Genomic DNA, 225,364 nt, shown 5'->3' with positions numbered 1-225,364 from the left:
TCGCGACAACTGCGCGGCGTGTCAGACGGAGGCGTTGATCACCTGCTGCAGCTCGCCGGACTCGTACATCTCCATCATGATGTCCGAGCCGCCGACGAACTCGCCCTTCACGTAGAGCTGCGGGATGGTTGGCCAGTTGCTGTATTCCTTGATGCCCTGGCGGATCTCCTGGTCGTCCAGCACGTTGACGGTCTTGAGCGCCTTGGTGTCGACGCCGACCGCCTTGAGGATCTGGATCGCGCGGCCGGAGAAGCCGCACATCGGAAAGCTGGCGTTGCCCTTCATGAAGAGCACGATGTCGTTGGTCTTGACGAGGTCGTCGATGCGTTGCTGAGCGTCGGGCATGGTGGGGACTCCTGGAATGGGCTGAGGGGATTATTTCACTGCGGCGGTTTGTCCGCCGCCGGTGGGGTCAAGCCCCGGCGCGCCGGGCGCCGGAGCAGCGTTCGATGCCGGCCAGGTCGGCGCGCGACTGCACGGCCTCGAAGCTGGCGGCGGCCAGCAGCGCGCGCACCGCGGCCGCCTGGTCGTGGCCGTGCTCCAGCAGCAGCCAACCGCCGGGCGCGAGGTGGGCCGGTGCGTCGGCGACGATGCGGCGGATGTCGTCGAGGCCGTCGGCGCCCGAGACCAGCGCCGATACGGGCTCGTGCGCCAGCGCCGGCAGGTGCGGGTCGCCCGCAGCGATGTAGGGCGGGTTGGAGACGATCAGGTCGTAGCCCGACGCGGCGCCTGCCAGCCAGTCGGCCTGGGCGAAGCGCACCGCCAGGCCCAGCCGCCGCGCGTTCTCGCGCGCCACGGCCAGCGCATCGGCACTGGCATCGACCGCGTCGACCACGGCATCGGGCCGCGCATGTTGTAGCGCCAGGGCGATCGCGCCGCTGCCGGTGCCCAGGTCGAGCGCCGTCGGGCGGTCACGCCCCTGCAGCACGTCCAGCGCCCAGTCGACCAGGGTCTCGGTGTCGGGCCGGGGCACCAGCACCCGGGCGTCGACCTGCAGCGGCAGCCCGTGGAATTCCTTTTCGCCGATCAGGTAGGCTACCGGCTCGCCGGCCAGGCGGCGCGTGCACAGGGCGGCCAGCGCCGGCCAGGCGTCGGACGGCAGCCCGTCGCCGTCATGGGCCAGCAGCCAGGCGCGCTCGTGCACCGGCCGGCCGAGCGTGTGCAGCAGCAGCAACTGGGCGTCGAGGCGTTCGAGGCCGAGCGCGGCGACTGCGCGCAAGGCTTGGGCGACCGTGTCCGGTGCCGTGGTCATGCCGGCAGGCTCGATTCCAGCTCGGCCAGCTGCTCGGCCTCGCGCGCGGCCTGCAGGGCGGCCAGCACGTCGCCCAGGTCGCCTTCCATGATCGACTGCAGCTTGTAGAGCGTGAGGTTGATGCGGTGGTCGGTGAGCCGGCCCTGCGGGAAGTTGTAGGTGCGGATGCGGTCGCTGCGGTCACCGCTGCCGACCAGGCCCTTGCGCAGTGCGGCGTCCTTGGCGGCGCGCTCGCTGCGGTCCTTTTCCTGGATGCGCGCCGACAGCACCTGCAGCGCCTTGGCCTTGTTGCGGTGCTGGCTGCGGTCGTCCTGGCACTCGGCCACGATGCCGGTCGGGATGTGCGTGATGCGCACCGCCGAGTCGGTCTTGTTGATGTGCTGGCCGCCAGCGCCGCTGGCGCGGTAGGTGTCGATGCGCAGGTCGGCCGGGTTGATCTGCACCGCCACCGTCTCGTCGGGCTCGGCCAGCACCGCCACCGTGCAGGCGCTGGTGTGGATGCGGCCCTGCGTCTCGGTGGCCGGCACGCGTTGCACGCGGTGGCCGCCGGATTCGAAGCGCAGCTGGCCGAACACGTCGTCGCCGACCACGCGGACCACGACTTCCTTGTAGCCGCCGAGCTCGCTCTCGCTTTCGCTCACCACTTCGCAGCGCCAGCCGGCACGCTCGAAATAGCGCGTGTACATGCGCAGCAGGTCGCCCGCGAACAGGGCGGATTCGTCGCCGCCCGTGCCGGCGCGGATTTCCAGGAAGGCGTTGCGCGCGTCGTCCGGGTCCTTGGGCAGCAGCAGGCGCTGCAGCTCGTCCTCCAGCTTCCGCAACTCCTCCTCGGCGCCGGTGATCTCTTCGCGCGCCATCTCGGCCATGTCCGGGTCGTCGAGCATCTCGCGCGCACCGGCCAGGTCGGCCTCGCGCTGCTGGTAGCGCGTGTAGCGCCCTGCTATTTGCGTGACCTCGGCATGCTCGCGCGAGATGACGCGGTACTGCGCCATGTCGGACATGATGTCCTCGCGCGAGAGCAGGAAGTCCAGCTCGCCGAGGCGTTGCGCATAGCGCTCGAGTTGGTGGCGCAGGAAGGGTTTCACGGAGAGAACGACCAGAAGAAAGAGTGGGGCGTCGCCATGGGCGACTGGGAGCGGCGGCCGCTGCGGGCCACCCAGCGAACCCGCGTCGCTAACGCTCTTTGCGCGGTTCGCTGCGCAGGAACAGGCGCGAGATGGTCTGCGCCGTCTGCTCGCGCGCGGCGGCATCGCCGGCGTGCAGTTCGGCCAGCGCGCCGTGCAGCATCTTCTGCGTGAGGCCGCGCGACAGGGCTTCGAGCACCGCGTCGACCGATTCGCCCTTGGCCAGCAGCTTGCGTGCCCGGGCCAGTTCGGCCGCGCGCCATTCGTCGGTCTGCGCGTTGAGCTGCTGGATCAGCGGCACGGTGCCGCGCTGGCCCAGCCAGTGCATGAAGTTCTGCACGCCGGCGTCGATGATGACCTCGGCCTGCGCCACGGCGGCCTGGCGGTTGGCTTGGCCCTGTTGCACGACCTGGGCGAGGTCGTCGACGGTGTAGAGGTACACGTCTTCCAGCGCCTTCACCTCGGGCTCGATGTCGCGCGGCACGGCCAGGTCGACCATGAACATCGGGCGGTGCTTGCGCTGCTTGAGCGCCCGCTCGACCGCTCCCAGGCCGATCAGCGGCAGTGTGCTGGCGGTGCAGCTCACCACGATGTCGAAGTCGGCCAGCCGCGCGGGCAGGTCGGCCAGCCGCATGGCGGTGCCGCCGAAGCGGGTGGCCAGCTTTTCGCCGCGCTCGAGCGTGCGGTTGGCGATGGTGATGGACTTCGGCTCCTTGGCGGCGAAGTGCGTCGCGGCCAGGTCGATCATCTCGCCCGCGCCCACGAAGAGCACGCGCGTTTCCTTGATGTCCTCGAACAGCTGGCCCGCCAGGCGCACCGCGGCGGCGGCCATGCTGATCGAATGCGCGCCGATCTCAGTGGCGGTGCGCACTTCCTTGGCGACCGCGAAGGAGCGCTGGAACAGCTGGTTGAGCGTGCTGCCCAGCGCGCCGGCGCTCTCGGCGGCGCGCACGGCGTCCTTCATCTGGCCGAGGATCTGGGCCTCGCCCAGCACCATGGAATCGAGCCCGCTGGCCACCCGGAAGGCATGGCGCGCCACGGCGTCGTCGTGCAGGGTGTAGGCGTGCGAGCGCAGCAGGGCCGGGGCGACGCCGCCGCTTTCGGCCAGCCAGCCGACCGTGTGGTCCAGCGCGGCGGCATGGTCGGCGGCGCAGTAGATCTCGGTGCGGTTGCAGGTGGAGATGATCGCCGCCTCGACGGCCGGGTGCCGGCCAGAGGCGAAAGAGGTGCGCAGGCTCTGCAGCGTGGGGGCGATCTGGTCGAGCGCGAACGCGAAACGACCGCGCAGGTCGAGCGGCGCGGTCGTGTGGTTCAACCCGAGGGCCCAGACTGACATAGACCGCGATTATAAAATTTGTGGAGCGCCACGCCGTTTGACGCCGCGCAAGTCCCGCCCCGCCGCTGCGGCATGGCCCGTTTCACTGTCCCACATGCCGCCCCTTGCCCTGATCGACCACCTGCTGAACTTCGTCGCGCCCGCCTTTTTCATGGCGCTGATCCTGGTGCTGGCGGCGCGATGGCTGCTGCGCCGGCAGGCCGGATCGCCCGGCTTCTGGGCGCAACTCGCCGTCAATTTCATCGCCGGCGTCGCCGTGCTGGCCATCGGCCTCGGGTACTTCGGCCGCGACGGGAAGATGGCCACCTACGCCGCACTGGTGGTGGTGTGCGGCACCGTCCAGTGGTTTCTGGCGGGCGGCTATCGACGCTAGGCGGCGGGCGGTAGGGCGGCCGTGACCGGCGGCGGCTCGCCCGGAACGGTCGGTTGCGGCGCTGGCGGCGCCGCGTAGGCGACCAGCGGCAGGTCGGCCTGCTTCAGCCCGTCGAGCATGCTGAAGAGCAGGTCGCTGCGCACGCCGCCGGCCAGCCGCGGGCTTTGCACGTACGCGATCACCTGGAAGATCAGGAAGCCGTTCTCGATGCCGTCGAGCATCACCGACGGCGCTGGCGTCGGCAGGATGCCGTCGTGCGCACTGCAGGCGGCCAGCAGCACCTCGCGCGCCCGGTTGGCGTCGGTGGTCAGCGGCATCGGCAGGCGGATCAGCACGCGGCCCTCGGCGTTGGCCAGTGTCATGTTGCGTACGGTCTTCGTGATGAATTCCGAGTTGGGCACGATCAGGGTCGAGCGGTCGCCCAGCTGGATCTCGGTGGCGCGCACGTTGATGCGCCGCACGTCGCCCTCGGCGGTGCCGAGCACCACCCAGTCGCCCACCTTCACCGGCCGTTCCGCCAGCAGGATCAGGCCGGAGATGAAGTTCTGCACGATCGCCTGCAGGCCGAAGCCGATGCCCACCGACAAGGCACTGGCCACCCACGCGATGCGTTCGACGCCGATGCCCAGCGCCGACAGCGCCGAGGCGATCACCAGGATGCCGCCGACGTAGCCCAGCAGCGTGGTGAGCGAACTGCGCATGCCCGGCTCGAGCGTCGTGCTCGGCAGGTAGCTGTTGTCGAGCCAGCGCTTGAAGAGCCGCAGCGCGATGAAGCCGATCACCAGCACGCCGAGCGCACCCAGCAGCGCCCCCGGTACCAGCTCGAACTGCCCGACCTTGAGGCTGGCGCCGACCTGGCCGCTGCGCTGGAACAGCTCGTCGGGCGTGGTGCCCAGCGGCGCCAGCAGCGCGATGACCAGGTAGAAGAAGAGCGTGACGCGGAGCACGCCCGACAGCACCACCGCCGCCTGGTCGAGGGTCGTCGGTGCCACGTTCAGGCTTTTCTGCAGCCGCTGCCCCACGTTGCTGCGCGAGGACAGCAGCGCCATCGCCAGGTCATCGAAGAACTTGAACAACAGGTACGCCGCGGCCGCCACCACGCCGGTCCAGACCAGCTGGCTGGCGATGAAGCTGGCCAGCGACACGTAGCCGATGGCCACCAGCACGCAGATCGCGATCAGCACGGCCGCGACGCCGCCGGTCAGCAGGCCGACCCAGAGCGGGCGCTCCGGCAGGGGCTCGGCCGCATCGGCCGGTGATTCCGTACGCTTGGCGTCGGCCGGCTTGCCGGTGTCGGCGGTGCCGAGATCGGCCTCGGGCAGTCGCAGTCGCATCACCATGATCGCCGTGAGCGCGGTCAGCGTCAGCGCGCTCGCCGCATGCGTGAGCACGGTGGCGGCGAGGCTCGCATCCATGATCGTGTTGACCTGCGTGGTGAGCCAGCTCAGCGTCCCGACGCCGGCGATCAGCCACGGGAAGAAGGCCATGCGCGCGGCCATGCCGTCGGCCATGGGCGGCAGCCGCCAGGACGGCCGGCGCTGTGCCAGCAGGGCCCGTCCGAGCCCGATCACGAAACCCACGAAGAGGGCGAAGCGGGCCACGGCATCGCCCAGGCGCAGCGCCATCGGTCCCCAGTCGCCGGCGTCCTGCAGCGACTGCCAGGCCCACTGCGCCGCCAGCCCGACGACGAACACCGTCATCACCACCGTGCTGAGTGCCAGCAGCGAACGCCGCAGGCGGCCCTTCGGAAAGACCCGTGACGCCAGCTGCGTCAGGGCATGCTCGGCGGCCCAGGTGCCGACGAAGGCCAGCAGCAGCGCGCCGACGAGGACCGCGACGACCATGCCGCCATGCTCGCCGCGCAGCGCGGTCGAGGCGCCGGTGCGCACTTCGGTGGCGAACGACTTCAGCCGGTCGCTGTCGGCCGGCCAGGCGGCGGCGATGCTGCGCCAGAAGGCGCCGCTCAACGGCGAGTGCGAGCGCTCGAGCAGGCGTGCCTCGAACAGGGCGCGCCGCTGCGACCGCAGGTCGCTGGCGCGCTGCTGGGCGTCGACCGACACCAGCCGCGCGAGGCGGATGTCCGCATCGAGCGCGTTGCGCTCCTTCTCCAGCGCGGTGCGCTGGCGGGTGATGTCCGGGTCTTCGGCGGTGCCCTTGGGCGGTGCCGTGCCCAGCTCGCCGAGGCGGGCGTTGAGGTCGGCCAGCGGGCCCGAACGCGAGGCCACGAAGCGCTGGGCGAGGGTGACGATGTCCTGCGTCTCGGTGACGAAGGCGGTGATGTCCTCGTTGCGCTCGACCGTCTCGGGAATCTTGTCCAGCCGCGCCCGCAGCGCGGGCACGGTCACTTCGGGGTCGAGGGGGGCGCTGCTGTCCGCAGCCGGTGTCGCGGCGGCCGTCGTCGATTGCGCCCAGGCGGGGCCGGACGCGGCGAGCAGCGCTGCCAGAAGCCCGGCCGCGAGCCAGCGTGGAAAGAATGTCATCGGGCCGATTATGGAAGCCCGGCCGGTGACAGAACGCTACCGGCGGTAGCGCGGCCGAGGCTCAGCGCGCGGGGCTGAACAGGTCGACCCGGTCGGTGATGATGCCGTCGGTGCCGAGGGCGATGAGCCGCTCGGCCGCCCAGTCGTCGTTCACCGTGTAGCTCAGCGTGCGCAGGCCAGCGTCGCGGGCCTGCGCGACGGTGTGCGCGTCCCACAGCGCATGGTTGCAGACGATGGCCACGCAGCCCAGGTCGCGTGCCGTGGCCAGCCAACCGTCCCACAGGGTGTCGAGCAGCAGGCCGCGCGGCAGCCCGGGTGCCGTGTCGCGGGCGCCGGCCAGCGCGTCGGTCTTGAAGGAGGTGAGCAGCGGCGGGATCGCCTGGCCGGCCCACAGCCGCTGCGCGTCGCGTGCTACGACTTCGCCGGTGCGGCGCTCGGCGCCGGGCGTCGGCTTGATCTCGATGTTCAGCAGGAAGCCGTTGTGCAGGCAAAAGCGCGCGGCGTTTTCCAGCGTGGCCAGCGGTTCGCCGGCATAGGCGCGTGAATGCCAGCTGCCGGCATCGAGTTGCGACAGGGCGTGCCAGGGCTGGTCACCCCCGACGCCGTGGCCGCTGGTCGTGCGCTCCAGCGTGCTGTCGTGCATCAGGAAGGGCACGCCGTCGGCGCTCAGCTTGGCGTCGCACTCGAACATGCGGTAGCCGTGCTGCGCGCCCAGGCGAAAGGCCGCCAGCGTGTTCTCGGGTGCAAGCTTGCCGGCGCCGCGGTGGGCGACCCAGCGGGGGTAGGGCCAGTCCGCGCGCATCGTCAGGCGGCGCGCTTTCCGGAGCCGGCGTCGAACCAGTGCAGGCGGTCTTGCGGTGCCGAGATGTGCACCGTGTCGCCGGCCGTCGGCGGGTGGTCGACCGCGTCGGTGCGCATGATGATCTGCTCGTCGCCGATGCGGCCGTACACCAGGCGCTCGGCGCCCAGCAGTTCGACGTGCTCGACCTGCACCGTCCAGCCGGTCTGGTCGAGCTTGAGATGCTCCGGCCGCACGCCCAGGATGTGGCCGGGGCGCACGCCCGGCGCGTGCTTGAGCAGGTTCATCGGCGGCGAGCCGATGAAGCTGGCCACGAAGGTCGTGGCCGGGCGGTTGTAGACCTCCTCGGGCGTGCCGAACTGGTCCATCACGCCGCCGTTCATCACGATGATGCGCTGCGCCAGCGTCATGGCCTCGACCTGGTCGTGCGTGACGAACAGCGAGGTGATGCCGAGTTCGCGGTGCAGCTTCTGGATCTCGATGCGGGTCTGGGCGCGCAGCTTGGCGTCGAGGTTCGACAGCGGCTCGTCGAAGAGGAAGACCTGCGGCTGGCGCACGATCGCGCGGCCCATGGCCACGCGCTGGCGCTGGCCGCCGGACAGCTCGCGCGGCTTGCGCTCGAGCAGATGGCCCAGTTCGAGGATCTTCGCGGCCTTGTCGACCCGCGTCTTGATCTCGGGCACCGGCACCTTGGCGATCTTCAGGCCGTAGGCCATGTTGTCGAAGACCGTCATGTGCGGGTAGAGCGCGTAGTTCTGGAACACCATGGCGATGTCGCGTTCCGACGGCTCGAGGTCGTTGACCACGCGGTCGCCGATGCGGATCTCGCCGGCGGAGACTTCCTCCAGGCCGGCGACCATGCGCAGCAGCGTCGACTTGCCGCAGCCCGAAGGCCCGACGATGACGATGAACTCGTGGTCGGCGATCTCGGCGCTCACGCCGTGGATGACCTGGTTGGCCTTGGGGCCGACGCCGTAGCGTTTGATGACGTTGCGAAGGGAAAGAGCAGCCATGCGAATCTCGTTTTATTTCTCTGTATCAACCAGGCCCTTGACGAACCACTTTTGCATCAGCACCACGACCAGCGCGGGCGGCAGCATCGCCAGGATGGCGGTGGCCATCACGACGTTCCATTCGTTCTGGCCGTCGCCGCCGGCGATCATCCGCTTGATGCCCACGACCACCGGGTACATGTCTTCGCCAGTGGTGGCCAGCAGCGGCCAGAGGTACTGGTTCCAGCCGTAGATGAACTGGATCACGAACAGCGCCGCGATCGAGGTCTTTGACAGCGGCAGCAGCACGTCGAAGAAGAAGCGCATCGGGCTCGCACCGTCCATGCGCGAGGCCTCGGTGAGTTCCTCGGGCACCGTCAGGAAGAACTGCCGGAACAGGAAGGTCGCCGTGGCCGACGCGATCAGCGGCACCGTGAGGCCCGCGTAGGTGTTGAGCATGTTCAAGTCCGACAGCACCTTGTAGGTCGGCAGGATCCGCACCTCCACCGGCAGCATCAGCGTCACGAAGATCGCCCAGAAGCAGATCTTCTTGAAGGGGAAGCGGAAGTAGACGATGGCGAAGGCCGACAGCAGCGAGATCGTGATCTTGCCGATCGAGATGACCATGGCGGTCACGAAGCTGACCCACATCATGTGGGCCACCGGGGCGTTGGAGCCGGCGGCCGATGCCCGGCCGAACAGTGCGCCCTTGTAGCTGTCGAGCATGTTGCTGCCGGGCAGCAGGGGCATCGGCGCCTGCACGATCTCCTGCGCCGTGTGGGTGGACGCGACGAAGGCCAGATAGAGGGGGAAGGCGACGATGAAGACGCCCAGCACCATCACCACATGTGCCAGGATCCCGTGGGTTCCGCGTTTCTCGACCATGTCAGTAATTCACTTTCTTCTCGACGTAGCGGAACTGGATCACCGTCAGCGCGACGACGATCAACATGAGCACCACCGATTGCGCGGCCGATCCGCCCAGGTCCATCGCCTTGAAACCGTCGTAGTAGACCTTGTAGACCAGGATCGCCGTGTCCTTGCCCGGGCCGCCCTGCGTCGCCGCGTCGACGATCGCGAAGGTGTCGAAGAAGGCGTAGACGACGTTGATCACCAGCAGGAAGAAGGTGGTGGGCGAGAGCAGGGGGAATTGCACCGTCCAGAAACGGCGCCACGGGCGGGCGCCGTCGATGGCGGCAGCCTCGATCAGCGACTTGGGAATGGACTGCAGCCCGGCCAGGAAGAACAGGAAGTTGTACGAGATCTGCTTCCACACCGAGGCCATCACGATCAACGTCATGGCATGGCCGGAATTGAGCAGGTGGTTCCAGTCGATGCCGAGCTTGCCCAGGGCGTAAGCCACCACGCCCAGGGACGGCGAGAACATGAAGACCCACAGCACGGCCGCGACGGCCGGTGCCACCGCGTACGGCAGGATCAGCATGGTCTTGTAGAAGGTCGCGCCACGGGTCACGCGGTCGGCGAAGACGGCGAGCATCAGCGACAGGCTGATGCCGATGCCGGCCACCAGCACCGAGAACAGCGCGGTCGTCTTGAACGACTCGACATAGCTCGGGTCGTCGAACAGCTGCCGGAAGTTGTCCAGGCCGACGAATTCGACCGAGGTGCCGAAGGGATCCTGCTGCTGCAGCGACTGGAACAGCGCCTGCGCTGCGGGCCAGAAGAAGAACACCAGGATGACCAGCATCTGCGGTGTCAGCAGAAGCCACGGCAGCCAGCCGGAGCGAAAGAAGACGCGTTTTTCCATAGGAACCCTGGATAAAGAAAACCCGCCGGGCTCGAAAGCGCGGCGGGGCGAGTCTACTTTGGCGCGCGGCCTGCTTCTTCGGCGGGAACCCTCCCCGCTTGGCGGGGAGGGCAGGGAGGGGTGCTCGCCGTACTGCGCAAGCAAAAAGAGCGTCAGCTCTTATTTGCCTTCTGGAAGCGTTCGAGCTGTTCGTTGCCGCGCTTGACGATCTCGTCGAGCGCTTCCTTGGCGGTCTTCTTGCCGCCCCAGACCTGTTCGAGTTCTTCGTCCTCGATGGCGCGGATCTGCACGTAGTTGCCCAGGCGGATGCCGCGGCTCTTGTCGGTCACCTTGCGGATCATCTGCGTCACGGCCACGTCGGTGCCGGGGTTCTGCTTGTAGAAGCCCGAGTCCTCGGTGAGCTTGTACGAGGCCGTCGTCACCGGCAGGTAGCCGGTGCGCTTGTGGCTGGCGGACTGCACGTCAGGTTGCGAGATGAAGCTGAAGAACTTGGCCACGCCCTTGTACTCGGCCGGCTTCTTGCCCGACATGACCCACAGGCTGGCGCCGCCGATCACGGTGTTCTGCGGTGCGCCGGCGACATCGGGGTAGTAGGGCAGCGGTGCGACGGCATAGGCGAACTTGGCGTTCTTGGCGACGTTGCCGTAGAAGCCCGACGACGTGTTGATCATGGCGCACTCGCCCGACACGAACGAGGCCTCGGGCACGTTGCCGCGGCCCTTGTAGATGAACAGACCCTGCTTGGCCATGTTCGCCAGGTTCTCGATGTGGCGCACGTGCAGCGGCGAATTGATCTTCATGCGCGCGTCGAGGCCGGCCAGGCCGTTGCTCTTGGTCGCGAATTCGACGTTGTGCCAGGCCGAGAAGCTCTCGAGCTGGGTCCAGCCCTGCCAGGCCGTGGTGAACGGGCACTTGTGGCCGCTGGCCTTGAGCTTGGCGGCGGCGGCCGTCACTTCGGGCCAGGTCGACGGCAGCTTCGTCGTGTCGAGGCCGGCCGCCTTGAAGGCGTCCTTGTTGATGTAGAAAACCGTCGTCGAGCTGTTGAACGGGAAGCTCAGCATCTGGCCGTTCGGCGCGGTGTAGTAGCCGGCCACGGCGGGGATGTAGGCGGCCGGGTCGAACTTCTCGCCCGCGTCCTTCATGACCTGGCCCACGGGCACGATGGCGCCCTTGCTGGCCTGCATGGTCGCGGTGCCCACTTCGAACACCTGCAGGATGTGCGGTGCATTGCCGGCGCGGAAGGCGGCGATCGATGCGGTCATCGATTCGTCGTACGTGCCCTTGTAGGTCGGCACGATCTTGTAGTCCTTCTGGCTTTCATTGAATTGCTTGGCCAGGTCGTTGACCCACTCGCCGTTGACGGCGGTCATCGAGTGCCACCACTGGATCTCGGTCTGGGCCTGGGCCGTGTGGGCCAGGGTTGCCGCAAGCGCCATGGTCAAGGCGAGCGTTTTCAATTGCATGAGGACTCCTGAAGGGGAATGGGGAAGCGTGGAAAGCGCGAATGCTAGGGGCCGCGTGTGACACAGCCGCGTCACATTTGTCGCATGGGCGGGGGGTGGCGACCAAGCGGGGAAACCCTTTTGGTGCCCTGTGCCCGACGGCGCCCCTTCAGCGTGCTGCGCTGCACCATGCTAGCATTTCCGCTTCGTTTTTCGGCTCTGCCTCCGAGCCCTGTCGGGGGCCTTCATGACCGCCATGAGCAAGACCTCCCTCGACAAAAGCAAGATCAAGTTCCTCCTGCTCGAGGGCATCCACGCCTCGGCGGTGGAGGTCCTCCGCGGTGCGGGCTACACCCAGATCGAGACGCTGCCGAAGGCGCTGCAGGGCGAGGAGCTGAAGGCCAAGCTGGCCGACGTGCATTTCCTGGGCATCCGCTCGCAGAGCAAGCTCACGGCCGACGTGCTGTCGGCCGCGCCCAAGCTGGTGGCCGTCGGCTGCTTCTGCATCGGCACCAACCAGGTCGACCTGAACGCGGCGCGCGAGCGTGGCGTGGCGGTGTTCAACGCGCCGTACTCCAACACCCGCTCGGTGGCCGAGCTGGTGCTGGCCGAGGCCATCCTGCTGCTGCGCGGCATCCCGGCCAAGAACGCGCTGGTGCATCGGGGCGGCTGGATGAAGTCGGCCGCCCAGTCGCACGAGATCCGCGGCAAGACGCTGGGCATCGTGGGCTACGGCTCGATCGGCACGCAGCTGTCGGTGCTGGCCGAAGGGCTGGGCATGCACGTGGCTTTCTACGACGTGGTGAGCAAGCTGCCCCTGGGCAATGCGCGCCAGGTGCCGCAACTGCACGACCTGCTCGCCCAGAGCGACATCGTGAGCCTGCACGTGCCCGAGCTGCCGTCGACGAAATGGATGATCGGCCCGGCCGAGATCGCCGCCATGAAGCAAGGCGGCATCCTGATCAATGCCGCGCGCGGCACGGTGGTCGACATCGACGCGCTGGCCGAAGGCATCACGAGCGGCAAGCTCTGGGGCGCCGCCATCGACGTGTTCCCGGTGGAGCCGGGCAGCAACAACGAGGAATTCCAGTCGCCGCTGCGCGGGCTCGACAACGTCATCCTCACGCCGCACATCGGCGGCTCGACGATGGAGGCGCAGGCCAACATCGGCGGCGAGGTGGCCGAGAAGCTGGTGAAGTACAGCGACAACGGCACCTCGATCACCTCGGTGAACTTCCCCGAGGTGGCGCTGCCGGCCCACCCGGGCAAGCACCGCCTGCTGCACATCCACCACAACGTGCCGGGGGTGCTGTCGGCCATCAACCAGGTGTTCGCGGACAACCACATCAACATCGCGTCGCAGTACCTGCAGACGAACGAGAAGGTGGGCTACGTGGTGACCGACATCGACGCCGCGTCGTCCGAACTGGCGCAGGAAAAGCTGGCCCAGGTGCCCGGCACCATCCGCAGCCGGGTGCTTTTTTAAGTTGTCAGCGCCGCAGCCGGCGCTGACTTAAAATCGCCGGCCCGGTTCAAGGGCGCGCAGCGTCCTGCCGAGGCTGCTCCCCGATGAACGCTCCGATCGCGCTGACTGCGTTGTTGACGCAGGCCGCAGAGCCCGCCCGACTCCGCGAGATTCCGTACAACTACACCAGCTTCTCCGACCGCGAGATCGTCATTCGCCTGCTCGGCGAACGCGGCTGGTCGCTGCTGCAATCCCTGCGCGACGAGCGCCGCACCGGGCGATCGGCCCGCATGCTATACGAGGTGCTGGGCGACATCTGGGTGGTGCAGCGCAACCCCTACCTGGTCGACGACCTGCTGGACAACCCGCGCCGACGCGGGCAACTGGTCGATGCGCTCAATCACCGGCTGACCGAAGTCGGCAAGCGCCGTACCCCCGAGGCGGACGCACAGCGCGACCTGCTGGTCGGCGAGCTGTGCGCGCTGGTGGCCCAGGCCGTCGCCACCTTCGACACGATGTTCAACGACGTGGCCGCGCTGCGCCGCAAGGCCACCCGCGCCTTCCGCCGGCTGACCGCCAAGGACAACATCAAATTCGACGGCCTCTCGCGCGTGTCGCACGTGACCGACGCGACCGACTGGCGCGTCGAGTACCCCTTCGTGGTGCTGTGCCCGGACACCGAAGCCGAGATGGCGCTGCTGGTCAAGGGCTGCATCGAGCTGGGCCTGACCATCATCCCGCGGGGCGGCGGCACCGGCTACACCGGTGGCGCGATCCCGCTGACCTGGAACAGCGCGGTCATCAACACCGAAAAGCTCGAGGCGATGACCGAGGTCGAGCTGATGGCGCTGCCGGGCCTGGACGACCCGGTGCCGACCATCTGGACCGAGGCCGGCGTGGTCACGCAGCGCGTGGCCGATGCGGCCGAGCGCGCGGGCTATGTCTTCGCGGTCGATCCGACCTCGGCCGAAGCCTCGTGCGTCGGCGGCAACGTGGCGATGAACGCGGGCGGCAAGAAGGCCGTGCTGTGGGGCACGGCGCTCGACAACCTGGCCTCGTGGCGCATGGTCACGCCGCAGGCCGAATGGCTCGAGGTCACGCGCGTGGGCCACAACCTCGGCAAGATCCACGACGTCGACAGCGCCGTGTTCGACCTGCAGTACTTCGCCGCCGACGGCCGCACCAAGCTGCGCAGCGAGCGCCTGGAGATCGCCGGCAAGACCTTCCGCAAGGAGGGCCTCGGCAAGGACGTGACCGACAAGTTCCTCTCGGGCCTGCCGGGCATCCAGAAGGAAGGCTGCGACGGCCTGATCACCAGCTGCCGTTGGGTGGTCCACAAGATGCCGGCGCACACGCGCACCGTGTGCCTCGAGTTCTTCGGCAACGCCAAGGACGCGGTGCCCAGCATCGTCGAGATCAAGGACTTCATGTTCGCCGAGCAGAAGCGCTCGGGCGTACTGCTCGCCGGCCTGGAGCACCTGGACGACCGCTACCTGAAGGCGGTGGGTTACGCGACCAAATCGAAGAAGCACGGCGGGCTGCCCAAGATGGTGCTGTTCGGCGACATCGCCGGCCACGACGCCGACGACGTGGCGCGCGTCACGTCGGAGGTGGTGCGCATCGCCAATTCGCGCAGCGGCGAAGGCTTCATCGCCATCAGCCCCGAGGCGCGCAAGAAGTTCTGGCTCGACCGCAAGCGCACGGCCGCCATCAGCCGCCACACCAACGCCTTCAAGATCAACGAAGACGTGGTGATCCCGCTGCCGCGGATGGCCGAGTACACCGACGGCATCGAGCGCATCAACATCGAGCTGTCGCTGCAGAACAAGCTGGCCTTCGCCGATGCGCTGGAAGCCTTCTTCGCCCGCGGCAACCTGCCGCTGGGCAAGACCGACGACGCCAACGACATCCCGTCGGCCGAGCTGCTGGAAGACCGCGTGGCGCAGGCCATCGCGCTGGTGCAGGACGTGCGCGCCCTGTGGGCCGGCTGGCTGAAGGACGTCGATGCGCTGTTCCCGCAACTGCAGGACCATTCGCTGCGCGCCAGCTGGAAGACGCAGATCCGCACGCCGCTCCAGCAGATCTTCACCGGCGCCGAGTTCGCGCCGATCCTGGCCGAGTGCAACGCCATCCACCAGCGCGTGCTCAAGGGTCGCGTCTGGGTCGCGCTGCACATGCACGCCGGCGACGGCAACGTGCACACCAACATCCCGGTCAACAGCGACAACTACGAGATGCTGCAGAGCGCGCATGCCGCCGTGGTGCGCATCATGGCGCTGGCGCGCTCGCTCGACGGCGTGATCTCGGGCGAGCACGGCATCGGCATCACCAAGCTCGAATTCCTGACGGACGCCGAGCTCCAGCCTTTCACCGACTACAAGCAGCGCGTCGACCCCGAAGGGCGCTTCAACAAGGGCAAGCTGCTGCGTGCCGACACGCCGGCCTCGCACGGGCTGCATGCCGACCTGACCAACGCCTACACGCCGAGCTTCGGCCTGATGGGCCACGAGTCGCTGATCATGCAGCAGAGCGACATCGGCGCCATTGCCGATTCGGTCAAGGACTGCCTGCGCTGCGGCAAGTGCAAGCCGGTGTGCGCCACGCACGTGCCGCGTGCCAACCTGCTCTACAGCCCGCGTAACAAGATCCTCGCGACCTCGCTGCTGGTGGAAGCTTTCCTGTACGAGGAGCAAACGCGCCGCGGCGTGAGCATCAAGCACTGGGAAGAGTTCGAGGACGTGGCCGACCACTGCACCGTCTGCCACAAATGCCTCTCCCCCTGCCCGGTGAAGATCGACTTCGGCGACGTGTCGATGAACATGCGCAACCTGCTGCGCAAGATGGGGCAGAAGAGCTTCCGCCCCGGCAACGCGGCGGCGATGTTCTTCCTCAACGCCACCAACCCGTCGACCATCAAGGCGATGCGCGTGGGCATGGTCGACATCGGCTTCAAGGCGCAGCGCCTGGCCAACGATTTCTTCCGGCTGCCGGCGAAGAAGCAGACCGCGGCACCGCCGGCCACGCTCGGCCCGGCGCCGATCAAGGAACAGGTCATCCACTTCATCAACAAGAAGATGCCCGGCGGCCTGCCGAAGAAGACGGCGCGCGCCCTGCTCGACATCGAGGATGCCGACTACGTGCCGATCATCCGCAACCCGAAGGCGACGACGGCCGAGACCGAGGCGGTCTTCTACTTCCCCGGCTGCGGCTCGGAGCGCCTGTTCTCGCAGGTCGGCCTGGCCACGCAGGCGATGCTGTGGCACGCGGGCGTGCAGACGGTGCTGCCGCCGGGGTACCTCTGCTGCGGCTACCCGCAGCGCGGCAGCGGCCAGTTCGACAAGGCCGAGAAGATGATCACGGACAACCGGGTGCTCTTCCACCGCGTGGCCAACACGCTGAACTACCTCGACATCAAGACCGTGGTGGTGAGCTGCGGCACCTGCTACGACCAGCTGCAGGGCTACCAGTTCGACAAGATCTTCCCGGGCTGCCGGATCATCGACATCCACGAGTACCTGCTCGAGAAGGGCATCACCCTCGGTGCGGCCAGCGGTGGTGGCTACCTGTACCACGACCCCTGCCACAGCCCGATGAAGCTGCAGGACCCGATGAAGACGGTGAAGGCGCTGGTCGGCGACAACGTGCTGAAGAACGACCGCTGCTGCGGCGAATCCGGCACGCTGGGTGTGACGCGCCCGGACATCTCCACGCAGATCCGCTTCCGCAAGGAAGAAGAGTTGAAGAAGGGCGAAGCCCAGCTGCGTGACAGCGGCAAGGTCGAGGCGAAGGGCAACGTGAAGATCCTCACCAGCTGCCCGAGCTGCCTGCAGGGCCTCTCCCGCTACGGCAACGACCTGAACAACGGCCTGCTCGAAGCCGACTACATCGTGGTCGAGATGGCCAACCAGATCCTCGGCGACCAGTGGCTGCCCGAGTACGTGGCGGCGGCCAACAGCGGCGGCATCGAACGGGTGTTGGTGTGACCAGGCTTGCGGGCTGCGTCCTCTGCGAAAGCATCGGCGGGCGCCTGGTGTTCGAGGCACCCGAGTTCCGTGTCATCCATGCGGAGGAGGCGGGCTTCCCCGGCTTCTACCGCGTGGTCTGGCACGCGCACGTGGCGGAGTTCTCCGACCTGTCCGCCGCCGACCGCATGCTGTGCATGGAGGCGGTGGCCACGGTGGAGCAATGCCTGCGCGACCATCTGGCACCCACCAAGATCAACCTCGCCGCGCTCGGCAACATGGTCCCGCACCTGCACTGGCACGTGATCGCGCGGTACAGGTGGGACACGCATTTCCCCGCGCCGGTCTGGGCGGCCGCGCGGCGAGACCGCGACGCCGACAGGGAGGCCGCGCTGCGGGTGCAACTGCCGGCGGCCGAGGCTGCGATGATCGCGGCACTCAGCAAAAGGACATCCTGATGGCAGGTCTGCAAGCCGGCGCCCCCACGCCGCAATCGATCACGGTACACAACAAGTCGAAGGTGCTGGAAGTCGGCTTCTCCGACGGCGCCAGCTTCCGCATCCCCTTCGAGCTGATGCGCATCTATTCGCCATCGGCCGAAGTGCAGGGCCACGGCCCGGGCCAGGAGATCCTGCAGACCGGCAAGCGCAACGTCGGCCTGCTGGAACTCGAGCCCGTGGGCAACTATGCGGTGAAGCCGGTCTTCACCGACGGCCACGAGAGCGGCATCTTCTCGTGGAACCTGCTCTACGAACTCGGCCAGAAGCAGGACGAGCTCTGGGCCGAGTACGAGCGCCGCCTGAGCGCCGCCGGCGTCGACCGCGACGCCCCCATGGTGCCTGCGGCTGCTGCAGGCGGTCATGCCTGCGGCAGCCACTGAGCCGCCATCTCCCGCCAAAGCCCGGCGTCCGAGCGGGGTCGTCCGCTCGATCCCGGCGCCAACGACCTAACATCTGAAAAACCATGAGCACCACCCACTTCGGATTCGAGAACGTCGACGAGAGCGAGAAGGCGCGCCGCGTGCGCGGTGTCTTCGACTCGGTCGCGACGCGCTACGACCTCATGAACGACCTCATGTCCATGGGGTTGCACCGCGCCTGGAAGGCCTACACCGTGATGGTCGCGAACGTGGGCGAGGGCTCGCGCGTGCTCGACATCGCCGGCGGCACCGGTGACCTCGCGCTGGCCTTCGCGAAGAAGGTGGGCGCCAGCGGGCAGGTCGTGCACACCGACATCAACGAAGCCATGCTGCGCACCGGCCGCGACCGGCTGCTCGATGCCGGCGTGTCGCTGCCGACGATGGTGTGTGACGCCGAGAAGCTGCCGTTCCCGGACAACCACTTCGACGTGGTGACCGTGGCCTTCGGCCTGCGCAACATGACGCACAAGGATGTGGCGCTCAAGGAAATGAACCGCGTGCTCAAGCCCCACGGCAAGCTGCTGGTGCTGGAGTTCTCGCAGGTGGCGAAGCCGCTGAAGAAGGCCTACGACTGGTATTCGTTCAAGGTGCTGCCGCGGCTGGGCAAGGCCGTGGCCGGCGATGACGCGAGCTATCGCTACCTGGCCGAGTCCATTCGGATGCACCCTGGCCAGGAAGCGCTCAAGACCCTCATGAAAGAGGGTGGTTTCGGTCATGTGGACTATCACAACATGACGGGCGGCGTGGTCGCCCTGCATGTTGGAATCAAGTGTTGAATTCGCGGAGTTCCTTCGCGCATGAGGAGATGAAATGAAGAAGTTGGGATCCCTTTTCCTGGTCTGCGTGCTGGCCCTGGCGAGCGTGCACGCCGACGCGGCCCGCATCGGTGGCGGCAAGTCCTTCGGTCGCCAGTCGGGCAACGTGACCCAGCGGCAGGCGACGCCGCCGGCCAACCAGGCCACGCCGGCCACACCGGCGCAGAACGCCAACCCGGCGGCGCGACCCGGCACGCCGGCCGCTGCTGCCGCACCGAAGCGCCCCTGGGGCGCGATGCTCGGCGGCCTCGCCGCGGGCCTGGGCCTGGCCTGGCTCGCGCACTCGCTCGGCCTCGGTGCCGGCTTCGGCAACATCCTGCTGATCGGCTTGCTCGTGCTGGCAGCCGTGGTCGCCTGGCGCGTCTTTGCGGCACGCCGCAACAACGCGCCGCGCAGCAACCAGGGCGGCTTTGCCTTCCAGGGTGCGGGCGCATCGCCCTCGGACGCCGCCACGCCGGCGCAGTACAGCCCGGCCAAGGTCGGCAACGACGCCTCGGCGCGCCCCTGGGAAAGCAACACGGCGGCCTTCGATGCGACGCCTGAGCGCAACAGTGGTTCCTCCATGGCCGGCGCCGCGGGGGCCGCGGGCGGCAGCATGATCGGCTCCGCGCTGAGCGGCGCGCAGTCCTGGGGCATCCCCGCGGGCTTCGATGTCGACGGCTTCCTGGGTGCGGCGAAGCGCAACTTCGTCACCCTGCAGGACGCCTGGGACCGTTCCGACATCACCATGCTGCGCTCGATGATGACCGACGCGATGGTCGGCGAGATCCGCGCCCAGCTCGCCGAGCGCGAGACGCACACCGGCGGCCAGCCGAACAAGACCGAGGTCGTGATGCTCGACGCACAACTGCTCGGCATCGAGGAGCTGCCCGACGCCTACATGGCCAGCGTCGAGTTCTCCGGGATGATTCGCGAGGACGCCTCGGCCGGTCCGAGCCCGTTCCGCGAGGTCTGGAACATGACCAAGCCGACGGATGGCCGCGGCGGCTGGGTGGTCGCGGGCGTGCAGGCGCTGCAGTAAAGCGGCGCTGTCCGGCGGCAAGGGGCCGTCGGCGCCATCGATAATGGGGACATGGCCACACCATCGTCCCCTTTTTCTTTTCTCGACGGCTTGTTCGAGCGCATCGGCAGCCGCCTGCAGCCGCCCGCCTGGGCGGTCCACGAGATCCAGCATCGCGCGGTCCTGTTCCTGAACCATGTGCTGCAGCAGGAGCCCGAAGCCCAGCAGCGGCTGATGCGCCAGAAGGGCCGGGTGGTGCAGTTCGAATGGCGCTTCGTCACGATGCGCCTGATCGCGACGCCCGCCGGGCTGCTCGACCTGGCGCCCGAAGGCGCCATTCCCGAACTCACGCTGATGGTGGCCGACGCGTCGCCGCTGGACATCGCACGCAGCACACTGCGCGGCGACAAGCCGACGGTGCGCATCGTCGGCGACGTGCAGCTGGCGGCCGAGGTCAACTGGCTGGTCGACCACGTGCGCTGGGATGTCGAGGACGACCTGGCCCGCCTGATCGGCGACGTGCCAGCCCACACGGTGGCGGGCGTCGCGCGCAAGGTGGCGGGCGCGGTGCGTCAGTTCGCCGCCGGCAAGACGGGACAACCGGGCTCCGGCGGCGCGAGCGCTGAATGAGCCGCCTGTACCGCGGCGCCTTCATCGTCTGGGTCGCACTGCGCTACGGCCTGGACGAGCTCGTCCTCACGAGCTTCCAGAAGCCCTGGCTTCGCATCGTGGCCCGCATCGTTTCGGTCGGGCGCAACCTCGATGCGCCGCGCGGCCAGCGGCTGCGCGAGGCGTTGGAGCGGCTCGGCCCCATCTTCGTGAAGTTCGGCCAGGTGCTGTCGACCCGGCGCGACCTGCTACCGCCCGACATCGCCGACGAACTGGCCTGGTTGCAGGACCGCGTGCCGCCCTTCCCGTCGTCCATCGCGATCGCGACCATCGAGCGCGCCTTCCGCCGGCCGGTCGCCGAGATCTTCGTGCAGTTCGACGAGACGCCGGTGGCCAGCGCATCGATCGCACAGGTGCACTTCGCCACCATCCGCGACCGCCAGGGCATCGTGCGCGATGTGGCCGTGAAGGTGCTGCGCCCCGGCATGCGCGTCGTCATGGAAAAAGACCTGGCCCTCATGAAGATGATGGCCGGCTGGGTCGAGAACCTGTCGGCCGACGGCAAGCGCCTGAAGCCCCGCGAGGTGGTGGCCGAGTTCGACAAGTACCTGCACGACGAACTCGACCTGGTGCGCGAGGCCGCCAATGCCGCGCAGCTGCGCCGCAACATGGAGAAGCTCGAGCTGGTGATGATCCCCGAGATGTTCTGGGACTTCTGCCACCCCGAGGTGATGGTGATGGAACGCATGCACGGCGTGCCGATCGCCCAGCTCGACCGGCTGCGTGCCGCCGGCGTCGACATCCCGAAGCTGGCGCGCGACGGCGTCACCATCTTCTTCACCCAGGTGTTCCGCGACGGCTTCTTCCACGCCGACATGCACCCGGGCAACATCCAGGTCAGCCTAGCGCCGGCCACCTTCGGGCGCTACATCTCGCTCGACTTCGGCATCGTGGGCACGCTCACCGAGAGCGACAAGGAATACCTGGCGCAGAACTTCGTCGCCTTCTTCCGGCGCGACTACAAGCGCGTGGCCGAACTGCACCTGGAGAGCGGCTGGGTGCCCGAGGGCACGCGCATCGACGAGCTCGAAGCGGCGATCCGCACCGTGTGCGAGCCGTACTTCGACCGTCCGCTCAAGGAGATTTCGCTGGGCATGGTGCTGATGCGCCTGTTCCAGACCTCGCGCCGCTTCCACGTCGAGATCCAGCCGCAACTGGTGCTGCTGCAGAAGACGCTGCTCAACATCGAAGGGCTCGGGCGCCAGCTCGATCCCGAACTCGACCTGTGGGCCACGGCGAAACCGTTTCTCGAGAAGTGGATGATCGACCAGATCGGCCCGAAGCGGCTGTTCGCGCAGCTGCGCGCCGAGGCGCCGCGCTACGCCAAGCTGCTGCCCCAGTTCCCGCGCTTGCTGCATGAATTCCTGGAGAACCGGCCGGCCGACCACCGCCGCGAGCTGCTGGAACTGCTGGCCGCGCAGAAGCGCACCAACCGCCTGCTGCAGATCGTGATCGCGGTTGGCATAGGTTTTGTATTGGGTCTGATCGTGATGCAGGCCGTGGTCCGCATCCGCCTGTTCTGAGCCCCCACCGGCCGCCGCCGGATTGATCAACGAGGAGAGTCCGTCGTGCTGTTGACCCTGGTCATCGTCTATCTGCTGTTCACGATCGCCATCGGCCTGTACGCGGCCAAGCGGGTCAAGAACACCACCGACTTCGCGATCGCCGGGCGGCACCTGCCGCTCTTCATGATCGTCACGACCACCTTCGCCACCTGGTTCGGCTCCGAAACGGTGCTGGGCATCCCGGCCAAGTTCATCGAGGGCGGGCTGCACGGCGTGATCGAGGACCCCTTCGGCGCGGGCACCTGCCTGATCCTGGTGGGCCTGTTCTTCGCGGGCAAGCTCTACCGCATGACCCTGCTGACCATCAGCGACTACTACCGCGAGCGCTACGGCCGCGTGGTCGAGGTGGCCTGCTCGCTCATCATCATGCTGAGCTACTTAGGATGGGTGTCGGCGCAGGTCACCGCGCTGGGGCTGGTGTTCAACGTGCTGTCCGCCGGCGCCGTCAGCGTGCCGGTCGGCATGGTGATCGGCGTGGTGTCGATCCTGGCGTACACGCTGTTCGGCGGCATGTGGTCGGTGGCCGTGACCGACTTCATCCAGATGATCATCCTGGTCGTCGGGCTGACGGTGATCGCCGTCTTCGCCGGGCAGATGGCCGGCGGCGCCGACAAGGTGGTGGCCTTCGCGGTCAGCAAGGACCTCTTCAAGTTCTGGCCCGAGCCGAACTACAAGGACATGGTGTTCTTCTTCGCCGCGGCCATCACCATGATGCTGGGCTCGATTCCCCAGCAGGACGTGTTCCAGCGCGTGATGTCCGCCAACAGCGTGAAGGCGGCCACGCGCGGACCGGTGATCGGGGGCATCGCGTACATCCTGTTCGCCTTCGTTCCCATGTTCCTGGTCGCCAGCGCGCTGCTGATCATGCCGGAGCAGACCGCGACGCTGCTCAAGGACGACCCGCAGAAGGTGCTTCCCACGCTGGTGCTCGAGAAGATGCCCTTCGTGATGCAGGTGCTGTTCTTCGGCGCGCTGCTCTCGGCCATCAAGTCGACCGCCTCGGCCACGCTGCTGGCCCCCAGCGTCACCTTCACCGAGAACATCTGGCGCCAGTTCAGGCCCGCCGGCACCGACCGGGAGAACCTGCTGACCATGCGCGTGACCGTGCTGGTCTTCAGCGCCGCGGTGCTGGCCTACGCGATCCGCATGCAGGGCACGCCGATCTACGAGCTGGTGTCGGGCGCCTACCAGGTGCCGCTGGTGGGTGCCTTCGTGCCGCTGGTGTGCGGGTTGTACTGGAAGCGCGCCACCACCCAGGGGGCGATGGCGGCCGTGGTGCTGGGCATCGGCACCTGGCTGCTGTTCCTGGCCCTGCCCTGGAGCGCCGAGTTCCCGGCCCAGTTGGCCGGCGTGCTGGCTGCCTTCGTGGGCATGGTGGCCGGTTCGCTGGCGCCGCAGTGGGTGGCCAATACGCACACGCCGCACCGGCCGCTGGCCGTCGACCCCGCCTGAAGGGCGGGGCGCTCCTGGGGAGCGACCCTATAATCATGGGCTTTGCGAGCGGCCGCTGCGCCGCCTATTTTTCGCTCCCAATCCCATGCCCATCTACGCCTACAAGTGCAGCGCCTGCGGCTTTGCCAAAGACGCGTTGCAGAAAATGTCCGACGCCCCCCTCACGGTGTGCCCGGCATGCGGTGCGAGCGCATTCGAAAAACAGGTCACGGCGGCCGGCTTCCAGCTCAAGGGCTCGGGCTGGTACGTGACCGACTTCCGCGACGGCGGCGGCAAGACCACCGCCGCCCCGGCGGCGGATGCGGCCACCCCCGCCAAACCGGCAGACGGTGCGGCGGCGCCGGCACCGGCCCCCGCACCGGCTGCGGCCGCCCCGAGTCCCGCGCCGGCCCCCGCGCCCGCGCCGGCGGCCAAGAACGACTGAGGCGGCGCCATGCACGCGCTGCGCAAATGGCTGCTCTCGGGCTTGCTGGTCATCGTGCCGCTGGTCATCACGCTGGGCGTGCTCAACTGGATCATCGGCACGCTCGACCAGACCCTCTGGCTGCTGCCCGAGGAATGGCAGAGCTGGCTGACCGAGCACCGGGTGCGCGGCCTGGGCGTGCTGTTCACCCTGGCGATCCTGCTGGTGGTCGGCGCGATCGCCAGCAACTTCGTCGGCAAGCGCCTGCTGGGCTGGGGCGACGCGGTGGTGCGGCGCATTCCGGTGGTGCGCTCGATCTATTCGAGCGTGAAGCAGGTCTCCGACACGCTGTTCTCCGAGAACGGCAACGCCTTTCGCACCGCGGTGCTGGTCCAGTGGCCGCGTGAAGGGGTCTGGACCATCGCCTTCGTCACCGGCACGCCCGGCGCCGACGTGGTCGAGCACCTGGGTGGCGGCGACTTCCTCGGCGTCTACGTGCCGACCACGCCGAACCCCACCGGCGGCTACTTCGTGATGCTCAAGCGCAGCGACTGCATCGAACTCAAGATGAGCGTGGACGACGCGCTCAAGTACATCGTCTCGATGGGCGTGGTCGTTCCTGGCGGCCCGGCCACCCTCGCAACCCCCAAATAACGCGCCCCCTCTTGGCGCCGGAATCGACTTATGGCCATGCGTTCTCACTATTGCGGTCTCGTGACCGAAGCCCTCATGGGCGAAACCGTCACCCTGTGCGGCTGGGTCAACCGCCGGCGCGACCACGGCGGCGTGATCTTCGTCGACGTGCGCGACCGTGAAGGCTACGTGCAGGTGGTGTGCGATCCCGACCGCGCCAGTACCTTCGCCGTCGCCGAGGACCTGCGCAACGAGTTCTGCGTGCAGATCAAGGGCCTCGTTCGCGCGCGCCCCGAAGGCACGACCAACGACAGCCTCAAGAGCGGCAAGATCGAAGTGCTGTGCCACGAGCTCAAGGTGCTCAACCCGTCGGTCACGCCGCCGTTCCTGCTGGACGACGACAACCTGTCGGAGACCACCCGCCTCACGCACCGCGTGCTCGACCTGCGCCGCCCCGCGATGCAGCGCAACATGATGCTGCGCTACAAGGTCACGATGGAAACGCGCAAGTTCCTCGATGCCAACGGCTTCATCGACATCGAGACGCCCATGCTCGGCAAGTCGACGCCCGAAGGCGCGCGTGACTACCTGGTGCCCAGCCGCGTGCACGACGGCAGCTTCTTCGCGCTGCCGCAGTCGCCGCAGCTCTTCAAGCAGCTCCTGATGGTGGCCGGCTACGACCGCTACTACCAGATCGTGAAGTGCTTCCGCGACGAAGACCTGCGCGCCGATCGCCAGCCCGAGTTCACCCAGATCGACATCGAGACCTCCTTCCTCGCCGAAGAAGAGATCCGCGAAATGTTCGAGGGCATGATCCGCAACGTGTTCCGCAATGCCGCGGGCATCGACCTGCCGGTGTTCCCGACCATGACGTACGGCGACGCGATGTTCAAGTACGGCTCGGACAAGCCCGACCTGCGCGTGAAGCTCGAATTCACCGAACTCACCGAGCTGATGAAGCGCGTCGAGTTCAAGGTGTTCTCCAACGCTGCGACGATGAAGGACGGCCGTGTCGTGGCGCTGCGCGTGCCGGGCGGCGGTGCCGAAGGCGGCCTGTCGCGCGGCGAGATCGACGCCTACCAGGAGTTCGTCAAGATCTACGGCGCCAAGGGCCTGGCCTACATCAAGGTCAACGACGCGGCCGCCGGCCGCGAAGGCCTGCAGAGCCCGATCGTCAAGAACCTCGACGACGCCACGCTCGCCGAGATCATCGCGCGCACCGGCGCCCGCAACGGCGACATCCTGTTCTTCGGTGCCGACAAGGAAAAGGTCGTGAACGACGCCATGGGCGCGCTGCGCGTGAAGATCGGTCACAGCGCCTTCGGCAAGAAGGCCGGCCTGTTCGACGACCGCTGGGCACCGCTCTGGGTGGTCGACTTCCCGATGTTCGAGTTCGACGAGGAAGGCCAGCGCTGGTCGGCCGTGCACCATCCGTTCACCGCGCCGAAGGACGGCCATGAAGACCTCATGGACACGGCCCCCGAGAAGTGCATTGCCAAGGCTTATGACATGGTGCTGAACGGCATCGAGATGGGTGGCGGCTCGGTGCGTATCCACCGCGAAGAGGTGCAGAGCAAGGTGTTCCGCGCGCTCAAGATCAGCGCCGAGGACGCACAGCTCAAGTTCGGCTTCCTGCTCGACGCGCTGCAGTACGGCGCGCCGCCGCACGGCGGCATCGCCATCGGCCTGGACCGCCTGGTGATGCTGATGACCGGCGCCGAGTCGATCCGCGACGTGATCGCCTTCCCCAAGACCCAGCGCGCGCAGGACCTGCTGACGCAGGCGCCGAGCCCGGTCGACGAGAAGCAATTGCGCGAACTGCACATCAAGCTGCGCAACGTGCAGCCGGCGGCCTGATCCTGGCTGTTTGATTCAGCGGCGAGCGCCGCAATGAAAAAGGGGCACCGCGGTGCCCCTTTTTTCGTTCCGCCGGGTGCGCTCTTACAGCGCGATGTCGGCCGGCTGACGCTGCGATTTCGTCGCGGCCGGTTCAACACGCGGTGCGGTGGCGGGAGTCGGCTGCGATGACGTTGCCGGCATGGCGATCGCCGGCGGCGGCGTCAGCTGCAGCACATCGGCGGTCGCCTTCCACTCTGCGGCCACGCGCGCCGGGTCGCCGTTGAGCTGCGTGCCGTAGCTCGGCACGATCTCGCGCAGGCGCGCCTGCCAGGCGGGCGTCGCGACCTTGTCCTTGAACACCTTCTGCAGCAGGTCCAGCATGATGGGCGCCGCGGTGGAGGCACCGGGCGAGGCACCCAGCAGACCGGCGATGCTGTTGTCCTGCGAACTGACGATCTCGGTGCCCAGCTTCAGCACGCCGCCCTTGTCCTTGTCACGCTTGATGATCTGCACGCGCTGGCCGGCCTGCCAGAGCCGCCAGTCTTCCTTCTTCGCGTTGGGGAAGTACTCGCGCAGCGCCTTCAGGCGGTCGTCGTCCGACAGCATCACCTGGCCCGCCAGGTACTCGACCAGCGAGTACTCGGCCACGCCGACCTTCACCATCGGCCACACGTTGTGCGGCGTCGTGGTCGTCAGCAGGTCGAGGTACGACCCTTCCTTGAGGAACTTGGTGGAGAAGGTCGCGAACGGCCCGAAGAGGATCACGCGCTTGCCGTCCAGCACGCGGGTGTCGAGGTGGGGCACCGACATCGGCGGCGAGCCCACCGACGCCTTGCCGTAGGCCTTGGCCAGGTGCTGGTTGGCGATGGCCGGGTTGTCGGTGACGAGGAAGGAGCCGCCGACCGGGAAGCCTGCGTACTCCTTAGCCTCGGGGATGCCCGACTTCTGCAGCAGGTGCAGCGCGCCGCCGCCGGCACCGATGAAGACGAACTTGGTGTCCGTTTGCGTGACAGTGCCGTCCTTCAGGTTCTTGTAGCCGATGCGCCAGGTGCCGTCGGCGTTGCGGGTGATGTCCTGCACCTCGCTGGAGACCTTCAGCGAGAAGTTCGGCCGGGACTGCAGATGGCCGACGAACTGGCGCGTGATCTCGCCGAAGTTCACGTCGGTGCCGATGGGCGTCCAGGTCGCGGCGATCTTCTGCTGCGGGTCGCGTCCCTGCATCATCAGCGGCACCCATTGGCTGATCTGCGCCGGATCTTCCGAATACTGCATGCCGCCGAAGAGCGGGCTGGCCTGCAGCGCCTGGTAGCGCTTGCGCAGGAAGTCGATGTTCTCGTCGCCCCAGACGAAGCTCATGTGCGGCGTCGAGTTGATGAACGAGCGCGGGTTCTTCAGCACGCCGCTCTTGACCTGCGAAGCCCAGAACTGGCGCGAGACCTGGAAGGCCTCGTTGATCTCGATGGCCTTGGCGATCTCGATCTGGCCGTTCTTGCCCTCAGGCGTGTAGTTCAGCTCGGCCAGCGCCGAATGGCCGGTGCCGGCGTTGTTCCAGCCGTTGGAGCTCTCCTTGGCGACCTCGTCCAGCCGCTCGACCATTTCCATCGACCAACCGGGCTCGAGCTCGTTGAGCACGACGCCGAGGGTGGCGCTCATGATGCCGCCGCCGATGAGCAGGACATCCACCTTCTTCGTGTCGGTCGCGTGGCCGGTCAGTGCCGCGAGCGACAGGGCGAGGCCCAGCAGGGCAGGGTATGTTCTCTTCAACATGGTGTTCGCAGTGGGACGGGCGCTGGGGCCCAGAAAGCGCCGGCACGCGGGGTGCCTTGGCCGATGAGTTGCAAAAAAATGCAACGCGGATCGTGGTGTCAATCGGGTATTTTACCGAGGTGTCCCCTGGCGCATCCTGGCGTGCTCCCACATCCTTCACCGGTGGCCCCTTTGACGACTCCTCTCTACAAGATCCCGGAATCCGTGCTGGTGGTGATCCACACGCCGGCGCTCGACGTGCTGCTGATCCGTCGCGCCGATGCCGACGAGTTCTGGCAGTCGGTGACCGGCAGCAAGGACACGGCCGACGAGCCGGTGGCGCTCACGGCCGCGCGCGAGGTGGCGGAGGAAACCGGCATCGACTGCGGGCCCGGCACCGCGCTGGCATCGCAGCTGCGCGACTGGCGGCTGCAGAACGTCTACGACATCTACCCGCGCTGGCGCGGCCGCTATGCGCCCGGCGTCACGCGCAACACCGAGCATCTCTTCGGGCTGTGCGTGCCCGAACGCATCGTGCCGGTGCTGTCGCCGCGCGAGCACACGGCGTGGCAGTGGCTGCCCTACCGCGACGCGGCCGACGCCTGCTTTTCCCCTTCCAATGCGGAAGCCATCCTGCTGCTGCCACAATTTGCCCGATGAACGCGACCGCGAACACCTTTCGGGTGGCGACCTACAACATCCATAAAGGCGTGCAGGGCATCGGGCCGGCCCGCCGGCTCGAGATCCACAACCTCGGCCACGCCATCGAGGGTCTCGATGCCGACATCGTCTGCCTGCAGGAAGTGCGCAAGATGAACCGGCAGGGCGCCCTGCGCTTCGCGCGGTGGCCCGACATGCCGCAGGCCGACTTCCTCGCGCCCGAGGGCTACACCGCCGTCTACGAGACCAACGCCATCACGCGCCATGGTGAACATGGCAACGCGCTGCTCACGCGCTGGCCGGTGGTGCGCACCAGCCACCGCGACATCTCCGACCATCGCTTCGAGCAGCGCGGCCTGCTGCATGTGCAGATCGACGTCGACGGCCGGAGGGTGCATGCCATCGTGCTGCACCTGGGCCTGATCAAGGGCAGCCGCGTGCGGCAGATCGCGCAACTGCGCGACTTCATCGACCGCGAGATCCCGCCGGAAGACGCGCTGATCGTCGCCGGCGACTTCAACGACTGGGGCGCGCGCATGCGCTATGCGATGAACGCGATGGGCCTGCGCGACTCGAGCGACCTGCGCGGGCCGCCCACGCTGACCTATCCGTCGCGCCTGCCGGTCACGCAGCTCGACTTCATCTACGCACGTCGATTCGCACCGGCTGCCTGCAGCGTGCCGCGCGGCCCGATCTGGGCACGGATGTCGGATCACCTGCCGTTGTTGACGGATTTCGTGCTCCCCCATTCATAGCGCTGCAGCGCCCCTGCGCGGCGTGTGTCCGGGACTTCGCTGGTACGATTCCGCATGCTCAGGAAGATCGACGCCCCCCAGACCTCCGACACCCCGGCCGACGATGAGGGCACGCCCGTCTCCGTCAAGATCCGCGAGCGCGTGCAGGCCGCGCGCAAGCGCTTCAATGCCAACGACAACATCGCGGAGTTCATCCAGCCGGGCGAGCTCGAGGCGCTGCTCGACGAGGTCGAGGGCAAGATGAAGGGGGTGCTCGACAGCCTCGTGATCGACGTCGAGCATGACCACAACACCGACAACACCGCGCGCCGGGTCGCGAAGATGTACCTCAACGAGGTGTTCCGCGGCCGTTACGTGCCGGCGCCCTCGCTGACCGAATTCCCGAACGCGGAGCATCTGAACGAACTGATGATCGTCGGGCCGATCACCGTGCGCAGCGCCTGCTCGCACCACTTCTGCCCGATCATCGGGCAGCTCTGGATCGGCGTGATGCCCAACGAGCACACCAACGTGATCGGCCTGTCGAAGTACGCCCGGCTCGCCGAATGGATCATGGGCCGCCCGCAGATCCAGGAAGAGGCGGTGGTGCAGTTGGCCGACCTGATCCAGGAGAAGACCCAGCCCGACGGCCTGGCCCTGGTGATGGAGGCCGAGCACTTCTGCATGAGTTGGCGCGGCGTGAAGGAAACGGGGAGCAAGATGATCAATTCCGTCATGCGCGGGGTCTTCCTGAAGGACCCGAACCTCCGCCGCGAATTCCTTTCACTCCTGCCGCGCAATCGCTGAACGCCATGCTCGTACGACTTCTCTACGCCAGCCGCGCCGTCGACACCAGCAGCCCTGCGATCGACGCGATCCTTGCGCAATCGCGGGCGCACAACACGGCCTGCGGCATCACCGGCATCCTCTGCTATGGCGCGGGTATCTTCCTGCAGGCCATCGAGGGCGGACGCAACGCGGTCAGCGAACTCTACGGCCACATCCAGAAGGACGCGCGTCACAAGGACGTGGTGCTGCTGCACTACGAAGAGATCGCCGAGCGTCGCTTCGGCGGCTGGACCATGGGCCAGGTGCAGCTCACCAAGATCCACGCCGCGATCCTGCTGCGCTATTCGGAACGCCCGGAACTCGACCCCTATGCCGTGTCCGGCACGGTGTCGCTGGCCCTGCTCGAGGAGCTGATGGCCACCGCGGCCATCGTCGGGCGCAACTGAGCCACCGCGCACAGGGGGCTGGCGCCGCGGCCAGCGAGGGGATCGCATGACCACGCTGCTGCTGGGCTGCGATTTTTCCAGCGCGCCCACCGTACGCAAGCCGATCGTCGTCGCGCTCGGCCACGAGCGAGGTGGCCGCGTGACGCTGTCGCAACTGCTGCCCTTCACGACCCTCGATGGCTGGGGCCAGTGGCTGAGCGACACCCCGGCCTGGGTCGGCGGCTTCGACCTGCCCTTCGGCCTGTCGCGGGAGTTGGTGCTGGAACTGGGCTGGCCGGCGACCTGGCCCGAACTCATGGCGCACTACGCGGCGATGAGCCGCGCCGAGATCCGCACCGCTTTTGCGGCCTTCTGCGCCGCGCGCCCGGTCGGCGGGAAGTTCGCCCATCGTCGCACCGACGGCCCGGCCGGTGCGAGCCCGTCGATGAAGTGGGTGAATCCGCCGGTGGCTTTCATGCTGCACGCGGGCGTGCCGCGCCTGCTGGCGGCCGGCGCCGCGGTGCCTGGCCTTCACGTTGGCGCCGGTGACGGGGCGAAGGTGGCGCTGGAGGCCTACCCCGGCCTGCTTGCACGCGAACTCATCGGCCGACGCAGCTACAAGAGCGATGCGAGTGCGCAGCAGGACACGCCCCGCTGGGTCGCACGGGCCGATTTGCTGTCGGCGCTCGAGCGCGGCCAGACCCGGCTCGGGCTGCGCCTGTCGCTCACGCACGCGCAGCGTGACCAATTGCTGGCGGACGCCCGGGGCGATGCGCTCGACGCGGTCGTGTGCCTGGTGCAGGCGGCGTGGAGCTTGGCGCGTCGCGACAGCGCAGGGCCCGGGTACGGCCTTCCGGTCGATATCGACCCGCTCGAAGGCTGGATCGCCACGGCCTAGTTCGACATCCGGCTCTGCCGCTGTCCTACAGCGCCACGCGGCGCCTGCGGCCGTGCCGTTTGCGGGGGCGGTCCTAGATTGGTTTTTCAGGCGGTTCGGTCGAACCGTTGCAACCCAAGCAAAGGAGTTCGCGATGAACAAGGATCAAGTCGAAGGCCGTGTGGATCAAGCCAAGGGCAAGGTCAAGGAAGTGGCCGGCCGTGTGACGGGCAACGAGTCGCTCGAAGCGAAGGGCGCCGTGGAAAAGGCCGGCGGCAAGGTGCAGAGCACCTATGGCGATGCCAAGGAAAAAACCAAGGACGCCCTGAAGTCGGGCGTCGACAAGCTGTGATCGCGGTGGCCGGTGCCGGCGCGCGAAAGCCCGCTTTGCACTGGACGTACATCTCGCTGGTGGTGCTGGCCCTCGGCGTGGCGGGCTGCAGCGACCGGGGCAACGGTCAGACGGCCGGTCAGAAGGTTGATGCCGCCATCGCCAAGACACAGGATGCGGCGGTGCGCGCCAAGGACAAGGCCGAGGTGCTGGCAGGCGAGGCACGCGACAAGGTCGTGGCGTCGGAGCCGGCGATGCGTGAAGGCGCGGCCAACGTGAAGGAAGCAGCGCGCGAGACGGGCGCGGCCGTGGCCGGTACCGTCGAGGACGTCGCCATCACGGCCAGCGTGTCGAGCAGTCTGGCGAAGGATCCGGAACTGAGTGCGGCGCGCATCGACGTCGACACCAAGGGGGGCGTGGTCAAGCTGCAGGGCCCGGCGCCGAGCGCTGCCGCCAAGGCACGTGCCGGCGACATCGCCAAAGCGGTGAAAGGGGTCTCCAGCGTCGATAACCAGCTGGACGTCCGAGCCATGTGATCGGCAGCATCCGTCACCATCAAAAAACCCGGCGTTGCCGGGTTTTTTGTGGGCCGGAGACGGCTCAGTGGCCGAGCCAATCCTTGAGTTCGTCCGCGTGCTCTTCCTCGTCGGACAGGATGTCTTCGAGCATGCGCCGGGTCGTCGGGTCCTTGTCGCCGATCAGGACGATCATCTGACGGTAGGTCTCAACAGCGATGCGTTCGGCCACCAGGTTCGCCCGCACCATCGCCTGGAGGTTTTCCGACTCGTCGTAGCTGGCGTGGCTGCGTGCCAGCAGCGTGGCCGGCGAGAAGTCCGGCTCGCCGCCCAACTGGACGATGCGTTCGGCGATGCGGTCGGCATGCGCGGACTCTTCGTTCGCATGCACCAGGAACTCGTCGGCGATGGCCGGCGAGGACACGCCGTTGGCGGTGAAGTAGTGGCGCTTGTAGCGCAGCACGCAGACCAGTTCCGTGGCCAGCGCGTCGTTGAGCAGCTTCACGATGTCGTCGCGCCAGGGGCCGTAGCTGGGCGTCAACGCCCCGTCGTCCAGGCTCTTGCGCGCAGCGTCGATCGCGCCTTCGTCCAGGGTGAGCCGGTCGCCCGATACGGGCTGGGCGGAAGCGGTGGTATTCATCGTCGATCCTTTCGTGCGGCGGACGTTTCGTCCTTGTTTTTGTCGGAAGAGGCGAGCAGCGTGACCCAGTCGGCCACGTCCGAAGACTTGAACAGCGCAGCCGCGACGGCCGTGACCGACAGCAACCGCCAGGGCTTCACGAGCATGGCGATCGCGCCGACGGTCGCCGCGCCGGCGATCAATGTCGCGGGATGGGTCGCCGCCAACCGGGCCAGCGCGGGGTGCGCCAACCGGGCGGCGGCGTTGGCGGGGTGGCGCTGCCACCAGCGCCGCCCGAGCTGAAGGGCGATCTCTTCCCAGGGGAAGGGGGCAGGACGAACCGGCGGTGCGGAGCCTGGCTCCGGGGAAGAGAGGCGCTCCATGGCGGCGCCGTCGGATGGATGCGGCTCAAGCAACGCCTGACGCGCGGCGTGCAGGCGTTCTCGGTGCGAGGCGCTGTCCGTCGGCATGCTGCAATTTCAAACAGGGTGCCGGCCGCCAGCGACTCGGGCTCAGTAGTCGTCGCGCGGGCTGCGGCGGCTGGCCAGGACGATCAGCGCCGTGATGGCCGCACCGGCCGCTGCGGCGATGAGCACCGAGCGCATGGGCTGATCGGCAATGTACTTGCCGGTCACGTCCGCGGCCTGCTCGAGGCGGCGCTGTGCACGGGCACTGGTGGTCGACGCTGCGTCGAGGCCGCGCTGCACGGCCTGCTGCACGCGTGCGGCGATCTGCTCGACGGTCGGCTCGGCCTCACGGCGCAGGTCGCGCACCTTCTCACCCGCGGCGTTCACGGCGTTCTGCGCATAGGCACGGGTCGACTCGATGGCGTCGTTGGCCGTCTTGCTGGCTTCGTCGGCGAGCTGCGATGCTGTCTTGATGTTCATGGAAGTTCCTTTCTGAGGGTGATGAATGTGCAAGGCCTGTCCATCCTAACGACGTTGGGCTCCGGCGCAGCGCGGGGAAATCGCGGCTTGATTCAACGATAGCGCGGTGGCCTGGCGGCCCTGTCAGCAGCCGCGGGCTGGCGTCGTAGGAGAGAAGCGTCAGCCGGCCACGCGGCGACCCGCCGATCGCGCGCCGACCGGCAGCATGATGCTCACCCGCGTGCCCTTGCCGGGGGACGAGCTCACCGTCAGCTTGCCCTGGGCGGCCTCGACGCGGTGGCGCATGCCCGCCAGGCCGTGGGTTGCGGGCCGCAGGCGCTGCAGGTCGAAGCCCTTGCCGTCGTCCACCACTTCGACCGTGACATGCGTGCCGTAGTCCTTCATCACGATCGTCGCCTCGGTCGCGTCCGCGTACTTGCCGATGTTCGTGAGGCTCTCCTGCACCATGCGGTAGACCGTGAGCTGGCGGGCCTCGTCGAGCACCACCGGTTCGAGCGCCAGCTCGACCTGCATGCCGGAGCGGTCGGCGAACTCCCGGCCCAGGATTTCCAGCGAGGCCACCAGCCCGAGGTTGGCGAGCGAGGAGGGCCGCAGGTCTTCGATGATGCGGCGCTTCAGGGCGATGCCGCTGTTGAGCAGTTCGGTCAGGTGCTGCAGCCGCTGCGTGGCGTCTGGCGCGTCGACCAGCCGCGACTTGAGGCGCGCCACGTCCAGCTTGGCGGCCGTCAGCAGCGAGCCGAGTTCGTCGTGCAACTCCCGTGCGAGGTGGCCACGTTCGTTCTCCCGTACCTCCTGGAGGTGGGTCGCGAGCTCGGCCAGGCTGGCGGTGCGCTCCTGTACCTCGGTCTCGAGCGCGTTGCGCTCGCGTTGCAGCGCTTCCTGTTGGCGCTCACCGATCGAGCGCAGGGCGTGCGTCTGCCGCAGGTACAGGTAGAAGGCGACGAGCGCGATGACCGCGATCAGCGCGATGCCCACGCGGGCCAGGCGCAGCGACTTGGCGATCTGCGCCTGGCCGCTGCGCAGCGCGGCGTCGCTGCTGTCGATCAGGGCGCTGGCCTGCGTGCGGATCGCGACCATCTCCTCGCGCCCCACATCGGTGGTGATGACGAATTTCCAGGCTTCTTCCTTGCCGTCCTTGCGCAGCCGGACGCTCATGTCCATCTCGGCCATCTTGCGGCCGACGTGCGTGGCCAGTTGCGTCAGATGGGCGCTCTCGGCGGGCCGGCCGGCGTAGAAGGTGCGCAGGGCGCTCAATTGGCCGTCGACCTTCCGCACCGCCTGGTCGTACGGTTCGCGATATTGCGCCTCGCCGGTCAACAGATAGCCGCGCTGACCCGTTTCAGCATCGACGAGGTTCAGAAGAAGCTCGTTGAGCGTCTGTCGGACGCTCTGGGCATCCCGGACCTCGATCAGCGCCTGATGCGACTGCCGGAAGCCGACCTCGTTGATGCCCACGAGCATCAGCGCGGCCAGAGTGGCCAGCGCGAGGCTCAAGGCCATCTTCGGAAAAGCTAACCAGCGCATGAGGTCTCCGCAAGACGCCTGACAGTCAAATTCGTGAATAATCGATGCCGTTCAGGGGTCAGCATATTGCGACGATCGAACGCGCAGGAAAACAAAGAAGGTAACAGATGATCAAGATCGGAATTGTGGATGACCACGCCATCGTGCGCTCCGGCTTGCGCCAGTTTTTCTCCGAGCACGTGGACCTGCGGGTGGTCGGTGAAGCCGGCACGGGGCGTGAAGCCATCGAACTGGTTCGCACGACCGAACTCGATGTGTTGGTGATGGACCTGTCGATGCCCGGCCAGAGCGGCATCGACGCGCTCGCGATGATTCGCGCGAAGGCACCGGATGTCGGGATCCTCATCCTGAGCGGCTACCCGGAAGAGCACTACGCCATGAACCTGATCCGCCAGGGGGCGAGCGGCTACCTGAACAAGGAATGCGATCCGATCGAGATCGTGAACGCGATCCGTACCGTCTCGCTGGGTCGCCGCTACATCACGCCGGCGGTCGCCGAACTGCTGGCGCGCCAGCTCGACCGCAAGGATGATGCGGCGCCGCACGAGCAGTTGTCGGAGCGCGAGTTCCAGGTGTTCCTGAAGCTGGCCAAGGGCGAGACGGCCGGCGACATCGCCAAGACGCTGTCGCTGTCGGTCAAGACGGTGAGTACGTACCGCACGCGCCTGATGGAGAAGATGAACCTCTCCTCCAACAGCGACCTCACGTACTACGCGCTGAAGAACAAGCTCATCGATTGAGGGCTGCGCGGGCCTGTTGAGCCCCCCGGCTCAGCGGGCGCTGCTCTTCGGTTGGCGCACCGAGGTCTGCGCAACGCAGAAGTCGATCAGTGCGTCGATCTCGTTGGATTTGTCGAACACCGCATCCACGCCCAATTCGGCGCAGCGCTTGCGGATCTCCGTGGTCGCGTAGTTGCTCAGCACCACCACCTTCTGATGGGATTGGCGCGTGGCGCACGCCTGCAGCACGCCGAGGCCGCTGCCCTGTTTCAGAAACAGGTCGACGATCGCCAGTTCCCAGTCATCGGGATGGTCGCTCAACCATTGGCGTGCCTCTCCCTCTGCCTCCGCATGCCCGATGGTCTCGATGCAGGTGAGTTCCTCGAGCGTGCCGACCAGGTTTTCGCGGATCGTGGCGTTGTCTTCGACGATGTAGGTTCTCAAGCGGGTGTCCCTGCCGAAAAGCTGGCTCCCCTGCGTGTCGCCGGATGGTCTGCTGTGCGAGTGATAGGCATCGTGAGAGGTTCTGGCGGCTGCGTGGATGATCATGCCGGGCGATAGGGGTTCGCCCTGTAGGTGGATTCTGACCTTATTTCAAGTCGCTCCACCGTAGGCAATCGCCCACACCTCCAGACGGGCGACACCGACCGCCGCGGATGCCGACGCGGCATACGCTTGCGATTCTCGGTGACGCGCGTGACGTGGCGCCACGTGGCCATCGGCCTCGTCGCGAAGAACACCATCCAACAAGGGACAGCCATGCAGAACGAATCCTCCCGTGTACCGCGCTGGGTCTTCATCGTGGGCATGAGCCTGTCGGCATTCGTTCTTCTGCTGGTGCTCGTGGTTCTCTTCTTCCCCTGGGACACGCTGCGTGAGCCGGTGAACCGCTACGTGAGTGAGAAGACCGGGCGCAAGTTCGAGATCACCCGGCGCCTCGATGTCGACCTCGGCTGGCGCAGCGCCACCATCAAGCTCGATGGCATCGAGTTCGCCAATCCGTCCTGGGCACGCGACCCCTACCTGGTGAAGGCCGAGCGTGCCGAGGTCGACCTGCGCTTGTGGCCGCTGTTGCGCCAGAAGGTGGTGATCCCGCGCCTCATGCTGGCGTCGCCCACGGTCGGTCTGCAGATGGAGAAGGACGGCCGGCGCACCTGGGCGCTCGGCAAGGACACGTCCGACGAAGGCACCGTCCCCACCATCGGGTTGGTGCAGGTGGATCGGGGGGGAATCGATTTCCTGGCCGCACACCTCGGCGTCGACCTGCATGCGGACGTCGACTTCGACAGTGCGCGCGGCGAGATGCCGCTCCACTACCGCATCAAGGGCACCTACCAGCGCCAACCGCTGACGGCGCAGGGGCGCACGGGCAACGTACTGCAGCTCACCGAAGCGGGACAGCCGCCGTTTCCGCTGGAGATCGATGCGGCTGCGGGCCAGACCAAGCTCAAGGCCAAGGGCACCGTCGCCACGCTGAGTGGTCTGGACGGCATCGATGCCACCTTCGACGTGCGCGGCCAGAGCCTGGGCGATCTGTACCGTCTGCTCGGCATCGCCTTGCCCGAAACATCGCCCTACGCGCTGAGCGGTCGCCTGCAGAAGACGGCTGCGCTGTGGGAAGTCAAGGGCATGAAGGGCAAGCTGGGCCTGTCGGATATCGGTGGGGACATGCAGTTCGACCAGGGCCAGAAGACGCCGCGGCTGGGCGGCAGCCTGCGTTCGGCCGTGATGGACATGGATGATCTCGGGCCCCTGATCGGCCTGCCGCCGACGGAGCGTTCGGCCAAGGCCGTCGAAGGGGTGACGCCGCCGCCGTCGGTCGATCAGGTGAAAAAGTCCTCGCGTTCGGGCGACAAGGTGCTGCCGACCGCCACGCTGGACTTCGAACGGCTGCGCGCGATGAATGCCGACGTTCGCTACACGGCCGATCGCATCCGCAACGTGCGCGACATTCCGCTCGACAAGGGCAGCGTGCACGTCAAGTTGCAGGACGGCGTGCTGACGCTGGATCCGCTCGACCTCGGGGTGGCGTCGGGCCGGCTGGCCGGTGCGATCCGCATCGACGCGACGCAGTCGCCCGCGGACATCCGTGCCTCGCTCGAGATCCGGGCGATGCAACTCAACCGGCTGATCCCCAAGGTCGAGACCTTGCGCACCAGCTTCGGCCGGCTCGACGGGCGCATCAACCTGTCGGGTCGCGGCAATTCCGTGGCGAGCTGGCTGGGTGGTGCCTCGGGTGACGTGAGTGCCATCACCGGGCGCGGCGAGTTCAGCAACCTGCTGCTGGAGTTCATGGGCCTGGATGGTGCCGAGATCGTGAAGTTCCTGCTCGGCGGCGACAACAACGTGACCCTGCGCTGCGCCGCCGTGGCCTTCGACGTGAACAAGGGGGTGATGGCCGGGCGCAGCCTGGTCTTCGACACCGCCGACACGGTCTTCCATGCCGAAGGGCAGGCCAATCTGTCGAATGAGACGCTGGACTTCATCGTGCGCCAGGAGCCCAAGGACATGAGCATCCTCTCGCTGCGCACGCCGCTGGTCATCGGCGGCACCTTCGGTTCGCCCTCGGGCGGTGTCAAGGCGGCCCCGCTGGCCGCGCGCGGCCTGGTAGCCCTCGCGCTGGGCGCGATCAACCCACTGCTGGCACTGGCGGCGACGATCGAGACCGGCCCGGGTGTGGATGCCGATTGCCAGGAGGTGCTGAAGCGGGCGCGCCAGCCGATCTCGAAGGCCGCCACCGACGGCGCGGCCAAGGGCAAGGCCGCCAAGCAGTGAGCGGTCGTCCCGCCTAGCGGGCGGTCTTCGACCAGCGGCCTGCGCGGTGCGCTGCGCACACCGGGCATTCGGGATCGCGTGCCAGCCGCAGGCTGTCGAACTGCGTGGCGCGCCCGTCGAACATCAGGAGCCGGCCCGCCATCGACGGCGAGATGCCCGCGAGCAGCTTCAGGGCTTCGCTCGCCTGCAGGGTGCCGATGGTCCCGACGACGGGGCCGAAGGCGCCCAGCACGGCGCAGCGCGTTTCCTCGAAGTCGGCGTCGGCGGGAAACACACAGGCATAGCAGGGGGAGGCTTCATCGCGCGTGTCGTACACGCTGAGCTGCCCGTCGAAGCGGATGGCGGCCCCGGCCACCAGCGGCTTGGCATGCGCCACGCAGGCCCGGTTGACGGCATGACGCGTCGCGAAGTTGTCGCTGCAGTCGACCACCACGTCGGCGGCCGCCACGAGCGTGGCGAGCATGGCGGCGTCGGCGCGCAGCGCGTGCGTGGCGATGGCGATGTCCGGGTTGATGGCCCGCATCGCCTCGGCGGCGGAGGTCACCTTGGCCTGGCCCACGCGGGCCGTGGTGTGCGCGATCTGGCGCTGGAGATTGGTCAGGTCGACAAGGTCGTCGTCGACCAGCGTGATGCGCCCGACGCCCGCCGCCGCGAGGTAGAGGCAGACCGGCGAGCCCAGCCCGCCGGCGCCGATGACGAGCACATGGCCGGCACCGACGCGCATCTGGCCGTCGATGCCGTATTCCTCCAGCAGGACATGGCGCGAATGGCGCAACAGTGCGTCGTCGTCCACGCGCGCCGGCTCCTCAGTTCTCTTTCTTCTCGTCCTTGTTCTCGACGATGACCTGCGTCTTGCTGACCAGCACCGGCGCGCCCTTCAGGCGGTTCATCGCCTGCACCAGCGGGAAGTCCTTGTCGGTGCCGAATTCGGGCACCTTGCGGTCCTGCGGCGGCTTCTTGGCTTCTTCCTCAAGGCGCTTGCGGGCGTCGTCACGGGCCTTTTCGCGCTCCGGATCCTTCTGCTCGGGGCCCTGGCCGCTGGCCAGGTGCTTCTCGAGGTCGGCCTCGCGCATGCGCAGGGCGGCGAAGGGGCTGCCCTCGGCGCTTTCGTCGACCAGCACGTTGGGCACGATGCCCTTGGCCTGGATCGACGCGCCGCTCGGCGTGTAGTAGCGGGCGGTCGTGATCTTCAGGCCGGTGTCCGGGCCGAGCGGGCGCACGGTCTGCACCGAGCCCTTGCCGAAGGTCTGGCTGCCCATCACGGTGGCGCGCTTGTGGTCCTGCAGGGCGCCGGCCACGATCTCGCTGGCCGAGGCCGAGCCTTCGTTGACCAGCACGACCAGCGGCACCGTCTTGAGCGCCGCCGGCAGGCCGCGCAGCGGGTCGCTGCCGGCACGGCGCTGGTAGAACTCCGGCGCCGCCTTGTAGACCGACTTGCTCTCGGCCAGCTGGCCGTCGGTGGACACCACGGTCACGTTCTCCGGCAGGAAGGCCGACGAGATGGCGACGGCCGCGTCGAGCAGGCCGCCCGGGTCGTTGCGCAGGTCGAGCACCAGGCCCTTGAGGTTGGGTTCCTGCTTGTAGATCTCTTCGACCTTCTTGACGAAGTCGTCGACCGTGCGCTCCTGGAACTGCGACAGGCGGATCCAGCCGTAACCGGGTTCCATGACCTTGCCGCGCACCGATTGCGTGCGGATTTCCTCGCGCGTGATGGTCACCGGGAAGGTGCGGTTCTCGTCCTTGCGGAAGATGGTCAGCAGCACCTTCGTGTTGGCCTCGCCGCGCATGCGCTTGACCGCGTCGTTCAGCGACAGGCCGCGCACGGCGGTGTCGTCGATCTTGGTGATCAGGTCGTTCGGCTTGAGGCCGGCGCGGAAGGCGGGCGAGCCCTCGATCGGCGAGACGACCTTCACCAGGCCGTCTTCCTGCGAAATCTCGATGCCGACCCCGACGAAGCGCCCGGTCGTGCCCTCACGAAATTCCTTGAAGGACTTCTTGTCGAAGTACTGCGAGTGAGGGTCGAGCCCGGCCACCATGCCGGAAATGGCGTCGGAGATGAGCTTCTTCTCGTCGACGGGTTCGACGTAGTCGCTCTTGACCATGCCGAAGACGGCGGCCAGCTGCTGCAATTCCTCCAGCGGCAGAGGGGCCAAGGAGCCGCGTGCCACGGTCTGAAGCGAGACGGTGGTCAGCACGCCGGCCACGGCGCCGGCTGCAACCCAGCCGGTGATTTTGAGTTTCTGGCCCATGGAGTGTCCTAGTCGGGTATCAAGGCAATATAGCTAGCTTTGAAGCAATTCGCTTGCCGGGGTTCCTCGAACCGATCAAGCTTTTCCCTGCGAGGCCACGGCGGCAGCGGCTTTCTCGGCGGCGGCAGCATCGCCGAGGTAGTAATGGCGCAGCGGCTTGAGCTCGTCGTCCAGCTCGTAGACCAGCGGGATGCCGTTCGGGATGTTCAGGCCCACGATGTCGCTGTCGGACACGCCGTCGAGGTACTTCACGAGCGCGCGGATCGAATTGCCGTGCGCCGCCACCACCAGGCGGCGGCCGCTGCGGATGGCCGGAGCCATCGATTCGTTCCAGAACGGCAGCACGCGGGCCACCGTGTCCTTCAGGCACTCGGTCAGCGGGATCTGCTCGGGCGACAGCTTGGCGTAGCGGATGTCGCTGCGTTCGCTGCGCGGGTCGTTGGCCTCCAGCGGCGGCGGTGGCGTGTCGTAGCTGCGGCGCCAGACCAGCACCTGCTCGTCGCCGTACTTCTTGGCGGTCTCGGCCTTGTTCAGGCCCTGCAGGCCGCCGTAGTGGCGCTCGTTGAGGCGCCACGAATGCACCACCGGCAGCCAGGTGCGGTCGAGTTCGTCGAGCGTGTGCCAGAGCGTGCGGGTGGCGCGCTTGAGCACGCTGGTGTAGGCCACGTCGAAGTCGTAGCCTTCGGCCTTGAGCAGCCGGCCGGCCTGCTTGGCCTGTTCCACGCCGGTCTCGGTCAGGTCGACGTCGGTCCAGCCGGTGAAGCGGTTCTCGAGATTCCAGGTCGATTCGCCGTGGCGGATCAGTACCAGTTTGTGCATGGGGAAAGGCCTTTGGGCGGGGGATGGATTCGAAGGGCAGGGGGCTGCCGGGTACGCCATTCTAAAATCCGCGGTTTGCCATTCAAGGAATACTGTGAAATTCATTGTCGACAACTGGATGCTGATCCTGATTGCGGTCAGCTCGGGCGCCATGCTGGCCTGGCCGCTGATCCGCGGCACCGGCGGCGGGTCGCTCACGGCGCAAGGCGCCGTGCAGTTGATCAACCGTGAACGCGCCGTGATGATCGATGTGCGCGACGCCGCGGAATACGCCGCAGGCCACGCCACCGGCGCCCGCAACGTGCCGCTCGACCAGCTCGAGCAGAAGCTGCCCGGCACGGTCAAGAACAAGTCGGTGCCGGTGCTGCTGATGTGTGCCACGGGGGCCCGCGCCCAGCGTGCGCTGGCGACGGCCAAAAAGCTCGGCTACGAGCAGGCCCAAGTCGTGGGCGGCGGGCTGAAATCGTGGAAAGACGCTAATCTGCCCATTGAAAAGGCCTGAGCATTCCGCCGGGCCACCGGATTGGAAGTGACCATGCAAGCCGTCAAGATGTACACGACCGCCGTCTGCCCCTACTGCATTCGCGCGAAACAGATTCTCAAGAACAAGGGTGTCGAGCAGATCGAGGAGATCCGCATCGACACCGACCCCCAGGCCCGCGCCGTGATGATGGAAACCACCCAGCGCCGCACGGTGCCGCAGATCTTCATCGGCGACACGCACGTCGGCGGCTGCGACGACCTGATCGCGCTGGACGGCCGCGGCGGCCTGGTCCCGCTGCTCCAGGCGGCCTGAAGGGCTGTCATTTCCAGGGGCGATAATCGCCCGTTCATCCTCTCAGCCCGCTTCGGAACGCCTTCCGGGCGGGCGTTGTTTTGATACCCGAAAGTTCAGCCATGGCCGACACCCAAGACCCCGTGTTCCAGATTCAGCGCGTCTACCTGAAGGACCTGTCGCTCGAGCAGCCCAATTCGCCGGCCATCCTGCTCGAACAGGAGCAGCCCACCGTCGACATCCAGCTCGGCGTGGACGCCCAGCCCGTGACCGACGGCATCTACGAAGTCACCGTGTCGGCCACCGTGCAGACCAAGGTGCAGGACCGCACCGTGTTCCTGGTCGAGGCCAAGCAGGCCGGCATCTTCGAGATCCGCAACCTGCCGGAAGACCAGATGGGCCCGATCCTCGGCATTGCCTGCCCGCAGATCGTCTACCCCTACCTGCGCGGCAACGTGGCCGACGTGATCCAGCGCGGCGGCTTCCCGCCGGTGCACCTGGCCGAGATCAACTTCCAGGCCATGTTCGAGCAGCAGCAAGCCGCGGCCGCCGGCCAGCCCACGCCCATCACCACGCAGTAAGCGTTCCGGGGCAGGCTCGATGAGGATCTGCGTGCTCGGTGCCGGTGCCTGGGGTACCGCGCTCGCCGTGAACGCAGCCGACCGACATGCGGTCACGCTGTGGGCGCGCGATGATGCCCAACGGGCCGCGATGGCCAGTGCCCGGCAGAACGAGCGTTACCTGCCGACGGTGCCGCTGCCGGCCTCGCTTGGCCTGATCGGCGGCCCGGCGCAGGCCGCCGCGCGCGATGCCGACTTGGTGATCGTCGCCACGCCGATGGCGGCGCTGCGCGAGCGGCTCGGTGCTTTGGCAGGGCTCCAGGTGCCGGTCGCCTGGCTCTGCAAGGGCGTCGAGACGGCGACCGCCGCCGGTGCCTTCGGACTGCTGCCGCACGAAATCCAGGCGCAGGTCGCGCCCGCCTTGCGTGCCGGCGTGCTCAGCGGCCCCAGCTTCGCGCAGGAAGTCGCGCACCGGCAGCCCACCGCGCTGGTGGCGGCGAGCGCGCACACGGACGTGCGGGCCGCGCTGGTCGAGGCCTTCCATGGCCCCAGCCTGCGCGTCTACGCCAACGACGACATCGTGGGCGTCGAGGTCGGCGGTGCGGTCAAGAACGTGCTCGCCATCGCCACCGGCCTGTGCGATGGCCTGTCACTGGGCCTGAACGCTCGCGCCGCGCTCATCACGCGCGGCCTCACGGAAATGACCCGCTTCGGCCTCGCGCTGGGTGCGCGCGCCGAGACCTTCATGGGGCTGTCCGGCCTGGGCGACCTGGTGCTGACCGCCACCGGCGACCTGTCGCGCAACCGCAAGGTCGGGCTGCTGCTGGCGCAGGGGCGCACCCTGGCGCAGGCGGTCGAATCCCTCGGCCACGTGGCCGAAGGCGTCTACTGCGCGCGCAGCGTGGTGCAGCGGGCCCGGCACCTGGGCATCGAAATGCCGATCGCCGAAGGCGTGGTCGCTTTGCTGGACGGCCGCATGCAGCCGTCCGAGGCCGTCGCCGCGCTGATGGGCCGCGACCCGGCGCCTGAAGTCGTCTGACGCGAAAGCGCAGGCTCAGACCGGCGCGTAGGCCAGCCGCACGTAGATCGGCGCGAAGGCCTCGGCCTGCGTGATCTCGACCAGCGTTTCCTTGCCCAGCTCCAGCAGGGCGATGAAGGTGACGATCAGCACCGGCACGCCGCGGCTCACGTCGAACAGCTTCTCGAACTCGACGAACTGCCGCCCCTGCAGGTGGCGCAGCACGATGCTCATGTGCTCCCGCACGCTCAACTCTTCACGCGAGATCTTGTGGTGCTGCACGAGCTTGGCGCGCTTGAGAATATCCGCCCAGGCGTCGCGCAGGTCGACCACGTTCATCTCGGGGAAGCGTGGCTTGAGCGACTGCTCGATGTAGACCTGCGCCTTCCAGAAGTCGCGGCCGTAGGTCGGCATGGCGTTGATCGACGCGGCCTGCAGCTTGGTCTGCTCGTACTCGAGCAGGCGGCGGACCAGTTCTGCGCGCGGGTCTTCGGCTTCCTCGCCGTCGGCCACCTTCTTGGGCGGCAGCAGCATGCGCGACTTGATCTCGATCAGCATCGCAGCCATGAGCAGGTACTCGGCCGCGAGCTCGAGGTTGGTCCGGCGCACCTGGTCGACGTAGGCCAGGTACTGGCGCGTCAGCCCGGCCATCGGAATGTCGAGGATGTTGAAGTTCTGCTTGCGGATCAGGTAGAGCAGCAGGTCCAGCGGGCCTTCGAAGGCCTCGAGGAAGACCTGCAGCGCCTCGGGCGGGATGTACAGGTCGTTGGGCAGCGCGAACAGCGGCTCCCCGTAGAGCCGGGCCAGCGCCACCTGGTCGACGACCTCGGGCATGGCGGCGATCGGCGGGGGGCCGTCGTCCTGCGTGGCGGCAGGACGCACTTACTTGGCTTGGGTCTGGTAGACGTACGGCTGCTGGGCCACGCGGGCCTGGCCGTATTCGTCGAGCTGGCTGCGGTCGAGCGCCTTGTCCCAGAGCAGGGCGCGGCCGGCGCGCTGTTCCGCCTCGAGCGAGGGCTTCTTCCGCTTCAGTTCGTCGATGAACTGGGTGGCTTCGGAGGTGTAGTGGGGGCGGTTGAAGATGGACATAGACTGGACCTTTGCGGCGGATTTTACCGGGGACGGACATGGCACAGGGAAACTGGCGAAAGGGAATCACCATGGGCATGCTGGCGGCACTGCTGGCCTTGGCGGGCTGCGACAACCAGGCCATCAAGGAACTGGAGGAGGGCGTCTCCACCGAAGCCGACGTGGTCGCGCGCTTCGGCCAGCCCGAGAACGTCTGGGACGCGCCGGACGGCCGCGTGTTCGAATACAACCGCCAGCCCCAGGGCCAGAAGAACTACATGATCACCATCGGCCCGGACGGCAAGATGCGCGCGCTGCGCCAGGTGCTCACGCCCGAGAACTTCGCGAAGGTGCAGCCCGGCATGTCGATGGAAGACCTCCGCAAGATGCTCGGCAAGCCCGCCAAGGTCACGCCGTACCCGCTCAAGCGCGAGACCGAGTGGGACTGGCGCTGGGTGCAGCCGCCGAATTCGCCGATGGTGTTCACCGCCGTGCTGAACGACGACCTGCGCGTGCTGCGCAGCGGCTCGTCGCACGATCGCAGCACCGAGGCGCCGTAGCGATCGCTCAGCTGCCGGCGGAGGTGTAGCGCCGCACGCCATGGCCCCAGGCGAGGAAGGACAGCGCCAGGAACACGAACCCCGCCAGCGGCGACAGCCATCCGATCCATGCGGGAGCGCCCAGCGGATCGGCACGGCCCAGGATGGCGACCGCCGGGTAGTACGCCACGCAGGCCAATGGCACCCCGAAGGTCAGCAGGCGGCGAAACCACCGTGCGTACAGCGTGATGGGGTACTGGCCGGCCTCCACGCCGCCGTAGGTGAACATGTTCGCGACCTCCAGGCTTTCGACCGTCCAGAAGGCGAGCGTGCCCTGCAGCACCAGGATGCCGAGGAACAGCGCGACGCCGCCCGCGATCGCGAACAGCGCCAGCCCGACGTGGGCGGGCGTCCATGCGATGCCGGCCTGTGCCGTGGCGTAGGCCAGCACCATGAGCCCCTGCGCCAGGCGGCCGAGCCGGCTCATGCGCAGATCGTGCCCCATCAGCTGCAGCGGCAGCGTGCGGGGCCGCAACAGGAGCCGATCGAAGGCGCCGGTGCGCAGGAACTCCGTGCCCAGGACATCGAAGCCGCGTCCGAGCGCATCGGCGATGGCGAACATGACATTGACCAGCCCGTAGAAGAGCGCCACTTCGCCCAGGGCCCATCCCTGCACCGTCCCGAAGCGATCGAACAGCGCCCAGATGGCGACGACCTCGATGCCGGTGACGAGGAACTGCGCCAGCGTCGCCAGCACGGCAGACGTCGGGTAGAGCGCCTGGCCCTTCAGCGACGCGAGCACCAGCCGGAAAAACAAGGCCACGCCCCCCACGTCAGCCGCCTTGCACTTCGAGGCGGCGCATGGTGCGCGACATCGCGAGCCGGCCAAGTGCGACGAGCGCGATCGTCCAGCCGGCCTGCAGTGCGAGCCCGCCCGCGGCCGGCCAGCCCGCCAGCCGCCCGGCGTACAGCCGCATCGGGATGTCCATCAGGCCGGCCAGCGGCTGCAGCAGCAACGCGGTCTGCCATGACTCGGGCAGCAGGGGCAGCGGCAGCAGGTTGCCGGACAGCACCACGACCAGGGGCGTCGCGAAGGCATTGATGCCGCGTTCGTTGAGTGCCGCGGTGGCGGCTACGTTGAGCAGCATCACCAGCGCGGTCGACAGCAGCAGCGCCAGCACGGCCGAGAGCACGAAGACGAGCGCCGCCGCGAGGTCCGCGGGTGGTTGCCAGCCCCATTGGCCCCATCCGGCCAGCGGCAAAGCGACCCCTGCGAAGGCGACCATGAGCGCGAGCCGCGGCAGCACGCGCGCGGCGATCCATCCGGCGCTGCGCGCGTACCAGAGCGCGTAGGCGTCGACGGGCCGCAGGCGGTCGTACGCCACGGAGCCGGTACGCACCGCCTGCGCGACCTCGGGGTCGCTACCCCAGGGCAGCAGTGCGAGCAGCCCCTGCGCGAGCCACGTGTAGGTGACGGCATGTGCGAGCGTCATCGGCAGGCTGCCCGCCGGGGCGGATGCCGCTGCGCCGCCATAGAAGGCGGCCAGCACCATCACCTTGATGCCGCCCCACCAGCACTGCGTGGCGAAGCCCGCGAGCGCCGCCGTCCGGTACTGCAGCATCTGCAGGAACCGCGAGGCAAAGGCGACCCTGTAGGGCCGCACGGCGTCCTGCAGGTTCACGCCTCTGCCGCCCCGTGCATCGCGTAGAAGCGGGAGATCACTTCCTCGATCGCGAGGCCTTCCAGCCGGATGTCCTCGACCGCATGTTCGGCGGCGATGTGCGCGATGAGCGCGGCCGCGGCCGTGCGCGCGGGGTCGAAGCCCAGCACCAGCGACCGATCCTCGCGCGACAGCACGGCCACGCCGGGCAGCGCGATCCGCGTCGGCGCCTCGTGCGCGAAGTCCACGACCAACCGTCGCTCGGCGAGCACCTGGGATCGCAACGCCTCCACCGGGCTGTCCGCCAGCACGCGGCCATGCCCGATCACGATCACCCGCTCGGCCAGTGCTTCGATGTCGTGCATGTCGTGCGTGGTCAGCAGCACGGTGGTCCCGCGTTCGCGGTTGGCGCGGCGCACGAAGTCGCGCACCGCGAGCTTCGACGGCGCGTCGAGCCCGATGGTCGGTTCGTCGAGGAACAGCAGTTCAGGCTCGTGCAGCAGCGCCGCGGCAATCTCGGCGCGCATGCGTTGCCCAAGGGACAGTTGCCGTACCGGCTGGTCGAGCACGCGATCGAGCTTCAGCAGCGACACCAACTCGTCGCGCGTGCGGCGGTACCGTGCGGGTTCGACGCGGTAGATGTCGCGCAGCAGGTCGAACCCTTCACCCACGGGCAGGTCCCACCAGAGCTGCGTGCGCTGGCCGAAGACCACGCCGATGCGGCCGACGTGCTGCTCCCGGTCTTGGAATGGGTCGCGCCCGCTCACCTCGACGCGCCCGCCGTCCGGCCGCAGGATGCCCGCCAGGATCTTGATAGTGGTCGACTTGCCCGCCCCGTTGGGGCCGATGAAGCCGAGCAACTCGCCGCGCTCCAGGGAGAAGGAAACGCCGGAGAGCGCCTCCACCGTGCGATGACGCCGTTGCAGGACGCCGCGGACCGCCCCGGCGAAGCCGGGCGCCCGCTCGGAAATCCGGTAGGTCTTGATCAGCTGTTCGACGACGATGTGGGGCATGGCACGTGCCCCGCCTCGCAATCAGGAGGCGTCTGCGGGCGGAAGGGCGCGCATTCTACGGGCCCCTGGATGCAGTTCCCTCAGCGCACCCGCATGCCAGGCACCGCACCCGGCCACGGCTCCAGCACGTGGATGCCCGGTGCGGCCTTTTCGTCGGCATGGCTGGCGGCCAGCACCATGCCTTCGCTGACGCCGAACTTCATCTTGCGTGGCGCCAAGTTGGCGACCATCACGGTCAGCTTGCCGACCAACTGCTCGGGCTTGTAGGCCGAGGCGATGCCGCTGAACACGTTGCGCGTCTGGGCCTCGCCCACGTCAAGCGTCAGGCGCAGCAGCTTGGTCGAGCCTTCGACCGGCTCGCAGGCCACGATCTTCGCGATGCGCAGGTCGATCTTGGTGAAGTCGTCGATGCCGATGGTCGGGGCGATGGCTTCGCCGCCCGGCAGCGCGTCGGTATTGGCCGCAGCCGGTGCGGCCACTTCGGCGGGTGCCTCGAACAGCGTGTCGAGCAGCTTCGGGTCGACCCGCTGCATCAGGTGCTTGTACTCGCCGATCGCATGGCCCGGTGGCAGGGCCACGGTGGCGTGCGCCCATTCCAGCGGCTCGATGGCCAGGAAGCGCTCGACGTTCTCGGCCAGCGCCGGCAGCACCGGCTTGAGGTAGAGCGTGAGCAGGCGGAAGGCCTCGATGCACACGGTGCACACGTCGTGCAGGCGCGCTTCCATGCCTTCCTTCTTCGCCAGTTCCCAGGGCTTGTTGGCATCGACGTACTCGTTCACGCGGTCGGCCAGCGCCATGGTGTCGCGCAGCGCGCGCGCGGTGTCGCGGCCGTCGTAGAGCACGCGCAGCGCCTCGGCCTCGTTGCGCAGCGTCGCGAGCAATGCGGCACCGTCGTCCGACACCACACCGAGCTTGCCGCCGAAGCGCTTGCCGATGAAGCCTGCCGCGCGGCTGGCGATGTTGATGTACTTGCCGACCAGGTCGCTGTTCACCCGGGCGACGAAGTCTTCCGGGTTGAAGTCGATGTCCTCATTGCGGCCGCTCAGCTTGGCGGCGAGGTAGTAGCGCAGATGCTCGGGGTTCAGCCCGATCGACAGGTACTTCAGCGGGTCGATGCCGGTGCCGCGGCTCTTGCTCATCTTTTCGCCGCTGACCGTCAGGTGACCGTGCACGTAGATGGCATTCGGCGCCTTGCGGCCGCTGAAGTGCAGCATCGCCGGCCAGAACAGGGTGTGGAAGGTGATGATGTCCTTGCCGATGAAGTGCACCTGCTCCAGCTCAGGGTCGGCCATGTAGTCGGTGTACGAGATGCCGTCGCCCGCGGCCTCGACGCAGGTCTTGTCGAGCAGGTTCTTCAACGATGCGAGGTAGCCCACGGGCGCGTCGAGCCACACGTAGAAGTACTTGCCTGGCGCGTCCGGGATCTCGATGCCGAAGTAGGGTGCGTCGCGGCTGATGTCCCAGTCGCCCAGGCCACCCTTGCCTTCTTCGTCCTTGTAGAGCCATTCGCGGATCTTGTTCTGCACCTCGGGCTGCACGTGGCCGGGGGCCGTGGTCCATTCCTTCAGGAACGCCTCGCAGCGCGGGTCCGACAGCTTGAAGAAGAAGTGGTCGGAGCTGCGCAGTTCGGGCTTGACGCCGGTCAGCGCCGAGTACGGGTTGATCAGTTCGGTCGGCGCGTAGACGGCGCCGCACACCTCGCAGTTGTCGCCGTACTGGTCCTTCGAATGGCAGACCGGGCATTCGCCCTTGATGAAGCGGTCGGCCAGGAACATCCCCTTCTCGGGGTCGTAGAACTGCTCGACGCTGCGCGTCTCGATCAATCCCGCAGCACGCAGGTCGCGGTAGATCGCGCGCGCCAGGTCGTGGTTCTCGGGCGAGTCGGTCGAGCTCCAGTTGTCGAAGGCGATGTGGAAGCCGTCGAGGTAGGGTTTGCGGCCGGCCGCGATCTCGGCGACGAAGGCCTGCGGCGTCACGCCGGCCTTGTCGGCCGCGATGGTGATGGCAGCGCCGTGCGCGTCGTCGGCGCAGACGAAGGCGACGTCCGCGCCGTACATGCGCTGTGCCCGCACCCAGATGTCGGCCTGGATGTATTCCATGATGTGGCCGATGTGGAACTTGCCGTTGGCGTAGGGCAGGGCGGTGGTGACGAAGAGCTTGCGCGGGGCGGACATGGGGGCGCTTTCTGGCGAAGGAATCGGAGACCGGGGACGAGCAGCGCACGCGGACGTGGGCGGGGGAGGGATTTTAGGCGGCGGCCCGAGACCGCATGGCCGAGGGGCGATCGGCTAACATGTCGATGCAATTCAGCGCTCGCATGAATCGCCGTAAGCGTTCACGTCAAGCAACGCGCCAACCGCAGCCGGCCCGTCCGGGTTGCAGTCTTTCGACGCGTCTGCGCTGGAAAGATGGCGCCTTGCTTGTCCGGCTCCTGGAGCTTCCAATGAACCCGTCTTCCCGTCCCTCCAAAACCTTCTTCGGCGTTCGCAAGCTGCCCGCCCGCGCCGCCAGCTGGGTCATGCCGCTGATTCTGTCCATCCTCATGACCTTCGTGGTGTCGATGATCAGCACCTTGCGCAGTGTGGGCCCGGTGCCCGAGATGCCCGGCATCTGGATGAGCGCCTGGGCGCTGTCCTGGGTCTTTGCCTTCCCGACGCTCCTGCTCGTCCTGCCGCTGGTCCGCAAGGCCACTTCGGCGCTGGTGGACATGGGCTGAGTTCCGCTTCACCCCTTTCACTGAAAGAGAACCCCGTGACGACTTCCTCCATTCCCGCCACCCTGATCGCCGGCGACGGCATCGGCCCCGAAATCGTCGAGGCCACGCTGGCCGCCTTCGACGCCTTGAAGGTCCCGTTCGAATGGGACCGCCAGATCGCCGGTCTCGGCGGCGTGCAACAAGCCGGCGACCCGCTGCCGGCCGCCACGCTCGACAGCATCCGCCGCACGCGGCTCGCGCTCAAGGGGCCGCTCGAGACGCCGTCGGGCGGCGGCTACCGGTCGTCCAACGTGCGGCTGCGCGAGGAGTTCCAGCTCTACGCTAACCTGCGCCCGGCGCTTACCGTCATCCCCGGTGGCCGCTACGACAAGATCGACCTGGTGGTGGTGCGCGAGAACCTCGAAGGCCTCTACATCGGCCACGAGCACTACGTGCGCATCGACGACGACCCGCACGCCGTGGGCATGGCCACGGGCATCAACACCCGCCAGGGCTGCCACCGCCTGCTCGAGTACGCCTTCGACACCGCGATAGCTACCGGCCGCAAGAAGGTCACGCTGGTGCACAAGGCCAACATCATGAAGGTGCTGACCGGGCTGTTTCTGGAGACCGGCCTGCGCCTCTATGAAGAGCCGCGCTACAAGGGCAAGTTCGAGCTCGAGACCATGATCGTCGACGCCTGCGCGATGAAGCTGGTGCTCAACCCGTGGCAGTTCGACATGCTGGTCACGACCAATCTCTTCGGCGACATCCTGTCGGACCTGGTGGCCGGCCTGGTCGGCGGCCTGGGCATGGCGCCGGGGGCGAACATCGGCGCCGACGCCGCCATCTTCGAAGCGGTGCACGGCTCGGCGCCCGACATCGCCGGCAAGGGCATCGCCAACCCGACGGCCCTGCTGCTGGCCGGCGCGCTGATGCTCGACCATTGCAAGCTGGTCGACCAGGCGACGCGCCTGCGCCGCGCGATCGACGAGACGCTCAACATCGACAAGGTGCGCACCGGCGACCTGGGGGGCACGGCCAACACGGCCGCCTTCACCAAGGCGCTGGTGGCCCGCATCGCCGGGGCGAACTGAGTGTCGGACGCGTCCGCGGCGCGGCCGCTGCCGATCCTCTCGCTCCTGGAAACCCGCGTGCTCGGCGTGCTGGTCGAAAAGCAGCGCACCGTGCCTGACAGCTACCCGCTGACGCTCAACGCGGTTCTCTCCGGCTGCAACCAGAAGACCAGCCGCAACCCGGTGCTGGAGGTGAGCGACGCGCAGGCGCAAGCCGCCATCGACAGCCTCAAGGGCTACCACCTGGTCGACGAGAGCAGCGGTGGCCGGGCCTTGCGCTACGCCCACAACATGGACCGCGTGCTGCGCATCCCGTCGCAGTCGAGCATCCTGCTCACGGTGCTGATGCTGCGCGGCCCGCAGACCGCCGGTGAACTGCGCATCGCCACCGAGCGCATGCACAACTTCGCCGACATCTCGTCGGTCGAGGGCTTCCTCGACGAACTGGCCGAGCGCCCGGCCGGTGCGCTGGTGGTCAAGCTGCCGCGCCTGCCGGGCGCCCGCGAGAGCCGCTGGGCGCATCTGCTGAGCGGCGAGCCGGTGATCGAAGACATGCCGGCCAGCGCGGGTGCGCCCGGCGCCGACGTGTCGCTGGGCGAGATGGCGGCGCTCAAGGCGAACGTCGCACGCCTCGAAGCGGAACTGGGCGACCTCAAGGCGCTGGTCCACCGCATCGCTGCCGACCTGGGCATGGCGACCGGCCGTTAGGCCGCTAAGTGGCGGGCCAGCCGAAGAAGCGGCACACCGTATCGCGCTGCGCCAGCGTGTCGGCGCGGCCCAAGGCCATCAGCTCGCGCGTGAAGCCGGGTTCGAAGAGCAGGTAGCTCGCGAGCGCCGCGCTGCGTGCGGGCGACTTGCCTTCGCCCGGGCCGGTGCCGCTGGCCAGCAGGCGCCGCACCACGCCGGGCAGCGCCTCGGCATGGCGCGCGGCGATGGCGTCGATGCGTTCCGACGGCGCGATCAGCAGCAGCTCGATCGGCCGCAGGCGGGTGCCGGCGCGCGCCTCGGGCGGGATGAGCGCCAGCGTGTCGTTGATGCGGCGCACGCGCTCCACATCCACCCCCAGCGCATCGAGAAAGATGCTCGACATCGCATGGCCGGCGATCTGCGCCAGCGTCGGCTCGCCGCCCAGCGCCTGGGGGCCGTCGGCGTCCACGGGCTCGTTCATGCGGCCGGCGCCCACGGCCAGGATGCGCTCCGCGCCGAGGTGGATGGCGGCGGCGGTCGGCGCGGTCTGGCGCATCGAGCCGTCGCCGAAGTACTCGACGTGCCCCTGCAGGGGCAGTGCCGTGGCCGGGAACACGAAGGGGATCGCCGACGACGCCAGCAGGTGCGCATGCGTGATGCGGTCGGCCACGGCCTTGCGCTGCGAGCGCGTCCACGGCGCCATGGGGTGGCGCGCTTCGAAGAAGGTCAGGTGCTCGCCCGAGCTGTAGCTCGATGCGGTCACGGCCAGCGCGTCGAGGTGGCCGTCGGCCAGCAGCCCGGGCAGGCGCTCGAAGGGCACCATGCGCACCAGCAGCTCGGCCAGCGGGGTGTTGTCGAGCAACGAGCGCGGCTTGAGTTTCATCCAGCGCGCCAGCAGCTGGCCGACGCCGAGGATCAGGCGCCAGCGCGCCGCCGCGTCGAGCATCGCGAAGGTGTCGGTGCGGTAGACCTGCTCGATCCGCAGGTGGCGCCAGACCTCGGCCATGCGCTGCACGGCGGCATCGAAGTCGTCGGCACCGCAGGCCAGCGCGGCGGCGTTGATGGCGCCGGCCGACGTGCCGGTGATGATCGGGAACGGGTTGGGTCCTGCCGCCAGGCCGGCACCGCGGCGCAGCTCGGCGATCGCCTCGAGCACCCCGACCTGGTAGGCGGCGCGGGCACCGCCGCCGGTGAGCAGCAGCGCCGTGGCAGACGGGGGGGACATTGGGGCAGAGGCGGGGAGGGGCATGGATCGGCACGTAGACTACCCCGATTCAGGAGTTGTCAATGGCAGTCACGCAAGCGGTGATTCAGGATGCGCTCAAGGCGGTCCTCGATCCCAACACCGGCAAGGATTTCGTCAGCACCAAGGCGCTGAGGAACCTGCAGATCAGCGAAGGCGACGTGTCCTTCGACGTCGAGCTCGGCTACCCGGCCAAGAGCCAGCATGCGGCGTTGCGCAAGGCCTTCGTGGCCGCGGCGCGAACGGTGTCGGGTGTGGACAACGTGTCGGTCAACATCACGACCCGGGTGGTCAGCCATGCGGTGCAGCGCGGCGTGCAGCTGCTGCCCAACGTGAAGAACATCGTCGCCGTGGCCTCGGGCAAGGGCGGCGTCGGCAAGAGCACCACTGCCGCCAACCTGGCGCTGGCGCTGGCCGCCGAAGGCGCCTCGGTGGGCCTGCTCGACGCCGACATCTACGGCCCCAGCCAGCCCATGATGCTCGGCATCGACCGCCGCCCCGAGAGCGACGACGGCAAGACGATGGAGCCGCTGGAGAACTACGGCGTGCAGGTCATGTCGATCGGCTTCCTGGTCGACCAGGACGAGGCCATGATCTGGCGCGGGCCGATGGCCACGCAGGCGCTGGAGCAGCTGCTGCGCCAGACCAACTGGAAAGACCTCGACTACCTGATCATCGACATGCCGCCGGGCACCGGTGACATCCAGCTCACGCTGAGCCAGCGCGTGCCCATGACCGGCGCGGTGATCGTCACCACGCCGCAGGACATCGCGCTGCTCGACGCCAAGAAGGGCATCAAGATGTTCGAGAAGGTCGGCGTGCCGATCCTCGGTATCGTCGAGAACATGGCGGTGCACGTGTGCTCCAACTGCGGCCACGTCGAGCACATCTTCGGCGCCGACGGCGGCAAGAAGATGGCGGCGCAGTACGGCATGGACTACCTCGGCGCGTTGCCGCTGGACATCAACATCCGCCTGCAGGCCGACAGCGGCAAGCCCACGGTGGTGGCCGACCCGGACGGCGACGTCGCGGCGATCTACAAGGCCGTGGCGCGCACCGTGGCCGTCGGCATCGCCGAGAAGGCGAAGGACTTCTCGGCCAAGTTCCCGACGATCACCGTCAGCAAAGACACCTGAACGACCAGCGCGGCGCCATGAACGTCCTCGCGTCCATGCGCTACCTGGCGGCGCTCAACGAGCACCGCCACTTCGGCCGCGCCGCGCAGGCCTGCCACATCACGCAGCCGGCGCTGTCGAACGCGTTGCGCGCCCTCGAAGGCGAGTTCGGCGTGCTCATCGTCAAGCGGGGCCGCGCGTTCGAGGGCTTCACCGTCGAGGGTGAGGCGGTGCTCGCCACCGCGCAGCGCATGCTGCAGGAACAGGAGCTGCTGCGCGAGCGCCTGCGCAGCGAGGCCGGTCAGCCGCGCGGGCGCCTGCGGCTGGCGGCGGTGCCGACCGGCATGACCATCCTCTCGCGCTTCGCCATCGCGCTGCAGAAGCGCCACCCGGGCGTGGCGCCGACGGTGGTGTCCCTCAGTTCGCTGGAGATCGAGACGGCGCTCGACAGCATGTCGCTCGATCTCGCGCTCGGCTACACCGACCGCACCCGCGTGCGCCACGTCAGCCTGGCGGTCTGGCCGCAATGCGTCGAGACCTACTACCTGGTGCAGCGCAAACCGGGTCCGGTGCGGGCGGGCCGGGCGGTGCGCATCGGCGAACCGGTCGGCTGGGCCGAGGCCGCCACCCTGCCGCTGTGCCTGCTCACCCCCGACATGCACAACCGGGCGATCGTCGACCGCGCCTTCAAGGCGGCCGGTCTGCGTGTCGATGCGGCCATGGAGACCAACTCGATCCACACGCTGGCCAGCAGCGTGGGTGCCGGCGCGCTGGCGTCGGTGCTGCCGCAGGCCGCGCTGGAGCTGCTCTCGCGCGACGACGGCCCCTACGAGGCGCGCCCCTTGATCGCGCCGCTCTTGGAGACGCCGCTGGGCTTCATGACGCACGCCAGCGACCGCATGACGCGCGCGCTGCAGGCGGCGGTCGACCTGGCGGCCAGTCCCGAGTGGCTGGACACCTTGCAGCCCGATGCGGCCGGCAAGGGTTCCAAGCGCGCCTGAGCGTCCGGCCGGCCCTCGCGGCCGCGCCTCTGCCTCTTTGAGAACCTTTCGCATTCATTTCCGAATTGAATCGGGCCATGTCTCGATCCAATTGGATGCAAATTGTCACCAACCGTAGACTCGCCGCGCCCCGACGGTCGAAAACCTTGACCGGATCGAGGGACAAAACCAACGAGGAGTGCTATGGCAGGACCATCTACGGGGGCTTTCAACGAAGCCGTCGCGACCCCGGGGCAGTTGCCCGTCGCCGCAGGGGCCCCTGGCTCCGGTTGGCTGGACAAGGAACGCATCATCGCGGGCCCTGGCTTCAGCCGCTGGGTGGTGCCGCCCGCCGCCCTCGCGATCCACCTGTGCATCGGCATGGCCTACGGCTTCTCCGTGTTCTGGCTGCCGCTGTCGAAGATGCTGCAGACCGCCGGCACCGGCACGGCCTGCGCCAAGGACATGAGCTTCTTCGCCGAGCTGTTCGCCGCCGGTTGCGACTGGCGCGTCGCCACCCTGGGCTGGATGTACACGCTGTTCTTCGTGTTCCTCGGCTGCTCCGCCGCCATCTGGGGCGGCTGGCTCGAACGCGCTGGCCCGCGCAAGGCCGGCGTGGTGAGTGCGCTGTGCTGGTGCGGCGGCATGCTGCTGTCGGCGCTGGGCATCTACACCCACCAGTTCTGGATGATGATCCTGGGCTCGGGCGTGATCGGCGGCATCGGGCTCGGCCTGGGCTACATCTCGCCGGTGTCGACCCTCATCAAGTGGTTCCCCGACCGCCGCGGCATGGCCACCGGCATGGCCATCATGGGCTTCGGCGGCGGCGCGATGATCGGCTCGCCGCTCGCGGTCGAGCTGATGAAGTCCTTCGCCACCCCGACCGATCCCGGCGTGATGCAGACCTTCGTCGTGATGGCGCTGGTCTACTTCGTCTTCATGATGGCCGGCGCGCTCGGCTACCGCGTGCCGCCCACAGGCTGGAAGCCGGCCGGCTGGACCCCACCGCCCGCGCAGACCAGCAACGCCATGATCACGCAGCGCCACGTGCACGTGAAGAAGGTGTGGGGCATCCCGCAGTTCTGGCTCGTGTGGATCGTGCTGTGCATGAACGTGTCGGCGGGCATCGGCGTGATCGGCATGGCCTCGCCCATGCTGCAGGAAGTGTTTGGCGGCGGGCTGATCGACGTGCCGAAGAAGTTCGGCGAACTCGACAAGACCCAGCTCGCGGCCATCGCCGTGGTGGCCGGCGGCTTCACCGCGCTGCTGTCGCTCTTCAACATCGGCGGCCGCTTCGTGTGGGCGAGCCTGTCGGACAAGCTCGGCCGCAAGATGACGTACACGGTCTTCTTCGTGCTCGGCGGTGTGCTCTACGCCAGTCTGCCGTCGTCGGCCGCGGCCGGCAACACGCTGCTCTTCGTCGGCGCGGTCTGCCTGATCCTGTCGATGTACGGCGGCGGCTTCGCGACGGTGCCGGCCTACCTGGCCGACCTGTTCGGCACGCAGTTCGTCGGCGCCATCCACGGCCGCCTGCTCACCGCCTGGGCCACCGCCGGCATCCTGGGCCCGGTGGTCGTGAACTACATGCGCGAATACCAGCTGGGCCTGGGCCTGCCGCGCGAGCAGGTCTACAACCAGACCATGTACATCCTGGTCGGCATGCTGGTCATCGGCCTCGTCGCGAACCTGCTGGTGCGTCCTGTGGCCGACAAGCACTTCATGAACGACGCGGAGCTCGCCGTCGAGAAGAAGCTCGCCCACGAGAAGGCCGCCGCGTCCGAAGTGGGCAGCGGCTCGGGCCGGGCCGACAAGACGCCGACCTTCGTCGTGGCGCTGGCATGGGCGGCCGTCGGCATCCCGTTGGCCTGGGGCGTGTACAAGACATTGATCAGCGCAGCCAAGTTCTTCCACTGAAGCTGCAGCAACAGGCCATGGGCCTTCCAGGGCCGGTGTCCGAAGGGCACCGGCCCGATGTCGTCAGGAGACCGCGATGAGCGAACAGAAGATCGAGTTCTACAAGGGCCCCGCTGGCGGCTGGGGCGCCCTGCGCAGCGTGACGGCCACGCTGCTCAAGCAGGACATCCCGGTGAAGGGCGCCAAGACGCTGCTCTCGGCCAACCAGCCCGACGGCTTCGACTGCCCCGGCTGCGCCTGGCCCGACCGCAACCATGCGTCGACCTTCGAGTTCTGCGAGAACGGCGTGAAGGCCGTCGCGGCCGAAGCGACCGCGCGCCGTGCCGGCCCCGAGCTCTTCGCTGCGCACACCGTGGCCCAGCTCGCGCAGCAGAGCGACTTCTGGCTCGAGGACCAGGGCCGCCTGACGCACCCGATGGTCTACGACGCGGCCAGCGACAAGTACCTGCCGATCGCATGGGACGACGCCTTCGCGCTGGTCGCCCGGCATCTGAACGCGCTGCCGGACCCGAACCAGGCGATCTTCTACACCTCGGGCCGTGCCAGCAACGAGGCTGCCTTCCTGTACCAGCTGTTCGTGCGCGAGTACGGCACCAACAACTTCCCCGACTGCTCGAACATGTGCCACGAGCCGAGCGGAAGCGGCATGCGCCCGCAGATCGGCGTGGGCAAGGGCACGGTGACGCTGGAGGATTTCGAGAAGACCGACGCCATCTTCATCTTCGGCCAGAACCCGGGCACCAACCACCCGCGCATGCTGGGCGAACTGCGGGCCGCCCACAAGCGCGGCGCCAAGATCGTCAGCTTCAACCCGCTGCGCGAGCGTGGCCTGGAACGCTTCGCCGATCCGCAGGACAAGTTCGAGATGGCGACGCTGACGTCGACCGCCATCAGCACGCACTACTTCCAGCTGCGGGTGGGCGGCGACATGGCCGTCGTCGCCGGCATGATGAAGCACCTGATCGACCGCCAGGACGCGGGCGAGTCGGTGCTCGACCTGGACTTCATCAGCACCCACACCTCCGGCTTCAGCGACGTGGCCGAGGGCCTGCGCGGCGAGACCTGGGCCGTGCTCGAAGAGGAGTCGGGCCTCTCCGAAGCGCAGATCCGCGCGGCGGCCGACATCTACGCGGAAGCGAAGAGCGCCATCTTCTGCTGGGGCATGGGCATCACGCAGCACCAGAACTCGGTGGGCACGATCCAGATGCTGGTCAACCTGCTGATGATGCGCGGCAACATCGGCCGGCCCGGCGCCGGCCCGTGCCCGGTGCGCGGCCACAGCAACGTGCAGGGCGACCGCACGATGGGCATCTGGGAGAAGCCGCCGGCTGCGCTGCTCGACAGGCTGGGCGAGGTCTTCGGCTTCGAGCCGCCGCGCGCGCACGGCTGGGACACGGTCGAGTCGATCGCCGCCATGCGCGACGGCAAGGGAAAGGTCTTCTTCGCACTGGGCGGCAACTTCGCCGCAGCCACGCCCGACACCTACGAGACCTGGAAGGCGCTGCGCCGCTGCGACCTGACGGTGCACGTCACCACCAAGCTCAACCGCAGCCACGTGGTGCACGGGCGCGAGGCGCTGATCCTGCCGTGCCTGGGCCGCACCGAGATCGACATCCAGGCCGGCGGCCCGCAGGGCGTGACGGTGGAAGACTCGATGAGCATGGTGCACATCTCCACCGGCATCAACCCGCCGGCGTCGGAGCATCTGCTGTCGGAGCCGGCCATCGTGGCGCGGCTGGCGGCGGCCACCATCGGCCACAGCAGCAACACGCCCTGGCTCTGGCTGGTCGAGGACTACGCCCGCATCCGCGACAAGATCGAAGCGGTGTTCGCCGACTTCAAGGACTTCAACGAGCGCGTGGCCGTGCCCGGCGGCTTCCGCCTGCGCAACACCGCGAGCGAGCGGGTGTGGACCACCCCGACGAAGAAGGCGAACTTCGTGGCGCATGCCGTGCCGCGCGACACGCCCTCGCACCGCGCCCGCGCGCGCTTCGCCGCCAAGGGCGACACGGTCGTCTTCACGCTGCTCACCACGCGCTCGCACGACCAGTACAACACCACCATCTACGGCCACGACGACCGCTACCGCGGCGTGTTCGGCCAACGGCGCGTGGTCTTCATCCACGAAGCCGACATCCGCGCGCTGGGCCTGAAGGATGGCGACTGGGTCGACATCCAGACCGTGTGGGACGACGCGGGCGACGGTGCACAGGTGCGTCGTGCCGACCGCTTCAAGCTGGTGGCGTACGACATCCCGCGCGGCAACCTGGCGGCCTACTACCCCGAGACGAATCCGCTGGTGCCGCTGGATTCGGTCGCGCTCAATGCCGGCACGCCGGCCTCGAAGTCGATCCCGGTGATTCTCACGCCGCACACGGCACCGGTTGCGGCCAAGGCCGACCACGACGCGAGCGCCTACGCCATCGGCTAAGGTGTGGGGATGACCACCGGCACCGAACTCGACCCGCTATCCCGCGCCATTCTGCTGGCCCTGGCCGCCGCACCCCGCGAAGGTGGCGTGTCGCTGCCGCGGCTGGGCAAGCAGCTGGGGCAGGGCGCGAGCGTGCTGATGCGCCAGCTGACGCTGATGGGCGACGCCACGCTCGCGGGCGTGCGCGGGCCGGGCTGGGTGCGCGTGGTGCAGCTGGACGACCGCTGGGTGGTGCACCTGGAGGCACCGGGCCGGGCTGTGGTGGCCGCGTTGCCGCCTCAGGAGGCGGCGTCGTGAACGCCGAGACACGCCCCATGCTGCCGCCGCTGTCGCACCGCACGGTGCAGGTCTTCGGCGGCACGGCCGATGCGCAAGGCACGGCCCGCCACGACGTGCTGGCGGCCGAGGTGCCGGTGGCGCTGGTCTTCAACGGCATCTCGCACGCGGTGATGATGGCCACGCCGCAAGACGTCGAGGCCTTCGCGCTCGGCTTCGCGCTGAGCGAAGGCATCCTCGATGCCGCGGCCGACTGTCGTGGCATCGAGGTGAACACGGTCGCTGCCGCCGAAGCCGGCCTGCCGGCAGGCGTCGACGCGATCGAGGTGCAGCTCGAGATCTCCACCCGCAGCTTCGAGCGGCTCAAGGGCCGGCGCCGCAGCCTGGCCGGCCGCACCGGCTGCGGGGTCTGCGGGGTCGAGAGCTTCGCCGGCCTGGAACTGCAGTCGGAGCCGCTGCCGCCCCACGACTGGGTGGCACGCGTCGACCTGCCGACGGTGCTGCGCGCCATCGACGCGCTGCCGGCTTGGCAGCGCCTGAACGCCGAGGCGGGCGCCATCCATGCGGCCGGCTGGGCGACGCTGGAGGGCGAACTGGTCGCGGTGCTGGAAGACGTCGGCCGCCACAACGCGCTCGACAAGCTGATCGGCACGCTGGCCCGCATGGCGCGGCTGGGCGAGCCGGGCTTCGTCGTGCTGTCCAGCCGGGGCAGCCACGAGCTGGTGCGCAAGTGCACGCGGGTGGGCATCGCCGCGCTGGCCACGATCTCCGCGCCGACCGCGATGGGCGTGCACGTGGCCGAGCTGGCCGGCCTGCGCCTGTGGGGGCTGTGCCGGGCGCCGCGGGCGGTGCTCTACGCCGCCGGCGCCGTGCCGGCCTGAGGGTCAGGCGTGCGCGTCCCAGCCGGGCGGTGCCGGCTGGGCGGCGCTGTAGGCGCTCTGGAATTCGGCGGTCAGGGAGTCCAGGTCGAGCGGGGCGCTCATCTCGTGCATCGGCTTGTCGTTCAAAAAGCGCAGCACGCAGTCGCCCATGGTGATGGTGTCGCCATGCCGCAGGCGCCGCACCCGCACCCGCACGTCGTTCACGTAGGTGCCGTTGCGGCTGCCGAGGTCGTGCAGCTTCACCGTGCCGCCGTCGCGCGAGAGCACCGCATGGTGGCGGCTGACGCTTTCCGCATCGATCACGATGCTGTTGAGCGAGCCGCGCCCGACGGTGGTCTGGCCGGTGTGCAGGGGAATCAGCTTGGTCAGCCCTCGCTGGTTGATGACGATCAGTTTCGGCATGTGGTGGTCCTCGAGTCTTCTGGGGTGGGGTCGCCCGGCAGGACGGCGACGCCGCCCCGCCGCCTCTGGCGCCGTGCGATCAATGTAGGCGCGGGGCAACGAGAACCAAAGTTCGAACAGAACGGGGGAATCCCGCCATCTCGCCGCTTTGGCCCTATGGCGTGCAGGCTTTGAGCAGTCGTTCACACATCGGCTATCGTCCCGCTCATGTCGACCGCCGAATCTTCTTCGCCCGCCGCGCGCCCCGCGCTCGACGTGGCCGTCGTCATGCGGCGCGAGCGCGTCCATGGCCCGTCCGCCCACTGGCAGCCCTGGCGCTGGATCCTCGACAGCGTGGTGCCCGACGAACCCGCCTTCGGCACTGCGCCCCGGCTGCTGCACGACCACGACGGCGCGCAGCGCTGGCTGCATCCCGGCTTCAAGGCCGAGCTCTTCCGTGACGATGCCGAGGGCTACCACCTCAACGTGACCACGCCGGCCCCGTGCTGGTTCGTGCTGTGGCGCATGGAGGAGGAGCCGCACCTGGCCGACGAGCCCATCCCGCTGCCCGTGGTCGTGAGCCTGAGCTACAACGAAGCCGGCCGCTGGCTCGATGCGCAGGAGACGGTCGAACAGGTGCCCGCGCCGCCGGAGGTCGTCGAGTGGGTGCGCGCCTTCGCCGCCGAGCACTACGTGATCGAGCCCAAGCGCCGCAAGCGGCCCGAGAGCTTCCGCCCGCTGGTCGACCGTTTCGGCAACGTGGCGAGCGTGTCCACCGAGAAGAAGCGCGGGCGGGGCGCGGGCGATGTCTGACGGCTTCTTCGACCGCTGGTCGCGCCGCAAGCAGCAGGCGCGCGAAAGCGCCGCGCCGGTGGTCGCGCCCGCCGAAGTCCCGCCGGAGACGCCACCGACCGTGGTGATCGACGCGCCTTCGCCCGCGACGCCGGTGGTCGCGTCCGATGCACCGCCACCGCCCACGCTGGCCGACACCACCGCGCTCACCATCGACTCCGACTTCAAGCCCTTCATGGCGAAGGGCGTGGCGCCCGAGGTCAAGAACGCCGCCTTCAAGAAGCTCTTCGCCGATCCGCACTTCAACGTGATGGACCGGATGGACATCTACATCGACGACTACTCGATCCCGTCGCCGCTGCCCGAGAGCGTGCTGCGCCAGATGGCGAGCGCGAAGTTTTTGAAGCTGTTCGACGAGGAGCCCGAAGCCCCCGAGGCGCGAGACGAGGCGGCCTCGCCCATGCCCGGAGAGACCCCGCAGGACGATGCCCCGCCCGCCGTGGCACAGTCCGAGCCTTCCCCCAGCCCGCTGGTTGCCGATGCGCAACCTGCCAGCCAACCGACCGATGACCCAAACGCTGATCTGCGATTGCAACCAGACGATGCCGCTCGCGCCGACGACGCTCGGCGCCGCACTGGCTGAAACGCTGCCCCTCCATTCCGCGCTGTGCCGCCGCGAGGCGAGCGCCTTCCAGCGCGCGATCCAGTCGGGCGACGACGTGATCGTCGCCTGCACCCAGGAACGCCGCCTCTTCGGCGAACTGGCCGAGCAGACGCCCGACGCCACCTCGCCGATCCACTTCGTCAACATCCGCGAGACCGGCGGCTGGAGCCGCGACGCGAAGCAGGCGATGCCGAAGATCGCGGCATTGCTGGCGGCGGCCGCGCTGCCCGAACCCGACCCGGTCGCCACCGTGAGCTACGCCAGCCAGGGTCGGCTGCTGATCGTCGGGCCGCTCGACCAGGCCGAGCAGGCGGCTGCGCTGGTGGCCGACACGCTGGACGTCACCATCCTCTCGCAAGGCCCCGGCGCGGCCGGCGGCATGCAGGAACGCCGCTGGCCAGTCGTTGCAGGGCGGGTCGATGCCTTCTCCGGCTGGCTCGGCGCGTTCAAGCTGCAATGGACGCGCAGCAACGCGATCGACCTCGACCTGTGCACCCGCTGCAACGCCTGCGTCACCGCCTGCCCGGAACAGGCCATCGGGCTCGACTACCAGATCGATGAGGCGAAGTGCACGTCGCACCGCGACTGCGAGCGCGCCTGCACGGTGGCCGGCGCCATCCGCTTCGGCCGCGCACCGGAAACGCTCGACGCCGCCTTCGACCTGGTGCTCGACCTCGGCGCCGCGCCGCTGGTCGACTGGCACGCGCCGCCGCAGGGCTACTTCCGGCTGCCGGGCGGGCTCGGCACGGCCGAGGCGCTGCAGACACTGCTGCGCCTGCGCGAGATGGTGGGCGAGTTCGAAAAGCCGAAGTTCTTCGACTACAAGCAGAAGCTCTGCGCCCACAGCCGCAACGAGCAGATCGGCTGCAACGCCTGCGTCGAGGTGTGCTCGGCGCATGCGATCTCGAGCGACAAGGAACGCCAGCGCATCGTCGTCAACCCCAACCTGTGCGTGGGCTGCGGCGCCTGCACCACGGTGTGCCCGACCGGCGCGTTGGGCTACACCTACCCGCGCGCGCCCGACCAGGGCCTCAAGCTGCGCACCCTGCTCGCCACCTACGCCAAGGCCGGCGGGCGCGAGCCCGCACTGCTGCTGCACAGCCAGGAGGCCGGCCAGGCGCTGGTCGAGCAGCTCGGCCGGCAGGCGCAGCTCGGCCGCGCGAACGGCGTGCCGGCCCGGGTGATCCCCGTCGCGCTGTGGCACGCCGCCAGCACCGGCATCGACCTGTGGCTGAGCGCGGTCGCCTTCGGCGCCACGCAGGTGGTGGTGCTGTCGACCGGCGAGGAAGCGCCGGACTACCTCGCGGCGCTGCGGCAGCAGATGGACATCGCGCAATCGCTGCTGCGCGGCCTGGGCTACACCGGCACGCACTTCCAGTTGATCGAGGCGCGGACGCCGGCCGCGCTCGACGCCGCGCTGGCCGCGCTCGGCCAGACGCGGCAGCACGTCCCGGCGCAGCCCGCCCGCTTCGCCGTGAGTGCCGACAAGCGCAGCACGCTGGAGATGACGCTCGACCATCTGATGGACACGGCCCCGGCGCTGCAGGCGCGCGGCAGTGATGCCCCGCTCGCACTCGCGATCCCGCTGCCGGCCGGCTCGCCCTTCGGCGCGATCACCGTCGACAAGGCCACCTGCACCCTGTGCCTGGCCTGCGTCAGCGCCTGCCCCGCGAGCGCGCTGCAGGACAACCAGAACGCGCCGCAGCTGCGCTTCGTCGAGAAGAACTGCGTGCAGTGCGGCCTGTGCGAGAGCACCTGCCCGGAGAACGCGATCCAGCTCGTCCCGCGCCTGCTCGCCGCGCCCGAGCGCCGCCAGCCCGTGGTGCTGAACGAGGCCCAGCCATGGGCCTGCATCCGCTGCAGCAAGCCCTTCGGCACCGTGAAGGCCATCGAGGCGATGCTCGGCAAGCTGGCCGGCCACGCGATGTTCCAGGGCGAGGCGCTGGAGCGCCTGAAGATGTGCAGCGACTGCCGGGTCATCGACCTCTATAGCGCGTCGAACGAACAGAAGATCACCCCGCTATGAGCGACGCCATGCCCCCCGTTTCGTCCGCCCTCGACGAGGAAATCGCCCGCGCCGAGCTCTACGGCCTGCTCGCACGGCTCTGGTACGCCGCGCCCGATGCCGCGCTGCTCGACGCGCTGCAGGTCGCCGTCACGGAAGCCCCCGCGTCGGGCGCCTTCCTCGAGGAGCCGTGGCGCGCGTTGGTCGGCGTGTCGCGCGGCATGGACGCTGCTGCGGCCCACGCCGAGTACGACGCGCTCTTCGGCGGCATGGGCAAGCCCGAGGTTTACCTCTTCGGATCGCACTACCTCAGCGGCTTCCTGAACGACAAGCCGGTGGCGCAGTTGCGCACCGACCTCGACGCGCTGGGCCTGGCGCGCGAGGAGGGCATCTATGAAACCGAGGACCACGTCGCCTGCCTGTTCGAGGTGATGCGCTACCTGATTGCCGGCGACGATGTCGCGGTTGCAAATCTGACCCGGCAGCGTGCGTTTTTTGCCACGCATGTGCAGTCCTGGCTGCCTGCAATGTGCGACGCGGTGGCGCAGCATCCGAAGGCCCGTCTTTACGCGGCTTTGGCCGGTTTCACAGTGGCATTCGTCGAGGTCGAGGCCCAGGGTTTCGAGATGCTCGACGCCTGAAATGGCGCACTGGGGTTGGGGGGCTTCAGGGTCTCGACTAGTATCCAGACGTATGTAATTGAGTTCATATCTGGTTTTCGCCAGCCACTCCTGGAGTTTTGATGCAGGACAGCCAACCGAAGCAGCCCGTGCCGGGCTCGCGCCGCCGATTTTTCGCAGGGGCCGCCACCGTGGGCGCGGTCGCCGCCGTGGTGACCACCCTGCCGCAGATCGCCTCGTCGCCCGTGGCCGCCGAGGCCGCGCCGACACTGCCGCCAGCGCCCGACAACGGGGGCGGCTACTCGCTCAGCGAACACGTCAAGCGCTACTACAAGAGCACGTCGGCCTGAGGAGCGCACCACCATGTTGTTGACCAAAAAGAATTCTGCCCCCGCGCGCGCCGGCCAGGCCTCCGCCACCTCGGCGAGCGCATCTCCTTTTATCCACAGCCTGCGCCGCGGCCTGTCGAACGCCCTGCCGACCATGGACCGCCGCGCCTTCCTGCGCCGCTCGGGCCTGGGCGTGGGCGTCGGCCTGGCCGCCACGCAGCTCACGTTGATCCGCAAGGCGAACGCTGCCGACGCGAGCCGCCCGACGGCCGTCGGCAAGGGCAAGATCGAAGTCAAGCGCACGATCTGCTCGCACTGCTCGGTCGGCTGCGCGGCCGACGCCGTGGTCGAGAACGGCGTCTGGGTGCGTCAGGAGGCGGTGTTCGATTCGCCCATCAACCTCGGCGCGCATTGCGCCAAGGGCGCTGCGCTGCGCGAGCACGGCCACGGCGAATACCGCCTGCGCTACCCGATGAAGCTGGTCAACGGCAAGTACGAGCGCATCAGCTGGGACACCGCGCTCGACGAGATCACGGCCAAGATCAAGGACCTGCGCCAGGCCAGCGGCCCCGATTCGGTCTACTGGATCGGCTCGTCCAAGCACAGCAACGAGCAGGCCTACCTGCTGCGCAAGTTCGTCAGCTTCTTCGGCAGCAACAACTGCGACCACCAGGCGCGCATCTGCCACTCGACCACCGTCGCGGGCGTGGCGAACACATGGGGCTACGGCGCCATGACCAATTCGTACAACGACATGCGCGGCGCCAAGGTGGCGCTGTACATCGGCTCCAATGCGGCCGAGGCGCATCCGGTGAGCATGCTGCACCTGCTGCACGCCAAGGAAAACGGCTGCAAGGTGATCGTGGTCGACCCGCGCTACACCCGCACCGCGGCCAAGTCCGACGAGTACGTGCGCATCCGCTCCGGCTCGGACATCGCCTTCCTCTTCGGCGTGCTGCACCACATCTTCAAGAACGGCTGGGAGGACAAGAAGTACCTCCACGACCGCGTCTTCGGCATGGAGAAGGTGCGCGAAGAGGTCATGACCAAGTGGACGCCGGACAAGGTCGAAGAGGCCTGCGGCGTGAAGGAAGCGCAGGTCCTGAAGGTCGCGACCTGGCTCAACGAGAACCGTCCCGGCACCATCGTCTGGTGCATGGGCCAGACGCAGCACACCATCGGCAACGCGATCGTGCGCGCCTCCTGCATCCTGCAGCTGGCGCTGGGCAACGTCGGCAAGTCGGGTGGCGGTACCAACATCTTCCGCGGCCACGACAACGTGCAGGGCGCGACCGACGTCGGCCCCAACCCCGATTCGCTGCCGTCGTACTACGGCCTGGTGGACGGGTCGTGGCGGCATTTCGCCAATGCGTGGGGCGTGGACTACGAGTGGCTCAAGGGCCGCTTCGCATCGCCCGCGATGATGACCAAGCCCGGCATCACGCTGTCGCGCTGGATCGACGGCGTGCTGGAGAAGAACGAGCTGATCGACCAGGATTCCAACCTGCGCGGCGTCGTCTACTGGGGCCATTCGCCCAACTCGCAGACCCGGGGTCTGGAGATGAAGAAGGCGATGGACAAGCTCGACCTGCTGGTGGTGGTCGACCCGTACCCGTCGGCCACCGCTGCGATGGCGGCCATGCCCGGTGCGGCCGGCGACCTGAACCCGAACCGCGCCGTCTACCTGCTGCCGGCCTGCACGCAGTTCGAGACCAGCGGTTCCGTCACTGCGTCGAACCGTTCGATCCAGTGGCGCGAGAAGGTGATCGAGCCGCTGTGGGAGAGCCGCAGCGACCACATGATCATGCAGCAGTTCGCCGACCGCTTCGGCTTCGGCAAGGAGCTGAGCAAGAACTTCAAGATGCAGAAGGTCCACGGCATGGACGAGCCCGTGCCCGAAGACATCCTGCGCGAGATCAACAAGAGCTGCTGGGCCGCCGGCTACACCGGCCAGAGCCCGGAACGCCTGCAGGCGCACATGCGCAACATGGCGGCCTTCGACGTGCGCACGCTCAAGGTCAAGGGGCCGGTCAAGGACAAGGTCAACGGCTACGACCTGTCGGGCGACTACTTCGGCCTGCCGTGGCCCTGCTACGGCACACCCGAACTCAAGCACCCGGGCTCGCCCAACCTGTACGACACGAGCAAGCACGTGATGGACGGCGGCGGCAACTTCCGCGCGAACTTCGGCGTGGAGCGCGACGGCCAGAACCTGCTGGCCGAAGACGGCTCGCATTCGCTGGGCGCCGACATCACCACCGGCTATCCCGAGCTCGACCACCTGCTGCTCAAGAAGCTCGGCTGGTGGGACGAACTCACCGAGCCGGAGAAGAAGGCCGCCGAGGGCAAGAACTGGAAGACCGACAACTCGGGCGGCATGATCCGCGTGTTCATGAAGAACCACGGCTGCCACCCCTTCGGCAATGCGAAGGCCCGCGCGATCGTCTGGAACTTCCCGGACCCGATCCCGCAGCACCGCGAGCCGCTCTACGGCAACCGGCCGGACCTGATGGCCAAGTACCCGACCCACGACGACAAGATGGCGTTCTGGCGGCTGCCCACGCTGTACAAGTCGATCCAGCAGAAGAACATCGCCGACAAGGTGGCCGACAAGTTCCCGCTGGTGCTCACCTCCGGTCGCCTGGTCGAGTACGAAGGCGGCGGCGAAGAGACGCGCTCGAACCCCTGGCTGGCCGAACTGCAGCAGGAGATGTTCATCGAGATCAACCCGAAGGTCGCGGCGGAGAAGGGCATCGTGAACGGCGCGCGCGCCTGGGTCCACACGCCCACGGGCGCCAAGCTCAACGTGCAGGCCCAGGTGACCGAGCGCGTCGGGCCCGACACCGTCTTCATGCCCTTCCACTTCTCCGGCCACTGGCAGGGCGTGGACATGCTGCCCTACTACCCGACCGGCGCGCACCCCGTGGTGCGCGGCGAGGCGATCAACACCGGCACCACGTACGGCTACGACAGCGTGACGATGATGCAAGAAACGAAAACGACGATCTGCAACGTCGAGAAAGCCTAAGGACCGGTCATGGCACGAATGAAATTTGTCTGCGACGCCGAGCGTTGCATCGAGTGCAACGGCTGCGTGACGGCCTGCAAGAACGAGAACGAGGTGCCGTGGGGCGTGAACCGCCGCCGCGTGGTCACGCTCAACGACGGGGTGCCGGGCGAGAAGTCGATCTCGGTGGCCTGCATGCATTGCTCCGACGCGCCCTGCATGGCCGTGTGCCCGGTGCAGTGCTTCTACCGCACCGAAGAAGGCGTGGTGCTGCACGACAAGGACGTCTGCATCGGCTGCGGCTACTGCTCCTACGCCTGCCCCTTCGGCGCGCCGCAGTTCCCGACGCAGGGCACCTTCGGCGCCCGCGGCAAGATGGACAAGTGCACCTTCTGCGCCGGCGGCCCCGAAGCCAACGGCTCCGAAGCCGAGTTCGAGAAGTACGGCCGCAACCGCCTGGCCGAAGGCAAGCTGCCGGCCTGCGCCGAGATGTGCTCGACCAAGGCGCTGCTGGCCGGCGACGGCGACGTGGTGGCCGACATCTTCCGCACCCGCGTGCTGCACCGCGGCAAGGGCGCCGAAGTGTGGGGCTGGGGCACGGCCTACGGTTCGCAGCAGGCAGGCACGCCGACCAACGGGGTGAAGCAATGAGCCGCGCCGGCGTCGTGGCGATCGCGCTGACCGGCTGCGCGCTGCTCGCGGCGTGTGGCGAGAAGCCGCAGACCAACGCCCAGGGCGTCAAGTTCGATGCCGTGCCCTGGAGCGGCACCGGCGAGCAGGCCAACACCGGTACGGTCTTCACCGCCTCCGGCTGGAAGGTCGGCGACAAGACCGCGTGGGAACAGCAGATCAAGACCCGCATGCTGGGCCAGAACGAATACAACAAAGAGAACTGAGCGAGGCCGCATGAGACACGTGCTGACGACAGCTTCCCTGGTTCTGGCGATGGCGCTCGGCGCGGGCACGGTTGCGGCGCAGCCCGCCGGCGCGTCCGTGAGCGGCACCGTGACCGAGGCGCCGGCCGCCGCACCGACGGCACCCGTGGCCGCACCCGCCAACGGCGGCATCCGCAGCCAGAACATCTTCGACGTGAAGCCCGAGGCCAGCGCCGACCCCAACTACCTGAACCAGAGCAACGGCGAACGCGTCAAGGTGCAGCCGGGCAACAACGCGCCGATGTGGCGCCAGGTGGGGCAGGGCACGACCGGCTACAGCAGCCTGCCCAAGAGCGAGGCGCCCGAGGCCGGCAACCTGATCCAGCCCTTCGTGAAGTACCCCGGCTCGCGCTACACCAACGCGGGCGAAGCCTGGCGGCAGGTGCGCAACAACTGGATCATTCCCTACGGCGCGGCGCTGCTCTTCGTCACGCTGCTGGCGCTGGCCATCTTCTATTTCGCGCGCGGCACCATCGGGCTGCACGGCACCGAGACCGGCCGCAAGATCGAACGCTTCACGCCCTTCGAGCGGGCGACGCACTGGTCGAACGCCATCGCCTTCGTCACGCTGGCCATCTCCGGCATCGTGATGGCCTTCGGCAAGTTCTTTCTGCTGCCGATCCTCGGCGGCGCGATCTTCGGCTACCTGACCTATGCGCTGAAGACCATCCACAACTTCGTCGGCCCGCTGTTCGTGGTGACCACGGTCTTCATGATCGTCACCTTCATCCGCAGCAACTGGCCGACCATGGCCGACCTGAAATGGCTGCGCCACGCCGGCGGCCTGTTCGGCGGCAAGGAAGTCCCGTCGCATCGCTTCAACGCCGGCGAGAAGGCCGTGTTCTGGGGCGGCGTGCTGTTCCTGGGCACCTTCGTCATCGGCTCGGGCCTGTTCCTCGACAAGTTGCTGCCGGGCTTCGTCTACACGCGCGGCGAGATGCAGATCGCGCACATGGTCCATGCCGTGGCCACGCTCTGCATGATGGCGATGATCATGGGCCACATCTACATCGGCACGCTGGGCATGTCGGGTGCCTACAAGGCCATGCGCACCGGCTACGTCGACGAGACCTGGGCCAAGGAGCACCACGAGCTCTGGTACGACGACATCGTGGCCGGCAAGATCCCGGCGCAGCGCTCGGCCGACGCCAGTACGACACCGGTGCGCACCGTGCCGGTCGAAGGAACCCCCTCATGACTTTCCAGATGAACACCTTCGCTCCGGCCGTGCTGGCCCTGGTCCTGGCGGCGCCGGCCGCCTTCGCCAAGCTGCCCGCACCGAACCCGACCCCCGAAGCCAAGGCCAAGGCGGCCGAAACCGCCGCCAGGGCCGCCTGGGCCACGCAGGTGGACAACCTCAAGCTGTGCCAGGCGCAGGACCGCGTGGCCGCCAAGTACCGCGCAAGTGCGGCCTCGGCCGGCAAGCCGGTGCCGTCGCCCACGGCCACGCCGGCGTGCACCGACCCCGGCCCGTTCGCGTATGCGCCGCCGGCCGACGCAAAGCCGATCGAAGCCGCGGGTGCCCATTCGCCGGCCACGACAGCGACGTCGCCGCCGAACACCAACCAGAAGGCCTCCGAGGCCATTCCGTCGACCAAGAAGTGAGGGTGCCGCGCCGGAGGCGCGCACGGGCGGGATGGATTGCCTAAACTGGGCGATCACCGTCACCCGAAGGTCCTTCGCATGAGCATCCCCACCACCCGCCTCGGCCGCACCGGCCTCACCGTGTCGCGCCTCGCGCTCGGCACCATGACCTTCGGCCTGCAGACCGAAGAGTCGGTCTCGCATGCCATCCTGAACAAGGCCACCGACGGTGGCATCAACTTCCTCGACATCGCCGACGTGTACCCGCTGGGCGGTGGGCTCGAGACGGCCGGCCGCACCGAAGAGATCGTCGGTCGCTGGCTGAAGGCCCAGGGCGCGAGCCGCCGCGGCGACTTCATCGTCGCGACCAAGGCGGTCGGCAAGATGGGCCCGAACGCCTGGGACCAGGGCGCGTCGCGCAAGCACCTGCTCGCCGCCATCGACGCGTCGCTCAAACGCCTGCAGCTCGACCACGTCGACCTCTACCAGCTGCACAGCGACGACCGCGAGACGCCGCTCGACGAAGCCATCGAGGCGATGGACACCATCGTCAAGTCGGGCCGCGCGCGCTACATCGGCGTGTCGAACTTCCTGGCCTACCGCCTGGCGCGCGCGCTGGGCCGCGCCGACTTCCTGCGGCTCACGCGCTTCGTGTCGGTGCAGCCGCGCTACAGCCTGCTGTTCCGCGAGATCGAGCGCGAACTGCTGCCGCTGGTCGGCGAAGAGGGCCTGGGCGTGATCCCCTACAACCCGCTGGCCGGCGGCCTGCTGACCGGCAAGTACAAGCCGGGCGCCAAGCCCGAGGCCAACACCCGCTTCACCCTCGGCACCGCCGGCGCGATGTACCAGGACCGCTACTGGAACGAGCGCAGCTTCGACGCCGTGCAGCGCCTGCATGCGGTCGCCGACGAAGCCGGCGTGCCGCTCGCGACGCTGGCCGTGGCCTGGGTGATGGCCAACCCGCTGATCACCGCACCGCTGCTGGGCGCCAGCCGGCCCGATCAGCTCGACGCCACGCTGGCCGCGGCCGAGTACAAACTCGACCCGGCGCTCAAGACAAAGCTCGACGAACTCACCGCCGAGTTCCGCAAGGGCGACGCGCCGCGTTGAGAGCGCTTAGCCATCCACCGAACGTGCGGTGGTGGTCCTGAAGCATCTGAGCAGCGACACCTGACGCCCGTCCGGGCGCAGGTGCAACTGCAGTCCTCCGTCAGTTCTGCGTCAAGCGTGGCGGTGTGCTCTCTCGTCCAACGCATTCGTTGACAGCAGTGTCGGCATGCACCGGCGCGCGCGTCGAGGCAGCGATCTCGATGATCCGGGTTTTGGATCAATCCATCTGAAATTTCGATTTTACGGATGGTTGGGTGCGTCCTACATTGTCCCCGGGCAAGACACGACCCACCACAACGACCGGAGACAACATGACCACTCGACCGCGCCTGCGGGCGCTCTTTGCTGCGGCATCCGCAGCCGCTTTCATCTCGGCATGCGGGGGCGGCGGAGGCTCCTCGTCGCCGCCACCGACGACCCCGCCGCCCGCAGCGTCCGTCACGCCGCAGCTGAAGATGACGATCACCGCGACCACCGACTTCCCCGGCACCTTCGGAAGCGTCGGCGCCTACGAGCAGGTCAGCGGCACCATCAGCGGCGAACTCGATCCCAAGAATTCGAAGAACGCGATCATCCAGGACCTCGAGCTGGCACCGGTGAACGCGCGGGGCATGGTCGAGTACAGCGCGGACTTCACGATGCTCAAGCCCAAGGACATGAGCAAGGCCAACGGCGTGCTGCGCTACGACGCGCCCAACCGCGGCAACATCCTGACGATGCCCAACCTCGCGGCCAACCCGAGCGACGCAGAGTTCTTCGAACGCGGCTACGTCTGGATGTTCTCGGCCTGGCAAGGCGACGTGCCCAAGAGTTCGCCGCAGCGACTCACGGCGACGGTGCCGGTCGCCCGCAACAAGGACGGCTCGTCGATCACCGGTCCCTATGCGACGGAGCTGCTGGCCCCTGCGGCCACACCGTCGATCGCGCTGCCCGGCGGCGTCTTCAACGGCAGCATGATCCCGTATGCGCCGGCCGATCTGGACAACACCCGCCCGGGCTATCTGCTGACGCAGCGCGTCAACGAGACGGACCCTCGCGTGGCCATTCCACCGTCGGACTGGAAGTTCGCCGCCTGCGATGCGGCAGCCAACCCATTCCCCGGCACCGCCGATCCCACGCGCGTCTGCCTCAAGGGCGGCTTCCAGCCCAATCGCCTCTACGAACTGCAGTACGTCGCCAAGGACCCGAAGGTGATGGGCGTCGGCCTGGCGGCCCTGCGCGACACGGTGAGCTTCTTCCGCGGGGCGGCTGCGGATGCCGCCGGCACGCCGAATCCGCTGGCCGGCAAGATCAAGTTCGCCATCGGCCAGGGCACTTCGCAGTCCGGCAACGCGATGAAGACCTTCCTGCACCTGGGCTTCAACCAGCGACTCGACGGCGGCAAGGTCTTCGACGGCGTGTATGCCCACGTGGCCGCGCGCCAGACCAACATCAACACCCGCTTCGCCGTGCCGGGCGGCGGTGGCGGGCTGCGTACCGACCATCGCGCGTTCGGCCAGACCGCGCCGCGTGGCCTGGCGGCCGACTATGTCGATGCGGTCTCGGGGCGCCAGGGCGGCGTGATGAAGCGCTGCGAGGCGACCGCGACCTGCCCGAAGTTCTTCCTCGGCCTGTCGGGCACCGAGTTCTGGCAGCTGCAGGGCTCACCCGTGCTGACGGACGCCTTCGGCTTCAGCGACCTCACGCAGCCGGCCAACGCACGCATCTACTACTACGCCAGTTCGCAACACTCCACGGGCACCGGCGGGCTCGCGGCCGGCATCGGCTTCAATCCCGCCGCGACGGTCTACCCGGCCGGTTCCATGGTGGACACCGCCGACACCTTCCGCGCCCTGTTCGTCAACCTGGAAGCCTGGGTGACGCAGGACGTGCCGCCGCCGGCGAGCCAGGTGCCCAAGGTGGCCGACGGTACGCTCGTGCCGCCCAGCCAGCTCGTCTTCCCGACCATCACCGGCCTCAGCTGGACGCCGTCCGGCGGCTCGCCCACGGCGATCCCGGCATTCAGTTACCTCGCCCGCTACAACGGCTTTCCGCTGCTCGACTACGGGCCGCAGTACCGCCCGGAAGACGAGTCGGGCGTGCCGACCCAGGTGCCGCCTTCGTACGCGGGGCGCGACTACGCGATCCTGGTGCCGCAGGTGGACCCGGGCACCGGTCTGACCAAGGCCGGCATCCGCGCCGTCGACGTGCAGGCGCCGCTGGGCACCAACCTGGAGTTCAACTACGTGGCAACGCCGGGGATCGTCGATCTCGTGAACCTGTCGGGCGCCTTCCTGCCCTTCCACAAGACCGAGACCGCACGCATCGCGGCCGGTGACACGCGGCCGTCGCTCGAGTCGCTGTACACCGACCAGGCGGGGTATGTCGCGGCAGTCACCGCGGCGGCGAACAGCCTGGTGTCGCAGCGCTTCCTGCTTCAGCGCGATGCCGACCGCCGCGTGCAGCGTGCGCAGGCCAACCCGGTGTTGCCTTGACGTTCCAGGTTCAGCGACCAGCGGCCTGAGCTTGCTGCCGGATGGCATCGGCCACCGCGTCGATGCCTTCGGGTGTGAGGTCGCGCGCGGTCACGCGGTCGCGCTGCGGCCAGGCCGCGAAGTGGCGTGCCTGCGAGCGTTCGTAGTGCGGGTCGTAATGCAGCGCCATCAGCTCGGCGAACAGCGGCGGCAGGTTGCCGGCTTCGGCCCAGGCCTGCCAGCGCTGCACTGTTTCCTTGCCCTGCATTTCCTTGAGCCGGCCCAGCGTCTCGGCCAGGGCGTGGCGGTCGTCGGCCAGGTAGGCGTAGTCGCGCAGCAGGTAGTCGAGCCGCGCCTCGGGCGTTGCCTCGACTTCGATGCAGTGCGCCGCGCGCATGCGCGTGACCAGCGGCACCGGCAGCGCGACGCGGCCGATGCGCGCGCTCTCGCCTTCGACGTAGAGCGGGCGCGACAGGTCGAGGTTTTCGAGCACGGTCGCGATCAACGTCTCGAAGCGCTTCTGCGAGGGCTGCGGCACGCCGGGCAGGCCACCCAGCAGCGAGCCCTTGTGGCTGGCGCAATGTTCCAGGTCGAGCACCTGCTCGCCGCGCGCGGCCAGCGCTTCGAGCACCCGTGTCTTGGCACTGCCCGTGGCGCCGCAGATCACCAGCAGCTGCAGCCGTGGCACGACCGTCTCGATGATCTCCAGCACGTGGTGGCGGAAGGCCTTGTAGCCGCTCGCGAGCTGGCGCGCGTCCCAACCGACCAGGCGCATCCAGTTGACCATCGAGCCGCTGCGCAACCCGCCGCGCCAGCAATAGACCATCGGCCGCCAGTCGGCCGGCTTGTCGGCCCACTGTTCGCGCAGGTGGCGCGCGAGGTTGGCCGCGACCATCGCGCCACCCACGCGGCGGGCCTCGAAGGCGCCGGTCTGCTTGTAGATGGTGCCGACGATGCGGCGCTCCTCGTCGTCGAGCACCGGGCAGTTGACGGCGCCCGGAATGTGGTCGAGCGCGAACTCCGACGGCGAGCGCGCGTCGATGATGGTGTCGAAGTCGTGCCGGTCGGTGACGCGGGTCGGTTGGCGGCGATGGTTGTTGTTGTCTTCAGGCATAGGCAGGCCCCAGTGTGCGCCGCAGCCGGCCGCTGGCGAAGTCGACGAGCATGACGAGCGCGAACATGGCGATCAGCACCGTCATGGCCTGCGGCTGCTGGAAGATCGACAGGTGGAAGTACAGCAGCTGGCCCAGCCCGCCGCCGCCGACGAAGCCCAGCACCGCCGCCATGCGGATGTTCATTTCCCAACGGTAGAGCGTGTAAGCCAGCCACTGCGGCAGCACCAGCGGCAGGCTGCCGTAGGCAAAGGCCGCGACCGCGCCCGAACCGCTGTGCCGCAGCGCCTGTTCGGGCTCGCGCGGCGCGTTCTCCAGGCTCTCGGCGAAGAGCCGGCCCAGCACGCCGGTGGTGTGCAGCGCCAAGGCCAGCGCCCCCGCGAAGGGGCCGATGCCCGCGGCCAGCACCATCAGCGCGGCCCAGACCAGCTCGGGCACGCTGCGCAGCAGGTTCAGCACGAAGCGCGATGCCTGCCGCGCCGCGGCACCGCCACGGCCCGACGCCGGCAGCGCCAGCACCGCACCCGCCGCCACGGCCAGCAGCGTGCCGAGCGCGGACACGGCCAAGGTCTGCAGCGCGCCCCACGCGGTCTTGGCGACGAAGCCGGCCGACAGGTCGGGCGGGAAGAACTCCGAGACGAAGGTGCCCATGAACCCCAGCGACTCGCGCGTGAACAGCGCGCGGTAGTCGATGGCGAGGTAGGCGAAGCTCGCGACCACAGCCGCCAGCACGCCGCCGAGCACGGCCCAGCAGCGCAGGCAGGGCGGTGGCGCGGTGGGCAGCGCGCGGACGGTGCTCATGCCAACAGCCTCCGCAGCGCATTGCTCAGCGCATCCGCCAGCAGCACCAGCGCGAGGAACACCAAGAGGATGCTGCTGGCCTCGCCGCCGTTGAGCATCTTCATCGACTGGTCCATCAGCTGGCCCAGCCCGCCGGCGCCGACGAAGCCCATCACCACCGACGCGCGCACCGCGCATTCCCAGCGGTACACGGTGTACGAGACGAGCTCCTGCGCGCAGTGGGGCAGCAGCCCGTAGCACAGCGCGGCAAACCGGCTGCTGCCCGCCTCGAGCAGCGCGCGCGAGGGGCGCGTGTCGGTCGACTCCAGCATCTCGGCGTACACCTTGCCCAGCATGCCGCCGTAGGTGATGGCCAGCGCCAGCACGCCCGCGGCCGGGCCGAGGCCCAGCGCGCGCACGAAGATCAGCGCCCACACGATCTCGGGGATGGCGCGCAGCACCATCAGCACGCTGCGCGCGGCCTGCCGCACCGTGCCCGCCCGAACGCGGCCCGGCCCCGGGCCGATGCGCGACACCGACAGCGCCCGCGTGGTGATGAAGGCTAGCGGCGCGCCGATGACGAAGGCCAGCGCCGTGCCGGCCGTGGCCATGGCCAGCGTTTCGAGCGTGGCCTTGAGCAGCATCGCGAGAAAGGCCGGCGCCGTTTCGGGCGGCAGGAAGGCGCCGAGGAAGCCGCCGATGACCTGCAGGTTGCCCGATGCGAACAGGGCAGCCGGGTTGAACTCAGCCAGCTTCAGCATCGGCCAGGCGATGACCAGCGCAGCCAGCCCGCCGACGAGGCGGCGTCGTGCGGCTGGGTCGTGCAGCGGTGCGATCGCCGGGGTCACAGGCAGTCCGGCCGCGGCACGGCCACGGCGGCGGCACGCACGGGCAAGGCATCCGGCGTGCCCTGCATCGGCAGCGCGCCTTCGCTCGCATACAGCGCGGTCAACATCTGCGGCGTGACGTCGCCCACGGGCGCGTCGAACATCACCTGCCCGTCGCGCATGCCGACGATGCGCGGAAACCAGCGCAGCGCCAGGTCGACCGCGTGCAGCGAGGCCACCAGCGTCACGCCGGTCGATTCGCTCTGCGCCACCAACTGCTGCAGCGTGGCGTCGGCCAGCGTCGGGTCGAGCGCCGACACCGGCTCGTCGGCCAGCAGCAGGCGCGGCCGCTGGTACAGCGCGCGCGCGACGCCCACGCGCTGCAGCTGCCCGCCCGAGAGGCGGTCGCAGCGGTCGAACAGGCGGTCTTCCATGGCGACGCGCGACAGCGCTTCGTGCGCGCCCGCGATGTCCGACGGATGCAGCAGCGACGACAGCGCGCGCACCGCCGACCATTCGCCCAGCCGCCCCGACAGCACGGCCGTCACCACGCGCAGCCGCGGCGCGATCGGCGGGCTCTGGTGCACCGTGCCGATCTGCGCGCGCAACTTGCGCAGCGCCGGCCCGCCGAGCTGCCACGGCGCCACGTCGAGCAGCGTCGCCATGCCCTCGCTCGGCCGTAGCGCGGCGCCGAGCACGCGCAGCAGCGTCGTCTTGCCCGCGCCCGACGGCCCGATGACCGCGAGCCTTTCACCCGCGCGCGCCGCCAGCGTCACGTCCTGCAGCGCACGGTGCCCGTTGGGGTGCACCAGGCCGACGGCGGCCAGCGAGAAGCTCATCCGCGAGTTACTTGATGAGGCCGGCCGACTTGCCCGCCGTCTCGATGCCGTCGTAGTTCGACGACTTGGTCGGGATGAACTTGCTTGCGCGCTGCAGCGCCATGATGTCCTTGTCCGCCGGGTTGGCCGGGTCGAGCTTGAGGAAGGCGTCGGTCAGCTTCTTCTGCAGGGCCGGGTCCATGCCGGGGCGCACCGTCCAGTTGTAGTCGTAGTAGGTCGGCGTGGTGGCCAGCACGCGCACCTTGGCGGCGTTGGGGTTCTTCGACTCGACCAGCTTCTCCCACACCGACGCATTGAGCACGCCCGCTTCCGCGCGCGACGCGGCCACGAAGGCCACCGTGGCGTCGTGCGCACCCGAGAACGCGACCGTCTTGAAGTCCTTCTCGGGGTTGATGCCCGCCTGCAGCAGGAAGTAGCGCGGCATCAGGCTGCCCGAGGTGGAGGAGGGCGCGCCGAACGCGAAGGTCTTGCCCTTCAGGTCGGCCAGCGTCTTGGCGGTGCTGTCGATCGGCACGATGAACTTGCTGGTGAACACCTCGTCTTCGGCCCGCTGCACGATCGGCACCGCGCCGCCGTTGGTGCGGATGCGCGCCTGCACGTAGGTGAAGCCGCCCAGCCAGGCCAGGTCGATCTTGTTCGTCGCCAGGCCTTCGACCACCGCGGCGTAGTCGGTCACGGGCGTGAACTGCACGTCCATGCCGGTTTCCTTCTTCAGGTAGTCGCCCAGCGGCGCGAACTTGCGCTGCAGCTCGGTCGGCGCCTCGTCAGGGATGGCCGACACGCGCAGCACCTTGCCCTGTGCGGAAGCACCGAGCGCGGCGAAGGAAAGGGACAACGCAAGCGTCAGTCGGAGGATCGTTTTCATGGGGAGGGCGCCTCGGAGGCGTGCGTGCTGGGAAAGGGCGCCATTGTAGAAAGCGCGGGAATCACGAGACGGCGCGATGACTTCGATAATCCACCGCATGAACCCCACGCCCATGAATCCGCTCGCGCCGCTGCGCCTCACCAGTTTTTCGCACGGCGGCGGCTGCGGCTGCAAGATCGCGCCCGGCGTGCTGTCGGAGATCCTCAAGAACAGCGGCGGCGGCTTGATCCCGTCCGAGCTGCTGGTCGGCATCGAGACCGCCGACGACGCGGCCGTCTACAAGCTGAACGACAGCCAGGCGCTCATCGCCACCACCGACTTCTTCATGCCGATCGTGGACGACCCCTACGAGTTCGGCCGCATCGCCGCCACCAACGCCATCAGCGACGTCTACGCCATGGGCGGCAAGCCCATCATGGCGCTGGCCCTGGTCGCCATGCCCGTCAACCAGTTGCCGATCGAAGTCATCGGCGACATCGTTCGCGGCGGGCAAGACGTGTGCCGCGCCGCCGGCATCCCCATCGCAGGCGGCCACACCATCGACTCCGTCGAACCCATCTACGGCCTCGTCGTGATGGGCCTGGTGCACCCCGACCGCGTGCGCCGCAACGCCGGCGCCCAGCCCGGCGACGTGCTCATCCTCGGCAAGCCGCTCGGCGTCGGCGTGCTCTCGGCCGCACTGAAGAAGGAGCAACTGAGCGAAGCCGGCTACCGCCAACTGATCGACACCACCACCCAGCTCAACACCCCCGGCATCGCGCTGGCGCAACTCGACGGCGTGCACGCCCTGACCGACGTCACCGGCTTCGGCCTGGCCGGCCACGCGCTGGAACTCGCGCGCGGCGCGGGGCTGACGGCCGTGATCGAGTGGTCGAAGGTCCCGCTGCTCGACGGCGTGGAAGCGATGGTGGCCGAAGGGTTCGTCACCGGGGCTTCGGGGCGGAACTGGGCGGGCTATGGGGCCGATGTGCAACTGGCCGAGGGGCTGCCAGCGACGGCGCAGAGTCTGTTGAGCGATCCGCAGACTTCGGGGGGGCTGTTGGTGAGTTGTGCCGCTGAGGTTGTCGATGCGGTGCTGGAGACGTTCAGGCGTGAGGGGTTTGGGGCGGCGAAGGTGATTGGTCGGGCGGAAACAGGCGTTCCAGAACTGAGAGTGCTGTTTTGAAAGAGCCGCCGCGTGACCCGATGTCGGCCAACAGCCAACCAAGTTTGCGTCTGACTACAACGACCGTCGGACCTGTCATGGGTGATCAAGGCACTGTCTCTAGCTGTGCATCGGAATCGGAAAAATCATTGACGGCCGCGCCGCTAACATTGTTCGCCGTGCTGTGCGGTCAGCGGCAGCTTATTTCGACTGCGAAGGACAACGCCAAGTGGCAACTTCGAGTTCAGCGTCCGACGTAAGTAGTTTGTACTGTCGATAGCGCTCGGTCACCACCACCGGTGGGCGCGTCCTCAAACCTTTGCGCATACTGATCAGCGATGTTTGCCAAGGACAAGCGCCTAGCTTCATCAGGACGAGTGCACGTCTTTCATGGATTAAGCCGTCCCACAAATGGTGGTTCCACCACCCTGTCCGAGAGGTAGTCGCAGATCCAAACTAGCCCGCGATCGCTCATCAAACCAATGCCTTTCCAGCGGCGCGCAGCATTCTTTCTTTAGGTACTGATATACCGAAGTCGAGCCAATGGATGACGTTGTAGTAGAACTGATCGGCAGCCATGTATTCTTCGAGGAACTGTTTCACCCGGCGTCGCGGAAAGGTCCGCACATACTTCAGAGACGCCGCTTTTCGAACATCCTCAATCTCCGCTCGCATGAGCGAGCCGATTACCGCATCGTCAAGTCTCTGGAAGGCCTTGTCTGGCATCAAGGAAACAATGCGGGCCAAGAGGGATCCGGGCATTGTGGTAGTCAGCAGGTCATTGAGCCTGTGCTTGCCGAGCGCATACAGCGTACGCGCCGCATCCTCGTACTTGCTGTTTCTCGCAATCGAAAGCATTGATACATGCTTGCGACCGAATTCGGGCCGGTCTAGTGATGCGATGACCAAAGGAATATCGCACCATTGGCCGAACTTCGCGAGATACAAAAGGTCTGCGGCTGAGTAGTCGACGCTGCCGGTAGCAAGCATTGACCGGACGAGCTGGAGGTCGGCGGCGTCGTGCCTGCTGCAGATGATATCCAAGCCTTCGCGCGTAAACTTGCTGCGCAAGTGCTTCCCAAGTGAGCGGGTCTTCTCGATAAGATCAGTCAATGCCCCATACCGCTTCACCATCTCATCTAGTAAATACTCAAAGCGATCTACGAATTGGTTGGCCACGGCGCTACGTAGTTCATCACCGCGCAGCTTGAAGTCTCGACGAATTAGCGCGAAGTATGCATGTTGGTCAAAGATATCCGACTGCTCTTCTTCGAGCTGCGAAATGGTCAAGCTGTCAAAGAACTGCTCCGTGTAACGCTCTAAGAGGGCTTCGCCATCCGCGGCGACCTGATTCATGGCGAACAATCCAATTCCTGTGGGTGCGGGGTTCTTACGTACAAGGACGGCCTTCGCCTGTTCAATGGAATAGCTCCGGCCACTTGCTGTGAGCACCTGCAGCGCTTCATAGCGCACCTCTGCATCGCTATCGCTAAGCATTGGTTCGACGATGGTGACACTGAGCGCCCGTCGCCTTTTCAACAGCTTAATCACTGTTGTTCTGACTAACACGTTGCGATGACTCAGTCCACGAAGCAAAACCTCATCGTCAAACTCTGCATCGCGGCTGAATAGGGCGTTGATCAAACCCTGCTCTACCGTGCTGGGCTGCAAGGTGTAGAGTGCCTGCAAGGCCGCGAGGCGATTGTCACGTAGCGTGATGCGGATAATTGCGTTGGCTGCCGCGCTATTCGTCTGCGTCTCGTTTCGGGCGAACTCTTCATTAATGCTGGGTAGGTCTGAAGGCTGACCACATTCGCTGAGATATTCCAACGCGGCTACACGCACCGCAGTTTCGGAAGGCTTGGCAAACCATAGCGAAACGATCTGTCTGCGTTCGAGATGCTCCTTCGCCGCGATCGGTTCTGAGATCAAGCGCATCGCCTTCAGTGCGCCGATACGCTGCTCGGTCGTTCCGACGATAGAGCAAATGGGCAGTATGTTCTCCTTAAAACCGTCGACCGCTGCAACCCAGTGCCAGAGCGGCACGTTCTCGTTCCTCAAGTGAGTAAGTCCGTCGTCAAGCAGCCCGATGAGTTCTCGACGGCCGAATTTGGACTTTTCCCTCGCCTTGAACAGAAGGTTCGCGTCGTGTGATCCCATAGACTGCTGATCGTTGCCGTGAACAGCTGCAATGATGGAAAGCAATCTGACTCGAGCCACATCGGTGGCCGCCAATGGGCGCTCATCAGTCGCTTTCTCGGCTGTGCTCAGAAAATTTCGCAGGAATCGAGCACCTTCGACGGATAGCGGCGTCGTCGGGCCAGGTTCACTCGGCGGCGTTGTTTGCGTCTCGGCAAGCGGTGCTTGGTCCTTCTCGTTCTCTGACGATTTGTCCTGATTGGCAAGTGCGATGACATATCCCTGAATGCATTTTCGAAACTTACCTTCGAAGTCCCGTACGTCCGCGAACGTCCCTGCCAACAGTTTCTTCTCGGCAAAAACTTGTTCTTTGAACGAGATGACCTTTCTTAGATGATCTCCCGGGTCTGCGAGAGATGCCGCGTCGAGTTCCTTTAGTAGGAGGTTTATTTCAGGTCGCCCTTCCTCAGCGTTTCGCGTCATCGACCGCTTGAATTCCTCTTCGAAGCCTGACGTGTAGGGCTCAGTCCCGGGCGGCGTGCCCCAACGCTTCCAAAGCATGCCGACAAAGAGGTCGCATCCGTCAAGGTCTCGATTGATGATCGCTTGCGGCCTGCCAACACCGGGGAGCGTGTCTTCCCAGCCGACTAGTTCTACCTGATATCCGAGCGCGTCCGCCAACTGACTGTTGAAATCGTCAACGACCACTCTGGCAGCCTTGCGTTCCTCAATCAGATCGCCCGGAGATGCAAGAAAAATTTTAACGAATCGTCGTGTTCCGGCCATTGACTACTACACCCGTCTAGTTTGTGTTGTTATGGCTGAGGCCAGTCATGCCGCTACGGCTTGACGGCTACTTTTTTGGTCTCGCTCAACCCGTTCTCACGCGTCAGCATCGTCATAAAACTCAAGGTGCCGAACATTCCCATTTGCAGCAGAAAGCCACTGCCACCAAAAAAAACTATGTGGCTCCATAACCAATGACGGAGGGCCTGTGCGTCTTTCTCGAGCTTCTGCAGTTCGTCTTTTATGGTTTCTTGAGACAGACGTTCTGGGTGTCGTTCATGAACCAATGAGCTCGCACGCGAAAACATTCGCTGCAACTCTGGCACGCCAAGATTTTTCGAAGAATTACCTTCGCAAACAGCCCCGTAGAGAGGGTTGGAAGAACGAGTTACTCTTTGGGCCTCAGGTAGACGCAGCAGCTTTTTCTGGTCGAGCCAAGCAAGAACCTGGCTCGCATCCTTGGTGCGTTGCTGGAGTAGTTGACCGTTTTTGAATTCCGTTGCACTCAAAGCCGCGAACGACACGGCTTCAACGATCTTTCTGACGTGCAATGCGAAGCGTTCGGCGCGGTACAACACGCTTTCGTCCGGGATGTCGCCATTGAGAAGTGAGAGGCGACCTTGAACGCTTCCCATAAGGAGCTCGTATGCAGTTGCGGGATCCATGGGCGGCGTGTTCAAAATCGCCGCAGTCGGAGTGGTGTTTCTACTTGAGCGTTGATTCACCCAACAAGGATGCCACATGTCGGGATTGGACCGCGTGTGCCACCGCAGCTTCATTTGTCAGCTCTGGGGTAGTTAGATCCGAGGACTGGCTTCGAGGCCGTGGTTCCTTACAGCGGACAGGGTGGGGCCAAACGGGCCACTTGCAGACCCCCTCCAGGTCGCCACTGCGATCAAGCGTTCCGCAACTGGTCCTTGGCGTTGGTCATCTGTATCAACCACGGACACGGTTCGGACTAGATCGCGCTCCGGTCTCGGGGATTAGGTGCGATGCAGTCTTGCCGAGTGACCGCAAGATGCCGGACCGTGAGGATTGATATCGGGAGGAAGCGGCGGATATGCCAGCAAACTGCTTCAGGCCCAAATTGAAGGGGCAAACTGATCAAGGATCTCTATATCCCGAAAAGGTGTGGATGGGTACCAATACCCCAAAACCGAAAGCCCACCCCGCCTCGGCTATCGTCCACCCATGACTTCCTCCCTCCGCCTCGGTTGGCGCACCCTCTGGCGCGATCTGCGCGCTGGCGAGCTGCGGCTTCTCATCGTTGCCGTGCTGCTCGCGGTCGCCGCGCTCACGGCCGTCGGCTTCTTTGCCGATCGGCTCAAGGGCGGGTTGCAGCGCGATGCGCGGCAGCTGCTCGGCGGCGACGCGGTGCTGGCCAGCGACAACCCGACGCCGCCGGCCTTCGTCGAGCGCGCCCGGTCGCTGGGCCTGGAGACCACGTCGACCTACGGATTCCCGACGATGGCCCGCGCCTCCGACGCGCAGGGCGGGGCGAGCAAGCTGGTGTCACTGAAGGCGGTGACCACCGGCTACCCGCTGCGCGGCAGCGTGCAGGTCGCGACGACGAGCGACGGCCCCGGCCAGGCCACGCGGGACGTGCCGGCGCCGGGCGAAACCTGGGTCGATGCATCGCTGCTCGAATCGCTAGGGCTGAAGGTGGGCGACACGCTGCTGCTGGGCGACACCGGCCTGCGCGTGTCGCGCGTGATCACGCTGGAGCCGGACCGGGGCGGCGGCTTCGCGAGTTTCTCGCCGCGCGTGATGCTCAACCAGGCCGACGTGGCGCGCACCGGGCTCGTGCAGCCGGCCAGCCGCGTGAACTACCGCTTCGCGGTGGCGGGCGACGAGGGCGCGGTGAAGCGCTTCAGCGACTGGGCCGATGCCTCGCTCAAGCGCGGCGAGCTGCGCGGCGCGCGGCTCGAATCCTTCGAGAGCGGCCGGCCGGAGATGCGCCAGACGCTCGACCGCGCCGAGAAATTCCTCAACCTGGTGGCGCTGCTCGCGGCGCTGCTGAGCGCGGTGGCGGTGGCGCTGGCGGCGCGCGGCTTCGCGGCCAGCCACCTCGACGACTGCGCCATGTTGCGTGTGCTGGGCCAGAGCCAGCGCACCATCGCCGGCGCCTACGCCTTCGAGTTCTTCATCGTCGGCCTGGTGGCGAGCGGGCTGGGCGTGGCGATCGGCTTCGGCGTGCACTACGCCTTCGTGCTGCTGCTGGCCGGCCTGGTCGAAACGGCGCTGCCCGCGCCCACGCTGTGGCCGGTGGCCTTCGGGCTGGGCATGGGGCTGGTGTTGCTGTTCACCTTCGGCCTGCCGCCGGTGCTGCAGCTCGCGCGCGTGCCGCCGTTACGGGTCATCCGGCGCGACGTCGGCGGGCTCAAGCCGGCGTCGCTCGCCGTGCTGGGCATCGGCGCGCTCGGCTTCGTCGCCATGCTGCTGGCGGCCAGCAGCGACCTGAAGCTGGGGCTGATCGCGGTCGGCGGCTTCGCGGGCGCAGTGGCGGTGTTCGCGGTGCTGAGCTGGGTCGCGGTGAAGGTGCTGCGCCGCAGCGTCAACGAGACGACGGCGCCGCGCTGGCTGGTGCTGGCCACGCGGCAGATCTCGGCGCGGCCGGTGTACGCGGTGGTGCAGGTCAGCGCGCTGGCGGTCGGCCTGCTGGCGCTGGTGCTGCTGGTGCTGCTGCGCACCGACCTGGTGTCGAGCTGGCGCCGCGCGACGCCGCCCGATGCGCCCAACCGCTTCGTCATCAACGTGATGCCCGACCAGAGCGAGGCCTTCCAGAAATCGCTGCGCGATGGCGGCGTGAACAAGTTCGACTGGTACCCGATGATCCGCGGCCGCCTGGTCGCGATCAACGACAAGCCCGTCTCGCCCGACGACTACACCGAAGACCGCGCCAAGCGCCTGGTCGACCGCGAGTTCAACCTGAGCAACGCCGCCGAGGCACCGCCGCACAACGGCATCACCGCCGGCGCCTGGACGCCCAACGCACCGGGCGAGGTGAGCGTGGAAGACGGGCTGGCCGAGACGCTGGGCCTGAAGCTGGGCGACACGCTGCGCTTCGACATCGGCGGCATCCAGAACGACGCGCGCATCACCTCGCTGCGCAAGGTCGACTGGGGGTCGCTGCACGCCAACTTCTTCGTGATGTACACGGTGGCCGAGCTGCCCGACGTGCCGGTGACCTACATGGGCGCCTTCCGCGCGCCCGAGACCAAGGGCTTCGACAACGCGCTGGTGCGCGCCTACCCGAACGTGACCAACGTCGACATGAGCGCGACCATCGGCCAGGTGCAGCGGGTGCTTGACCAGGTGATCCGCGCGGTGGAGTTCCTCTTCGGCTTCACGCTGGCGGCCGGCCTGGTGGTGCTGTTCGCGGCGGTTACGGCCACGCGGGAGGAGCGCGCCCGCGAATTCGCGGTGATGCGCGCGGTCGGCGCGCGTGCGTCGCTGCTGCGGCAGGTGCAGCGTGCCGAACTCGCCGGCGTCGGGCTGCTGGCGGGCTTCCTCGCGAGCATCGCCGCGTCGGCGATCGGCTGGGGCCTGGCGCGCTACGTGTTCGACTTCACCTGGACGGCATCGCTGTGGGTGCCGGTCGCCGGTGCGCTGGCTGGCGCGGTGCTGGCGCTGGCAGCGGGCTGGTGGGGCCTGCGCGAGGTGCTGCGCCGGCCGGTGGTCGCGACGCTGCGGCAGGCTGCGGAATAGGCGCGAGCCGGCCGCGAATCAAGCGGCGGGCTTGCGGTCCTTGAAGGTCCACCACGGCAGCAGCGCGCTGAGCGACTGCACCTCGCCGCTCGCCACGCTCTTGTAGCCGGGCAGGGTGCCCAGCTGGTGCTGCCACTGCGCGCCGCGCAGCACGGTCAGCAGCGCCTTGATGGCCGGCTGTTTCAGCGCGTCCTTCAGGCAAGCCAGGTGGTAGCGCTCGCGCACCAGCGGCACGAAGCCCAGGCCCGCTTCGCGCGCGGCCGATTCGAGGCCGAGGCCCGCTTCCGCTTCGCCCGAGGCCACGGCATGCGCGACGGCGGCGTGCGAAGGCTCGATGCGGTCGTGGCCCTCCACGTCTTCGGGCGACAGCGACGCGCCGGCCAGCAGCTCGTCGAACAGCAGCCGCGTGCCCGTGCCGATGGCGCGGTTCACGTAGCGGGCGCGGCGCTGCACCACGTCGCCCAGCGAGCGCAGCGCCAGCGGGTTTCCTGCCCCCACGATCAGCCCCTGCGTGCGCCGCGCGAAGCCGATCAGCTTGTGCTGCCCCGGCTTGAGCAGCGGCTGGTAGGTGCGCTGCGCCAGCGAGCCGCGCGGCGGCTCCTCGAGCGTGTGGAAGCCTGCCATCACGCAGCGGCCCTGGTTGAGTGCGCGGATGGCGTCCACGCTGCCGGTGAACTGGATGTCGAGCTGCAGCCGCGCACCGGCCGCCTGCGTGCGCAGCAGTGCCAGCGCGTCGTCGTGGCTGGCCTGCAGGCTGAGCACATGCGTGCGCGGGTCGAAGGCGACTGCGAAGGCGCGTTCGAGCTCGGCGTGCAGCGCCTCGATCTGCGGGGCCAGCCGCGCCTGCGCCTGGCGCTCGGCCCACAGCAGCTTGTCGCCGAACTCCGAGAGGTGCGCGCGCTGGCCCTGTTCGCTCATCACCAGCGCGTGGCCCAGCGTCTCTTCCCAGCGCTTGAGTTCGCCCCACACATGGCGGTACGACAGACCGACCGCACGCGCTGCCGCAGAGATCGAGCCGTGGTCGCGCACGGCCTGCAGCAGCGTCATCAGCGGGTTGCGCACCATGGCGCGGCCGCTGCGGCGCGGGGCGATGGCGTAGGAAAGTTCGATGGGGTGCACGAGGGAAAAGAAGAGAAGAGGGCGTGTCGTTCTGCGGCGCGATTATGCGCATCCACCTATGCAAGGGCGTGCATAGGTTGGCGGTTGCGCAACCCGATACTCGCCCCGCACCACGATGAATACATTCACTGACAGCGTCACAGCCGCTGCTCACCTGATCGCGTCCGCCGATCCGGTGCTGCTCGCCATCGTCGGCCGTTCGCTGGCCGTCAGCGCCACATCCTGCGTGCTGGCCTGCGGCGTCGGCCTGCTGCTCGGCGCCTGGCTCGCCGTGGCGCGCTTCCAGGGCCGCGCGGTGGTGCTGGCGGTGCTCAACACCTTCCTCGCACTGCCCTCGGTGGTGGTGGGCCTCGTCATCTACCTGCTGCTGTCGCGTTCGGGGCCGCTGGGCTTCCTGGGCTGGCTCTTCTCGTTCAAGGCCATGGTGCTGGCGCAGACGGTGCTGGTGCTGCCGATGGTCACCGCGCTCACGCGCCAGGTCATCGAGGACGCCGACCGCGGGCACGGCGAGCAGCTGCGCTCGCTCGGCGCCAGGCCGCTGCTCCGCTCGCTGCTGATCGCCGCCGACGAGCGCTACGCGCTGATCACCGTGCTGATCGCCGCCTTCGGCCGCGCCGTGTCGGAGGTGGGTGCGGTGATGGTGGTGGGCGGCAACATCGACGGCTTCACGCGCGTCATGACCACGGCCATCGCGCTGGAGACCAGCAAGGGCGACCTGCCGCTGGCGGTGGCGCTGGGCATCGTGCTGCTGCTGGTGGTGCTGGTGCTCAACCTCGCGATCGCGGCGCTGCGCGGCTGGCGCGAGCGCGCCGACGGCGGTGTGGCCGAGGCGATGCGTGGGGGGCAAATCGCATGAGCGATCTGCGGCCGGGCGAAACGCTGTTCGCCTTGCACGACGTCGAGGTGCGCTTCGGCCATGTGCCGGCGCTGCGCGGCGCCACGCTGTCGATCGGCGCCGGCGAACGCGTCGCCCTGATCGGCGCCAACGGCAGCGGCAAGAGCACGCTGCTGCGCTTGCTGCACGGCCTGGTGCCGCATGCATCGGGCGCGATGCTGCAACGCGCGCCGCGTTCACGGCAGGCGATGCTGTTCCAGCGGCCGCACATGCTGCGCGCGAGCGTGGCGACCAATGTCGCGCTCGCGCTCTGGCTGCGCGGCGGCGGTTGGCGTGCGGCCCGGCAGGCGGCGCTCGAGGCGCTGGGCCGCGTCGGCATGACCGAGCTCGCTGCGCGCAACGCACGCACGCTCTCGGGCGGCCAGCAGCAGCGACTTGCGCTCGCGCGTGCCTGGGTGCTGCACCCGGAGGTGCTGCTGCTCGACGAGCCGACGGCCAGCCTCGACCCCACCGCCAAGCGCGAGGTCGAGGCGCTCATCGCCGAGGCCGCCGCGGGCCGCACGCTGATCTTCGCCAGCCACAACCTCGGGCAGGTCAAGCGGCTCGCCACGCGCGTCGTCTACCTCGAGCAGGGCCGCGTGGTGGCCGACCTGCCGGTACACGATTTCTTTCACGGGCCGCTGCCGGAAGCGGCCCACCTGTTCGTCAAAGGAGAACTCGCATGACCCTCAAATCCCTCCGGCGCGCGCTGCGCCCAGTGGCTGCTGCCGTGGCCTTCGTGTCCTTCGTCTCTTTCGGTGCCGCGGCCCAGGCCGGCCCCCTCACCATGGCCTCGACCACGTCGACCGAACAGTCGGGCCTGTTCTCGCATCTGCTGCCGGCCTTCAAGCAGGCGACCGGCGTCGACACCAAGGTCGTGGCCGTGGGCACCGGCCAGGCCATCGACATGGCCCGGCGCGGCGATGCCGATGTGCTCTTCGTGCACGACACCGCGGCCGAGGAGAAGTTCGTCGCCGAAGGCTTCGCGGCGAAGCGGCTGCCCGTCATGTACAACGACTTCGTGCTGATCGGGCCGAAGAACGATCCGGTCGGCGTGAAGGGCAACGACATCGTCGCGGCGCTCAAGAAGATCGCCGGCGCCAACGCGCCCTTCGTCTCGCGCGGCGACAAGAGCGGCACCGACGCCGCCGAGCGCCGCCTCTGGACGCAGACCGGCGTGGCCGATGCCGGCCAGCCGGTGCCCAACGACAAGAAGGGCAGCGGCTACAAGGAATGCGGCTGCGGCATGGGCCCGGCGCTGAACATCGCGGCCTCGAACGGCAGCTACGTGCTGGCCGACCGCGGCACCTGGCTGAGCTTCAAGAACCGGGCCGACCTGGCGGTCGTGGTCGAGGGCGACAAGCGGCTCTTCAACCAGTACGGCGTGATGGTCGTGAGCCCGACCAAATTCCCCAACCTCAACAGCACCGACGCGCAGAAGTTCGTCGACTGGGTGACGTCGCCGGCCGGGCAGTCGACCATCGCGAGCTACAAGATCGGCGGCGAGCAGCTGTTCTTCCCGAACGCGAAATAAGGGATGGCGCCTGCGCCGACAATCGGCGCATGCAGATCCAAGACAAGCCCCCCGTCGACAGCCCCTTCGAATGGATCGGCGGCGAGCCCGCCGTGCAGGCGCTGGTCGACCGCTTCTACGACCTGATGGACCTCGAGCCGGCGTACGCACGCCTGCGCGCGGTGCACGGCAACACGCTCGACAACGCGCGCCAGCGGCTCTTCTGGTTCCTGTGCGGCTGGCTCGGCGGCCCGCAGCACTACACCGACCGCTTCGGCCACCCGATGCTGCGCGCACGCCATCTGCCGCAGAGCATCGGCGGCCACACCATCGGCCTCGCCGAGCGCGATCAGTGGCTGGCCTGCATGGACCAGGCGATGGGTGAGACCGGTGTCGACGAGGCGCTGCGTGCGCGCCTGCGCGATTCGTTCTTCAAGACGGCCGACTGGATGGTGAACGACCGCCAGATCGTCAAGAAGGTGCTGTAAGGCCGGTGCCGTGGCGCACCCGCGCCTTCTTCAGTTCTTCGGCTTGTAGGCCACCACGTCGATCTCGACCTTCGCGTCGACCATCAGCCGCGCCTCGGTGGTCGAGCGCGCGGGCTTGCCGGCACCGAAATAGCCCATGTAGATGCGGTTGAACGCACCGAAGTCGCGCGCGTCCTGCAGCCAGACGGTGCTCTTGCACACGTCGTCGAGCGTGGCGCCGGCCATCGCCAGCACGGCCTTGAGGTTCTCCATCACCTGGCGCGTCTGCGCTTCGATGCCGCCGACGACGATCTCGCCGTTGGCATCGGCCGGGACCTGGCCCGATACATAGATGAAGTCCCCTGCGCGCACGGCCGGCGAGAAGGGGCGCGGCTGGCGGTCGGAGGTGGTGGGTTCGGCACCGAGGTATTCGAGGGGCATGCGGGCTCCAGTGGCAGGGACGAAAAAGGCATCGGCCAAGGACTCAGCCGGGATGTGTTTGAAAGTATATTTCAGTGACGCCGAGGAATAGCGGGTAATCACGGATGATTTGGCATGCTTGATGCTTCAGAGTCGGTGAAAAGAGAAAGTAAATTTCAATCTCTCCGCCTGACCTCTTGAAGGAGCTCCCCATGATCGACCGTGCCTCTGTCCACCTTCCCGCGCTGCGCCGACGCGTCGTGCTGGGTGCCTCCCTCGTGGCCGCGCTGTGCGCCGTGGCGCCGGCCCAGGCCCAGGCCCCGCGCAACTTCGCCACGCTGGCGATGGTCGCCGAGCCCCAGACGCTCGACCCGATGGCGTCCACCGCCGACCTGGTCGGAACCATCATGCAGCACGTCTACGAGACGCTCTACACCTTCGATGCCAAGTGGAACGTGGTGCCGATGCTGGCCGAAGCCATGCCCAAGATCTCGGCCGACGGCAAGACCTACGCCATCGCGCTGCGCAAGGGCGTGATGCTGCACAGCGGCCGCGAGCTGACCGCCGACGACGTGGTGGCGAGCCTGCAGCGCTGGATCGAGCAGTCGCCGCGCGGCAAGGCCGTGGGCAAGGAAATCGCGAGCCTCCAGGCCAAGGGCCCGCTGGCGGTCGAGATCGTGTTGAAGGCACCCTATGCGCCGCTGCTGTCGCAGCTGGCGCTGCCCAGCGGCATGGCCGCGATCATGGCGAAGGAGTCGATCGCGCAGCCGCTGAAGGACTTCGTCGGCACCGGCCCGTACAAGTTCAAGGAGCGCCGCCCCGACCAGTACGTGCTGCTCACGCGCTTCGACAAGTACGCATCGCGCAAGGAACCCGCGAGCGGCTACGGCGGCAAGCGCGAGGCCGCGATCGAGGAACTGCGCTTCGTGCCGGTGCCCAACGCCAGCACCCGCGTCGAAGGTGCGCTGGCCGGCCAGTACGACTTCGCGGACCTGCTGCCGGTGGAAGCCCTGCCGCGCCTGGAGAAGTCCGGTGGCAAGACGGTGCCGATCCTCACGCCGTCCTTCGGCTTCCCCTACATCGTGTTCAACACCAAGGAAGGCGTGGCCGCCAGCCAGGCCGTGCGCCAGGCGATCCAGACCGCGATGGGCGAGGGCGAGATGCTGGCCGCCGGTTTCGGCGACACGCGCTTCTTCACGGCCGAGGCCAACCATTTCCCGAAGGGCTCGCCCTTCTATTCGACGGCGGGCGGCGATCTGTACAACCAGCGCAATGCGCCGAAGGCCAAGGAGGCCGCGGCCAAGGCCGGCTACAAGGGCGAGCCGATCCGCGTGCTGACCAGCCGCCAGTACGACTTCCACTACAACATGTCGCTGCTGATGGCCGAGCAACTCAAGCGCGCCGGCTTCAAGGTTGAGCTGAACGTCGTCGACTGGGCGACGCTGGTGCAGCGCCGCAACGACTCGAAGCTGTGGGACGTCTACGTCACCCATTCGGGCCAGTTCCCCGAGCCGATGCTCTCGCCGCCGCAACTGGGCGACGGCGCGCCGGGCTGGTGGGACACGCCCGCCAAGAAGGCGGCGCTGCAGGCCTTCAATGTCGAGAGCGACCCGGCCAAGCGCGGCGCGCTGTGGGGCAAGGTGCAGCAGGTGGTGTACGACGAGGTGCCCTACGTGAACGTGGGCAAGTTCAACGGCCTGTCGGCCAAGAGCCCGGCCCTGGACAACTACCAGCCCGCGACCTGGCCGTTCTTCTGGAACGCGAAGATCAAGTAAGCCTGCCCCATGCTGCGCTACATCGCCTCGCGTGCCTTCGGCATGCTCGTCGTGCTCGCCATCGTCGCGGTGCTGGTGTTCATCCTCACGCGCGCGGCGTCGGGCGACCCGATCTCGGTGCTGCTGGGCGACCAGGCCACGGCGGCGGACATCGCGCGGGTGCAGAAGGAATACGGCCTCGACAAGCCGCTGCCGCTGCAGTTCGGCTACTGGTTGCGCGAGGTGCTGCAGGGCAACCTGGGCACGTCGATCTTCCTGCAGCGTCCGGTGACCCAGGCCCTGTGGGAACGCGCCGAGCCCACCGCGCTGCTCGCACTGATGGCCGTGGGCATCGCCGCACTGATCGGCCTGCCCTGCGGCATCGTGTCGGCGGTGTTCCGCGGCCGTGCGGTCGACCAGCTCTTCACGGGCATCGCGATGCTCGGCGCCAGCATTCCGAGCTTCTGGCTGGGGCTGGTGCTCATCCAGATCTTCGCCGTGTCCTTCGGCTGGTTCCCGGTGTCGGGCTACGGCGCGCCCGGGGCGCCGCTGGCCGAGCGTCTGCATGCGCTGGTGCTGCCGGCGACCGTGCTGGGCCTGCTGAACTCGGCGTTGATCATCCGCTTCACGCGCGCCTCGATGCTCGACGTGCTGGGCGAGGACTATGTGCGCACCGCGCGTTCCAAGGGCCTGTCGGAAAGCGTGGTGGTGCTCAAGCACGCGCTGCGCAATGCGCTGGTGCCGATCGTCACGGTGCTGGGCCTGACCATCGCGCTGATGATCGGCGGCGCGGTGATCACCGAGACGGTGTTCGGCCTGCCCGGCGTCGGCAACCTGGTGGTCAATGCGGTGCTGCGCCGCGACTACCCGGTGATCCAGGGTGCGCTGCTCGTGATCGCAGCCATCTACGTGCTCATCAACTTCTCGATCGACCTGCTGTACGCGGTGGTCGATCCACGCGTCAAGCTCTGAAGGCGTCGACATGCACATGCCAAGAATGCTTCGCCAACTGATGCACCGCCGCATCGTGATGCTGTCCGCGCTGGTGCTGCTGGTGATCGTGGTGGCGGCCGTCGGCGCACCGCTGTTCGCCTCGGCCGACCCCAACGACACCGCCGTGCTGCAGCGCCTGAAGGCGCCGGGCGCCGAACACCTGCTGGGCACCGACGAGCTCGGCCGCGACCTGTATGCGCGCATCGTCTACGGCGCGCGCTATTCGCTGTCGATCGCCGCGCTCACCGCGATCGGCGCCGTGGTCGCCGGCACCGTGCTCGGCCTGATGGCCGGCTTCTTCCGCCGGCTCGACACGCCGCTCATGCGCGTGGTCGACGCGATGATGGCCTTCCCCGACATCCTGCTGGCGATCGCGCTGGTCGCGATCCTCGGGCCGTCGCTCGGCAACACGGTGCTGGCGCTGGTGCTGGTCTACACGCCGCGCGTCGCGCGCGTGGTGCGGGCGTCCACGCTGGTGGTGCGCGAGCTGCTCTTCGTCGAGGCGGTGCGGGCGCTGGGCGTGCGCACCTCGCGCATCCTGTGGCGCCACATCCTGCCGAACCTGATGTCGCCGATCCTGGTGCAGGTGTCGTTCATCTTCGCCTACGCGATCCTGGCCGAAGCCGGCCTGTCCTTCCTTGGCGTCGGCGTGCCGCCGGAGATCCCGACCTGGGGCACGATGGTCGCGGGCAGCCAGCAGTACGCGAGCCAGGCCTTCTGGGTGGTGCTGTTCCCGGGGCTGGCGATCATCTTCACCGCGCTGTCGCTGCAACTGCTGGGCGACGGCGTGCGCGACCTGCTCGACCCCAAGCTCAAGAAGACCTCGTGATGACCTCCGCCCCCATGACGCCGCGTCTCACGGTCAGCCACCTGAGCACCTTCTTCCCCACCGAGGACGGCCTGGTGCGTTCGGTCGCCGACGTGAGCTTCTCGATCCAGCCCGGCAGGACGACAGCGCTGGTGGGCGAGTCGGGCTCGGGCAAGTCGGTCACCAGCCTCATGCTGATGCGCCTCTTGCCCAAGACCGCGAACGCGCAGGTCAGCGGCCGGGCCGACTTCGTCACGCGCGAAGGCAGGACGGTCGACCTGCTGGGCATCGGCGAACGCGAGATGCGCTCGCTGCGCGGCAACCAGCTGTCGATGATCTTCCAGGAGCCGATGACCAGCCTGAACCCGGTCTTCAAAATCGGCGAGCAGATTGCCGAGAGCGTGCGCCTGCACAAGGGGCTCGACCGCACGGCGGCCCTCGCGCATGCCAAGCGCATGCTCGACCTGGTGGAGATCCCCGCGGCTGCGCAGCGCCTGCACGAGTACCCGCACCAGCTCTCGGGCGGCATGCGCCAGCGCGTGATGATCGCGCTGGCCATGGCCTGCGACCCGACGCTGCTGATCGCCGACGAGCCCACCACCGCGCTCGACGTGACGATCCAGGCGCAGATCCTCGCGCTGATGCGCCGGCTGCAGACCGAGACCGGCATGAGCATCCTGTTCATCACGCACAACCTCGGCGTGGTCGCGCACCATGCGGACGACGTCGTGGTGCTCTACGCGGGCCGTGTGGTCGAGCGCGCACCGGTGCGGCCGCTGTTCGCCACGCCCGAGCATCCGTACACGCAGGGCCTCTTGGCCTGCCTGCCGGGCAAGGCCCATGTGCGCGGCCAGCCGCGGCCCAAGCGCCTGTTCGCGATCCGCGGCCAGGTATCGAGCCCGCTGGCGCCGCCGCCGGGCTGCGCCTTCGAACCGCGCTGCGACCAGGCGCTGCCCGCCTGCCGCGACGCGATGCCGCCGCTGATCGCCACGCAGGCCGACCGCGAGGCGCGCTGCATCCGCGTGCCCGCCGCCGCCGACCGACTCCCGCAGGCCGCCTGAGCCCGACGACAAGAACAACGCCCCTCACGCCCCCATGTCCACCGTCCCTCTCATCGAAGTCCGCCGGCTCAAGAAATACTTCGGCAAGGGCGACCGCCCGGTGCGCGCCGTCGACGACGTGTCCTTCGCGATCCAGCCCGGCGAGACGCTGGGCCTGGTCGGCGAATCGGGCTCGGGCAAGAGCACCATCGGCCGCACCGTGCTGCGCCTGCTCGACTGCACCGACGGCGAGGTCCGCTACCGCGGCGACGACATCGGCCAGCTCTCGGGCGAGCAGATGCGCAAGCTGCGCAGCAAGCTGCAGATCATCTTCCAGGACCCGTACGCGAGCCTGAACCCGAAAATGCGCATCAGCGCGATCCTCGGCGAGGCGCTGTCGACCCATGGCCTGCACAAGGGCGCCGTGGCGCGCGACAAGCGCATTGCCGAACTGCTGGAGACCGTGGGCCTGCGGCCCGAGCATGCGAGCCGTTTCCCGCACGAGTTCTCCGGTGGCCAGCGCCAGCGCATCGGCGTAGCGCGCGCGCTCGCGGTCGAGCCCGAATTCATCGTGGCGGACGAGCCGCTGTCGGCGCTCGACGTGTCGATCCAGTCGCAGGTGATCAACCTGCTGGCCGACCTGCGCGAGCGCCTCGGCCTGACGATGCTCTTCATCTCGCACGACCTCGACGTGGTCGAGTACCTGTGCGACCGCGTGGTCGTGCTGTACCTCGGCAAGGTGATGGAGGTCGCGACCACCGAAGAACTCTTTGCGCGGCCTTCGCACCCGTACACGCAGGCGCTGCTGGCCGCCAGCCCGAAGCCCGACCCGCTGGTGCCGACCACCCATGTCGCGCTCCAGGGCGACATCCCCAGCCCCATCGCGCCGCCTTCGGGCTGCGTGTTCCGCACGCGCTGCCCGCATGCGATCGAGGCGTGCGCACAGACCGTGCCCCCGCTCGACGAGATCGCCCCCGGGCACCATAGCGCCTGCATCCGCAAGGAACTGCTTTCGACCGCCATCGCCTGAGATGAAACCCACCCCCGATGCGCCTGCGGCGCCTCCCCCTCAAGGGGGCGCACCCAGCGGCCTGGCAAAGCCAGTTCCGCGGGTGCCCTGGCATCCGGCCGCGCCGGTCTCATCGGCTGTGAGTGGCGCGCAGCGCAATGGATAACTGACATACCTATGACCCACACCCAGACTTCCGACTTTCTCGACCCGCTGCTCGGCAGCGGCCACAAGGGCTACCCGCGCACCCAGGCGCCACGCCGCCGCAGCGAGGTCGGCCAGGCCGGCTGGAACGTGCTGGCCGGCGACCTGCCGCTGCCGCTCGCGGTGCTCAAGCGCGAGGCGCTGGAGCACAACGTGGCGTGGATGCAGGCGCGCGTGCGGGCGTGGGGCGTGGACTTCGCGCCGCACGGCAAGACCACCATGTCGCCGCAACTGTTCCGTCGCCAGCTGGACGCCGGTGCCTGGGGCATCACCTTCGCCACGGTGACGCAGCTCGCGGTCGGCGTGGCAGCCGGCGCGCGCCACGCGCTCATCGCGAACCAGGTGGTGAGCGACGAGGACCTGGGCGGCATCCAGCTGCTGTTGCGCGCGCACGAAGGGCTGCGCATCGTCTTTCTCATCGATTCGGTGGCGCAGCTCGCGCTCATCGACGACTGGGCCGTGCGCCATGCCGACAGCGTGCCTTTCGAGGTGATGCTGGAGATCGGCGTCGACGGCGCGCGCACCGGCGTTCGCACGCACGCGCAGGCGATCGAGGTGGCGCGTGCCGCCCACGCCAGCACCGCGGTGCGCCTGGTCGGCATCGAATGCTACGAAGGGCAGGGCGCCACCGCCGACAGCGCAGCCGACCGCGCCTACACCGACACGCTGATGGACCGGGTCGACGCCGTCGCCCGCGAGGCGGTGGCGAATGGCTGGTTCGAGTGCGACGAGGTGCTGGTGTCGGCCGGTGGCTCCGCCATCTACGACCTCGTTTCCGCCCGGCTCGCGCCGGCGATCGGCAAGCCGGTGCGCGGCCTGCTGCGCTCGGGCTGCTACGTCACGCACGACCATGGCACCTACCAGCGCTTCCAGGTGCCGATCGATGCGCGTCTGGGCTGCGAACTGGGCGAGAGCCTGCGCGCCGCGATGGAGATCTGGGCGACGGTGCAGTCGCGCCCCGAGCCCGGCCTGGCGATCGTCGCGATGGGCAAGCGCGACATCTCCTTCGACCTGTCGATGCCGGTGCCGATCGCGCGCGCCGCGCGGGGGGCGACCGCCACCTCGGCCGTGCCGCCGGGCTGGCACATCAGCGCACTCAACGACCAGCACGGCTACCTGCGCTGGGATGCGAGCGAGGAGGCCCTGGCCCCGGTGGTCGGTGAACGCGTCGGCTTCGGCATCTCGCACCCATGCACCACCTTCGACAAGTGGCACTGGATGCCGGTGGTCGAGCAGGACTACCGCGTGAGCGACGCCGTCGCCATGCACTTCTGATCGGGACGCGATGACGCCCTCCCTGCTCCAGAAGATCGCCGACATCCGTGCGAAGGCGCCCGCCACGCGGCGCGCGATCCTCGACCTGATCCTCGAGGACCCCGACCGTGTGCTCGAAGAGAGCTTCGAGTTCCTGGCCGAGCGCTCGCGCAGTTCGGTGCCCACCATCATGCGCACCTGCCGCGACCTGGGCTTCGCGGGCCTGCGCGAATTCAAGCTGGCGCTGGCGCAGGAGCTCGCGCTCGGCGGCTCGCCGCTGCACCGCCGCGTGAACATCGAGGACACGGCCGACGAGGTGGTGTCGAAGATCGCGCGCAGCGCGGCGGCCTCGGTGGCCGGCGTGCGCAACCAGCTCGACATGGCCGTGCTCGACCGCGCGGTGGCCGCCATCGTGGCGGCGCCGCACGTCGACCTGTACGGCGCGGGCGCCACGTCCTGGTTCATGGCCAACGATCTGCAGGCGCGGCTGTTCCGCCTCGGCATCTCGGCCAACGCCTGGGCCGACTACCACCTGCAGCAGGTCGCCGGCGCGGCGCAGCGGCCGGGCGGCGTGGTGATCGCCATCACGCACGTGGGCGGCATGCCCTCGCTACTCGACGCGGTCGACATCGCGCGGGCTCAGGGCTCGAAGGTGATCGCCATCACGCGGCCGGGCACGCCGCTGGCCGCCAAGGCCGACTTTCTGATTGCGCTGTCGGTGCCCGACGATGCCGTGATGCACGTGGGCATCGATGCCTACCTGACGCATCTCACCGTGATCGAGATCCTCACCGTGCTGGTCGCGCAGCGCTGCGGCGAGCCGGCCATGCAGCGACTGCAGCGCGCGCGGGAGGCCTTCCAGCGGCACGGCATCGACGCGACGAAGTTCCCCTTGCAGAGCTGGGACGGTGGCGGCGTGGTCAGCGGCCGCACGGGCGATGTGGAGGACGCGCCATGACGCAAGCGATCTTGCTGGAAGCGGGCCTGGTGGTGGACGGCTCGGGCGGCCCAAGCTGGCCCGGAGACGTGCTGCTGCGGGACGACCGCATCGTCGCGCTGGGCGAAGGCCTGCGCCATCGGCTGCCGCACGGCCTTGCCCTTGCCGATGTCGAGGTGGTCGACTGCACGGCCCGGGTGATCGCGCCGGGCTTCATCGACGCCCACACCCACGACGATGCGATCGTGCTGCGCGATCCGCTGTGCCTGCCCAAGGTGTCGCAGGGCATCACCACGGTGGTGACCGGCAACTGCGGCATCTCGCTGGCGCCGTACCGCACGGTGCAGTCGAAGCCGCCGCTCACGCTGCTGGGCGGCGATTCGTTCCAGTACGCGACCATGGCCGAATACCGCGCCGCGGTCGCCGCGAGCCAGCCGGCGCTCAATGTCGCCGCGCTGGTCGGCCACACCACGCTGCGTTTCGCGGCCATGGATGCGCTCGATCGGCCGGCCGACGAGGCGCAACGGGCGCACATGGCGGCGCTGCTCGACGACTGCATGGCCCAGGGCGCACACGGCCTGTCGTCCGGCCTGTTCTACGAAGAGGCGATGGCGGCGCCCGCCGAAGAGGTCACGGCGCTCGCACGCGTGGTGGCCCGGCATGGCGGCGTGTACGCGACCCACCTGCGCAGCGAGATGCAGCAGATCATCGAGGCGATGCACGAGGCCGGCGACACGGCGTTCGCCGCGGGCGTGCCGCTCGTGATCTCGCACCACAAGTGCGCCGGCCCGGCCAACTGGGGCCGCACGAAAGAGACGCTGCCGCTGATCGAGGCGCTCGCGCAGCGGCAGAAGATCTCGATGGACGTCTACCCCTACGTGGCGGGCTCCACCGTGCTGCGCGAGGACCTGGTCGACGGCGTGATCGACGTGCTGCTGACCTGGTCCGACCCGCATCCGCAGATGACCGGGCGCCTGATTTCCGACATCGCGCGCGAGTGGGGCGTGAGCCAGCAGGAGGCTTGCACGCGGCTCAAGCCCGGCGGCGCCTGCTACTTCCAGATGCACGAGGAAGATGTCGAACGTGTGATCGCGCACCCACTGACCATGATCGGCAGCGACGGACTGCCGCACGACCGCCATCCGCATCCGCGCCTGTGGGGCGCCTTCCCGCGGGTGCTGGCGCGCTACTGGCGTGGCCGCCGGCTGTTCACGCTGGAGCAGGCGATCCACAAGATGACCGGCATGACCGCGCGCAACCTGCGCATCGCGGACCGGGGCCTGTTGCGCGTGGGTGCGATGGCCGACGTGGTGGTGTTCGACCCCGAGACGGTGTCCGACACCGCGACCTACGACCAGCCGCATGGGGTGAGCGTGGGCATCGTGCACGTCTTCGTGAACGGACGGCAGGCCTACCGCGGCGGCGAGACGAGGGTGCTGGCACGCGCGGGACGGATGCTGACGCGCGGCATCTCGCCCGCGGTCGATTGCGCCGTTCTGTAGGTCAAGGGCGCGCCATTGTTTCGCTGGTGTGAACAGCGCGGTTCATTTTCGACAGGGTTTTCACCTAGTTGCCGGCGCACAATTCATCCAACAGAGCAGCGAACACAACAAGTTGAAGACGCTGTTCTGGGTGAGCTAGGCACCGAGCGGTGGCCGCCACGAAGGCGGTGCCCCCGATACCGGTTCGAAATCATCCAACCTCTTGAAAGAAACGAAATGAAGACCTCGAAGATCATCGCCGCAGCAACCCTGTCCCTCCTGGCCGCCGTGGGCGCCCAAGCCGAAACGTACGACGGCGTGCTCACCGTGAACTCAGTGGCCAGCCGCGCCGACGTGGACGCACAAGCCCGCGCCACGGCCCGTGCCGGTGACGTGTTCTCGGAAGCGTCGTTCGCCGGTGTGACTCCCGCACTGACGGCCAGCGCCGACCGCGCCACGGTGCGCAGCCAGGCCGTGCAGACCGCACGCCAAGGCAACATCTACGGTGAAGTCGCTTCGGCCGGCGTGCTGTCGGTCGGTGGTAGCCAGATCGACCGCGCCGCGGTGCGTGCCGATGCACGCAACGCGACCCGCACCAACGCGCTGTAATCGCCGCGCCGGCTTGCCGGCATGAGAACAAGCCCGCGATCGCAAGGTCGCGGGCTTTTTCGTTTGGCGTGGAGCGACGAACGCGCGTCGCGGCAACACCCCGGGCATGCGCCTTGCAGTCGCGTCGTCGCAGGCGTCCTATGTTCCAAAAATGTGCGCATAGACCGCTGAAACGGGTGTTTTAGGAATCATTCGGTGCCTGCTAACTTTGCCGCTCCGATCGATCTCCAGCCTACGGATCCATGCACATGTCTTCACGCCGCCTCTCCGGTTTCTCAGGGTTTCGCGCTTTCGTGCTCCTGTGTCTGGCCGCCGTCACTGCCTTCCAGGCTTCGGCGCAGGCACCGACCAAGCCGCTCAAGACCGTGACCATTGCCGTGGGCACGCAAGTGCTCAACGTCACCTACCCCTGGCTGACGCTGCCGATCGTCCTGGGCTATTGGCGTGACGAGGGCTACGACGTCAAGGTCATCACCGTGGGTGGGTCGTTGCAGGGCATCCAGCAGATGGTCGGCGGCGCGGTCGACTTCGCGCAGCTGAACTCGACCGGCCTGATCCAGGCCAACACCGAGAACAACGTCGCGGTGCGTGGCCTCATGGGCACCGGGGTGATCGACTGGGGCGTCGGCGTGATGCAGGACGGCCCGATCAAGACCGTGGCCGACCTCAAGGGCAAGAAGATCGGGATCTTCAGCCTCGGCACCGGTGGCGTGCCGTTGCTCAAGGGTTACCTGCGTTCGAACGGCATCAACCCCGACTCGGACGTGCAGATCATCGCGACCGGCGCGGGTGCGCCCGCCCTCGAAGCACTCAAGAGCGACCGCGTGCAGGCGCTGATGTTCTGGGGCTCGGCACTCGCCGGCTTCCAGAATGCGGGCACCAAGATGCGCGTGCTGTTCGACCCGGCCTGGCGCGCGCTGCCCGACTTCACCTTCGGCACGCTGCAGAAGACCATCGACGCCGACCCGGCCATGGTCGAGGCGATCTCGCGCGGCGCTGCCAAGGCGACGCTGTTCGTCCAGACCAACCCGATGTGCGCGCTCAAGCTGCACTGGAAGAACTACCCCAGCACCAAGCCCACCGGTGCCGACGAAGCCACGCTGGTCAGCTGGGACATGCGCCTGCTCGACGCGCAGCTGCAGTCGATGAAAGGCGCCTTCGAGATGAACGGCGGCAAGCGCATCGGTGCGATGGACCCGGCCGCCTATGGTCGCATGCAGGACTTCATGCTCAAGGACGGCACCATCAAGCGCACCGTCGCGCCCGAGTCGCTGCTGATCAACAAGCCGGGCTTTGTCGACGCCATCAACCGCTTCGACCACCAGGCCGTCATCGACGCCGCCAAGGCCTGCGCTGGCGTATGACGCCAGCGCAATTCATTGCCGGCCTGCCGAAGGCCGAGCTGCACATGCACATCGAAGGCTCCATCGAGCCGGCGCTGTTCATCGCGCTGGCGAAGCGCAACAACGTGCCGATCGCCTGGAAGACCGAGGCCGAACTGCGCGAGGCCTACAGCTTCCGCAACCTGCAGTCCTTTCTCGACCTGTACTACGACGGCTGCCGCGTGCTGGTGCATGCGGCCGACTTCCAGGACGTGACGCGCGAGTACCTGATGCGCGCGCACGCCGACCGCGTGCTGCATGCCGAACTTTTTCTCGGGCCGCAGGGCCACACGGCGCGCGGCGTGGCCCTGGGCACGGTCCTCGAGGGCACCTTCGCTGCCATGGATGCGGCCCGGCGCGAAGACGGCATCACCAGCGGCCTGATCCTCTTGGCCCAGCGGCATCGCAGCGAGGAAGAGGCACTGGCCTTGCTCGATGCGGCCAGGCCCTGGGCCGACCGGTTGCTCGGTTTCGGGCTGGGTGGCGCAGAGGTCGGCAACCCGCCGTCGAAGTTCGTCGAGTTCTTCCGGCGGTGCCGCGAGCGCGGCTTCAAGGTAGTGGCACATGCGGGCGAAGAGGGGCCCGCCGCCTATGTGCGCGAGGCGATCGAACTGCTCCATGTGCAGCGCATCGACCATGGCAATTCGAGCCTCGACGACGCGGCACTGCTGCGGGTGCTGGCGCAGCGGCAGGTTCCGCTGACCGTGTGCCCGCTGTCGAACCTCAAGCTCAAGGTCGTGGCGTCGATGGACGTTCATCCGTTGAAGAGGTTGATGGACGCCGGGCTCTGCGTCACCGTCAACTCCGATGACCCGTCGTTCTTCGGCGGCTACGTCAACGACAACTACATCGCCTGCCAGGCCGCACTGGGCCTGAGCCGGCAGGCGCTGGTGGCCCTGGCGCGCAACAGCTTCATCGCGGCGTTCATGCCAGCTGCGCAGCGCGATGCCGCGCTGGCCGCCATCGATGCCTACGACCGCGATGCCGCGCCGTGGGTCGACGCGCCGGCACTGGCGGCCTGATGATCACGGCCGTCTCCCTGCGCTACTTCGCGGAAGTCGTGCGCGCCGGTTCGATCCGCGCCGCGGCCGAGCGACTGTTCGTGGCGGCCTCAGCGATCAGCCGGCAGATCGCCTTGCTCGAAGAAGAGCTCGGCGCGCCGCTGCTGGAACGTGGGCCGGGCCGCACGGTGCTGCGGCTCACCGCGGCGGGCGAACTGTTGATGCGGCATACGCGGCACGTCGACCACGAGCTCGACCGCGTGCGATCCGAGATCGAGGCGCTCAAGGGACTGCGCAAGGGCCACGTTCGCCTGGGTGTCGTCGAGACCTTCGTCCGCGAGGTGATCCCGGGCATCCTGAGCCGCTTCAACGACCGCTATCCCGGTGTCACCTACCAGGTCGAAGTGGCGCCGACGACGAAGCTCCTCGAACTGGTCGGCCGCGACGAACTCGACGTGGCCGTGACCTTCAACCCGCCGCCCTCGTTGCGCGTGAAGCATGTGTACGAACGCACGCTGGAAACCTGCGTGATGGTGGCCAAGCATCACCCCTTGGCACAGCTCGCAACGGTCAAGTTGACCGACTGCGCCGCCTACGGCCTGGCGATGCCCGACCAGACCATCAGCGCCAAGCGCGATCAGGACGAGATGTTCGCCAGGGCGCGCATCGAGCCGCGCGAGGTGCTGGTCACCAACTCGTACGAAATGATGCGTTCGGTGGCCGAGACCGGCATGGCCATCACGCTGGTCAACGCTCGCCCGGGCGACAGCGCGGACATGCCGGGCTTTCGCTATGTGCCCATCAAGGACTCCCGGGTGAAGCACCAGCGCATGACCATCTGCACCTGCGAGGGCCGCACGCCCAGCCCGATCGCGGCGGTCTTCATCGAGACCATCAAGAAGGAATTCCAGGAACTGGAGCACGCATGAACATGCCATGGACCCCCCCGCAGGTGGAGGCGCCGGCCTTCGGCTTCCACCGATTGCAGAAGGTGTTTCGCTCGAAAGACGGCGGCGATGTGATTGCCTTGCGCGACGTCGGCTTCGATGTGCGCCAGGGTGAATTCGTGACCGTGGTCGGGCCGAGTGGCTGCGGCAAGAGCACGCTGCTGCGCATCCTGGCGGGCCTGGAGCGTGCGAGCAGCGGCACCGTGTCGCTGGGTGGCCAGGCGGTCACGGGACCGAGCCGCGACATCGGCGTGGTGTTCCAGGCGCCGGTGCTCCTGCCCTGGCGCACCGTGCTGCAGAACGTTCTGGTGCCGGCGCAGATTCAGGGTCGCGACATGAAGGTGGCCACCGAACGTGCCATGCACTACCTGACGCTGGTGGGTCTGGAGAACTTCGCGACCAAGTACCCGGGCGAACTGTCGGGCGGCATGCAGCAACGCGTCGGCATCGCGCGTGCCTTCGTCAACGACCCGATGCTGCTGCTGATGGACGAGCCCTTCGGCGCGCTCGACGCCATGACCCGCGAGACCATGAACCTCGAATTGCACAAGCTCAAGGAGCGCACGGGCGCCACCATCATGCTGGTGACGCACAGCATTCCCGAGGCGGTCTTCCTGGGCGATCGCGTGGTCGTGATGTCGCCGCGGCCGGGCCGCGTGACGCAGATCGTCGATGTCGACCTGCCGCATCCGCGCTCGCTCGACATGATCAACACGGACCGCTTCGGCACCTATGTGTCGGGCATCCGCGCCAACCTGAATGCCGCCGGAGGGCTCGACTGATGAACAGCAGCGCGATCTCGATGAAAACGTCATTGGACGCATCGCAGGAGGGGCCCCTCGTCGACTCGACCGACATGGCGCCGGCACCGGCCGAGGCGGCCGGCCTGAGCCCGACGCGGCGGCGCACGCTGATGGCCGGCTTCTTCGTGCTGGTCATGGCGATCTGGCACTTCGCCGTCGTCCTGCTCGAGGTGTCGCCGCTGATCTTTCCCGGGCCGCTGGCGGTGGCCCGCGCGCTGGTCGAGCTCTTCCAGTCGGGCGAGATCGTCAAACACCTGGGCGTGACGCTGTACGAGATCCTGGCGGGCTTTGCCTTCGGTGCGCTCTTCGGTCTGCTGCTCGGCGCCCTGATCGGCCAGAGCAGCCTGCTCGAGGCCGTGCTGTACCCCTACGTGGTCGCCTTCCAGACGGTGCCCAAGGTGGCGGTGGCGCCGCTCTTCGTGCTGTGGTTCGGCTTCGACACGACATCGAAGGTGGTGATCACCGCGACCATCGTCTTCTTTCCGGTGCTGGCCAACACCATCGTCGGCCTGCGTTCGGCACCCAAGGACCAGATCGAATTGATGAAGGCCTTCACCGCATCGCCCTGGCACGTGTTCCGGATGGTGCGCCTGCCGCAGGCCTTGCCCTATGTGTTCGCCGGGCTGGACATCGGCATCGTGCTGGCCGTGATCGGCGCCATCGTCGGCGAGTTCGTCGGCGCGCAGGCAGGGCTGGGCTACCTCATCCTCCAGCGCAACTTCTCCATGGACGCTGCGGGCATGTTCGCCATCCTGGTCGTCCTGTCGCTCATCGGGCTGGTGCTGCACAGCGTGATGAGACTGATCGCGCGCCGCGTCATCTTCTGGACCGACGCCTTCACCGACCTGTCGCGCGGCGCGTGAGCCGACCTGCGACACCGATTCGTCATCCGCTCACCCACCAAGGAGACCCCATGTCCTCGACCGAACCCACCATCGATCCGCAGATCGCCGTCCCGCGCCGCGCATCCGCCACAGAAATGCCCATCCTCGATCTGGGCGACTGGCTCGCCGGCGGGCCGATCGAGCCACTGGTCGCGCAGTTCAAGGCGGCGTGTACCAACACCGGCTTTCTCTACGTTCGCAACCACGGCATTCCGCGTGCCGCGGTCGATGCCGTGTTCGACGCCACGCGCCGCTACTTCAGCCTGTCGATGGAAGAACGCCTGAAGGACAAGATCGACGAGCGCTTCCGCCGCGGCTTCATGCCCTACGGCGTGACGCAGCATCCGGGTCACAAGCCCGACCTGAAGGAAAGTTACGAACTGGGCGTCGACCTGCCGCTCACCGACCCCGACGTCCAGGCCGGCCTGCCGTTGCATGGCCCCAACCGCTGGCCAGCGGACAAGCCGTGGTTGAAGGAGGCCGCCGAGGCTTACTTCGGTCACACCGTCGCGCTGGGCAAGAACCTGCTGCGCATCTTCGCGACGGCACTCGAACAACCCGAAGACTTCTTCCTGCAGTGGTGCCGCAAGCCCATGGTGCAGTCGCGTCTCTTCCACTACCCGCCACAGTCGAGCCCGACGGCGCTCGAACTCGGTGCGGCGGCGCACACCGACTACGGCATGCTGACCATCCTCGCGCAGGACCCGATCGGCGGGCTCGAGCTGCGCACCCGCAGCGGCGAGTGGGTGGCTGCCCCCTACATCGAAGACACGCTGGTCATCAACCTGGGCGACATGGTCAAGGTCTGGACCAACGACAGCTACGTGTCGAACCCGCACCGCGTGGCCAACCGGACGGGCCGGGAGCGCTTCTCGATCCCCACCTTCTTCAACCTGGACTACGCCACGCCGGTTGCCTGTCTGCCGCAGTTCCAGTCGAAGGACAACCCGCCGCGGCACGCGCCCGTTAAATCGGGCGACTACTTGGTCAAGCGTTTTTCCGAGGTGCAGAAGTACAAGACGCCGGCGCAGTTGCTGGCGGCGTGAGACCGCTCAGCGCTTGACCGGCGCCAGCAGCACCACCAGCGCGCCGGCCCCGCCTTCGGCGGGCTTGGCCTGCACGAAGGCCAGCACCTCGTTCTTCTGGATCAGCCAGCGCTGCGTCTTGGTCTTGAGCACGGGCTGCTTGCCGGGCGACCCCAGGCCCTTGCCGTGCACCACGCGCACGCAGCGCACGCCCTGCTTGTGCGCGCCGCGGATGAAGGCGCCCAGCGCCTCGCGTGCCTCGTCGCTGCGCAGGCCGTGCAGGTCGACCTGCTTCTGGATCGTCCATTCGCCGGCGCGCAGCTTGCGCGTCACGTCGGTGCCGATGCCGGGGCGGCGAAAGCTCATGGCATCGTCGACGTCGAGCAGGGTGGTCACATCGAACTCGTCGGACAGCGATTCGCGCAGCACGCGCTGCTCGTCGAGCTGATGCTGCACCGGGATCGGCGCGGGTGGCTCCGGCGCCAGCGGCACGGCGGCGCTGCGCTTGCTGAGCGGTTGCGTGGCGCCGATGGCCCGGGCGAAGAGGTTCTGCTCGGCCTGACGCTTCTTCTCGGCAGCCGCGCGAGCCGCCGCTGCGGCGGCTTCGCGCGCGCGCTGTTCGGTCAGAGTGCGCTGGACGGAGCCGAGGTCGGCGAGGCTCTTGAGCGTGTCGGAACGGCGTGGCATGGGCTCAGCATAGCAAGGCAAGTCAAAGCAGGCCGCGCTCCGCCATCGACAGTGTCTGGCCGCGCGCCACCACGATGTGGTCGAGCACCCGCACGTCGACCAGCGCGAGCGCGGCCTTGAGCGTCTGCGTGAGCGCCTCGTCGGCACGCGAGGGCTCGACGCCGCCGCTCGGGTGGTTGTGGGCGAGGATCACCGCCGCGGCGTGGTGGTGCAGGGCGCGGACCACGACTTCGCGCGGGTACACGCTGGTCTGGCTGAGCGTGCCGCGGAACAGTTCCTCCATCGCGATGAGCCGGTGCTGCGCATCGAGGAAGAGCGCTGCGAACACCTCGTGCGGCCGGGAGGCGATGTGCAGCTGCAGGTAGTGGCTCACCGCGGCCGGCGAGTCGAACACGGCGCGTTCGCGCAGCCGCTCGGCCATGGCGCGCCGTGCCAGCTCCAGCACGGCCGTCAACTCGGCGCGCTTGGCCGGCCCGCCGAGGCCCTTGACCTGACGCAGGTCGTCGACGCCGGTCTGCAGCAGGCCGGCGATGCCGCCGAAGGTGTCGAGCAGCTCCTGCGCCAGCTGCAGCACGTTCTTGCCGGCCAGGCCGGTACGCAGCAGCAGGGCGAGCAGTTCGGCGTCGCCCAATGCGCCGGCCCCGCGGGCGAGCAGCTTCTCGCGCGGTCTCGCTTCCGCCGGCAGATCCTTGAAAGACATCGCGCCGCAGGGGCTTGTGCCCCACTCCCTAAAATGACGGATTCAGTGTACCGGGGCCTTCGCGGCCGATCCCACCTTGTCCTCGCCCACCACCCACGCCGTCGTTACCGCTGGCTCTTTTCTCACGCTGCACTACCGGCTGGCCGGGCCTGCGGGCGACATCATCAACACCTTCGCCGACAAGCCGGCCACGCTGTCGTTGGGCACGGGCGAGCTGTCGCCGGCCATGGAGCAGAAGCTGATGGGCCTGGAAGAGGGCACGCACACGACCTTCGAGCTGCCTGCCGGCGAGGCCTTCGGCGACCGCAACCCCGAGATGCAGCAGTGGGTCGCGCGCAGCCTGCTGGCCAAGATGGGCGATCCCGACGAGCGCTACGCTGTCGGCGACGTGGTGGAGTTCCCCACGCCCGACGGCATGGGCAGCTACGCCGGCGCCGTGGTCGCGTCGAGCGACACCGCGGTGCAGTTCGACTTCAACCACCCGCTGGCCGGCCAGCCCGTCACTTTCGAAGTGCGGCTGATCGGCGTGCTGTGAGCGGCCCGATGGAAAAGGAAATCCTGCTCGCCGAGCCCCGCGGCTTCTGCGCGGGCGTGGACCGTGCCATCGAGATCGTCGAGCGCGCCATCGCCAAGTTCGGTGCGCCGATCTACGTGCGCCACGAGATCGTGCACAACACCTACGTGGTGAACGAGCTCAAGGCCAAGGGCGCCATCTTCATCGAGGACCTGGCCGACGTGCCGCCGGGCTCGACGCTCGTGTTCAGCGCGCACGGCGTGAGCAAGGCGGTCGAGGCCGAGGCGCAGGCGCGCGGCTTCGACGTGTTCGACGCCACCTGCCCGCTGGTGACCAAGGTGCATGTCGAGGTCGCCAAGCTCGCGAAAGAGGGCTACGAATTCATCATGATCGGCCACAAGGGCCACCCCGAGGTCGAGGGCACGATGGGCCAGCTGTCGAGCGGCATCCACTTGGTGGAAGACGTCGCGGACGTGGCCACCGTGCGGCCGGGCCAGACCGACAAGCTCGCCGTCGTGACGCAGACCACGCTGTCGGTCGACGATGCCGCAGAGATCGCCGCTGCCGTGCGCGCGCGCTTCCCGAAGGTGCGCGAGCCCAAGCAGCAGGACATCTGCTACGCCACGCAGAACCGCCAGGACGCGGTGAAGATCATGAGCCCGCAGGTCGACATCGTGATCGTGGTCGGCAGCCCGACCAGTTCGAACAGCAACCGCCTGCGCGAACTGGCCCAGCGGCTGGGCACCGAGAGCTACATGGTCGATTCGGCCGATGAACTCAAGCCCGAGTGGTTCGAGGGCAAGACGCGCGTCGGCCTCACCGCCGGCGCGTCGGCCCCGGAAGTGCTGGTGCGCGAGGTGATCGACCGCGTGAAGGCGCTGGGCGCGGTATCGGTCCGCAAGATGGACGGCATCGAGGAGACGCTGAAATTCCCGCTGCCCAAGGGCCTGAAGCTCGACCACATTCCTGCACCCGGACACATTTCTTGAACATGAACGACATCGACTGGCGCGCCGACATCGAGCGCGCCGCCCAACGCCTGGCCGCGCACCGCGGCGCCTACCTGCGTGAGACACCGCTGTGGAAGCTCTCGCCCGACGCCTTCGGCCTGTCGACGGCGGAAGGTGTGGAGGTCTGGCTCAAGCTGGAGCACCTGCAGATCGCCGGCAGCTTCAAGGCGCGCGGCATGATGAACCGGCTGCTGGCCAACGACATCCCCGCCGCGGGGGTGGTGGTGGCTTCCGGCGGCAACGCCGGCATCGCCACTGCGGCTGCGGCGCGCGCGCTGGGCGTGCGCTGCGAGGTCTTCCTGCCTGGCGTGTCGCCGGAAGCCAAGCGGGCGCGGCTGCGCGCGCTGGGTGCCGAGGTCACGGTGGTCGGGGAGGCCTACGCCGATGCGCTCGCCGCCTGCCTGGCCCGCCAGCGCGAGAGCGGCGCGCTGCTGACGCACGCCTATGACCAGCCCGAGGTGGTGGCCGGAGCCGGTACGCTCGGCCGCGAGATCGAGGGGCAGGGCGGGCTGCCGGATTCGGTGCTGGTGAGCGTGGGTGGCGGTGGCCTCATCGGCGGCCTGGCGGCCTGGTTCGGCCAGCGCAGCCGCGTGGTGGCGCTCGAACCCGAGCGCGCACCGACGCTGTTTCGCGCCCGGGCGGCCGGTGAGCCCGTCGACGTCGAGGTCGGCGGCGTGGCCGCGGATTCGCTGGGCGCCAAGCGCATCGGCGAGCACGCCTGGGCCATCACGCAGCGCGAGGTGCGCGATGCGCTGCTGCTGTCCGACGATGCGATCCGCGCCGCGCAGGTCTGGCTCTGGAAGGAGATGAAGCTGGCCGTCGAACCGGCGGCGGCGCTGCCGCTGGCGGCGCTCCAGACGGGCGCCTACGTGCCGCGCGCAGGCGAAAAGGTCTGCCTGATTGTCTGCGGCGCGAACGTCGACCCGGCCACGCTGGCCTGAGCGCACGGTGGGTTCGCGGCGCCCACCTAAAATCGCCCGATGCTCGATATCACCATGCTGCGCAAGGACCTGGCTTCGGCCGTGGCCCGCCTCGAAACGCGCAAGAAGAACCAGCCCTACCTCAACGTCCACGCCTTCACCGCGCTGGAGGCCGAGCGCAAGACGCTGCAGATCCGCACCGAGGAGCTGCAGGCCCGCCGCAACACCCTCAACAAGCAGATCGGGCCGCTCAAGGCCAAGGGGGAGTCTGTCGACGCGCTGATGACCGAGGTCAACGCGCTCAAGGCCGAGCAGGAATCGCAGTCCGCGCGGCTTGAGGCCATCCAGCCCGAACTGCAGGCCCTGCTGCTGGCCGTACCGAACCTGCCGCACGAGAGCGTGCCGGTCGGCGAGGACGAGAGCGGCAACGTCGAAGTGCGCCGCTGGGCGCCGCAGGGGGGCGCCGGGGCCGCCGCTACGCCGCTGGCCTTCGCGCCCAAGGACCACGTCGACCTCGGCGCGCCGCTGGGCCTGGACTTCGAGATGGGGGCCAAGCTCGCCGGCTCGCGCTTCAGCGTGCTGAAGGGCCCGATCGCCCGGCTGCACCGCGCCCTGGCGCAGTTCATGATCGACATCCAGACCGAGCGCCACGGCTACACCGAGTGCTACGTGCCCTACATCGTCAACGCCGACTCGATGCGCGGCACGGGGCAGCTGCCGAAGTTCGAAGGCGACCTGTTCGCCGCGAAGAAGGGCGGCCAGGATGGCGAGCCCGTGCCGGACAACCAGGCGCTCTACCTGATCCCGACCAGCGAAGTGCCGCTGACCAACTTCGTGCGCGACGAGGTGGTGGCCGAATCGCAGTTGCCGATGAAACTCACCGCGCATTCGCCGTGCTTCCGCTCCGAAGCCGGCAGCGCCGGGCGCGACACGCGCGGCATGATCCGCCAGCACCAGTTCGACAAGGTCGAGATGGTGCAGATCACGCACCCCGAGAAGAGCTACGAGGCGCTCGAAGCCATGACCACGCATGCCGAGGCGGTGCTGCAGGCGCTGGAGCTGCCGTACCGCGTGGTGCTGCTGTGCACCGGCGACATGGGGTTCGGCTCGAGCAAGACCTACGACCTGGAGGTCTGGCTGCCCGCGCAGGACACCTACCGCGAGATCAGTTCCGTGTCGAACTGCGAGGCCTTCCAGGCACGCCGGCTGCAGGCGCGCTTCAAGAACGCGCAGGGCAAGAACGAGCTGGTGCACACGCTCAACGGCTCCGGCCTGGCCGTGGGTCGGGCGCTCGTCGCCGTGCTGGAGAACCACCAGAACGAGGACGGTTCCATCCGGGTGCCGGCGGCGCTGCGCCCCTACCTGGGCGGCCTCGAGACGTTGCGCGCCTGAGACGTTTCACGCTCGGGCCGCCGAATTCTGCTGCTAGAATCGAAGGCTCGACAGACACCGGAGAGGTGGCAGAGTGGTCGAATGTACCTGACTCGAAATCAGGCGTACGGAAACGTACCGAGGGTTCGAATCCCTCCCTCTCCTCCAAGATAGCCCCATTCAGGGGCTATTTTTTTGCCCGGGCCGAACACGAAGTCCAGGGCGAGGCGCACCCGTCAGCCCCGACGAACGCGGCCGCCGGCCGGGGTTGGGCCGGCACAACACTCGGGCCGGCGGGTGCAAGGCTACCCCTAGAATCGCGGCCAAGCCAACGCCCTTCGGAGGGGCCGTTCCAAAGGGGTCAGTTGACAGAGGTTTTGAGCCATGAAGGGTAATTCGTCGTTCGTGGGTCTCGGCAACTCGTCGTTTGCGAGTCTGACGCCGGCCCCCGCGACGGCGGACGAAGCCGAGCCGTGGGTGCGCGGGGAGCTGATCCGCAGCCTGATGCGCGCGGCACGGGGTTCCTACCTGCTGGCCGCGGCGCTCATGCCGGCCATGATCGGCCTGAGCTGGGGCCATGTGCCGCGCTGGCAGCTCTTCGTCTGGCTCGCGATCGGCATCGCCGCCACCGGCTGCCGCGTCTGGGGCGAACGGCTCTACGTGCGCGACTACGCCGACAAGGATTCGGCCTCGCAGCAGGAATTCGTCGACCGCTACCGCTTCCTGTGGGGTACCAGCGCCTTCGCCTGGGGCCTGTCGATCCTGATCTTTTTCGAGCGCACGCCGCTGGTCAACCAGTTCATGAGCTGGCTCATCGTGGCCGGTGTCGCCACCTTCCCGCTCAATGGCCTGGCGCTCTATCCGCCGCTGCTGCGCCGCTACGTCAACGTGCTCTTCATCACCATGATGGCGGCCGTGGCCTTCCGCGTGGTCGAGCTCAACTTTCAGCGCCCGCACTTCCACTACGGCTTCCTGATGCTGCCGGTGCTGCACTGGTGGCTGCTGCTGCGGGCCGGCCGCCGCATCCACGAGACGGCCCGCAACAGCTTCGAACTGCTGTTCCACAACCACATCCTGATCAATTCGCTGACCCAGCAGCGGCAGGCCGCCGTATCGGCCGTCGCCATGAAGAACCGATTCCTGGCGAGCGCGGCGCACGACATGCGCCAGCCCGTGCTGGCGCTGTCGCTCTACGCCGACTGGCTGCGCAACGAGCCTGAACTGGTGCAGGAGATCGCGCCGAAGATCGTCCGCGCCACGCATGCGGTGAACGCGCTCTTCGACTCGCTCTTCGACCTGGCGCGCATCGATTCGGGCCAGGTCCGGCTGCACATCGAGCGGGTCGACGTGGCCCAGCTGCTGCACGACCTGGAGCTGCAATACCGGCCGGTGGCCGAGGCCAAGGGCCTGCGCTTCCGGGTGCACATCAGCCGTGGCACCGTGCTCACCGACCCGATCCGGGTGCGCCGCATGATCGGCAACCTGCTGGCCAACGCCATCAAGTACACGGTGGAGGGCGGCATCCTGCTCGCCTCGCGCCAGACCAGGGACGGGCTGCGCGTGGAGGTGTGGGACACCGGCATCGGCATCGCCCGCGAGCACCTGCGCGACGTGTTCCTGGAGTTCTACAAGGTGGCCGACCATGCCGGCACGTCGGACGGCTTCGGCCTGGGCCTGGCCATCGTGGCGCGCCTGTCGCACGCCTTAGGCCATCCGGTGAGCGTGCGCTCGCGCCTGGGGCGCGGCAGCGTGTTCCGCGTGGCGCTCAACGACGCCGATGAGTCGCAGGCGCAGACCCGCATCTCCGGCGCGGTGGGCTGAAGTGAAACCCACCCCCGATGCGGCGCACTGCGTGTCGCCGCTTCCCCCTCAAGGGGGCGCACCCGGCGGCCTGGCAGAGCCAGTTCCGCGGGTGCCCTGGCCCCGGCCGCGCCGGTTTCAGTGGTTGCGGGCGGTTCGCAGCGCTATGGAAAACTGATAGCGCCACCGTCCGCAGGGTGTCGCCTCATCACGCCCCCCCAAAGCTCACATCGAGCCTGAAGACGACAGCAGGCCGTGGTTGCGGGCGTGGTGCAGCGCCTGCGTGCGGCTCTTGACGCCCAGGCGGCGGAACAGGCGCCACAGGTGCACCTTGACGGTGTGTTCGCTGATCTCGAGCTCGGTCGCGATGTCGCGGTTGCTCATGCCCTTGTCGAGCATGGCAATGAGCTGGGTCTGGCGCTTCGACAGCTTGCCGCTGTTGGCGGCGGTCGCGACCGGTTCCTCGGCATCGGCGTCGGCCATGAGCAGCCCGCGCAGCACGGCGGTGAGTTCGGCCGAGCTGGCCGACTTCTCGATGTAGGTGTCGGCACCGGCTTCGATGCAGGCCTCTTCCATGTCCGCCGCCGGCGAGGCCGAGTACACGGCGATCGGCACGTCCGGATAGATCTGCTTGACCGCGATGACGCCCGAGCAGCCGGTCGTGTCGGGCAGCTTCAGATCGAGGCAGAAGAGGTCGGGCGCCCCGTGCTGCTTGACGGCGCTGGTGAGCTTGTCCAGCCGCTCCAGTTCGACAATGTTCTCCGCGGGCCGCAGGCGCCGCAGCACCATCACGATGGCGTCGCGCATCAGGGGGTGATCGTCGATGACGTAAATGCTCATGGTCTGCTTTCTGAGTGAACGCTCGGCCGGCAGATGCCGGCCATGCCTGATTCTGTTCCTTAACCGCCGCTGGCCGCCAGTGACGGTGCCGCCAGCGCCTCCAGGGCCTCCGCCGCGGCGCGCATCCTGTCATTGTCGGCGGGTTCGAGCTGTTCGGCGAGGGCCGCCAGTGCGGCACCGCCTTCCTGCTGAAGGCGCCCGATGGCGCGGCCGGCCTCCTGCGGCGACGCGAAAGCGCGGCTTTGCAGCAGCAGTTCGCCCTGGGCGTCGAGCAGCTTGAAATAGAACTGGCCGTCGCTGTCGCGGTATTGCTTGAAGCTGGGGCGGGCCACTTTGGCGGCCTTGCGGGTGGTGGCGGCGGCGGGCGCCTCGAGCCGGCGCAGGCCGACGGCGTGGCGCAGCCGGCCGATGAAGGGCTGCGACAGCGCGCGTGCCTTCTCGGCGCCCGCGAGCAGGATGCGCTCGATCTGTGCCGGGTCGTTGATCAACGCTTCGTAGTGCGCACGCAGCGGGGCAATTTCCCGGTCGATGCGTTCGAACACCAGCTGCTTGGCGTCACCCCAGGCGATGCCTTCGGCGTAGGCCTTGCGCAGCGCGGCGGTTTCCTCCGCGTCGGCGAAGGCCTGGTAGATCTGGAAGAGGGCGGAGCCCTCGGTTTCCTTCGGCTCGCCGGGGGCGCGCGAGTCGGTCACGATGCTGCCGATCAGCTTCTGCAGTTGCGCGCGCGGCGTGAAGAGCGGGATCGTGTTGTCGTAGCTCTTGCTCATCTTGCGGCCGTCGAGGCCGGGCAGCGTGGCCACCGCGTCGTCGATCTCGGCCTCGGGCAGGGTGAAGTGCTCGCCGTACAGGTGGTTGAAGCGCTGCGCCATGTCGCGCGCCATCTCGATGTGCTGCACCTGGTCGCGGCCCACCGGCACCTTGTGCGCGTTGAACATGAGGATGTCCGCGCCCATCAGCACCGGGTACATGAAGAGGCCGGCGCTCACGTCGGCGTCCGGGTCCTCGCCCTTGGCCACGTTCTTGTCGACCGAGGCCTTGTAGGCATGCGCGCGGTTCAGGATGCCCTTGCCCGTGACGCAGGTGAGGAACCAGGTGAGTTCGGGGATCTCGGGGATGTCCGACTGGCGGTAGAACGTGACCCGCTCCGGATCAAGCCCGCAGGCCAGCCAGCTGGCCGCAATCTCCAGCGTCGAGCGCTGGATGCGCACCGGGTCGTCGACCTTGATGAGCGCGTGGTAGTCCGCCAGGAAATAGAAGCTCTGCACGTCGGCGCGGCGGCTGAAGCGCACCGAATGACGCACCGAACCCACGTAGTTGCCCAGGTGCGGCGTACCGCTGGTCGTGATGCCGGTGAGAAAGCGGGTGGGAGAGGGCGGAGTCATGGCAGGCAGGGGGCGGACAAAAGGCGATCGCAAGCGGGGCAGGCCGCGAAAATATTGCACATTGTGTCAGACGGTTCCTGCCACCCGCAGCGTCAAAGACCGAGCACCGACACCGGGCCCCGCCCGAGCCGTACCACGACCGGGTCGCCGCCCTCGCCCACGGGCGTGAGGTCCACCACGGTGGTCGGCTCCGACGCGCAAGCGCCGGCATCGATGACGGCGCCGATCAGCTTCTCGAAGCGAGACCGGATCTCCTGCGCGTCGTTCAGCGGCTGCGTTTCGCCGGGCGGGATCAGCGTGGTCGCCAGCAGCGGCGCGCCGTGCAGGGCCAGAAGCTCCGACAGCACCGCATGGTCGGGCACCCGCAGGCCGATGGTCTTGCGCTGCGGATGGCTCACCCGCCGCGGCACTTCCTTGGTCGCTTCCAGCAGGAAGGTGTAGGGCCCCGGTGTCGCCGCCTTCAGCAGCCGGTACTGCTTGTTGTCGACCTTGGCGTAGTTGGCCAGTTCGCTCAGGTCGCGGCACAGCAGCGTGAGGTGGTGCTTGTCGTCGACCTGCCGGATGCGGCGCAGCCGGTCGACGGCGTCCTTGTCGTCCAGGTGGCAGGCCAGCGCGTAGCTCGAATCGGTCGGCACGGCGACGACTTCGCCGCGCTCGAGCAGCGCCACGGCCTGCTTCAGCAGCCGTTGTTGGGGGTTCTCGGGATGAACTTCGAAGTATTGAGCCATGGGGTTAGCCTTCCGCGGGTTCGATGGGGACGCGGCGCTCGCGCACCGTCAGCCAGGCGCCGGCCGCGCCGCAGGCGGCGATCATGCCCATGCCGACCAGCGACACCGTGTCGGGCACCTGCGAGAACATCACCCAGCCACACAGCGTGGCGAAGGCGATCTGTGCGTACAGATAGGGCGTGAGCGTGGACGCCGGCGCGCGTTGGTAGGAGAGGATCAGCATGAAATGGCCGATGGTGCCGGTCAGCCCCATCAGGCACAGCAGGGCCCACCAGTGCCACGACGGCAGACTCTGCCACACGAAGGGCAGGGTGACCGACGCGAGCAGCGTGCCGGCCCAGCCCGAATAGAAATGCATCGTCAGCGGGTTCTCGGTCTGCGCCAGCTTGCTGGTCAGCACCTGGAAGCAGGAATTGGTCACCACGAGGCCGAAGGGCAGCAGCATGGCCCAGCTGAAGGCGCCGCCACCGGGGCGAAGAATCACCAGCGTGCCGGCGAAGCCGCCCGCCACCAAGGCCCAGCGCAGCGTCGACACCTGCTCCTTGAGCACCGTCGCGGCCAGCAGCGTCACGGCCAGGGGGGCGATCAAGACGATCGACGTGAACTCGGCCAGCGGCATGTAGCGCAGGCTGAAGAAGGCGAAGAGGCTGGTCACCAGCAGCAGCGCGCCGCGCAACGCGTGGTAGCGGGGGTGGGCGGTGCGCAGCAGTGCCGTGCCGTGGCGCGGCAGCAGCACCAGCGAGGTGACCACGGCCTGGAAGGCATACCGGAACCACACGCCCATCAGGATCGGCACCGTGGTCACGGAGATCTTGGTGGCGGTGTCGAGCATCGAGAAGCAGGCGACCGAGAGCAGCACCAGCCCGATGCCGGCCAGGATGCGTTCCGATTCGCGGTCGCGCGCGCCTGCTCGCTCGGCGCTCACTGGATGCGGTCTTCGAGCAGTTCCCAGACCGGTGTCAGGGTGCCCGGCAGCCAGGGCAGCTTGCCCAGGTCGACATGGCTCTCGTCGGGGCTGTGGAAATCGCTGCCGCGCGATGCGGCGAAGCCATACTCCAGCGCCTTCTCAGCGTACTCGACGTATTCGGCGGGGCTGTGGCTGCCGGTCACGACCTCGATCGCACGGCCACCGTGCGCCTGGAATTCGATGAAGAGCGCGTGCTCCTCGTTCGCGGTGAAGTTGTAGCGCCCCGGGTGCGCCACCACGGCGAGGCCGCCGCCGGCGGTGATCCAGTGCACCGCGTCCTTCAGCGTGGCCCAGCGGTGCGGCACATAGCCCGGCTTGCCTTCGGTGAGGTATTTGCGGAACACCTCCGAGGTGTCGCGGCAGACCCCGCTCTCGACCAGGAAGCGTGCGAAGTGGGTGCGCGAGATCAATTCAGGGTTACCCACGAACTGCAGCGCGCCTTCGTACGCACCGTCGATGCCGACCCGGGCCAGGCCGGCAGACATCTCCTTCGCGCGTTCGCCCCGGCCGCCGCGCGTCGCTCGCAGGCCTGCGCGCATGCCGGCGTCGTCCGGGTCGAAGCCCAGGCCGACGATGTGCACGGTTTCGCCGGCGAAGGTCACGGAGATCTCACAGCCGGTCAGGTAGCGCATGCCGTGGGCCTTGGCCGCGGCCATGGCGCGGTGCTGGCCGCCGACCTCGTCATGGTCGGTGAGCGCCCACAACTCGACGCCGTTGGCCGCCGCGCGTTCGGCCAGCGCCTCGGGCGTGAGCGTGCCGTCGGACACCACGGAGTGGCAGTGCAGGTCGGCGTTGAGAATGGAAGGCACTCACCGATTTTAGGTGCTCGCTCCGTGGGGCGCCGGGCACCCCGGCGACAACCCTGCGCGGCTATCGATCCTTGCGGCGTCGCGCCACCCAGGCCGCGATGGCGGTGAAGCCGCCGACGATGGCCACCACGATCCAGAAGCCATGCTTGTCCTCGGCCAGCGGGATGCCGCCGACGTTCATGCCGAACAGGCCGGCCAGGATGTTGATCGGCAGCGCCAGCACGGTCACCACCGTCAGCACGAACAGGCTGCGGTTGTTGTCCTCGTTCACGCTGGCCGCGATCTCTTCCTGCAGCAGCTTGATGCGCTCCTGCAGGCCCTGCATGTCGCGCAGCACGACCGAAAATTCCTCGGTGGCGCCGCGCAGTTCCTGCACATCGTCCTCGGCCATCCAGGCCGGCGGGTGCTGCAGCAGGCGGAACAGGGCGGCCGGTTCCGGGGCCAGCAGCCGCTGCAGCCGCACCAGCAGCCGGCGCAGCACGCCCAGCCGGGCGCGCTTGTGGTCGAGCCGGCCGCTCAGGAGCTCGTCTTCGATGTGGTCGATGCGGGTCGTCACGCCGCGCACGATGCCCACCAGGCCGTCGGCCTGGGTGCGCATCAGTTGCTCCAGCAATGCGACGCTCGAGCGCGGCGATTCGCCATGCCGCACCGCGGTGCGCAGCGCGTCGACGCTGCGCAGCGGCTGGGTGCGCGCGGTCACCACGAGCCGGGGGCCGACGCTGATCCACAGGGTGGCGATGTCCGAGGGCTCGAAGCCGAAGTCGAAGTGCACGTCGTTCACCACCGCGATGAGCGCGTCCTCGTCGCGCTCGATGCGGGTGGAGTGCGAGCCGTCCTTGAGCGTCTCGTAGAAGGCGTCGGACAGGTTCGCGTGGCGCTGCAGCCAGCGTTCGGCCTGGGCGTGGCTGAGGTTGAAGTGCAGCCAGAGGAAGCCGTCGGGCGCGTTCGTGTCGGCCAGCCAGCGGGCCGCGGCGTCGAGGTCGACCGCGTGCGTCGTCCCCGCTTCGGCCCGGTCGAAGCGGTAGCCGCAGATCAGGCCCGCATCGTCCTGGGCGGGGGCGGGCGTGGTCATGGTGGGCGAGCGGAAAGCGTCTGTCGTACAGGGAGGAGCGGTCGATGCTGGCTCGGCCACATGACAACCGTGTGTCAACGTCATGGTCTTGTCATGCCGCCGTCATTCGACCCCGGCAGCATCGCCTCCACCTTTTCGAGCCCCCTCACCATGACGCTGCCGAACGCCCACCCCGACCACGACGAACTCATGCGGCGCATTGCGCGCGACCTGGTCGACAGCTACGACGAAGAGCTCGAGCTGGAGATCGAGGACCGCAATGTCGACGACGAAGGCGCGCCGGTCGGTGTCGACAAGGCCGCCCGCGCCGCCTATTTCCGTGAGCTGTTCCGCCTGCAGGGCGAACTGGTCAAGCTGCAGGACTGGGTGCAGCACAGCAAGCAGAAGGTCGTGATCCTGTTCGAAGGCCGCGACGCGGCGGGCAAGGGCGGCGTCATCAAGCGCATCACCCAGCGGCTGAATCCGCGCGTGGCCCGCGTCGCCGCGTTGCCGGCACCGAACGACCGCGAGCGCACCCAGTGGTACTTCCAGCGCTACATCTCGCACCTGCCCGCCGCAGGCGAAATGGTGCTGTTCGACCGCAGCTGGTACAACCGCGCCGGGGTCGAGCGCGTGATGGGCTTCTGCTCCGACGACGAGTACGAGGAGTTCTTCCGCAGCGTGCCGGAGTTCGAGAAGATGCTGGTGCGCTCGGGCATCAAGCTCATCAAGTACTGGTTCTCCATCACCGACGACGAGCAGCACCTGCGCTTCCTCGGCCGCATCCACGACCCGCTCAAGCAGTGGAAGCTCAGCCCGATGGACCTGGAAAGCCGCCGCCGCTGGGAGGAATACACCAAGGCCAAGGAAATCATGCTCGAGCGCACGCACATTCCCGAGGCGCCGTGGTGGGTGGTGCAGGCGGTCGACAAGAAGAAGGCGCGCCTGAACTGCATCGCGCATCTGCTCGAGCAGCTGCCCTACCACGAGGTGGCGCACCCTGCGGTGGAACTGCCGGCGCGGGTGCGCAACCCCGACTACCTGCGCCAGCCGGTCCCGGCGGAGATGTACGTCCCCGAGCGCTACTGAGCCCATGGCCACGCGCGGCGCGGAAGCTGCTACCGTGCGCCCATGGTCCGCCGCTCCACCACCTCCGCGCTGACGCGTGCCTACGCGCGCAACCTGCGGGCGCTCACCAAGGTCACGCTCGGCGCGGGCCAGCGCGTCGCGGCGCAACTGCAGCAGGCGGCGGCGACGCAGCACAAGCCGCCACCGGGCCCGGGCGACTGGCTCTCCGGCATGGCGGTCGGCCCGGCCGGCGCGCGGCGCTATCACCTCTACAAGCCGCCCGGCCTGGCCCTCGCGCCGGGCGAGAAGCTGCCGCTGCTGGTGATGCTGCACGGCTGCGGCCAGACCGGCCGCGACCTCGCCGCCAGCAGCCGCATGAATCGTCTGGCCACGCGCGAGCGCTTCCTCGTGCTCTACCCCGAGCAGGACCGCATGGTGAACCCGCACGGTTGCTGGAACTGGTACGACACCCGCACCGGCAAGGCCCGCGCCGAGGCCGCCACGCTGATGGCCGCGGTCGACCAGGTCTGCCTGTTCCACCCGGTGGATCGCGATCGCATCGCCGTCGCCGGGCTCTCGGCCGGCGCCAGCATGGCGGTGCTGATGGCCACGCACTTCCCCGGGCGCTTCAAGGCGGTGGCGATGCACTCGGGCGTGGCACCGGGCGCCGCGCAATCGTCGGCCACGGCCCTGGGTGCGATGCGCGGCAGACGCGCACCCGTGGTGCCGGTCACGGCCGTCGGCAAGGCACTGGGTGCCGCCGCGGTGGGCGCGAGCCTTCCGCCGCTGCTGGTGCTGCACGGCGATGCCGACACCGTCGTCACGGCGGGCAACGCCACCGACACCGCCGCGGTGTGGGCGACCGCCACCGGCGCACGGCCGGGCGTGCCGCGCACGCTGCAGCGCGGCCAGCGCCGGCCGATGCGCATCACCGACTACACGCGCGACGGCCGCACCCGGGTGCGGCTGTGCGAGGTGGCGGGGCTGGGGCACGCCTGGAGCGGCGGCACCCTGCGGCAGGCCTTCAGCGACCCGGCGGGCCCCGATGCCTCGAAGCTGATCTGGGCCTTCGTGTCGAAGCAGTTCCAGGACGCATGAGCTTCTCCCCGGCCGACATCGCCTATTTCCTCGAAGTGGCCCGCCAGGGCCACGTCGGCCGTGCGGCCGAGGCCGTCGGCGTGACGCAGCCCGCGGTGTCGAAGGCGATCCGGCGGCTGGAGGATGCCGTCGGTGTCGCGCTGTTCGAGCGCGGCGCGCACGGCGCTCGCCTCACCGCCGAGGGCCAGCTCTTCCTCGAATCGGCGCGGCGCTTCGACACCGAGCACCTCGAGTTGATGCGGTCTGCGTCCGAACTGCGGGCGCAGCATGCGGGCCTGCTGCGCGTCGGCCTGACCAACGCGGCGAGCGACGGCCCCGCGGTGCGCGTGCTGTCGGACATGGTGCGCCACCGGCCGGGCCTGCGCCTGACGATGGTCATCGGCAAGTCCGATGCGCTCAACGAGGCGGTGGAAAAGGCCGAACTCGACGTGGCTGTCGTGCCGTCCTACCCCGGCATCTCGTTCGGTTGCGACCAGCTGGCGCTGAGCGAGGACACGGTTCGCGTGGCTGCGCGCGCCGACCACCCGCTGGCGCGACGGGCCGCGCTGACGCTGTCGGATCTGACCGATTGCGCCTGGGCCATGCCGAGCCGCCAGAGCGCTGCGCGCCGCCTGGTGATGCAGATCTTCGAGCAGGCCGGTGCCCCGGAACCGCGCGTCACGCTGGAGGCCGACTACATGTCGGAGGCCGCCATGGGCCTGATCGCCAGCACCGACCTGGTGGGCCTGGTGCCGGCCTCGGTCCTGCGCGCCTGGCGTGGCCGCGTCGAAGCGCTGCCCTTGCCGATGCTCGAATTGCGGCGCACGCTGGTGCTGCTCACGCGGCCACGGGCCACGTGGTCGCCGCTGATGACGGCCTTTCGCGATCTGCTGCTGGCAGACCGCCTGCCGGCCGCTGCACCCGCCGCACGCTGACCGGCACCGAAGCCGGCGCGCGGTGCACCGCGGGGCATTCCCGTGGGTTATCGGACTCTCTATCGAAGGGAATGGCATCTGGCACCGGTCTGGCTAGATTGAAGCGACCACAGCTTCAACGAGAACCGACCGTGAATCCACCCAACATCGTCCTCATCGTCGCCGACAACCTCGGCTGGGGCGAGCTCGGCTGCTACGGCGGCGGCGCCCTGCGCGGCGCCCCCACGCCGCGCATCGACGCACTGGCACGCCAAGGGCTGCTGCTGCAGAACTTCAACGTCGAGAGCGACTGCGTGCCGACCCGCTCCGCCCTGATGAGCGGGCGGCATCCCATCCGCACCGGTTGCCTGCAGTCGGTGCCGCCGGGCCTGCCGCAGGGACTCACGCGTTGGGAGCGGACGCTGGCCGAACTGCTGTCGGCGCAGGGCTATGCCACGGCGCACTTCGGCAAGTGGCACCTCGGCGATATCGAGGGCCGCTACCCGTCGGACCGCGGCTTCGACGAGTGGTACGGCATCCCGCGCACCACCGACGAAAGCCAGTTCACTTCGACGGTCGGCTTCGACCCGTCGGTGGCCGACATCCCGCACATCATGCGTGGCCGGCGCGGCGAGCCGTCGGAGATCGTGAAGGTCTACGACCTCGACAGCCGCCGCGGCATCGACGCCGAGCTGGTCGAGCACGCGCAGGCCTTCATGCAGCGCCACCATGCGGCGCGCAAGCCCTTCTTCCTGTACCTGCCGCTGGTACACCTGCACTTTCCGACGCTGCCGCATCCGGACTTCGCGGGGCACACCGGCGCGGGCGACTTCGCGGATTCGATGGTCGAGATGGACCACCGCGTCGGCCAGATCGTCGACGAGGTCGAGCGCCTCGGCATCGCGAACGACACGCTCTTCATCTTCTGCAGCGACAACGGCCCGGAGTTCCGCGCGCCGTACCGCGGCACCGCCGGCCCATGGCGCGGCACGTACCACACGGCGATGGAAGGCAGCCTGCGCGTGCCCTTCATCGCGCGCTGGCCGGGCAGGATCGCGCCGGGCCGCACCAGCAACGAACTGGTGCACGTGACCGACCTCTTCACCACGCTGGCGGCCGTGGCCGGTGCACCGCTGCCGGCCGACCGCCCCATCGATGGCGTGGATCAGCGTGCCTTCCTGTTCGGCGAACAGGAGAAGTCGGCGCGCGAAGGCTTCTTGTTCTACATCAAGAACGACCTGCGCGCGGTGAAGTGGCGCGACTGGAAGCTGCACTTCTACTGGGAGCCCGAGGTGAACGAGGGCAAGGGCAAGCTCGAGTCGCCCTACCTCTTCAACCTCACGCGCGACCCCAAGGAAGAGACCGACGTGCTGGTCTTCAACACCTGGGTGCTCGGCCCCGTGCTGCGCATGGTGCAGGCCTTCAACAAGAGCTGCCAGCAGTTTCCGAACACGCCGCCGGGCCAGCCCGACTGAACGCCGCCACCCCGTCATCCCTTTTGAGGAACCTTGCATGTCTTCGTCCATCTTCCTTCGCCGCACGCTCCTGGCCGCCGCCGTTGCACTGACCCTGCCCGCCACCGTGTGGGCTGCCGGCGACGCCACGGCTTGGCCCAACGCCAAGCCCATCACCTGGATCGTCGGCTTCCCGCCCGGCGGCACCGTCGACGTGCTCACGCGCGTCGCCGCGCGCAAGCTCGGCGAGAAGACCGGGCAGTCGGTGGTGGTGGAGAACCGGCCCGGCGCGTCGGGCGCCATCGCGCTGCAGGCCGCGGCCAAGGCCGCACCGGACGGCTACACGCTCATCACCGTGCCCGGCCCGGTGCTGTACGCGACGCAGCCGCCCGAGGTGGGCAAGGAACTGGTGGCGGTCGCTACGCTGGCGCAGGGGCCGATGGTGCTGGTGAGCGGCATGCCGAATGCGCCGGCGCAGATGTCGGAGCTCATTCAAGCGATGAAGAAGAACCCGGCCGCGTGGAGCTATGCGACGTCCGGCAACGGCACGTCGCAGCACCTGGCCGGCGAACTCTTCAACGTGAGCGCGGGCACGGCCATGACGCACGTGCCGTACAAGGGCGGCGGCCAGGCCGTGGTCGACGTGGTGGGCGCGCAGATTCCGCTCGGCATGCTGGGCGTGACGCCGGTGCTGCAGCAGATCAAGTCCGGCAAGCTCAAGGCCTACGCCGTCACCACCGGCTACCGGATCGAGAGCCTGCCCGACGTGCCGACCATGAAGGAGGCCGGGCTGAAGGACTACGACGCCGCGCAGTGGTACGTGGTCGCAGCACCGAAGGGCATGCAGGCGGCGCAGGTGCAGCAACTCAACACGTGGATCAACGAGGTCGCCGCATCGGCCGAGCTTCGGCCGGCGCTCGTGGCCAGCGGCTCCATCGCGGGTAAGGGCAGCGCGAAGGACGCACAGCAGTTCATCGAGTCCGACACCCGCAAGTGGAAGGAACTCGCGACCAAGGCGAAGCTCGACATCAACTGACCGCCGGCTGCCCAGGGCCTGCGCGGCCCGTACGCCACCCGGCGTATTTGTGACTTCCTCCCGCCCGAAGAGACTTCGCTCCATCGCTGCACATCGACCCGATGCATGCAGCGGTCTCAGTCAAACCACACAGGAGCAGGAGTCACCATGCAACGTCGTTTCACCCTCAAGGCGCTCACCGCCGCCGTCGCGCTGGCCAGCATCTCCGCTGCGCCGGCGTTCGCTGCCGACACCATCAAGGTCGGCGTGCTGCACTCGCTGTCCGGCACCATGGCCATCTCGGAAACGGTGTTGAAGGACACCGTGCTGATGGCCATCGAGGACATCAACAAGAAGGGCGGCGTGATGGGCAAGCAGCTCGAGCCCGTGATCGTCGACCCGGCCTCCAACTGGCCGCTGTTCGCCGAGAAGACCAAGCAGCTGCTCGGCCAGGACAAGGTCTCGGTGATCTTCGGCTGCTGGACCTCGGTGTCGCGCAAGTCGGTGCTGCCGGTGGTCGAGGAAATGAACGGCCTCTTGTTCTACCCGGTGCAGTACGAAGGTGAAGAGCTGTCGAAGAACGTGTTCTACACGGGCGCAGCGCCCAACCAGCAGGCCATCCCGGCGGTCGACTACCTGATGAGCAAGGAAGGCGGCGGCGCCAAGCGCTGGGTGCTGCTGGGCACCGACTACGTGTACCCGCGCACCACCAACAAGATCCTGCGTGCCTACCTCAAGAGCAAGGGCGTGAAGGAGTCGGACATCGACGAGAAGTACACGCCCTTCGGCCACAGCGACTACCAGACCATCGTCGCCGACATCAAGAAGTTCTCGGCCGGCGGCAAGACGGCCGTGGTGTCGACCATCAACGGCGACTCCAACGTGCCCTTCTACAAGGAACTGGGCAACGCGGGCCTGAAGGCCAAGGACGTGCCGGTCGTCGCCTTCTCCGTGGGCGAAGAGGAACTGCGCGGCGTGGATACCAAGCCGCTGGTGGGTCACCTGGCCGCATGGAACTACTTCATGTCGATCAAGAACCCGACCAACACCGCCTTCATCAAGCAGTGGAGCGAGTACGCCAAGGCCAAGAAGATCCCTGGCCACATGGACAAGCCGCTGACCAACGACCCGATGGAAGCCACCTGGATCGGCATCCACATGTGGAAGCAGGCCGTCGAGAAGGCCAAGTCGACCGACACCGACAAGGTGATCGCCGCCATGGCCGGCCAGACCTTCAACGCACCGTCGGGCATCGTCTCGAAGATGGACGAGAAGAACCACCACCTGCACAAGAGCGTGTTCATCGGCGAGATCAAGGCCGACGGCCAGTTCAACGTGGTGTGGAAGACGCCCGGCCCGGTCAAGGCCAAGCCGTGGAGCCCGTACATCGAAGGCAACGACAAGAAGCCCGACCAGCCCGCCGGCAAGTCGATGTAAGCAGCACAGGGCCGCATGCCCGAGTGGCATGCCGACTCGCAGGGCCCGTCGTTGCGTTGGCAGCACGGGCCTTTTTCTTGATCACCAGACGGGACGAACTCCATGCTCCGGCGACTCCTTCATTCCGCGCTGCTGGCTGCACTCCTCGCAGCCACGGGCGCCCATGCGCTGACGGTCGACGAGGCCCGGGCCATCGCCTCGGGCGACACCGAGGCGCGCATCGCCGCGCTCGACAAGGCGGTGCTCACGGCCGACGAGAAGACCGCGGCCTTCATCCAGGCGATGGCCGACGACGCGGTCAAGTACACCGCCGACAAGGTCTTCGTGATGAAGGACGACAAAGGCTACGACCCGGTCACCGGCGTCGAGGCGAAGGTGCCCGACGACGCCGAGGACGTCGTCAACAACAACCTGATGCGTGGCGCCTTCGACGCCGCGCAGGCCGTGCTTCAGCTGACCAGCAAGGACGAGAAGGTCCGCGCCGAGGCGGCGCAGGCGCTGCTGAAGGAGCCGAGCGAATCGCGCCTGCCGGCGGTCGAGCGCGCGCTGGCGGCCGAGACCAACCCGTCGATCAAGGCCCAGCTCGAACTGGTACGCGCTGCCTCGATGCTCAACAGCGCCGACGCCGCCAAGCGCATCGACGCCGCGAAGGCGCTGGCCGAGCGCAAGAGCCCCGACATCAAGCTGCTGCTGAACCAGCGGCTGGCCGACGAGACCGATGCGGGCGTGAAGAGCGCCATCGTCGCTTCCATCGAGCGCATCGACGGCGCGCTGGTCTGGGGTGACCGCATCAATGCGGTCTTCAGCGGCATCAGCCTGGGTTCGGTGCTGCTGCTGGCCGCGCTGGGCCTGGCCATCACCTACGGGCTGATGGGCGTGATCAACATGGCGCATGGCGAGCTGATGATGATCGGCGCCTACGCGACCTACGTGATGCAGGGCATCTTCCAGCGCTACGTCCCGGAATCGATGTTCGGCCTGTACCTGGTCGCCGCCATCCCGGTGTCGTTCCTGGCCGCGGCGCTGGTCGGCGCGGTGCTGGAGCGCGGCGTGATCCGCTTCCTGTACGGCCGGCCGCTCGAAACGCTGCTGGCCACCTGGGGCATCAGCCTGATGCTGCAGCAGATGGTGCGATCGCTCTTCGGCGCGCAGAACGTCGGCGTGGAGAACCCCGGCTGGATGAGCGGCGGCTTCACCATGCTGAGCAACGTGACGCTGCCGTGGAACCGCATCGGCATCATCATCTTCGCGGTGCTGGTGCTGCTGGCGATGGGCTGGCTCATCGGCCGCACGCGGCTCGGCCTGTTCGTGCGCGGCGTGACGCAGAACCGGCCGATCGCCTCGTGCATGGGCGTGAACACCGCGCGCATCGACACCTACGCCTTCGCACTCGGCTCCGGCATCGCCGGCCTCGCGGGCTGCGCGCTCAGCCAGATCGGCAACGTCGGCCCCGACCTCGGCCAGAGCTACATCGTCGACTCGTTCATGGTGGTGGTGATGGGCGGCGTCGGCCAACTCGCCGGCACCGTCTACGCGGCCATGGGGCTGGGCATCCTGAACAAGTTCATCGAAGGCTGGGCCGGTGCGGTGCTCGCGAAGATCGCGGTACTCGTCTTCATCATCATCTTCATCCAGAAGCGTCCTCAAGGCATCTTCGCCATGAAGGGCCGGAGTGCCGAGGCATGAGCAAAGTCGTACTTCCTACCAAGGGCCCGCTGCTCAGCGGCAAGGGCTGGACGGTTTTCTTCGTCGCGCTGATCGTGGTGTGCGCCGTCGCACCGATGCTCAACCTGCTGGTGCCGCGCGAGAGCATGTTCTACATGAGCGACTACGCGGTGGCGCTGGTCGGCAAGATCATGTGCTACGCCATCTGCGCACTGGCCATGGACCTCATCTGGGGCTACACCGGCATCCTGTCGCTCGGCCACGGCATGTTCTTCGCGCTGGGCGGCTACATGATGGGCATGTACCTCATGCGCCAGATCGGCCGCGACGGCAACTACAAGAGCGACCTGCCGGACTTCATGGTGTTCCTCGACTGGAAGACGCTGCCCTGGCACTGGACCTTCAGCGACAGCTTCGTGATGACGCTGATCCTCATCGTCGCGGTGCCCGGCCTGATCGCCTTCGTGTTCGGCTTCTTCGCCTTCCGTTCGCGCATCAAGGGCGTGTACTTCTCGATCATCACGCAGGCCATGACCTTCGCCGCGATGCTGCTGTTCTTCCGCAACGAGACGGGCTTCGGCGGCAACAACGGCTTCACCGACTTCAAGCGCATCCTGGGCATCCCGATCGCGACGCAGGAGATGCGCATGACGCTGTTCGCACTCACCGGTGCCACGCTGCTGGGCTTCTTCCTGTTCAGCAAGTGGCTCATCGGCAGCAAGTTCGGCCGCGTGCTGCAGGCCATCCGCGACGCGGAGACGCGCGTGATGTTCTCGGGCTACAACCCGCTGCCGTACAAGCTCACGATCTGGGTCATCTCCGCCATCATGTGCGGCGTGGCCGGCGCGCTGTATGTGCCGCAGGTCGGCATCATCAACCCGGGCGAGATGAGCGCGGCCAACTCGATCGAGATCGCCGTGTGGGCGGCGGTCGGCGGGCGCGCGACGCTCATCGGGCCGATCATCGGCGCCTTCATCGTCAACGGCGCGAAGAGCTGGCTGACGGTGGCGTACCCCGAGTACTGGCTGTACTTCCTGGGCGCGCTGTTCATTGCCGTCACGCTGTTCCTGCCGAACGGCATCGTCGGGCTGGTGCGCAAGTGGCGGTCGAAGGACAAGAAGGCATTGAGCGACGGCCGCCTGGAGGCCCAGCGTGCGCTGGCCGCATCGGAAGGCGTGGAGCCGAGCGCCTTGCCACCCATCGCTGTCGAGCCGAAGGGAGCCCGCGCATGACGCCCGATCTGATGGAAGCCGGCGCCCAGCGCGCCGCCAAGGCGGCGGGGTACGCCTACACCCCCGAGACCGAATCCGGTGGCCGCGCCGCAGGCTTCGGCCGGCATGCGACGCCGGGCGAGGTCGACGTGACGCACGGCCGCATCCTTTACCTCGAGGACGTGTGCGTGAGCTTCGACGGCTTCAAGGCGATCAACAAGCTGAGCCTGGACATCGCGCCCGGCGAGCTGCGCTGCATCATCGGCCCGAACGGCGCCGGCAAGACCACGATGATGGACATCATCACCGGCAAGACACGGCCCGACTCGGGCACCGTGTTCTTCGGCAGCACCATCGACCTGCTGCGCCACAAGGAAGCCGACATCGCCCAACTGGGCATCGGCCGCAAGTTCCAGAAGCCGACGGTGTTCGAGCAGCTCACGGTGTTCGAGAACCTCGAACTCGCGCTGAAGACCGACAAGGGCGTGAAGCGCTCGATGCTGTTCAAGCTCGACTCCGCGCAGAGCGATCGGCTGGCCGAGATCATCGAGACCATCCACCTGGCCGACAGCGTGTCGCGCACGGCAGGCAACCTGAGCCACGGCCAGAAGCAGTGGCTGGAGATCGGCATGCTGCTGATGCAGGACCCGAAGCTGCTGCTGCTCGACGAGCCTGTGGCCGGCATGACCGACGAGGAAACGGCGCGCACGGCGGAGCTCTTCCTCACGCTGAAGGGCAAGCACTCGCTGATGGTGGTGGAGCATGACATGAGCTTCATTCGCACCATCTCTGAGATCGTGACAGTGTTGTGCGATGGTTCGGTGTTGGCGCAAGGCACTTTGGATGAGGTGCAGGCGGATGAGCGCGTAATCGAGGTTTATCTTGGGCGCTGAGGTTCTCTTTGTACGTGGGGCGTCGGCGGGCGGTAGGCCTGCGGGCGGCAGACGACTGCGGTCCTTCGGACTTCGCTGCTGCTCCTCGCGAAAGACGGGGTCCGCAGAACTCGCTTCACTTCGTTGCGCTCAGACAGCTGCGGCCCTGATCCGCCTTTCGCTGCGATGCTCGCCGCAGCCGGACAGCCGCCCGCAGGCCTACCGCCCACCGACGTGGACGCGACCGTTGTGCATCTCTGTCCAGCGAGCGCAGCGATTGCGTCCCACCAAGCCCGGCAGGCGGTGCGGGCCGGGCGATCCCCTGTGCGCCGCCGAGGAGCACAGCGCCATCGGCTGCGCGCGCAGCGCGCTTCGTCATCTGACTCGTCGCAGCTGTCTGAGCGAAGAGAACGAAGTGAGCGCAGCGAGTTCTGCGACGCAGCCGATGGTGCGAGCACCGCAGGGAAGCCGCGCAGCGGCCGGCGCACCGGGGTCGGCTGGCCCGCACCGCCTGCCGGGCGCCGTATCCAAGGAAAACGGACGCGCTCCGAACAACTGAGGAGGAAAGCAAATGCTCACAGTCAAGAACATCCACCAGTACTACGGCGGCTCCCACATCCTGCGCGACGTGAGCTTCACCGCGACGCTCGGCAAGGTCACCGTGCTGCTCGGCCGCAACGGCGTCGGCAAGACCACCCTGCTCAAGTCATTGATGGGCCTGGTGCCGATCAAGAGCGGCAGCATCGAATTCGACGGCCAGCCGATCCAGAAGAAAACGCCGTACGAACGCGCGCGCGCCGGCATGGGCTTCGTGCCGCAGGGGCGGGAGATCTTCGCGCGGCTCACCGTGGAGGAGAACCTGCGCATGGGCCTGGCCTACAAGAGTGGCAGCACGCCGATCCCGGCCGAGCTGTTCGAGCTGTTCCCGATCCTCAAACAGTTCATGAACCGCCGCGGCGGCGACCTCTCCGGCGGGCAGCAGCAGCAACTGGCCATTGCCCGTGCGCTGGCGCCCAAACCCAAGCTGTTGATCCTCGACGAGCCGACCGAAGGCATCCAGCCGAGCATCATCAAGGACATCGGCCGCGTCATCCGCATGCTGGCCGACCGCGGCGACATGGCGATCGTGCTGTGCGAGCAGTACTACGACTTCGCGCAGGAACTCGCCGACGACTACCTCGTGATGGAGCGCGGCGAAGTCATCGCACGTGGCCTGGGCAAGGACATGGAAGCCAACGGCGTACGGCAACTTGTCGCCATCTGAATCGCATGGCCCGCCGCCTGCAGCGGCGGGGCCTGCGTGTTATGGTCCGGTGACCAAGGGTTAACCCCTGGTCTTCGGGCGTCGTTCGTGCGCTCGGCCTGCTCGCACGCTCGCTTTGCCATGACCACCTCCTCCTTGTCTTCCGAACTCGACGCCGATGCGTCTGCCGCCGTTCGCGCGCCCGACGCCGACCGCACCCTGCTGCGCGCCGTGCTGGCACTCGGTGTCGGCGGCTTCTCCATCGGCACCGGCGAATTCGTGATCATGGGCCTGCTGCCCGAAGTCGCCCGGGACATCGGCGTGAGCATTCCCCAGGCCGGCCATGTCATCAGCGCCTACGCGCTGGGCGTCGTGATCGGTGCGCCCGTGCTCGCCGTGCTGGCGGCCGGCTGGAACCGCCGCGCGCTGCTCATCGCGCTGATGGGCATCTACGCGCTGGGCAACTTCGCGTCGGCGCTGGCACCGGGCTACCTGTCGCTCAACCTGATGCGCTTTCTCACCGGCCTGCCGCATGGCACCTACTTCGGCGTCGCGGCGCTGGTGGCGGCCACGCTGGCGCCGCCCGGGGCGCGGGCGCGTGCGGTCGGACTGGTCATGCTCGGGCTCACCGGCGCCACGTTGGTGGGCGTGCCCATCGCGGCCACCCTGGGGCAGTACTTCGGCTGGCGCGCGGCCTTCGTCTTCGTCGGGGTCATCGCGGTGCTGGCCATGGTCATGGTCCGGCGCGGCGTGCCCGACATGCCGGCCACGGCGGGCGCCAGCCCGCTGCGCGAGCTCGATGCGCTGCGCCGGCCGCAGGTCTGGCTCACGCTGGGCATCGGCGCGATCGGCTTCGGCGGCATGTTCGCGGTGTTCAGCTACATCAAGCCCACGCTCACCGAAGTGGCGGGGCTGTCGGTGGGCCACGTGCCTTTCGTGCTCGCGCTCTTCGGCCTCGGCATGGTGGCGGGCAACCTGGTCGGCGCGCGGCTGGCCGACAAGTCGTTGATGCGCACCATCGGCGGCCTCCTGGTGTGGTCGGTGGCGGTGCTGGTGCTGTTCGTCTTCGCGGCGCAGCATGTGGTCACGGCGGCCATTGCCACCTTCTTGATCGGCACCGTCGTCGCCATCGGGCCGGCCCTGCAGATCCGCCTGATGGACGTGGCCGGCGAAGCACAGACGCTTGCCGCCGCGCTCAACCACTCGGCTTTCAACATGGCCAACGCGCTCGGCGCCTGGCTGGGCGGCCTAGCCATCAGCGCGGGCCTGGGCTGGACGTCGACCGGCTGGGTCGGCGCCTTGCTGGGGCTGGCCGGGCTCGGCATCTTCGCGTGGGCGGTGGCCGACGCGCGTCGACGCGCCACGCACTGAGCTAGCGCCGGTCGGCGCTGCCCATCGGCGGCGCGATGTCTTCCAGCGACCGCCGCTCCGCATTCACGCCCCATCGCAGCGCGATCAGCCCGGCGCCGATCACCAGCACCGCGCCGATGCCGTAGCCGACGGTGACGGCACCGCGGCTGCCGGTGTCGATCAGCACGCCGAAGAGCCACGGCGCCACGAAGCCGCCGGCCCCCGTGCCGACCGCATAGAAGAGCGAGATCGCGAGCGCGCGCATCTCCAGCGGAAACACCTCGCTCACCGTCAGGTACGCCGAACTCGCGGCGGCCGAGGCGAGGAAGAACACGGCCGACCAGCACAGCGCCTGCGTCAGCGCGGTCAACCAGCCGGCCATGAAGGCCGCGCCGGTCAGCGCCAGGCCGACGCCCGACAGCGTGTACGTGAAGGCGATCATCCGGCGGCGCCCGATCCGGTCGAACAGCGGGCCCAGCAGCAACGGCCCCAGCACGTTGCCCAGCGCGAAGGGAAAGATGTACAGCGCCACGCGGCCCTCGGGTACGCCATGGAAGCGCGTGAGCACCAGCGCGTAGGTGAAGAAGATCGCGTTGTAGAAGAAGGCCTGCGACACCATCAGCGACAGTGCGACGATGCTGCGCTGCCGGTAGCGCCGCAACAGCACGTGCGCCACCTCCCGCATCGAGGGTGCCGCCCGGCGCACGAAGCTAAAGCGCTCGGTCACCGGCGCCAGCGGCCCGTGCTGCGTCGCCACCTCTGCCTCGATGCGCTCGATGACCGCGTTCGCTTCGTCGGCGTGTCCATGGGCGATCAACCAGCGCGGGCTCTCGGGCACGTCGCGCCGCACCAGCAGGATCGCGAACGCCAACAGCGCCCCCAGCCCGAAGCCGGCGCGCCAGCCCCACACCGGCCCCAGCACGCGTGGGTCGAGCAGCACCAGGCTCAGCCCGGCACCCAGCGCCGCACCGACCCAGAAGCTGCCGTTGATCGCGAGGTTGACACGCCCGCGCACACGGGCGGGGATGAGCTCGTCGATCGCCGAGTTGATGGCCGCGTACTCGCCGCCGATGCCCACGCCCGTCATGAAGCGGCAGAACGCGAAGAAGAGAAAGCCAGGCGAGAACGCGGTCGCGAAGCTCGCCACGGTGTACACGGCCAGCGTGACGAGGAAGAGCTTCTTGCGCCCCCATCGGTCGGCCAGCCGGCCGAACACCAGGGCGCCGACCACGGCACCACCGATGTAGAGGGAGCCCGCGCCACCGATCTGCGCAGCGCTGAGGCCGAGCGTGTCGTCGCGTTCGAGCACGCCGCCGAGCGAGCCGACCAGCGTGACCTCGAGCCCGTCGAGCACCCAGGCGATGCCCAGCGCGATCACCATGCGCCAGTGCCAGCGCGACCACGGCAGGCGGTCGAGGCGGGCGGGAATGTCGGTGTGGACGGCGGTCATGCGGCCGAGCCACTGTGGCGCTGCGGGGCCATCGCCGGTGTCAGCGCACTTCCCGAAAAACGCACAAGGGCCTCGGCACTCAAGCTGTAACGCGTCGCGCCGGTGCGTTAACCTCGAAAGCTCCCCCGCCTTTCCACCCCCTGTTTCATGCCGACCCTGTCGTCCGCCTTGGACCCGCGCTCCATCATCGTGCTCGCCGGACTGATGGGCCTGCTGATGTCCGTGGTGCTCTTCTCGATGCGGCGCAGCTACCCGCCGAGCATCCGCGGACTGCGCGAGTGGACGCTCGCGCCGCTCGCCAGCTTCGTCAGCACCGTGCTCTTCGCGCTGCGCGGTGTGGTCCCGGACATCTTCAGCATCGTGCTGGCCAACATGGTGCTGTTCCAGGGCTGCATCCTGTACTACGCGGGCAGCCAGCTCTTTCTCGGCCATGAGCGCGACACGCGCGCCTGGAGCGCCGTGACGGTCGTCCTGGGCGTGGTGCTGTTCTGGTTTTCCGAGGTGCAGCCCAGCTACCCGATACGCCTGGCGGTCTTCACGTTCGCGATTTCAGGGCTGTTCTTCGCGCATGCCCGGCTCTACCTGCGCCACCGGACCAAACGCGTCGGCCGGCGCCTCATGACGGGCCTGCTGCTGCTGCAGTCGCTGGTGGCGGGCCTGCGCTGCCTGAGTGCGGTCCTGGGCGAAGCGGGCGTCGGCATGCTCGATGCCACGTGGCTGCAGTCGCTGTACATCGTCATGTACTCGCTCACCGCCTTGATGCTGAGCATCGCGGGCGTGCTGATGGCCACCGACCGGCTGCGCCTGGAGTTCGAGTTCATGGCCACGCACGATCCGCTGACCGGCATGCTGAACCGGCGCGCGCTGATCGAGCGCTGCGAGCACGAAGTCACCCGCGCCCGGCGCGGCGCCGGCGACGGTGCGTTGTCCCTGCTGATGCTCGACGCCGATCACTTCAAGCGCATCAACGACGCGTTCGGTCACCAGACGGGGGACGAGGTGCTGCGCGAGCTGGCACTGCGCCTGCAGGCACCGATGCCGCCCTTGGCGCGGCTGGGACGTTACGGGGGCGAGGAATTCCTCGTCGTGCTACCCGGCCTGGGACACGACGGCGCACGGGCCGTGGCCGAGCGCCTGCGCGCGGGAGTGGGCGAGCCTTTTGCGCCCGAGTCGCCGCTGGCGGCCGCTGGCATCGGCCGGCTCAGCGTCAGCATCGGCATGGCGGTGTTCCAGGGGCCCGCCGACACGCTCGACGCCCTGCTCGCGCGCGCCGACGCGGCGCTCTACCGGGCCAAGGCACAGGGCCGTGACCGGGTGGAAATTGCCTGAACGAAGGCCCTACATCGACCAGATGCGCGGCGTGGCGCTGCGCAGCTGCCACAGCTCCGCGCGCCAGGCCTGCCACACCTGCCGCAGCAGCTGCATCGCGGGTTCGACCACGGGCGCCAGCACGCGCAGCACGACCACCTCGGCATGCGGCGCGGTGGCGCCCGCGCTCATCGCCAGCGGATGCGCATCGGCCAGGGCCCGTGCGCTGTCGAGCAGCGTAGCGCGGCGCGCCTTCGAGATCGGCGCACCGGCCACGAAGAAGAGCGACGCGAGGCAGCGTTGGCCGGCCAGGCCGATCGGGCTTTGCAGCAGGCGGTGGTCGGTCGCGTCGAGGCGGCCGCGTTCGAGCCACGTGCCCGGCACCTCGATGTGCTGCAGCAGGCTGCCACGTTCGAAGGGCAGGCCCGCGTTGGGCAGGCCGAGGGCGGTCACGTCCCAGCCCAGCAGCTCGGCACCGGGCGCGAGTTCCATGCGCAGGCGGTTCTCGGCTTGGCAGCCGCTGTAGCAGAGCGCTTCGAGCGGCAGCCATTCGAGGCGTGCATCGGCCGCCAGCGTGATCTGGGTGCGCTGCACCGCGGCCTCGCCTTCGGAGCGGTAGAAGCGCGTCGCGCCCGGTGTGGTGATGAGGCCGTGGCTGCCGGCCGTGCCGGTGATGGCGATGTCGAGCGTGTCGCCGCCCACCAAGCCGCCGGGCGGGTGCACCAGCACGTTGTGGCAGATCGCGTCGCCCTCGGGGTAGAGGCTTTGCAGGATGCGCAGCGGGCCGTCGTGACGAAAGCGTGCGACGCTGCGTTGTTGTTCGGCGCTGTAGTCGAGCGCGAGTCGGGCGTGCCAGGGCATGCGGCGAGTCTATCGGCGGCGCAAGCTCACTCCTTCCAGGCGCCTTCGTGCGCCGCGCTCGCTTCGCCGATGAGGGCGGGCCCGATGCATTCAATGGGGTGCGGCGAGGCGGCGAACACGTCGCGGCAGGACAGCTCGGCATCGCGCTGGTCGCCACGGTCGCCGCGGAACAGGCGCAGGCGTTCGGCGTCGATGCCGAACACCACGCGGCCGATGTTGGCCCAGAAGATGGCGCCTGCGCACATCACGCAGGGCTCGGCCGACGAGTAGAGGGTGGCGCCGGCCATCACCTCCCGGCCCGGGCGCCTGCTGGCCAGCGCGCGGATGGCGGTGACTTCGGCGTGGCCGGTGACGTCGCCGGTCTCGGTGCTGTTGCAGTAGCCCTCGGCCAGCACCTCGCCTTCGGCGGAGACGATGACGGCGCCGAAGGGCCGGTTGCCGCGCCGCCCGCCGGCATGCGACCAGAAGATGGCCTTGCGCAGGTAGCGGCCGTCGCGCTCGTCCAGGGTGACTTCGATGGGGTGGGGGAGGGTGTTCTTGGATTTCATGGCTCGGTGTGTGTGCATGCAGGACACATGCCAATGATGAGCCCGGCGCCGCACGCCGGATGTGGGCCGACTGCTACTTTGGAGGCGCAGCGCCTGCCGCCGTGCGGCGCTACCATGGTTCCCCCTTCAAGGAGTTCGACCATGGCCACCCGAGGCTTCACCGGACGACGCCCGAGCGCTGCTTTCGCGAGCCGCCTGCCGCCGGGCCAGTTCGAGACCGACGACTTTCCTGTCCTGTCCAAGGGGCCGACGCCACGCGTCGACCTCGCCACCTGGCGTTTCACGCTCAGCGACGGCCCGCGCCCGCTGGCCAGCTGGAGCTGGACCGAATTCGAAGCGCTGCCGCACACCGTGTGGCAGGGGGACATCCACTGCGTGACCACCTGGTCGAAGTTCGACACGACCTGGGAAGGTGTCACCATCGACGAGCTGCTCGCCGCGGCCGGCGTGTCGGCGCCCAGCGCCTACACGCTCGCGATCTCGCACGACGACTACGACACCAACGTGCCCGCGGCCGATCTGCTCGACGGCCGCGCGATGGTCGCCACCCGCTTCAACGGCGCGCCGCTCGCGGCCGAGCATGGCGGGCCGGCGCGGCTGCTGGTGCCGCACCTGTACTTCTGGAAAAGCGCCAAGTGGATCAAGGGCCTGCGCTTCACGGCGCGCGACGAGGCCGGGTTCTGGGAACTGCGGGGCTATCACCTGCGCGGCGATCCGTGGAAGCAGCAACGCTACTCGGACGATCCGTGAGCGGCGTGACGCCGTCGCCCCCTTCGATGCCCGCTGCCTCGCCGTGGCACGACGCGGTGGTCGAGCGCGTCGCGGTGCTCACGCCGCGCATCGTCAGCGTCTTCCTGCGCGCGCCGCTGGCCCCCGGGCTGGCCGGCCAGCACCTGGTGGTGCGGCTCACCGCGCCCGACGGCTATGCCGCGCAGCGCAGCTATTCGGTCGCTTCCGCGCCGGGTGTGATGCCGATCGAACTCATCGTCGAGAAGCTCGAGGACGGCGAGGTGTCGCCCTTCTTCCACGAGGTAGTGGCGCCTGGCGACCACCTCGAGGTGCGCGGCCCGCTCGGCGGGCACTTCGTCTGGCGCCCGGCCGACGGCGGCCCGCTGCTGCTGGTGGGTGGCGGCTCGGGCGTCGCGCCGCTGATGGCGATGGTGCGGGATTGGCACGCGTCCGGTGCTGGCGTGCCCCTGCTGCTGGTGGTGTCCGCGCGCACCTGGGCCGAGCTGGCCTTTCGCGACGAACTGGTCGCGCTGCAGGCGCGCGCGCCACTGCTGCGCTTCGTGGCGGTCACGACGCGCGATGCGGCCCACCGGCCGGGCGACCTCGTGCAGCGGCTCGACAGCACCGCGCTGCAGCGGCTGCTGGCCGCCTGGGGCCATGTGCCCGCCCATGTCTTTGTCTGCGGTGCCAACCGCTTCGTCGAGGCGGTCACCACCGGCCTGCTCGACGCGGCCGTGCCCGCCGAGCGTATCCGCACCGAGCGCTACGGCGGCGCGGGCTGAGCATTCCTTTTTCTCGACATACATCCCATCAGGAGACCCCATGAGCATTTCAGTCCGACGCGACAGCACCACAGGCACCCGCCACACGGTGCGCATCCGCAACGAGGCCTTCGCCGCCGACGTGACGCAGCCGGACGGGCAGGGCGCCGCCACGCCGCACGACCTGTACGACGCCTCGCTGGCCGCCTGCAAGGCGCTCACGGTGATGCTCTATGCGCAGCGGAAGAACATGCCGATCGAGGACATCGAGGTGCTGGTCGATCGCGACGACAGCGCCGAGCGCAAGGGCGTCTACCGCCTGAAGACCTCGCTGCGCGTGACGGGCGCGCTCGACGAGACCCAGCGCGCCGAACTGCTGCGGGTGGCCGCCAAGTGCCCGGTCCACAAGCTGATGACCGAGGTCACCACTGAGATCGAGACGGGCTGGGCCTAGTCGTTCAGGCGGGTCGCGGTGCCGGCGCCACGCCGGGCGGCAGCGACGCCGTGCTCACGCGGAACACATGCTGCTCCGGGTCGCTCAGCACGGCCTGCCATTGGCCGTAGTAGGTGGCGTAGGGCGCCTTCAGCACCCGGCCGCCGGTCGCCGCGGCTTCGCGCACGGCGGCGTCGACCGCTTCGGGTGAGTCGAGCATGAAGGTCGCATAGGCCGTCACCGGCGGCGTGGTCGCCGCATCGGGTGCGCGCTCCGCCAGGCCCAGCAGCGCATAGGCCGGTGCCGCGTTGAAGCCGAACTGCACGCCCTCGTGCTCCAGCGCGCGGTAGATGGGCGAGCGGCTGTGCACGGCCTCCGGCCAGGCGAGCAGCCGGGCATAGAAGGCCATCTGCGCCTCGACGTCGCGGCACAGCAGGTTGAACCAGAGCGTCATGCGGCGCCTTCCGTGGCCGCCTGCTTCTGCAGCCCGTAGGTCTTGCGGTACATCTCCTGCAGATGCTCGCCGGCCGTGCAGGGCGTGTAGCGCGGCGCTTCGCCGGCAGGCACTGTGCCGGGCACGGGCACGATGCGCGCGAGGTATTCGGGTTCGTAGAAGAAGGGGATCGAATAGCGCGCTTGGCCGCCCGAGTACAGGTTACGCACCCGGTGGGGGTTCGAGTGGTAGAGCCCGTTGGTCCAGCGCGGGATCATGTCGCCGAGGTTCACGACGAAGGTGCCGTCCATCGGCGTCGCCGCGACCCAGCTGCCGCCGGGCATCTGCACCTCGAGCCCGCCGTGGGCGTCCTGCGCGAGGATGGTGACCGCGCCCCAGTCGGTGTGCGCCCCGGCGCCGAAGGTGCGCTCGTCCGCGCCCTCGGGATGCGCCGGGTAGCGCACCATGCGCAGCGTGACCATCGGGTCGTGGCAGGCCGCGTCGAAGTAGTCCTCGGGCAGGTCGAGCGACAGCGCCATGAGCTGCATGAGCCGCAGCGACAGCCGATTCATCGCATCGATGTAGGCCTCGCAGTGCGCGCGCACGTCGGGCAACTCGGCCGGCCATTGGCTCGGGCCGTAGGTCTGGTAGCCGGCCTTCACGTAGGGGTGGTCGGCCGGCCAGTCCATGCCGCAGTAGAAGCTTTCCTTGAGGTCGGGCTTCATCGCGGCGTCGAGTGTCTGCGCGCCCAGGCCTTCGTAGCCGCGCATGATCGGCGAGTGTTCGATCGACAGTTGCTCGCGCCGTTCGATCGGCAGCGCCATCAGCCGCCGGGTGATGTCGAACTGGCGTTCGACCATCGCGGCGTCGACGCCGTGGTGGCGCACGTAGAAGAAGCCCGACGCCATGGCCGCCGAGCGGAACGCGCGCGCCACCTCGGCGCTGCGCGGACCACCGGGCACCAGGGCGCCGGTCAGGTCGAGGACCGGAATGCCCATGGTGTGTGACTCCTTCAGGCCTTCAACTGGCGATCGGTGGCCGACGGCAGGAATTTGTCGGAGAAGAAGTCCGCCACGGTCGGCGTGCTCTTCAGGCCGAAGGCAGCGACCGTCTCGTCGATGGTGGCCTGCAGGCGCGCGGGCGTCGCCGCGCCCCAGCCGTGGGCCCGCACGTCGGCGGTCTTCATGGTGCCGTCGACGATGAGCTGCAGCCGTTCGGTCTCGATCTCCTGGTTGGCCAGCGGCTCGCGGGTCTTCACGGCCGCGCCGCCGGCCTTCGGGTCGGCGATGCACTCGATCCAGCCGCGCGTGGTGGCCTTCACGAAGGCACGCATCACGTCGGCCTGCTCCATGCTTTTCGGGTTGGCGACCAGGCCGTTGCCGTACGACTTCATGCCGAAGTCGGAGAAGCGGAACACGGTGAGCTGCTCGGGGCCCATGCCGCGCGCCTTGAGGTTGAGCAGGCCGGTGAAGTAGAAGTAGGCCGAGGCATCGAAGTCGCCCTTGACGAAGCGCGTGTCGCCAATGTCGGGCGCGACGTTCTCCCACTTCACGCCCGAGGGGTCGAAGCCCTGGGCCTTGGCGAACACCGGGAACAGCTTGCGCGAGGCGTTGAAGGGCTGGCCCAGGATGGTCTTGCCGGCGAGGTCGCCCGGCTTCTTGATGGGCCCGTCCTTGCGCACGATGATCGCGTTGGGATTCAGGTCGTACTGGATCGCCACGGCCTTGAGTGCGGCCTGCGGGTTGGCGACGTTGAACTCGATCATCGACGACAGGTCGGCCGAGGCCACGTCGTAGGCGCCGCTGCCGACCAGGCTGATGGCGGCCGTCGAGCCGTTGCCGGTGTCGATGGCGACATCGAGGCCCGCATCCTTGTAGTAGCCGCGCTGGTGCGCCAGCAGGAAGCCGGCGCCCGAGGCTTCGACCTTCCAGCCGAGATTGAATTTGAAGGGCTTGAGCGAGCCCTGGGCGCGGACGAAGGGCGTGGCGGCGACGAGCGTGCTCGCGCCGGCGGCGCGCAGGAGGGAACGGCGTTGCATGGAATGCTTCCTTTGGGAGAACTGCGAATGAACGAGCAATTTCCGGGCGGGCGAGCCGCTGAACGCTTCTACTCTGCGTCGGCATGTGCATGATCCATGCCATTCGATGTGCAGGCGGTAAGCCCACGTCGTGCACCATCGCGTGGCGTCGCCGCCCCAGCCAAGTTCGACTGCGCCACAGGGTCAAAGCGGAAGCCTTTGCCAGCGCGGCCCTGACGCGGCATCATCCGCACCCGAGAGTAGAAGCGTTCACCAGCCAGTCGCGTTTGCGCAAGACCTTCAGGGGTTGGCAGGAAATTGCTCTTGAAGTTTTCAACTTTCAGGACCAAGACCATGACCGCTGCAACGACCCCCGTCGACTACGACCTCACCGAGCTCCAGAGAGAAACGCGCATGGGCGCGATGGGCTCCCTCAATACGACGCGCGAGATCCGCCGCATCGATCTGTCCAACTTCGACGCCCGCAAGGTCGAGATCGCCGACCAGCTCTGGGAAGCGGCGATCGACGTCGGCTTCTTCCAGCTCGTCAACCACGGCATCGACCTCGGCGAGATCCGCGGCGCCTTCGACATGGCCGAGCGCTTCTTCGCGCTGCCCGAGAGCGTCAAGCGCCAGTACCCGCTGAAGAAGGCGCTCAACGCCGGCTGGGAAAGCCGCGCGCAGGTGCGGCCGTCCACCGGCACGCCCGACCAGAAGGAGAGCTACCAGATCACCCGCCCGCACATGGGCGACCTCTTCCCCTCCGACCAGGAGCTGCCAGGCTTCGTCGAGAAGATGCTCGGCTTCGAGCGCCAGAGCTGGGAGATCGCCATGCGCGTGCTCTCGTGCTTCGCCTACAAGCTGGGCTTCGACGACGCGTTCTTCACCCGCGCGCACGACCAGGGCAAGCCGAGTTATCAGAGCACGCTGCGCCTGCTGCACTACTACGCGATCCCGGCCGACGTGCAGGACAAGCTCGACCTGTGGCGTGCCGGCGCCCACACCGACTTCGACTGCCTCACGCTGCTGTACCAGCGCCAGGGCCAGGGCGGCCTCGAGGTCTGCCCGGGCAAGGAGATGGACGCGCAGGAATGGACGCCCATCCCGCCCGACGGCGACGCCATCACCTGCAACATCGGCGACATGCTGATGCGCTGGAGCGACGACCAGCTGCCGAGCAACTTCCACCGCGTGAAGAACCCGCTGCCGGGCGAGTACATGGGCCCGCGCTACAGCATCGCCTTCTTCGCGCAGGCCAACCGCGACGCCATCATCGAAAGCCCCGGCAAGACGCACCCGCCGATCACGGCCGGCGAATTCCTGAACCAGCGCGTCGCCGCGAACTTCAAGGCGTACTGAGCTGCAGCACCTGCCCGTCGCCGATGAAGGCTTCGCCGACGAGCAGCCGAAACGCGAGCCCCGGCTTCAGGCGCGGCAGCGCCGCTTCGGGCGCCATGAATTCCACCGGCAGCGTCTGCAGCGTGCCGCGCCGGAACGACCGGCCCGGCCCGACCTGCCAGCGCACCGAGAAGCCTTCGTTGCCGATCACCAGCGCGCAGTGATGCAGACCCTCGGCGATCGGGATGTCTTCGGCCGGAACGCCGGCGGGGCGCAGGGTCAGCTCGACCCAGGCGTGGGGTTCGAAGGGCATGTCTTCGCGCAGCGGCGCAGCCGGTGCCGCCGCCATGACAGCCGCCGCCTTCTTCAAGGCGCGCGCGGCGCGCATGCGGTTGACCAGCCACGCGATGATGTTGCCGATGACCGGGATCCACAGCAGCATCAGCAGCGTGCCGACATCGCGCTGCGTGCTGCCGGGCGCCGACAGCTGCCGCAAGGCCGCGCCACCGAGGGCGACGCACAGGAGGATGACGACGATGAGTCGACGGCGGGCTTGGATCTGGGTCAGGGATGGCATGGAGCGATGGTCACGGCGGGAGACCGCACTGTAACCACCGCCGCCATCGCCTGCGGCCAAGCCGCGCCTACTCGCCCTGCGAACCCCGGTGCGCCCAGCCGGTGGTGCGCTTCTCGATCACGCTGAACAGCTCGTACATGCCCATCGCCATCGCACCCACCACCATCAGGCCGGCGAAAGCCAGGCCCATCTGCATGGCCGAGCCGGCCGAGATGAGCAGGTAGCCGATGCCTTCGTTCGCCGCGGTCATCTCGCTCACCGTGGTGCCGACGAAGGCCAGCGTGATCGCGACCTTGAGGGACGCGAAGAAGTAGGGCATGGAGCGCGGCAGGCCGATCTTCATCAGCACGTCCCAGCGCTTGGCGCCCAGCACGCGCAGCACGTCTTCCAGCTCGGGTTCGAGCGTGGCCAGGCCGGTCGCGATGTTCACCATGATCGGGAAGAAGCTGATCAGGAAGGCGGTGAGGATGGCCGGCCCGACGCCGATGCCGAACCACACCACCAGGATCGGCACGAAGGCCGCCTTGGGCAGCGCGTTGAAGGCGGTCATCAGCGGGTACATCGCGGCGTAGGCCAGGCGCGAGCTGCCGATGACGAAGCCCAGCAGCACGCCCACCACGATCGCCAGGCCGAAGCCCGCCATCGTCACCCAGAAGGTGCGCCAGGCGTGGCCCGCGATGATGGTCTTGAACTCCCAGAACTGCTCCCAGATGCGCGACGGGCTTGGGAAGATGAAGTCCGACACACCGAAGCCTCGGCAGACGATCTCCCACAGCAGCAGCACCGCGATCAGTAGGAACCAGGGCGACCAGCGCTCGATCTGCTTGCTGTTCTTCATCACGATGCGGCTCCTGCGGCCGCGGTCTGCGCCTGGCTGATGCCCGTGTTGCGGATGGCCCCGATGTGGCCGCGCAGCTCGAGCACGATGTCGGTGAACTCCTTGGTGTAGGTCACTTCCAGCTCGCGCGGGCGCGGCAGCTCGATCTCGCGCTTGACCACGAAGCGGCCGGGCGACTTGCTCATCACATACACCGTGTCGGCCAGAAAGACGGACTCGCGCAGGTCGTGCGTGACCAGGATCACGTTGAACTGCTGCTCGGTCCAGAGGTCGCGCAGGATGCACCACAGCTCTTCGCGCGTGAAGGCGTCGAGCGCGCCGAAGGGCTCGTCGAGCAGCAGCATCTTCGGCTCGTGGATGAGCGCGCGGCAGATGCTGGCGCGCTGCTGCATGCCGCCGGAAAGCTGCCAGGGGAACTTGTCTTCGTAGCCGGCGAGGCCGACCTTCTGCAGCAGCTTGCGCGCGCGCTCCTCGTATTCGCGGCGCTTGGCCTTGAAGTTCGAGCGGTAGGGTTCGACGATCTCCAGCGGCAGCAGCACGTTGTCGACCGTGGTGCGCCAGGGCAGCAGCGAGGGCGCCTGGAAGGCCATGCCCGAGATCTTCAGCGGGCCGGTGACCGGCTGGCCGTCGATGCGGATCTTGCCCATCGACGGCATCTTCAGCCCGGTGGTGAGCTTCATGAAGGTCGACTTGCCGCAGCCCGACGGGCCGACGATGGCGATGAACTCGCCGCGCCTGACCTTCAGGTCGATCGCCTCGACCGCGAAGTGGTTGGCGCGCAGCAGCTCCTCGTTGTAGGCGAGCCAGACGTCCTGGAAGTCGACGAAGGGCGCGGAAGCAGCAGCGCTGGCGGTGTCCGCCATCACTTCTTCAGGATGTTGAGTTCGGCGGCGCTCGGCAGCAGGGTGCCGTTCCACGCGGCGTCGGGGTTCACGCGCGACTTGGTGTTGAACGCGTCCGACACCTGCGACGCCATCAGCGACAGGCGCCCGGCGTTGACGGTGCCGAAGCCTTCGGTCCTGGCGTCGGGGCTGTTGATGACGGTGTCGATGGCCAGCTGCAGGCGGCGCGTCTCGAGCTTCGAATCGATGATGCCGTCGCGCGCCTTCACCGACTCGATCGCCACGGCCGGGTTGGCGATGACTTCCTTCGCGCCCTTGGCGAAGGCCGAGAGGAATTTCTTCACCGCTTCGGGGTTGTCCTTGATGAGCTTGGGCGACGCGATGATCACGTTGCCGTAGAGCTTCACGCCGTAGTCGGGGTAGGGCAGCACCACCACGTCCGACGCCTTGGCGCCGCGCGCCTCGAGGTTGAGCAGCGAGGTGAAGGTGAAGCCGGTGATCGCGTCGATGTCGCCGCGCATCAGCATGGTCTCGCGCAGCGTCGGGTCCATGGCGGTCCATTGCACTGCGCCGATGTTGTTGGCCTTGGCGAAGATCGGGAAGGCGCGGCGGCCGGCGTCGAACACCGGTGCGCCCAGCTTCTTGCCGGTGAGGTCGGCCGGCTTGGTGATGCCGCTCTTCTTGAGCGCCATGACCGAGGCCGGCGTGTTGTTGTAGACCATCATGACCGCGACCGGCTTGTTCGGGCTGTCGGGGTTGTTGGCGTGGAATTCCATCAGCGCGGCCAGGTCGGCGAAGCCCATCTCGTAGGCCCCCGAGGCCACGCGCGTGACCGTGCCACCCGAGCCGTTGCCCGCGTCGATCGCCACGTCCAGGCCGGCGGCCTTGAAGTAGCCCTTGGCGGCGGGGTGCGTGAAGAGCGCGGCCGGCCCTTCGAAACGCCAGTCGAGCTGGAACTTGATCGGGGTCTGGGCCTGCGCGGCGGAGATGCCGAAGCAAAGCGCCGAGGCGGCGAGGAAGGACTGGAGCAGGTGGCGCTTGTTCATGGACGGAGTCTCTTGCAATGGAATGTCACCGATTCAAGCAATATCGGTGCCCGCACGCCATTGGTGCGAACCTGCATCCGGCGCCAAATGAGTGCATTGCGTAAGCGCCAATGAAAACGCCCCGGACGGCGCACCGTACCGGGGCGTGAATTGCCGGAATGCCCTATTTCTGGATCGCGGCCTGGGCCACCGCCAGTGCCGTCATGTTCAGCACCCGACGCACCGTGGCCGAGGGCGTGAGGATGTGCGCCGCGGCGGAGGCGCCGAGCAGGATCGGCCCCACGGTGATGCCGTTGCCGCCCGTCATCTTCAGCACGTTGAACAGGATGTTCGCGGCGTCGAGGTTCGGGCAGATCAAGAGGTTCGCTTCGCCGGTCAGCGTGCTGGTGGGCAGCGACTGGCGGCGGATGTCTTCGGACAGCGCGCTGTCGCCCTGCATCTCGCCGTCGCATTCGACGTCGGGCGCCAGTTGGGCGAACAGGTCGCGCGCAATGCGCATCTTGCGGGCGGAGTTGCGCTCGGACGTGCCGAAGTTCGAATGCGACAGGAAGGCGACCTTGGGCGGCAGGCCGAAGCGGCGCACTTCCTCGGAGGCCATGAGCGCGATGTGCGCCAGCTGCTCGGCCGTCGGGTCCTCGTGCACGCTGGTGTCGGCGATGAAGAGGGTGTATTTCTCCAGCGTCAGCGCGTTCATCGTGGCGAAGCCCGGCGCACCACGCTGCACGCCCAGCAGCTGGTTGAGGATCTTCAGGTGGCTGTCGAAGCGGCCGACCAGCCCGCACAGCATCGCGTCGGCGTCGCCCAGGTGCACCATCAGCGCGGCGATGGTGGTGTTGGACCGTCGCACCATCGCCTTCGAGGCCTCCGGCGTGATGCCGCGCCGGCCCATCAGCTTGTGGTACGCCTCCCAGTACTGGCGGAAGCGGGCGTCGTTCTCGGGGTCGACCACGTCGGCATCGACGTCGAGCCGCAGGTGCAGGCCGGCCTTCTTGATGCGCGCCTCGATCACCGACGGCCGCCCGATCAGGATCGGTCGCGCCAGGCCTTCGTCGACCGCCAGCTGGGCGGCGCGCAGCGCGCGGTCGTCCTCGCCTTCGGCATAGGCCACGCGCTTCTTGGTCGCCAGCTTGGCCGCGCCGAAGACCGGGCGCATGAACATGCCGGTCTGGTAGACGAAGCGGGTGAGGTGCTGCCGGTAGGCCTCCATGTCCTCGATCGGGCGTGCGGCCACGCCGGAGGCGGCGGCCGCCTTGGCCACCGCGGGCGCGATGCGCAGGATCAGCCGCGAGTCGAAGGGCTTGGGGATGATGTAGTCGGGGCCGAAGGACAGCTCCTGGCCGGCGTAGGCGGTGGCCACCTCTTCGCTGATGTCGGCCTTGGTCAGCTCGGCGATCTCGCGCACGCAGGCCAGCTTCATCTCCTCGGTGATCTTGCTGGCGCCGCAATCGAGTGCGCCGCGGAAGATGTACGGGAAGCACAGCACGTTGTTGACCTGGTTCGGGTAGTCCGACCGGCCGGTGGCGATGATGCAGTCGGGCCGCACTTCCTTGGCCAGCTCGGGGCGGATTTCCGGCTCGGGGTTGGCCAGCGCCAGCAGGATGGGCTGCGTGCCCATGCTCTTGACCATGTCCTGCGTGACCACGCCGGGCGCCGAGCAGCCGAGGAAGACGTCGGCGTTCTTCATCACGTCGGCCAGGGTGCGGTCGCCGTTGTCCTTCTGCGCGTAGCGCGACTTCGACTCGTCGAAGCCGCCCGGTCGGCCCATGTAGATCAGGCCCTTGGAGTCGACCGCGAAGATGTTGGCCGGCTTGGCGCCCAGGCCGACCATCACGTCGAGGCAGGCGATGGCGGCGGCGCCGGCACCCGAGACCGCGATCTTCACGTCCTCGATCTTCTTGTTGACCAGTTCCAGGCCGTTGATGAGCGCCGCGGCCGAGATGATGGCCGTGCCGTGCTGGTCGTCATGGAACACCGGGATGTTCATGCGCTCGCGCAGCTTCTTCTCGATGTAGAAGCACTCGGGCGCCTTGATGTCCTCGAGGTTGATGCCGCCCAGCGTGGGCTCCAGCGCGGCGATGATCTCGACCAGCTTGTCGGGGTCGTTCTCGGCCAGTTCGATGTCGAACACGTCGATGCCGGCGAACTTCTTGAAGAGGCCGCCCTTGCCCTCCATCACCGGCTTGGCGGCCAGCGGGCCGATGTTACCCAGGCCCAGCACCGCGGTGCCGTTGGTGACCACGCCGACCAGGTTGCCGCGCGCGGTGAACTCGGCCGCCAGGCTCGGGTCGGCCTGGATGTCGAGGCAGGGGTAGGCCACGCCGGGCGAGTAGGCCAGCGACAGGTCGCGCTGGTTCAGCAGCGGTTTGGTCGGCGTGACGGAAATCTTGCCGCGGACGGGGCTGCGGTGGTATTCGCGTGCGGCTTCGCGCAGCGCTTCTTCGGCGGGGGAAAGTTTGGTGGCCATGGGGGCTCTCCGTTCGATGTCGCAAAAAACAGAGGGAGAGGCTACCCCAAAGACGTGTCCCTCTGCAGGGGGAACCCCCGAGGGTGGCCGTGCGACCGGCGCGCGCTACAGGGGCGGCGCGTTGTCGCGCTCGCCGACGGCATCGGCGGTTTCGTTCGAGGTCGCGAACAGGCTCCACGCGGCCATGAACAGGGCCGCGACCACCGGCCCGATCACGAAGCCGTTGATGCCGAAAAGCGCCATGCCGCCAATGGTCGAGATCAGCACGATGTAATCGGGCATCTGGGTGTCCTTGCCCACCAGGAGCGGGCGCAGGATGTTGTCGATCAGGCCGATCACGAAGACGCCGACAAAGATCAGGCCAATGCCTTTGGCGATCGCTCCCGTGGCCAGGAAATAGATGGCGACCGGGGCCCAGATGAGCGCCGCGCCCACGGCCGGCAGCAGCGACAGGAAGGCCATGATCACGCCCCACAGCAGCGCCCCCTGCACACCGAGCACCGCCAGGGCGATCCCGCCGATGGTGCCCTGCACCCCGGCCACCACCACGTTCCCCTTGACCGTCGCCCGGATCACGGTGGTGAACTTGTTGAGCAGGTAGTGGGTGTGCGGGCGGGCCAGCGGCAGCGCCTCGCGAATGGTCTTGGACAGGTCGGCACCGTCGCGCAGCAGAAAGAACAGCAGGTAGAGCATCACGAAGAAGCTGACCACGAAATCGAAGGTGTTCTGGCCGATGCTCAGCGCCTGCTGGGCGATCATCTGCGAGCCCTGCGCCGCCGTGGTGGACAGCTTCGACAGCAGGGCTTCCATGTTGCCCAGCCCGAAGCGGTCGAGCAGGTTCAGCAGCGGCCGGGGCAGCGCGCCGACCACCTGCTGGAAGTAATTGACGAAGTTGAGCTCGCCCGTGCGGATGCGCTGCGTGACCGTGGCCACGTCCTGCACCAGCGATGCGGCGATCATCGACAGCGGCAGGAACACGATCACCAGGCAGATCGCCAGGGTGGCGAGCGCCGCCAGCGTGCGCCGCTGCTTGCCCATCTTGGCCAGCAGCCGCTTGTAGAGCGGGTTGAAGAGGATGGCCAGGGCCACGCCCCACAACACCGCACCCCCGAAGGGCAGCAGGATCCAGAAGAAGGCGACCGTCACGGCCGCCAGCAGGAAGAGGAAGAAGCCGCGCTGGAGTTGGGGGGAGATCATGTGCGCCCCGACTTTAGCCGAGCCGGACGTCCGTGCCGCCGCCGCAAGGGGGCGGATGCGTCAGCGCAGACCGCGAGCCCGCGTGGGCGTTCAGTGGGCCTCGGCCTGCTTGGCCGCGGCGATGATCGCGGCCTCGTCGTGCTTCGTGCCATTGAGGAACAGGTTCAGCAGCACTGCCGTGATCGACGCCAGCAGGATGCCCGACTCGATCAGCGAATGCAGGCCGTGCGGCATCCACTGCTTGAAGTTGGGGGCGATCAGCGGAATCATCCCGACGCCGATCGACACGGCGACGATCATCGGGTTGTGCCGGTTGGTCTTGAAGTCCACGCCCGACAGGATACGGATGCCGGTGGCGGCCACCATGCCGAACATCACGAGCCCCGCGCCGCCCAGCACCACGGTGGGCAGCGACTCGATCAACGCGGCCATCTTCGGCAGCAGCCCCAGCACCACCAGGATCACGCCGCCGGCCACGCACACGTAGCGGCTCTTGATGCCGGTGACGGCCACCAGCCCGACGTTCTGCGAGAAGCTGGTGTACGGGAAGGTGTTGAAGAGGCCGCCGATGAGCGTGCCCAGGCCGTCGGTGCGCAGGCCCTTGGCCAGCGCCTTCTGGTCGATCTTGCGGTCGGTCATCTCGCCCAGCGCCAAGAACATGCCGGTCGACTCGATCATCACGACGATCATGATCAGCGTCATGGTGAGGATGAGGATCGGGTCGAACTGCGGCATGCCGAAGTGGAAGGGCAGCACCACGTCGAACCACGGCGCCTTGCCGACCTTCTCGTAGGTCATGATGCCCATCGCCGTGGCGACCACGCCGCCGATCGCGATGCCCAGCAGCACCGAGATGTTGGCGATGAAGCCCTTGGCGTACTTCACGATCAGCAGGATCGACACCAGCACCAGGGCGGCGACGCCGAAGCCGGTGAGGTCGGCGTACTTGGGGTTGGGTACCGTCGGCAGGATCGCGAAGCCCTTGGGCACCGGCGGGATCGCGCTGCCGGGCGAGGTGACGTCGGCCAGCCACTTGGCGTAGGCCGGGTCCACGATGGCCGGCGCCGTCGGGCCGAAGGGATTGCCGAAGATCCAGTTGATGCCCACGCGCATCAGGCTGATGCCGATGACCGCGATGATCGTGCCGGTCACCACCGGCGGGAAGAAGCGCAGCAGCCTGCTCACCATCGGCGCGATGAGGACCGAGATCACGCCGGCCCCGATGATTGAGCCGAATAGCAATTGCGCGCCTGCCAGCCCCGGGTTGGCATTGGCGATGGCGACCATCGGCGCGACCGACGCGAAGGTCACGCCCATCATCACCGGCAGCTTGATGCCGAACCATTGCGTGGCGCCCAGCGACTGGATCAGCGTGGCGATGCCGCAGCAGAACAGGTCGGCCGAAATGAGCAGCGCCACCTCGCTCGGGCTCAGCTTGAGCGCCCGGCCCACGATCAGCGGCACCGCGACCGCCCCTGCATACATCACGAGCACGTGCTGCAGGCCGAGCGCCGTGAGCTTGCCGAGCGGCAGCTTCTGGTCGACGGGATGGACGTTGGAAGAACCGGGAGAACGCATCGAAAGCTCCTTGAAGGGGCGAGGTGGGCGAGCAGGCGGCGCGGGCCACGGCCGGGAAACCGGAAGAATAGGCAATTGCGCTGTATCGATAAAGTCGGACAATCCGATAAATCAATCAGAATTTCCGATGAAACCCTCTTTGGCGGAGCTTCGGGTGTTTGTGGCGGTGGCCGAGAGCGGGCATTTCACGCGGGCGGCCGAGCGCCTGGGCATGTCCCAGTCGTCGCTCAGCGCCGCGCTCGGCAAGCTCGAGAAGATGCTCGGCACGCGGCTCTTCGACCGTCACACGCGGGCCTGCCAGCCGACCGAGGCCGGCACGGCGCTGCTGCCGGCCGCACGCCGTCTGGTGGCCGACTGGGACCAGTTGCTGGGAAGCGCGCACGACTTCGCGGTGTTCGCACGCGGCCGCATCGACGTGGCGGCGCCCAATGCGCAGTGCGCGTTGCTGCTGCCCCCGGTGATCCGCAGCTTTCGGGAGACGCACCCGGGCGTGCGGGTGGTGCTGCACGACGTGCCGGAGCACGAGGTGCACGCGCTGGTGCGCAGCGGTGCCGCCGACCTCGGCATCGCGACCCAGACCGACGCGCGCACCGACCTGGTCGTCACGCCGTTGTTCACCGACCAGTTCGTCGCCGTGCTGCCGCCGGGCCACGCGCTGAGTGCGAAGCGATCGCTCGAATGGTCGCAACTGGCGCGCGAATCGATCATCGGCTACCTGCCGGGCAATCCCGTGCGCCGCCTGCTCGACGAGAAGCTGGCCGAGCGCGGCATCGCGCTCGACTATGCCTTCGAGATCGCCTTGCCCTGGACCACCGTCGGCCTGGCGCGCGAGGGGCTGGGCGTGGCGGTGGTCACGATGGCGCTGCGGCCATTGGCGCAATGGCATGGGCTGGAGGTGCGCCCCATCGGCCGCCCGCAACTGGCGCGCACGCTGGTGCTGCTGCGCACGGCGGGCAATTCGCTGTCGCCGGCGGCCGCGGCCTTCAGGGACTTGCTGGCCGGCGTGGCGCCGGTCGCCTAGACGCCGCGCGTCGCGTTCAGGCCAGCAGGTCGGCCAGCGTGCGCGCGATGACCTTGGTGGCACCGCGCAGGTCGTCGAGCACCACGCGCTCGTCGTTGCGCTTGGCGTGCGACTCCAGCACGGTGCGCGGCCCGGCGCCGTAGATCACGCCGGGGATGCCGGCTTCGCCGTACAGGCGCACGTCGGTGTAGAGCGGCGTACCCATCGCGGGGATCGGCTCGCCGAACACCGCCTTGCCATGCTTCTGGATCGCGGCAACCAGCGGCTGGTTGCCCGGCAGCGGCCGCATCGAATTGGCCAGCAGCAAGCGCTTGATGTCGACCGTGACGCCCGCGCATTCCGCGGCCGCGTCGGCGATCACGCGGCGGATGGTGGCCTCGACCTCGACCGGGTTTTCCTCAGGGATCATGCGGCGGTCGAGCTTGAAGACCACCTTGCCGGGCACGACGTTGGTGTTGGTGCCGCCCTCGATCCGGCCGACGTTGAGGTAGGGGTGCGTGATGCCCTCGACCTTGGAGCTCACGTCCTTGTACAGCGCGTTCTGCGCATACAGCGCATTCAGGATGTGCACCGCCCCCTGCAGCGCATCGATGCCCGTGGCCGGGATGGCCGCGTGCGCCATCTTGCCGTGCACCGTCACTTCCATCTGCAAGCAGCCGTTGTGGGCGGTCACGACCTCGTAGCTGAAGCCGGCGGCGATCATCAGGTCGGGCTTCGTCAGCCCCTGGCTCAACAGCCAGCCCGGCCCGAGCAGGCCGCCGAATTCCTCGTCGTAGGTGAAGTGCAGTTCGACCGCGCCGTGGGTCGGCTTGGCGACCGCCTCGAGCGCGCGCAGCGCGAAGGTGAAGCTGGCGAAGTCGCTCTTGCTGACGGCCGCCGCGCGGCCGTAGAGCGCACCGCCGTCGATCTCGCCGCCATACGGGTCGTGCGACCAGCCGTCGCCTGGCGGCACCACGTCGCCGTGGGCGTTGAGCGCCACGGTGAGACCGTCGCCGTAGCGTCGGCGCACGATCAGGTTGGTGATGGATTCGAGGCCGTAGTCCTGCACCTGTTGCGCCGGCACCGGGTGCTTCTGGGCGTGAAGGCCGAAGCCTTCGAGCAGTTCGGCGGTGCGGTCGGCGTGCGGCGCGTTGTTGCCGGGCGGCGTGTCGGTCGGCACGCGGACGAGTTCCTGCAGGAACTTCACCTCCTCGTCGAAGTGGGCGTCGATCCAGGCGTCGAGCTTGGCGTAATCGGTCATGGGGTCGTGGGGGTCTGTTCTTTGGCGAGGTCGTCGAGCAGGTGCTGGAAAGCATTCACCGCCAGTTCGATGTCGTCGTTGGTGCTCGATTCGAGTGGGTTGTGGCTGATGCCGGCATTCAGCCCGCGCACGAAGAGCATCGCCTGCGGCATCACCTCGTGCAGCTTCATCGCGTCGTGGCCGGCGCCACTGGGCATGCGGAACAGCGGCACACCGAGCGCGTCGACGGCGCGTTCCCAGCGCTGCTGCCAATCGGGCGCGCTGGGCGCGGCCGAGGCCTGCATCGCGAGCTCGCGCGTCTGGCGCAGGCCGCGGCGTTGCACGATCGCGTCGAGCGTCGCGAGCACGTCGGCCACCATGGCGTCGCGCTGGGCGTTGGTCGGCGCGCGCATGTCCAGGCTGAACTTGCAGCGGCCCGGCACCACGTTGATGGAGCCGCTGGGCACTTCGAGCATGCCGACGGTGGCGACCGAGTCGCCGTCCTGCGCAGCGCGCTGCTCGGCGTAGACCATCAGCTCGGCGACCGCCGCGGCGGCGTCGCGCCGGCGGTCCATCGGCGTGGTGCCGGCGTGGCTCGCCATGCCGATCACCTCGCACACGTAGCGCACGCCGCCGTTGATGGAAGTGACGATGCCCAGCGGCAGCTCGAGCTCGTTGAGCACCGGACCTTGCTCGATGTGCACCTCGACGAAACCGAGGTAGCGCGCCGGGGCGCGCTGGATCGCGGGGATGTCCTGCTCGCGCAGGCCGGCCTGCTGCATCGCCTCGCGCATGGTCACGCCCTGCGCGTCCTTCTGCAGCAGCCAGTCGGGGTTGAAGTGGCCGATGAGCGCGCCCGAGCCGAGGAAGGTGGCCTTGTAGCGCTGGCCTTCCTCTTCGGCGAAGGCCACCACCTCGAAGCCGAAGGGGAGGCGGCGGCCCTGGCGCACGAGCTCGCGCACGCAGGCGATGGGCACGAAGATGCCCAGGCGGCCGTCGTACTTGCCGCCGTTGCGCACGGTGTCGTAGTGCGAGCCGGTGAGCAGCGCGCGCGCGCCCGGCACCGAGGCTTCGTAGCGGCCGACCACGTTGCCCACGGCGTCGATCTCGACCGTGTCGAAGCCGACTTCGCGCATCAGTGCGGCGATCTGCGCGGCGCAGGCGCGGTGCGCGTCGGTCAGGTAGGTGACAGTGAGCTGGCCCTTCTCCTTGAAGCCGGGGTCGCTGTGCTCGGCGAGTTGCTCATGCCAGTCCCACACGTCGTTGCCCAGCGCGGGCGTCACGCCGAACTTGTCGTTCAGGCGGATCTCGGCGATGCGGTGGATGTTGCGCAGCGATTCGGCGCGCTCGAAGTCGACGTGGTTGTCCACGCGGCGCTCGAAGGTGTCGATGATTTCCTGCTTCTGCAAACCTGTGCCGCGCGGTCCGCGCACCGCGAGGATGAAGGGAAAGCCGAACTTCGCGCCGTAGGCGGCGTTGAGCTGGCGGATCTTCTCGAGCTCTTCGGGCGTGCAGTCGGTCAGGCCGGCCTTGCGCTGCTCGTTGGTCGATTCGGCGGTCAGCGTGTTGGTCGTCATCGCCTTGCCGGCAAGTTCGGGGTGGGCGCGGATGAGGCCCAGCTGCGCGTCGGCGCCGGCGTCGTTCACGACCCGCGCCATCGCATGCTTCAGGTGCTGCAGCGATTTGAAGGGCCGTGCGGCCAGCGCCTTCTCGGCGATCCACGGCGAATGCTCGTACACGCCGTCGAGCAGGGCGACCGCTTCGGCGGGCGAGGCGGCGTTGAGTTGATTGATGCTCAGGGGCATGTCATTCTCCTGCGTTGGGCTGGAACGGGTGCACCTGCTTCCAGTGCCGGGCGATGTCGATGCGGCGGCAGACCCACACGCGTTCGTGGCGCTGCACATGGTCGAGGAAGCGGCGCAGCGCACCGATGCGGCCCGGCTTGCCCAGCAGGCGGCAGTGCATGCCGATGCTCATCATCTTCGGTGCGTCCTCGCCTTCGGCATAGAGCGCATCGAAGCTGTCGCGCAGGTAGGTGAAGAAGTGGTCGCCGGTGTTGAAGCCCTGCGTCTGCACGAAGCGCATGTCGTTGCAATCGAGCGAGTAGGGCACGACCAGGTGCGGCGCGATGCTGCCGTCGCTCTTCTCGACCTGCATCCAGAAGGGCAGGTCGTCGCCGTAGTAGTCGCTGTCGTACTCGTAGCTGCCCTGGTCGACCACCAGGCGGCGGGTGTTGGGGCTGTCGCGGCCGGTGTACCAGCCCAGTGGCCACTGGCCGTCGGTCATGTCGCGGATGACGTGGGTGGCCAGGTCGAGGTGGCGCTTCTCGGTGGCAATGGGCAGGTTCTGGTAGTGGATCCAGCGCAGGCCGTGGTTGGCGATCTCGTAGCCGTTCTTCAGGAAGGTCTCGACCAGTTCCGGGTAGCGCTGCAGCGCCATGCCGACACCGAAGACCGTGAGCGGCAGGCCGCGCGACTCGAATTCCTTGAGGATGCGCCAGACGCCGACGCGCGAGCCGTACTCGTACATCGACTCCATCGTCATGTGGCGGTTCTCGTAGGCCTGCGCCGTGATGAGTTCCGACAGGAAGGTCTCGGAGGTCGGGTCGCCGTGCAGCGGGTTGTTCTCGCCGCCTTCCTCGTAGTTGAGGACGAACTGCACGGCGATCTTCGCCTGGCCGGGCCATTGGGCGTGGGGCACATGGCGGCCGTAGCCGACGAGGTCGCGGGGGTAGGGCGTGGGGACGGTGTCGCTCATGGTGGTGCGGCTCAGGAGAGGGCCAGGGAAATGTCGTTGGTCGGCACCCGGCTGTCGAAGGTCAGGCTGGCCTCGACATGTTCCAGGTGTTCGGTCATCAGGCGCACGGCCCGTTCTTCGTCTCGGGCCGCCAGCGCTTTCACGATGTCGGCATGTTCTTCGTTGGAATGCTGGGCCGCCACCGGCCGCTGGTACATCAGCGTGATCAGGGCGCAGCGCGAGACCAGTTCGCCCAGCATCTGCGCCAGCACCTCGTTGCCCATCAGCTCGGCCATGCGCACGTGGAAGTCGCCGAGCAGCTCGTTGCCGCGGGCGCCGACGCCGGCGGACACCGCCGCCTTCTCGTTGGCCACGTGCTCGCGCAGCGCCTTGATGCGCGCCGGCGTCACCTCGCGCACGAAGGCGCGCGTCATCTCGGCCTCGAGCATGCGGCGCACGGCGAAGACCTGCCGGGCCTCGTCGACCGCCGGCGCCGCCACGAAGGCGCCGCGCGCCGGCTCGAGCCGGATCAGGCGGTTCTGCGAGAGCTGGAACAAAGCTTGCCTCACCAGCGTGCGCGACACCCCGAAGTGGTCGGCGAGCTTCTGCTCGGCCAGCTTGCTGCCCGGCTGCAGGCGATGCTCGACGATCGCCTTGGTCAGGGCTTCGACGATCGCACCGGTGGTGGAGGGCTCCATGGATTCATGATAGACCCAAAGCCAATAACTGTATACACTTTTGTTCACCAAACGAACCGCCGGCGTGCCGGAGACCGAAGGAGCAACCCATGGGCCTGAGCACCCACGTACTGGACACGATGCACGGCGCGCCCGCCGTGGGCATGGCCGTCTCGCTGTACACCACGCAGGGTGACAGCGCGACGCTGGTCAAGCGCTTCACCCTCAACGCCGACGGCCGCAGCGACGGCCCGCTCTACGACAACAACACCATCCGCGTCGGCACCTACCGCCTGACCTTCGAGGTGGCCGCCTATTTCAAGGCACGCGGGGTGCAGCTGCCCGAGCCCAACTTTCTGGACAAGGTGTCGCTCGATTTCGGCGTGGCGCACACCGACCAGCACTACCACGTGCCGCTGCTGGTGAGCCCGTGGAGCTATTCCACGTACCGCGGCTCCTGAAAAGATTCATCTGCCCATTCGGCTTGTTGCGGTCGAAACCGTTGCGGCCAGGACCAGGGGCATCGCGGAACTGGCTTTGCCAGGCCGCTGATGCCGCCCCCTTGAGGGGGAGGCGGCGACACGCAGTGCGCCGCATCGGGGGTGGGTCAAAGTTGGCCTTCGCTGAGCGTGTCGAGCTGGAAGTGGCCGCCCCTGTCCCAGAGCCAGGTGTCGGTCCAGGTCACGCGGCCGAGCTGCGTGGCGGCCGGGAAGGGCGAGGCTTCGAGCACCGTGCGCTCGATCTCCGCGATGACTTCCGGGGCGTGCTTCGGCGCACGCATCCAGTGCATCGACAGCACCTTGCCGTGGGCATCCAGGTTGACCTGCAGCGTGCCGACCGCATAGAGCAGCGCGGGCAGCTTGCCGCCGTAGATGCGTTCCTTGTTGGCGTCGTAGATGTGGCGCGCCGCGTCCTTGCGGTAGTCGCGCGGGTTGGCCGCGGTCGATGCGCGGGGCACGGTGCGGGTGGCCGGCCCCGGGTCCGGCGTCGCACCGCTGAGCTGGCCGGGCACCGGCTGGGTGATGGGCGCCGTCGGGCTGCTGCCGCAGCCGGCGAGCCACAGGGTGGCGAACAGGGCGCCGGCGAGGGCGAGACGGCGCGGTGAAGGGCTGCGAATCATCGCCGGGGTTATACCGTGCATACGGCGGTGCCCGGTAACCGGGCGTCATCCCGCGGGACAATCGACGGCATGAACCCTGTCCTCGACGACCTGCTGCATCGGCTCCGCCTCGGCCCGGGCGTGCTGGTGCGCGTGGGGGCGACCGAGGGCTCCGTACCGCGTGAGGCCGGCACCTGGATGGCCGTCTGGCCCGATGCGCTGACCGGCACCATCGGTGGCGGCCAGCTCGAATTCCAGGCGGTGCGGGAAGCGCGTGCCTGGCTCGATGGCGGCGGGCCGATCGACGGCGTGCGGCGCTACCCGTTGGGGCCGAGTCTGGGGCAGTGCTGCGGCGGCGTGGTGTTCCTGCGCTTTCGCCGCATCGATGCCGCCGATGCAGCCGCTCTGCGTGACGAACTCGGTGCGCACCTGAAGCCGGTGGCGCTCTTCGGTGGCGGGCATGTGGGCGCGGCGCTGGCGCGGCTGCTCGCGACGCTGCCCTTCGCGGTGCGCTGGATCGACAGCCGCGAAGGCGTGTTTCCGCCTGCCGTGCCTGCACAGGTCGAGACCGAGCATTCCGAGCCGGTGCAATCGGCCGTGAACAGCCTGGCCCCCGGCTCGCGCGTGCTGATCATGAGCTTCAGCCATGCCGAGGACCTCGACATCGTCATCGCCTGCCTGCAGCGGCTGCGCCAGCGCGGCGACCTGCCCTACGTCGGCCTGATCGGCAGCAAGACCAAATGGGCAACGTTTCGCCATCGGCTGGAGGCACGCGGCTTTTCGCAGGCGGAACTCGCCCGCATCACCTGCCCGATCGGCGTGCCCGGCATCGGCGGCAAGGAGCCGGAGGTGATCGCCGTCGCGGTGGCGGCACAGTTGTTGCAATCGATCGACAGCGACTGACGATGACGGCCCCAAGGCCGATAAAGTGCATACACTTCGGTTCACAACTCCATGCCGCAGCGGAGCCAGGTCCTATTCAGGATCTGCGTTCGCGGCTCTTCTTCTGCTTACAGCGCCCGCGGTGGTGAGCAGGCCAAAACGACAAGGCGCTCCCACGCGCCGACAAGGTTGAGCATGGAAAGCTACTACCTCGACTGGGCCAACCTGCTGCTGCGCTGGGTCCACGTCATCACTGCGGTCGCCTGGATCGGCGCCTCCTTCTACTTCGTGATGCTGGACAACAGCCTCGAAAAACCGCAGGACGCCGAGTCGCTCGACAAGGGTGTGGGCGGCGAGCAATGGGCGGTGCACGGCGGCGGCTTCTACAACATGCAGAAGTACGGCCTGGCGCCCAAGAAGCTGCCCGACCATCTGCACTGGTCATATTGGGAGAGCTATTCCACCTGGCTCACCGGCTTCGCGCTCTTCACGATGTCGTACCTGTGGAATGCCAGCACGTACCTCATCGACAAGTCGAAGATGGACTGGCAGCCCGGCGCGGCCATCAGCGTTGCGCTGGCCTTCTTCGTCGTGTTCTGGATCGTCTACGACGGCATCTGCCAGATCTTCGGGCGCCGCAAGCACGGTGACGCGATCGTCGGCGTGCTCGTCGCCGTCTTCGTGGCCTTCGCGGCCTGGCTGGCCTGCCACTGGTTCGCCGGCCGCGCTGCCTTCCTGCTGGTCGGCGCCATGATGGCCACGACCATGAGCGGCAACGTGTTCTTCTGGATCATCCCGGGCCAGCGCGAGAACGTGGCGCTCATGCGCCAGGGCAAGCCGGTCAACCCGATCCACGGCCAGCGCGGCAAGCAGCGCAGCGTGCACAACACCTACTTCACGCTGCCGGTGCTGTTCGCGATGCTGAGCAACCACTACAGCTTCACCTACACCCACAAGTACAACTGGATCGTGCTGCTGCTGATCATGCTCGGCGGCGCGGCCATCCGGCAGTTCTTCGTGGTGCGGCATCGCTTCAAACTGGGCAACGCGAAGAACCCGCTGCCTTACGCGATGGTCGGCATTGCCGTGCTCGGCCTGACCATCGTCTGGATGAAGCCCGAACCCGTGGTGGCGCCGGCGCCTGGCGCGGTGGTACCGAAGGTCGCGTTTGGCGACGTGCAGAAGGTGCTCGAGCAACGCTGCTACCTGTGCCACGGCGCGGCCGTGCAGATGAAGAACGTGCGGCTCGACACGCCCGACCAGGTGGCTGCGCATGCACAAGCGGTCTACCAGCAGGTGGTGGTGACGAAGATCATGCCGATGAACAACGCCACGGGCATCACGGATGCGGAGCGGGCGCTGATCGGGCGTTGGTTCGAGGCGGGCGCGAAGACGCAATAGCCTGGTCCGACGCACGTGGCGGGCTCGAGGGCGGCGGGTAACCCCTTCCGCGAATGTCCCCCGCCTGCGGCTCCTCCTTTATTTCGCTGCAGGGGTCACCCACCACCCTCGGCCTTGGACGCGCCGTGTCGTTCAGCCCGAGATCAACCACGACCGCGTCCAGGCGCAGGCCGGTGGGGTGTACTGCGCAGTGAGGTCAAGGAGGAGCCGAAGGCGGGGGACACGAACGAAGCAGTGCACCCCACCGGCATGCGCCCGCTGCGAGACCTCAGTGCGCCGACATCTGCTCAGACTGCAGCCAGAAGCCTCGCCAAACGGTTGTGCCGTTCGACCAGTGGGCCGAGATCCACCGTGGCGAGTCGCCCCTCGCGCACCACCACCCGCCCATTGACCACCGTATACGCCGCCTGCGGGCTGGCGCACAGCAGCAGGCTCGCCACCGGGTCGTGCACCGCGCCGCCTGCGAAGGCGACGGTGTTCAGGTCGAACAGCGCCAGGTCGGCGCACATGCCTGGCGCGAGGTGGCCGATGTCGGTTCGGCCCAGCACCTCGGCGCCGCCGTGGGTGGCAACGGCGAGCGCGTCGCGTGCTGTCATTTCCGATGGACCGTGATCGCAACCGAAGGGTTCGAGCGACCGACCCACCCGCGCCAGCAACAACGCCTGCCGCGCCTCGTTCACCATGTGTGCGCCGTCGTTGCTCGCGCTGCCATCCACGCCCAGGCCGACCGGCACGCCGGCGTCGAGCATGCGACGGATGGGCGCGATGCCCGAGGCCAGCCGCATGTTGCTGCAGGGGCAGTGCGCCACCCCGGTCTTCGTCTTCGCGAAGAGCGCGATGCCGGCGGCGTCGAGCTTCACGCAGTGCGCGTGCCACACGTCAGGACCGAGCCAGCCGAGGTCCTGCGCGTATTCGGTGGGCGTGCAGTTGAACTTCTCGCGGCTGTAGGCGATGTCGTGGTCGTTCTCGGCCAGGTGGGTGTGCAGCCGCACGCCGAGTCCTTTGAACGACCGCGCGAGCACGGCCGATTCACGCATCAGGTCGCGGCTCACGCTGAAGGGCGAGCAGGGCGCCACCGCCACGTTCACCATCGCGCCGTGCGCGGCGTCGTGGTGCGTTTCGATCAGGCGTTGGGTGTCGGCGAGGATGGTGTCCTCGCGCTCGACCACGCGGTCCGGCGGTAGGCCGCCTTGCGAGGCGCCGACGCTCATGCTCCCGCGCGTCGCCACGAAGCGCATCCCGATCTCGCGTGCCGCGTCGATGCTGTCGTCCAGCCGCACGCCGTTGGGGTAGATGTAGAGGTGGTCGCTGCTGGTGGTGCAGCCCGACAGCAGCAGCTCGGCCATGGCGACCTGGGTCGACACGTGCACCATCTCCGGCGTGAGCCCCGACCAGATCGGGTACAGGCCGCGCAACCACGAGAACAGCTCCGCATCCTGCACCGCAGGAATGGCCCGCGTGAGCGACTGGTACATGTGGTGGTGCGTGTTCACCAGCCCCGGCACGACGAGATGGCCGCGCGCGTCGATCACCTCGTCGGCACTCTGCGGCAGATCGACCGCCGGGCCGATCGCCTCGATGCGGTTCTCGCGCACGAAGACCGAGGCATCGCGCCACTCGGTGCGCGCGTCGTCGAAGGTGGCGACGCAGGCCGCGTTGCGGATCAGCAGGGAGGTCATGGCGCGAGCAGACAGAATAGAGCGTGGAGACAACGCAAATGATCGCACCGAACCCCTCTTCCGAAGTGTCCGGCGTGCCCGACGCACGCACGTCCCCGCGCGAATTCCTCGCGCATCTGTATGGCGTGGCGGTCGCGCGCGCCTTGCCACTCACCGGCATGGCCCCGTGCCTGCCGAAGCCGCCCAAGGGCCGCACGCTGGTGCTGGGTGCCGGCAAGGCCGGCGGCTCGATGGCGCAGGCGCTCGAGGCGCTGTGGCCGGCCGACGCGCCGCTGTCGGGCCTGGTCGTCACGCGCTACGGCCACATCCCGCCGCGGCCCGAGGGGCTCGCGTCGCGCATCGAGGTTGTCGAAGCCGCGCACCCCGTGCCCGACGCCGCCGGCCTGAAGGCGGCGGAGCGCATCCTGGCGCTGACCGAAGGCCTTACCGCCGACGACCTGGTGCTGTGCCTGATCTCCGGCGGCGGTTCGGCGCTGCTCACGCTGCCGGCCGAGGGGCTGACGCTCGAAGACAAGCAGCGCATCAACACGCAACTGCTCGAAAGCGGCGCCCACATCGGCGAGATGAACTGCGTGCGCAAGCATCTGTCGCGCATCAAGGGTGGCCGGCTGGCCGCGGCCTGCGCGCCGGCGCAGGTGGTCACGCTCACCATCAGCGATGTGCCGGGCGACGACCCCGCCGTCATCGCGAGCGGCCCGACCGTGCCCGATGCCACCACCTGCGCCGACGCGCTGGCGATCCTCGACCGCTACGGCATCGCGGTACCGCCGATCGTGCGCGCGCAACTGGAGAGCAGTGCGCTCGAGACGCCGAAGCCGTCCGACGCCGTGTTCCAGGGCCACGTCACGCACCTCATCGCCACGCCGCAGCAGTCGCTCGAAGCGGCGGCTGCCGCCGCGCGCGCGGCGGGCATCGACGCGCACATCCTGAGCGACGAGATGGAGGGCGAATCGCGCGAAGTCGGCAAGGTGCATGGCGCGCTGGCCCGCGCGGTCGCGCTGCGCGGCGAGCCCTTCGCGAAGCCCTGCGTGATTTTGTCGGGTGGCGAGACCACGGTGACGATCCGCCCGCGCCAGCCCGGCCAGGCCAAGGGCCGCGGCGGGCGCGCCGGCGAGTTCTGCCTGGGCCTGGCCGGTGCGCTGGCCGGCCAGGCCGACGTGTGGGCGCTCGCGGCCGACACCGACGGCATCGACGGCGTGGAAGACAACGCCGGCGCCTTCGTCACGCCCGACACGCTGGCGCGCGCCATGGCGCAGGGCCGCAAGCTCGCCGACCACCTCGACCGCAACGACGCCTACGGCTACTTCGATGCGATCGGCGACCTGCTGGTCACGGGGCCGACGCACACCAACGTGAATGACTTCCGGGCGTTGCTGATGCTTTGAGCGGCGCGCACCGCGCGCCTGCCGGGCCGCAGGTCACGCCGGAAGCTCACTGCGAGCGGATGGCCACCGCTTCGACGGGCGCCGCCTGCCAGCCGCCGCCCAGTGCCTTGAACGCACTGACCGCCGCGCGTGCCGATTCCGTTTGCGCCTGCGCCCTCGCGTCGGCCACACGCAGCAGGCTCTCGTCGGCCTGCAGGACCTCGATCAGGCTGACGACGCCTTTCTGGTAGGCCGCGAACGAAGCGCTTCTGGCGCGGCCAAGCGAGGCCTCGCCCTGCGTCAGCAGCACGGTCTGCGCTTCGCGCTTGACCAGTGCGGAGAACGCGTTCTCGACGTCTTCGGTGGCACGCAGCGCAGCCAGCCGGTAGGCGGCGAGCATTTCCGCGTCCTGTCCTTTGGCGGCGTCGATCTGCGCGTCGATGCGACCGAAGTCGAACAGGCGCCAGCGCAGGCCGAGCATGCCCGCGCCCTGGCTCGCGCCGCTGTTGAACAGGTTGCCACTGGACACCGAGGTGGCGCTGCCGACCATGCCGCTGAGAGAAAACTTCGGGTAGTACTCGGCCACGGCCACGCCGATGCGGGCGTTCGAGGCGGCCAGGCGTCGCTCCGCCGCGATCAGGTCGGGTCGGCGGCGCAGCAGGTCGCTGGGCGACCCGGCGCCATCGATGCGGGGCGCAACGGGGATGGCACCGGCCTGTTCCAGTTCCGCGCGATGCGCACCGGGTGCTGTGCCCAGCATCACGTCCAGGGCATTCATCGCGGCGTCCAGCCCGGCCTCGAGCACCGGCACGGACGCGCGGACCTGCGCGAGCGCCCCTTCGGCCTGCCGCAGTTGAAGCTCGGCGGCCAGCCCTTTGCCGTAGAGCAGCTCGACCTTGGCCACCAGATCCTGCTGCGTGCTCACCTGCCGACGCGCGACGTCCAGGCGGGCTTGCAGGCCGCGCAAGGTGATGTAGATGTCGGCGGTCTGCGCCGCGACGGTCAGCCGTGTGGCGGCCGCGCCCGCCTCGGACGCCTGGTAGTCGGCCAGCGCGGCTTCGCGCCCGCGACGCAGGCCGCCGAAGAGGTCCAGCTCCCAGCTCGCGCCGAGGTTGGCTTCATAGGCGTTGCCGTAGCGGTCGAAATTGGGCTGCGCGTTCAGCACCTGGCCCAGCGGCGTTTCGATGGATTGGTAGGCCCGGGCCGCCTGTCCGCTGACATTGCCCGACGGCAGCAGCGCTGCGTTCGCCGCACCGAGGCCGGCCCTGGCTTGGGCGACGCGGGCGGACGCCTGCGCGAGGTCGAGGTTCTGCGCCAACGCGCGTTCGACATAGCGCGTCAGTTGGGGGTCGCGAAACCCCTTCCACCACGCGCTCAGGTCCGCGTCGGCAACGGTCGCCCGCGCGTCGACGGCACGCTGGCCGAGAAACTTGTCCGGCAAGGAGGTTTCGGGATGGACATAGTCAGGGCCGACGGCGCAGCCGGCGAGGAGGCAGGCTGCGGCAACCAGCGTGAGTGACGTGCGTGTGAGCATGGTGTTCTTCCAGGACGGACAAGGCATTGATGCGATGTGACCAATGTACAATATAGTCACTTATTGCTCAAGTACACCGGTGCAGTTAAGCTCCCGTCATGAGCCCAGCCATCACTTCCCCGGTGCCACCACGCGGCCCGGCCGACCATGACGTGAGAGACCAGATCGTGGTCGCCGCGACCGAGCATTTCAGCCAGTACGGCTACGAAAAGACCACCGTCTCGGACCTGGCCAAGACCATCGGTTTCTCCAAGGCCTACATCTACAAGTTTTTCGAATCCAAGCAGGCCATCGGAGAAATGATCTGCAGCAACTGCCTGCGGGAGATCGAGGCCGAGGTGGTGGCCGCGGTGAGTGCCGTCGATCGGCCACCGGAAAAGCTGCGTCGCATGTTCAAGGCGATCGTCGAGGCGAGCCTTCGCTTGTTCTTCCGGGACCGAAAGCTCTATGAAATCGCGATCTCGTCCGCCACTGAGCGCTGGCGGTCTGCCATCGCGCATGAGGAATTCGTCCGCCAACTGATCCTGGAGGTGCTGCAGCAAGGGCGGGATTCGGGGGAGTTCGAACGCAAGACTCCCATCGACGAGACCGCGGCGGCCATCTACCTGGTCATGCACCCCTACATCAACCCCCTGTTGCTGCGCCACAGCTTCGATCACACCGACGAGGCGCCGGCCCTCCTGGCCGGACTGGTGTTGCGCAGCCTGTCGCCCTAAGCGTTTAAAACAGCATGTGACTATTGACTGATATGGTCACTAGTTGCAGAATCCGCGTCCTGATCGATTCGTCAACAGGACTCTCATGCTGCCGCCCCGCCTGGTTCTCTCCGTCACCATCAATGCTTTGGCGTTCGCATTGGTCGCTTGCGGCGACAAGACGCCGCCCGATGCACGCACCCTCACGCCCCTGGTGCGCGCCGCCACCGTCCAGCCGGCCGCGTCGACATCGCGCTCGTTCAGCGGCACCGTTGCCGCACGGGTCCAGAGCGACCTGGGTTTTCGCGTCGCCGGCAAGGTGCTGGAGCGTCGGGTGGACGTGGGGCAGACCGTCAAGCGCGGCCAACTGCTCCTGCGCATCGACCCGGTCGATCTGAAGCTGGCATCGCGGGCGCAGCAGGAGGCGGTGGCCGCGGCCCGCGCGCGCGCCAAGCAGGCGAGCGACGAAGAACTCCGTTACCGGGACCTGCGCGGAACGGGCGCCATCTCGGCCTCGGCCTACGACCAGATCAAGGCGGCGGCGGATGCGGCCCAGGCCCAGTTGAGCGCGGCCGAAGCGCAGTCCGAAGTCGCTCGCAACGCGAACCGCTACTCGGACCTGGTCGCCGACGTGGACGGCACGGTCCTCGAAACGCTGGTCGAGCCCGGCCAGGTCGTGAATGCCGGCCAGGTGGTGGTGCGCGTGGCGGCGGCCGGGCGCCGGGAGGCGGTGGTGCAACTGCCCGAAACGCTGCGCCCCGCCATCGGCTCGGTGGGCCAGGCCACGCTGTTCGGCAAGGAAGGCGCCGCGGTCCCCGTCAAGCTCCGCCAGCTCTCGGATACGGCCGACCGCCTGACCCGCACTTTCGAGGCGCGCTATGTGCTCGATGGCGAACTGGCCAACGCGCCGCTGGGTGCCACCGTGACGGTCCACGTCGGGGACGGCAAGGTCGTCGCGAAGAACGGGGTGCAAGTGCCCATCGGTGCCCTGTTCGACGCCGGCCAATCGCCGGGCGTCTGGGTCATCACCGGCGATCCGGCGAAGGTGCGCTGGCAACCGGTGACGGTGGAGTCGCTGGAAGACGACCGCGCCCAGGTCACGGGCCAGCTCCAGCAGGGCGACCGCGTGGTCGCCCTGGGCGCGCACCTGTTGCGCGAAGGCGAAGAGGTGCGCATCGCCAGCGCTGCCGCGGCGCCGGCGGGCGGCGGAGCCCATCCATGAGCGAGGGCCGTTTCAATCTGTCGGCGCTCGCGGTCCGCGAGCGCTCCGTCACCCTGTTCCTGATCCTGCTGATCTCGCTGGCGGGCCTGGTCGCGTTCTTCAAGCTGGGGCGTGCGGAAGACCCGGCCTTCACGGTCAAGGTGATGACCGTCATCACCGCGTGGCCCGGCGCGACGGCGCAGGAGATGCAGGACCAGGTCGCCGAGAAGCTCGAGAAACGCCTGCAGGAACTGCGTTACTACGACCGCGCCGAAACCTACACCCGGCCCGGCCTCGCGTTCACCACGCTGACCTTGCAGGACAGCACGCCCCCCTTGAAGGTGGAGGACGAGTTCTACCAGGCACGCAAGAAGGTCGGCGACGAGGCACGCAACCTGCCGGCGGGCGTGATCGGCCCGATGGTCAACGACGAGTACGCCGACGTCACCTTCGCCCTGTTCGCGCTCAAGGCCAAGGGCGAGCCGCAGCGCCTGTTGGTGCGTGATGCGGAAACGCTGCGCCAGCGGCTGCTGCACGTGCCGGGCGTGAAGAAGGTGAACATTGCCGGCGAACAGCCCGAGCGCATCTACGTCGAGTTCGCACACGACCGCCTGGCAACGCTGGGTATCGGTCCGCAGGAGGTGTTCGCCGCGCTCAATGCCCAGAATGCGCTGAGCCCGGCCGGGTCGGTGGAAACCAAGGGCCCGCAGGTCTTCATTCGCCTGGACGGCGCCTTCGACACCTTGCAGAAGATCCGGGACACACCGGTGGTCGCGCAAGGCCGCACCCTGAAGCTGTCGGACGTCGCCACGGTCAAGCGCGGCTACGAAGACCCGGCCACCTTCATGATCCGCAACGGCGGCGAACCGGCCTTGCTGATCGGCGTGGTGATGAAGGAGGGCTGGAACGGGCTCGACCTGGGCAAGTCGCTGGACGCGGAAGCCCGCGCCATCAATGCCGAACTGCCGTTGGGCCTGACGCTGTCGAAAGTGACGGACCAGTCGGACAACATCTCCGCATCGGTGGACGAATTCATGATGAAGTTCTTCGCGGCCTTGCTGGTCGTGATGCTGGTGAGCTTCCTGAGCATGGGCTGGCGCGCCGGCCTGGTGGTCGCCGCCGCCGTGCCGCTCACGCTGGCGGTGGTCTTCGTGGTGATGGCCGCCACCGGCAAGAACTTCGATCGCATCACGCTCGGCTCGCTGATCCTGGCGCTGGGCCTGCTGGTGGACGACGCCATCATCGCCATCGAGATGATGGTGGTGAAGATCGAGGAAGGCTACAGCCACGTCGCCGCATCGGCCTATGCGTGGAGCCACACGGCAGCGCCGATGCTCTCGGGCACGCTGGTGACTGCCGTCGGCTTCATGCCCAACGGCTTCGCGCCATCGACCGCGGGCGAGTACACGAGCAACATGTTCTGGATCGTCGGCATCGCGCTGATCGCCTCCTGGGTCGTCGCGGTGGTGTTCACCCCCTACCTGGGCGTGAAGCTGCTGCCGAATTTCAAGAAGGTCGAAGGCGGCCACGCCGCGATCTACGACACGCCGCGCTACAACCGCCTGCGTCGTGTGCTCGAGCGCGTGATCGCGCGCAAGTGGCTGGTGGCCGGCGCCGTCGTCGCGCTGTTCGTGCTGTCCATCCTCGGCATGGGCGTGGTCAAGAAGCAGTTCTTCCCGAACTCCGACCGGCCCGAAGTGCTGGTCGAAGTGCAGATGCCCTATGGCACGGCCATCACGCAGACCAGCGCAGCGGTGGCGAAGGTCGAGGCCTGGCTCTCCACGCAGCCGGAGGCGCAGATCGTCACGTCCTATATCGGCCAGGGCGCCCCTCGCTTTTACCTCGCCATGGGTCCGGAGCTGCCTGATCCTGCATTCGCCAAGATCGTCATCCGCACCGCCAGCCAGGAAGAGCGCGATGCCCTGAAGCTGCGGCTGCGCGATGCCGTTGCGCAGGGCCTGGCGCCCGAGGCGCGGCTGCGGGTCACCCAACTGGTGTTCGGCCCGTACTCGCCGTTCCCGGTCGCCTACCGTGTCACGGGCCCGGATGCGAACGAGTTGCGGAAGATCGCCGCCGAGGTGCGCCAGGTCATGGATGCGAGCCCGATGATGCGGACCGTCAACACCGACTGGGGCACCCGCACGCCGACCTTGCACTTCACCTTGCACCAGGACCGCCTGCAGGCCGTGGGCCTGAGCTCCAATGCCGTGGCGCAACAACTGCAGTTCCTGCTGAGCGGCGCGCCGGTGACCACCGTGCGCGAGGACATCCGCACCGTGCAGGTCGTGGCCCGCTCCGCGGGCGCCACGCGCCTCGATCCGGCCCGGATCGCGGACTTCACGCTCGCCGGCGCCAGTGGCCAGCGCATTCCGTTGTCGCAGGTCGGCGAGGTCGAGGTGCGCATGGAAGAGCCGGTCATGCGGCGGCGCGACCGCGTGCCCACCCTCACGGTGCAGGGCGACATCGCCGACGGACTGCAGCCGCCGGACGTGTCGAACGCGATCACGAAGCAGCTCCAGCCGATCATCGAGAAGCTGCCCGCGGGCTACCGCATCGTCCAGGCCGGCTCCATCGAGGAATCCGAGAAGGCGACAAAGGCGATGCTGCCGTTGTTCCCGATCATGCTGGCGGCCACGCTGCTCATCATCATCTTCCAGGTCCGCTCGATGTCGGCAATGGTCATGGTGTTCCTCACGAGCCCGCTGGGGTTGATCGGCGTGGTGCCGACCCTGCTCATCTTCCAGCAGGCCTTCGGCATCAACGCGCTGGTCGGCCTCGTCGCGCTGTCGGGGATCCTGATGCGCAACACGCTGATCCTGCTGGGGCAGATCCACCACAACGAGCAGGAGGGGCTGGACTCCTTCCACGCCGTGGTCGAGGCCACCGTTCAGCGCTCACGGCCCGTGATCCTGACCGCGCTCGCGGCGATCCTCGCGTTCATCCCGCTGACCCACTCCGTGTTCTGGGGCGCACTTGCGTACACGCTGATCGGCGGCACCTTCGCCGGCACGGTCCTGACGCTGGTGTTCCTGCCGGCGATGTACGCCATCTGGTTCAGGATCAAGCCTGGCACCAGCGACGTTCGCCGCGACGGCAATGTGCCTGCGCATTGATGGCACCCATTCCCATTCACTCGAATCGAAAGATCAGTCGTGTCAAATTCATCCGTAGTCGTCGTGACCGGCGCATCTTCTGGCATCGGCCGTGCTGCCGCGGAGATGTTCGCTGCGCGGGGATGCCGAGTGTTCGGCACCGTGCGCGATCTGCGCAAGGCGCCTGCGCTGCCGGGTGTCGAGTTCATCGAGATGGACGTCCGGAACGAAGGCTCGGTTCAGGTTGCGGTTGAATCCATCATTGAAAAGAACATGCGCATCGATGTGCTGGTCAACAACGCAGGAATGATGATGATCGGCGCGGTCGAGGAAACGACAGCGGCCGAGGCCGCGGCGCTGTTCGACACCAATGTCTTCGGCATTCTTCGCATGACGCGTGCCGTGCTTCCGTACATGCGTGCGCATCGTCGTGGACGAATCGTCAACGTCAGCTCGGTGCTCGGTGTGTTGCCGGCGCCCTACATGGGAATTTATGCAGCCACCAAGCATGCGGTGGAAGGGCTGTCTGAATCCCTGGATCATGAGGTTCGCCAGTTCGGCATTCGTGCGACGCTGGTGCAGCCGGCTTACACCCGGACCAACCTGGACGCCAACGCGCCCCGTGCCGAAACACGGATCGAAGGGTACGACCATGAACGCGACGTGGTGACACGCTCCGTGGCCGACAGCGTGCGCAATGCGCCCGGGCCGCGCGCTGTCGCGAGCACCATCGTCGAAGCGGCGCTCGGCCCGTGGCGCATGCGTTGCGCACCACCTGGGCAGGCATCCCTCTTGACGAAGTTGCGCCGCTTTCTGCCCGCGGGACCGGTGGATGCGAGCCTCCGAAAGAAACTCGGTCTCGCCTGAGAGCCAGCCGTTCGGAGGCTTTTGCAGAGTATTCGCTCTGTCCAATGAAAGAAGGAGAACATCGTGGACAGCCTGGATCTCCTGCGCACCTTCAGCGAGGTCGCCTCCTCCGGCAGTTTTTCCCGTACCGCCGAGCATCTTTCGCTGTCGAGGGGCACCGTCAGCAAATACATCGCGACCCTGGAAAGCAGGTTCGGCGTCCGTTTGCTGAATCGGAGCACGCGCGCCGTCAGCCTGACCGATGCGGGTCAGCTGCTGCTCGAGAGAAGTCGGCCGATGTTGGAACTGGCCGATGCGACGCACGCCGAACTGCAGGATCGCGCGAGCGTCCCGAGCGGGCGCCTGCGCATCTCGGCTCCGCACGGTATGGACCTGACGGAGTTGCCAGGACTGATCAACGTCTTCCTCGGTCAATATCCCGAAGTCAGCATCAGCCTGATGCTGACGAACCGCATGGTCGACCTTGCGGAGGAGGGCATCGACATCGCGCTACGTTTTGGTCCCTCGGCCAACGAGAACCTGATCGTTCGAAAGCTGGTGGCGATGGAACTCAGCGTTTGCGCCGCGCCCATGTACTGGCGCCGGCACGGGGTACCTTCGCATCCTGCCGAGCTTGCGGATCACGTCGCGCTGATCGGTACGCATCTGACTCCGCTTTCGAAATGGCGCTTCGAGACTGATGGTCAGCCGGTGGATGTCGCGGTTCGGGGAAGGCTGGATGCCACCGAAGCCGGGCCGCTGATCCAGGCTGCATTGCTGGGGGCCGGCGTCGTGTACCTGCCGTCGGTCATGCTGCAACCGTACATCGAAAGCGGGCGGCTGGTGCCTGTCTTGTCGGAATTCGTTCGCAGCGACATGTGGTTGTCGGCCGTCTATCTGCAGCGTCGTCACAGCACGGCCGTGCATCGTGCGCTGCTCGATTTTCTTGCGAACCGATTCGCCGGTTCTCGGAATGAGGGCCGCGCGCCGTGAGCCGACGACGCATGCAGGAGCCGCGCTTGTCAGGCGGCAGGGGACGCGGTCCGACGCTCAGCGGTTGCGGTCGCCGTCGCGCACGGATTCGATCGTGCCGTTGTAGATGCGGACGACCCCGAAGAATGCGCCTTGCCCCCGGTCGTAGGTCCATTCCTCCATCGGAACGCACTGATTCGCAAGAATCGCAGCAGGCCCCCCTGAACGATAGGGCGTCACGACCCAGCCCAGCTGCAGCATCGACACGCACACGGTCTGCCGATAGATCGGCTCGCCGCACTTCTGGAGCAGCGACACGGGTGAGTCGCCCTTGCCGACGAGCGAGCCGTTGCAGCCCATCGAGGGGGACGCTTCGACGGAGGGGACAAGGAGGGCCATGGCCGTCGCCGCGAGCCAGGCGGTCCAACGGCGCGGACGCAATGAGGCAGGCCGGGTGTGAGAGCGCTTCATGAGGGGCATCGAAGGGATTTCGATGCCCCTGACTGTACTGCTTCCCGTCGCGCGGCGAGAAGTCCCGGCCGTCTATTCCTCTGCGCCGATCTGCCGCAGGTACTCCGTCAGATTCGCCAGGTTGCCCGCATCCACCGTCGTGCCGTTGTGTGCCTTCACCGCATCGGCCAGCGTAGGCGCCGAGCCGTCGTGCAGGAAGGGGCCGGTGGCCCACACGTCGCGCAGGGTCGGCACGTCGATGCCCGGCAGGGCGCCACCCAGGCGCTTGCCGCTCGATGGCTTGAGGGTGCCGACGTTTTTCAACTGCGTCGCATCGGCGCTGGCCGTGAAGGGCAGGCCGCTGTGGCAGCTGGCGCAGTTCTGCGCCTGGAACACGCCCTTGCCGGCGAGCGCGGCCGCCGTCAGGCTGCCGTCCGCGTTGCGCAGCGGGCTGGGCGCAAAGGTGTTGAGCGAGGCGAGGTAGGCGGCCATCGCGTCGAGGTCGGCGCTGAGGCCGGCCTTGGCGTCGCCCAGTGGCTGGCTGCGCGTGCCGGCGTTGAACAGCGCGTCGCTCATCAGGCCGGTGCCGCCGGCGAGGTTGCGGATCTGCCCTTCGAAGTCCTGCACCTCGTCGAAGTTGGCGCTCCAGTGCAGGAAGCCCTGGCCCATGCCGCCGCGGCCCTTCAGCGCGATGGTGTTGCGCAGGCCCTCGCCGAAGCCGGTCATGTCCCAGACGCGGCCGTCCTGCCCGCCATCGTTGTGGCAGGTGGCGCAGCTCATGTAGGCATCGCGTGCCAGTCGCGGGTCGCGGGCGTCGTAGAAGAGCTGCTTGCCCTTGAGCACGTTGGCGGCGAGCTTCTCGGTGGCAACGCTGCCGAGCGTCGCGACCAGACCGCTTCGCAGTTCGCCCAGCCGCGTGAGCGGACTGATGTCGACCACGCTCACGGTGCGCGCCATGAAGTTGTGGACGTAGAGCTTGCTGCCGTCGGCCGATACCGTCACGCCCTGCGGCGCCAGGCCGACCTCGATGCGGAACAGCCGCCGTCCGCCGATGGCGTCGATCACCTCGACCTGGCGCGCCGTTTCGAGCGCGACGAAGAGGTAGGCGCCGCTCGGGTCGTAGGCCGCCGCGCTCGCCAGGCTGGCGTTGTCGTGGTCGATGCGTGCGGGGGCGTCTTCGGCCAGCGTCGCGAGATCGACGCGCGAACTGATGGCGCGTACCGTGTTCTGGAAGTCCAGGTTCTGGCCGTTGCGCAGGAGGCCGCGGCGGATGTTGTCCTGCTTGGACGGCACCCAGGCGCTGCCGCCATCGGGCGCGATCACGGCCGGGCCGAGGTAGTTGGGGATGCCGCTGCCCTGCACTTCGTTGTCGTTGCGGTCGCTGTGGCGCAGCCGCACGGTCCCGGCGAGGGCCATCGTCGCCGTGTTCACGGCCAGCACCTCGCCGCCGCCAGTGCTTGTGTCGACCACGGCCGTCGCTTCGCCGGCCAGCGGTGGCGTGATGAAGCGCGACACCAGCACGCGCGACGCGTCGCCGCGCACCGCCAGGTGGCGCGGGTTGGCGCCGACATCGAGCGTGCCGAGTGTGGCGCCGTTGCCGTCGAGCTTCAGCAGCCGGCCGGCAGCTTCCAGGCTCACGTACATGCGGCCATCCGAGGCGCCGACCAGGCCCCACGGCTGCGAGGCGCGCGGCAGGGCGAGGGTGCGCACCACCGTCAGGCTGGCGGGATCGATCACCGAAATGCTGGCGCTGTCGCGGTTGACCACCCACACATTACCGTCGGCCCCGCGGGCCAGCGTGCGCGGCGCGACGCCGACCGGGATCTCCTGCACACGGCTGTTCGCGACGGTGTCGAAGACCGTGACCGAATCGTTGTCGGGGTTGACCACCCACAGCCGCGAGGCGGCGGCGCTGTGCGCTTCCAGCAGCAGGGGTGACGAGGCGCTCGGCGCGGTGGCGGTCGGCGCCGCGGTCACGGCCTGCACGAAGGTGCGCGTGCCGACCTGGCCGTTCGCGTCGCGCACGGTGAGCGTCACGGTGTAGACGCCCGGTGCGGTGTAGGTGTGGCTCGCGGCACTGCTGCTGGCGTAGGCCGTGGGTGCGCTGCCGTCGCCGAAGTCCCAGCGGTAACTGGCGCCGGTGAGGCCAACGACGGGTGCGTAGCGGGCGGTGGCGCCGATGCGCAGCGGTGCCGCGTCGATGGCGGGCACGGCGCTCGCCGGGTTGACCAAGAGCAGGTAGCAGCGCTTGGCCGCGCCCGGCGCCGGGTCGCTGCCGAAGTTGGCGGCGGTGCAGGCCACGTCGCCGGTCTGGTCGGAGCGAATGGCAAATTTGCCGTCGACGCCGTAGTAGACGACGCCGCGCCGGCCGTTCGGCACGCGGCAGAGGCCGCCTTCCTCGGCACACGCGGTGGCGGCGGTCGGCAGCGCGATGGGTGGCGCCGCGATGCCCTGGCCGATGCCGACGATGACGGCGCGCGAGGGTACGCCGCTCGCATCCAGGGCGAAGAGCTGGTAGTAGCCTGGCGGCGTGAGGTGCGCGTTGGCCGGCAGCCGGGCCGTGAGGCGGTTGCCGTCCTTGGTGAAGGACAGTTCCTGGAAGCGCTGCGTGCTGTTGAAGGAATGGGTCACCGTGCCGTTGGTCACCAGGGCGAGCCGCGTGACGTGCGACGCGTCGGCCAGGTCGAGCTGGAACTGCGCGCCGGGTGTGAAGCCGAGCGCGCTGATGCCGGTGAGCACCGGCCGCGGTGCGAGTCGGGCTGCACCATCGACCGCCTGGAACAGGTTCGGCGGGTAGTAGATCTCGACGTTCTGGTTGTTGACCGGGCCCGGCGCGCCGCCGCCGGACGACAGCACCGTGCCATTGGGCAGCAGCAGCGCGGCCGAGTGGTAGACGCGGATGTTCGCGGCGCGTGCGCCAGTGGTCCAGCGGCCGGTGGACGGGTCCCACACCTCGGCCTCGTACACCGCATCGGCCCCGCCGTTGTTGCCGCGACGCGTGCCGCCGGTCACCACCACCTTGCCATCGGGCAGCACCGTGGCGTTGCCGTAGCGGCGCGCGAAGCGCATCGGCGCGGTTTCGGTGATCACCGGCGTGGCGCCGTTGAAGTCGACCACCGTCGCCATGGCACTGGCCGGCAGGCCGTCGCCGTTGTTGGTGCCGTTGCCGCCCATCTGCAGCACCTTGCCGGGCGCGAACATCACGGCGCTGTTGGTCGCCCCCACGTTCACCGGCGCGGTGGCGCTCGGCGGCGTCTTGAACCTGCCCAGCACCGTGACTGCGCCCTGGGTGTCGTTGCCGGCGGGGTCGAGTTTCCACATCGTCTCGGCGGAGATGCCGACGACCTGGCCGTCCGGTGCCACCCAGGCGCGCGGGTACGAGGCGCGCAGGTAGTCGGGGCCGAAGGCGTCGCGGCTGCGGGCGCCGAAGAGCGTGCGCCAGCCGCTGCCGGCGGTGTAGATCTCGGGCGTCATCGAGACGGTGCCGGCGGCGATGGCGGCATCGGGTGCGCTCACCATGCCTTCCTGGTACGGGTCCATGCCGCCCAGCATCACGGCGCGCCCGTCGGTCAGGGTCAGCATCGTGGCGTACCAGCGCTGGTCGGCCAGCGTCGCGGTGTCGAGCGCGACGCGCCCGTCGACCGGCGTGAAGAGCCCGCTGGCCAGTGGCGTGTTGCCGCCGCTGATCAGCAGCCGGCCGTCGCCCAGGTAGGCCGCCGCGCTGCAGAAGCTGTTGACCGGGCCGAACTCGGTCGCGGTGCGGTGGCTGCCCTCGCCGAAGCCGAGCGCCGGCGACCACAGGTCATAGAGCCGGCCGTCCTGCCCGGCGGGATTGCCCGGCGGGCTGCCGTAGGTGAGCACCTTGCCGGTCGGCAGCAGCGCGGCATGCAGCGCGTTCGACGGCCAGGGCTGCGTGGGCGACCACATGCCCCGGGTGGGCGCGTCGGCCGGGATGTTGGCCAGACCGTCGAGGAGCGGATCAGGCTCGGCCTGCACCGGAAAGGCCAGCGGTGGTGGTGGCGGGACGGCGGGCACTGTCGGCTCGGTGGGCACGCCGGGTCCGGTGCCGGGGCTGCCGCCGTCGGGGCCGGGCTGCACGGTGCCGCTGCCGTCGCCACCGGCGCCGCCCGATGTGCCGCCGCCACCACCACCACCGCCCCCGCAGGCCGCGAGGCAAACGGCCGCCGTCGTGGCGGCCAGAAGGCGCAGCGCGCCTGTCCAGGTTGAATCGTTCATGGTTCTACTTCCCTGCTGTCGTTGTTCTTGCAAGACGGTCGTGCGCGGCCGCGACCTCGGCGAGTTCGCGCGCGAGGCGCGGCCGGTCGACCGGCACGCCGGCATAGCGCTGCCGCAGCACGCCGGTGGCGTCGAAGAGGTAGAGCGCCGTGCTGTGGTCGGCCGGGCCGGGGCGTGCTTGGCGCGGGTCGGTGGCGGCGAGGCGCTGCACCAGCGTGTCGATCTGCGACGGCGCCCCGGTGGCGAAGCGCCAGCCGGGCTGGTCGGCGTCCATGCGGCGCGCGAAGGCCGCGAGCGTGGCCGGCGTGTCGGCCAGCGGATCGACGGAGACCGAGAGGAAGTCGAGTTGCGCGCGCAGGTCCAGCGGCAGGCTGCGGCGCAGCGCGGCGAGTTCGAGGGTCTGGGTCGGGCAGGTGGTCGAGCAGCCGGTGAACACGAAGTTCAGCAGCAGCGTGCGGCCCCGGTAGGCCGCTGCGTCAATGCGGCGTGCGGCCTGGTCCTGCAGCGTCAGGCCGCGCAGCGGCGCCGGTTGCGCGATGGCCGACAGCGCGCCACCGGCGAGCAAGACTGCCGCGGCGACGCGTATGCCCCTGCGTGCGAACTCGCACGCCTGATGGCTTCGCATGTTTTCTCTCCCTGGTACTTGGCGCCTTCGGGTGACACCGAGCGCCAAGGCGGAAGATTAAGTGTTTTGTACTCAGTTTGCGCCGTCATGCGGGCTGAGCGAGCCCGCTTCTGCGACATATGCCCGGGCTTTGGCGCTTCTGCGCGCTGCGCGATGTCCCGTGGCTCAGGCCGCTTTGGGCTCGGGCAGGACGGCCGTCAGCGCGAAGTCGACCAGGTACAACCAGGTCGCTTCGAGCCGCATGATGTCGTGGTGGTTCGAGCCCGCCACCGTCTGCACGTGGACCGGTGTGGGCCAGGCGTCGATGAGCTTCTGCGAACGCACCGGCAGCACGACGTCGTCGTGCTCGGCCAGCAGCACCTGGGTCTTGGCCGCCACCTCGCGGCTGTGCGTGAGCGAGTCGAAGCGGTGGCGCAGCAGCAGCGACAGCGGCACCAGCGGAAAGCGCCGCTTGGCCACTTCCAGCATCGAGTCGTAGGGAGTGATCAGCTGAAGGCTGGCGAAGTCCTGCCGCGCCACCAACTGGATCGCCACGCCCGTGCCGAGGCTGCGGCCGACGACGTGCAGCCGCGCCTGCGGAAAGGCGCGGCGCAGGTGCCTGGCGAGCTGGTTCGCGTCCTCGACCGAGGCGATCTCCGACGGGTGCCCCTCCGAGTCGGCGACGCCGCGGTAGTTGATCGCCGCGAAGCCGAAGCCCGCCGGCAGCCAGGTCAGCGCCTTGGCGGTGGCGCGCACGTCTTCGCCGCGGCCCGCGAAGTAGATGAACAGGTCCTGCAGCGCGTCTTCGCCGTGCGGATGGTAGACATAGCCACGTACCATGCCGCCGGGCACCGGGTGCGAATAGGTCGAGAAGTCGTCGGACAGCGGGACCACCGGTAGCTTGCGGGCGTTGAAGAGGATGTGGCCCTGCCGGGTGGCGAGGAGCGTCCAGTACGTCGCGATGCCGCCGACGGCAGCGGCCGAGGCGGCGAGGGCGATGCGGAAGACTTTGGATGACAAGAAGCGGCTCCTGGGCGAGATGGGCAGGTCGCTCCGAGTGTCGCCGCGTTTGCGGTGTGCCAGCGGCGACGGGGTTGGCCGACGTGTGGAAGTGCTCAGATGCTGCGCCCGCGCGGGGAGAGAAAAATTGGTCGTTCCCCAAAACCGGACGTTCGTTCCGCAGAGCGCCCAGATACCAGTCTTGGGCGGGCAGCCAGAGGCCGTCAGACGTCGGGCAATCAGCGTCCCGTTGGCCTCGTCGCGGTGCGGACACACCGGTGAATTGGGTACAGCTACCTCGTCGCTCGATCAGGGATCGAGGCTCAGATGCTCTCTCAACTCTGAGAGATAGCCCGCGACCGCGTCGATGAAAATTCGTGCCTTCGCTGGCAGCGTTTTTCGATTTGTGTACAGGGCATGCAAGTCAACGCGGTCGGTTCCGTAATCTGCGAACAGGCGCACCAGTGATCCGTCCGTGACCGCGGGCGCTGCGAGAAAGTCCGGCAGCCGACCGATGCCGCATCCGTTGACGAGGACGGGCAACAGCGCCGCGACGTCCGGTATGACCGTTCGAGGCGTCACGTTGATCTCGATCGCGTCGCCTGTGGGTGAAGCGTATCGCCAGCGCGCCGGCTGATTGATTCGCGACAGGAGTCGATGGTCCATCAGCTCGGAAGGCTCGTTCGGAGTTCCTCGCACAGCGAGATAGCCCGGACTGGCGCATGTCCAAAGCGCCATGTTTGCGAGATGCCGCGCAACGAGTTCGGACCGGGGCAGTGGGCCGATGCGCAGCGCGACGTCCACCTCCTCTGCGGCCAGATCGATCCTGCGGTTGTCGATCTCCAGCACGAGATCCAGATGGGGGTAGCGTTTCAGAAAGTCCGCCAACATGGGGGCGAGCAGGACCGCCGCGAGCGCGAATGGCATGTTCACCTTGAGGCTGCCGCGCAGCAAGCCGGAGGTGCTGTCGACGCAAGCCTGCGCCTCTTCGGCGGCGGCAAGCAGCAAAGCGGCATGAGGCTGCAGGGCCAGCCCTGCATCGGTCATCTTGACGCGGCGTCCGGAGCGATCCACAAGCGCTGTTCCCACGTCCGACTCGAGTCGGTTGAGCGCCCGGCTGACAGACGACTTCGGCAGTCCGATGGTGCGGGCCGCAGCCGACAACGATCCGCTGTCGAGCACGCGCAGAAAGATGCGTAGATCGGCGAGTTCCATGTCTCGATCGTTCCACATTCGGAACGAGCCGTCCACGCTTTGCGGCTATGCCCGGGCCGTCGCACTCCCTACGATCGATCGTCACCTCAAGAGAACGAACCATGGCTAACAAGATCATCACCCTCGCAGGTGCAACAGGCGACCTGGGTGGGCGGATAGCAACTGCGCTGGCGAGACGCGGCGCGTCGGTGCGCACGTTGGTGCGAGTCGGGACGGGTGCTGAATCAACGCAGGCGTTGCGCAGGTCGGGCGCTGAGCTGCGTCAGGTCTCGTTCGACGATGCAGCGGGTCTGTCGGAAGCGGTCGCTGGATCCTCCTGCGTGGTGTCGGTTCTGTCGGGCCTGCGGGAGGTCATCGTCGGCGCTCAGACCCAGCTGCTGCGAGCTGCCGAGGCCGTGCGCGTTCCTCGATTCATCCCATCCGACTTCTCTTGCGATCTGACCCATGTACCGCCCGGAGAGAACCGGAATTTCGACCTGCGGCGGGTATTTCATCAAGAGATCGCCACGTCGTCGGTGCGCGCAACCTCGATCCTGAACGGTGCTTTTGCGGACATGCTGATGTGGAAGCGCCCCCCGCTCTACGACTTTGCACGACACCAAGTGATGTACTGGGGCTCGCCGGACCAGTTGCTCGATTTCACGACGATGGATGATGTGGCCGACTTCACCGCGGCTGCCGCATTGGATCCCGCCTCACCGCGCTTCCTGCGCGTCGCGGGGAACACTGTCAGCGCTCGTGACCTGGCGGCTGCGGCGTCTGAGGTCTTCGGCACCCCGTACGAGGTCGCGCGCCAGGGATCGCTCGATGACCTGGCCGATCGGATCAGAACCGTGCGCGCCGCGGATCCGGCCAGCGAGTCGAGCGTCTTTCCGCCGTTCCAGGGCATGCAATACCTGCACAACATGTTCTCGGGCAAGGGAAAGCTCGAGCCCCTGGACAACGACCGCTACCGGGAGGTTCGCTGGACGGCCATTCGCTCCCTTCTGGAACAGAAAAAGGATCAGGCATGAGCGATACCCTCGTCTCGCCGTTCCATCTTGCAGTGCCCGAAGCGCAGTTGCTCGATCTGCAAGATCGGCTGGCTCGCACGCGGTTTCCCGACAGGGAAACGGTGTCCGACACATCGCAGGGCGTTCGTCTCTCCTCGATGGAAGCGCTGTGCGAACACTGGCGCACGCGCTATGACTGGCGTGCAACCGAGGCATGGCTGAACGCCACGGGGCAGTTCACCACCCACATCGACGGACTGGACATTCACTTCCTGCATGCACGGTCGCCGCATGCGGACGCACTTCCGTTGGTCATGTGCCACGGCTGGCCAGGCTCGGTGCTGGAATTCAGAAAGGTCGTCTCGTCACTGACGCATCCGACCGCACAGGCGAGCGAGCCTGCTCAGGCCTTCCATGTCATTGCTCCGTCGATGCCGGGATTTGGTTTCTCGGGCAAGCCCGTCGACACCGGCTGGGGGCTGCCGCGCATCGCGGACGCGTGGATCGCGCTCGTTCGTCGTCTCGGCTACGGCGATCGTTGGGCGTTGCAGGGAGGCGATCTGGGCGCAGGCGTGTGCGACGCCATCGCCCGCAAGCGGCCAGCGGGGTTGGTGGGCATGCACCTGAACTTCGCAATGTTCATGACCACGCCGGGCGAGGCGGCCGAAGCAACGCCCGAAGAAAAAATGATGCTCAAGGACGCCGGCCACTTCTGGGATCGACTCTCGGGCTATGCGAAGGTGCAGTCGACGCGCCCTCAGACGATCGGCTATGCCTTGGCCGACTCACCGATGGGCCTGGCCGCCTGGATCTACGCGATGTTTCAGGACACCGGCGGGACGCCCGGCGATGCCGAGGCGACGTTCAGCCGCGACGAGATTCTGGACCACGTGATGATGTACTGGCTCACCGACAGCGGTGCCTCTGCGGCACGCCTCTATTGGGAACTGGCCAGCGCTGGCGGGCCGGCGGGCGGGCAGCCGCCCGGCCCGATCACGATTCCCTCTGGATTCACCATGCTGCCCAAGGAGCACGTTCGCAAGTCGCGACGATGGCTCGAACGTCGATATACGGGCTTGGTGTATTTCAACGAGGGCGCCGCGGGCGGGCACTTCGCGGCCATGGAACAACCCGACACCCTGGTTGCCGACATCCGCAAGACGTTCGCAACCCTCCGTTGAACGCGTCTTGTCTCTAGAGATCGGCGATCAAGGCAGCGCCGAGCGAGTGCCCGCATTCGCTTCTTGACGGACTTGCAACACGAGAAGCAGACGTGCGGAAACAGAGGCAGTTGCTCCCGCTCCGGTTTAGCAAAGTACGAAGGTGTTTGAACCTCTTCCTCTGTTCGTGAGCGAAGGGCCGCTGCTGGCGGCGGAAGAGGCCGGGCCGGAGGGTGCCACAGGGCGTCACCGTGGGAAAGGCTCAGCATCTTCGAGCAGCCAGGCTCACTCGCTGCGCACGAGGCGCAGCAACTGTGACTCCCCATACGACGTGTCGGCGTTAGGCAAGTCGGCACCACCGTGGACAAGGCCGTGCCGACCATGTGAAATAATGAGAACTATTCTCAGTGCGAAAGATCGGCACGAACACGGCCCGGAGAAACAGAAACAATGTCCGCAGCGGGGAGCCCTTGGCAACAGCAAATGCACACGCTGTACGACGAACACCACGGGTGGCTGTTCGGGTGGCTGCGCCGCAAGCTGGGCTCGCCGGAGAACGCGGCCGACCTGGCGCAGGACACCTTCGTGCGCATCATCGCGTCGCGCGATGCCTTGCTGGGCGTGCGCGAGCCGCGCGCCTTCCTGGTCACCACCGCCCAACGTCTGCTCATCGACCAGGCCCGGCGCCAGGCGATCGAAGTGGCCTATCTGCGTGAACTGAGCATGGCCGTCGAGCAGCTCGGCGGCGCGCCGTCGCCCGAGCACCTCCTCGACACCCTGCAGGCCCTCACCCAGATCGAGAGGGCGCTCGACGGCTTGCCGGCCAAACCGCGCCAGGCCTTTCTGCTGCACTACCTCGATGGCGAGACGCATGGCTTCATCGCCGAACAACTGGGCGTGTCGACACGCATGATCCAGAAGTACCTGGTCCAGGCGCTGTTGCACTGCCATCGCCAGCGCGGGGCCTGAGGTGGCGGAGATTCGAAGCGAATCGGACCGTCTGGCCGAGCAGGCCGCCGCCTGGCTGGTGCAGCGCAGTGGCGACGATCCGGCAGAGCGCGCGCGCGCCGAGCAAGCGTTCGCCGCCTGGAAGGCGGTCGATCCGCGCCATGCCCAGGCGGCGGCCTCGCTCGAGGCCGTGGTCGAGCAGGTCGAAGGCGTTCGGCACAGCGCGGCCGGCAACCCGCGCCTTGCGCACGCGGCGCTCGATGCCGTCTTCAAGGACGCCCGCCGCCGTCGGCGCGCCGTTCGTCAGCGCATCGGCGGCGTGCTGGTTCTGGCGCTGGCCCTGGCGGTGCCCGTCGGGCTCGCCGTGTCGGAAGGCGCCGTTGCCGATCTGTGGGCCGATGTGCGCAGCAGCGAGACCGACTGGGTCAGCCGCACGCTGCCCGACGGCACGCGCATCACCCTGAGCGGCAGGACCGCGATCGACCTGACGTACGACCCGCAGCAGCGCACCGTGCGCCTGCTGCGCGGGGACATCCGTGTCGATGTGGCCAAGGACGCCGGGCGGCCGTTCTATGTCGAGACGCCGGTCGCCCGCATCCGTGCCCTGGGCACACGGTTCGCCGTCAGCCATGACGGGGGTGGCACCGGCTTGGAGATGTTCGAATCCAAGGTGTCGGTGCAGACCTTGGCCGACCCGCAGGTCTCCACCGTGGTCCAGGCCGGCGAACGTCTGCAGCTCACGCGTCGAGGGGTCGGGCCCATCGAGGGCCTGGACGCCGAACGCGTGGAGCAAGGCTGGCAGCACCGTCAGCTGGTGCTGAACGACCGGCCGCTGCCGGAAGTGCTGGCGCAACTTGCGCGGCACCGGCCCGGCGGTATCCGCTTCGACGCAGACCAGTTGCGGGCGCTTCGGGTTTCGGCGGTGTTGCCCCTGGACAAACCCGACGAGGCACTGCAATTGCTGTCGACCATCTTTCCCGAGTTGCGCCTGCGCACCCTGGCCGGCCGCTGGGTCTGGGTGGACATCGCCACCGATCACGTAAAAAACTGACGGGAAGCGGTTCCGGTTTTTCGATCTCGTTCGTCATCACGAACGAACGCAACGACATTGGAACGCCCGACCGTGACCCGTCCGAAAAACCATCCGCCCCGCAGCCGCCTGCTGCCCCTGACCTTGGCCCTGCACCTGAGCGTGGCCATGGCCGCCATGGCGCCGCTGGTCGCCGCCGCCCAGGTGCGCAGCTACAGCATTCCGCCCGGACCGCTCGGTGCGGCCCTCACCCGTTTTGCGCAGGAAGCCGGCGTGTCGATCGCGCTCGATGCCCGTCGCACGGCCACCTTGCAATCCCCTGGCCTGAGCGGGACGCATGGCGTGGACGAGGGCTTCGCCGAACTGCTCAAGGGCAGCGGCTACAGCATCGAGAAAACGTCAGCCGGCTACCGGCTGGTGCCCGTCGCGGCGCCGCCCGGCGCCGAGATCGCAGCGCCGCCCGTCACGACCGGTGCCGCCCGCAGCGAGCAACTGCAAGAGGTGACCGTGGCCGCATCGCGCTCGAACATGGAGGCCGCCAAGGCGCCGCAGACGGTGCAGATCATCGAGCAGGAAGCGATCGCGCAGCAGCTGGCGCTGTCCACCAACTCGTCGGACGCGCTGAGCAACCTGATCCCGTCGTACACCCCCAGCCGGGGCAAGATGAACGGCAGCGGCGAGACCTTGCGTGGTCGCACCCCGCTGATCCTGATCGACGGCGTGCCGCAGTCCAACCCCATCCGCCCGACCGGCCGTGAAGCGCACACCATCGACTTCTCGATGCTGGACCGCATCGAAGTGGTCCAGGGCGCCAACGCGATCAATGGCCTGGGCGCCACGGGCGGCACCATCAACCTGATCACGCGCATCCCCGAGAAGGGCAGCTTCAACCAGCATCTGGACGTGCAGACCACGATGCCCACGTCGAAGATCGACGGCGACACCCTCAGCACCAAGACCAGCTATCGGGCCGACGGCCGACTCGATCGGCTGGACTACCTCTTGGGCTTCAGCTACGAGGACCAGGGCCTGTACCGCGACGCCAAGGGCCGTTCCATCGGTGCCGACAACACGCAGGGCGATCTGATGGATTCGCGCACCTACGACTTCCTGGGCAAGCTGGGCTATCAGCTGGGCAACGACCAGCGGGTGGAGCTCTCGCTCAACCGCTATCGCATCAAGTCCGACGCCAGCTACACGGCCGTCGCGGGCGACCGGGCGCGCGGCATCCCCACCACCTCGATCGAGCGGACGCCGCCGGGCACGCCACCGTGGAACGACGTGTGGACCGCCGCCGCCACCTACAGCCACTACGACTTGGCCGGCTGGGACCTGTCGGCCATGGTGTTCCACCAGAAGTTCGAAGCGCTGTTCGGTGCCGACAACTCGGCCACGTTCCAGGACACGCGCATCGCGCCCAACGGCACGCTGTACGACCAGTCGCGCGCGACCTCGTCGAAGATCGGCAGCAAGGTGACCCTCACCAAGGCCGACCTGTTCGACAAGCGCCTGAAGCTCACCGCCGGGTTCGACACCCTGTTCGACAAGGGCGAGCAGGACCTCTACGGCACCGGCCGCACCTACGTGCCCCACTCGGAATACAGCGACATCTCGTTGTTCACGCAGGCCGAGTTCAAGCTGCTCGACCAGCTCACGCTGCATGGCGGCGTCCGCAAGGAATACGCCGACCTGAAGGTCGACAGCTACCAGAGTCTGGCCCGCTACAACCGGGTCAACGTCGGCGGCGGCAAGCTCGACTTCGACGAGACCCTCTACAACGTCGGTCTGGTGTTCGAGCCGGTGAAGAACCTCAATCTCTACACCAGCTACTCCGAAGGTTTCGGCATGCCCGACGTGGGCCGGGTGCTGCGGGCCATCAACATCCCCAACCAGAGCATTGCCAACCTGAGCACGCTCGCGCCCATCGTCACGCAGAGCGTCGAAGTCGGGGGGCGCTACAAGTTCGGCAACTGGGACTTCGATGCGAGCTACTTCCGCTCCGAGTCCGACTACGGCGCGCGCGTCGTGCGCGTGGGCGACGCCTTCATGGCGGCGCGCGAGAAGAACCGCATCGATGGGCTCGATGCCAGTGTCGGCTACCGCTTCGACCGCGCGCACAAGGCGAAGCTGTCGTACTCGCGCACGCTCGGCCGCTACGACAGCAACGACGACGGCTCGCTCGACGCGCGCCTCGACGGCCTGAACATCGCGCCGGACCGGCTCATCGCGTCGCTGAGCTCGCAGTGGACCGACCGCCTCTCGTCCTTCGTGCAGGTGCAGCACGCCCGCAGCCGCACCTTCGACGAGTCCGAGAAGAACTTCAAGGGTTACACGTTGGTGGACGCCAGCCTGAGCTACAAGCTGCCCAAGGGCACGGTGCGGCTGGCGGTGGCCAACCTGTTCAACAAGAACTACATCACCTACTACTCGCAGAGTGCGTTGGTCGAGCCGCTGCGCTACTTCGCCGGCCGAGGCCGTACCTTGACGGTCGGCTACTCGGTCGACTTCTGAGCATGGCGCGCCCGGCGGTGTGGCTGCGCATCGCTGCGGCCGTGGGCGGTGGCTTCGGCCTGACCAGCCTGGCCGTGGGGGTGCTGGCTGGGCTGCTGGCGCGGTGGGGCCTGCCCGGTGCCGAAGCCGTGGTCGCCGCGGCCATGGCGGGCTTTCTCATCTACCTTGCGGTGTTGCTGTGGGGCTTGGCCTGCCAGAGCATCTGGCGGCTGAGCGGATGGTTGGCGCTGTGGGCGGCGGCGCTCGCGTGCGCGTGGCGGTGGGCATTCTGATGGCCGGCTATCCCGGTTATCGCAGGCGCCTGACTGTCGTGCACAGTTGGGCAGGCATCGTTTTCGGCGGCCTGCTGTTCGCCATTTTCTGGATGGGGACGCTGAGCGTCTTCGACCGGGAGATCGACCGCTGGATGATGCCGGCCACGCGCCTGGTCGCACCCGCCACGCTGCCTCGGCTGGACCCGGTCGTGGCGGCGGTCGAACCGCTGATCCCGCCCGCAGCCCGGCAGTGGCGCATCGACTTGCCGACCGAACGTACGCCCGTCCTGCGCTTCTCCGCACAGGGCGCGACGGGGGCGCCGATCACCCGTCATCTGAATCCATCCACCTTGGCGCCGCTGCCCAACGCCGGCACGCTCGGCGCCAGCGGGTTCTTCTATCCCTTTCACTACGGGCTGATGATCGATTGGAAGGACGTGGGCAAATGGCTGGTCGGCGCCGCGGCGATGGCGATGCTGCTGATGCTCGTCTCGGGCGTGATCATCCACCGAAAGCTGTTCGCCGACTTCTTCACCCTTCGCCTGGACAAGCGCCTGCCGCGCGTCACGCTGGACCTGCACAACGTCAGTGGTGTCATCGGCGTGCCCTTCTTCTTCATGATCACGCTGTCGGGCCTGGTGATCTTCTTCAATCTGTACTTTCCGTCGGCCTACCGGGGCGCCTTCGACGCGGGTGCTGCGGGGCAGGCGGCCTTTCAGGCGGAAGTCTATGGCCGCTACCGCCGGCCCCCCGCCGGCACACCGGGCGCGCTGTCGTCCATCGACGCGATGGTGGCCCGGGCCGGGCGGGAGTGGGGCGGTGGGGTGCCTTACTTCGTGCGGGTCTGGTGGCCGGGCGATGCCCAGAGCTACGTGGAGCTGCGCCGCTCCTATGCCGGTGAGATCACCATGAATCTCGACCAGCTCTACTTCGACGCCACCACCGGGGAGCTGCTCCAGCGCTTCGAGGCCGCACCGGTGATGCGCGTGCAGCGCGTGCTGTCCGGCCTGCATTTCATCCAGTTCCGTCACGGGACGCTGCGTTGGCTGTACTTCGTGCTGGGGCTGGGCGGCTGCGTGATGATCGCCTCGGGGCTGGTGTTCTGGCTGGCGGCGCGGCCGGTCGACCGGACCGGCAACGACCCGCCGGGGCGCCGTGCGCTGCAGAGCCTCTGCATCGGCGGCGTGTCGGGCATCGTGGTCGCCACGCTCGCATACCTGGCCGCCAATCGCCTGCTGCCGAGCGAAGCCGCGTGGGCGGGCTGGCGCCGGTCGGAGCTGGAGGTGCTGGTCTTCTGCCTGAGCTGGCTGGCCTGCTTTGGCCATGCCGCGTGGCGGGGGGCGCGCGCCTGGCAGGAGCAGGCCGGCGTCATCGCCGCGCTGGCGTTGCTGTGTGCGGGGATGAATCTGCTGACCACCCCGCATCCGGGTGCCGTGTGGGGTGTGGACGCCGGGCTGGCGGTGGGCGGCATGCTGGCTGCGGCCTGCGCGCGCCGGTGGGGGCGCCGCTGACGTGGCCCTGGTTCTGGCCGCCATCGCCATCTACGCCGCCTGGGTGTGCGCCGCATGGGCGATGCCTCGCCATTGGTCGGTGCTCCGGGGTTCGCAGCCGGGGCCGCCACCGGCCGCGTTGCTGCGAACGGGCGCGCTGCTCCTGGTCACCGGGTCGCTCGGGCTGTGTATCGCACGGGATGGACCGGCTTTCGGCGTCTTGTTGTGGCTGTGCCTGACCTGTGTGGGTGCCTGGCTGAGCGCGCTGACCCAGGCCATGCTTGCCGTGGCGGCGCGTCGATCGTCTCGATTCAAGGATCCGCGTTAGCGCCCTCCGGGCGTTCCGGCGGCCACCTGTTCAAGGCAGGTTCTCGCGGAAGATCACCTGGCTGCGTGTGTTCTCCACGCCGCTCAGCGCCTCGCGCCCGTCGCGCAGGTTGGTGAAGATGCGCACGCAGCTCATCAGCGTGGTGTGCGGGCTCTGCGTGATCACCGCGTCGAGGCTGCCGTCGATCAACAGGGCGCGCGTGTCCGGCGTCAGGCCGTGGCCGATGAAGACCACCTTCTGGTCGCGGCCCGCTTCCTTCAGGGCCCGCGCCACGCCGTCGGACGCACCGCCGATGTTGTAGATGCCGCCGAGCTCGGGATGCTGGTCGAGCAGCGCGCGCGTCTGCCGGTAGTTCTGCTCGGCGTCGTCGTGGCCTTCGCGCAGGCCGACCACCGACAGCTGCGGGAACATCTCGTCGATGACGTGCAGGAAGCCGGCTTCGCGCTCTTCGTGCGCGCGGTAGCTCAGGCTGCCCGCGATGAGCGCGACCTTGGCGCTGCGTGCGCCGATGAAGCGGCCGATGAGATAGCCTGCGGTGCGGCCCGCGGCGCGGTTGTCCAGCCCGATGTAGGCCACGCGCGGCGAGTTCGACAGATCGGAGATCAGCGTGATCACCGGCACTCCCTGCGCCGCGAGTTCGGCCACCGCCTCGCGCACCGCAGGGTGCTCGAGCGCCATCACCGCGATGCCGTCGCTGCGCTTGCCGTGGCGCCGCAGCGCGGCCGCCAGCTCGTGCGGGTTGAAGCTCTCGATGAACTCCGTGCGGCAGCGCACGTTGAAGGGCGCCCAGTGCTCCTGCGAATAACCCACCATGTCGCCGAGCATGCGGATGAAGCGGTTGGTGCCGGCCGGCAGCAGCACGCTCAGCCGCAAGGGCTGCGGCGCGAGCGCGGCGTACAGCGCTTGGCCAGGCAGGTAGTCGAGCTCGCCGGCCGCCTTCAACACGCGCTGCACGGTGGCGTCGCGCACGCCGGGCCGCTTGTTGAGGACGCGGTCGACCGTGGCGGTCGACACGCCGGCGGCGCGTGCGATGTCGACCACCCGCGCACGGCTCGGCAGCGGGGCGTCGGAAGGTTCGGGGTTAACCCTCATAAATCAAAAACCATCATCTCGTTTGTTTGACGGCGCGGTGTCGCAACTCTATCGTCCGCATGCCTTTCAGTCATGATGCATCAAAAGGCATCAAGCCCACAACGGAGACAGACCATGAATTCGCTCACCCGCCGCGGTGCCTTGCGCACGCTTTCCGCACTCCCCGCCGCCAGCATCGTGACGGCCGTGCCGCGCATCGCCCGTGCCGCAGAGTTCTCGTACAAGTACGGCAACAACCTGCCGGTGACGCACCCGCTGAACGTGCGCGCGCAAGAGGCGGTCGAGCGCATCGCCAAGGAGACCAAGGGCCGCGTCGAGATCAAGATCTTCCCGAACAACCAGTTGGGCGGCGACACCGACATGCTGGCGCAGGTGCGCTCCGGCGGCATCGAGTTCTTCACGCCGTCGGCGCTGGTCATCGCCACGCTGGTGCCGGTCGCGGCCATCAACGCCATCGGCTTCGCCTTCTCCGACTACAACCAGGTGTGGGGCGCGATGGACGGCAAGCTGGGCGCCCATGTGCGCGCGGCCATCGCCAAGACGCGCCTCTACGCCTTCGACAAGATGTGGGACAACGGCTTCCGCCAGACCACGAGCTCCAAGTCGCCGGTGACCTCGGCGAAGGACCTCGACGGCTTGAAGATCCGCGTGCCGGTGAGCCCGCTGTCGATCTCGATGTTCAAGAGCCTGGGCGCATCGCCGGCCAGCCTGCAGTTCAGCGAGGTGTATTCGTCGCTGCAGACGAAGATCGTCGACGCGCAGGAGAACCCGCTGCCGATCATCCAGGTGGCCAAGCTCTACGAGGTGCAGAAGTACGCCTCGCTCACCAACCACATCTGGGACGGCTACTGGTTCATCGCCAACGGCCGCGCCTGGGAGGCCCTGCCGGGGGACCTGAAGACCATCGTGGCGGCGTCCATCAACGACGCCGGGATGAAGCAGCGCGAGGACATCAAGAAGCTCAACGAGTCGGTCGTGTCCGATCTGGAGTCGAAGGGCCTGGCCACCAACCGCCCGACCGCCGACAGCTTCCGCGCCAAGCTGCGCGATTCAGGCTTCTACAGCGAATGGAAGGGCCGCTTCGGCGCCGAGGCCTGGGGTCTGCTCGAACAAAGCGTCGGCAAGCTGGCCTGACCCGCCGATGTCGATCGCCTCTGTTGTCGAGCTCGGCGCCGCGCCGGCCAATTCGTTCACCGGCATCGCCGACCGCATCGACCGGCGGCTGGGCGCGGTGATCGAAGCCATCGCCGCCGCGCTGGTGCTGGTCGAGATCGTCGTGCTGTTCGCCGGCGTGGTCGCGCGCTACGCCTTCCATGCGCCGCTGGTGTGGTCGGACGAACTCGCCTCGATCTTCTTCCTGTGGCTGTCGATGCTCGGCGCCGTGGTGGCGCTGCGGCGCGGCGAGCACATGCGCATGACGGCGGTCGTCGGCAAGGTGAGCCCGTCGGCGCGCCGCATGCTCGAGGCGCTGGCCATCGCGGCGTCGCTCGCCTTCCTGGCGCTGGTGCTGTGGCCCGCCTACGAATACGCGGCCGACGAGGCTTTCATCGTCACGCCGGCGCTGGAGATCAGCAACGCCTGGCGCGCCGCGGCCATTCCGGTCGGCGTCGCGCTGATGATCGTCTTCGGCGCGCTGCGGCTGCTGCGCTTCTCCAGCGCACGCGAGATCGCGGTCACGCTCGGCGTCGTCGCGCTGGTCGTTGCTGCGTTCTGGCTGGCGCGCCCGCTGTTCGCGCCGCTGGGCAAGCTGAACCTGGTCGTGTTCTTCCTGGTGATCGTGGCGGTGAACGTGTTCTCGGGCGTGCCGATCGCCTTCTCGTTCGCGCTGGCCACCTTCGGCTACCTGGCGCTCACCACCTCGACGCCGATGGTGGTCATGGTCGGCCGCATGGACGAGGGCATGTCGCACCTCATCATGCTGGCGGTGCCGCTCTTCATCTTCCTGGGTGCACTCATCGAGATGACCGGCATGGCCAAGGCCATGATCCAGTTCCTCGCCAGTCTGCTGGGCCACGTGCGCGGCGGCCTCTCGTACGTGCTGGTCGGCGCGATGTACCTGGTGTCGGGCATCTCGGGCTCGAAGATCGCCGACATGGCGGCCATCGCGCCGGTGCTGTTCCCCGAGATGAAGAAGCGCGGCGCCAAGCCGGGCGACCTGGTGGCGCTGCTGTCGGCCACCGGCGCGCAGACCGAAACCATTCCGCCGTCGATCGTGCTCATCACCATCGGCTCGGTCACGGGCGTGTCGATCGCGGCGCTGTTCACCGGGGGCATGGTGCCCGCGCTGGTGCTCGGCCTGTGCCTGTGCAGCGTGGTGTGGTGGCGCTACCGCAAGGAAGACCTGAGCGCCGTCGCCCGCTACTCGCGCGCGCAGATCGGCCGCTTCTTCATCGTGGCGCTGCCGGCGGTGGCGCTGCCCTTCGTCATCCGTGCGGCGGTGGTCGAAGGCGTGGCGACGGCCACCGAGGTGTCGACCATCGGCATCGTGTATTCGGCGCTGGCGGGGCTGCTCCTCTACCGCCAGTTCGACTGGCGACGCCTGAAGCCGATGCTGGTCGAGACGGCCTCGCTCTCGGGCGCGATCATGTTCATCGTCGGCTGCGCCACGGCCATGGCCTGGGGTCTCACGCAGTCGGGCTTCTCGACCGACCTGGCGCGCTGGATGGCGGCCATTCCGGGTGGCTCGTACGGCTTCCTCGCGATATCGATCCTCGCCTTCATCGTGCTGGGTTGCGTGCTCGAAGGCATCCCGGCCATCGTGCTGTTCGGGCCGCTGCTGTTCCCCATCGCGCAGGCGGCCGGCGTGCACCCGGTGCACTACGCGATGGTCGTGATCTTCGCGATGGGCATCGGCCTGTTCGCACCGCCCATCGGCGTGGGCTACTACGGCGCCTGCGCGGTCGCCAAGGTCGACCCGAACGAAGGCATGAAGTACATCGGCGGCTACATGCTGGCCCTGCTCGTCGGGCTGGTGCTGGTGGCGGCCGTGCCCTGGTTCTCGACCGGCTTCCTGGCGAAGTAGTCATCGCCGCATTCCCCTCCACCGCACTCACACACGGAAAACCACAATGAGCCGCCATTTCGGAGAGATCCGCCAGCTGGGCTATGTCGTGCACGACATCGAAGCCGCTATGGACTACTGGAGCAAGACGCTGGGCGTCGGCCCCTGGTACTACAACCCCAAGGTGCCGATCGTGAACTACCGGTACGACGGCCAGTCGTACGAGCCGCACAACTCGGTGGCGCTCGCCAACTCGGGCTTCGTGCAGGTCGAACTGATCCAGACGCGCAACGACGTGCCCTCGATGTACCGCGACTTCCTGCAGGCCGGCCGCACCGGGCTGCAGCACGTCGCCTACTGGACGGAAAGCTATGACGCCGACGTCGAGCGCCTGCTCGAGCAGGGCTTCAAGCCCAAGATGAGCGGCGAGGTCGGCGCGCGCGGGCGCTTCATCTACTTCGACACCGAGTACCACCCGGGCACGGTGATCGAGCTGTCGGAAGTCGCCGGCCCCAAGGGCCGGATGTTCGACCTGATCCGCGAAACCTCCAAGACCTGGGACGGCGCCACCGACCCGGTGCGCCCCTTCCCCGATCTCTCGAAGCTGTGAGCGCGATGGCCACCGAACGCATCCGCGCCAGCTACCTGATCGAGACGCCCGAGCCGCCCGAGAAGGTGGCCGAGGTGATGGCCGGCGAGCAGTCGTGCGGCACCTTCACGCGCGTCGAGGGCGAGACCGATGCGCTGCGGGCGCGGGCCCGCGCGACGGTCGAGTCGATCGTCGAACTCGAGTCCGTGAATGCGCCGAGCCTGCCCAACGCGCTGCTGGAGCGCAAGGGCACGCAGGGCCCGTGGCGGCGCGCGCGTGTCGAGATCTCCTTCCCGGTCGCCAACATCGGCGCCAACCTGCCGACGCTGGCCGCGACGGTGGCGGGCAATCTCTACGATTTGGGCGAGGTCAGCGGCCTGCGGCTGGAAACGGTGCATGTGCCCGCTGCGTACCGCGCTCGCTTCGAACTGCCGCGGGTCGGCATCGCGGGCACGCGCCGCGCCACCGGCGTGGCGAGCGGTGCACTGGTCGGCACCATCATCAAGCCGAACGTCGGCTTCTCGGCGGCCGAGACGGCCGAGCTGGTCGGCCGCCTCTGCGCGGCCGGCGTCGACTTCATCAAGGACGACGAGGTCTGCGCCGACCCCGACCACGCGCCGCTGGCCGAGCGCGTGCCGGCCGTGATGGCGGTGGTGCGTGCGCACCAGGCGCGCACCGGCAAGCACGTGATGGTGGCCTTCAACATCACCGACGAGACCGACGCCATGAAGCGCCACGCCGACCTGGTCGAGCGCGAGGGCGGCTCCTGCGTCATGGCCAGCCTCAACTGGTGCGGCCATTCCGCCATCCAGACGCTGCGCCGCCACACGCCGCTGGCGCTGCACGGCCATCGCAACGGCTTCGGCGCGCTGTCGCGCCACCCGTTGCTGGGCATATCCTTTCAGGCCTACCAGACGCTGTGGCGGCTGGCCGGCGTCGACCACATGCATGTGCACGGGCTGCAGGGCAAGTTCTCGCAGCCCGACGAGGAAGTCATTGCATCGGCGCAGGACTGCTTCACGCCGCTGGCCGAGGGTGTCGACGACCGCGTGATGCCGGCCTTCTCGTCCGGCCAGTGGGCCGGCACCGTGCCCGCGACCTGGTCCGCGATCGGCAGCGACGACCTGCTCTTCATGTCGGGCGGCGGCATCCTCGCGCACCCGCAGGGGCCGGCCGCGGGCGTGGCCAGCATCCGCCAGGCCTGGGCCGCCGCGCGTGCCGGCACGCCGCTGGACGAGGCGGCGCGCAGCGCGCCCGAGCTGGCCGCGGCGCTGGCCTTCTTCGGCCAGCGATGAGCGCGCCGACGCGCGTGGCACCGGCCATCGTCTACTACGGCGACGACTTCACCGGCGCCACCGACACGCTGGCGACCGGCGCGCGGGCCGGGCTGCGCACGCTGTTGTTCCTGCGCGTGCCGACGCCGGCGCAGCTCGACGCGGCGGGTGCGCTCGACTGCATCGGCATCGCCGGCGCGGCGCGCTCGATGGCGCCCGATGAGATGCGCGCCGAGCTCGCGCCGGTGGCCGCGCTGTTCCGCCGCCTCGGCGCGCGCGTGCTGCACTACAAGACCTGCTCGACCTTCGACAGCGCGCCCGAGGTGGGCAGCATCGGCGTCGCCATCGACACGCTGCGGCCGGCGGTCGACGCGCCGTGGACCGCCATCGTCGGCGGCCAGCCGGACCTGGAGCGCTACTGCCTGTTCGGCCACCTCTTCGCCGCGGCAGGCAGCGGTGGCGAGGTGCACCGCATCGATCGCCACCCGACGATGAGCCGGCACCCGGTCACGCCGATGCACGAGGCCGATCTGCGTCGTCACCTCGCCTTGCAGGGCCTGGTCGATGTGCGTTCGCTGCCCTACCCGCAGTACGCGCAGGGCTTCGAGGCCTGGCGCGCGCCGGCCTCCGGCGCGGTGCTGTTCGACGTGGCCGAGAACGCGCATCTGCAGGCCATCGGCCGCGTGCTGTGGGCGCAGGCCGAGGCGGCCTCGCTGCTCGCCGTCGGCCCCAGCAGCGTGGTGCAGGCCCTGGCGCCGCAACTGGCGACGGCACCGCACACGCCCGCCCGGGTGGCGCCGGCGCGTGGCCCGGTGCTGGTGCTGGCCGGCAGCCTGTCGCCGGTCACGGCGCGGCAGGTCGCGGCGGCCCGGTCCTTCGAGACGGTGTGGCTCGACCCGCAGCGGCTGGTGATCGATGCGCGCGCGCGCACCGAGGCGATCGGCCGCGTCGCCGCCCTGCTGGCACAGGGCCGCCACGTGCTCGCCTGCACCGTGCGGCCGGGTGCGGCACCCGCGTCCGACACCGGCGTGTCGGCACGTGCGCTCGCGCGGGCCGGTGGCGAGCTGCTGGCCGGCGTGCTGTCGTCCGTGGCGCTGTCGCGCGTCGGCGTCGCCGGCGGCGACACCTCCAGCCATGCGGTGCAGGCGCTCGATGCCTGGGGCCTGTCGTACCGTGCGTCGCTGGCGCCGGGCGTCGCCCTGTGCCGTCTGCACAGCGAATCGCCGGGCCTCGACGGCCTGGAGATCGCGCTCAAGGGCGGCCAGATGGGCGGCGAGGACTTCTTCGAGCGGCTGGTGCACGGCAACGCCTGAGTCCGGCCGCCCAGCCCCGCTGGCGCGAACGCGCGCGTGATAGCGTCGCGCCCGTGAAAAAACGCATCCCCTCTTTCCTGCGCCACGTCGGCCCGGGCGTCGTCACCGGTGCCGCTGACGACGATCCCTCCGGCATCGCCACCTACACCCAGGCCGGCGCGCAGTTCGGCACCGGCCTGCTGTGGACCGTGTTCCTCTCGCTGCCCTTCATGATCGCTATCCAGATGGTGTCGGCGCGCATCGGCCGGGTCACGGGCCAGGGCGTGGCGGCCAACTTGCGCGACCACATGCCGCGCTGGTTGCTGCTGGGGCTGGTCGGGCTGCTGGTGATCGCGAACACCATCAACATCGCCGCGGACATCGGTGCCATGGGCGAGGCGCTGCAGCTGGTGGTCGGCGGCGGCCAGCACTTCCACTCGCTGGCGTTCGGCGCAGTGACCGTGCTGCTGCAGGTCTTCGTGCCGTACCGGCGGCTGGCGCACATCCTCAAGTGGCTCACGCTCACCCTGTTCGCCTATGTGGCGGCGGTGTTCGTGGTGGATGTGCCCTGGGGCCGCGTGCTGCACGACCTCGTCGTGCCGAAGCTGCAGTGGCGCAGCGACTACTGGATGATGATCGTGGCGCTGCTGGGCACGACCATCTCGCCCTATCTCTTCTTCTGGCAGGCCTCGCAGGAGGTCGAGGAGTTGCGCCAGAAGGGTGGCCGACGCGGCAGCGACGCCGAGGTCTGGCGGGCTCTGCGCCGCGTGAAGCTCGACACCTGGATCGGCATGATCTTCTCGAACGCCATCGCCTTCTTCGTGATGGTGGTGGGCGGCGCGGTGCTGTTCAAGGCCGGCATCCACGACGTCACGTCGGCGGCGCAGGCCGCCGAAGCCCTGCGGCCGCTGGCCGGCGACTTCGCCTTCTGGCTCTTTGCGGGCGGCATCATCGCCACCGGCCTGCTGGCCGTGCCGGTGCTGGCCTCGTCGGCGGCCTACGCGGTGGCCGAGGCCTTCGGCTGGGAAGAGGGGCTGGAGCGCCACTGGCACGAGGCGAAGAGGTTCTACGCCATCATCGGCATCGCCACCCTGGCCGGCACCGCGCTCGACTTCACGCCGGTCGACCCGATGAAGGCGCTCTACTGGAGCGCCGTCATCAATGGCGTGGTCGCCGTGCCGATCATGGCGGCCATGATGATGCTGGTGGCCCGCGAGAAGGTGATGGGCGCCTTCGTCGCCAGCCGCCGCACCCGCTGGCTGGGCTGGGTCGGCACCGCGCTGATGGGTTTCGCGGTGCTGATGATGCTGCGCGACGTGGTCGCGTAGCGCGCGGGGCTCAGGGCTGGGGCTTGAAGAAGGCCGTCGGCACCATCAGGCGGGTTTCCTGCGACACCAGGTAGGCCGCTTCGGCGCTCTTGTCGAGGTAGCCGGCCCAGGCCGGGTCGCGCTGCATGGCGGCGCGCTTGGCCGCACGGTCGGCCGCGTCGGCGAACACCCAGATGTGCGTGTAGCTGTTGACGTTGCCGGTCTCGGTCTGCAGGTAGGCCAGCGGCTCGCCGAGGTGGCGGCGCTGCGTGTCGTAGCCGTGCTCGGCGTAGAGGGCCAGGTGGCGCTTGAGGGTGCCGGGGCGGCAGGTGTACGTGCGGACGTCGTAGAGCATGGTTTCCTTGGGGGCAAAGGCAGAGTTGAAATCAGTCGGCGGTGGCGCCGGAGCGTTCCACCAGCGCGCCCCAACGCGTCACTTCCTGGGCGACGAAGGGCTGGAAGGCTTCGTGGCGGTCGCCGATCGGGTCGGCGCCGAGCTCCTTGAGGCGGGCCTGCACGGCCGGGTCGGCCACGGCCTGGGCGATGGAGGCCGACAGTTTGGCGACGATCGGTGCCGGCGTGCCGGCCGGCGCGAACAGGCCGAACCACGAGCGCGTGTCCATCTGCGGATAGCCGGACTCGGCAAAGGTCGGCACGTTGGGCAGGTTGGGGCGCCGCGCCTTGCCGGTGACGGCCAGCGGGCGCAGCTTGCCGGCCTGCACCTGCGACAGCACTTCGGGGAGGTTGGCGAACATCGCCTGCACCTGGCCGCCGATCAGGTCGGTCTGGGCCACGGCGCCGCCCTTGTACGGCACGTGCAGCATGCGGGCGCCGACGATGGTGTTGAACTGCTCGCCGGCCAGGTGCGACGCGGTGCCGGTCCCGCCGGAGGCGAAGTTGAGCTTGTCGCCTTGCGCCTTGGCCAGGGCCGCGAACTCGGCGGCATTGCGTGCCGACACGCCGGGGTTCACCACCAGCACCAGCGGCACCGAGGCCAGGTTCGACAGGCCGACGAAGTCCTTCGTCAGGCTGTAGTCGAGCTTCTTGTAGAGCGTCGCGTTGATGGCGTGGCTGGAAGTCGCCATCAGGATCGTGTACCCGTCGGGTGCGGCGCGTGCCACCGCCACCGCACCGATGTTGCCGTTGGCGCCGGCCTTGTTGTCGACCACGACCGGCTGGCCCAGCTGGTCGGCCACCTTCTGACCCACCACGCGTGCGATCACGTCGGTGGCACCGCCGGCGGCGAAGGGCACGATGATCTTGATCGGCCGCGACGGGAAGTCGGCGGGGGCTTGGGCGTGGGCCGTGGCCAGCGCGCAGGCGGCCAGCGCCGCGAGGGCCGAGGCCCGCAGCAAGGTGTTCATTTTTTGTCTCCTGGATGTTGTCGCTGAGGATGCGTCAACTCTAGGCAGGCTCGTCCGTCGGGTGGTAGGACGATTGGGAGCGTGCGTGGTACTTTTCGACCGCGCCGACTAGGGGCTTACCCTGGCCCCGCGTAGCGCTTCTTGAATTCGCCCGGCGTCAGCGCCGTGTGCTTCTTGAAGAAGCGGCCGAAGTAGGCATGGTCCTCGAAGCGCAGGTGGAAGGCGATCTCGGCGACGCCCATGTCGGTGTTGCTCAGCAGGCGTTTGGCTTCGAGCACCAGCCGCTCCTGCACCAGCAGCCCGGCCGTCTTGCCCAGCGTGCGCTTGACCGCGTCGTTGAGCTGCCGCTCCGTCACGTGCAGGCGCTCGGCGTAGTCGCGCAGCGGGCCGAAGTCGAGGTAGTGCTGGTCGATCAGCAGCTTGAAGCGTTTGGTGAGCGAATGGCTTTGCGGCGACGCGCCCTCGCGCGTGGTTTCCGGGTACAGCCGGCGCAGCCGCGTTAGCAGCACCAGGAGGTAGGAGCGCACGATGTCCAGGCGCGCCTCGGCCCGGCCGAGCATTTCCTTTTCCATCTCGAGCAGCAGCGGCAGCAGCGCGTCGTGCTGCGCCTGTTCGAGGTAGAGCACCGGCGCATCGGAGGCGACATGGAAGAAGGGGTACTGCGCGATCTCGTCGGAGCGCGGGAACATCTGCACGAAGAATTCGGTGCTGAAGTTGATGACGAAGCCCTTGGGCTGCACCGTCGAAGCCCAGGCGTGCAACTGGCCGGGGGAGACGAAAAACACCGCGTTGGCGCGTGCCTCGAAGCTCTCGAAATCCAGCAGGTGCGTGCCGGCCGCTTCGCTCATCCACAGCAGGTGGTAGTAGTTGTGGCGGTGCGGAAAGCCGCGCGGGATGTCGGGCCGGTCTTCCAGCCGCACCAGGTCGAAATAGAACGCCCCTTCCTCACCGCTGAAGTCGGAGCTGTCGAAGATCGGGAAGTCGGGAGCGGTCACGGCGGCCAGGGAGCGAGAAAAGCCATTCTAGGAGGACGCCCTCGCCGGGCGAGGTGGCGCATGGCGCGACAATTGCTCTGCCTCCACCGGCCCCGGACGTGGCATCTGGGCGGACCCGCCGCACCTGTATAGGCACTATCGGCGCAGTGGTATGAATGCGGTCCACCCAGCCCTTAAGTTCCAGTGTCGGCGGATGCCGCCCCCAACAAAGAACGAGCCAGCCAGCGAACATGAGCCTTCCCCCGATGACCTCTCCCATCCGCTTCTTCCACCAGGGCCGCACGGTCGAGGTGGCGGGCGTGCATCCCACGCGCTCGGTGCTCGACTGGCTGCGCGAGGACGCCCACTGCACCGGCACCAAGGAAGGGTGCAACGAGGGCGATTGCGGTGCGTGCACGGTGGTGGTCGGCGAACTGGCGGCCGAGGGTGCGCCGGGCGCTGTCGGGGGCCTGACGCTGCAGACGGTCAATGCCTGCATCCAGTTCCTGCCGACGTTGCACGGCAAGGCGCTCTTCACGGTGGAAGACTTGAAGAGCGGCCTGCTCAACGACGGCGGCAAGGCGCACGATGCGCGACGCCACGACAAGCATCCGGTGCAGTGCCTGCACCCGGTCCAGCAGGCGATGGTCGACTGCCATGGTTCGCAGTGCGGTTTCTGCACCCCCGGCTTCGTGATGTCGCTCTGGTCGAGCTACGAGCACCACCGCGCCGCCGGCAGCGTGCCGACGCGCCAGCAACTGGCCGACGACCTGTCGGGCAACCTGTGCCGCTGCACCGGCTACCGGCCGATCCTCGACGCCGGCCAGCGCATGTTCGACCTGCCGCCGATGCAGCTGGACACGCAGCCGGTGGTGCAGGCGCTGACGCAGCTGCAGCGCGAGGGCGGTTTCGACTATGCCGCGGCCCGCGACGGCCGCACCGACCATTTCCATGCGCCGAAGACACTCGACGACCTCGCCGCGCTGCGCGAGCGCAAACCCCAAGCCCGCTTGCTGGCCGGCTCGACCGACATCGGCCTGTGGGTCAACAAGCAGTTTCGCGACGTCGGTGACCTGATCTACATCGGCGACGTGGCCGAGCTGAAGACCGTCGAGGCGCGCGGCGACACGCTGCACATCGGCGCCGGTGCTTCGCTCGAAGGCGCCTGGCGCGCCCTGGCGCAGCGCGCGCCCGCGCTCACCGACGTCTGGCTGCGCTTCGCCTCGCCGCCGATCCGGCATGCCGGCACCATGGGCGGCAACGTGGCCAACGGCTCGCCCATCGGCGATTCGCCGCCGGTGCTGATGGCGCTCGATGCGCAGATCGTGCTGCGGCGCGGGGCGCAGGTGCGCCGCCTGCCGCTGACCGACTTCTACGTCGACTACATGAAGAACGAACTGGCGTCGGGCGAGTTCGTCCAGGGGCTGGAGGTGCCGCTGGCCTCGCTGCAGCGTCAGGTGCGGGCGTACAAGATCAGCAAGCGCTTCGACTGCGACATCTCGGCGCTGTGCGGTGGCTTCGCGCTGGCGCTCGATGGCGAGGTGGTGAAGGAGGTGCGGCTGGCCTTCGGCGGCATGGCCGGCATCGTCAAGCGCGCCGCGAAGGCCGAGGCGGCACTGGTCGGCCAGCCCTGGACGCAGGCCTCCGTGAATGCGGCGAAGCAGGCACTGGCCGACGACTTCCAGCCGCTGTCGGACATGCGTGCCTCGGCCGGCTACCGGCTGCAGGTGGCGCAGAACCTCGTCCAGCGCCTGTGGCTCGAAACCCGCACGGCCGATGCGCTGCCGCCGGACGCCACCAGCGTGTGGAGCGTGATGCCGCACGACGTGCTGCCAGTTGTCCAGGGAGCGTGACATGAACAAGCCCATCGACATCGCGCTGCTCCAACCCGTGGAGCCCTTCGCCGACTACCAGGCCAACATCGCCGCACGCATCGACCGCGGGGCTGAGGCCAAGGCGCAGGACGGCGGGGCGCGCGTCGGCATCAGCCGGCCGCACGAATCGGCGGCGCTGCACGTGGCCGGCGAGGCCACCTACATCGACGACATCCCCGAGTTGCGCGGCACGCTGCATGGCGCGCTGGGCCTGTCGCCGGTGGCCAACGGCGTTCTCAAGAGCATGGACCTCGATGTGCTGCGCGCCCTGCCCGGCGTGGTGGCGGTGCTGTCGGCCGAGGACATCCCGGGCAGCAACGACTGCGGTTCGATCGTCCACGACGACCCCATCCTCTGCAGCGGTGAGATCCGCTACCTCGGCCAGCCGGTGTTCGCCGTGATCGCGCAGACCCGCGAGGTGGCCCGCCGCGTCGCCGCACGCGCCAAGGAGGTGCTGACGATCGAGGCCGCCCCGCCGGTGCTGACGCCGCAGGACGCGCACGCCAAGGGCCAGTACGTGGTGCCGCCGATGCACCTGGTGCGCAGCGAGAGCACGCCGGGCGGCGACGAGCAGGCGGCGGTGCGCGCGGCCATCGCCGCCGCGCCGCACCGGCTGAAGGACACGCTGGAGGTCGGCGGCCAGGAGCAGTTCTACCTGGAAGGCCAGATCAGCTACGCCATCCCGAAGGAGGGCGGCGGCATGCACGTGCACTGCTCGACCCAGCACCCGACCGAGATGCAGCACCTGGTGTCGCACGCGCTGCACCTCAACGCCAACGAGGTGCATGTCGAATGCCGGCGCATGGGCGGCGGATTCGGCGGCAAGGAATCGCAGTCGGGCCTGTTCGCCTGCGTGGCGGCGGTGGCGGCGGCCAAGCTCAAGCGCCCGGTCAAGTTGCGGCTGGACCGCGACGACGACTTCCTGGTCACCGGCCGGCGCCACTGCTTCTGGTACGACTACGAGGTCGGCTACGACGACGAAGGCCGGCTGCTCGGCGCGGAGATCACCATGGTCACGCGCGCCGGCCATTCGGCCGACCTCTCGGGGCCGGTGATGACCCGCGCGCTGTGCCACTTCGACAACGCCTACTGGATGCCCGAGGTCGCGATCCATGGCTATTCGGGCAAGACCAACACCCAGAGCAACACGGCCTTCCGCGGCTTCGGCGGGCCGCAGGGCGCGATCGCGGTGGAGAACATCCTCGACACCGTGGCGCGCCGGCTGGGCCGCGACCCGCTCGAGGTGCGGCGCATCAACTTCTACGGCAAGGACGAGCGCAACGTCACGCCCTACGCCCAGGTCGTGACCGACAACATCGTCCACGAACTGGTGGGCGAACTCGAGGCCAGCAGCGACTACCGCGCGCGGCGCGACGCCATCGCGGCCTACAACGCGCGCAGCCCCGTGCTCAAGCGCGGCATCGCGCTGGCGCCGCTGAAGTTCGGCATCTCCTTCAACGTGCCGCACTTCAACCAGGCCGGTGCGCTGGTGCATGTCTACAACGACGGCTCGGTGCTGGTGAACCATGGCGGCACCGAGATGGGCCAGGGCCTGAACACCAAGGTCGCGCAGGTGGTGGCGCACGAGCTGGGCGTGAGCTTCGAGTGCGTGCGCGCCACGGCCACCGACACGACCAAGGTTGCGAACACCTCGGCCACGGCCGCGTCGACCGGTGCCGACCTGAACGGCAAGGCCGCGCAGGATGCGGCACGCCGCATTCGCGAACGTCTCGCGGCCTGTGCCGCCGCGCGCCACGGCGGCGATGCGGCCGACGTGCGCTTCGCCAACGACAAGGTCGAGGTCAACGGCCGCACCCTGGGCTTCGCGACGCTGGTGGGCGAGGCCTACCTCGACCGCGTGCAGCTGTGGTCCGACGGCTTCTATTCGACGCCCGGCCTCAGCTGGGACCGCGACACGCTCAAGGGCCGGCCGTTCTACTACTACGCCTACGGCGCGGCGGTGAGCGAGGTCGTCGTCGACACGCTGACCGGCGAATGGAAGCTGCTGCGCGCCGACATCCTGCACGATGCCGGCAAGTCGCTCAACCCGGCCATCGACATCGGACAGGTCGAGGGCGCCTTCATCCAGGGCATGGGGTGGCTCACCACCGAAGAACTGGTGTGGCATCCGCAGAGCGGCAAGCTGACGACGCACGCGCCGAGCACCTACAAGATCCCGACGGCCAACGACTGCCCGCCGGTCTTCAACGTCAAGCTGTTCGAAGGGCCGAACTTCGAGGACTCCATCCACCGCAGCAAGGCCGTGGGCGAACCGCCCCTGCTGCTGCCGTTCTCGGTCTTCTTCGCGATCCGCGACGCGGTGTCGGCGGCCGGCGATCACCGGGTCGACCCGCCGCTGCGCGCACCGGCGACCAGCGAGGCGATCCTGAATGCGATCACGGCGGTGCAGGCGGGGGCCTGAGCGGCGGTATAACGCTGCGCATCCCCCACACCGTGGCGCCGCATGCGTGACCAAGCCCTTTTCGACAAGATCGATCTCCACCTCATCCGGGTCCTCCACACCGTGCTGACCGAACGCAGCGTCTCGCGCGCCGCCATCCGCCTGGGCATGTACCAGCCGGCGGTGTCGTCCGCGCTCAAGCGGCTGCGCGAGCTGTCGGGCGACCCGCTGCTGGTGCGCTCCGGCTCGGGCATGGTGCCCACCGACGCGGCGCTGCGGATGATCGAGCCCACGGCGAGCATCCTGCGCTCGGCCGAGGTGCTGTTCAGCGACGCGCGTGGCTTCGATCCGCAGACCGCCACCAACACCTTCCGCATCGCCGCGAGCGACTACCTCGACCCGCTCTTCCTGCCGATGTTCGTGACGCAGGTGAAGGAACAGGCGCCGCTGTGCCGCATCGAGATCCATCCGCTGTCGCCGGATTCGAACTACCACGCGCACCTGTCGCTCGGCCACATCGACCTGGTCATCGGCAACTGGCTCAAGCCGCCCGAGGACCTGCACATGGCGCGGCTCTTCGGCGACGAGATCGTGTCGCTGGTCGGTGCCGACCACCCCGCGGTGCGCCGCGGCTGGGACGCCGGCACCTGGCTGGCCGCCGAGCACATCGCGCCGACGCCGCTGCACCCCGGCGCGCGCGGCATCATCGACCAGATGCTCGATGCGCAGAGCCTGCAGCGCAACATCACGGTGCGCTGCGCGCACTTCGGGCTGATCCCGGACATGGTGGCATCGAGCTTGCTGGTGCTGACCACCGGCCGCCAGTATTGCGAGCGCTTCACCGGGCGGCTGCCGCTGAAGATCCTGCCTTGCCCCGTCGACTTTCCGCGCCTCATGTACTACCAGCTGTGGCACGAGCGCACCCATGCGTCGAGTTCGGCGCGCTGGCTGCGGGACCGCATCAAGTCGGTGGCGGCGTCGCTGCGCACGCCGGCAGGTGCTGCCAAGGACATCCATTGAGATCGATCGAATGACAACCCCACGACTCCAACTCGCGCACATCACAAAGCGCTACCCGGCGGTGGTGGCGAACAGCGACGTGTCGCTGATCGTCCAGCCGGGCGAAACGCATGCCGTCCTTGGCGAGAACGGCGCCGGCAAGTCGACGCTGATGAAGATCATCTACGGCTCGGTCAAGCCCGACGAGGGCAGCGTGACGTTCAACGGCCAGGCGGTGAACGTGCGCAACCCGCAGGAGGCACGCGCGCTGGGCATCAGCATGGTGTTCCAGCACTTCAGCCTGTTCGACACGTTGACCGTGGCCGAGAACGTCTGGCTCGGGCTCGACAAGCACCTGGCGCTGGCCGAGGTCACGCGGCGCATCACGGCCAAGGCGAGCGAGTACGGGCTCGACATCGATCCCTCGCGTCCGGTGCACACGCTGTCGGTCGGCGAGATGCAGCGCGTGGAGATCATCCGCGCGCTGCTCACCGACCCCAAGTTGCTGATCCTCGACGAGCCGACCTCGGTGCTCACGCCACAGGCCGTCACCAAGCTCTTCGTGGTGCTGAAGAAGCTGGCGTCCGAGGGCTGCAGCATCCTCTACATCAGCCACAAGCTGCACGAGATCCGCGAGCTGTGCACCGCCTGCACGGTGCTGCGCGGTGGCAAGGTCACGGGCGTGTGCAACCCGCAGAACGAAACGAACGAATCGCTGTCGCGCCTGATGATCGGCGCCGAGCCGCCGCCGTTGCAGCACCGCGAACTGAAAGCGGGCGCCGTGGCGCTGCGGGTCAAGAGCCTCTCGCTGGCGCGCGAGGACCAGTTCGGCGTCGACCTTGAAGGCGTGTCGCTCGACGTGCGCGCCGGCGAGGTCGTCGGCATCGCGGGGGTCTCGGGCAACGGCCAGAAGGAACTGCTCTATGCGCTCTCGGGCGAAGACACGCGTGCCGAGCCCGCCATGATCGAGGTCTTCGGCCAGGCGGCGGCGCGCTTCCGCCCGCGCAAGCGCCGTGCACTGGGCGTGCACTTCGTGCCGGAAGAGCGGCTGGGCCGCGGCGCGGTGCCGACGCTCGGGCTCGCGCACAACATGCTGCTCACGCGCAGCAATGCGGTCGGTGCCGGTGGATGGATCCGCACGGGGCAGCTCGCCAGGCATGCGAGCGAGATCATCCGCCGCTTCAACGTGAAGGCCGGCGGGCCGCAGTCGGCGGCGCGCTCGCTGTCGGGCGGCAACCTGCAGAAGTTCATCGTCGGCCGCGAGATCGATGCCAACCCCAAGCTCTTCATCGTGTCGCAGCCGACCTGGGGCGTGGACGTGGGCGCCGCGGCGCTCATCCGCAACGAGATCCTGGCGCTGCGCGACGCGGGCTGCGCGGTGCTGGTGGTGAGCGAGGAGCTCGACGAGCTGTTCGAGATCAGCGACCGTCTCTACGTGATCGCCAAGGGGCGGCTGTCGCCCTCGGTCGACCGGGCTGCGGCGACCGTGCCGCAGATCGGCGAATGGATGAGCGGGCTGTGGGATGCACCGCGCACCACCGCCCAGGAGATGGCCCATGCTTAAGCTCGAACCCCGCCCGCAGCTGTCGCGCTTCTGGAGCTACGGTTCGCCGATCCTGGCGCTGGTCATCACGGTGGTGATCGGCGTGGCGCTCTTCGCGCTGCTCGGCAAGGACCCGGTCAAGGGCCTGCTCGTCTTCTTCTGGGAGCCGATCAAGAGCGGCTATGCACTCGGCGAGCTGATGGTCAAGGCCACGCCGCTGCTCATCATCGCGCTGGGCCTAGCGGTGTGCTTCCGCTCCAACGTGTGGAACATCGGCGCCGAAGGGCAGTTCGTGATGGGCGCCATCGCGGCGGGCGGCGTGGCGCTGCTGGCCGACAAGGGCACCGGCCCGTGGATCGTGCTGCCGATCCTGATGGCCGGCATCCTGGGCGGCATGGTGTGGGCGGGCATCGTCGCCTTCCTGCGCGACACCTTCAACGCCAACGAGATTCTCGTGAGCCTGATGCTGGTGTACGTCGCGACGCTGCTGCTGGGCTACATGGTCTACGGGCCATGGAAGGACCCGATGGGCTACAACTTCCCGCAGACCAAGACCTTCGACGCGGTCACGCAGATCCCGCGGCTCATCAAGGGTTCGCGCGTGAGCATCGGGCTGATCGTCGCGCTGGTCGGCGCGGGCGCGCTGTGGATCTTCCTGTTCCGCACGCGGGCGGGCTTCGCGCAGCAGGTCGGCGGCCTCGCGCCGGCCGCCGCTCGCTACGCCGGCTTCTCGTCGCGCCGGGCGGTGTGGATCGCGCTGCTGACCTCGGGCGGTGCGGCGGGCCTGGCGGGCGCGCTCGAAGCCGCCGGCCCCATCGGCCAGCTCACGCCCTACGTGCCGGCCGGCTACGGCTTCGCGGCCATCATCGTGGCCTTCGTCGGGCGGCTGCATCCGGTGGGCATGATCTTCTCGGCCGTCCTGATGAGCATGTTCTACATCGGCGGCGAACTGGCGCAGTCGCGCCTGGGCCTGCCCAAGTCGCTCACCGGCGTGTTCCAGGGGCTGCTGCTGTTCTCGCTGCTGGCCTGCGACACGCTGATTGCCTACCGCATCCGCCGCAAGACCGCGGTCAAGGCCGTGCCCGCCGTGGCGAGCACGTCGTCGCTGCAGGCCAGCACGCCGTTGACCGCACCGGTCGCCAGAACCACCGAGGGGACTGTCTGATGGATTCGTACGCATTGCTCGTCGGCTCGGCGCTCAGCGCCGGCACCGTGCTCGCCATCGCCGCACTCGGTCTGCTCATCAACGAGAAGGCCGGCATCGTCAACCTCGGCGCCGAGGGCATGATGCTCTGCGCCGCCATCGCCGGTTTCGCGACCGTGGTGGTCACGCACAACCCCTGGCTCGGCTTCCTGGCCGGCATGGCAGCCGGTGCCGCGCTGGCGGCCATCTTCGGCGTGCTGGTGATCTGGCTCAACACCAACCAGTACGCGACTGGGCTGGCGCTCAGCCTGTTCGGCGTGGGCTTCTCGGCCTTCGTCGGCATCGGCTTCGTGCAAGCCAAGCTGCCCGAGAGCGTGTCCTATGCGATCCCGAAGCTGGCCGACATTCCGTTGCTCGGCCCGGCGTTCTTCCGGCACCACCCGATGGTGTACTTCGCCGTGGCGCTCACCGTCGGCCTGATCTGGTTCCTCTACCGCACGCGTGCCGGCCTGGTGTTGCGATCGGTGGGCGAGTCGCCGGAATCGGCGCATGCGCTGGGCTACCCGGTGCGGCGCATCCGCTTCATGGCGGTGGTCGCGGGCGGCGCGTTGTGCGGCCTGTCGGGCGCTTACCTGTCGACGGTCTACACGCCACTGTGGGTCGAAGGCATGGTGGCCGGCCGCGGCTGGATCGCCCTGGCGCTCACGACCTTCGCCACCTGGCGGCCGGTGCGCGTGCTGCTGGGCGCCTACCTGTTCGGCGGCGTGTCGATGCTGGGCTTCCACCTGCAGAGCACCGGGGTCGATGTGCCCAGCCAGTTCCTCAGCATGCTGCAGTACATCGCGCCGATCGTGGTGCTGGCGCTGATCTCGCGCAACCCCGCGTTCATCCGTATCAACATGCCGGCGTCCATTGGAAAGCCGTTCTACCCCGGCTCATAATCCCTTTTGCTTCCCGTTCCTGTTTCCGCCAACCTGTCCTTCGAGGATCCCGAAAAATGAATGATATGAACAAGCGCTCCGTGCTCAAGCTGGCTGCCCTCACGGCCGTCGCATCCGCTGCCCTCATCGGCTGCGGCAAGAAGGAAGAAGCGGCGGCACCGGCTGCAGCGCCCGCACCCGCACCGGCCGCTGCTGCGGCGCCTGCGCCGGCCGCGCCGCTGAACATCGCATTCGCCTACGTCGGCCCGGTGGGCGACGGCGGCTGGTCCTTCGCGCACGACAACGGCCGCAAGGCGCTCGAAAAGGAATTCGGCGACAAGGTCAAGACGACGTTCGTCGAGAGCGTGCCCGAATCGGCCGATGCCGAGCGCGTGTTCCGCGACCTGGTGGGCCAGGGCAACAAGCTGATCTTCGGCACCACCTTCGGCTACATGGAGCCGATGCTGAAGGTCGCCGCCGACAACAAGGAGATCAAGTTCGAGCATGCCACCGGCTACAAGACGGCCGAGAACCTGCGCACCTACGACAGCCGCACCTACGAAGGCGCGTACATGGCCGGCATCATCGCCGGCTCGATGACCAAGTCGAACACGCTGGGCGTGGTCGGCTCGGTGCCGATCCCCGAAGTGCTGCGCAACATCAACAGCTTCACGCTGGGTGCGCAGTCGGTCAACCCGAAGATCACGACCAAGGTGGTGTGGGTCAACGAATGGTTCAGCCCGCCGAAGGAAACCGAAGCGGCCACCGCGCTGATCAACGGCGGCGCTGACGTGCTGTTCCAGAACACCGACTCGCCGGCCGTGCTCAAGACCGCCCAGGAAAAGGGCAAGCGCGCCTTCGGCTGGGATTCGGACATGACGGCCTACGGCCCGAAGGCCCACCTGGCATCGGCCGTCATCAACTGGGGCCCGTACTACATCAAGGCCACCAAGGACGCGCTCGAGGGCAAGTGGGCGACCGGCGCGAGCTGGTGGGGCGTGAAGGAAGGCGCCATCGACATCGTGTCGATCGCCGACGACGTGCCGGCCGACATCAAGACCAAGGTCGAGACCGTCAAGGCCGGCCTGAAGGACGGCTCGTATTCCATCTGGAAGGGCCCGATCGTCGGCCAGGACGGCAAGGAACTGATCGCCGCCGGCGCGGTGGCCGACGACAAGTTCCTCTCGGGCGTGAACTTCTACGTCAAGGGCGTCGAAGGCAAGGTGCCGGGCGGCGACAAGAAGTAAGGCGCTCTGCGTCCCCAGAAGACCGCCTTCGGGCGGTTTTTGCTTTTGGCGTCGGTCCATTAAGCTGCGCCAACCGAGACGATCCGCTGCATTCTCACCCCCTGACCAGGAACCGCCATGACCCTCGACCCCGCCGTCCTCCAGGCGTTGGCACCGCACGGCGTGCTGCGGGCCTCCATCAACCTGGGCAACCCCATCCTGGCGAACACGGACAAGACCTCGGGCGCGCCGGGCGGCGTCTCGGTCGATCTGGCCCGCGCCTTCGCCGAGCGGCTGGGTGTGGGCCTCGAGCTGGTCGTGTTCGACACGGCGGGCAAGTCGGTCGAGGCGGTCGCCGAGGAGCAAGCGGACATCGGCTTCTTTGCGATCGACCCGGTCCGCGGCGCGCAGATCGCCTTCACGCAGGCCTATGTGCTCATCGAAGGCAGCTACCTGGTGCGCGAGGACTCGCCCCTGAAGGCCAACGAAGACGTCGACCGCGCGGGCCACCGCATCGTGGTCGGCAAGGGCAGCGCCTACGACCTGTACCTCACGCGCGAAGTGAAGCACGCGCAGATCGTGCGGGCGCCGAGTTCTCCCACCGTGGTGCAGACCTTTCTCGAACAGGCGCTCGACGTGGCCGCCGGCGTCAGGCAGCAACTCGAAGCCGATGCCCAGAAGCATGCGGGCCTGCGGTTGCTGCCGGGTCGCTTCATGGTGATCCAGCAGGCGATGGGGCTGCCGAAGTCACGGGGCAGCGAGGCCGCAGCCGTGCTTCGCGCCTTCGTGGAAGACATGAAGGCCACGGGCTTCGTCGCAGACGCACTCGCGCGGCATGGCATCCAGGGCGCTTCGGTGGCGCCCGGCGAAGCGCCGTCTTGAGCGGGGCGCGAGCACCCATGGCTCGCGCCGAACGTCCTGCTATTTCTGCAGGCCCAGCCAATCGACCAGCACCGCGCTCGCGTCGTTGAGCCCGGCCACCTCGACCGCGCTCCCGTGTCTGAGCACGAAGGACGCGAACAGACCGCCCGACGGATCGACGCCCGTCACGAACGAGAAGGCGATGACTTCGGGGATGAGCGCGAAGGTGGCGACGGCGCCGGCCATCAGCATCGTAAATGCCATGGGGAGAGGCGGCCGCCAGGCATGGGCGAACGGGTGGGGAGCGGTGGACGGGGCGCCACCCGAGCGGGCGGCGCAGCGCCGATGTTAGGCGAGCCGGGTCGTGCGCCGATCCAGGCCATCGGCATGGCGGCGGAACCAGGTCGGGTACCGGCCCACCTGCAACTGCAGCAGGCCAAGCACCGCGAGCACCGGCAGGGCGAGCTCGAGCACCTCTTCCATGCTCAGCATCAGGTAGCGCAGGGTCGCTGGCACATAGGGCAAGATATTGCCGTCGGCGAGCATGGCCTGCAACTGGTCGAGCGACCCGGCCGTCAGCAGGGCGACGCCGAAGGCCGCCACCGTGTGCGCCGCGGGGCGCCAGCGCCGCCGCAGCAGCGCGCTGCGCCACACGCCCCACAACCGCCGGGCGAGCCAGAGCGCCGCCACGCCGGTGGTGCCCAGCACGGCGATGACCACCACGATCTGCGGCAGCGTCCTGCCGCTGTCGACCTGCGTCTTCAGACTGCCGAAATCGAAAAGTGTCACGTGCAGATGGGCCTCGCGCGCCGCCAGGGCGAGCAGCACGATGCACAGCGCGCCCGCGTCGCGCCACGACCAGGCCGGTGGCCGCATCTTCAGCACCAGCAGCGCGGCGATGACGTAGAGAACGAGCGTGCTGTTCTCGACCGCGCCGCCTTCCAGGAGAAGACCGGGCCCGATCGTCAGGGGCATGTTCAAGCCGATCGATATCGCGGCCACGGCGAAGCCGCCCAGCAGCCAGACGCCAAGGCCCTGGCCGGCCAACAGCTGGGTGAGGCGCGTGAGCCGCGGTTCGGCCCGTGCACGCAGGCGGTCCGCGCCGTGGATGGCGGCCTGTGCGGCGCCGGCCATGCAGGCACCGAGCAGCGCGCCCGCCGCCACGTCGACCGGAAAGTGCACCCCGACGTAGACGCGGGCCCAGGCCGTCGCGACCGCCATGGCGAGCACGGCGAGACCGAGCGCGCGCAGGCGCCGGTCGGCGATGAGCATGAAGGCGACGGTGAACATCACCGACGCGTGGGTGCTGGGCAGACCCGCACGTGCCCCGTGCGAAATGTGCTCCGGGCTGAGCCCCAGCATGAACGGGCGTGGCGCACCGATGGCGGTGGCCAGCTCGCGCGACACCAGCGACGCGAGCGCGGCGACGACAAGCACCAGCGCAATGCGTGCGCGGACGGCCGGCTGCATCCAGAGGGCCGCCAGGATGAGTGCGGCGCACAGCCAGGTCGAGCCTTCCGCCAGCAGCGACGCGACGCGCAGCACCAGGCTGTCGGGTTGGTGGCCGCCGGCAATGAGGTCGAAGAGCGCCAGGTTCCAGGTGTTCATGGGTGGCGCGATTCTCGCTGCCGAAGATGGACGGCAGATGAATGTCGTGTAACCGCGCGCTGACATGCCCGCGCTGGGGGCGATGGATTTACAGTGCCGGCATGACCGCCCACGATTTCCATATTCCTGCCGACCGCCTGCCCGCGCTGCTGTGCGCCATGCCCAAGGCCGAACTGCACATGCACATCGAAGGCTCGCTCGAGCCCGAGCTGATCTTCGCGCTGGCGCAGCGCAACGGCGTCGCCATTCCGTATGCCAGCGTGGAAGAACTGCGCCAGGCCTACGCCTTCACCAACCTGCAGAGCTTCCTCGACATCTACTACGCCGGCGCCAGCGTGCTGCTGAAGGAGCAGGATTTCTACGACATGGCCTGGGCCTACCTGGAGCGCGCCGCGGCCGACAACGTCGTGCGCACCGAGATGTTCTTCGACCCGCAGACGCACACCGCGCGCGGTGTCGACGTGAAGTTGGTCATCGACGGCCTGCACCGCGCCTGCGTCGACGCCGAAGCGAAGCTGGGCGTGAGCGCCGCGCTCATCCTGTGCTTCCTGCGCCACCTGAGCGAGGAGGAGGCCTTCGAAACGCTCGAGCAGGCCTTGCCCTACCGGGACAAATTCATCGGCGTTGGCCTCGATTCGAGCGAGGTTGGCCACCCGCCCGAGAAGTTCGCGAAGGTGTTCGCGCGCTGCCGCGAACTCGGCCTGCACCTGGTGGCGCATGCCGGCGAGGAGGGGCCGCCCGCCTACGTGTGGAGCGCGCTCGACGTGTTGAAGGTCGAACGCGTCGACCACGGCGTGCAGAGCGCGAAGGACCCGGCGCTGATGGCACGCCTGGCGAAGGATCGCATTCCGCTGACCGTCTGCCCGCTGTCGAACCTCAAGCTCTGCGTGTTCCCCGACCTGAAGGAACACAACCTCAAGACGCTGCTCGACGCCGGCCTGGCCGCGACGGTCAATTCCGACGACCCGGCCTACTTCGGCGGCTACATGAACGAGAACTTCCTCCAGACCTTCGCCGCCACCGGCCTCACGGCGCAGCACGCGTGGCAGCTGGCGGCCAACAGCTTCGCGGGCAGCTTCATCGACGACGCTGCCAAGGCGCGCTACATCGAGCGGCTCGACGAGACCTTCGCGCGCTTCGCCGCCTGAGTCCGGCGCCGGTCACTCGACCTGCACGTTCGCCTTCTTCACCAGCTTCGCGTAGCGCTCCTGCTCGGACTTGAAGAACTTCAGCGCCGCCTCGGGCGTGCTCGGGTCGATGAAGTTGTCCTGCTTGGCCATCGCCGCCTTGACCTCCGGATCCTGGAACGCGACGACGATCGCATCGTGCAGCCGCTTGACCTGCGTGGCCGGCAGCTTGGCCGGGCCGACCAGCGCGAACCAGCCTTCGACATCCACCGACGGGAAGCCCTGCTCGGCGATGGTCGGCACGTCGGGCAACGAGGCCACGCGCTGCTTGCCCATCACGCCGATGGCGCGCAGCGTGCCGGCCTTCAGGTGGCCTTGTACGGCGGGTACCGCGCCCACGCCCATCTCGACCTGCCCGCCGATGATGTCGGCCAGCATCGGGCCCATGCCCTTGTACGGGATGTGGCGAACCTCGACGCCTGCGGCTTCCATGACCATTTCGCCGGCCAGGTGGATGATGGTGCCGTTGCCCGACGAGCCGTAGTTGTAGCCCTCGGGCTTGGCCTTCAGGAAGGCCTGCAGTTCCTTCGCGTTCTTCGCCGGCACCTTCTCCGGGTTGACCACCAGCACGAAGGGCGAGCCGCCGATCACGCTGATCGGCGTGAGGTCGGTGATGCCGTCGTAGGGCATTTTCTTGAACACGCTCGGATTCACCGCGTGGTTGTTCGACACGACGCCGACGGTGTTGCCGTCCGGTGCGGCCTTCACGACGGCTTGCGTGCCGTTGATGCCGCCCGCGCCCGGCAGGTTCTCGATGACGACCGGCTGGCCGCCGAGCGCCTTCGACAGCGCGACCTGGGCCGACCGCATGATGGTGTCGACGCCCGAACCGGCGCCCACGGGCAGGATGACGCGCAGCGGTGTCGTCGGGGTCTGTGCACCGGCCAGGCCGGTGGCGCCGCAAAGTGCCGCGGCCGCCAGGGTCAGCAGGGTGCGGCGTGTAAGGGATGAGTTCATGTCTTTGTCTCCGTCATTTTTTGGGGTGGGGAAAAGGATCGCTGTCAGCGCCCGGGCAGGCCGGCCAGCACTTCGTCGGTGTGTTCCCCGATCTTGGCCAGCGCTTGCCGCACACCCGGCCGGCGGCCGCCCATCAGCAGGGGCAGCAATACGACCTGCGTGTCGGTGCCGTCCTCGGCCTGCATCGGCGCCAGGCCGCCGCTGGCCAGCAGGTGCGGGTCGTCGACCAGTTGGTCGGGCCGGGTGATCGGCGCGTAGGGCAGGCCGGCCGCTTCGAGTTGGGCCGAAAGCTCGTCGATGCGGCGATGCGCCATCGTCTCGCCCAGGTGGCGCAGCAATTCGGGCCGCACCGCCACGCGCTGCGCGTTGGTGGCGAGGGCCGGGTCGGTGGCGAGGTCGGGCCGGTCGATCACGCGGCATAGGGTCTGGAACTGCTTGTCGCTCACCGCACCGATGAAGAGCTGCTCGCCCTCGGCCAGGGTGAACACGTCGTACACGCTCCAGGCCGACACGCGCGAGGGCATCGGCGGGGCCGGCTCGCCGGTCATCAGGAACTGCTGCACGTGCTGCGCCGAGAGGAACACGCAGTTCTCGAACAGCGCGCTCTGGATCTCCTGGCCGCGGCCGGTGCGCTCGCGTTCGCGCAGCGCAGCCAGCACGCCGATGGCACCGAACATGCCGCCCATGATGTCGTTGACGCTGGTGCCTGCGCGCAGCGGTCGGCCGGCCGGTCCGGTCATGTACGACAGCCCGCCCATCATCTGTACCACCTCGTCGAGGGCGGTGCGGTGCTCGTAGGGGCCGGGCAGGAAGCCCTTGTGCGACACGTAGACCAGGCCCGGGTGCGTCTTCGACAGCGTCTCGTAGTCCAGTCCGAGCTTCGTCATGAGGCCCGGCCGGAAGTTCTCGAGCATCACGTCGCACTGGCCGATCAGCTCGACCGCCGTGGCGTGACCGTCGGGCGTGTGGATGTCGAGCACCACGCTCTTCTTGTTGCGGTTGAAGCTGCGGAAGAAGCCGATGCCCAGGCCCGGCAGGTTGCGTGTCTTGTCGCCGCCGGGCGGCTCGATCTTGATGACCTCGGCGCCGAGGTCGGCCAGGATCATCCCGCAGGTCGGGCCCATGACCATGTGGGTGAATTCGATGACGCGCACGCCCTCGAGCGGCAGGCCGGTGGCGGTCGGTGCAGTGTTCATGCGGGAGGCTTTCTGTTCGGTGTCAGTGCGCGGCGGCGCGCTGGAAGGTCTTGGGCAGGCCGGCGCGCCACAAGGCGCCGTTGGTCTGTTCGCCCGTGAGCCAGCCGGCGACCTTGGCGCGCAGCGCGAGCAGCGCGTCCATGTCGAGGCCGGTGTCGATGCCCATTGCGCCCAGCATGAAGCCCAGGTCTTCGGTCGATGCGTTGCCGCTGGCGCCCGGCGCGTGCGGGCAGCCGCCGATGCCGGCGAGCGAAGCGTCGAAGCGCGTCACGCCCAGTTGCGCGGCGGCCAGCACGTTGGCGAGCGCGAGCCCGCGCGTGTCATGGAAGTGGCCGCAGCAGAACCGGTCGCCGGCGATCTTCAGCGCCTGCTCGAACAGGCGGCTGACCGACAGCGGGTCGGCGTAGCCCACCGTGTCGGCCAGGCTCACGCGGTCGGCGCCGGCGTCGAGCAGCGCCTGCATCAATCGCAGCACTTCGGCGGGTTCGACCACACCCTGCAGCGTGCAGCCGAAGGCCGTGCCCACGCCGCCTTCGATCAGCGTCTTGCGGCCGGAGGCGTCGCGCGCCGCGCGGATGCGGGCCAGTTCGGCCACCACCTCGTCGGGCGTCTTGCGCAGGTTGGCCAGGCTGTGGGCGTGGCTGGCCGACAGGGGCAGGATCATCAGGTCGGCATCGCCGTCGAGCGCGCGCTCGGCCCCCTTCAGGTTGGGGACCAGCACCGAGGCGACGAGGCCGGGCAGCGTCTTGGCATAGGCCAGCACCTCGGCGGTGTCGGCCATCTGCGGCAGCAGGCGCGCCGGCACGAAGGAGCCGACCTCGATCTCGCGCTGGCCGGCCGCGACCGCGTCGCGCAGCCATTCGCGCTTGCGTTCGGTGGGCAGCACCGTGGCGATGCTCTGCAGGCCGTCGCGCAGGCCGACTTCGCGCACCGTGGCGCGGGTGGGCAATCCGTTCATCGTCTTGTCTCCTGATCTGCGATGAACTATAGGAATTCCCCATTGCACAGGCCAGTGGTAAATCGGAACATGAAAAGTTCCAGATCGGAATCCCTGAATCGACACCATTCCATGCACGACCTCGACCTCAAGACGCTGCGGCTGCTGGTGGCCGTCTGCGACCACGGCAACATCAAGCAGGCCGCTGCGCAGGAGCACATCGAGCCCTCGGCCATCAGCAAGCGCATCGCGCAGCTCGAGCACCAGCTGGGCGCGCCGCTGCTGGTGCGCGGGCGGCGCGGCGTGGCGCCCACGCCGGCCGGCGTCGCACTGCTGGAGCACGCACGCACGCTGCTCTTCACCCTGGCGCGCATCGAGTCCGACGTGGCGGCCTTCGCCGGCGGCATCCGCGGGCAGGTGCGGCTGGTGGCGAGCGCCTCGGCCATCGCCGAATCGCTGCTCGACGACGTGGCCGCCTTCATGCGCGAGCCGGCGCATCGCGACATCAAGGTCGACATCGAGGAACGCTTCTCGCGCGACCTGGTGCGCATGGTGCGCGAAGGCAGCGCGTCGCTCGGCGTGTGCTGGGACAGCATCGGTTTCGAGGGCCTGCAGCACCGGCCCTACCGGCGCGACGAGCTGGCCGTGGCGGTGCACGCCGACCATCCGCTGGCGCGCAAGCGCACGCTGCGCTTCGAGCAGACGCTCGACCACGAGCATGTCGGCCTGCCGCCGGCCACCGCGGTGCACACCATGCTGCACCGTGCGGCGGCGCGGGTGGGCCGCACGTTGAGCTACCGGGTGGTGGTGTCCAACTTCGACGCCGCGCTGCGCGTGGTGTCGGCCAACCTGGGCATCAGCGTGATCCCGCGGCAGGTCAGCCTGGCCTATGTGCCGGCCGGTTCGGTCAAGGTGATCCCGCTGAACGAGACCTGGGCGCGTCGGCGCTTCGCCATCTGCTACCGCGAAGCGGCCGACCTGCAGCCGGCGGCGGCCAAGATGGTGGAGTTCCTGGTGAAGAAGGGCGAGGCCGAAGGCTGAGCACGGACTGCGCGCTCAGTAGAAGTCGTAGGGGCCTTCGAAGTCGCCGATGTAGCTGATGTGGCTCACCAGGCCCTCGGCCGGGTCCCAGCGGTGCAGCATGCAGGCCGGCGGGCCCATGAAGGACGCCGGCTTCGCATCGGGCGCCAGGCGCAGTGCGATCTCGGTGGTGGTGCTGGGGCAGGCGCACACCACGGTGCCGGCCCAGCGTCGGAACATCGGCCGGTGCACGTGGCCGCACAGTACGGCCTCGATGTTGCGGAAGGCACCGACGACCTCGGCCAACGGTGCCGCGTCGAGGAAGCGGTACGCATCCATGTACGGAATGCCGGAGACGAAGGGCGGGTGGTGCAGCATCACGATGGTGGGCTTGACCGTGTCCTGTGCGAGCGTCGCCTTCAGCCAGCTGAGCCCCGCTGCATCGAGGGCGCCGTGGTGCTGGCCAGGCACGGTGGAGTCGAGCGCCACGAGGCGCACGGGGTAGGTGTCGATGCAGTAGTGCAGTGGCCCGGTCGCGGGCAGGTAGGCGTGGTCCGCGAAGGCGGCGCGCAGGCGGTCGCGGTCGTCATGGTTGCCAGGCATGACGAGGTACGGGATCGTCAGCGCGGCCAGCAGTTCGCGGGCGTAGGCGTATTCGTCGGGGTGCCCGTGGTCGACGAGGTCGCCCGTCAGGACGACCAGGTCGGGGCGCACGTCGAGCGCCTGCACGTGCCGGACGGCGTCGCCGAGCATGCGGTTCGAGTCGGCCACGCCCTGGTAGCGCTGGCCCGCGGGGCGGATGTGCAGGTCGGAGAGTTGGCAGATGAGCAAGGCGGTTTCCGGCGGCGATGTCCCGCGAGCCTAGCAGCGCCTCGCGAATCTCAAGGCTCGCATCTCACGGCTTGCAGGTGCCGCCGACGGGGGCGCTGCCGTCCTTGCACTCGGTGAGCATGGCGGACCCGCGCGGTGACGCAAGCGGTGCGGCGTTGTCGGTGCTGGCCGAGCTCGGTCGTGCATAGACGATCTTGCGCGTGCCCAGCGCGCAGCTGCCGACCACCTGGCCGCTGGCGTTCGCATTGGCGTCGACCACGGTGACGCTGAAACCGACGACGCCCGACGCGGCGATCTTCGATTCGATCTGCGCGCGGATGGCTTCGCAGTTGTTGCTGTCCTGAGCGGCGGCGTTGCCGGCCAGCGCGCAGGCGGCGAGCAGCAGCCACGATGAATGCGCGCGTGCGTTTCCGAGGTGCATGAGAGATTCCTTTCAGTTCGCCGCACAGGTTGCCAGCATCTGGCGGCTGGCACGCAACCGAATGCTTCAGCGCGGCGCCTTGCGCGCGGCGACCTCGGCGTGCCAGCGCGGCAGCCATGTCGCCAGATGCTCGCCGAAGCCCTCCGCCGCTGGCGACAGGTGCCGCCCCTGCGCCTGGTACAGGCAGACGGAGCGGATCGCCTCGGGCTCGACCACGCGCCGCATCACCAGGCCGAAGTGCTGCGCCAGCACCTGCACATAGGCCGGTGCGAGCGTGGCGGCGAGGCCTTGTGCCGCGATCCCCATCGCGGTCGTCAGGTTGTCGACCACGTCGACCGGCCCGACGCGCGAACCCTCGGGCACCGTGAGCCGCATCTGCGCCACGCTGCGTTCGTGGTCGTGGCCGGCGGCCACGAGCGGCTGGTCGCGCAGGTCCTTCCAGCGCACGCGCTTGCGCTTCGCCAAAGCGTGGCCGGGCGGGCACCACAGCACCCAGGGGCTGTCGAAGAGCGGGCGGCTCTGCACGCCAGCGCCGATCGGGCGATTGGGCCCGACGGCCAGGTCGACGTCGCCGGCGGCCACGCTGTCGACCAGCTGGTCCACCGGCAGGTCGCGGATGCGGATCACGACCTTGGGCCGCTCGGCCGCGTAGTCGCGGATCGCGGCGGGCAGGGCGGTGCTGGCCAGCGCGAGCGGCGCACCGATGCGCACCACGCCGGCCGCGCGGTGGCGCACGTCGTCGGCCGCGCGCTCGGCGGCGTCGAGATGGCGCAGCACCGTCTCGGCCGAGGGCAGGAAGTCGCGGCCGGCCGCGGACAGCGCGACGCGACGTGTCGTGCGGTCGAACACACGGAAGCCGAGGATCGATTCCAGCTCGGCCACCAGCTGGCTCACGGCCTGCGCCGTGAGCCCCAGGCGCTCGGCCGCGGCGCTGAAGCTGTGCAACTCGGCCACGCGGGCGAAGGCTTCGAGCTGGCGCAGGCTGACGCGGGACAGGGACATGGCTCGATTATCAATCTCTGCTTGGCAATGGCTCCAAAAGCATTGCTTGTGGCAGAGAGGCTCGCGTTCGACACTGGCGCCCGGCCCGGTGAGCGGGCCCACAACAAGACGGAGACACACCCATGCTCGACGCATCGACCCACGCCGCCTTGGCGCGCGAACTGCACGAAGCGCAACGCACCCGCGTGCAGCTCGGCCACTTCTCGCTGCGTCATCCGACGATGACCATCGCCGACAGCTACGCCATCCAGGCCGAATGGATGAAACTGTGCCTGGCCGAAGGCCGCCGCGTCATCGGCCACAAGATCGGCCTGACCTCGCGTGCGATGCAGCTCGCGTCGCAGATCACCGAGCCCGACTACGGCACGCTGCTCGACGACATGCTGCTGCGCGACGGTGCCGAGGTGGAGGCCGCGCGCTTCATCGTGCCGCGCTTCGAGACCGAGTTCGCCTTCGTCCTCGCCAGGCCGCTCAGGGGGCCGAACGTGACGCTGTTCGACGTGCTCAACGCCACCGACTACGTGGTGCCCGCGCTGGAACTCATCGATGCGCGCATCGAGCAGTTCGACCGCGAGACCAAGGCGCCGCGCAAGGTGCTCGACACCATCGCCGACAACGCGGCCAACGCCGCCATCGTGCTGGGCGGCCGACCCATGAAGCCCGACGCGGTCGACTGGCGCTGGGCCGGCGCGCTGCTGTTCAAGAACGGCGTGATCGAGGAATCGGGCCTGGGCGCTGCGGTGCTCAACCACCCGGGCAACGGCGTGGCCTGGCTCGCCAACAAGCTGGCGGCTTTCGACCAGGGGTTGGAGGCGGGCGAGATCGTGCTCGGTGGTTCGTTCACGCGGCCTGTGCCTTGCGCGGCCGGCGATGTGTTCCATGCCGACTACGGGCCGCTCGGCTCCATCTCCATCCGCTTCGTCTGATCTTTCGAAGGTGCACCCATGACAACCCTCGACGTGGCCGGCATCGCCGTGTCCCCCGACCATTACATCGACGGCCGCCGCGTGCCGTCGGACCAGCATTTCGCGCTGCACAGCCCGATCGACCAGCGCCTGCTGGGTCGCATCGCGGAAGGCACGGCCGCGCATGTCGAAGCCGCCATCGTCGCCGCGCAGAAGGCCTTTCCGGCCTGGAGCGCGATGAGCGCGGCCGAGCGGCAGCCGCTGCTCGACCGTTTCGCCGAAGAGATCGGCAAGCGCGCCGACGACTTCTGCACGCTCGAGAGCAACGACGCCGGCGTGCTGCTCTCGCGCATGCGCCACGGCGTGGTGCCGCGCGCGATGCTCAACATCGCGTGGTTCGCCCAGCACGCGCTGACGCTGCAGGACCGCCCGATCGACACCGAGCAGGCGCATCACATCGTGCGGCACGACCCGGCCGGCGTGGTCGTGATCATCACGCCGTGGAACGCGCCGCTGATGCTGTCGACCTGGAAGCTCGGCCCCGCGCTGGCGGCCGGCAACACCTGCATCCTGAAGCCGCCGGAGTGGGCGCCGCTGACCTGCTCGCTGCTGGCCGACGCGGCGCATGCGGCCGGCCTGCCGCCGGGCGTGTTCAACGTCGTGCAGGGCACGGGCGCCCGCACCGGTGCGGCGCTGGTGGCCGACGCGCGCATCGCTCGCGTGTCCTTCACCGGCTCGGTGCCGACGGCCAAGGCCATCGCGCAGGCGGTGGGTGCGAACCTCGTGCCCTGCAGCCTGGAGCTCGGCGGCAAGAGTCCGTTCATCGTGCTGGCAGATGCCGACCTCGATGCCGCGGCCGCGACGGGCGCGTTGATGTACCGCAATGCCGGCCAGGTCTGCCTGGCGGGCACGCGCTTCCTGGTGCATGCGAAGGTGGCCGATGCCTTCGTCGCCGCGATGCGTGGCTATGTCGAGAAGCTGACCGTTGGCGACCCGCGCGACGCCGCGACCGAGGTCGGGCCGATCATCCATCCGCGCCAGGTCGAGCGCGTCACCGGCTTCGTCGACCGTGCGGTGGCCAGCGGCGCGCAGGTGCTATGGGGCGGCGCGAAGCACGCGTTCGGCGCGCAGTACTACCAGCCGACGATGCTCACCGGCCTGAAGCAGAGCGACGAGATCGTGCAAAACGAAGTGTTCGGCCCGGTGCTCACACTGCAGACCTTCGCCGATGACGACGAAGCCATCGCCATGGCCAACGGCACCGACTACGGCCTGGGCGGCGTCTGCTACGGCGAGACGGCGCATGCCACCGCCGTGGCGCAGCGCGTGCGCACCGGCTTCATCTGGGTCAACAGCTTCGGCATCCGCGACCTGGCCGCGCCCTTCGGCGGCATCAAGCGCAGCGGCGTCGGGCGCGAGGGCGGCGACTGGAGCTTCGAGTTCTTCTGCGACGTCAAGGATGTCGTGGTGCCGAAGAAGCCCTTCCAGGCCAGCTTCAGCCATCGCTGACTTCATCCGACAAGGAGACAAAGACATGGGACAGATCGTTGGCGCCGCACTGGTGTCGCACCACCCCGGCCTGATGCAGTGCGAGGAGTTCCGCCGCCTCCAGGGCGCGGGCGAGGATTCGGACCTGATCGCCGGCTACGCCCGGTTGCGCACGAAGATCGCCGAGGCGAAGCCCGATGTCGTCGTGCTCTTCGACACGCACTGGTTCACCACGGGCTATCACCTGGTCGATGCCGGTCGGCAGTACAGCGGCCTGTACACCTCCGACGAGATGCCGTGGTACCTGCACGGTGTGCCCTACGACTACCGCGGGCATCCGCAGTTGGCGCAGGCGATCGAGACGGTGTCGCGCGAACGCGGCGGCTACAACCGCGCGATCGCGCACCCCGACCTCGGCCGGCAGTACCCGACGATCAACCTCGTGAAGCACCTGCGCTTCGAGGACCCGGCGCTGCCGGTCGTCACCGTGAGCTCCTGCCAGAACTGCGAGTGGCCGCACTTCCTGGCGTCCGGCGATGCGATCGGCGAGGCCATCGCGCGCAGCGACCTGCGGGTGCTGCTCATCGCGTCGGGTGCGCTGAGCCACAGGTTCAACGGCATCGACTGGAAGCCGAGCCATCCACGCATCTTCCATGAAAGCAACGTGTCGCGGCCCGAGAACATCGCGAGCGACAAGGGCGCCATCGAACTGCTGCGCCAGGGCCGGCACGACCAGATCCTGGAGCGCTGGGACACCGAGTACCGCCGTCTGCCGTGGGAGGCCTTCGGCGCGCACTACCTGCAGATGCTGGGTGCGATGGGCGGTGCGGCGTGCAGGGCGGAAGGCGAGACGCTGTCGGCTTACGAGAACGCCCGGGGCACCGGCAACATCCACATCTGGTTCCAGGGGGCGCCATGAACTTCGAATTTCCGTTCAACGAACTGCCGGCCGTGATGCGCGGCCCGCGCGTGGAGCGCCGCCGCGTGCTGGTCGGCGGCAGCGCCTTCTGGGGCACGGTGGTGGAAGAGGGCGCCGATGCCGGCAAGTTGCGGCTCGACGACGGGCGGCTGCTCGACGCGGAAGGGCAGGCCTGCCTGCCGCCGGTGTCGCCCAGCAAGATCATTGCGGTGCACATCTCGTACAGCTCGCGCAGCCACGAGACGCGCAACAAGCCGAAGCCGACCGAGACGCCCACCTACTTCACCAAGCCGCCGACGGCGCTCAACGGCCACGGCGGGCAGATCCTGAAGCCGGCGGACTGCAAGTACCTCAACTACGAGGGCGAGTACGCGGTCGTCATCGGCAAGACATGCCGCAACGTGACGCCCGACGAAGCCTGGGACTTCATCGAGGGTTTCTGCCCGGCGCTCGACATGGGCCTGCAGGACTTCCGCGACACCGACCAGGGCTCGATGCTGCGCGTGAAGGGTGCCGACACGCTGCTGCCCATCGGGCCGGGCATCGTGCGCGGCGTCGACCTGTTCGCGCAGACCTTGCGCACCACGGTCAACGGCCTCGTCGTGCAGGAGGCGGTTATCGGCGACGAGACGATCTGGGGGCCGCACTACGTGATCGCCGACATCGCGCGGCACATCACGCTGGTGCCCGGCGACGTGATCCTGATGGGCACGCCCTGCCATTCGCGGTCGGTCGATGCGGGCGACGTGGTGGCCTGCGAGATCACCGGCATCGGCCGGGTCGAAGGCACGGTGGTCGCCATCGACGCGCCGCGCGCCAGCGCGCTGGGCGTGGGCCATGCGCCGACCGACACGCCGGAGGTGCGCCGTGTGGCGCTGGGCTTCGACGAGCGCGTGCCGGAGCGCCTCAAGGACAACCTGCGGCGCGCGAAGGGCGAGCGGGCCGCAAATGCCGAGGGCATCGCAGAGCCTTAAAATGCGCCCCGCGTTGCAGGCGTCCCGGCTGCAGCGCGTTTTTATTTCACCGGGGCCATGTAGAGGAACACCATGTACAAAAACCTCGTGGCCGCGCTCGCGGCTGCCTGTTGCTTTTCGTCTCCCGCCTTTTCACAGACCACGCCGGCGGCACCGCCGTTGAAGATCGGCTTCGTCTACGTCGCGCCGCTGGCCGACGCCGGCTGGGTCCACCAGCACGACGAGGGGCGCAAGGCCGTCGAGGCCGCGCTGGGCGCCAAGGTGAAGACCACCTTCGTCGAGAACGTGCCCGAGGGCGCTGACGCCGAACGCGTGATCCGCGACCTCGCGCAGCAGGGCAACCAGCTCATCTTCACGCCCAGCTTCGGCTACATGGAGCCGACGCTGAAGGTGGCGAAGGATTTCCCCGACGTCAAGTTCGAATC

General features: G+C 68.3%; 210 protein-coding genes and 1 tRNA gene (1 of these 211 cut by a window edge). 130 read left to right on the top strand and 81 right to left on the bottom strand.

The window, feature by feature from the left end; genetic code table 11:
- Positions 1–21 precede the first annotated feature (21 nt).
- The 4 genes from grxD to hemA all read right to left on the bottom strand — a co-directional run bounded on the left by grxD (position 22) and on the right by hemA (position 3,712).
- Positions 22–345 (bottom strand): Grx4 family monothiol glutaredoxin, encoded by a 324-nt coding sequence (gene grxD / locus QTH86_RS11955; protein WP_286644470.1) that lies wholly within the window; start codon positions 343–345, stop codon positions 22–24.
- Positions 346–412: 67 nt separating this feature from the next.
- Positions 413–1,252: a peptide chain release factor N(5)-glutamine methyltransferase gene (prmC, locus tag QTH86_RS11950; protein ID WP_286644471.1), complete on the bottom strand. Its 840-nt coding sequence runs from the start codon at positions 1,250–1,252 to the stop codon at positions 413–415.
- The gene (gene prfA / locus QTH86_RS11945; RefSeq protein ID WP_286644472.1) at positions 1,249–2,337 is read right to left on the bottom strand and encodes a peptide chain release factor 1; all 1,089 of its coding nucleotides are present in this window, start codon (positions 2,335–2,337) and stop codon (positions 1,249–1,251) included. The genes prmC and prfA overlap by 4 nt, the downstream gene beginning before the upstream one ends.
- A gap of 88 nt (positions 2,338–2,425) precedes the next feature.
- A complete protein-coding gene (gene hemA / locus QTH86_RS11940; RefSeq protein ID WP_286644473.1) occupies positions 2,426–3,712 on the bottom strand; it encodes a glutamyl-tRNA reductase in 1,287 nt (428 codons plus the stop codon).
- Positions 3,713–3,806: 94 nt separating this feature from the next.
- Between hemA and QTH86_RS11935 the strand changes: the two genes are divergently transcribed.
- Entirely contained in the window at positions 3,807–4,085 is a 279-nt protein-coding gene (locus tag QTH86_RS11935) for a hypothetical protein (protein WP_286644474.1), read from the top strand.
- On the opposite strand, the gene QTH86_RS11930 is transcribed toward QTH86_RS11935, so the two are convergent.
- From QTH86_RS11930 to ugpB, 6 genes are all read right to left on the bottom strand, one after another.
- On the bottom strand, positions 4,082–6,565 hold the full coding sequence (locus QTH86_RS11930; RefSeq protein WP_286644475.1) for a DUF3772 domain-containing protein: 2,484 nt from the start codon (positions 6,563–6,565) through the stop codon (positions 4,082–4,084). The genes QTH86_RS11935 and QTH86_RS11930 overlap by 4 nt on opposite strands.
- Positions 6,566–6,626: 61 nt before the next feature.
- Positions 6,627–7,367 carry a glycerophosphodiester phosphodiesterase gene (ugpQ, locus tag QTH86_RS11925; RefSeq protein ID WP_286644476.1) on the bottom strand — a complete coding sequence of 247 codons (741 nt, stop codon included), beginning with the start codon at positions 7,365–7,367 and terminating at the stop codon, positions 6,627–6,629.
- A gap of 2 nt (positions 7,368–7,369) precedes the next feature.
- Positions 7,370–8,377 carry a sn-glycerol-3-phosphate ABC transporter ATP-binding protein UgpC gene (gene ugpC / locus QTH86_RS11920; protein WP_286644477.1) on the bottom strand — a complete coding sequence of 336 codons (1,008 nt, stop codon included), beginning with the start codon at positions 8,375–8,377 and terminating at the stop codon, positions 7,370–7,372.
- A gap of 12 nt (positions 8,378–8,389) precedes the next feature.
- Complete coding sequence (gene ugpE, locus QTH86_RS11915; RefSeq protein ID WP_286644478.1) at positions 8,390–9,241, bottom strand: sn-glycerol-3-phosphate ABC transporter permease UgpE; 852 nt, start codon at positions 9,239–9,241, stop codon at positions 8,390–8,392.
- A 1-nt stretch (position 9,242) separates the two neighbouring features.
- Positions 9,243–10,124, bottom strand: a complete 882-nt coding sequence (gene ugpA, locus QTH86_RS11910; protein WP_286644479.1) for a sn-glycerol-3-phosphate ABC transporter permease UgpA — start codon at positions 10,122–10,124, stop codon at positions 9,243–9,245.
- A gap of 152 nt (positions 10,125–10,276) precedes the next feature.
- Complete coding sequence (ugpB, locus tag QTH86_RS11905; protein ID WP_286644480.1) at positions 10,277–11,587, bottom strand: sn-glycerol-3-phosphate ABC transporter substrate-binding protein UgpB; 1,311 nt, start codon at positions 11,585–11,587, stop codon at positions 10,277–10,279.
- Between the two features lie 235 nt (positions 11,588–11,822).
- Between ugpB and serA the strand changes: the two genes are divergently transcribed.
- From serA to aspS, 12 genes are all read left to right on the top strand, one after another.
- Complete coding sequence (serA, locus tag QTH86_RS11900; protein WP_286644481.1) at positions 11,823–13,052, top strand: phosphoglycerate dehydrogenase; 1,230 nt, start codon at positions 11,823–11,825, stop codon at positions 13,050–13,052.
- An 83-nt stretch (positions 13,053–13,135) separates the two neighbouring features.
- On the top strand, positions 13,136–17,014 hold the full coding sequence (locus QTH86_RS11895; protein WP_286644482.1) for a DUF3683 domain-containing protein: 3,879 nt from the start codon (positions 13,136–13,138) through the stop codon (positions 17,012–17,014).
- 47 nt (positions 17,015–17,061) lie between these two features.
- Complete coding sequence (locus QTH86_RS11890; protein WP_286644483.1) at positions 17,062–17,451, top strand: HIT family protein; 390 nt, start codon at positions 17,062–17,064, stop codon at positions 17,449–17,451.
- Entirely contained in the window at positions 17,451–17,873 is a 423-nt protein-coding gene (locus QTH86_RS11885) for a gamma-butyrobetaine hydroxylase family protein (RefSeq protein WP_286644484.1), read from the top strand. Before QTH86_RS11890 ends, QTH86_RS11885 begins: the two co-directional genes overlap by 1 nt.
- Positions 17,874–17,956: 83 nt before the next feature.
- Positions 17,957–18,688 carry a bifunctional demethylmenaquinone methyltransferase/2-methoxy-6-polyprenyl-1,4-benzoquinol methylase UbiE gene (gene ubiE, locus QTH86_RS11880; RefSeq protein ID WP_286644485.1) on the top strand — a complete coding sequence of 244 codons (732 nt, stop codon included), beginning with the start codon at positions 17,957–17,959 and terminating at the stop codon, positions 18,686–18,688.
- Between the two features lie 34 nt (positions 18,689–18,722).
- Entirely contained in the window at positions 18,723–19,748 is a 1,026-nt protein-coding gene (locus tag QTH86_RS11875; RefSeq protein ID WP_286644486.1) for a Tim44 domain-containing protein, read from the top strand.
- Positions 19,749–19,799: 51 nt separating this feature from the next.
- On the top strand, positions 19,800–20,357 hold the full coding sequence (locus tag QTH86_RS11870) for a hypothetical protein (RefSeq protein WP_286644487.1): 558 nt from the start codon (positions 19,800–19,802) through the stop codon (positions 20,355–20,357).
- Entirely contained in the window at positions 20,354–21,919 is a 1,566-nt protein-coding gene (gene ubiB, locus QTH86_RS11865; RefSeq protein ID WP_286644488.1) for a ubiquinone biosynthesis regulatory protein kinase UbiB, read from the top strand. Before QTH86_RS11870 ends, ubiB begins: the two co-directional genes overlap by 4 nt.
- Positions 21,920–21,964: 45 nt before the next feature.
- Positions 21,965–23,413, top strand: coding sequence for a high affinity choline transporter 1 (locus tag QTH86_RS11860; RefSeq protein ID WP_286644489.1), 1,449 nt, complete (start codon positions 21,965–21,967; stop codon positions 23,411–23,413).
- Between the two features lie 85 nt (positions 23,414–23,498).
- Entirely contained in the window at positions 23,499–23,837 is a 339-nt protein-coding gene (locus tag QTH86_RS11855) for an FmdB family zinc ribbon protein (RefSeq protein WP_286644490.1), read from the top strand.
- 9 nt (positions 23,838–23,846) lie between these two features.
- Positions 23,847–24,470, top strand: coding sequence for a DUF502 domain-containing protein (locus tag QTH86_RS11850; RefSeq protein WP_286644491.1), 624 nt, complete (start codon positions 23,847–23,849; stop codon positions 24,468–24,470).
- Positions 24,471–24,500: 30 nt separating this feature from the next.
- Positions 24,501–26,306 (top strand): aspartate--tRNA ligase, encoded by a 1,806-nt coding sequence (gene aspS, locus QTH86_RS11845; RefSeq protein ID WP_286644492.1) that lies wholly within the window; start codon positions 24,501–24,503, stop codon positions 26,304–26,306.
- 84 nt (positions 26,307–26,390) lie between these two features.
- On the opposite strand, the gene mqo is transcribed toward aspS, so the two are convergent.
- Positions 26,391–28,055 carry a malate dehydrogenase (quinone) gene (mqo, locus tag QTH86_RS11840; protein ID WP_286644493.1) on the bottom strand — a complete coding sequence of 555 codons (1,665 nt, stop codon included), beginning with the start codon at positions 28,053–28,055 and terminating at the stop codon, positions 26,391–26,393.
- 171 nt (positions 28,056–28,226) lie between these two features.
- Between mqo and nudB the strand changes: the two genes are divergently transcribed.
- The 7 genes from nudB to QTH86_RS11805 all read left to right on the top strand — a co-directional run bounded on the left by nudB (position 28,227) and on the right by QTH86_RS11805 (position 32,386).
- Positions 28,227–28,694 (top strand): dihydroneopterin triphosphate diphosphatase, encoded by a 468-nt coding sequence (gene nudB / locus QTH86_RS11835; protein WP_444813745.1) that lies wholly within the window; start codon positions 28,227–28,229, stop codon positions 28,692–28,694.
- Positions 28,691–29,449: an endonuclease/exonuclease/phosphatase family protein gene (locus QTH86_RS11830; protein ID WP_286644495.1), complete on the top strand. Its 759-nt coding sequence runs from the start codon at positions 28,691–28,693 to the stop codon at positions 29,447–29,449. The genes nudB and QTH86_RS11830 overlap by 4 nt, the downstream gene beginning before the upstream one ends.
- A 54-nt stretch (positions 29,450–29,503) precedes the next feature.
- Positions 29,504–30,235, top strand: coding sequence for a GTP cyclohydrolase I (folE, locus tag QTH86_RS11825; RefSeq protein WP_286644496.1), 732 nt, complete (start codon positions 29,504–29,506; stop codon positions 30,233–30,235).
- Positions 30,236–30,240: 5 nt separating this feature from the next.
- Positions 30,241–30,663: a BLUF domain-containing protein gene (locus tag QTH86_RS11820; RefSeq protein WP_286644497.1), complete on the top strand. Its 423-nt coding sequence runs from the start codon at positions 30,241–30,243 to the stop codon at positions 30,661–30,663.
- A 46-nt stretch (positions 30,664–30,709) separates the two neighbouring features.
- Positions 30,710–31,540 (top strand): DUF429 domain-containing protein, encoded by an 831-nt coding sequence (locus QTH86_RS11815; protein WP_286644498.1) that lies wholly within the window; start codon positions 30,710–30,712, stop codon positions 31,538–31,540.
- A 133-nt stretch (positions 31,541–31,673) separates the two neighbouring features.
- Positions 31,674–31,871 carry a CsbD family protein gene (locus QTH86_RS11810; protein WP_286644499.1) on the top strand — a complete coding sequence of 66 codons (198 nt, stop codon included), beginning with the start codon at positions 31,674–31,676 and terminating at the stop codon, positions 31,869–31,871.
- Between the two features lie 35 nt (positions 31,872–31,906).
- The gene (locus QTH86_RS11805; RefSeq protein ID WP_286649419.1) at positions 31,907–32,386 is read left to right on the top strand and encodes a BON domain-containing protein; all 480 of its coding nucleotides are present in this window, start codon (positions 31,907–31,909) and stop codon (positions 32,384–32,386) included.
- A 64-nt stretch (positions 32,387–32,450) separates the two neighbouring features.
- Here QTH86_RS11805 and QTH86_RS11800 read toward each other — a convergent pair whose 3' ends face one another.
- The 4 genes from QTH86_RS11800 to QTH86_RS11785 all read right to left on the bottom strand — a co-directional run bounded on the left by QTH86_RS11800 (position 32,451) and on the right by QTH86_RS11785 (position 35,395).
- Positions 32,451–33,005, bottom strand: coding sequence for a ferritin-like domain-containing protein (locus QTH86_RS11800; protein ID WP_286644501.1), 555 nt, complete (start codon positions 33,003–33,005; stop codon positions 32,451–32,453).
- On the bottom strand, positions 33,002–33,454 hold the full coding sequence (locus tag QTH86_RS11795) for a hypothetical protein (RefSeq protein ID WP_286644502.1): 453 nt from the start codon (positions 33,452–33,454) through the stop codon (positions 33,002–33,004). The genes QTH86_RS11800 and QTH86_RS11795 overlap by 4 nt, the downstream gene beginning before the upstream one ends.
- 42 nt (positions 33,455–33,496) lie before the next feature.
- The gene (locus tag QTH86_RS11790) at positions 33,497–33,871 is read right to left on the bottom strand and encodes a hypothetical protein (RefSeq protein WP_286644503.1); all 375 of its coding nucleotides are present in this window, start codon (positions 33,869–33,871) and stop codon (positions 33,497–33,499) included.
- 159 nt (positions 33,872–34,030) lie between these two features.
- The gene (locus tag QTH86_RS11785; protein WP_286644504.1) at positions 34,031–35,395 is read right to left on the bottom strand and encodes a CHASE3 domain-containing protein; all 1,365 of its coding nucleotides are present in this window, start codon (positions 35,393–35,395) and stop codon (positions 34,031–34,033) included.
- Between the two features lie 107 nt (positions 35,396–35,502).
- On the opposite strand from QTH86_RS11785, the gene QTH86_RS11780 reads away from it, so the two are divergent.
- Complete coding sequence (locus tag QTH86_RS11780) at positions 35,503–36,135, top strand: response regulator (RefSeq protein ID WP_262075092.1); 633 nt, start codon at positions 35,503–35,505, stop codon at positions 36,133–36,135.
- Positions 36,136–36,165: 30 nt separating this feature from the next.
- Here the strand turns inward: QTH86_RS11780 and QTH86_RS11775 are convergent, their stop codons facing one another.
- A complete protein-coding gene (locus QTH86_RS11775) occupies positions 36,166–36,558 on the bottom strand; it encodes a response regulator (RefSeq protein ID WP_286646713.1) in 393 nt (130 codons plus the stop codon).
- A gap of 315 nt (positions 36,559–36,873) precedes the next feature.
- Between QTH86_RS11775 and QTH86_RS11770 the strand changes: the two genes are divergently transcribed.
- The gene (locus tag QTH86_RS11770; protein ID WP_286644505.1) at positions 36,874–38,889 is read left to right on the top strand and encodes an AsmA family protein; all 2,016 of its coding nucleotides are present in this window, start codon (positions 36,874–36,876) and stop codon (positions 38,887–38,889) included.
- Between the two features lie 13 nt (positions 38,890–38,902).
- Here QTH86_RS11770 and QTH86_RS11765 read toward each other — a convergent pair whose 3' ends face one another.
- The 3 genes from QTH86_RS11765 to gpmA form a co-directional block, all read right to left on the bottom strand.
- Entirely contained in the window at positions 38,903–39,682 is a 780-nt protein-coding gene (locus QTH86_RS11765; protein WP_286644506.1) for a HesA/MoeB/ThiF family protein, read from the bottom strand.
- Positions 39,683–39,695: 13 nt separating this feature from the next.
- Entirely contained in the window at positions 39,696–41,138 is a 1,443-nt protein-coding gene (locus QTH86_RS11760; RefSeq protein ID WP_286644507.1) for a S41 family peptidase, read from the bottom strand.
- Positions 41,139–41,213: 75 nt separating this feature from the next.
- The gene (gene gpmA, locus QTH86_RS11755) at positions 41,214–41,957 is read right to left on the bottom strand and encodes a 2,3-diphosphoglycerate-dependent phosphoglycerate mutase (RefSeq protein ID WP_286644508.1); all 744 of its coding nucleotides are present in this window, start codon (positions 41,955–41,957) and stop codon (positions 41,214–41,216) included.
- Positions 41,958–42,051: 94 nt separating this feature from the next.
- Between gpmA and QTH86_RS11750 the strand changes: the two genes are divergently transcribed.
- The 4 genes from QTH86_RS11750 to QTH86_RS11735 all read left to right on the top strand — a co-directional run bounded on the left by QTH86_RS11750 (position 42,052) and on the right by QTH86_RS11735 (position 44,331).
- Entirely contained in the window at positions 42,052–42,459 is a 408-nt protein-coding gene (locus QTH86_RS11750) for a rhodanese-like domain-containing protein (RefSeq protein ID WP_286644509.1), read from the top strand.
- 33 nt (positions 42,460–42,492) lie between these two features.
- Positions 42,493–42,753, top strand: a complete 261-nt coding sequence (gene grxC / locus QTH86_RS11745; RefSeq protein WP_286644510.1) for a glutaredoxin 3 — start codon at positions 42,493–42,495, stop codon at positions 42,751–42,753.
- Positions 42,754–42,854: 101 nt separating this feature from the next.
- Entirely contained in the window at positions 42,855–43,313 is a 459-nt protein-coding gene (gene secB, locus QTH86_RS11740) for a protein-export chaperone SecB (RefSeq protein ID WP_286644511.1), read from the top strand.
- Between the two features lie 19 nt (positions 43,314–43,332).
- On the top strand, positions 43,333–44,331 hold the full coding sequence (locus QTH86_RS11735; RefSeq protein WP_286644512.1) for an NAD(P)H-dependent glycerol-3-phosphate dehydrogenase: 999 nt from the start codon (positions 43,333–43,335) through the stop codon (positions 44,329–44,331).
- A 15-nt stretch (positions 44,332–44,346) separates the two neighbouring features.
- Here the strand turns inward: QTH86_RS11735 and QTH86_RS11730 are convergent, their stop codons facing one another.
- Both QTH86_RS11730 and QTH86_RS11725 read right to left on the bottom strand, forming a co-directional pair.
- Positions 44,347–45,144 carry a segregation and condensation protein A gene (locus tag QTH86_RS11730; protein WP_286646714.1) on the bottom strand — a complete coding sequence of 266 codons (798 nt, stop codon included), beginning with the start codon at positions 45,142–45,144 and terminating at the stop codon, positions 44,347–44,349.
- Between the two features lie 48 nt (positions 45,145–45,192).
- Entirely contained in the window at positions 45,193–45,399 is a 207-nt protein-coding gene (locus tag QTH86_RS11725) for a DUF3460 family protein (protein ID WP_286644513.1), read from the bottom strand.
- 71 nt (positions 45,400–45,470) lie between these two features.
- Between QTH86_RS11725 and QTH86_RS11720 the strand changes: the two genes are divergently transcribed.
- A complete protein-coding gene (locus QTH86_RS11720; protein ID WP_444813736.1) occupies positions 45,471–45,938 on the top strand; it encodes an outer membrane protein assembly factor BamE in 468 nt (155 codons plus the stop codon).
- A gap of 7 nt (positions 45,939–45,945) precedes the next feature.
- On the opposite strand, the gene QTH86_RS11715 is transcribed toward QTH86_RS11720, so the two are convergent.
- The 4 genes from QTH86_RS11715 to metG form a co-directional block, all read right to left on the bottom strand.
- Positions 45,946–46,749: an ABC transporter permease gene (locus tag QTH86_RS11715; RefSeq protein WP_286644514.1), complete on the bottom strand. Its 804-nt coding sequence runs from the start codon at positions 46,747–46,749 to the stop codon at positions 45,946–45,948.
- A 1-nt stretch (position 46,750) separates the two neighbouring features.
- The gene (locus QTH86_RS11710) at positions 46,751–47,539 is read right to left on the bottom strand and encodes an ABC transporter permease (protein WP_444813806.1); all 789 of its coding nucleotides are present in this window, start codon (positions 47,537–47,539) and stop codon (positions 46,751–46,753) included.
- Positions 47,540–47,595: 56 nt separating this feature from the next.
- Complete coding sequence (locus QTH86_RS11705; protein WP_286644516.1) at positions 47,596–48,591, bottom strand: ABC transporter ATP-binding protein; 996 nt, start codon at positions 48,589–48,591, stop codon at positions 47,596–47,598.
- Positions 48,592–48,671: 80 nt separating this feature from the next.
- The gene (metG, locus tag QTH86_RS11700; protein WP_286644517.1) at positions 48,672–50,765 is read right to left on the bottom strand and encodes a methionine--tRNA ligase; all 2,094 of its coding nucleotides are present in this window, start codon (positions 50,763–50,765) and stop codon (positions 48,672–48,674) included.
- Between the two features lie 269 nt (positions 50,766–51,034).
- On the opposite strand from metG, the gene QTH86_RS11695 reads away from it, so the two are divergent.
- Genes QTH86_RS11695 through QTH86_RS11685 form a run of 3 tightly spaced genes read left to right on the top strand, consistent with a single transcriptional unit; the run spans position 51,035 to position 53,070 of the window.
- Positions 51,035–51,307 (top strand): DUF2798 domain-containing protein, encoded by a 273-nt coding sequence (locus QTH86_RS11695; RefSeq protein ID WP_286644518.1) that lies wholly within the window; start codon positions 51,035–51,037, stop codon positions 51,305–51,307.
- Positions 51,308–51,342: 35 nt separating this feature from the next.
- Complete coding sequence (locus QTH86_RS11690; RefSeq protein ID WP_286644519.1) at positions 51,343–52,383, top strand: isocitrate/isopropylmalate dehydrogenase family protein; 1,041 nt, start codon at positions 51,343–51,345, stop codon at positions 52,381–52,383.
- Complete coding sequence (locus tag QTH86_RS11685; protein WP_286644520.1) at positions 52,384–53,070, top strand: YceH family protein; 687 nt, start codon at positions 52,384–52,386, stop codon at positions 53,068–53,070.
- Between the two features lie 4 nt (positions 53,071–53,074).
- Here the strand turns inward: QTH86_RS11685 and QTH86_RS11680 are convergent, their stop codons facing one another.
- Positions 53,075–54,274, bottom strand: a complete 1,200-nt coding sequence (locus tag QTH86_RS11680; protein ID WP_286644521.1) for a patatin-like phospholipase family protein — start codon at positions 54,272–54,274, stop codon at positions 53,075–53,077.
- A gap of 62 nt (positions 54,275–54,336) precedes the next feature.
- On the opposite strand from QTH86_RS11680, the gene apbC reads away from it, so the two are divergent.
- The 6 genes from apbC to fdhD all read left to right on the top strand — a co-directional run bounded on the left by apbC (position 54,337) and on the right by fdhD (position 61,889).
- On the top strand, positions 54,337–55,428 hold the full coding sequence (gene apbC, locus QTH86_RS11675; protein ID WP_286644522.1) for an iron-sulfur cluster carrier protein ApbC: 1,092 nt from the start codon (positions 54,337–54,339) through the stop codon (positions 55,426–55,428).
- A gap of 17 nt (positions 55,429–55,445) precedes the next feature.
- Positions 55,446–56,408: a LysR substrate-binding domain-containing protein gene (locus QTH86_RS11670; protein ID WP_286644523.1), complete on the top strand. Its 963-nt coding sequence runs from the start codon at positions 55,446–55,448 to the stop codon at positions 56,406–56,408.
- A gap of 183 nt (positions 56,409–56,591) precedes the next feature.
- Complete coding sequence (locus tag QTH86_RS11665) at positions 56,592–58,301, top strand: OFA family MFS transporter (protein ID WP_286644524.1); 1,710 nt, start codon at positions 56,592–56,594, stop codon at positions 58,299–58,301.
- 76 nt (positions 58,302–58,377) lie between these two features.
- Positions 58,378–60,732, top strand: a complete 2,355-nt coding sequence (locus QTH86_RS11660) for an FdhF/YdeP family oxidoreductase (protein ID WP_286644525.1) — start codon at positions 58,378–58,380, stop codon at positions 60,730–60,732.
- A gap of 9 nt (positions 60,733–60,741) precedes the next feature.
- Positions 60,742–61,029: a hypothetical protein gene (locus QTH86_RS11655; protein ID WP_286644526.1), complete on the top strand. Its 288-nt coding sequence runs from the start codon at positions 60,742–60,744 to the stop codon at positions 61,027–61,029.
- Between the two features lie 17 nt (positions 61,030–61,046).
- Positions 61,047–61,889 carry a formate dehydrogenase accessory sulfurtransferase FdhD gene (fdhD, locus tag QTH86_RS11650; protein WP_286646716.1) on the top strand — a complete coding sequence of 281 codons (843 nt, stop codon included), beginning with the start codon at positions 61,047–61,049 and terminating at the stop codon, positions 61,887–61,889.
- Between the two features lie 3 nt (positions 61,890–61,892).
- On the opposite strand, the gene QTH86_RS11645 is transcribed toward fdhD, so the two are convergent.
- Positions 61,893–62,291: an FHA domain-containing protein gene (locus QTH86_RS11645; protein WP_286644527.1), complete on the bottom strand. Its 399-nt coding sequence runs from the start codon at positions 62,289–62,291 to the stop codon at positions 61,893–61,895.
- Between the two features lie 207 nt (positions 62,292–62,498).
- Between QTH86_RS11645 and QTH86_RS11640 the strand changes: the two genes are divergently transcribed.
- From QTH86_RS11640 to QTH86_RS11585, 12 genes are all read left to right on the top strand, one after another.
- On the top strand, positions 62,499–63,083 hold the full coding sequence (locus tag QTH86_RS11640) for a DUF3305 domain-containing protein (RefSeq protein WP_286644528.1): 585 nt from the start codon (positions 62,499–62,501) through the stop codon (positions 63,081–63,083).
- Positions 63,076–63,705, top strand: coding sequence for a DUF3306 domain-containing protein (locus QTH86_RS11635; RefSeq protein WP_286644529.1), 630 nt, complete (start codon positions 63,076–63,078; stop codon positions 63,703–63,705). The genes QTH86_RS11640 and QTH86_RS11635 overlap by 8 nt, the downstream gene beginning before the upstream one ends.
- The gene (locus QTH86_RS11630; protein ID WP_286644530.1) at positions 63,629–65,752 is read left to right on the top strand and encodes a 4Fe-4S dicluster domain-containing protein; all 2,124 of its coding nucleotides are present in this window, start codon (positions 63,629–63,631) and stop codon (positions 65,750–65,752) included. Before QTH86_RS11635 ends, QTH86_RS11630 begins: the two co-directional genes overlap by 77 nt.
- 8 nt (positions 65,753–65,760) lie before the next feature.
- Complete coding sequence (locus QTH86_RS11625) at positions 65,761–66,372, top strand: TorD/DmsD family molecular chaperone (RefSeq protein WP_286644531.1); 612 nt, start codon at positions 65,761–65,763, stop codon at positions 66,370–66,372.
- Positions 66,373–66,473: 101 nt separating this feature from the next.
- The gene (locus QTH86_RS11620; RefSeq protein WP_286644532.1) at positions 66,474–66,701 is read left to right on the top strand and encodes a formate dehydrogenase; all 228 of its coding nucleotides are present in this window, start codon (positions 66,474–66,476) and stop codon (positions 66,699–66,701) included.
- A gap of 13 nt (positions 66,702–66,714) precedes the next feature.
- A complete protein-coding gene (locus QTH86_RS11615; RefSeq protein ID WP_286644533.1) occupies positions 66,715–69,708 on the top strand; it encodes a formate dehydrogenase subunit alpha in 2,994 nt (997 codons plus the stop codon).
- Between the two features lie 9 nt (positions 69,709–69,717).
- Positions 69,718–70,338, top strand: coding sequence for a formate dehydrogenase FDH3 subunit beta (fdh3B, locus tag QTH86_RS11610; protein WP_262075124.1), 621 nt, complete (start codon positions 69,718–69,720; stop codon positions 70,336–70,338).
- Positions 70,335–70,583 carry a hypothetical protein gene (locus QTH86_RS11605; RefSeq protein WP_286644534.1) on the top strand — a complete coding sequence of 83 codons (249 nt, stop codon included), beginning with the start codon at positions 70,335–70,337 and terminating at the stop codon, positions 70,581–70,583. The genes fdh3B and QTH86_RS11605 overlap by 4 nt, the downstream gene beginning before the upstream one ends.
- A gap of 10 nt (positions 70,584–70,593) precedes the next feature.
- Positions 70,594–71,820 carry a formate dehydrogenase subunit gamma gene (locus QTH86_RS11600; protein WP_286644535.1) on the top strand — a complete coding sequence of 409 codons (1,227 nt, stop codon included), beginning with the start codon at positions 70,594–70,596 and terminating at the stop codon, positions 71,818–71,820.
- Entirely contained in the window at positions 71,817–72,227 is a 411-nt protein-coding gene (locus QTH86_RS11595; RefSeq protein ID WP_286644536.1) for a hypothetical protein, read from the top strand. The genes QTH86_RS11600 and QTH86_RS11595 overlap by 4 nt, the downstream gene beginning before the upstream one ends.
- Before the next feature lie 78 nt (positions 72,228–72,305).
- Entirely contained in the window at positions 72,306–73,316 is a 1,011-nt protein-coding gene (locus QTH86_RS11590; RefSeq protein ID WP_286644537.1) for an aldo/keto reductase, read from the top strand.
- Positions 73,317–73,627: 311 nt separating this feature from the next.
- Positions 73,628–75,790 (top strand): alpha/beta hydrolase domain-containing protein, encoded by a 2,163-nt coding sequence (locus QTH86_RS11585; RefSeq protein ID WP_286644538.1) that lies wholly within the window; start codon positions 73,628–73,630, stop codon positions 75,788–75,790.
- 10 nt (positions 75,791–75,800) lie between these two features.
- Here QTH86_RS11585 and mnmH read toward each other — a convergent pair whose 3' ends face one another.
- From mnmH to QTH86_RS11560, 5 genes are read right to left on the bottom strand one after another with little or no spacing between them, the layout of a single operon-like run.
- Complete coding sequence (mnmH, locus tag QTH86_RS11580; protein ID WP_286644539.1) at positions 75,801–76,883, bottom strand: tRNA 2-selenouridine(34) synthase MnmH; 1,083 nt, start codon at positions 76,881–76,883, stop codon at positions 75,801–75,803.
- Positions 76,876–77,682, bottom strand: a complete 807-nt coding sequence (phnE, locus tag QTH86_RS11575) for a phosphonate ABC transporter, permease protein PhnE (RefSeq protein ID WP_286644540.1) — start codon at positions 77,680–77,682, stop codon at positions 76,876–76,878. Before phnE ends, mnmH begins: the two co-directional genes overlap by 8 nt.
- Positions 77,679–78,509, bottom strand: coding sequence for a PhnE/PtxC family ABC transporter permease (locus tag QTH86_RS11570; RefSeq protein WP_286644541.1), 831 nt, complete (start codon positions 78,507–78,509; stop codon positions 77,679–77,681). The genes phnE and QTH86_RS11570 overlap by 4 nt, the downstream gene beginning before the upstream one ends.
- Entirely contained in the window at positions 78,506–79,327 is an 822-nt protein-coding gene (locus tag QTH86_RS11565; protein WP_286644542.1) for a phosphonate ABC transporter ATP-binding protein, read from the bottom strand. Before QTH86_RS11565 ends, QTH86_RS11570 begins: the two co-directional genes overlap by 4 nt.
- Before the next feature lie 7 nt (positions 79,328–79,334).
- On the bottom strand, positions 79,335–80,192 hold the full coding sequence (locus QTH86_RS11560; RefSeq protein WP_286644543.1) for a putative selenate ABC transporter substrate-binding protein: 858 nt from the start codon (positions 80,190–80,192) through the stop codon (positions 79,335–79,337).
- 97 nt (positions 80,193–80,289) lie between these two features.
- Between QTH86_RS11560 and selD the strand changes: the two genes are divergently transcribed.
- The gene (gene selD, locus QTH86_RS11555) at positions 80,290–81,357 is read left to right on the top strand and encodes a selenide, water dikinase SelD (RefSeq protein WP_286644544.1); all 1,068 of its coding nucleotides are present in this window, start codon (positions 80,290–80,292) and stop codon (positions 81,355–81,357) included.
- A gap of 453 nt (positions 81,358–81,810) precedes the next feature.
- Here the strand turns inward: selD and QTH86_RS11550 are convergent, their stop codons facing one another.
- On the bottom strand, positions 81,811–84,261 hold the full coding sequence (locus QTH86_RS11550) for a DUF4062 domain-containing protein (RefSeq protein ID WP_286644545.1): 2,451 nt from the start codon (positions 84,259–84,261) through the stop codon (positions 81,811–81,813).
- 53 nt (positions 84,262–84,314) lie between these two features.
- Complete coding sequence (locus tag QTH86_RS11545) at positions 84,315–84,926, bottom strand: hypothetical protein (RefSeq protein WP_286644546.1); 612 nt, start codon at positions 84,924–84,926, stop codon at positions 84,315–84,317.
- A 526-nt stretch (positions 84,927–85,452) separates the two neighbouring features.
- On the opposite strand from QTH86_RS11545, the gene QTH86_RS11540 reads away from it, so the two are divergent.
- Positions 85,453–87,969 carry an ABC transporter permease gene (locus tag QTH86_RS11540; protein WP_286644547.1) on the top strand — a complete coding sequence of 839 codons (2,517 nt, stop codon included), beginning with the start codon at positions 85,453–85,455 and terminating at the stop codon, positions 87,967–87,969.
- 18 nt (positions 87,970–87,987) lie between these two features.
- On the opposite strand, the gene QTH86_RS11535 is transcribed toward QTH86_RS11540, so the two are convergent.
- Entirely contained in the window at positions 87,988–89,088 is a 1,101-nt protein-coding gene (locus QTH86_RS11535) for a substrate-binding domain-containing protein (RefSeq protein ID WP_286644548.1), read from the bottom strand.
- 115 nt (positions 89,089–89,203) lie between these two features.
- On the opposite strand from QTH86_RS11535, the gene QTH86_RS11530 reads away from it, so the two are divergent.
- Genes QTH86_RS11530 through QTH86_RS11515 form a run of 4 tightly spaced genes read left to right on the top strand, consistent with a single transcriptional unit; the run spans position 89,204 to position 91,963 of the window.
- The gene (locus tag QTH86_RS11530; RefSeq protein WP_286644549.1) at positions 89,204–89,944 is read left to right on the top strand and encodes an ABC transporter permease; all 741 of its coding nucleotides are present in this window, start codon (positions 89,204–89,206) and stop codon (positions 89,942–89,944) included.
- On the top strand, positions 89,941–90,648 hold the full coding sequence (locus QTH86_RS11525) for an ABC transporter ATP-binding protein (protein WP_286644550.1): 708 nt from the start codon (positions 89,941–89,943) through the stop codon (positions 90,646–90,648). Before QTH86_RS11530 ends, QTH86_RS11525 begins: the two co-directional genes overlap by 4 nt.
- The gene (locus QTH86_RS11520; RefSeq protein WP_286644551.1) at positions 90,645–91,496 is read left to right on the top strand and encodes an ABC transporter substrate-binding protein; all 852 of its coding nucleotides are present in this window, start codon (positions 90,645–90,647) and stop codon (positions 91,494–91,496) included. The genes QTH86_RS11525 and QTH86_RS11520 overlap by 4 nt, the downstream gene beginning before the upstream one ends.
- Positions 91,497–91,525: 29 nt before the next feature.
- Positions 91,526–91,963 carry a group II truncated hemoglobin gene (locus QTH86_RS11515; RefSeq protein ID WP_286644552.1) on the top strand — a complete coding sequence of 146 codons (438 nt, stop codon included), beginning with the start codon at positions 91,526–91,528 and terminating at the stop codon, positions 91,961–91,963.
- 30 nt (positions 91,964–91,993) lie between these two features.
- On the opposite strand, the gene QTH86_RS11510 is transcribed toward QTH86_RS11515, so the two are convergent.
- Positions 91,994–92,383, bottom strand: a complete 390-nt coding sequence (locus QTH86_RS11510) for a RidA family protein (RefSeq protein ID WP_286644553.1) — start codon at positions 92,381–92,383, stop codon at positions 91,994–91,996.
- Between the two features lie 191 nt (positions 92,384–92,574).
- Here QTH86_RS11510 and QTH86_RS11505 point away from each other — a divergent pair, with 191 nt between their 5' ends.
- From QTH86_RS11505 to QTH86_RS11435, 15 genes are all read left to right on the top strand, one after another.
- Positions 92,575–94,137, top strand: a complete 1,563-nt coding sequence (locus QTH86_RS11505) for an ABC transporter substrate-binding protein (protein WP_286644554.1) — start codon at positions 92,575–92,577, stop codon at positions 94,135–94,137.
- Positions 94,138–94,146: 9 nt separating this feature from the next.
- Complete coding sequence (locus tag QTH86_RS11500) at positions 94,147–95,088, top strand: ABC transporter permease (RefSeq protein WP_286644555.1); 942 nt, start codon at positions 94,147–94,149, stop codon at positions 95,086–95,088.
- A gap of 10 nt (positions 95,089–95,098) precedes the next feature.
- Positions 95,099–95,938 carry an ABC transporter permease gene (locus tag QTH86_RS11495; protein WP_286644556.1) on the top strand — a complete coding sequence of 280 codons (840 nt, stop codon included), beginning with the start codon at positions 95,099–95,101 and terminating at the stop codon, positions 95,936–95,938.
- Positions 95,938–96,978, top strand: coding sequence for an ABC transporter ATP-binding protein (locus tag QTH86_RS11490; RefSeq protein ID WP_286644557.1), 1,041 nt, complete (start codon positions 95,938–95,940; stop codon positions 96,976–96,978). The genes QTH86_RS11495 and QTH86_RS11490 overlap by 1 nt, the downstream gene beginning before the upstream one ends.
- A gap of 34 nt (positions 96,979–97,012) precedes the next feature.
- Positions 97,013–97,987 carry an ABC transporter ATP-binding protein gene (locus tag QTH86_RS11485; protein ID WP_286644558.1) on the top strand — a complete coding sequence of 325 codons (975 nt, stop codon included), beginning with the start codon at positions 97,013–97,015 and terminating at the stop codon, positions 97,985–97,987.
- Positions 97,988–98,143: 156 nt separating this feature from the next.
- Positions 98,144–99,445, top strand: coding sequence for an alanine racemase (locus QTH86_RS11480; RefSeq protein WP_286644559.1), 1,302 nt, complete (start codon positions 98,144–98,146; stop codon positions 99,443–99,445).
- Between the two features lie 10 nt (positions 99,446–99,455).
- The gene (locus QTH86_RS11475) at positions 99,456–100,382 is read left to right on the top strand and encodes a MurR/RpiR family transcriptional regulator (RefSeq protein ID WP_286644560.1); all 927 of its coding nucleotides are present in this window, start codon (positions 99,456–99,458) and stop codon (positions 100,380–100,382) included.
- Positions 100,379–101,863 carry an N-acyl-D-amino-acid deacylase family protein gene (locus QTH86_RS11470; protein WP_286644561.1) on the top strand — a complete coding sequence of 495 codons (1,485 nt, stop codon included), beginning with the start codon at positions 100,379–100,381 and terminating at the stop codon, positions 101,861–101,863. The genes QTH86_RS11475 and QTH86_RS11470 overlap by 4 nt, the downstream gene beginning before the upstream one ends.
- A gap of 216 nt (positions 101,864–102,079) precedes the next feature.
- On the top strand, positions 102,080–102,451 hold the full coding sequence (locus tag QTH86_RS11465) for a helicase SNF2 (protein WP_286644562.1): 372 nt from the start codon (positions 102,080–102,082) through the stop codon (positions 102,449–102,451).
- 248 nt (positions 102,452–102,699) lie between these two features.
- On the top strand, positions 102,700–103,815 hold the full coding sequence (locus tag QTH86_RS11460; RefSeq protein ID WP_286644563.1) for an ABC transporter substrate-binding protein: 1,116 nt from the start codon (positions 102,700–102,702) through the stop codon (positions 103,813–103,815).
- Complete coding sequence (locus QTH86_RS11455) at positions 103,812–104,855, top strand: adenosine deaminase (RefSeq protein WP_286644564.1); 1,044 nt, start codon at positions 103,812–103,814, stop codon at positions 104,853–104,855. The genes QTH86_RS11460 and QTH86_RS11455 overlap by 4 nt, the downstream gene beginning before the upstream one ends.
- Positions 104,855–105,763 (top strand): LysR family transcriptional regulator, encoded by a 909-nt coding sequence (locus QTH86_RS11450; protein WP_286644565.1) that lies wholly within the window; start codon positions 104,855–104,857, stop codon positions 105,761–105,763. The genes QTH86_RS11455 and QTH86_RS11450 overlap by 1 nt, the downstream gene beginning before the upstream one ends.
- Positions 105,760–106,563 carry an ABC transporter ATP-binding protein gene (locus QTH86_RS11445; RefSeq protein ID WP_286644566.1) on the top strand — a complete coding sequence of 268 codons (804 nt, stop codon included), beginning with the start codon at positions 105,760–105,762 and terminating at the stop codon, positions 106,561–106,563. The genes QTH86_RS11450 and QTH86_RS11445 overlap by 4 nt, the downstream gene beginning before the upstream one ends.
- A 20-nt stretch (positions 106,564–106,583) precedes the next feature.
- A complete protein-coding gene (locus QTH86_RS11440; protein WP_286644567.1) occupies positions 106,584–107,447 on the top strand; it encodes an ABC transporter permease in 864 nt (287 codons plus the stop codon).
- Positions 107,448–107,497: 50 nt separating this feature from the next.
- Positions 107,498–108,514, top strand: coding sequence for an isopenicillin N synthase family dioxygenase (locus QTH86_RS11435; RefSeq protein ID WP_286644568.1), 1,017 nt, complete (start codon positions 107,498–107,500; stop codon positions 108,512–108,514).
- Positions 108,515–108,520: 6 nt separating this feature from the next.
- Here QTH86_RS11435 and QTH86_RS11430 read toward each other — a convergent pair whose 3' ends face one another.
- Both QTH86_RS11430 and radC read right to left on the bottom strand, forming a co-directional pair.
- Complete coding sequence (locus QTH86_RS11430; protein ID WP_286644569.1) at positions 108,521–109,180, bottom strand: Smr/MutS family protein; 660 nt, start codon at positions 109,178–109,180, stop codon at positions 108,521–108,523.
- 22 nt (positions 109,181–109,202) lie between these two features.
- A complete protein-coding gene (gene radC, locus QTH86_RS11425) occupies positions 109,203–109,880 on the bottom strand; it encodes a RadC family protein (RefSeq protein ID WP_286644570.1) in 678 nt (225 codons plus the stop codon).
- Between the two features lie 76 nt (positions 109,881–109,956).
- Between radC and QTH86_RS11420 the strand changes: the two genes are divergently transcribed.
- From QTH86_RS11420 to shkS, 6 genes are all read left to right on the top strand, one after another.
- The gene (locus tag QTH86_RS11420; RefSeq protein WP_286644571.1) at positions 109,957–110,415 is read left to right on the top strand and encodes an FKBP-type peptidyl-prolyl cis-trans isomerase; all 459 of its coding nucleotides are present in this window, start codon (positions 109,957–109,959) and stop codon (positions 110,413–110,415) included.
- Positions 110,416–110,423: 8 nt separating this feature from the next.
- A complete protein-coding gene (gene ispH, locus QTH86_RS11415) occupies positions 110,424–111,383 on the top strand; it encodes a 4-hydroxy-3-methylbut-2-enyl diphosphate reductase (RefSeq protein WP_286644572.1) in 960 nt (319 codons plus the stop codon).
- A 2-nt stretch (positions 111,384–111,385) separates the two neighbouring features.
- Complete coding sequence (locus tag QTH86_RS11410; protein ID WP_286646717.1) at positions 111,386–112,345, top strand: threonine/serine dehydratase; 960 nt, start codon at positions 111,386–111,388, stop codon at positions 112,343–112,345.
- Between the two features lie 39 nt (positions 112,346–112,384).
- Positions 112,385–113,716, top strand: coding sequence for a serine--tRNA ligase (gene serS, locus QTH86_RS11405; protein ID WP_286644573.1), 1,332 nt, complete (start codon positions 112,385–112,387; stop codon positions 113,714–113,716).
- Between the two features lie 59 nt (positions 113,717–113,775).
- Positions 113,776–113,863: transfer RNA gene (locus QTH86_RS11400), tRNA-Ser, on the top strand.
- Positions 113,864–114,079: 216 nt separating this feature from the next.
- Positions 114,080–115,516, top strand: coding sequence for a surface-behavior sensor histidine kinase ShkS (shkS, locus tag QTH86_RS11395; protein WP_286644574.1), 1,437 nt, complete (start codon positions 114,080–114,082; stop codon positions 115,514–115,516).
- Positions 115,517–115,720: 204 nt separating this feature from the next.
- On the opposite strand, the gene QTH86_RS11390 is transcribed toward shkS, so the two are convergent.
- The 6 genes from QTH86_RS11390 to QTH86_RS11365 all read right to left on the bottom strand — a co-directional run bounded on the left by QTH86_RS11390 (position 115,721) and on the right by QTH86_RS11365 (position 121,293).
- Positions 115,721–116,335, bottom strand: a complete 615-nt coding sequence (locus QTH86_RS11390) for a response regulator transcription factor (protein WP_286644575.1) — start codon at positions 116,333–116,335, stop codon at positions 115,721–115,723.
- A gap of 59 nt (positions 116,336–116,394) precedes the next feature.
- A complete protein-coding gene (locus tag QTH86_RS11385) occupies positions 116,395–117,717 on the bottom strand; it encodes a tryptophan--tRNA ligase (RefSeq protein ID WP_286644576.1) in 1,323 nt (440 codons plus the stop codon).
- 92 nt (positions 117,718–117,809) lie between these two features.
- The gene (locus tag QTH86_RS11380) at positions 117,810–118,445 is read right to left on the bottom strand and encodes an L-threonylcarbamoyladenylate synthase (RefSeq protein ID WP_286644577.1); all 636 of its coding nucleotides are present in this window, start codon (positions 118,443–118,445) and stop codon (positions 117,810–117,812) included.
- A 4-nt stretch (positions 118,446–118,449) separates the two neighbouring features.
- A complete protein-coding gene (locus tag QTH86_RS11375) occupies positions 118,450–119,370 on the bottom strand; it encodes a DMT family transporter (protein WP_286644578.1) in 921 nt (306 codons plus the stop codon).
- The gene (locus QTH86_RS11370) at positions 119,367–120,221 is read right to left on the bottom strand and encodes a 3',5'-nucleoside bisphosphate phosphatase (protein WP_286644579.1); all 855 of its coding nucleotides are present in this window, start codon (positions 120,219–120,221) and stop codon (positions 119,367–119,369) included. Before QTH86_RS11370 ends, QTH86_RS11375 begins: the two co-directional genes overlap by 4 nt.
- Positions 120,222–120,282: 61 nt before the next feature.
- Positions 120,283–121,293: a transporter gene (locus QTH86_RS11365; RefSeq protein WP_286644580.1), complete on the bottom strand. Its 1,011-nt coding sequence runs from the start codon at positions 121,291–121,293 to the stop codon at positions 120,283–120,285.
- Between the two features lie 150 nt (positions 121,294–121,443).
- Here QTH86_RS11365 and ppk2 point away from each other — a divergent pair, with 150 nt between their 5' ends.
- The 11 genes from ppk2 (at position 121,444) to QTH86_RS11310 (ending at position 134,599) form a co-directional block, all read left to right on the top strand.
- Complete coding sequence (gene ppk2, locus QTH86_RS11360) at positions 121,444–122,361, top strand: polyphosphate kinase 2 (protein WP_286644581.1); 918 nt, start codon at positions 121,444–121,446, stop codon at positions 122,359–122,361.
- A 42-nt stretch (positions 122,362–122,403) separates the two neighbouring features.
- Positions 122,404–123,438, top strand: a complete 1,035-nt coding sequence (locus tag QTH86_RS11355; protein WP_286644582.1) for an extracellular catalytic domain type 1 short-chain-length polyhydroxyalkanoate depolymerase — start codon at positions 122,404–122,406, stop codon at positions 123,436–123,438.
- Positions 123,435–124,352, top strand: coding sequence for a LysR family transcriptional regulator (locus QTH86_RS11350; protein ID WP_286644583.1), 918 nt, complete (start codon positions 123,435–123,437; stop codon positions 124,350–124,352). Before QTH86_RS11355 ends, QTH86_RS11350 begins: the two co-directional genes overlap by 4 nt.
- A 131-nt stretch (positions 124,353–124,483) precedes the next feature.
- A complete protein-coding gene (locus QTH86_RS11345; RefSeq protein WP_286644584.1) occupies positions 124,484–125,806 on the top strand; it encodes an arylsulfatase in 1,323 nt (440 codons plus the stop codon).
- Positions 125,807–125,843: 37 nt separating this feature from the next.
- Positions 125,844–126,821, top strand: coding sequence for a Bug family tripartite tricarboxylate transporter substrate binding protein (locus tag QTH86_RS11340; RefSeq protein ID WP_286644585.1), 978 nt, complete (start codon positions 125,844–125,846; stop codon positions 126,819–126,821).
- A gap of 147 nt (positions 126,822–126,968) precedes the next feature.
- On the top strand, positions 126,969–128,237 hold the full coding sequence (urtA, locus tag QTH86_RS11335; protein WP_286644586.1) for an urea ABC transporter substrate-binding protein: 1,269 nt from the start codon (positions 126,969–126,971) through the stop codon (positions 128,235–128,237).
- 102 nt (positions 128,238–128,339) lie between these two features.
- Positions 128,340–129,923 carry an urea ABC transporter permease subunit UrtB gene (gene urtB / locus QTH86_RS11330; protein WP_286644587.1) on the top strand — a complete coding sequence of 528 codons (1,584 nt, stop codon included), beginning with the start codon at positions 128,340–128,342 and terminating at the stop codon, positions 129,921–129,923.
- A complete protein-coding gene (urtC, locus tag QTH86_RS11325; protein ID WP_286644588.1) occupies positions 129,920–131,134 on the top strand; it encodes an urea ABC transporter permease subunit UrtC in 1,215 nt (404 codons plus the stop codon). The genes urtB and urtC overlap by 4 nt, the downstream gene beginning before the upstream one ends.
- A complete protein-coding gene (gene urtD, locus QTH86_RS11320; protein ID WP_286644589.1) occupies positions 131,131–132,006 on the top strand; it encodes an urea ABC transporter ATP-binding protein UrtD in 876 nt (291 codons plus the stop codon). Before urtC ends, urtD begins: the two co-directional genes overlap by 4 nt.
- Positions 132,007–132,556: 550 nt before the next feature.
- Positions 132,557–133,249 (top strand): urea ABC transporter ATP-binding subunit UrtE, encoded by a 693-nt coding sequence (urtE, locus tag QTH86_RS11315; protein WP_286644590.1) that lies wholly within the window; start codon positions 132,557–132,559, stop codon positions 133,247–133,249.
- 120 nt (positions 133,250–133,369) lie between these two features.
- Positions 133,370–134,599, top strand: a complete 1,230-nt coding sequence (locus QTH86_RS11310; protein WP_286644591.1) for an MFS transporter — start codon at positions 133,370–133,372, stop codon at positions 134,597–134,599.
- Position 134,600: 1 nt separating this feature from the next.
- Here the strand turns inward: QTH86_RS11310 and QTH86_RS11305 are convergent, their stop codons facing one another.
- The gene (locus tag QTH86_RS11305) at positions 134,601–136,028 is read right to left on the bottom strand and encodes an MFS transporter (RefSeq protein ID WP_286644592.1); all 1,428 of its coding nucleotides are present in this window, start codon (positions 136,026–136,028) and stop codon (positions 134,601–134,603) included.
- 147 nt (positions 136,029–136,175) lie between these two features.
- Between QTH86_RS11305 and QTH86_RS11300 the strand changes: the two genes are divergently transcribed.
- Positions 136,176–137,357, top strand: a complete 1,182-nt coding sequence (locus QTH86_RS11300; protein ID WP_286644593.1) for a GGDEF domain-containing protein — start codon at positions 136,176–136,178, stop codon at positions 137,355–137,357.
- A 9-nt stretch (positions 137,358–137,366) separates the two neighbouring features.
- On the opposite strand, the gene QTH86_RS11295 is transcribed toward QTH86_RS11300, so the two are convergent.
- Both QTH86_RS11295 and QTH86_RS11290 read right to left on the bottom strand, forming a co-directional pair.
- Positions 137,367–138,197 carry an urease accessory protein UreD gene (locus QTH86_RS11295; protein WP_286644594.1) on the bottom strand — a complete coding sequence of 277 codons (831 nt, stop codon included), beginning with the start codon at positions 138,195–138,197 and terminating at the stop codon, positions 137,367–137,369.
- Positions 138,198–138,223: 26 nt separating this feature from the next.
- A complete protein-coding gene (locus QTH86_RS11290) occupies positions 138,224–138,745 on the bottom strand; it encodes a nucleoside deaminase (RefSeq protein ID WP_286644595.1) in 522 nt (173 codons plus the stop codon).
- A 141-nt stretch (positions 138,746–138,886) separates the two neighbouring features.
- Between QTH86_RS11290 and QTH86_RS11285 the strand changes: the two genes are divergently transcribed.
- The 3 genes from QTH86_RS11285 to QTH86_RS11275 are packed head-to-tail and all read left to right on the top strand — an operon-like array spanning position 138,887 to position 140,689.
- Positions 138,887–139,495, top strand: coding sequence for a sulfite oxidase-like oxidoreductase (locus QTH86_RS11285; protein ID WP_286644596.1), 609 nt, complete (start codon positions 138,887–138,889; stop codon positions 139,493–139,495).
- Positions 139,492–140,256: an FAD-binding oxidoreductase gene (locus tag QTH86_RS11280; protein ID WP_286644597.1), complete on the top strand. Its 765-nt coding sequence runs from the start codon at positions 139,492–139,494 to the stop codon at positions 140,254–140,256. The genes QTH86_RS11285 and QTH86_RS11280 overlap by 4 nt, the downstream gene beginning before the upstream one ends.
- Before the next feature lie 40 nt (positions 140,257–140,296).
- Positions 140,297–140,689: an OsmC family protein gene (locus QTH86_RS11275; protein WP_286644598.1), complete on the top strand. Its 393-nt coding sequence runs from the start codon at positions 140,297–140,299 to the stop codon at positions 140,687–140,689.
- 4 nt (positions 140,690–140,693) lie between these two features.
- Here the strand turns inward: QTH86_RS11275 and QTH86_RS11270 are convergent, their stop codons facing one another.
- From QTH86_RS11270 to QTH86_RS11260, 3 genes are read right to left on the bottom strand one after another with little or no spacing between them, the layout of a single operon-like run.
- Positions 140,694–141,122 (bottom strand): VOC family protein, encoded by a 429-nt coding sequence (locus QTH86_RS11270; protein WP_286644599.1) that lies wholly within the window; start codon positions 141,120–141,122, stop codon positions 140,694–140,696.
- Positions 141,119–142,099 (bottom strand): isopenicillin N synthase family dioxygenase, encoded by a 981-nt coding sequence (locus tag QTH86_RS11265; RefSeq protein WP_286644600.1) that lies wholly within the window; start codon positions 142,097–142,099, stop codon positions 141,119–141,121. Before QTH86_RS11265 ends, QTH86_RS11270 begins: the two co-directional genes overlap by 4 nt.
- A 14-nt stretch (positions 142,100–142,113) precedes the next feature.
- Positions 142,114–143,139, bottom strand: a complete 1,026-nt coding sequence (locus tag QTH86_RS11260; protein WP_286644601.1) for an ABC transporter substrate-binding protein — start codon at positions 143,137–143,139, stop codon at positions 142,114–142,116.
- 333 nt (positions 143,140–143,472) lie between these two features.
- On the opposite strand from QTH86_RS11260, the gene QTH86_RS11255 reads away from it, so the two are divergent.
- Entirely contained in the window at positions 143,473–144,477 is a 1,005-nt protein-coding gene (locus QTH86_RS11255) for an isopenicillin N synthase family dioxygenase (RefSeq protein ID WP_286644602.1), read from the top strand.
- On the opposite strand, the gene QTH86_RS11250 is transcribed toward QTH86_RS11255, so the two are convergent.
- The 7 genes from QTH86_RS11250 to QTH86_RS11220 form a co-directional block, all read right to left on the bottom strand.
- Positions 144,464–145,033, bottom strand: coding sequence for a hypothetical protein (locus QTH86_RS11250; RefSeq protein WP_286644603.1), 570 nt, complete (start codon positions 145,031–145,033; stop codon positions 144,464–144,466). The genes QTH86_RS11255 and QTH86_RS11250 overlap by 14 nt on opposite strands.
- Positions 145,034–145,100: 67 nt before the next feature.
- Entirely contained in the window at positions 145,101–145,871 is a 771-nt protein-coding gene (locus QTH86_RS11245; protein ID WP_286644604.1) for an ABC transporter permease, read from the bottom strand.
- Positions 145,871–146,734: an ABC transporter ATP-binding protein gene (locus tag QTH86_RS11240; protein ID WP_286644605.1), complete on the bottom strand. Its 864-nt coding sequence runs from the start codon at positions 146,732–146,734 to the stop codon at positions 145,871–145,873. The genes QTH86_RS11245 and QTH86_RS11240 overlap by 1 nt, the downstream gene beginning before the upstream one ends.
- On the bottom strand, positions 146,734–147,759 hold the full coding sequence (locus QTH86_RS11235) for an ABC transporter substrate-binding protein (RefSeq protein WP_286644606.1): 1,026 nt from the start codon (positions 147,757–147,759) through the stop codon (positions 146,734–146,736). Before QTH86_RS11235 ends, QTH86_RS11240 begins: the two co-directional genes overlap by 1 nt.
- A 163-nt stretch (positions 147,760–147,922) precedes the next feature.
- Complete coding sequence (locus QTH86_RS11230; RefSeq protein WP_286644607.1) at positions 147,923–150,223, bottom strand: NADP-dependent malic enzyme; 2,301 nt, start codon at positions 150,221–150,223, stop codon at positions 147,923–147,925.
- Between the two features lie 105 nt (positions 150,224–150,328).
- Complete coding sequence (locus tag QTH86_RS11225; protein ID WP_286644608.1) at positions 150,329–151,420, bottom strand: AI-2E family transporter; 1,092 nt, start codon at positions 151,418–151,420, stop codon at positions 150,329–150,331.
- Between the two features lie 90 nt (positions 151,421–151,510).
- Positions 151,511–152,998 carry a nucleobase:cation symporter-2 family protein gene (locus QTH86_RS11220; RefSeq protein ID WP_286644609.1) on the bottom strand — a complete coding sequence of 496 codons (1,488 nt, stop codon included), beginning with the start codon at positions 152,996–152,998 and terminating at the stop codon, positions 151,511–151,513.
- Between the two features lie 127 nt (positions 152,999–153,125).
- On the opposite strand from QTH86_RS11220, the gene QTH86_RS11215 reads away from it, so the two are divergent.
- The gene (locus QTH86_RS11215) at positions 153,126–154,019 is read left to right on the top strand and encodes a LysR family transcriptional regulator (RefSeq protein WP_286644610.1); all 894 of its coding nucleotides are present in this window, start codon (positions 153,126–153,128) and stop codon (positions 154,017–154,019) included.
- A 16-nt stretch (positions 154,020–154,035) separates the two neighbouring features.
- Here the strand turns inward: QTH86_RS11215 and QTH86_RS11210 are convergent, their stop codons facing one another.
- The 4 genes from QTH86_RS11210 to QTH86_RS11195 are packed head-to-tail and all read right to left on the bottom strand — an operon-like array spanning position 154,036 to position 158,672.
- On the bottom strand, positions 154,036–155,259 hold the full coding sequence (locus tag QTH86_RS11210) for a M20 family metallopeptidase (RefSeq protein ID WP_286644611.1): 1,224 nt from the start codon (positions 155,257–155,259) through the stop codon (positions 154,036–154,038).
- Positions 155,256–157,043, bottom strand: a complete 1,788-nt coding sequence (uraD, locus tag QTH86_RS11205; protein ID WP_286644612.1) for a 2-oxo-4-hydroxy-4-carboxy-5-ureidoimidazoline decarboxylase — start codon at positions 157,041–157,043, stop codon at positions 155,256–155,258. Before uraD ends, QTH86_RS11210 begins: the two co-directional genes overlap by 4 nt.
- Position 157,044: 1 nt before the next feature.
- Entirely contained in the window at positions 157,045–157,995 is a 951-nt protein-coding gene (gene puuE / locus QTH86_RS11200; RefSeq protein WP_286644613.1) for an allantoinase PuuE, read from the bottom strand.
- A gap of 11 nt (positions 157,996–158,006) precedes the next feature.
- A complete protein-coding gene (locus QTH86_RS11195) occupies positions 158,007–158,672 on the bottom strand; it encodes a GntR family transcriptional regulator (RefSeq protein ID WP_286644614.1) in 666 nt (221 codons plus the stop codon).
- 89 nt (positions 158,673–158,761) lie between these two features.
- On the opposite strand from QTH86_RS11195, the gene uraH reads away from it, so the two are divergent.
- On the top strand, positions 158,762–159,112 hold the full coding sequence (gene uraH, locus QTH86_RS11190) for a hydroxyisourate hydrolase (protein ID WP_286644615.1): 351 nt from the start codon (positions 158,762–158,764) through the stop codon (positions 159,110–159,112).
- Positions 159,113–159,258: 146 nt separating this feature from the next.
- On the opposite strand, the gene QTH86_RS11185 is transcribed toward uraH, so the two are convergent.
- Entirely contained in the window at positions 159,259–159,771 is a 513-nt protein-coding gene (locus QTH86_RS11185) for a hypothetical protein (protein ID WP_286644616.1), read from the bottom strand.
- Between the two features lie 69 nt (positions 159,772–159,840).
- On the opposite strand from QTH86_RS11185, the gene xdhC reads away from it, so the two are divergent.
- A complete protein-coding gene (gene xdhC / locus QTH86_RS11180; RefSeq protein WP_286644617.1) occupies positions 159,841–160,653 on the top strand; it encodes a xanthine dehydrogenase accessory protein XdhC in 813 nt (270 codons plus the stop codon).
- Between the two features lie 174 nt (positions 160,654–160,827).
- Positions 160,828–162,033, top strand: a complete 1,206-nt coding sequence (locus tag QTH86_RS11175; protein ID WP_286644618.1) for a urate hydroxylase PuuD — start codon at positions 160,828–160,830, stop codon at positions 162,031–162,033.
- A 287-nt stretch (positions 162,034–162,320) separates the two neighbouring features.
- On the opposite strand, the gene QTH86_RS11170 is transcribed toward QTH86_RS11175, so the two are convergent.
- Positions 162,321–163,712 carry an 8-oxoguanine deaminase gene (locus QTH86_RS11170; RefSeq protein ID WP_286644619.1) on the bottom strand — a complete coding sequence of 464 codons (1,392 nt, stop codon included), beginning with the start codon at positions 163,710–163,712 and terminating at the stop codon, positions 162,321–162,323.
- A gap of 38 nt (positions 163,713–163,750) precedes the next feature.
- Here QTH86_RS11170 and QTH86_RS11165 point away from each other — a divergent pair, with 38 nt between their 5' ends.
- Positions 163,751–165,097 carry a glycerate kinase type-2 family protein gene (locus tag QTH86_RS11165; RefSeq protein WP_286644620.1) on the top strand — a complete coding sequence of 449 codons (1,347 nt, stop codon included), beginning with the start codon at positions 163,751–163,753 and terminating at the stop codon, positions 165,095–165,097.
- 46 nt (positions 165,098–165,143) lie between these two features.
- Here the strand turns inward: QTH86_RS11165 and QTH86_RS11160 are convergent, their stop codons facing one another.
- A complete protein-coding gene (locus tag QTH86_RS11160; RefSeq protein ID WP_286644621.1) occupies positions 165,144–166,610 on the bottom strand; it encodes an efflux transporter outer membrane subunit in 1,467 nt (488 codons plus the stop codon).
- 98 nt (positions 166,611–166,708) lie between these two features.
- Here QTH86_RS11160 and QTH86_RS11155 point away from each other — a divergent pair, with 98 nt between their 5' ends.
- From QTH86_RS11155 to QTH86_RS11135, 5 genes are all read left to right on the top strand, one after another.
- Positions 166,709–167,326, top strand: a complete 618-nt coding sequence (locus QTH86_RS11155; RefSeq protein ID WP_286644622.1) for a TetR/AcrR family transcriptional regulator — start codon at positions 166,709–166,711, stop codon at positions 167,324–167,326.
- A gap of 85 nt (positions 167,327–167,411) precedes the next feature.
- Positions 167,412–168,527 (top strand): efflux RND transporter periplasmic adaptor subunit, encoded by a 1,116-nt coding sequence (locus QTH86_RS11150; RefSeq protein WP_286644623.1) that lies wholly within the window; start codon positions 167,412–167,414, stop codon positions 168,525–168,527.
- Entirely contained in the window at positions 168,524–171,619 is a 3,096-nt protein-coding gene (locus tag QTH86_RS11145) for an efflux RND transporter permease subunit (RefSeq protein ID WP_286644624.1), read from the top strand. Before QTH86_RS11150 ends, QTH86_RS11145 begins: the two co-directional genes overlap by 4 nt.
- A gap of 39 nt (positions 171,620–171,658) precedes the next feature.
- The gene (locus tag QTH86_RS11140; RefSeq protein ID WP_286644625.1) at positions 171,659–172,465 is read left to right on the top strand and encodes an oxidoreductase; all 807 of its coding nucleotides are present in this window, start codon (positions 171,659–171,661) and stop codon (positions 172,463–172,465) included.
- Positions 172,466–172,528: 63 nt separating this feature from the next.
- Complete coding sequence (locus QTH86_RS11135) at positions 172,529–173,437, top strand: LysR family transcriptional regulator (protein WP_286644626.1); 909 nt, start codon at positions 172,529–172,531, stop codon at positions 173,435–173,437.
- 57 nt (positions 173,438–173,494) lie between these two features.
- Here QTH86_RS11135 and QTH86_RS11130 read toward each other — a convergent pair whose 3' ends face one another.
- From QTH86_RS11130 to QTH86_RS11110, 5 genes are all read right to left on the bottom strand, one after another.
- The gene (locus QTH86_RS11130; protein ID WP_286644627.1) at positions 173,495–173,815 is read right to left on the bottom strand and encodes a DUF2845 domain-containing protein; all 321 of its coding nucleotides are present in this window, start codon (positions 173,813–173,815) and stop codon (positions 173,495–173,497) included.
- Positions 173,816–173,959: 144 nt separating this feature from the next.
- A complete protein-coding gene (locus QTH86_RS11125; protein WP_286644628.1) occupies positions 173,960–178,102 on the bottom strand; it encodes a galactose oxidase-like domain-containing protein in 4,143 nt (1,380 codons plus the stop codon).
- 4 nt (positions 178,103–178,106) lie between these two features.
- Positions 178,107–178,727, bottom strand: a complete 621-nt coding sequence (locus tag QTH86_RS11120; RefSeq protein ID WP_286644629.1) for an SCO family protein — start codon at positions 178,725–178,727, stop codon at positions 178,107–178,109.
- 165 nt (positions 178,728–178,892) lie between these two features.
- Positions 178,893–179,726, bottom strand: a complete 834-nt coding sequence (locus QTH86_RS11115; protein ID WP_286644630.1) for an alpha/beta hydrolase — start codon at positions 179,724–179,726, stop codon at positions 178,893–178,895.
- Positions 179,727–180,014: 288 nt separating this feature from the next.
- On the bottom strand, positions 180,015–180,920 hold the full coding sequence (locus tag QTH86_RS11110) for a LysR family transcriptional regulator (protein ID WP_286644631.1): 906 nt from the start codon (positions 180,918–180,920) through the stop codon (positions 180,015–180,017).
- A 101-nt stretch (positions 180,921–181,021) separates the two neighbouring features.
- Between QTH86_RS11110 and QTH86_RS11105 the strand changes: the two genes are divergently transcribed.
- The 8 genes from QTH86_RS11105 (at position 181,022) to QTH86_RS27055 (ending at position 189,633) form a co-directional block, all read left to right on the top strand.
- Positions 181,022–181,933, top strand: a complete 912-nt coding sequence (locus QTH86_RS11105; RefSeq protein WP_286644632.1) for an aromatic alcohol reductase — start codon at positions 181,022–181,024, stop codon at positions 181,931–181,933.
- Positions 181,930–183,093 carry an epoxide hydrolase family protein gene (locus QTH86_RS11100; RefSeq protein ID WP_286644633.1) on the top strand — a complete coding sequence of 388 codons (1,164 nt, stop codon included), beginning with the start codon at positions 181,930–181,932 and terminating at the stop codon, positions 183,091–183,093. The genes QTH86_RS11105 and QTH86_RS11100 overlap by 4 nt, the downstream gene beginning before the upstream one ends.
- A 462-nt stretch (positions 183,094–183,555) precedes the next feature.
- Complete coding sequence (locus tag QTH86_RS11095; RefSeq protein WP_353505978.1) at positions 183,556–184,041, top strand: sigma-70 family RNA polymerase sigma factor; 486 nt, start codon at positions 183,556–183,558, stop codon at positions 184,039–184,041.
- A 1-nt stretch (position 184,042) separates the two neighbouring features.
- A complete protein-coding gene (locus QTH86_RS11090; RefSeq protein WP_286644635.1) occupies positions 184,043–185,071 on the top strand; it encodes a FecR family protein in 1,029 nt (342 codons plus the stop codon).
- Positions 185,072–185,143: 72 nt separating this feature from the next.
- The gene (locus QTH86_RS11085) at positions 185,144–187,561 is read left to right on the top strand and encodes a TonB-dependent receptor (protein WP_286644636.1); all 2,418 of its coding nucleotides are present in this window, start codon (positions 185,144–185,146) and stop codon (positions 187,559–187,561) included.
- A gap of 2 nt (positions 187,562–187,563) precedes the next feature.
- Positions 187,564–187,833, top strand: coding sequence for an iron uptake protein (locus QTH86_RS11080; protein ID WP_286644637.1), 270 nt, complete (start codon positions 187,564–187,566; stop codon positions 187,831–187,833).
- A 38-nt stretch (positions 187,834–187,871) separates the two neighbouring features.
- The gene (locus QTH86_RS11075) at positions 187,872–189,326 is read left to right on the top strand and encodes a PepSY-associated TM helix domain-containing protein (protein WP_286644638.1); all 1,455 of its coding nucleotides are present in this window, start codon (positions 187,872–187,874) and stop codon (positions 189,324–189,326) included.
- Positions 189,244–189,633, top strand: coding sequence for a DUF3325 domain-containing protein (locus tag QTH86_RS27055; protein ID WP_353506075.1), 390 nt, complete (start codon positions 189,244–189,246; stop codon positions 189,631–189,633). Before QTH86_RS11075 ends, QTH86_RS27055 begins: the two co-directional genes overlap by 83 nt.
- Before the next feature lie 30 nt (positions 189,634–189,663).
- Here QTH86_RS27055 and QTH86_RS11070 read toward each other — a convergent pair whose 3' ends face one another.
- Positions 189,664–190,725 carry a LacI family DNA-binding transcriptional regulator gene (locus QTH86_RS11070; protein ID WP_286644639.1) on the bottom strand — a complete coding sequence of 354 codons (1,062 nt, stop codon included), beginning with the start codon at positions 190,723–190,725 and terminating at the stop codon, positions 189,664–189,666.
- Between the two features lie 114 nt (positions 190,726–190,839).
- Here QTH86_RS11070 and QTH86_RS11065 point away from each other — a divergent pair, with 114 nt between their 5' ends.
- Genes QTH86_RS11065 through QTH86_RS11040 form a run of 6 tightly spaced genes read left to right on the top strand, consistent with a single transcriptional unit; the run spans position 190,840 to position 198,209 of the window.
- Entirely contained in the window at positions 190,840–191,859 is a 1,020-nt protein-coding gene (locus QTH86_RS11065; protein WP_286644640.1) for a TRAP transporter substrate-binding protein, read from the top strand.
- Between the two features lie 7 nt (positions 191,860–191,866).
- A complete protein-coding gene (locus tag QTH86_RS11060) occupies positions 191,867–193,747 on the top strand; it encodes a TRAP transporter large permease (protein WP_286644641.1) in 1,881 nt (626 codons plus the stop codon).
- A gap of 46 nt (positions 193,748–193,793) precedes the next feature.
- Positions 193,794–194,336, top strand: coding sequence for a VOC family protein (locus tag QTH86_RS11055; protein WP_286644642.1), 543 nt, complete (start codon positions 193,794–193,796; stop codon positions 194,334–194,336).
- Positions 194,337–194,341: 5 nt separating this feature from the next.
- On the top strand, positions 194,342–195,610 hold the full coding sequence (locus QTH86_RS11050; protein WP_286644643.1) for a ribulose-bisphosphate carboxylase large subunit family protein: 1,269 nt from the start codon (positions 194,342–194,344) through the stop codon (positions 195,608–195,610).
- Complete coding sequence (locus QTH86_RS11045) at positions 195,607–196,902, top strand: four-carbon acid sugar kinase family protein (RefSeq protein ID WP_286644644.1); 1,296 nt, start codon at positions 195,607–195,609, stop codon at positions 196,900–196,902. Before QTH86_RS11050 ends, QTH86_RS11045 begins: the two co-directional genes overlap by 4 nt.
- 53 nt (positions 196,903–196,955) lie before the next feature.
- Positions 196,956–198,209: an Nramp family divalent metal transporter gene (locus tag QTH86_RS11040; RefSeq protein WP_286644645.1), complete on the top strand. Its 1,254-nt coding sequence runs from the start codon at positions 196,956–196,958 to the stop codon at positions 198,207–198,209.
- Between the two features lie 10 nt (positions 198,210–198,219).
- On the opposite strand, the gene QTH86_RS11035 is transcribed toward QTH86_RS11040, so the two are convergent.
- From QTH86_RS11035 to QTH86_RS11025, 3 genes are all read right to left on the bottom strand, one after another.
- A complete protein-coding gene (locus QTH86_RS11035; RefSeq protein ID WP_286644646.1) occupies positions 198,220–198,543 on the bottom strand; it encodes an NIPSNAP family protein in 324 nt (107 codons plus the stop codon).
- 31 nt (positions 198,544–198,574) lie between these two features.
- A complete protein-coding gene (locus QTH86_RS11030; protein ID WP_286644647.1) occupies positions 198,575–199,552 on the bottom strand; it encodes a tripartite tricarboxylate transporter substrate binding protein in 978 nt (325 codons plus the stop codon).
- 116 nt (positions 199,553–199,668) lie between these two features.
- A complete protein-coding gene (locus QTH86_RS11025; protein WP_286644648.1) occupies positions 199,669–200,547 on the bottom strand; it encodes a helix-turn-helix domain-containing protein in 879 nt (292 codons plus the stop codon).
- A gap of 230 nt (positions 200,548–200,777) precedes the next feature.
- Between QTH86_RS11025 and xdhA the strand changes: the two genes are divergently transcribed.
- From xdhA to QTH86_RS10985, 8 genes are all read left to right on the top strand, one after another.
- Complete coding sequence (gene xdhA / locus QTH86_RS11020) at positions 200,778–202,379, top strand: xanthine dehydrogenase small subunit (protein WP_286644649.1); 1,602 nt, start codon at positions 200,778–200,780, stop codon at positions 202,377–202,379.
- Position 202,380: 1 nt separating this feature from the next.
- Positions 202,381–204,822, top strand: coding sequence for a xanthine dehydrogenase molybdopterin binding subunit (gene xdhB, locus QTH86_RS11015; RefSeq protein WP_286644650.1), 2,442 nt, complete (start codon positions 202,381–202,383; stop codon positions 204,820–204,822).
- A 42-nt stretch (positions 204,823–204,864) separates the two neighbouring features.
- Entirely contained in the window at positions 204,865–205,821 is a 957-nt protein-coding gene (locus QTH86_RS11010; protein ID WP_286644651.1) for a LysR family transcriptional regulator, read from the top strand.
- A gap of 10 nt (positions 205,822–205,831) precedes the next feature.
- A complete protein-coding gene (locus QTH86_RS11005) occupies positions 205,832–207,364 on the top strand; it encodes an ABC transporter ATP-binding protein (protein ID WP_286644652.1) in 1,533 nt (510 codons plus the stop codon).
- The gene (locus QTH86_RS11000) at positions 207,357–208,508 is read left to right on the top strand and encodes an ABC transporter permease (RefSeq protein ID WP_286644653.1); all 1,152 of its coding nucleotides are present in this window, start codon (positions 207,357–207,359) and stop codon (positions 208,506–208,508) included. The genes QTH86_RS11005 and QTH86_RS11000 overlap by 8 nt, the downstream gene beginning before the upstream one ends.
- On the top strand, positions 208,508–209,428 hold the full coding sequence (locus tag QTH86_RS10995) for an ABC transporter permease (RefSeq protein ID WP_286644654.1): 921 nt from the start codon (positions 208,508–208,510) through the stop codon (positions 209,426–209,428). Before QTH86_RS11000 ends, QTH86_RS10995 begins: the two co-directional genes overlap by 1 nt.
- Before the next feature lie 56 nt (positions 209,429–209,484).
- Positions 209,485–210,654: a BMP family ABC transporter substrate-binding protein gene (locus QTH86_RS10990; protein WP_286644655.1), complete on the top strand. Its 1,170-nt coding sequence runs from the start codon at positions 209,485–209,487 to the stop codon at positions 210,652–210,654.
- A 117-nt stretch (positions 210,655–210,771) separates the two neighbouring features.
- Complete coding sequence (locus QTH86_RS10985) at positions 210,772–211,515, top strand: ABC transporter substrate-binding protein (RefSeq protein WP_286644656.1); 744 nt, start codon at positions 210,772–210,774, stop codon at positions 211,513–211,515.
- A 39-nt stretch (positions 211,516–211,554) separates the two neighbouring features.
- Here the strand turns inward: QTH86_RS10985 and QTH86_RS10980 are convergent, their stop codons facing one another.
- Complete coding sequence (locus QTH86_RS10980; protein WP_286646793.1) at positions 211,555–211,758, bottom strand: hypothetical protein; 204 nt, start codon at positions 211,756–211,758, stop codon at positions 211,555–211,557.
- An 84-nt stretch (positions 211,759–211,842) separates the two neighbouring features.
- Positions 211,843–213,102 carry a phosphatase PAP2 family protein gene (locus QTH86_RS10975; RefSeq protein WP_286644657.1) on the bottom strand — a complete coding sequence of 420 codons (1,260 nt, stop codon included), beginning with the start codon at positions 213,100–213,102 and terminating at the stop codon, positions 211,843–211,845.
- A gap of 101 nt (positions 213,103–213,203) precedes the next feature.
- Here QTH86_RS10975 and QTH86_RS10970 point away from each other — a divergent pair, with 101 nt between their 5' ends.
- Positions 213,204–214,250 carry an adenosine deaminase gene (locus QTH86_RS10970; protein ID WP_286644658.1) on the top strand — a complete coding sequence of 349 codons (1,047 nt, stop codon included), beginning with the start codon at positions 213,204–213,206 and terminating at the stop codon, positions 214,248–214,250.
- A gap of 12 nt (positions 214,251–214,262) precedes the next feature.
- Here the strand turns inward: QTH86_RS10970 and QTH86_RS10965 are convergent, their stop codons facing one another.
- From QTH86_RS10965 to QTH86_RS10955, 3 genes are read right to left on the bottom strand one after another with little or no spacing between them, the layout of a single operon-like run.
- Positions 214,263–215,246 carry a tripartite tricarboxylate transporter substrate binding protein gene (locus tag QTH86_RS10965; protein ID WP_286644659.1) on the bottom strand — a complete coding sequence of 328 codons (984 nt, stop codon included), beginning with the start codon at positions 215,244–215,246 and terminating at the stop codon, positions 214,263–214,265.
- A gap of 44 nt (positions 215,247–215,290) precedes the next feature.
- Positions 215,291–216,442, bottom strand: a complete 1,152-nt coding sequence (locus QTH86_RS10960) for a CaiB/BaiF CoA transferase family protein (RefSeq protein WP_286644660.1) — start codon at positions 216,440–216,442, stop codon at positions 215,291–215,293.
- 22 nt (positions 216,443–216,464) lie between these two features.
- Positions 216,465–217,400, bottom strand: coding sequence for a hydroxymethylglutaryl-CoA lyase (locus tag QTH86_RS10955; protein ID WP_286644661.1), 936 nt, complete (start codon positions 217,398–217,400; stop codon positions 216,465–216,467).
- A gap of 111 nt (positions 217,401–217,511) precedes the next feature.
- Here QTH86_RS10955 and QTH86_RS10950 point away from each other — a divergent pair, with 111 nt between their 5' ends.
- A complete protein-coding gene (locus tag QTH86_RS10950) occupies positions 217,512–218,420 on the top strand; it encodes a LysR family transcriptional regulator (protein ID WP_286644662.1) in 909 nt (302 codons plus the stop codon).
- A 15-nt stretch (positions 218,421–218,435) separates the two neighbouring features.
- On the opposite strand, the gene QTH86_RS10945 is transcribed toward QTH86_RS10950, so the two are convergent.
- From QTH86_RS10945 to QTH86_RS10935, 3 genes are all read right to left on the bottom strand, one after another.
- Positions 218,436–219,230, bottom strand: a complete 795-nt coding sequence (locus QTH86_RS10945) for a phosphodiesterase (RefSeq protein ID WP_286644663.1) — start codon at positions 219,228–219,230, stop codon at positions 218,436–218,438.
- A gap of 64 nt (positions 219,231–219,294) precedes the next feature.
- On the bottom strand, positions 219,295–219,651 hold the full coding sequence (locus QTH86_RS10940; protein ID WP_286644664.1) for a DUF1161 domain-containing protein: 357 nt from the start codon (positions 219,649–219,651) through the stop codon (positions 219,295–219,297).
- A 66-nt stretch (positions 219,652–219,717) separates the two neighbouring features.
- On the bottom strand, positions 219,718–220,653 hold the full coding sequence (locus QTH86_RS10935) for a LysR family transcriptional regulator (protein ID WP_286644665.1): 936 nt from the start codon (positions 220,651–220,653) through the stop codon (positions 219,718–219,720).
- A 122-nt stretch (positions 220,654–220,775) separates the two neighbouring features.
- Between QTH86_RS10935 and hpaH the strand changes: the two genes are divergently transcribed.
- From hpaH to QTH86_RS10910, 5 genes are all read left to right on the top strand, one after another.
- Positions 220,776–221,579 carry a 2-oxo-hept-4-ene-1,7-dioate hydratase gene (hpaH, locus tag QTH86_RS10930; protein ID WP_286644666.1) on the top strand — a complete coding sequence of 268 codons (804 nt, stop codon included), beginning with the start codon at positions 220,776–220,778 and terminating at the stop codon, positions 221,577–221,579.
- Positions 221,580–221,597: 18 nt separating this feature from the next.
- Positions 221,598–223,067 carry an aldehyde dehydrogenase family protein gene (locus tag QTH86_RS10925; RefSeq protein ID WP_286644667.1) on the top strand — a complete coding sequence of 490 codons (1,470 nt, stop codon included), beginning with the start codon at positions 221,598–221,600 and terminating at the stop codon, positions 223,065–223,067.
- A 25-nt stretch (positions 223,068–223,092) separates the two neighbouring features.
- A complete protein-coding gene (locus QTH86_RS10920) occupies positions 223,093–223,965 on the top strand; it encodes a DODA-type extradiol aromatic ring-opening family dioxygenase (protein ID WP_286644668.1) in 873 nt (290 codons plus the stop codon).
- A complete protein-coding gene (locus QTH86_RS10915) occupies positions 223,962–224,939 on the top strand; it encodes a fumarylacetoacetate hydrolase family protein (protein WP_286644669.1) in 978 nt (325 codons plus the stop codon). Before QTH86_RS10920 ends, QTH86_RS10915 begins: the two co-directional genes overlap by 4 nt.
- A gap of 72 nt (positions 224,940–225,011) precedes the next feature.
- On the top strand, positions 225,012–225,364 hold the 5' portion of the coding sequence (locus tag QTH86_RS10910) for a BMP family ABC transporter substrate-binding protein (protein ID WP_286644670.1). It continues 739 nt past the right edge of the window; only the first 353 of its 1,092 coding nucleotides appear in the window; the start codon lies at positions 225,012–225,014; its stop codon lies beyond the right edge, outside the window.

It is taken from the genome of Variovorax sp. J2L1-78, assembly GCF_030317205.1.
Taxonomy (GTDB): Bacteria; Pseudomonadota; Gammaproteobacteria; order Burkholderiales; family Burkholderiaceae_C; genus Variovorax; species Variovorax arabinosiphilus.
This window is presented reverse-complemented; position numbering and strand designations above follow the sequence as displayed.

Excerpts from the sequence above, each read along its gene's own strand:
- grxD (WP_286644470.1), bottom strand. The coding sequence starts at position 345 with ATGCCCGACGCTCAGCAACGCATCGACGACCTCGTCAAGACCAACGAC.
- prmC (WP_286644471.1), bottom strand. The coding sequence starts at position 1,252 with ATGACCACGGCACCGGACACGGTCGCCCAAGCCTTGCGCGCAGTCGCC.
- hemA (WP_286644473.1), bottom strand. The coding sequence starts at position 3,712 with ATGTCAGTCTGGGCCCTCGGGTTGAACCACACGACCGCGCCGCTCGAC.
- QTH86_RS11935 (WP_286644474.1), top strand. The coding sequence starts at position 3,807 with ATGCCGCCCCTTGCCCTGATCGACCACCTGCTGAACTTCGTCGCGCCC.
- QTH86_RS11930 (WP_286644475.1), bottom strand. The coding sequence starts at position 6,565 with ATGACATTCTTTCCACGCTGGCTCGCGGCCGGGCTTCTGGCAGCGCTG.
- ugpQ (WP_286644476.1), bottom strand. The coding sequence starts at position 7,367 with ATGCGCGCGGACTGGCCCTACCCCCGCTGGGTCGCCCACCGCGGCGCC.
- ugpC (WP_286644477.1), bottom strand. The coding sequence starts at position 8,377 with ATGGCTGCTCTTTCCCTTCGCAACGTCATCAAACGCTACGGCGTCGGC.
- ugpE (WP_286644478.1), bottom strand. The coding sequence starts at position 9,241 with ATGGTCGAGAAACGCGGAACCCACGGGATCCTGGCACATGTGGTGATG.
- ugpA (WP_286644479.1), bottom strand. The coding sequence starts at position 10,124 with ATGGAAAAACGCGTCTTCTTTCGCTCCGGCTGGCTGCCGTGGCTTCTG.
- ugpB (WP_286644480.1), bottom strand. The coding sequence starts at position 11,587 with ATGCAATTGAAAACGCTCGCCTTGACCATGGCGCTTGCGGCAACCCTG.
- serA (WP_286644481.1), top strand. The coding sequence starts at position 11,823 with ATGAGCAAGACCTCCCTCGACAAAAGCAAGATCAAGTTCCTCCTGCTC.
- QTH86_RS11895 (WP_286644482.1), top strand. The coding sequence starts at position 13,136 with ATGAACGCTCCGATCGCGCTGACTGCGTTGTTGACGCAGGCCGCAGAG.
- QTH86_RS11885 (WP_286644484.1), top strand. The coding sequence starts at position 17,451 with ATGGCAGGTCTGCAAGCCGGCGCCCCCACGCCGCAATCGATCACGGTA.
- ubiE (WP_286644485.1), top strand. The coding sequence starts at position 17,957 with ATGAGCACCACCCACTTCGGATTCGAGAACGTCGACGAGAGCGAGAAG.
- QTH86_RS11875 (WP_286644486.1), top strand. The coding sequence starts at position 18,723 with ATGAAGAAGTTGGGATCCCTTTTCCTGGTCTGCGTGCTGGCCCTGGCG.
- QTH86_RS11870 (WP_286644487.1), top strand. The coding sequence starts at position 19,800 with ATGGCCACACCATCGTCCCCTTTTTCTTTTCTCGACGGCTTGTTCGAG.
- ubiB (WP_286644488.1), top strand. The coding sequence starts at position 20,354 with ATGAGCCGCCTGTACCGCGGCGCCTTCATCGTCTGGGTCGCACTGCGC.
- QTH86_RS11855 (WP_286644490.1), top strand. The coding sequence starts at position 23,499 with ATGCCCATCTACGCCTACAAGTGCAGCGCCTGCGGCTTTGCCAAAGAC.
- QTH86_RS11850 (WP_286644491.1), top strand. The coding sequence starts at position 23,847 with ATGCACGCGCTGCGCAAATGGCTGCTCTCGGGCTTGCTGGTCATCGTG.
- aspS (WP_286644492.1), top strand. The coding sequence starts at position 24,501 with ATGGCCATGCGTTCTCACTATTGCGGTCTCGTGACCGAAGCCCTCATG.
- mqo (WP_286644493.1), bottom strand. The coding sequence starts at position 28,055 with ATGTTGAAGAGAACATACCCTGCCCTGCTGGGCCTCGCCCTGTCGCTC.
- QTH86_RS11830 (WP_286644495.1), top strand. The coding sequence starts at position 28,691 with ATGAACGCGACCGCGAACACCTTTCGGGTGGCGACCTACAACATCCAT.
- folE (WP_286644496.1), top strand. The coding sequence starts at position 29,504 with ATGCTCAGGAAGATCGACGCCCCCCAGACCTCCGACACCCCGGCCGAC.
- QTH86_RS11820 (WP_286644497.1), top strand. The coding sequence starts at position 30,241 with ATGCTCGTACGACTTCTCTACGCCAGCCGCGCCGTCGACACCAGCAGC.
- QTH86_RS11815 (WP_286644498.1), top strand. The coding sequence starts at position 30,710 with ATGACCACGCTGCTGCTGGGCTGCGATTTTTCCAGCGCGCCCACCGTA.
- QTH86_RS11810 (WP_286644499.1), top strand. The coding sequence starts at position 31,674 with ATGAACAAGGATCAAGTCGAAGGCCGTGTGGATCAAGCCAAGGGCAAG.
- QTH86_RS11800 (WP_286644501.1), bottom strand. The coding sequence starts at position 33,005 with ATGAATACCACCGCTTCCGCCCAGCCCGTATCGGGCGACCGGCTCACC.
- QTH86_RS11795 (WP_286644502.1), bottom strand. The coding sequence starts at position 33,454 with ATGCCGACGGACAGCGCCTCGCACCGAGAACGCCTGCACGCCGCGCGT.
- QTH86_RS11790 (WP_286644503.1), bottom strand. The coding sequence starts at position 33,871 with ATGAACATCAAGACAGCATCGCAGCTCGCCGACGAAGCCAGCAAGACG.
- QTH86_RS11785 (WP_286644504.1), bottom strand. The coding sequence starts at position 35,395 with ATGCGCTGGTTAGCTTTTCCGAAGATGGCCTTGAGCCTCGCGCTGGCC.
- QTH86_RS11780 (WP_262075092.1), top strand. The coding sequence starts at position 35,503 with ATGATCAAGATCGGAATTGTGGATGACCACGCCATCGTGCGCTCCGGC.
- QTH86_RS11770 (WP_286644505.1), top strand. The coding sequence starts at position 36,874 with ATGCAGAACGAATCCTCCCGTGTACCGCGCTGGGTCTTCATCGTGGGC.
- QTH86_RS11760 (WP_286644507.1), bottom strand. The coding sequence starts at position 41,138 with ATGGGCCAGAAACTCAAAATCACCGGCTGGGTTGCAGCCGGCGCCGTG.
- gpmA (WP_286644508.1), bottom strand. The coding sequence starts at position 41,957 with ATGCACAAACTGGTACTGATCCGCCACGGCGAATCGACCTGGAATCTC.
- grxC (WP_286644510.1), top strand. The coding sequence starts at position 42,493 with ATGCAAGCCGTCAAGATGTACACGACCGCCGTCTGCCCCTACTGCATT.
- secB (WP_286644511.1), top strand. The coding sequence starts at position 42,855 with ATGGCCGACACCCAAGACCCCGTGTTCCAGATTCAGCGCGTCTACCTG.
- QTH86_RS11735 (WP_286644512.1), top strand. The coding sequence starts at position 43,333 with ATGAGGATCTGCGTGCTCGGTGCCGGTGCCTGGGGTACCGCGCTCGCC.
- QTH86_RS11730 (WP_286646714.1), bottom strand. The coding sequence starts at position 45,144 with ATGCCCGAGGTCGTCGACCAGGTGGCGCTGGCCCGGCTCTACGGGGAG.
- QTH86_RS11725 (WP_286644513.1), bottom strand. The coding sequence starts at position 45,399 with ATGTCCATCTTCAACCGCCCCCACTACACCTCCGAAGCCACCCAGTTC.
- QTH86_RS11720 (WP_444813736.1), top strand. The coding sequence starts at position 45,471 with ATGGGCATGCTGGCGGCACTGCTGGCCTTGGCGGGCTGCGACAACCAG.
- QTH86_RS11710 (WP_444813806.1), bottom strand. The coding sequence starts at position 47,539 with ATGCTGCAGTACCGGACGGCGGCGCTCGCGGGCTTCGCCACGCAGTGC.
- QTH86_RS11705 (WP_286644516.1), bottom strand. The coding sequence starts at position 48,591 with ATGCCCCACATCGTCGTCGAACAGCTGATCAAGACCTACCGGATTTCC.
- metG (WP_286644517.1), bottom strand. The coding sequence starts at position 50,765 with ATGTCCGCCCCGCGCAAGCTCTTCGTCACCACCGCCCTGCCCTACGCC.
- QTH86_RS11695 (WP_286644518.1), top strand. The coding sequence starts at position 51,035 with ATGAACCCGTCTTCCCGTCCCTCCAAAACCTTCTTCGGCGTTCGCAAG.
- QTH86_RS11680 (WP_286644521.1), bottom strand. The coding sequence starts at position 54,274 with ATGTCCCCCCCGTCTGCCACGGCGCTGCTGCTCACCGGCGGCGGTGCC.
- apbC (WP_286644522.1), top strand. The coding sequence starts at position 54,337 with ATGGCAGTCACGCAAGCGGTGATTCAGGATGCGCTCAAGGCGGTCCTC.
- QTH86_RS11670 (WP_286644523.1), top strand. The coding sequence starts at position 55,446 with ATGAACGTCCTCGCGTCCATGCGCTACCTGGCGGCGCTCAACGAGCAC.
- QTH86_RS11665 (WP_286644524.1), top strand. The coding sequence starts at position 56,592 with ATGGCAGGACCATCTACGGGGGCTTTCAACGAAGCCGTCGCGACCCCG.
- QTH86_RS11660 (WP_286644525.1), top strand. The coding sequence starts at position 58,378 with ATGAGCGAACAGAAGATCGAGTTCTACAAGGGCCCCGCTGGCGGCTGG.
- QTH86_RS11655 (WP_286644526.1), top strand. The coding sequence starts at position 60,742 with ATGACCACCGGCACCGAACTCGACCCGCTATCCCGCGCCATTCTGCTG.
- fdhD (WP_286646716.1), top strand. The coding sequence starts at position 61,047 with ATGCTGCCGCCGCTGTCGCACCGCACGGTGCAGGTCTTCGGCGGCACG.
- QTH86_RS11645 (WP_286644527.1), bottom strand. The coding sequence starts at position 62,291 with ATGCCGAAACTGATCGTCATCAACCAGCGAGGGCTGACCAAGCTGATT.
- QTH86_RS11640 (WP_286644528.1), top strand. The coding sequence starts at position 62,499 with ATGTCGACCGCCGAATCTTCTTCGCCCGCCGCGCGCCCCGCGCTCGAC.
- QTH86_RS11635 (WP_286644529.1), top strand. The coding sequence starts at position 63,076 with ATGTCTGACGGCTTCTTCGACCGCTGGTCGCGCCGCAAGCAGCAGGCG.
- QTH86_RS11630 (WP_286644530.1), top strand. The coding sequence starts at position 63,629 with ATGACCCAAACGCTGATCTGCGATTGCAACCAGACGATGCCGCTCGCG.
- QTH86_RS11625 (WP_286644531.1), top strand. The coding sequence starts at position 65,761 with ATGCCCCCCGTTTCGTCCGCCCTCGACGAGGAAATCGCCCGCGCCGAG.
- QTH86_RS11620 (WP_286644532.1), top strand. The coding sequence starts at position 66,474 with ATGCAGGACAGCCAACCGAAGCAGCCCGTGCCGGGCTCGCGCCGCCGA.
- QTH86_RS11615 (WP_286644533.1), top strand. The coding sequence starts at position 66,715 with ATGTTGTTGACCAAAAAGAATTCTGCCCCCGCGCGCGCCGGCCAGGCC.
- fdh3B (WP_262075124.1), top strand. The coding sequence starts at position 69,718 with ATGGCACGAATGAAATTTGTCTGCGACGCCGAGCGTTGCATCGAGTGC.
- QTH86_RS11605 (WP_286644534.1), top strand. The coding sequence starts at position 70,335 with ATGAGCCGCGCCGGCGTCGTGGCGATCGCGCTGACCGGCTGCGCGCTG.
- QTH86_RS11600 (WP_286644535.1), top strand. The coding sequence starts at position 70,594 with ATGAGACACGTGCTGACGACAGCTTCCCTGGTTCTGGCGATGGCGCTC.
- QTH86_RS11595 (WP_286644536.1), top strand. The coding sequence starts at position 71,817 with ATGACTTTCCAGATGAACACCTTCGCTCCGGCCGTGCTGGCCCTGGTC.
- QTH86_RS11590 (WP_286644537.1), top strand. The coding sequence starts at position 72,306 with ATGAGCATCCCCACCACCCGCCTCGGCCGCACCGGCCTCACCGTGTCG.
- QTH86_RS11585 (WP_286644538.1), top strand. The coding sequence starts at position 73,628 with ATGACCACTCGACCGCGCCTGCGGGCGCTCTTTGCTGCGGCATCCGCA.
- mnmH (WP_286644539.1), bottom strand. The coding sequence starts at position 76,883 with ATGCCTGAAGACAACAACAACCATCGCCGCCAACCGACCCGCGTCACC.
- phnE (WP_286644540.1), bottom strand. The coding sequence starts at position 77,682 with ATGAGCACCGTCCGCGCGCTGCCCACCGCGCCACCGCCCTGCCTGCGC.
- QTH86_RS11565 (WP_286644542.1), bottom strand. The coding sequence starts at position 79,327 with ATGAGCTTCTCGCTGGCCGCCGTCGGCCTGGTGCACCCCAACGGGCAC.
- QTH86_RS11560 (WP_286644543.1), bottom strand. The coding sequence starts at position 80,192 with ATGAAAACGATCCTCCGACTGACGCTTGCGTTGTCCCTTTCCTTCGCC.
- selD (WP_286644544.1), top strand. The coding sequence starts at position 80,290 with ATGAACCCCACGCCCATGAATCCGCTCGCGCCGCTGCGCCTCACCAGT.
- QTH86_RS11550 (WP_286644545.1), bottom strand. The coding sequence starts at position 84,261 with ATGGCCGGAACACGACGATTCGTTAAAATTTTTCTTGCATCTCCGGGC.
- QTH86_RS11545 (WP_286644546.1), bottom strand. The coding sequence starts at position 84,926 with ATGGATCCCGCAACTGCATACGAGCTCCTTATGGGAAGCGTTCAAGGT.
- QTH86_RS11540 (WP_286644547.1), top strand. The coding sequence starts at position 85,453 with ATGACTTCCTCCCTCCGCCTCGGTTGGCGCACCCTCTGGCGCGATCTG.
- QTH86_RS11530 (WP_286644549.1), top strand. The coding sequence starts at position 89,204 with ATGAATACATTCACTGACAGCGTCACAGCCGCTGCTCACCTGATCGCG.
- QTH86_RS11525 (WP_286644550.1), top strand. The coding sequence starts at position 89,941 with ATGAGCGATCTGCGGCCGGGCGAAACGCTGTTCGCCTTGCACGACGTC.
- QTH86_RS11520 (WP_286644551.1), top strand. The coding sequence starts at position 90,645 with ATGACCCTCAAATCCCTCCGGCGCGCGCTGCGCCCAGTGGCTGCTGCC.
- QTH86_RS11515 (WP_286644552.1), top strand. The coding sequence starts at position 91,526 with ATGCAGATCCAAGACAAGCCCCCCGTCGACAGCCCCTTCGAATGGATC.
- QTH86_RS11510 (WP_286644553.1), bottom strand. The coding sequence starts at position 92,383 with ATGCCCCTCGAATACCTCGGTGCCGAACCCACCACCTCCGACCGCCAG.
- QTH86_RS11505 (WP_286644554.1), top strand. The coding sequence starts at position 92,575 with ATGATCGACCGTGCCTCTGTCCACCTTCCCGCGCTGCGCCGACGCGTC.
- QTH86_RS11500 (WP_286644555.1), top strand. The coding sequence starts at position 94,147 with ATGCTGCGCTACATCGCCTCGCGTGCCTTCGGCATGCTCGTCGTGCTC.
- QTH86_RS11495 (WP_286644556.1), top strand. The coding sequence starts at position 95,099 with ATGCACATGCCAAGAATGCTTCGCCAACTGATGCACCGCCGCATCGTG.
- QTH86_RS11490 (WP_286644557.1), top strand. The coding sequence starts at position 95,938 with ATGACCTCCGCCCCCATGACGCCGCGTCTCACGGTCAGCCACCTGAGC.
- QTH86_RS11485 (WP_286644558.1), top strand. The coding sequence starts at position 97,013 with ATGTCCACCGTCCCTCTCATCGAAGTCCGCCGGCTCAAGAAATACTTC.
- QTH86_RS11480 (WP_286644559.1), top strand. The coding sequence starts at position 98,144 with ATGACCCACACCCAGACTTCCGACTTTCTCGACCCGCTGCTCGGCAGC.
- QTH86_RS11475 (WP_286644560.1), top strand. The coding sequence starts at position 99,456 with ATGACGCCCTCCCTGCTCCAGAAGATCGCCGACATCCGTGCGAAGGCG.
- QTH86_RS11470 (WP_286644561.1), top strand. The coding sequence starts at position 100,379 with ATGACGCAAGCGATCTTGCTGGAAGCGGGCCTGGTGGTGGACGGCTCG.
- QTH86_RS11465 (WP_286644562.1), top strand. The coding sequence starts at position 102,080 with ATGAAGACCTCGAAGATCATCGCCGCAGCAACCCTGTCCCTCCTGGCC.
- QTH86_RS11460 (WP_286644563.1), top strand. The coding sequence starts at position 102,700 with ATGTCTTCACGCCGCCTCTCCGGTTTCTCAGGGTTTCGCGCTTTCGTG.
- QTH86_RS11455 (WP_286644564.1), top strand. The coding sequence starts at position 103,812 with ATGACGCCAGCGCAATTCATTGCCGGCCTGCCGAAGGCCGAGCTGCAC.
- QTH86_RS11450 (WP_286644565.1), top strand. The coding sequence starts at position 104,855 with ATGATCACGGCCGTCTCCCTGCGCTACTTCGCGGAAGTCGTGCGCGCC.
- QTH86_RS11445 (WP_286644566.1), top strand. The coding sequence starts at position 105,760 with ATGAACATGCCATGGACCCCCCCGCAGGTGGAGGCGCCGGCCTTCGGC.
- QTH86_RS11440 (WP_286644567.1), top strand. The coding sequence starts at position 106,584 with ATGAAAACGTCATTGGACGCATCGCAGGAGGGGCCCCTCGTCGACTCG.
- QTH86_RS11435 (WP_286644568.1), top strand. The coding sequence starts at position 107,498 with ATGTCCTCGACCGAACCCACCATCGATCCGCAGATCGCCGTCCCGCGC.
- QTH86_RS11430 (WP_286644569.1), bottom strand. The coding sequence starts at position 109,180 with ATGCCACGCCGTTCCGACACGCTCAAGAGCCTCGCCGACCTCGGCTCC.
- radC (WP_286644570.1), bottom strand. The coding sequence starts at position 109,880 with ATGTCTTTCAAGGATCTGCCGGCGGAAGCGAGACCGCGCGAGAAGCTG.
- ispH (WP_286644572.1), top strand. The coding sequence starts at position 110,424 with ATGGAAAAGGAAATCCTGCTCGCCGAGCCCCGCGGCTTCTGCGCGGGC.
- QTH86_RS11410 (WP_286646717.1), top strand. The coding sequence starts at position 111,386 with ATGAACGACATCGACTGGCGCGCCGACATCGAGCGCGCCGCCCAACGC.
- serS (WP_286644573.1), top strand. The coding sequence starts at position 112,385 with ATGCTCGATATCACCATGCTGCGCAAGGACCTGGCTTCGGCCGTGGCC.
- shkS (WP_286644574.1), top strand. The coding sequence starts at position 114,080 with ATGAAGGGTAATTCGTCGTTCGTGGGTCTCGGCAACTCGTCGTTTGCG.
- QTH86_RS11390 (WP_286644575.1), bottom strand. The coding sequence starts at position 116,335 with ATGAGCATTTACGTCATCGACGATCACCCCCTGATGCGCGACGCCATC.
- QTH86_RS11385 (WP_286644576.1), bottom strand. The coding sequence starts at position 117,717 with ATGACTCCGCCCTCTCCCACCCGCTTTCTCACCGGCATCACGACCAGC.
- QTH86_RS11380 (WP_286644577.1), bottom strand. The coding sequence starts at position 118,445 with ATGGCTCAATACTTCGAAGTTCATCCCGAGAACCCCCAACAACGGCTG.
- QTH86_RS11365 (WP_286644580.1), bottom strand. The coding sequence starts at position 121,293 with ATGACCACGCCCGCCCCCGCCCAGGACGATGCGGGCCTGATCTGCGGC.
- ppk2 (WP_286644581.1), top strand. The coding sequence starts at position 121,444 with ATGACGCTGCCGAACGCCCACCCCGACCACGACGAACTCATGCGGCGC.
- QTH86_RS11355 (WP_286644582.1), top strand. The coding sequence starts at position 122,404 with ATGGTCCGCCGCTCCACCACCTCCGCGCTGACGCGTGCCTACGCGCGC.
- QTH86_RS11350 (WP_286644583.1), top strand. The coding sequence starts at position 123,435 with ATGAGCTTCTCCCCGGCCGACATCGCCTATTTCCTCGAAGTGGCCCGC.
- QTH86_RS11340 (WP_286644585.1), top strand. The coding sequence starts at position 125,844 with ATGTCTTCGTCCATCTTCCTTCGCCGCACGCTCCTGGCCGCCGCCGTT.
- urtA (WP_286644586.1), top strand. The coding sequence starts at position 126,969 with ATGCAACGTCGTTTCACCCTCAAGGCGCTCACCGCCGCCGTCGCGCTG.
- urtB (WP_286644587.1), top strand. The coding sequence starts at position 128,340 with ATGCTCCGGCGACTCCTTCATTCCGCGCTGCTGGCTGCACTCCTCGCA.
- urtC (WP_286644588.1), top strand. The coding sequence starts at position 129,920 with ATGAGCAAAGTCGTACTTCCTACCAAGGGCCCGCTGCTCAGCGGCAAG.
- urtD (WP_286644589.1), top strand. The coding sequence starts at position 131,131 with ATGACGCCCGATCTGATGGAAGCCGGCGCCCAGCGCGCCGCCAAGGCG.
- urtE (WP_286644590.1), top strand. The coding sequence starts at position 132,557 with ATGCTCACAGTCAAGAACATCCACCAGTACTACGGCGGCTCCCACATC.
- QTH86_RS11310 (WP_286644591.1), top strand. The coding sequence starts at position 133,370 with ATGACCACCTCCTCCTTGTCTTCCGAACTCGACGCCGATGCGTCTGCC.
- QTH86_RS11305 (WP_286644592.1), bottom strand. The coding sequence starts at position 136,028 with ATGACCGCCGTCCACACCGACATTCCCGCCCGCCTCGACCGCCTGCCG.
- QTH86_RS11300 (WP_286644593.1), top strand. The coding sequence starts at position 136,176 with ATGCCGACCCTGTCGTCCGCCTTGGACCCGCGCTCCATCATCGTGCTC.
- QTH86_RS11295 (WP_286644594.1), bottom strand. The coding sequence starts at position 138,197 with ATGCCCTGGCACGCCCGACTCGCGCTCGACTACAGCGCCGAACAACAA.
- QTH86_RS11290 (WP_286644595.1), bottom strand. The coding sequence starts at position 138,745 with ATGAAATCCAAGAACACCCTCCCCCACCCCATCGAAGTCACCCTGGAC.
- QTH86_RS11285 (WP_286644596.1), top strand. The coding sequence starts at position 138,887 with ATGGCCACCCGAGGCTTCACCGGACGACGCCCGAGCGCTGCTTTCGCG.
- QTH86_RS11275 (WP_286644598.1), top strand. The coding sequence starts at position 140,297 with ATGAGCATTTCAGTCCGACGCGACAGCACCACAGGCACCCGCCACACG.
- QTH86_RS11270 (WP_286644599.1), bottom strand. The coding sequence starts at position 141,122 with ATGACGCTCTGGTTCAACCTGCTGTGCCGCGACGTCGAGGCGCAGATG.
- QTH86_RS11265 (WP_286644600.1), bottom strand. The coding sequence starts at position 142,099 with ATGGGCATTCCGGTCCTCGACCTGACCGGCGCCCTGGTGCCCGGTGGT.
- QTH86_RS11260 (WP_286644601.1), bottom strand. The coding sequence starts at position 143,139 with ATGCAACGCCGTTCCCTCCTGCGCGCCGCCGGCGCGAGCACGCTCGTC.
- QTH86_RS11255 (WP_286644602.1), top strand. The coding sequence starts at position 143,473 with ATGACCGCTGCAACGACCCCCGTCGACTACGACCTCACCGAGCTCCAG.
- QTH86_RS11250 (WP_286644603.1), bottom strand. The coding sequence starts at position 145,033 with ATGCCATCCCTGACCCAGATCCAAGCCCGCCGTCGACTCATCGTCGTC.
- QTH86_RS11245 (WP_286644604.1), bottom strand. The coding sequence starts at position 145,871 with ATGAAGAACAGCAAGCAGATCGAGCGCTGGTCGCCCTGGTTCCTACTG.
- QTH86_RS11240 (WP_286644605.1), bottom strand. The coding sequence starts at position 146,734 with ATGGCGGACACCGCCAGCGCTGCTGCTTCCGCGCCCTTCGTCGACTTC.
- QTH86_RS11235 (WP_286644606.1), bottom strand. The coding sequence starts at position 147,759 with ATGAACAAGCGCCACCTGCTCCAGTCCTTCCTCGCCGCCTCGGCGCTT.
- QTH86_RS11230 (WP_286644607.1), bottom strand. The coding sequence starts at position 150,223 with ATGGCCACCAAACTTTCCCCCGCCGAAGAAGCGCTGCGCGAAGCCGCA.
- QTH86_RS11225 (WP_286644608.1), bottom strand. The coding sequence starts at position 151,420 with ATGATCTCCCCCCAACTCCAGCGCGGCTTCTTCCTCTTCCTGCTGGCG.
- QTH86_RS11220 (WP_286644609.1), bottom strand. The coding sequence starts at position 152,998 with ATGCGTTCTCCCGGTTCTTCCAACGTCCATCCCGTCGACCAGAAGCTG.
- QTH86_RS11215 (WP_286644610.1), top strand. The coding sequence starts at position 153,126 with ATGAAACCCTCTTTGGCGGAGCTTCGGGTGTTTGTGGCGGTGGCCGAG.
- QTH86_RS11210 (WP_286644611.1), bottom strand. The coding sequence starts at position 155,259 with ATGACCGATTACGCCAAGCTCGACGCCTGGATCGACGCCCACTTCGAC.
- uraD (WP_286644612.1), bottom strand. The coding sequence starts at position 157,043 with ATGCCCCTGAGCATCAATCAACTCAACGCCGCCTCGCCCGCCGAAGCG.
- puuE (WP_286644613.1), bottom strand. The coding sequence starts at position 157,995 with ATGAGCGACACCGTCCCCACGCCCTACCCCCGCGACCTCGTCGGCTAC.
- QTH86_RS11195 (WP_286644614.1), bottom strand. The coding sequence starts at position 158,672 with ATGGAGCCCTCCACCACCGGTGCGATCGTCGAAGCCCTGACCAAGGCG.
- uraH (WP_286644615.1), top strand. The coding sequence starts at position 158,762 with ATGGGCCTGAGCACCCACGTACTGGACACGATGCACGGCGCGCCCGCC.
- QTH86_RS11185 (WP_286644616.1), bottom strand. The coding sequence starts at position 159,771 with ATGATTCGCAGCCCTTCACCGCGCCGTCTCGCCCTCGCCGGCGCCCTG.
- xdhC (WP_286644617.1), top strand. The coding sequence starts at position 159,841 with ATGAACCCTGTCCTCGACGACCTGCTGCATCGGCTCCGCCTCGGCCCG.
- QTH86_RS11175 (WP_286644618.1), top strand. The coding sequence starts at position 160,828 with ATGGAAAGCTACTACCTCGACTGGGCCAACCTGCTGCTGCGCTGGGTC.
- QTH86_RS11170 (WP_286644619.1), bottom strand. The coding sequence starts at position 163,712 with ATGACCTCCCTGCTGATCCGCAACGCGGCCTGCGTCGCCACCTTCGAC.
- QTH86_RS11165 (WP_286644620.1), top strand. The coding sequence starts at position 163,751 with ATGATCGCACCGAACCCCTCTTCCGAAGTGTCCGGCGTGCCCGACGCA.
- QTH86_RS11160 (WP_286644621.1), bottom strand. The coding sequence starts at position 166,610 with ATGCTCACACGCACGTCACTCACGCTGGTTGCCGCAGCCTGCCTCCTC.
- QTH86_RS11155 (WP_286644622.1), top strand. The coding sequence starts at position 166,709 with ATGAGCCCAGCCATCACTTCCCCGGTGCCACCACGCGGCCCGGCCGAC.
- QTH86_RS11150 (WP_286644623.1), top strand. The coding sequence starts at position 167,412 with ATGCTGCCGCCCCGCCTGGTTCTCTCCGTCACCATCAATGCTTTGGCG.
- QTH86_RS11145 (WP_286644624.1), top strand. The coding sequence starts at position 168,524 with ATGAGCGAGGGCCGTTTCAATCTGTCGGCGCTCGCGGTCCGCGAGCGC.
- QTH86_RS11130 (WP_286644627.1), bottom strand. The coding sequence starts at position 173,815 with ATGGCCCTCCTTGTCCCCTCCGTCGAAGCGTCCCCCTCGATGGGCTGC.
- QTH86_RS11125 (WP_286644628.1), bottom strand. The coding sequence starts at position 178,102 with ATGAACGATTCAACCTGGACAGGCGCGCTGCGCCTTCTGGCCGCCACG.
- QTH86_RS11120 (WP_286644629.1), bottom strand. The coding sequence starts at position 178,727 with ATGCGAAGCCATCAGGCGTGCGAGTTCGCACGCAGGGGCATACGCGTC.
- QTH86_RS11110 (WP_286644631.1), bottom strand. The coding sequence starts at position 180,920 with ATGGAACTCGCCGATCTACGCATCTTTCTGCGCGTGCTCGACAGCGGA.
- QTH86_RS11105 (WP_286644632.1), top strand. The coding sequence starts at position 181,022 with ATGGCTAACAAGATCATCACCCTCGCAGGTGCAACAGGCGACCTGGGT.
- QTH86_RS11100 (WP_286644633.1), top strand. The coding sequence starts at position 181,930 with ATGAGCGATACCCTCGTCTCGCCGTTCCATCTTGCAGTGCCCGAAGCG.
- QTH86_RS11095 (WP_353505978.1), top strand. The coding sequence starts at position 183,556 with ATGCACACGCTGTACGACGAACACCACGGGTGGCTGTTCGGGTGGCTG.
- QTH86_RS11080 (WP_286644637.1), top strand. The coding sequence starts at position 187,564 with ATGGCGCGCCCGGCGGTGTGGCTGCGCATCGCTGCGGCCGTGGGCGGT.
- QTH86_RS11070 (WP_286644639.1), bottom strand. The coding sequence starts at position 190,725 with ATGAGGGTTAACCCCGAACCTTCCGACGCCCCGCTGCCGAGCCGTGCG.
- QTH86_RS11065 (WP_286644640.1), top strand. The coding sequence starts at position 190,840 with ATGAATTCGCTCACCCGCCGCGGTGCCTTGCGCACGCTTTCCGCACTC.
- QTH86_RS11060 (WP_286644641.1), top strand. The coding sequence starts at position 191,867 with ATGTCGATCGCCTCTGTTGTCGAGCTCGGCGCCGCGCCGGCCAATTCG.
- QTH86_RS11055 (WP_286644642.1), top strand. The coding sequence starts at position 193,794 with ATGAGCCGCCATTTCGGAGAGATCCGCCAGCTGGGCTATGTCGTGCAC.
- QTH86_RS11050 (WP_286644643.1), top strand. The coding sequence starts at position 194,342 with ATGGCCACCGAACGCATCCGCGCCAGCTACCTGATCGAGACGCCCGAG.
- QTH86_RS11045 (WP_286644644.1), top strand. The coding sequence starts at position 195,607 with ATGAGCGCGCCGACGCGCGTGGCACCGGCCATCGTCTACTACGGCGAC.
- QTH86_RS11035 (WP_286644646.1), bottom strand. The coding sequence starts at position 198,543 with ATGCTCTACGACGTCCGCACGTACACCTGCCGCCCCGGCACCCTCAAG.
- QTH86_RS11030 (WP_286644647.1), bottom strand. The coding sequence starts at position 199,552 with ATGAACACCTTGCTGCGGGCCTCGGCCCTCGCGGCGCTGGCCGCCTGC.
- xdhA (WP_286644649.1), top strand. The coding sequence starts at position 200,778 with ATGAGCCTTCCCCCGATGACCTCTCCCATCCGCTTCTTCCACCAGGGC.
- xdhB (WP_286644650.1), top strand. The coding sequence starts at position 202,381 with ATGAACAAGCCCATCGACATCGCGCTGCTCCAACCCGTGGAGCCCTTC.
- QTH86_RS11010 (WP_286644651.1), top strand. The coding sequence starts at position 204,865 with ATGCGTGACCAAGCCCTTTTCGACAAGATCGATCTCCACCTCATCCGG.
- QTH86_RS11005 (WP_286644652.1), top strand. The coding sequence starts at position 205,832 with ATGACAACCCCACGACTCCAACTCGCGCACATCACAAAGCGCTACCCG.
- QTH86_RS11000 (WP_286644653.1), top strand. The coding sequence starts at position 207,357 with ATGCTTAAGCTCGAACCCCGCCCGCAGCTGTCGCGCTTCTGGAGCTAC.
- QTH86_RS10995 (WP_286644654.1), top strand. The coding sequence starts at position 208,508 with ATGGATTCGTACGCATTGCTCGTCGGCTCGGCGCTCAGCGCCGGCACC.
- QTH86_RS10990 (WP_286644655.1), top strand. The coding sequence starts at position 209,485 with ATGAATGATATGAACAAGCGCTCCGTGCTCAAGCTGGCTGCCCTCACG.
- QTH86_RS10985 (WP_286644656.1), top strand. The coding sequence starts at position 210,772 with ATGACCCTCGACCCCGCCGTCCTCCAGGCGTTGGCACCGCACGGCGTG.
- QTH86_RS10980 (WP_286646793.1), bottom strand. The coding sequence starts at position 211,758 with ATGGCATTTACGATGCTGATGGCCGGCGCCGTCGCCACCTTCGCGCTC.
- QTH86_RS10975 (WP_286644657.1), bottom strand. The coding sequence starts at position 213,102 with ATGAACACCTGGAACCTGGCGCTCTTCGACCTCATTGCCGGCGGCCAC.
- QTH86_RS10970 (WP_286644658.1), top strand. The coding sequence starts at position 213,204 with ATGACCGCCCACGATTTCCATATTCCTGCCGACCGCCTGCCCGCGCTG.
- QTH86_RS10965 (WP_286644659.1), bottom strand. The coding sequence starts at position 215,246 with ATGAACTCATCCCTTACACGCCGCACCCTGCTGACCCTGGCGGCCGCG.
- QTH86_RS10960 (WP_286644660.1), bottom strand. The coding sequence starts at position 216,442 with ATGAACACTGCACCGACCGCCACCGGCCTGCCGCTCGAGGGCGTGCGC.
- QTH86_RS10955 (WP_286644661.1), bottom strand. The coding sequence starts at position 217,400 with ATGAACGGATTGCCCACCCGCGCCACGGTGCGCGAAGTCGGCCTGCGC.
- QTH86_RS10950 (WP_286644662.1), top strand. The coding sequence starts at position 217,512 with ATGCACGACCTCGACCTCAAGACGCTGCGGCTGCTGGTGGCCGTCTGC.
- QTH86_RS10940 (WP_286644664.1), bottom strand. The coding sequence starts at position 219,651 with ATGCACCTCGGAAACGCACGCGCGCATTCATCGTGGCTGCTGCTCGCC.
- QTH86_RS10935 (WP_286644665.1), bottom strand. The coding sequence starts at position 220,653 with ATGTCCCTGTCCCGCGTCAGCCTGCGCCAGCTCGAAGCCTTCGCCCGC.
- hpaH (WP_286644666.1), top strand. The coding sequence starts at position 220,776 with ATGCTCGACGCATCGACCCACGCCGCCTTGGCGCGCGAACTGCACGAA.
- QTH86_RS10925 (WP_286644667.1), top strand. The coding sequence starts at position 221,598 with ATGACAACCCTCGACGTGGCCGGCATCGCCGTGTCCCCCGACCATTAC.
- QTH86_RS10920 (WP_286644668.1), top strand. The coding sequence starts at position 223,093 with ATGGGACAGATCGTTGGCGCCGCACTGGTGTCGCACCACCCCGGCCTG.
- QTH86_RS10915 (WP_286644669.1), top strand. The coding sequence starts at position 223,962 with ATGAACTTCGAATTTCCGTTCAACGAACTGCCGGCCGTGATGCGCGGC.